Genomic DNA, 225,557 nt, shown 5'->3' with positions numbered 1-225,557 from the left:
GCCGGCGCCGGCGAAGCTGGCCGGCTGGCGGGAGCCGATGGCGGCCTGGCGGGCCAGCGCTTCGGCGATGTCGTTGTCGGAGTAGGTGAGCATCCGCTCCACGAGGGCGGAGAGCGGCAGGGAGCGGACGGTGGCGAGGCGGTCGGGCCGCGCGGGGGCCTTGGCGGCGGAGGGCTCGCCGTCGACGGTGATGCCGCGCTGGTGGAGGAGGTCGGCGAAGGTGCGGGCGGCGGCGCCGGCCGGGTCCGCCTCGCGGGGTGCCGGGCCGTGTTCGCTGTCGTCCAGGCGCGCCTCGTCGGCCATCAGCGCGGTGACCGGGGCGAGGTTCTCGTTGGGGCCGATGGGGTGCTCGACGGGGCCCGAGTAGGCGGAGGCGTCGTAGCTGAGGCTGATCTTGGTGAGGTGGCGATGCTGGAGGGCACGGGCGGTGGCGTCGGCGAGGGTGCGCAGGTTGGCGGGCTGTTCGGCGGCGCCCGCCTGGGGGGCGCCGGCGGTGAGGGTGGGGTCGCCGCCGCCCACGAGCACGATGCGGTTCTTGCCGCCCATGACGACGGTGGTGTCGATGCGGTGATCGGGGCCGCGGGTGGCCAGGGCCGCGACCGCGGTGGCGATCTTGACGGTGGACGCCGGGGTGGCGGGCTTGGTCTGGCCGGCGCCGAAGACCTCGCGGCCGGCGGCCACGTCGAGGACGGAGGCGGTGCGCAGCGGGCCCAGCGCCGGGTCCTCGAGCAGCGGGTCCAGCGCGTCGCCCAGCCCCTCGTTGGTGGGGACGGGGGCGGCACCGCGGCCCGAGGAGCCGGGCGTGGGGCCACCGAGCGCGGGCAGCACCGGAGGTGCGCTGGGCTTGGCACCGGGGTCCGCGGCGTGATGCTCACCACTGGAGCCGTCCATCACGGCCGCCTCCGCGCGCTCGGCCGTACGCTGACCGGAGTCCCACGGGCCGGCCGCCGCCACCGCGGCGATCGCGACCGCCAGCCCGGTGGCTGCGGAGACCGCCGTCAGCTGCCAGGTCTGCTGGGTGTGGCGCGGTATGGCCTGCCAGGCCTGCCGCGCGGCATCGGGCGCCGCCTGTGCGCGCTGCCCCGCCGCGCGGGTCGCCGCCCGCGCGGAGCGCTGCACCGACTGCCATCTGACCTGCCACGTTCTGGTCTCCGGCACCTCGGACCAGCCCCTTTCGCCACCACACACCTGCGTGGGGGACACTTAATCACCAGACGTATGTGTTGATCATGGAGGAGCCACCCGTGGAGTTCGACGTCACCATCGAGATCCCGAAGGGTTCGCGGAACAAGTACGAGGTGGACCACGAGACCGGTCGGATCCGCCTGGACCGTCGACTCTTCACCTCGACCAGCTACCCGGCCGACTACGGCTTTGTCGAGAACACCCTGGGCGAGGACGGCGACCCGCTGGACGCCCTCGTCATCCTGGACGAGCCGACCTTCCCCGGCTGCCTCATCAAGTGCCGGGCCATCGGCATGTTCCGTATGACGGACGAGGCCGGCGGCGACGACAAGCTGCTGTGCGTCCCGGCGTCCGACCCGCGGGTGGAGCACCTGCGCGACATCCACCACGTGTCGGAGTTCGACCGCCTGGAGATCCAGCACTTCTTCGAGGTCTACAAGGACCTGGAGCCCGGTAAGTCCGTCGAGGGCGCCAACTGGGTCGGCCGCACCGAGGCCGAGGCCGAGATCGAGGCCTCGTACAAGCGCCTCGAGGCGCAGGGCGGCGCGCACTGACGCGCTGATTTTCGTACGCGAACGGGCGGCACCCAGTCGGGTGCCGCCCGTCGTGCGTGACAGACCCTAGAACCCGCGGGTGCGCTTGGCCGCGCGGCGGCCGCCGGTCTCCTCCTGGATGGTGGGTGCGCGCAGGAACAGCCGGGCGACCTCGGCGCCGAGGTTGACCCCCACGGCGATGGCCAGCGCCAGCGAAGCGGCCTGGACCAGGGACGTCAGGCCCTGCGGCAGGTGGCCCTGGGCGAAGTTGAGCAGGCCGAAGTATGTGGCGCTACCGGGCAGCAGCGGGCCGATGGCGGCGGTGACGTACGGCAGCGCGGACGCATAGCGGTAGCGGGAGAGCAACTGGCCGAAGAGGCCGACCAGTCCGGCCGCGATGGCGGTGGAGGGCACCGGGTTGAGGCCGGCGACATAGACGAGGGCGCCGTACACCACCCAGGCGACGCCGCCGTTCAGGGTCGCGAAGGCGACGGTGGAACGTTCCTGCTGAAGCAGCACGCAGAACGCCAGCGCCAGCAGCATCGACGCGATGATCTGCATCAGCGGCTCGTTGTAGATCCCCAGTGCCTCCTCGGGGTCGATCCGCTTGAGTCCCGGGTTCAGCTGCAGTCCGATGTAGAGCACGCTGAGCACGCCGACGACGATGCCGACGATGAGGTAGCCGACCTCCAGCAGGCGGGCGGCGGCGGTGATGTAATAGCCGGTCAGCCCGTCGTGGACGCCGGCGACCAGCGCCCGCCCCGGGATCAGGGCGAACAGCCCACCGGTGATGACCGCGGACGCCTGCACATTGGCGTGGGCCAGGCCGAAGGCGACGCCCACGGCAGCGGGCGGCATCGCCGCGACCACGAACTGGTAGAACTCCGGCAGCCCGCGCCCGGACGCGAGCCAGGCCAGCCGGTCGCCGAGCATCGAGCCCACCGCGGCCGCGAGGAACACCAGCGGCCCGCCGCCGACCAGCATGGACGCGGCGCCGGACAGGAGTCCGGAGGCCACCGTCAGCGCCCAGCTCGGGTAGGGGTGGCGGTTACGGCGGATCTCGGCGAGACCGCGGTAGGCCTCTTCGAGGGTGATGCCGTCGGAGGTGATGGCGTCGACGAGCCGGAAGACCGCGGACAGCCGGTTGTAGTCGACGCCGCGGCGGCGCACCGTCCGGCTGGCCGTGACCGGGTCGTCGACCAGTGAGGGCTGGTACGAGATCGACAGCAGCGTGAAGGTGACGGTCGGCTCGACCCGCTCCAGCCCGTAGGCGTGCGCGACACCGAACATGGCGGCCTCGACGTCCTCGGCGCCCTCGCCGCCGGCCAGCAGGATCTCGCCGATACGCAGCGTCAGGTCGAGCACGCGGGGGACGGCCGGGCCGGTCTCCTCGTCGCCGCGCTCCACCCGTTCGGGAATCGGGCGCTCGTGGATCGGCATGCGCAGCATGGTCCGCATCCGGTCCTGCCAAGGGGCTTCCTTGGTGAGGCTGACCGCGGGGATGCCGTGCGGCGGGGTGAACGCCAGACTGAGGGCGGTGGCGCCGACGGGGGTGGGCAGCGGGGTCTGCCCGGTGGTGCCGCCGGGCGGTGCGAAAGCGGATCCCTCCAGCTCGGTCGGCGCCTCCGGACGCAGACCGGTGGGGAGGGCGAACTCGGAGGTGGGGTGCTCCTCCTCGGGTGGCGGGGGCAAGGGGACGCCGAGGGGCGGGGTGAAGGCGGAGTGCGCCTCGTCCGACAGGGGCTTGCGGTCCTCGGGTCCGCCTGTCTGCTCCGATACGTGTGGGTCCGACGCCACAGGTCTTCGCTCCTTGTTGGCCTCCTGGGGGATGGTCAAGGACACGATGCCTGATGCCGGGTCGGCGCGCTTGCCCGGGGCGTACATAGCCGGTCACCGCGCGGTGCCGGGCCGCCCGCGCCCTTGCCGGAGGCGGGTGCGGACGGGCCCGGCGGGCCTGCCCGTGGCGCGTCAGCGCTTGGCGTGGCGGCCGCGGCGGGGCTCCGCCGGGGCGCCGTGCGGCCGCGCGCGGCCGGATTCCGCCGCCGGCTGCTCCGTCTTCGCCTTGCCGCGGGCGCGCAGGAACTCGATGGCGATCGGGACCACGGAGATCAGCACGATCGCGATCAGCATCATCTCGATGTTCTTGTGGACGAACTCGATGTTCCCCAGCAGCGCGCCGAGCAGGGTGACGCCGGCGCCCCACAGCGTGCCGCCGATGATGTTGAAGGTGATGAAGGAGCGGTAGTTCATCCGGCTCACACCGGCGACGATCGGCGTGAAGGTGCGCACGATCGGCACGAAGCGGGCCAGGATCAGCGACTTGGGGCCGTACTTCTCGAAGAAGTCGTGCGCCTTCTCGACGTTCTCCTGCTTGAACAGGCGGGAGTCGGGGCGCTTGAAGAGCGAGGGCCCGACCTTCCGGCCGAAGAGGTAGCCGGCCTGGTCGCCCAGGACGGCGGCCAGCACGACCAGCGCGCACACCAGCCACAGCGGCTTGTCCAGCTTGTTCGTCGTCACCAGCAGACCGGTGGTGAACAGCAGCGAGTCACCCGGCAGGAAGAAGCCGATCAGCAGGCCGGACTCCGCGAAGACGATGACCAGGACGCCGATCAGGCCGAAAGTCGCGATCAGATAGTCCGGATCCAGCCACTGGGGGCCGAGCGCGAGAGTATTCACGGGGTGAAGGCTCCTGGGTCGAGGGCGCCGGATCGTGCGAGCGACGGGGTTGCAGGCGCGTGTGCGGCCCAAAACTATCAACGCCGCGCGGCCCCCCGTGGTTCCAGGCGGACCTCGCCGGCCTCCACCCGACCGCTCCCCGACCGCTGGCCGCGCCCCCGGGGCCGGGTGATGCTGGCCACAAGGAGGTGCGCACCCATGGGTATCGATGAGTACGGCGGTGGGCAGCACGAGCAGTCGGACGTCCTGGTCGTGACGACCAACGACGTGCCGGGGTTTCACGTGGATCGGGTGATCGGCGAGGTCTTCGGACTGACCGTGCGCTCCCGCCACCTCGGCAGCCAGATCGGCGCGGGCCTGAAGTCGCTGGTCGGCGGCGAGCTGCGGGGGCTGACCAAGACCCTCGTCGAGACCCGCAACCAGGCGATGCAGCGGCTGGTGGAGCAGGCCCGCTCGCGCGGCGCGAACGCGGTGCTGATGTTCCGCTTCGATGTCACGGAGGCCGCCGACGTGGGCACCGAGGTGTGCGCCTACGGGACGGCCGTGGTGATCGCGCCGAAGAGCTGAGCCCGCTCGGCGGCACGCCCGTACGGGCCGGAGGCGGTCCTCCGGCCCGTACGGATCACTGGTGGCGGGCGGCGTTGGCGACGATCGCGTCGCGCAGGTAGACCGCGAGACCGGGCCTGATCGCCTCGTAGGTGGCCGTGAAGCGCTCGTCGGCGACGTACATCTCGCCGAGGCAGGTGTGGAACTCGTGGCCGCACGCGTAGTACGTGCCGTCCATGAACCGGCGGTGCTCCTCCGCCACGTCCATCGCCGCCTCGGAGTCGGCCGGCACCCCCTGCCCGAGCAGGTCGGCCATCTTGCGGTGGATGGCGTCGAACTCCGCCGTCAGCCGCTTCCAGTCGTCCTTGGTGTACGCGGCCGTCCGCCGCTGCGACTCCTTGTAGGCGTCGGTGTGCCCCCAGCGCTCCTCGGCCTCCTCCGCGTACTGGTCGGGGTCGAAGTCCCCGAAGGCCTCGAACTTCTCCTCGGGGGTGAGGTTGATTCCCATTCTGCGTGCCTCCATCGCGTGTTCGACGGCCGCGGCCATCTCCTGGAGTTTGCCGATCCGCGCGGTCAGCAGCTCGTGCTGGCGCCGCAGGTGCTCCTGCGGGTCGGTGTCCGGATCGTCCAGGAGGGCCGCGACCTCTTCGAGCGGAAAGCCGAGCTCCCGGTAGAACAGGATCTGCTGCAGCCGGTCCAGGTCGTCGTCGCCGTAACGGCGGTGACCTGCGTGGTTGCGTTCGCCGGGCAGCAGCAGCCCGATCTCGTCGTAGTGGTGCAGGGTGCGCACCGTCACGCCGGCGAAGGCCGCGACCTGCCCTACCGAATAGCTCACTTCCACTCCCTTCTCGGTACGCGCTCCACGATGTGTCCTCACGCCGCGTGAGGTGCAAGTCCGCATGCTGAAAAATCCGGTTGCGGCGGTATCGGGGGGTGAGATCCTGCCGCCCATGCTGGGGATAACGGATCTGTCCACCTATTTGGTGGGGCTGGCGCTGATCATTCTGCTGCCGGGCCCCAATTCGCTGTACGTGGTGTCGGTGGCGGCCCGGCGCGGGCCCCGGGTGGCGTACCGGGCGGCGGCCGGCGTGCTGTGCGGTGACACGGTGCTGATGACGCTGTCGGCGGGCGGGGTGGCCTCGCTGCTGCAGACCAGCCCGGTGCTGTTCGCCGTAGTCAAGTTCGCCGGCGCGGGCTATCTGACGTGGCTCGCGGTCGGGATGCTGCGCGGCGCCTGGGCGCTGTGGCGCGGCCGGGAGGCGCGCCGGGCCGAGCGGAAGGAGGGGGCGCCCAAGGCGGCGAAGGAGGCCGTCGAGCGGCCGTTCCGCCGGGCGCTCGTGGTCAGCCTGCTCAACCCGAAGGCGATCTTGTTCTTCATCTCCTTCTTCGTGCAGTTCGTCGACCCGGCCTACGCGCACCCGGTGCTGTCGTTCCTGACGCTGGGCGCCTGGGCGCAGCTGTTCAGCTTCAGCTATCTGTCGGTCCTGATCTTCAGCGGGACGTTCCTGGCGGCGACCTTCCGGCGCCGCAGGCGGCTGACGGCCGGGCTGTCCGCGGGCGCCGGCGCGGCGTTCCTCGGCTTCGCGGCGAAGCTGTCGCTGGCGAGCGCGAGCTGAGCGGAGCTCTTCGGAGCGGATCGATCCGGGTGCGGGCGGGCGGCTGCCGTGGGGCGGCCGCCCGCCCGTTCACGCTTCCACTGGGCGAACCCTGGAGGCCATGTACCCCATACGCCCGTATTGTCGGGTTCCAGGAGGTGCGTCCATGCCCGTGCACGACGTCCATGTGGCCGTCATCTACTACTCCTCGACCGGCACCATCGCCGAGCTCGCCCGGCTGATCGCGGACGCGGCCGAGCACGCCGGAGCCGACGTACGACTGCGCCGGGCGGCCGAGCTCGCCCCGCAGACGGCCATCGACGCCAACCCGGCATGGGCGGCGAACGCCGCGGCCACCGCGGACATCCTGGAGGCCACCCACGAGGACATGCTCTGGGCGGACGCGGTGATCCTCGGGACCCCGACCCGCTTCGGCAATGTGTCCTCCCAGCTCAAGCAGTACCTCGACACCCTGGGCGGCCTCTGGCAGCAGGGCCGGCTGGCCGACAAGGTCTACAGCGGCTTCACCGCCAGCGCCACCCGGCACGGCGGCCAGGAGTCCACCCTGCTCGCGCTCTACCAGACCGTCCACCACTTCGGCGGCATCCTCATCGCCCCGGGCTACACCGACCCGGCGAAGTACACCGACGGCAATCCCTACGGCACCTCCCACGTCGGCGGCCCGGACACCCCGCTCGACGACGACGCACGCACCGCCGCCCGCATCCAGGCCGAGCGCGTGGTGAAGTTCACCAAAGCCATCAAACACGGCCTCTCACCGATGAGTTGACGGATTGGGCGACAGATGACTCTGCACAAGGGCGCGTCGGAATCCGACCGCCGGCACACCGGAAACCCGGTCAACCCCTTCTACGGCGAGGCCGACCCGGTCGCCGGCATGGAGACCTCACCGCCCCGGCACACGCTGCCCGACGGCCCGCTCGCCCCGCACACCGCCTATCAGTTCGTGCACGACGAACTGATGCTGGACGGCAACTCCCGGCTGAACCTGGCGACGTTCGTCACGACCTGGATGGAACCGCAGGCCGGCATCCTGATGGCGGACTGCCGGGACAAGAACATGATCGACAAGGACGAGTACCCGCGCACCGCCGAACTGGAGCGGCGGTGCGTGGCGATGCTCGCCGACCTGTGGCACGCGCCCGACCCGTCCGCCGCCGTCGGCTGCTCCACCACCGGGTCCAGCGAGGCCTGCATGCTCGCCGGCCTGGCCCTCAAGCGGCGCTGGATGCAGCGCAACGCGGACCGCTATCCGGGCGGCGCCCGGCCCAACCTCATCATGGGCGCCAACGTCCAGGTCTGCTGGGAGAAGTTCTGCAACTTCTGGGAGGTCGAGGCGCGCCAGGTCCCGATGGAGGGCGACCGCTTCCAGCTCGACGCCGCCTCCGCCGCCGAGCTGTGCGACGAGAACACCATCGGCGTGGTCGCGATCCTCGGCTCGACCTTCGACGGGTCCTACGAGCCGGTGGCCGAGATCTGCGCGGCGCTCGACGAGGTCCGGGAGAAGAAGGGCTGGGACATCCCGGTCCATGTGGACGGCGCGTCCGGCGCGATGGTCGCGCCGTTCGTCGACCCGGAGCTGGTCTGGGACTTCCGGCTGCCCCGGGTCGCCTCCATCAACACCTCGGGCCACAAATACGGCCTGGTCTACCCCGGCGTCGGCTGGGCGCTGTGGCGCGACGCCCAGGCGCTGCCGGAAGAGCTGGTCTTCCGCGTCAACTACCTGGGCGGCGACATGCCGACCTTCGCGCTCAACTTCTCCCGCCCCGGCGCCCAGGTCGCCGCCCAGTACTACACCTTCCTGCGGCTCGGCCGGGACGGCTACCGCGCCGTACAGCAGGCGACCCGGGACGTGGCCCGCTCGACGGCCGAACGCATCGGCTCACTGGGCGACTTCACCCTGCTCACCCGCGGCGACCAGCTGCCGGTCTTCGCCTTCACCACCGCCGACGACGTCAAGGCCTTCGACGTCTTCGACGTCTCCCGGCGGCTGAAGGAACGCGGCTGGCTGGTTCCCGCCTACACCTTCCCGCCGCACCGCGAGGACCTCTCCGTCCTGCGGGTGGTGTGCCGCAACGGCTTCTCCCAGGACCTCGCGGACCTGTTCCTGGCGGACCTGGAAGCGCTGCTGCCCGAGCTCCGCGCGCAACCGCGCCCGATGGACCGGCCGGAGTCGGTGGCGACCGCCTTCCACCACTGACCTCACGCCCCGCGGTCGTCCAGGGCCAGGCCGAACTCCGCCCGGAGCGCGGCCGCCTGGCCGGGCGTGACCAGGACGTACACCTCGCCGTCGACCGCCGCATCCTCGCCCGGCAGCACCCGGTGGAAGGTCCGTTCGTCCGCACCGCCGGGCGCCAGCCGGCCCAGGCACGCGAAGACCGCCGGCCGGCTCAGGGACCGGCCGGCGCCGTGCTCGGCGGGCCGGACGACCCGCTCGCCGCCTCGGACGAACTCCAGGCGGTCCCGGCCGCCCGCGCCCCTGATCAGCCTGACGTCGCCGACGACGACCAGCCCGCCGGAGCAGGCCGCGGCCTCCTCCAGGGTGCTTCGATAGGACTCCTCCAGGTCGTCGACGGCGTCCGCGTACACGGCGAGGGCCACGCCGAACTCGACGAGCACCTCGGCCAGTTCACCGTCCTCCAGCGGTGCGTCCGCCCAGTCCCGGACCTTCCCGAGGGCCTCCTCGGCCGCCTCCTTCGCCACGATGCCGAGGGCGACCAGACGGGGCGCCACCTCGATGCGCGTAATCGATCGCTTGTTCGTCATGGCGCCATACTGGCAGCCCGCCCACCGCCAGGGGGCCGGCCCGCGAAACCCGGCACCCGACCGCCCCGTTACGCGCCAAACTCGGCCAGGGGGCGCTTCTCGGGTAACCCCTCTAGCGCTGATCCCCGGGGTGGACGTCCTTCGTCGCGTACGGGTTCTCCTGCCCCTCCGCGAGCACCCCCACGAACGGCTCGCCCTCGCCCGCGAAGACGTACGCGCCGCCCTCGATGCGCTCGATCAGCCCGCGCGTCCACTGCGCGCCGCTGTCCGCGAAGTGCACCCACATGTTCATGATCTCGCCGATGTGGCCGAGCTGTCCGGGCCCTTCCTCGGGCGTGTAGTACCCGGTGACCGTGCCGCGCCACTCCTCCAGGCCCCGCACCCGCTGTCTGAGCAGCGCCAGCGCCTCGTCCCGCGGCAGATCGACGACGAAGCCGATGCCCGCGCTGAGCATGTCGGACTTCTGGTCGTGCTCGGACAGCGCCGTGCGCAGCAGCGCGAAGTACTCCGTCTCGCCCGCCGCGGTCAGCTCGTACTCGGTACGCGGCGGACCGCCGACGGTGCTGGGCGCGATGTCATGGGCGACGAGCAGCCCTTGCCTGGCCATCTGCTTGAGCGCGTGGTAGATCGAGCCGGGCTTGGCGTTGGACCACTCGTGGGCGCCCCAGTACTCCAGGTCGTTGCGCACCTGATAGCCGTGCGCCCGCCCGTGCTGCCGCACGGCACCCAATACCAACAGCCGGATCGCCGACATCGTCTCCTCAATCCCTCGCGGCCCCCTGCCGTCAGCCTAGAGCGCGCGGGGACGGAGGCGGGCGCTACCCCTCGCGCGCCGCCCGCTCCTCGTCCACCAGCCCGAACGCCGTCTTGCCGTCCAGGGACTCGCGGAGGATGTCGGCGTGGCCGGCGTGCCGGGCGGTCTCCTCGATCAGATGCAGCAGCAGCCAGCGCATCGACTGCCGGGCCTGGGGCGGGAACCACGGCGCCTCGGGCAGCGCGAAGGTGTCGTTCAGGCTCGGTACGGACCGGATGAACTCCTCCGTGCGCCGCGCGACGCCGTCCCAGAACTCCAGCACGCCCGCCGTCGTCTCGCCGTCCTCCAGCTGGAAGCTCAGGTGCCAGGTGTCCTCGGTCCGCTCGATGGAGTGCGGCCGCTCCTGCGCGGTCTCGATCCAGCCCTGCTCGGTCTCCGCGACATGCTTGAGCAGCCCGGCCAGCGACAGCTCGCTGGCGCTCGGCCGCTTGCTCGCCTGGGCGTCGGTCAGCCCGAGGACGGCCCGTCGCAGCCCGCCGCGCTGGGCCTCCAGGAAGGACAGCAGCGCGCCGGTCTCGTCGCCATGGGCCTCGGCAAGGACGTGAGTGGGCATGGGGTCCGCCTTTCGTGACATCTAGGGCGGCCGGCCGTCCGGCCGCCGCCCTTCCGACCTCACACACGCTACGAGCCCTTGCGGTCAGCTCCTGTCCGCAACTCGCAGCCGGTGTACCCCGCTCAGAAGGGGAACTGCGAGCGCCCGTGCTGAATGGAGATCCACTTGGTGGTGGTGAAGGCCTCCACCATGGCGTCGCCGTTCAGCCGCCCCAGTCCGGAGCTCTTCTCGCCGCCGAAGGGGACGATCGGCTCGTCGTGCACGGTGGCGTCGTTGACGTGGAACATGCCGGTCTCGATGCGCTTGGCGAAGCGCACGCCCCGCTCGATGTCACCGGTGTGCACGGCGCCGCTGAGCCCGTAGGGCGTGGCGTTGGTGAGCCGTACGGCCTCCTCGTCCCCGTCGAAGGGGACCAGCACCGCGACCGGGCCGAAGATCTCCTGCGTGAGCAGCGGGGAGTCCGCCGGCAGCCCGCTCAGCACGCTCGGCGCGACGAGCGTGCCGCTGGCCTCGCCGCGCAGCAGCGGCGCGGCGCCCTCGGCGACGGCGCGGTCCACCAGGGCTGTGACGGCCTCGGCCTGGCCCTCGTTGATCAGCGGGCCGATATGGGTCTGCGGGTCGGTGGGGTCGCCCACCTTCAGGGACGCGACCTTGGCGACGAACTTCTCGGTGAACTCCCGCTCCACGGCGCGGTCCACGAGCACGCGGTTGGCGGCCATACAGACCTGCCCCTGGTGCACGAAGCGGCTGAAGACCGCGGCGTCCACCGCGTAGTCGACGTCCGCGTCGTCGAGGACCACCAGCGCGCTGTTGCCGCCCAGCTCCAGCACCGTGTGCTTGAAGTGGGCGGCGGCGACGGTGGCGACGTGCCGGCCGACCTTCTCCGAGCCGGTGAAGGAGATGGTCTTGGGCACCGGGTGGTCGATCAGCGCGTCCCCGATCTCGGCGATGTCGGTGACGACGACGTTGAGCACTCCGGCCGGCAGCCCGGCCTCCTCGAAGATCCTGGCGACCAGCCCGCCACCGCAGACCGGGGTGTTCTGGTGCGGCTTGAGGACGACGGCGTTGCCCAGCGCGATGGCCGGCGCGACCGACTTGATCGACAGCAGGAAGGGGAAGTTGAAGGGGCTGATGACGCCGACGACACCGACCGGCAGCCGGTAGAGGCGGTTCTCCTTGCCGTCGATGGGCGAGGGCAGGATGCGGCCCTCGGCGCGCAGCGCCAGCTGGATCGCCTCGCGCAGGAACTCCCTGGCCAGATGGAGCTCGAAGCCCACCTTCGCGAGCGTCCCGCCGACCTCGGCGGTGATCGCCTCGGCCAGCTCCGCCTCGCGGTCGTCGATGATCCGCAGCACCCGCTCGAAGACCAGCCGGCGGGTGTACGGATTGACCGCGCCCCACTCCCGCTGCGCGCGCTCGGCGGCGCGGTAGGCCTGGTCGATCTCCTCGACCGTGGCGACGGGTATGGAGGTCAGCTTCTCGCCGTTATAGGGATTGAAGTCGACGATGTCCCACGAGCCGCTTCCGGAGCGCCACTCACCGCCGATGAACTGATAGGCCAAGTCGTCGAAGTAGGACATGCCATCCCGATCTGGAGAACAGGGCACGCGAGGCGCCAAGTTGGGGGGTGCTGACTCCTGATGGTGCGCCATCCTACCGACGCGTCACATGAGTTGGAGCAGTCCGCGCAGGAGATCTCTGGTCTCGGCGGGGCTGGGGCCGTCCGCCTGGAGGCGGTCCATCACCCGCCCGTACTGCGCCACTTCCTCCGGCTTGTCCACATAGAGCGCACTTGTCAGCTGCTCCAGATAGACGACGTCCGGCAGCCCCGACTCCTGGAAGCCCAGCATGGTGAAGGCGCCACTCTCGCCCGAGTGCCCGCCCAGACTGAAGGGCATCACCTGGAGGCGCACATTCGGCCGCTCGGACACTTCGATCAGATGCCTCAACTGCTCGCGCATGACCTCGCGTTCGCCGTACGGGCGGCGCAGCGCCGCCTCGTCCAGCACGCAGTGGAACTGCGCCGGCCGCTCGGCGACGAGCAGCTTCTGGCGCTCCATGCGCAGCGCGACCCGGCGCTCTATCTCGGCAGGCCCGGCGTCGGGCATGCCCCGTTTGACGACGGCCTGCGCATAGCCCTCCGTCTGCAGCAGCCCGTGCACGAACTGGACTTCGTACACGCGTATGAGGGACGTGGCGCCTTCCAAACCCACATACGTCTGGAACCAGCCGGGAAGCACATCCGTGTAACTGTGCCACCAGCCCGCGACATTGGCCTCGCGCGCCAGGGACAACAGCGCCTCTCGCTCCTGTGCGTCACCGACTCCGTACAGCGTGAGCAGGTCCTCGACATCGCGCGCCTTGAAGCTCACCCTGCCCAACTCCATGCGACTGATCTTCGATTCGGACGCACGGATCGAGTAGCCGGCCGCCTCGCGGGTTATCCCACGGGATTCACGCAGGCGGCGAAGCTGCGACCCGAGCAGGATCCGCCGCACCACCGACCCGCTCGACTCACTTCCGGACACCTCTCAGACCCTCCTGTGACCCCCACCCGTCCAACAGTGGGCCGAAGTCTGCCACGTTCGCGCTTCGTTGAGTGCTCATCCGGTTACTGATATGTGAGGCCCACGCACGGCCTCCACAAGAACCGACGGAAAGAATTCCGAGCAAATCGGTTCGCGCTGCCGCAATACCGGCGCGTGCACGTGCATCTGCCCTTGCATCTGTCTCGCACATTGGGAACCATAGGCGTCGCACGCATGCACGCTCGTGAAAGATCCGCCAGATCCGGCTGACCGGCCAGGGTCATGACGTCCGCGAACGCCAGGAGTGCCTCGCATGGGGACCAAGGTTTTGACCATGCTCGAGCCGTTATGGCAGGGCTTTCCTCCCGTCGACCCGCTGGCCGTCTCCGGATCCGCCTCGTGCACGCTCCCCCCGCGCTACGAATCGGTGCGCTGCGCACGGGAGTTCACCCGCGACACCCTGCAGGGCTGGGAGCTCGACGACCTCTTCGACCCGGTCGCCCTGGTCGTCTCCGAACTCGTCACCAACGCGCTGCGCCACGCGATCCTCGCCGCCCCGGAGCGCACCGGCGCCACACCGCCCGCCCGGCTGCATCTGATGCGCTGGTCGCAGCGGCTGATCTGCGCCGTACGGGACCCGAGCGACGATTCACCGGTCGCCGGCGAGGCCGACTCCGCCGACGAGTCGGGGCGCGGGCTCTACCTGGTCGAGTCCTTCAGCGACAGCTGGGGCTGGCACCCGCTGTCCGGCGTCACCCACGGCAAGATCGTGTGGGCGCTCTTCCGGCTGCCGTAGGGCGTACCGCGGGCCGTCCGCGGCCGATCCGCACACCGGGCGCACCGTCACCTACGGGCGCCCGGTCGCGTTATGGGCACCCGGCGCGCGCGGCACGGCGCGCACCGGTGAGCCCCGTGCGCCGGCTCAGTCCCGTACGAGGTGGTCGAACTCCCCGTCCTTGACACCGAGCAACATCGCCCGGACCTCCGCCGGGGTATAGATCAGCGCGGGGCCGTCGGGGAAGCGGGAGTTGCGCACCGCGATCTCTCCCCCGGGCAGCTTGGCGAACTCCACGCAGGAGCCCTGGGAGTTGCTGTGCCGGCTCTTCTGCCACGCCACATCACGAAGATCCGTTGCGGCCATGCCGTTGTATGCGTGGGGCACAGGGATCTCCCGGTGATAAACGGTGTCAACTGCCCCGGATCATAGCTGCGTTCACATGCGAATGCATGCGCAGATGCACGTGCACGACAGCCGGTGCCGGGCTGGTCACAACTCGTCGAGCACCTTCCCCAACCGCTCCCCCACAATCGACCGCCAGCCGCCGCCCATGATGCGGTGCGCCTGCACCTGGTACGGATCGTCCGGGTCGAATCCCTCATGGACGAGGAAAAGACGTGTGCCACGCCCTTCGGGTTCCAGGGTCCAGGTGATCGTCCAGTCGGCGCGGCCGCCCTGCCCCTCGTCGGCGTCCTGCCAGCGCAGCCGCAGCATCCGCGCCGGCTCGAACGCGAGCACCTCGGCGAGGACGGTGCCCGAGAAGCTGGTGTGGGGTCGCGGCAGCGTCGCATGGGTGTTCATTGCGCCTCTTCGTCGGGGATGCGGTCGAGCAGCTCCCCCAGGCCCGCGAGCTTCGCGCGCCAGAACCGCTCGTAGGGGCCGAGCCACTCCTGCACCTCACTGAGGGGTACGGCCTCCAGGCGGTAGATCCGCTGCCGGCCGACCCGCTCCTCGCTCACCAGCCCGGCCTCCCGCAGCACCTTCAGATGCTCGGACAGGCTGGGGCGGCGCATCGCGAAGTGCTCGGCCAGCACCTGGACGGGCTGCGGCCCGCCCTCGCGCAGCAGCCGCAGCACCTCGCGCCGGGTGCCGTTGGCAAGCGCCGCGAAGACCCGGTCCGGGTCGGAACCGGTGACGGTCGGGCCGGCCGGGCCCTGTTGACGTATCGGAGTGGCGTTCACACCCCCGAACATTCGTAGGAGATCCCCTACGCGTCAAACGTAGGGAATCTCCTACCCGTCACGCGGCGCCGCCCCCGGGCCATCGGAGGGCAGGGCGTCCCCCCGTCGAGGCGGCGGCCGTCACCGTGACGCGTACGGGAGCAGGGCCATCTCCCGCGCGTTCTTGATCGCCGTGGCCAGCTGCCGCTGCTGCTGCGCGGTGACCCGGGTGACCCGACGGCTGCGGATCTTGCCGCGGTCCGAGAGGAACTTCCGCAGCAGATCGGTGTCCTTGTAGTCGATGAAGGTGATGCCCGCCGCGTCCAGCGGGTTGGGTCGGGGCGTGGGCTTCCGTCGCGGGTCGTGCCGTCGGGGCATGGCGGTTCCTTGTGGGTGCGAGGGGGCCGGACCGTTCCGTGCGGACCGGTCGCGGTTACGAAACGGGGTCGAGGAGTTCGTCGAAGGCGGGCGGCAGGCCCTTCCAGGCCGACCGGCCGCCCGCGTACTCCGCGTCGGTGAGCAGGCAGGACGCCAGCAGCGCGGACAGGCCCTCGCGGTCCAGGCCCGGCGAGGTGAAGACCAGGTGCTGGGCGCGGTCGCCGTGCTCGGGATGCCAGTCCAGCGCGGCGGCGGCCCGGCGCAGCGGCGGCACCATCTCCCAGGCGGCGTCCGGCAGCGAGACCAGCCACGGCCCGGAGTTCTCCACGCACAGCGCCCCGCCGGCCGCGTCCCACGACAGCAGCGTGTCCGGGCGGTCGGCCAGCCAGAACCGGCCCCGGCTGCGCGCGGCCGCACAGGTCAGGTCCTCCAGCGCGGCGTAGAGCCGCTCGGGGTGGAACGGCCTGGTGTGCTGCCATACGAGCGTGCCGACGCCGTCCGCGTCGGCCTCCTGCGGCAGCAGCGCACAGGCCGGGTGCTGGCGGGCCGCGGCCGCCGCCACATCGAAGCCGGCCAGCGCGGCGGCCGCCAGCTCGGCGGATTCGAGCGAAATCCGCCGGGCCGTCGGGTGCAGCTGCTCCAGGAGCGCGAGGTCGGCGGGCTCGGCCGCCTCCTCCCCGGTCGCGATCGCCAGCACCGGCGCGTACTCCAGCTGCCGCGCCCAGGTGTCGGCGACCGTGCGCCGATCGGACGCCGCGGCGGCGAGGCCGACCTCGGCGAGGTCGTCGCCGCAGCCCAGGCACTCCAGCACCCGCGCCGGGTCGACCGCGGTGATCACCCCGGTCAGCGAGAGGCTCGCGCTGCCGCAGCCGGTGACCACCTCGGCCATCGCCTGGGGCTCGACCGAGTCCCACAGTTCGACGATCGCCAGTCGGCAGGTCCGGCCGGCGGCCAGCCGCTCCAGCTCGGGCACCAGGTCCTCGCGCAGCGCACAGCAGGCGCAGTCGTTGACCAGCGGCACCTCGCCGGCGTCGAGCGTGCCGCCGGCGTCGCGGACCGTGCGCCGTACGGTGCCCTCCACGGCCGAGGCCAGGTCGTGGTGGAGGGCGACACTGCCGGGGACCGAGCGCAGCAGCCGCTCCACGGTGGCCCGCCGCGCATCCGCGTGCAGACCGCCCACCAGCACCAGCGCGAGCCGCTCCATCAGCGGGCCCGCCTGCCGTACCGGCGCTCGAACCGCTCGACGCGGCCCGCGGTGTCCATCACTCGGGCGGTGCCCGTGTAGAAGGGGTGGCTCGCCGAGGAGATCTCGACGTCGATGACGGGATAGGTGTTGCCGTCCTCCCACTCGACGGTCTTGTCGCTGGTCGCCGTCGAGCGCGTGAGGAAGGCGTAGTCGGCGGCCCGGTCGCGGAAGACGACCGGCCCGTAGGCGGGGTGGATTCCAGGCTTCACGGCTGTGCTCAGCGCTCCTCTCGGAAAGCGACGTGCCGGCCGGCGACCGGGTCGTACTTGCGCAGTTCCAGGCGGTCGGGGTCGTTACGGCGGTTCTTGCGGGTCACGTAGGTGTATCCGGTGCCGGCGGTGGACCGGAGCTTGACGACCGGACGGAGTTCGTTGCGGGCCATGCGGCTAGTATACGTAAATGGTTTCCATTTTCAATAAGCCCTTCGGGGCCCCGACCACTGGAGGGACCGCACCGTGTCCGCCCACTGCCAGCTGACCGGCCGCAAGCCGGGCTTCGGCAAGTCCGTCTCCCACTCGCACCGCCGCACCTCGCGGCGCTTCGACCCCAACGTCCAGCGCAAGCGCTACTGGCTTCAGAGCGAGGGCCGGCACGTCCGGCTCACGCTGAGCGCCAAGGGCATCAAGACCGTGGACACGATCGGGATCGAGGCGGCCGTCGCCCGCATCCGCGCCCGGGGAGAGAGGGTCTGATGGCCAAGCAGAGCAAGATCGCCAAGAACGAGCTGCGAAGGGCGACCGTCGCCCGCTACGCGGCCCGCCGCGCCGCCCTCAAGGCCGTCATCCGTGATCCGCGGGCGCCCGAGGAGGAGCGCACCGCCGCCCGCCGCGAGCTGTCCCGCCAGCCGCGGGACGCCAGCGCCACCCGGGTGCGCAACCGCGACAGCGTCGACGGCCGCCCGCGCGGCTACTTCCGCGCCTTCGGCCTGTCCCGGGTACGGCTGCGCGAACAGGCGCACGCCGGTTACTTGCCGGGCGTACGCAAGTCCAGCTGGTAGGTCGACTGCGGCAGCGCCCCCAGGCGTACGAAAGTCCAGCCGGTAGTCCGGCTGCGGCAACGCCTCCAGGCGTATGTAGGTCCAGCCGGTAGCGCGACTGCGGGCACGCCCCGGCCCTACGCGGGTCCGCTCGGCGGCCACGGTCCGGCCGTCCGGCCCGGGGAGACCCCCTGGACCGGGCGGCCGGACCGTTCGGGTAATACTGGACAGAACGTCCGCCGGCCCCCGACGAAAGCGAGCGCCCCCATGCTCCGCAACGCCTTCGAGCCCTGGCACCTGATCCTGATCATCGCGGTGCTCGTGCTGCTCTTCGGCTCGAAGAAGCTGCCCGACATGGCCCGCGGCCTCGGCCGCTCGATGCGCATCCTGAAGTCCGAGGCCAAGGCCCTCAAGGACGACCGTTCCGCCGAGGCGCCCCGCCCGGAGTCGGCCCCCGGCCACTGACGCCCGGCCGCCGATCCGTCAGCTGTCGCCGCCCTCGTCGATCAGCCGCCGCACCTCGCGGTCGATCAGGCCCAGCCGGGCCTCGGCGACCAGCGGCACCGCGCGGCGCTGCCGCCGCGCCTCGGTGAGATCGATCTCGACGGTGACCAGCGAGGGCTCCCACTTAGGCGCCTGCGCCACCACCGCTCCCCGCGGGTCCACCACCCGCGAGCCGCCCCAGAACGTCGCGCCGTGCTCATTGCCGACCCGGTTGACGAAGACCACCCAGCACTGCAGCATCCGCGCCGTATAGGACAGCAGGGTGTCCCAGTACAGGCCGGTGTCCATGGCCTCCGGATCCAGGCTCGCCGCGCTGTTCGTCGGCACGAACAGCACCTCCGCGCCGTCCTGCACCGCCAGCCACGGCAGCACCGGCTGCCAGGCGTCGTTGCACACCAGCGTCGCCCCCCGCCCCCCGGTCCTGGACCGCTTCAGCTCATAGGCGCGCAGCGACTGCCCGGGACTGACGTGCTTGCGTTCCTCCCAGGCGAGGTAATTGGGGAGGTAGAGCTTGCGGTGGGCGTGCAGCAGCGAGCCGGCGGAGTAGTAGACCGCGGCGTTGTAGGCGCGCAGGCTGGTGTGCTCATGGAAACCGAGCAGCACATCGGGGCCCAGCGTGCTCAGCTCCAGCAGCCGGGGATCGCTCGCCTCGATGGACTCGTCCCGCTTCAGAGCGCCCAAGTGATAGCCGTGCAGGCTCAGTTCGGGAAAGATGACGAGGTCGGCGCCCTGGGCGGCGGCCTGCTCGATCTGCTCGCGGGCGATCACGAGGTTCTCCGCCACCTCGCCCAGCATGCAATCCGTCTGCGCCAGCGCAATGAGCATGACCCCACCTCATCGACTCATTACCTTTGCGGCTTTCATGGTATTTCATCGTCATTTTGCCAGAGCCCGCACCGACCGGCACCGTCCCGCGGCGCACCCGTATCCGCGCACTTCAAACGCCCTGGGAGGCGGGTCCCACCAATGAGCGAAAGAACGATCCTTCCCGTGCCGGACCAGGCACTGGCGCGTTGATCCGCACGATCCGTCGTACGGCCCGCAGGGCGGCTTCCAGCCGCAGCGTCGCCCGTCGCCAGCGGTACGACGGCCTGCGGTCGAACCGTCCGGCGATGCCGACGGCCGGCTCGACCGGGTGGCCCAGGCCGAGCGGCCCGCCGGATCCGCTCGGCCGGCCGCCGCGCCCCGCGGCCGCCGGAGACCGCCCGGACGCCCCTGACAGGCACCCTGCTCCTACCCCGCTCACTTGCGCCGCGAACGGGCCCTGCGCAGCAGGAGCGCCCCGCCCAGCAGCAGCACCCCGCCGACACCGGCCACCATGGCCGGCTCGTCCGCACCGGTGGACGCGAGCAGCGCGGAGCCCGCGGTCGCCCCGGCCCGCGCCACCGCGCCCAGCCGGGGCTCGTGCCCGGTACGCGAGGCCGGCTCGGCGGGCTTCCCCGAAGCGCGGTGCCGCGCCGGTTCCCCCGCCCTGCGGTGCGCCGCGGCAGACCACGGCGCCAGCGGGGGGCGCTGGGCGGCCGGCGCGGGCGCGCCGCGGTGCCCGCACGCGTCGTGCTCGGCCTGGTCGAGCGCCCCGGCCCCGTCCACCGCGTTGCCGCACACGTTGACGGGGTTGAACACGCTCACCCGGATGCTGTTCCCGGACAGCACGCCGGGGGAATTCATGACGCTCCCGCCGGCGTCCCCGTGCACCACGGCGCCGCTCGCGCCGAGCGCACCCGACGCCGCCGCAACGAGCACGCACACCTTCAGACTCTGTCGCATCTCTCATCCCTCGTCTGCAGTCATCGCGTACGGGCCACCGTCCGCGGGGCCCCGTGGCGCCCACACGAACGGGCGGCCGGCAGCGCATACGCGGCGCCGACCGCCCGGAGACACCAGCGGTGGTACGGCCGAGGCCGTCGGGCTTCAGTGCCCGCGCTTGTGGCCTCCGTGGCCGGACGCGATCGGGATGTCGTTCAGGATGTGCGACACCGCCTCGTCGCCCTTGGCCTGCGTGGAGTTCCGCACGCACTGCTGCGTCTGCGGGTTGGACAGGACATTGATGTCCTGGACCGTGAACGGGAAGTGCCAGCCGGCCAGCGAACCGAAGTTGGCCTTCTCACCGATCAGGGCGAGGCAGAGGTCGTTCAGGGAGCCCTGCACGAGCCCGAGCTGGGTGCTGAGCTTTCCGCGGGTGGTGGAGTTGCCGTAGACCGACTTCCCCCCGTTCCCGTTGACCGTCCTGGTGCCCTTGTGCCCGTCGCTCGCCATGGCCTGCGGAGCGGCCGCAGCGGAAATACCGATCAGCGACGCCGCGACAGCCGCGCCGGCCAGAATCTTCTTCATCACGCAACCCCTTCAGGAGACGGAACTCCCGGCACAGGAGCCCGATTTGAACAACCCGACCCGTACCCCGGGGTTCTCCTACATCACCCGAATAGATCGCATACGAGCCGCGGCCGGCGCCGATTCGCATGATCGGTCCTCGGCCGGCGGTACGGCACAGGCCCCGCGGTTTCGGTGAACGGCTTCGCGGGTTCTCTTTTCCGGCCGGCATGCCAATGCCCCGGCAACCCCATCGATCTCGCAAGGGCATCGGCACGCTTCCCTCCACACACGATCCCCAACGAGCCGGTTCACCGGATCGCGGTCACAAGCGAATAACAATTCAGCGGGACGGTGCCGGACATTTCCTTGACCGGTACCGTCCCGCATCACGATCGCCCGGCTTCGCGTGGATACGCCGGGGAGCAGACGGAATCCGGGCCGCCCGGAAGAAGGAGGGCCGGGCGACCCGGGTATTCCTCGGCCGGTCAGCGGCGGTGGTGCTTGCCGCCGCCGTTGCCGGACAGGATCGGGATGTCGTTGAGGATGTGCGACAGCGCCTCGTCGCCCTTGGCCTGAGTGGAGTTCTCGGCGCACTGCTGCGACTGCGGGTTGGCCAGCACATTGATGTCCTGGATCGACACCGGAATGGCCCCGAACAGCGAGCCGAAGTTCGCCTTGTACGGCAGAGCGACGCAGGGCTTGTTCAGCGAACCCTGGATCAGACCGATCTGCGGGCTCATGTAGCCCTTGGTGGTCGAGTTCCCGTAGAGCTGCGTCGTCCCATTTCCGTTGACGGAAGTCGTCCCATGGTGCTTTCCACCGCCGTGGTGCTTACCGCCGTCGTGCTGCTTACCCGTGGCCATCGCCGGGGAGGCGGAAGCTGCGGCAACACCGACAATGGACGCAGCTGCGGCCGCGGTCGCCAGAGCTTTCTTGATCATTGGTGATCCTTTGTGTTTCTGGATGCCCTTGGGCCAGACAATCTGCCCAACTCACAAGAGCGAATTTGGTTGTGCCCATTCACTCGAACGCCCTGGCACCGTGATCCGCTTTTCCGATCGGTCCGGCGGCCGACCGGGCACACCGAGCGGGAAGTACGCGGGTGCGGCGGCCTGCCGGACGGCGATATACGCGGTCGGGGCCGCCCCGCGCGATTCGACGTCCGTGTCGAATGCGCCTGGAGCGGCCCACGGGAGCAGCGGGGTTACCGGATCGGAAGGCCGCCGAGCAGCGGGCTGCCCTTCGCCGCCGCCGCAACACCGCCGAGCAGCTTGTTCGCGTTGGCCGACTTGACCTTGTCACCGGTGGTCTTGACCTTCTTGACCAGCGGCCGCACCTGGTGGCCATCCAGTTGCTTGCTCCGCAGCGCGTCGTTCAGCCCGCCGTTGAGGCTCATCTTCGGTCCGGGCTGAATGCCGGCCGGGAGTCCGTGCTGGGCGGCAATGGCGGGCGCGGCGGCGCCCAGCGCAACGACGGAACCGGCGACAACCACCGCAGACTTCGCGTACTTCACTTTCAACTGTCCCTTCTCGGGCGGTGCTTGACGGGACCGCGGCACCAGCGCCGCGTGAGCGGCATTTCGCCGCTCGGATCACCGCTTTCCCCTTCACTAACGAGTGCTGCCGCGCGGAGAAACTCCGAAGTTCCGGCTTCACGGCAACTCCACCCGAAAGGTGCGGCCCCAGGCGTTTGTCCGGATGGGCCAAAAAATGATCTGGTCCCGGTGTGCAGTGAATCGCACACCGGGACCAGATCATGGACGCGGCTCGAATTCCTTCGAGTCAGCGGCCGGGATCAGCGCACCTCTTACTTGTGGTGGCTGAGGTTGGCGCACTTGTTGCCGAACGCCGGGTTCAGCGCTCCGATGAATTGAGCGGTGTTTCCGCACAGGTTGATCGGGATGTTGATCGGAACCTGTACGACGTTTCCGGAGATGACGCCGGGAGAGTGCTTTGCCTTGCCCACCGCACCCGCGTCAGCGAACGCCGGGGCAGCCGCGCCCACTGCCATGAGCATGCCGGCAGTGGCTGCCGCAACCTTTCCGTACTTCACTTTCAGCCCTTTCTGCAGCGGGTCCGTAGCGAACACGACCATCGTGTCGCACGGGCGCTGATCTGCTCGCCCGTAACGCCGCTGCTGATATTGGTAACAATTTCTCCTCGTGGACGAAACTCTCACCGGGGAGTTTCGGAGGAATCGCCCGAAGGATGCAATATCGTTTCGGGAGATTGCCGCCGCGCATACGACGCGGAAAAAACACCGGATTTCGAACAGACGAGGTAGCCGCCGAATAGTAATTCCCACCGGGGGGATCGAGAAATTCCGTTCCCGCCGGTTCACCACCGGGCACCGCCGTCCCGAACCGCTCAGAAGTGAGAGCCGGCGGTCCGGGCCTTGCGGCCTTCGGCCTCAGTGCTTGTGGTGGCGCGCTCCGTTGCCGGACAGGATCGGGATGTCGTTCAGGATGTGCGACACCGCCTCATCCCCCTTGGCCTGCGTCGAGTTCTGCACGCACTGCTGCGTCTGCGGGTTGGACAGGACATTGATGTCCTGAGCCGTGAACGGGAAGTGCCCGAACACCGAACCGACATTGAGCTTCTCGCCGATCAGTGCCGCACAGAGGTGGTTCAGCGACCCCTGCACGAGCTCCAGCTGCGGGCTCATCCTGCCCCGGGTGGTGGAGTTGCCGAAAGCGGACTTGGCGCCGTTGCCGTTGACCGTCGCGGTTCCACCGTCGTGCTTGCCGACCGCCATTGCCTGGGGAGCGACCGTCGCCGAAATTCCGACGACGGACGCGGCCACAGCCGTCGTGGCCAGGACCTTCTTGATCACTTTTAACCCTTCTCGAAGCGGGGTGCCCGAATGGGAGCGCACTGGCTCAACTCGCTTCCGAGGGTGCGGTTTCGCCGATTCACCCGGATGCCGCGAAACCATAAACACACATCGTTTTTTTCCGTGCGAAGTCTCGTCCCGGCTGGGGACAGGGCGAAGGAACATCCCGGGGGTTCGTGCTGCGCGAGGACGTCGCGGCGCCGGCCCGGACGACCCCGTCGCGCGAGGTCGGGCCGCCGCCCGGATCGATTGTCAGAGGCGGGTGCAAGACTCGGGAGCATGAGATGGGCGGTGGTGGAGACGGGCGACGGGGGTGCTCGTCTCTGCCCGCTCGCTCAGGACGGCCGGCCCGCGGGACCGGTGGTGCGGGAGGGCTCGCTCGCCGAGGCGGTGCGCGCGCGGCCCGAGGTCGAGCGGTGGGTGTGGCGGTCCACGGCGGAGATCTACCGGCGGCTGCTGGCTGCGGGGGTGCGGGTCGAGCGCTGCTATGACGTGGAGGCCGCCGAGGCGCTGCTGATCGGGCATGAGGAGGGCCAGTCGGGCCAGCCGCGTTCGCTGGCCGCCGCCTGGGCGCGGCTGCGCGGCCTGCCCGTCCCTCCGGACGCTCCCGTGCGTACGGCCGAGACCCAACCGTCCCTCTTCGAGCCGGGCCCGGTGCCGCTGCCGCCCGGCACGGACGAGCTGGCGGCGCTGCTGGAGGTCTATGCGGGCCAGGTGGCGCGTACGGAGAAGACCGAGCATCCGGAGCGGATGCGGCTGCTGCTGGCCGCCGAGTCCGCGGGCATGCTGGTCGCGGCGGAGATGCGCCGGGCCGGGGTGCCCTGGCGGGCGGACGTGCACCGCGAGCTGCTCGACGGGCTGCTGGGCGAGCGCTATCCGGGCGGGCTGGAGACCCGTCGGATGGCGGAGCTGGCGGATGAGGTGTCCCGGGCCTTCGGGGAGGGCGTGCGGGTGCGTCCCGATCTGCCGCAGGAGATCGTCAAGGCCTTTGCCCGCGCCGGGATCTCCCTGACCTCGACCCGCAAGTGGGAGCTGGCGCAGATCGATCATCCGGCGGTGGCGCCGCTGCTGGAGTACAAGAAGCTCTACCGCCTGCACACCGCCCATGGGTGGTCATGGCTGCAGCAGTGGGTGCACGACGGCCGCTTCCGCCCCGAGTACCTGCCCGGTGGCACGGTCTCCGGACGCTGGACCACCAACGGCGGCGGCGCGCTGCAGATCCCCAAGGTGATCCGCCGGGCCGTGCTCGCCGACCCGGGGTGGCGCCTGGTCGTCGCCGACGCCGCCCAGATGGAGCCGCGGGTGCTGGCGGCCGTCTCCCGCGACCGCGGTCTGATGGAGGTGGCCGGCAGCGGCGAGGACCTGTACGCGGATCTGGCCGCCCGCGCGTTCGGCGGCGACCGCGACAAGGCCAAGCTCGGCCTGCTGGGGGCCGTTTACGGCCAGACGTCCGGCGACGCCCTCAAGCACATGGCCGATCTGCGCCGCCGCTATCCGGCGGCGATGGCGTATGTGGACGACGCGGCGCGGGCCGGCGAGGAGGGCCGCCTGGTGCGCACCTGGCAGGGCCGCACCTGCCCTCCGGCGTCCGCGGCGCCGCCCGACGAGGCGGGCCTGCCCCAGGAGGAGGAGCAACCGGCCGGGTACGGCGGCGGTTCCGCGGCCGCCCGCGCCCGCGGCCGGTTCACCCGTAACTTCGTCGTCCAGGGCAGCGCAGCGGACTGGGCGTTGCTGGTGCTGGCCGCGCTGCGCCGCTCGCTGCGCGAGGGCGGGCTCCGCGCCGAGCTGGTCTTCTTCCAGCACGACGAGGTGATCGTGCACTGCCCCGCGCGGGAGGCGGCGGCGGTGTCCGAGGCGATCGCGGCGGCGGCCGCGACGGCGGGGCGGATCGCGTTCGGTGAGACGCCGGTCCGTTTCCCGTTCACCACCGCGGTGGTGGAGTGCTACGCGGACGCGAAGTGAGCAGCGCGGCCGGTAGGCGCGCGGGTCCATGGAGCGGAAGCCCTCACCTCACCGGTCGGTGTCCGCGGCGGTCGGCTCACCGGAGCCGGAGATCAGACCGCGGGTGATCCGAACCATCGCCGCGACCAGCAGCTCACGGGGGTGGTCGGGGCGGTCCAGCCACCACAGGGCGAGGCCGTAGAGCGAGCTGCGGATGGCCTCGCCGAGGGGCTCCAGCTCTGCCTCGGGGATGCCGGGCGCGAACTCGCGGAGCAGCGCGATGTCGGTCTCGCGCTGCCGGCGCTGGAGCTCGCGGTGGAAGGCCCGCACCTCCGCGTCCCCGGTGGTGTCGCGGAACATCATGCGCCAGGTGTACGGATGGCTCTGCACATAGCCGAACCAGGCGTCGTACATCGCCGTGATCCGCGCCGCCATGTCGCCCTCGCCGTGGAGGAGTTCGCGGATCGGGGCGGCGGCCAGCTCGTCGCGGTGCCGCTCCAGGAGCGCGAGGTGCAGCTCCTGCTTGGAGTCGAAGTGGCGGTAGAGCATCGGCTTGCTCAGTCCGGCCTCGGCGGCGATCTCCCCGATGGTCGTGCCCGCGAAGCCGCGCTCGGCGAACAGCCGGGCGGCCGTGTCCTCGATGCGCGTCCTGGTCTCGGCGCGCGCGGCGCGGCTCCGGTCGATCCCGCTCATGTGGACCCCTCGCGATCTGGCTCGTTCCGGCTGGTGCTTCCGGCTCGCAATTGTCGGTGCGATAAAGGATACTGAGTGGTGTACCAATTGGTATACGCATTGGTAACCTACTCGGCCCCTGCTTGCGGGCCGGGATACGGGGGGTCATCGTGATCGTTTCCGTACACTTCGCCGACCTGGGCGCCCGCTCCGTGCGCGGTGTCCTTCGCGAGCGCCCGCGGCCGGGGGACGTCCCCGGCCTCCGCCAGGCCCAGACCCTGCTCACCGGCGCCGTCGCCGCCGGGCCGCCCAAGCTGCGCCCCGGCCGGGCCGCGCTGCTCGCCGCATGGGAGGACGACGCCGCGCTCGACGGCTTCCTCGCCGAGAGCCCGCTGGCACGGCAGCTGGCCGGGGGCTGGCATGTGCGGCTGCAGCCCGTGCGGGTCTCCGGCTCGTGGCGTGCGATGCCGGTCGAGGCCGAGCCCGGCGCCGCGCTGGACGAGGAGGGCGAGCCGGTCGCCGTCCTCACCCTCGGGCAGCTGCGGCTGCGCCGCGCGCTGCCGTTCCTGCGTGCCAACTCTCAGGCCGCCGGGCGGGCCGCGGCCGATCCCGCGCTGATCGCGTCCGTCGCCCTGGCCCGGCCGCCCCGCTTCGTCGGCACGTTCTCGGTGTGGCGGAGCCTGTCGGCCATGCGCCGCTACGCCTACGGCTCCGCCCGGCCCGAGCACAAGGAGGCGGTCGAAGAGCATCGGGCGAAGCCGTTCCACCACGAGGCGGCGTTCCTACGCTGCCGCCCCTACGGTTCCCAGGGCACGCTGGACGGCCGGGACCCGCTGGCGTCGGCGGCCCCGGCCCCGCACCCGTCTCGCCGGGCACCGCGGACCCGGCCCTGATCCCCGGGCGGGATCCGGGCCCCGATCCACGGCAGGCCCTAAACTCGCCCGGGAGCGGGCCGATGGCGGTGGACGACCGCGGCATGAGCCGGGAAGGGGCCAGCGGTGAGCGACACCGAAGGGGCCGCGGACGTCCCGGTGTGCTGCGGGGCGCGCCGCAATCCCCGGGCGTGCGGGACGAGTTGGCGACGGAGGGGAGCCGGCGCGGATGAGCGCTGAGACAGCGGGCACGGACGGCACCACGAACGGCGGCGGGCTGGAGCGCGTCAACCCCTCCCACCTGGCGCCGCCGACCGGCTTCAGCCATGCCGTTCGCGCGGCCCCGGGCACCTTGGTCTTCCTCGCCGGGCAGACCGCCCTCGACGGCTCGGGCCGGATCGTCGGCGACGGCATCGTCGAGCAGTTCGAGCGCGCGCTGGCGAACCTCCTGGACGTCGCGGCGGCCTCCGGGGCCGGCCCGTCCGACCTCGCCAAGCTCACCGTCTTCGCGGTCGATGTCGCCGACTACCGGCGGCATGCCAGGGAGCTCGGCCGGGTGTGGAAGCGCCTGGTCGGCGGCGACTTCCCGGCGATGGCCGTGATCGGCGCCACCCGCCTGTGGGACGAGGCCGCGCTGGTCGAGATCGAGGGCATCGCCGTGGTGCGGTAGCCGACGCCGCGGCCCGGCCATCCGGCCCCGGACAGCCGAAGGGCGCCCGTCCCACCGGTCTCCCGGCGGGGCGGGCGCCCCGGCGCCGACGTCCCCTGCGCAGCGGCTCAGTTCCGGCTGCGGGCCATCCCCACCGGGTCCTTCTTGAACGCCCAGGTCATCTTGGGCTCCATCGCGAAGCGGAAGATCCGCTGCACCGGCGGTGTGCACAGCACCGTGACGACCGTGCCCGCGATCAGCGTGAGCAGCACCGCGCCCCAGGGCGTGTGCACCCACGGGGTGTCGTACCAGTTCCAAAAGCGCGAGCCCTTGGCGAGGAAGCCGTGCAGCAGGTAGCCGTAGAGGGTGCCCGCGCCCAGCGCCGTGCACCACATCGTGCGGCCCGGTACCCAGGCGAAGAAGCAGGACACCAGCACCAGCGAGCAGCCGAACATCGCCAGCGTCATCACCGCGCCGCTCCACCAGGGCGCGGCGAGTTCCTGCGCGGCGTCACGGTGGTAGAACCACGCGGCGTTCATCCGCGGCGCCGCCCAGTACGCGAAGACCAGGGCGCCCGCGAAGACCGGTACGGCCGCGATCCGCGCCTTCTTGCGGCGTACGAGCTTGAAGTGCTCCGGCCGCAGCGCCAGCCCGATCACGAAGAAGGGCAGGAACTGCAGCGTCCGCTGGAGGTCCAGATCGTCGCCGATGTCCGGTGAGACGGACGCGAGTACGGCGATGGCCAGCGCGAGCGGGACCGGCCAACGCACGATTTTCCACAGCGGAGTGGTCAGCCGCCAGATGAAGAGCGCGGCCAGGAACCACGTCAGATACCAGGGGTCCGTCAGGCTGATCGGGTAATGCGGATCGTCGTCCGCCCACCTCTTGAAGAGCGTATAAGCGACTTCGAAGAGGATGTACGGGACGGCGACTCCGGTGATCAGCCGCTGCAGCCGGTCCTTGCGCATATCGAAACTGCGCGAGAAATAGCCGGAGATGATGATGAACGCCGGCATATGGAACGCGTAGACGGTGATGTAGAGCGCCGCTGCCGTGCGGCTGCCGTCCCGCAGCGGTTCCCAGGAGTGCCCCATCGCCACCAGCACGATGGCGAGGTACTTCGCGTTGTCGAAGAACGCGTCGCGCTGCTTGGCGCCGGCGGCCGCGGTGTTCTTGGACCGGGCCCGGCCACGGCCTTTGGCGTGACTTCTGGGCTTGGCGTGCGAGGGGGCGGCCGCCGGTGCCAGCGTCGTCGTCGCGGCACCGGAAGTCTGCGCCGGCGCGGGTGCGCCGGACCGGCTCGGCGTGTCGTGCGGCATCTGCCGCGGCGGGGGGAGCGGCACCCGCCGTTCGCCGTACGCCGGATATTCGTTGTTCAAGGAGCCTCCCGGAAGGATCCCAGGGGAGGTGCTGGACGCTGGCCCGCGTCGGGCCGCATTTCGGAACCCAAAAGCCAAATCCTGCGTCTTAGTTCATTCACGGGGAGGGTGGCGGCGTCGAACATCTCAGGCACCATAGCCGCGTGGCGGGAATCCCGTAAATCCCGACCTGCCGCGGCCACACGCCGGGCGTCCGCTCTCCACAGCTCCTTCACGCAGCGCGGGCCGCGGCACACTCTCCGCCGTCGCCCGGCCCCACACGATCCGGGCAATCCCGCCTGATTCCCGGCCCTTGGAGCCTATTCGATGATTCCTTCGACACCCCGCGCCCGGACCGACCGCGCGTTCGTGTTCTTCGCCACGTCCCACACATAGACCTCCAACGGGCGGCCGTGCGGCCCGCGCAACCGGTGCACGGCCGCGAGCCAGCGCGAACTGAGCGCGGACATACGGGGATTGATCTGATCGGCGAAGCGCGCATAGCGCGCCAGTTTGGCCATATCCGGCGCCCCCAGAATTCCGGTGCGCACCTGCGGCGCGAGTTCGTGCACGGCCTTCACGCACGCCACGGAGAAACTCTGGACCACCAGCCGGCTGCGGACATGGTCGCGGTCGAGCCAGCCGCGCGCCCGCAGTTCCCGGACGATCTGCGCCCCGATTCCCGGATATCTCTCCGGGGCCTTGATCTCCAGCAGAAGGCGCTGGTCGTTGTGGTCCAGACGGCGCAGGAACGCGGTGAGCGTGGGCACCCGCTCCCCCGCGAACCGCTTGCCGAACCAGCTCCCGGCGTCCAGCCGCGCGATCTCGGCGGCGGTGAAGTCCCCCACCCGCCACGGCGCCCGCCCCGGAAACACCTTCGCGGCGTCGGTGGTGCGCCGCAGCGTGGTGTCGTGCAGGACGACCAGCCGGCCGTCCTTGGTGCGCTGCACATCGTTCTCGACCCATATCAGCCCGCGGTGGTGGGCGGCGTCCACGGCGGCCAGGGTGTTCTCCGGAGCGTAACGGGAGGCGCCGCGGTGCGCGATCACCAGCGTCGCCGCGGTACCGGGCCCGGCCCGTGCCGCGCGGGCCACCGCGACGTCCGCGTACTCCTCCGGCCCCGACGCCATCGCGGACGACGACACCGCCGCCGTCAGCAGATAGGCGACGCCGGCGGCGGGGATCCGCAGCGCTCTGCGCAGCATCCGGCAGCCTCCTGGTTGCCCGTCCACAGGCCGGCCGGGCGTTCTCCTCAACATGCCTGCCGCCCCGCGGGCCCGCCACGCGAGCGGGCCATACGGGCGCGCACCGTCGCCAAGGTGCCGGATATGCGGTAAGTAGTGTCCGATGTCCGCCACCGTCGCCACCGGCCCGCGCCCCGCCCTCCGCCCCTTCCGCCGCGGAGACGGCCCCTCCCTGCTGGCGGCCTGGGCCCGCAGCGCCCCGGACGACCCGATCAGCGCCGCCCGTTTCCGCACGCTGGTCCTGCTCGATCCCCACTTCGACGCCGAGGGCCTGCGGGTGGCCGACCTCGGCGGCCGGGTGGTGGGTGCCGCCTACGCGGTGCGCCGCCGCACCCCGCTCGCCGGCGGCGATCCGGAGCCGGCCGACGGCTGGATCCTCTTCTTCTTCGTCGATCCACCGCACCGCCGCGCGGGCCTGGGTCGCCGGCTGCTCACCGACGCCCTCGACTGGCTGCGCGGACACGGCCGCACCCGGATCGGCTTCGCCCCGTACACCCCCAACTACGTGCTCCCCGGCCTGGACCGGGCCGCCTACCCGGAGGCCGACCGGCTGCTGACCGCCCTCGGCTTCCGGGTCCGCTACGAGGCCGCCGCGATGGACCGCAGCCTGATCGGCTACCGCGTGCCGGACGCGGTACGGCGGCACCAGCAGTCCCTGGAAGCGCGGGGGTTCGGCTTCGGTACGCCGTGCGACGACGATCTGGTGGACCTGGTCCCGCTGGCCGCCGAGGAGTTCACCCCCGACTGGGCACGGGCGATCCGGCAGTGTCTGGCCGGCGGCGCCCCTCTGGACCGCATCGTCATCGCCCGCGCACCGGACGGGCGGCTGGCGGGCTGGGCCATGCACGGCGCCTACGACGGTATGACCGAACGCTTCGGCCCGTTCGGCGTACGGCAGGAGCTGCGCGGCACCGGGCTCGGCAAGGTCCTGCTGCATCTCACGCTGGAGCGGATGCGGGCGCTCGGCGTCCACGGGGCGTGGTTCCTGTGGACGGGTGAAGCGAGCCCGGCGGGGCATCTGTACCGCGCCAGCGGGTTCACCACGACCCGGACGTTCGCGGTGCTGGAGTGGGAGGCCGAGTGAGGCGGCGTACGTTCACGGCGGGTGCCGCCGGCGGGGCCGGGGCCGCCCTGCTGGCCGCCGCGGGGTGCGAGGCGCCCGGGGACGCGGCGTACGGCGGTGACCGGGCCGGGCTCCCGGGCGCCCCGGTGACCCTGACGGTCCTGACGCACTATGCGAGCGAACCCCTCAGATCGGCGCTGGAGTCCGCGGTCGGCGCGTGGAACGCGACGCATCGGCGGGTCACGGTACGCACCACCGCGGTCAAGTTCACCGATCTGCTGACGACCTACATGGTGCGGCAGGCCGCCGGCCAGGGCCCCGACATCCTTCATCCGTCCGGCCTGTGGACCGGCCAGCTGGTGCGGGCCGGCGTGCTGCGGCCGGCGCCGCGGGACACCGCGCGGCTGATCCGCCGGGACTTCTCCCCCGCGGCCGTGGCGGCGGCGTCGGCCAACGGCACGGTCTACGGCTACCCGACGGAGGTGCAGACCTACGCCCTCTACTACCACCGGCGGCTGTTGCGGGAAGCCGGCGTCGGCGGACCGCCGCGCACCTGGCGGGAGCTGGAGGACACGGCGTACCGCACCGCCCGGCGGGACCGGCACGGCAACACCCTGGTGCAGGGGTTCGGGCTGTCACGGGCCGACGACTCGACCGTCGTGGGGCAGACGCTCGCCCTGCTGGCCGCGGGCGGCGGCGCCTTCCTGACCCCCGACGGCCGGCGCACCGCCCTCGGCTCGGCGGTCGGCCGGGAGGTCCTCGACCTGGAGCGCCGGCTCATCGAGCGCGGCGCCGCGGACCCCGGCATCCCGCTCTTCCGTGCCTTTCCGTCCGGCCAGGTGGCGATGACGGTCAACGCGGGCTGGTGGACGGCGGGTCTGCGGGCGGCGATGGGCGGCGGCTACCGGGATGTCGGGGTGGCGCCGGTGCCGGGCCGGGCGCCGGGTGACCGCGGCACGCTGGCGACCGGCTTCCTGCTGGGCGTGAACGCCAGGAGCCGATATCCGCGCCAGGCCTGGGAGTTCCTGCACTGGCTCAACGCGGCGCCGGTGCCGGCCGCGCGGCCGGCCGGCGCGGGACGGCCGCGGGGCGCGGTGTCGCGGATGAGCGCGCTGCAGGTCTCGGTCGGTTCGATGACCGGCCGCGCGGACGATATGCGGGCGCTGCTGGGCGGCGAGGGCGGACACGGCGGCAGCCGGGGCGGCTCCGGTGGCGGGGACGCGAACCGGGGCCCCTTCCTGGACGCGCTGCACTACGCCGTACCGCAGCCGAACGGTCCCCGCGCCCAGCGCGCCACCGCGCTGCTGCGCAAGAACATCGAGGAGATCTGGACGGGCCGCGCCCCGGTCGACACCGCGCTCGCCACCCTCACCCGGCAGATCGACCAGGAACTCTCCCGGCCCTACTGAGCCCCTACGAGAGGTGATGCCCCATGGCCTTGGCCGACGGCGGTCCCGTCCGGGCGGCCCGGCGGCGGCAGACCGCCCTCGCCTATCTGTTCCTGGCCCCGGCCCTGCTGTTCTTCGCGGTGTTCCTCGCCCTGCCGCTGCTGTTCGCCGTACTGCTCGCGCAGTCGCGCTGGGCCGGCTTCGACCTCGGTGCGATCGAGCCGGTCGGCATGGCCAACTTCACCGACCTCTTCGCCCGCGGCTCGACGTTCCTGACCCCCGTCCTGACCAACACACTGCTGTACGCCCTGGGCACCGTGGCGATCGCGCTCGCCGGCGCGCTGCTGGTCTCCCACTGCATCAACCAGCTGCGCTTCCAGGGCTTCTGGCGCACCCTGTACTTCCTGCCCCTGGTGACGACCGTGGTCGCCGTCGGCAACGTGTGGAAGTACATGTACGAGCCGGGCGGCCTGGTCAACGGTCTGCTCAACGGCCTCGGTCTGGACTCCGTCGCCTTCCTCCAGAGCCCCGGCACGGCACTGCCGTCCATCGTCGTGGTGCAGGCCTGGGCATCCGTCGGCACCGCGATCCTGATCCTCACCGCGGGCCTGAAGTCGATTCCGGAGGTCTACTACGAGGCCGCGGAGCTGGACGGCGCCGGCCGCCGCACCCTCTTCCGGCGCATCACCCTGCCGCTGCTGCGGCCGTCCCTGCTCTTCGTCTGCCTCACCCAGTTCATCACCGGGCTGCAGTCGTTCGCGCTGATCAATGTGATGACGGGCGAGGGCGGGCCGGGCGATGCGACCAATGTCGCGGCTCTGGAGATGTATCAGCAGGCGTTCCGATACGGCGACTGGGGCATCGCCGCCGCGGCCTCGTTCGTGCTGTTCCTGGTCATTTCCGTAGTGACGGTGGTGCAGCTGTGGCTGTTCCGCCGGAAAGGCGGGGAATCGTGAACGGACCCGGGCCGTCGGCCGGCCGCCGTCGCCACCGCCGCCCCTGGGCCTCCTACACCGTGGTGGCCCTCGGGGCGGCCCTCACCGTCGTGCCGTTCCTCGACATGCTGCTGACCTCGTTCAAGGGCCCCGGCACCTACGGAAAACTCCCCTACCGGTTTCTTCCCGAGGCCTTCGACCTCTCCAACTACCGTGCCGCGATCACCCGGCTGGACCTGCCGCTGCTCTTTCGCAACAGCGTCATCGCCACCGCGCTCATCACCGGCTCCACACTCCTGACCTCGGCACTCGCTGGTTACGCGCTCGCCAAACTCCGCTTTCCCGGCCGCGATCTGATCTTCCGTCTGGTGTTGTCGACGATGATGTTCCCGTCGTTCGTCTTCTTCATCCCGCACTTCCTGATCCTGGTGCACTGGCCCGGAGCCGGCGGCAACGATCTGCTCGGCCGCGGCGGCGCCGGCCTGACCGTCAGCCTCGCCGCGCTGGTCATCCCGTTCCTGGTGTCGGGCTTCGGGATCTTCCTGATGCGGCAGTTCATGCTCGCCATCCCGGACGAGATGCTGGAGGCGGCCCGCATCGACGGCGCCGGCGAGTTCGCCGTCTGGTGGCGCATCGTCCTGCCGCAGACGAAACCGGTGGCCGTCACCCTCACCCTGCTCACCTTCGTCCACGCCTGGAACGAGTACATCTGGGCCCTGCTGATCTCCACCGCCAACCCGCGGCTGATGACGCTGCCGGTGGGAATCCAGATGCTGCAGAGCTACCTCGACCCCGACCGGATGGTCCCCGTCATGATGGCCGGGCTCGTCCTGAGCATCCTGCCGGTCCTGCTGCTCTTCGTGCTGCTGCAGAAGCACTACATCCGCGGGGTGATGCTCAGCGGCCTCAAGTGAGGGCAGGCCCTTCAGGGGGTGGCGCTGCGACCGCGGTGGGCGGTTCCGCCCCTCCGTGCGGCAGAATTCCGGCTCATGACGATTCGACTGCTGATCGCCGACGACCAGGAGATGGTCCGCCGGGGAATGCGCCGCATCGTGGAGAGCCAGCCCGACATGGAAGTGGTGGGCGAGGCGGCGAACGGCGTGGACGCGGTGGAGCTGGGGCGCACGCTCGCCCCCGACGTGGCGCTGGTGGACATCCGGATGCCGGGGTTGGACGGGCTGGAGGTCACCCGCAGGCTGGCCGACCCCGCCGCGGCCCACCCGGTGCGGATCGTCGTCGTGACCACCTTCGACCTCGACGAGTACGTCTACCCCGCGCTGCGCTTCGGCGCCTCGGGGTTCGTGCTCAAGCGCTCGGGTCCGGCGCTGCTGATCGAGGCGGTACGGGCGGCGGTGGCCGGGGACAGCCTGATCAGCCCGTCGATCACGGTACGGCTGCTGCGGCATGTCACCGGCGCCGCGGACGGGCGGCGCCCCCGCCGGCGCGACACGGTGCTGACCGAGCGGGAACGGGAGATCGCCGGAAAGGTCGCCGAGGGGAAGACCAATGCCGATATCGCCCGCGAGTTGTTCATCTCCGCGGGCACGGTCAAGACCCATGTGGCCAGCATCCAGCGGAAGCTGCAGGTGCGTAACCGGGTCGGGGTCGCGGTCCGGGCCTGGGAGCTGGGCTATGCGACGGGGCGCACGCCCTGACGGCGGCGCCGCACGGGCCGCGCCGGGTGCGTAGCCTCGCGGTCATGACGGACCAGGTGCGGGGCGGGCGGCGGCGCCGGTGGTGGTCGGCGGTGGCCGCGGGCGGCATGCTCGCCCCGGCCGTCATCACCCCACCGGAGGCCGGGGCCTGGCTGCCGGCGGTCCTGGCCGCGCTGGCGCTGGCCGTGGCGATCTGTGCCTGGCCGATCGGCCGGATCTCCCTCGCGCAGGCGGCGAGCGGCCTGGCGGCGCTCTCCCTCGCCGCGGACTGCGTGGCCTTCGGGAAGCCCGGACCGGCCCTGCTCTGGCTGCCCTTCGAGGGGGCCGCGCTGCTGGTCGTCCTGGAGCGGGCGGTACGCGATGTGCCCGGCCCCCGGGTGGGCGTCGTCGGCGCCCTCACCGGCGCCGCCGCTGTCCTGCTGCCGCTGCGCTTCACCCTGCACGCGCCGCAGACCGGCCTCAAGGAGTCGGTCTTCGCGGCGTCGCTGGCGTTCTTCCCGGTCGCCTGCGCGACGGGCGTCGGGCTCTATCTGCGGTCGCTGGACGGCCGCCGGGCGCGTGCGGTGGCGTCGGCCCGGCGCGAGCAGCGCCTCGAAGTCGCCGGCGATCTGCACGACTTCGTCGCCCATGAGGTGACCGGCATCGTCCTGGAGGCGCAGGCGGCCCAGCTCGGCGAGGGCCCGCCGGCCGTCGGTGCCGAGGAGCAGCGCGCGCTGCTGCACCGCATCGAGCAGGCGGGGCTGCGGGCCCTTGAGTCCATGGACCGGACGGTGGCGGCGCTGCGCGGGGCGGACGGCGTCGATACGGGCGAGCCGCCGCCCACCCGCTCGCACGGCCTGGCCGACCTGCACGAACTCGTCGCCCGTTTCGCTTCCATGACCGCCGCGGCGGTCGCGCTCTCACTGGAGGACGAGGTGGCCGGCGCCCTGTCACCGGAGGCCGGGGACACCGCGTACCGCGTGGTGCTGGAGGCACTGACCAACGTGCGGCGCCATGCGCCGCGGGCCGGCCGTATCGAGGTGTTCGCCGGCCTGACCGCCGACCGGTCCGTGGCGGTCTCGGTCGCCGACACCGGGGGTGTCCGGGAGCCGGAGCGCGGCTCGGGAGACCGGCCACGCGGCGGAACCGGACTGGCGGGACTGGCCGAGCGGGCCGGCGCCCTGGGCGGCACGCTGGAGGCGGGCCCCTACGGGCCGGGGTGGCGGGTGCGATGCGTGCTGCCCGCGATCCGCTGACCGCGAAGCCGCCGACGGACGTGAGCGGGGTGCGGATATCTGCCGAACGGCAGATGTGCGGCTCTCCAGGGCCCGCGATCCTCGGGGGAGTTCAGCGCCCCGTGCCCCTGGCTCCCCTGGAGGAAGCGATGTCGTCATCCGCCCTGCCGAAGCGCCCCGCCGCGCTCGCCGTCGCCGCGGCGGCCGTCGCCCTCGGGCTCACCGGCTGCTCCGTGGAGGCCTCGCAGGCGAAGCCCGAATCGAAGAGCTTCCCCTACCGCGGTACGTCACTGAAGGTGAAGACCCACGAGGTCGCCACCGACCTGGTCGCCGCCGACCGCAAGGACATCAAGGTCACCCGCTGGTTCGACTCGGCCGCGGGCACCGTACATCTGAGGTGGACCCTCAAGGGCGACACCCTCGACATCGACGCCGGCTGCACCGGCCTCGCCCTGTGCGACGCCAGGTTCCGCGTCGAGGTCCCCAAGGGCGTCGCGGTGACCAAGGACGGCCACAAAACCCGTTTGGACGGCCGGAGCTGAGGGGGGCGACCGCTGTCCGTCGCCTTGTGAACCGGGGCCGTGCGGCACCTCGACCGGGCCGACGGCGGGCGTGTGTTGATCATGTAACAGTGGTCGATGAACCGCTGTTACATGATCGACAGATCCCCGAGAAGCGCCGCTCGTAGTTTCTGACCGCCGACCGATCCCCAGAGAACGGAACGAGAGTCATGAACAGCACGCTGCCCACGAACCGGCGCAAGAAGGCGGTCATGGGTGCCGCCCTGGCCGGAGTCGCCGTCCTCGGCATGTTCGCCACCGCCCACGCGGCGCAGGCGGCGACCGGCGACCGGAGCGGTGCGCACACCGTGGGCATCGCCCGTACCGCCGGCACGCCCTACGTCATCAACCACTACGGGGAGGAGAACGCGGACCGGGGCCGCGCCGAGCGCAGCCCCGCGCACCTGGTGCTCTCCGAGTTCACCTCGATCGGCAAGGTCAACTGGCAGCAGTGGGGCGCGAAGAAGGCCGTCGGCACCGGCAAGGTCACCGGCACCTGGTGCCTGGACACCTGCCTGGACAAGCCGCTGAAGGCCACCGTCACGCTCTCGGACCCCAAGACCGTCGACGGCCGTAAGGTCTTCACCGCCTTCACCCTGAAGCTGTCCGGCAACCCCGGTGCGTACGACTCCGAGGACCTGCAGGGCAAGCGTCCGCTCGCCACCAGCTGACGCCGCCGCTCGGCCCCCGACCCGCACCGCCGGTCGGGGGCCGAGTCGCTCCCACCGCCCTGGCCGCACCGCAGTTGGCGCCCGCCGCGCCCCCGCAACCGGGCGGCCGCCCGCACCGCGTCCCTCCGGTGCGCCGCGAACTCCTCCTCCAGGCCCCCGCTTTCTCCCTCTCCGACTCGACAACATGGCGTACAGCGAAGTGGAACCCTCCAGACGACTACTGCTAGTGTTCGCACGGTCACAGTAGGCAATCAGGCCTCTATGCACAGGTAACGAAGGGCCGAAGGTTCCATGCGCAAGCTTCAGAAGGTCGTGGTCGTCGCCGCAGCAGCAGCCGGCGGCCTCTCCGCCATCGGTGCCGGTGCCGGCACCGCGTACGCCCACGGCAGCAACGGACCGCGAGTGAACGACATCTTCCGTCCCTACCAGGAGTGCAGTCCGCAGACGGTGCTCGACAACAACCTCCCCATCGGCGTGCTCGCCGTCCCGCAGAACTTCGACACCAGCTGCGGCCAGTTCAACCACGCCTTCACCGGCTGACTTCGCCGGGGGCAGCCGCACGCGACGCCGTCACGGGCTCTTCGGGGGGACTCCCCTCGGAGAGCCCGTTCGCATGCGGCGACACCGAACGGACCGCGCACGGTGCGGCACTGACGCACGAGCGCCCCACCCGCGCACCACGCCCCCTTCACCCACCGACACCCCGACCCGCCCAAGGCGAGGAGCAACTCCCGGACCGTCGCCCGATATTCCGCCTTTCACACCCGGCGCGTCGCTGCGCAACAATGGGACATTTCGTATTAGTTTCCCGTAACTGTACGAAGTCGATCAATTACTGATCGCATCCGTTCAATCTTCCGGAGAAGAAATGCGCAAGCTTCAGAAGGCAGCCGTCCTGGTCGCCGCCCTCGGCAGCCTGGGCCTCCTCGGCGCCGGTACCGCTCACGCCGACGGCGGCAAGGGCGGCGGGATCGACATCAAGCAGGGCAACTCCTGCCGGTCGCATGATCTGAACGTCGACGTGCTCGGCGAGGTCGGCATCCTCAACGGCGTGCTGGGCAGCGCCCTCAACGGCGAGGGCAACTCGGGTGCGCAGTCCACCCCGATCGGCTCGTCCCTGGGCTGCAACGACAGCGTCGGCAAGTAACGCGGGAGCGGGTCCCGGCATCCGGCGCCACCGGCCGGGGCCGGGACCCCTTTCCCGGCTTCTTCAGGACCCGGGAAGTGCGGATCCGCGGTGCACGGGCACCCGGGCAACAACCACTAAGGAACACAGCAATGTTCAGTCGGAAGAAGATCGCAGCCGTCTCGGTGCTCCTGGGCGGCCTCGCCGTCGCCGGCATCTCCCAGGCGTACGCCGAAGGGGCCCCGCTCAGCTGCACCCGCGACCTCACGGGCAATGTCTCCTGCGTCCAGAAGAACGCCGACTACACCAGCCAGGACGGCAAGTACACCGTCAAGCAGGCGCAGAACTGTCTGTCGTCAACACCCGCGACGTTGCCCGCGAACGGCCTGCTGAACACCGGGTCCACCCGTATCGGCCCCGCCATGACCTGCTCCAACACCGTGCCGGAGGACGGCGAATCGATGCCGCAGATCGGGGGCTGAACCCCCACCGGGCCCTGAAGAAGACGTAAGAAGGGGTTCCGGCGCCGAGCCCGTGGCCCGGCGCCGGAACCCCTTCCGGTGACGTACGCGACCGCCCTGCGCTCAGAACGCGCTGTTGCTGCAGGTCATCTTGGCGCCCAGGTGGGACGACTGCGCACCCGGGCTGCCCTCGCCGTTGAGCGCGTTGCCCAGCGTGCCGTTGAGCGCCCCGACCGACCCGAGGACGTCGATGTTCATATCGTGCGACCGGCACGAGGCGCCCTGCTTGGCGTCGATGTCGTGGGCACTCGCCTCGCCGTGGGCGAAGGCGGTACCGGCGCTGAGGGCGCCGACGCTGCCGAGGACGGCACCCAGGACGGCGACCTTCTGAAGCTTGCGCATTTCTTCTCCGGAGATTGAGCGGATGCGATCCGCGAAGACCTACTACTGACAGTAACGAGAGCCCGACCGGAAATGCCCGCACCGCTCGTGAGCGGTCCCGGTCGGGACGCTGGCCTCAACCACCGTCTGCGGACTGCACTCCTGGTACGGGCCGAGGAGGTGGTTCTGCTCCCGAGGGACGCCCTACGGGAAGCGGGCTGGCGGTGGTGGCGGACCCACGGCGGCGGCTCGCGCCGACCCCGCCAGACGTTCCACGGCGGCCGGACGCGGCCCCGCCCCCGCGTAGCTGCGCTTGGGGGCGGGACCACACCCGACCGTCCGCGAACGGTCAGGACATGCGAGGCAGATCGACCTGTCCCACCGGAGCCGCCGCGAGCCGCCCGAGCCCGAACGGGGAGATCTGCGGGACGTCCGGGGAGATCAGCGGGTTGATCAGCGGGTTGACCTGCGGGTTGACCTGGGGGTTGACCTGCGGGGCGGCGTGCGGGACGGACTGCGGGTGCACGACCTGCGGAACGTCGACCTGCGGGGCGACCTGCGGGGTGACCTGCGGCGCCGCCTGGGGAACCACCTGCGGGACGATCTGCGGCACCGACTGCTGCGCGGCGGGGGCCGGAGCGGCCTGCTGCGGAGCCGAGTGCTGCGGGGCGTCGTCCGTGACGGCGGCCTGCGAAGCACCGTGCGACGTGGCCGTCGCGGTGACATGGGTGTCGTGGTGCGGGGCGGCCTCGGGGGCGGACTGCTGCTGCGGTGCGGGGGCCGGAGCGGCCGGTTGGGGCGCGGGCGCCGGGGCCGGAGCCGGGGGCGCGGCCTGCTGCGGAGCGGGAGCCGGAGCCGGAGCGGCCGCCGGCTGGGGCGCGGGGGCCGGAGGGGCCGGGGCGGGAGCCGGGGGCGTGTACTGCTGCGGCGCCGGAGCCGGGGCGGGGGCCGGGGCCGGCGGGGCGTACTGCGGAGCAGGCGCGGGGGCCGGGGCCGGCGGGGCGTACTGCTGCGGAGCAGGCGCGGGAGCGGGGGCCGGAGCCGGCGGGGCGTACTGCTGCGGGGCCGGGGCCGGCGGGGCGTACTGCTGCGGAGCGGGGGGCGGGGCGGCGCCGTTATACCCGACGGGAGCGTCGGCATGGCTGACGCCGGCACCGATGGCAGATAGACCGCCGGCCGCTGCGACGACGAGCAATGCCTGGTGAAGCTTGCGCATGGAACCCTCGGCCCTTCATTAACCTATACATGGAAATCTGATTACTTATTTCTGCCCTGCGGGCACCAACAGTGGTGGTTCCGGGTTCACGCCCTGCGCACCCCGATCCGGACCACGGTGGAAACCTTCCGCAGGTCGGCGACGGCACTCGCTGCGCTGCCCTCCCACGCTTCCTCGAAGCCGACGGCTCATCCCATCGCCTCCCCTTCTGAATACGCGTCGGACAACACTTTCGGCGTGGCCGCCGCCGGCCGCCCCGGCACCAGGGAGGAGCGTTTCCCGGCGGCGACCCACAGGCCCATTCGCTGTTCTCTCCCATGGGCAACGGCATTTCCCCGGGCCCGGTCACGGGAACCGGTGCGCGGTCACCCATTTGCCACTCGGCGGAAATATGGCCGAACGTCAAAAATGGCCCCGGTACCGGCCTTTCGGCCGGATACCGGGACCCGATTCGTGTGACTACACGACTACCGGTGCTCAGAAGGCGCTGTTGTTGCAACCCATCGACGAGCCCATGGTGGTGGACTGCGCACCCGGGCTGCCCTCGCCGTTGAGCGCGTTGCCCAGCAGGCCGTTGAGGACGCCGACCTCGCCGAGGACGTCGACGTTCAGGTCGTGCGACCGGCAGGAGCTGCCCTGCTTGATGTCGAACTTGCCCCCCTTGCCGTGCCCGCCGTCGGCGTGGGCGGTGCCGGCGCCGAGGAGTCCGATGCTGCCGATGGCGGCGACCAGGACGGCAGCCTTCTGAAGCTTGCGCATTTTTTTCTCTCCGGAAGATTGAACGGAAGCGATCAGCGACGGATCGACTTCTTACAGTTACGGAGGCTAATACGAAATGTCTGCATATCGGCCAGCGACGCGCCGTATTGTACGATCGAGGGCCCGGAAGTCCCCCCGCTGACCTAGCAGTTCAGGGCCTCGACCGCCCGGCAGCGCGGCAGCCGCTGCGCGCCGTACCGCCGCCGGCCGCGCGACGCGGGCGGCCGCGCGCACGCCGAAGGGCCCTCCGGAGGATCCCCCGGAGGGCCCGTGCCGGGCGTCGCGCGCGGCGGGCCCGGCCGCCTCAGCGTGCGGAGGCGGAGGAGGAGGCGAAGGCGTTGGCCTGGGTGTTGTTCTGGGTGCAGGTGATGCCACGGGTCTGCGGGTTGGCGAGCACACCGATCGGGAGGTCCGCGTCGAGCAACGTCTGCGGGCTGCACTCCTGGTAGGGGCGGAAGAGGTTGTTCTGATCCCTCGGGGCCTGCGGCAGGACCTGCGAGACCTGCGGCGAGAGCTGCGGGTTGAGCTGCGGGTTGACCTGCGGGGAGACCTCCGGGGCCTGCTGCGGCGCGCTTTGCGGGGCAGCGGCCTGCTGCGGACCGGCGTGCGAGCCGGAAGCGTGCGAAGTGGCCTGCGAGGCGGTCCAGGCGGTGGCCTGGGGGGTGTCCTGCTGCGGGGCACCGGGCGGGGTGGCACCGCCGTATCCGACGGGAGCGTCGGCGAAGCTGCCGCCGACGCCGACGGCGGACAGACCGCCGGCCGCTGCGACGACGAGCGCGACCTGGTGAAGCTTGCGCATGGAACCCTCGGCCCTTCATTACCTGTTACACGGAAAATCTGATGTCGTATGAATGCGCGTCGGACAACACTGCCGGCGTGGTCGCCGCCGGCCACCCCGGTATCACATGGAAGCGATTCCCGGCTGCAGCCCACGGATCCATTCGCTGTTCTCCCAAGGGGCAACGGGAATTCCCCCGGACCGGTCACGGGAACCGATGCGCGGTCACCCGTTTGCCACCGTGCGGATATTGGACTCCCGGCCGCGGTGTCTTCACAGTGGGCAGTGGTCTCGACGTGGGTCCCCTTCGGGACGGCAACGGACCGGAGCGGCCCGGCAAGTCCCATGAATATGGGGCCCGTTGACTACTCCGGGCCCCATATTCACGCATGGCACGGCGACAGCCGAAAAGGTCTGTCACCGCCTATGTTTCAGCCCCGGGCGGCGGCGCGGCGGCCCCGGCGGTAGAGCAGGACGCCGCCGAGGAGCAGCCCGGCGCTGGCAGCGGCCGGAACCGCCAGGCTGACCTTCTCCGAACCGGTGTGCGCCAGCTCGGGGCGGGCGGGCGCCGCCGCGACCTGGTGGAGCGCGCGGTGCCCGGCCTCCTGCGTGGCGATCTGGTGCGCCGACGACGAACGGTGGCTGTGCGACGACGGCTTGTCCTGGCCGCCCTGCTGCATGTGCTGCCTCGGCGCCTTGTGGTGGTGGCGGTGCCGCGCGTGGGACGACACCTCGATGTTGGCGCACTTGTTCCCGAAGGCGGGGTTGAGCAGACCGACGATGTCGATCGTGTTGCCGCACACGTTGGTCGGGATGTGGATCGGCAGCTGAAGCAGGTTGCCGGACAGGATGCCGGGAGAGCCGACGGCGGTGCCCTGGGCACCCGTGTCGGCGACGGTCGTGCCCGCGCTGGCGAGCAGCAGGCCGCCAGTGGCAGCCGAAGCGGCAATGACCTTCTTGATCACGTGACTCCTCCTTGACAGTGCGGTCACAGCCGCGGACCGCACATCACTCAACGAGACAGAAGGAGGAAGGCTACGAATCCGGCATTTCGATCACTCATTCAGCTTGGTGCATGCGCTCACGCTGCTGACGAGTGACACCAATTCGATTTTATGGAGAGGTGTTCTTCATCCGCGGCCGCTACCGGGCCCGACCGAGGGCGAGCGCCGCCTCGGCGGTCCGGCCGGCAGCACCCCCGACGTGACAGTCGGACCGCCGCCCTGACCGTTGCTGACTCGAGCAACCGACGCCACCCACCGGGAATCCCGGCGCGCCGGCGGATCCACCGGCCGCGACCAGCCGGTCAACGCGGACTGAGCAGCCCCAGCGGCAGCTGACCGACCTGCAGCCCACCGATGTTGGAGTTCGCCCTCACGGGGTCGCCGAGGATGCCGAGGACTCCCGGACCGGGCTCGGCATGGGCGGGGACGGAGAGGACCCCGGTGAGAGCGAGCGCTCCCACAAGGGTGACGAGTACACGGCGCATAGCGGCTCCTGCTTCACTTCGAGTGGTTGGGCGTGCTGCCTGCACGGGGCACCCTTCCACCCGTGCGGGGCGGGCCCCGACTTCCACGCCAAGCGGTCACCTGATCGCACGCCTGCGAGGAACGCGTGCGAGGTACGAGTTTCAAACAAAGTGAGCCGACTAGGCCGGCGGGGTGGTTCGGCCCGCTCGCAGCCCCCAAACCCGTGAGCCCGCACACCGATTGCGGCCGGCCCACGCCCTGGTCAGCTGCGTGAACGGGGCGAATTACGAACCCTCGATCATACAATCCGGCGCGTCGTCACGCGACTTCAGGTTATTTCGTATTAGCCTCCACAACTGTACGAAATCGGTACATCACAGATGAATCCGCTCAACCTAACCGGAGTTGACATGCGTATGCTTCGCAAGGCCGCCGTTGTGGCCGCCGCCCTCGGCACCATCGGTATCCTCGGCGCCGGCACCGCCTATGCCGATGGTGGCAAGGAGGGTGGCGGCAGGATCGAGATCAAGCAGGGCAGCTCGTGCCGGTCGCATGACACGAACGTCGACGTCCTCGGCGAGGTCGGCATCGCGAACGGCCTGGGAGGCAACCTGCTCGGCGGCGAGGGCGACCCGGGTGCGCAGTCCACCACGATGGGTTCGTCCATGGGCTGCAACAACAGCGTCGGCAAGTAAGCAAGCCCTAACGGGGACCGGTCCCGGCGTCCGAGCAACGGCTCGGACGCCGGGACCGGCTTGTGTCTGCCCAGAACCCGGTCAGTCGGTGCGCCGGATCTGCGGGAGGGAGGCGGCCGCGGCGAGGAAGAGCCAGGTGGTGACGATGAACGGCCAGCTGAGGGTGCGTCCGCCGAACGGTGCGAAGTAGGCGTTCAGAGCGGCCGTCAGCACCGTCGTGACGGCCACCGCCACCATCGTGTAGAGCGCGTTCGGCACCGTCCTGGCCAGGAAAATACCGCCCATCGCGACGGCCACGAGGACCGCGTTGTAGCCGTAGACACCCGCGGCGACGCCGGCCGGCGGTGCACCCAGGGCCCAGGACAGGGCCACTGCCAGGGCGCTGCCGACGACGGCGGCCAGCCCGTGGCGGATCCCGCCGACGAACAGCCCCACCAGCATGATCGCGCCGACGTACCAGTGCGCCGAGAGGCCGACCTGGGAGATGTTGGCGAAGAACCCGTGCCACAGGTCGGTCCAGGTGTACTCGACGCCGGGGACCGCGGCGAGCGGCAGCGCCGCGGAACTGCCGCCGGGCCAGACCCGGGTGAAGGCGGGGGCCGCCGTCAGTACCACCCCGACGACCACGCAGAACGGCGCGGTCAGCACCGGCAGCCGCCAGGGAGCCACCATGGCGGTCAGCGCCGAGTAGGCCAGCACGCAGACGACGGCGCCGCCGATGGTCAGCGCGTACGTCGAGGGGTGGGGGCCCAGGAAGACGTACAGGGCGATGCCCGTCAGGCAGCCGCTGAAGCCCTGCGTTCCCAGGTCGATGGTGCGCCGCTCCACGCCCATGGCGTACGCGGCCGCCGTGGAGACCACGGCGCCCAGCAGCCCGAAGGTGCCCGCCTGCCAGTTGCCCACGAAGACCGCGAGCATGAACAGGACGCCGGTCCAGACGTTCGTCAGCAGGCTGAGCTGGCCGAAGCTGCGGACCAGCTGGGTCGCCAGGCGCAGCGGGCCGGGGCGGGCGGGAGCCTCCGCGGTGGTCTCGGGTGTGGCCGGCTTCCATGTGTCGGGGGTGATCACGGTGCCTCCTGGGCGGTCCGGGTGCGCTGCTGCCGTGTCCGCTGCGGAACGTGGGGCCGCAGCCGCTCGGGCCGCGGCGCGCCACCGCGTCCCGCCCTAAGGCAGGACGCCTTGCGGCAGGGCAGGTGTCGAGGGCGGGGCGGGGGTCGGCTCGGCGGCCTCGGCCGACGCGGCGGCGTGCGCCGGTTGCGGGGCCGGCGACACCGGCGAAGCGCCAGGGTCGTCGAACGCCGGAGCGACGTCAGACGTCAGGTGGTCCACCGGAGTCGGGGCGAGCTTCCACGGTCCGCCCTCTTCGCGCAGGGCGAGCACATGCCCGCTCCCCGTGTGCGCTCCCGCCCCCGAGAACCAGCGGGCGTCGCTCGGGTCCCACCAGCGGTCCCCGACCCGGAGCACCTCGTGGTAGACCGCGGTCCGTCCGATCCACGCGTCGCTGACCTGCGCCTCGTTCCAGACGGCCCGCCAGTGTTCGGGGGCCATCGGCGGGGTCAGCACGGCGGCGCGGGCGCGGGTGTGCGGTACGGACTTCCGGGTCAGCAGCGCCGCCGCCACATCGGCGTGCACCCCGCAGTCGCCGATGAGGTCGCCGTGGTCCACCAGGTCGCACCAGTGCGTCGGCCACGGCACGGGCCCCCACCGGAACAGCCCGGGGACCGCGGCGAGCGCGGTCCCCGTATCCCCGAAGTGCGTGAGCTGGGCGAACACGCTGTGTCTGACCATCTGGCAGCACGCCTTGGCGTGACTGGCCACCCGGGACAGGCCGATCCGGTCGAACCGCTTCAGGTCTGCGATCAATCCGCTCATCACTGCCCCAGTTCCCGCGGCGCGCTCCCGCGCCCGAAGTCGTAGGCCATCGAGGTGTCGTAGCCGCCGCACATGCCGAACGCGAGGTGGTCGCCCTCCTGCACGTCGGTGAGGTCCAGCCGGACCGACAGCACGTCGTGCTCCATACAGGACCGCCCGAGGATCCAGCTCCATCCGGGCCGCAGCGGCACCCAGCGGGAGCCGTCGAACCGGGCCACGGGGTGCGGATGGAAGGGCGCCTCGGGCATATCGCCTTCGGCCGCGTCGACGACGATGTCGTAGCCGCGGTGCGACGCCCGGCGTGCCAGGACCTGGGTCACGACCGCGGCCGACGGCTGGGTGAGGAGCTTGCCCGGCTCCAGCACCAGCAGGGGGTCCCCCTCGCGTGCGGCGGCGGGCCCGTGCGCGAGCACGTACTCCAGCGAGGGGCGCAGATACGACAGGTCGTCGACGTGCCACCCGCCGCCGAAGTCCAGTACGGCCGGGGGCCCGCCCAGCTGGTCCGCCAGCGGATCGGCCGCGCTGAGCGCCGCCACGCACTCGCGCTGCCAGCGCGGCGCGCCCAGGACGCTCTGGGCGAAGTGGAAGTGCATCCCCCACCCGGCTCCGAGCCGCTTGGCGAGCGACCCGAGCAGCTCGGACGTCTCCTCCATGGTGTCGCGCTCGTGCAACGGGACGCCGAAGCGGCTGACGAGTCCGGCGGGCGCGACCCGGACGCCGACGACCTCGGCCTCCAGCTGGAAGCCGCTGTCCAACAGGGAGTGGAGTCTGCTCAGTTCGGCCACGGAGTCGGCGAAGAAGGCGAAGCAGCGGACGCGGTCGGTGGCCGGCCACCACTTCGCGGGCCCGTTGAGGATCGCCCGCTCCGGCGCCAGGCCGTGCCGCTCGGCCGCCTGGAGCTCGTCCAGGCTGATCGCCTCCGCGGCCATCCCCAGCCGTGCGGCCTCCCGCAGCACCGCGGGCTGGGGGCAGGTCTTCACGCTGTGTGCGAGGAGCACCCTGCCGACTCCCTCGACCTCGTTCCGCAGGGCCCGGACCCGCTCGGTGAACAGAGGAAGCAGGATCTGCCGGTAGGGAGTGGCCGCGTTCCCCGGCGGGTCGAGCAGCTCCTCGAAGCCGTCCGTCCGCACCGCCGATGCCTCGTTGCGCGCGGCCGGCCCTTCCGTACGCCCGGCCGGCTCTTCCCTGAGCCCGACCGCTCTTCCCCTGCCCGTGGCCCTTTCGTCCGCGGGCCCGGCCGGCGACTCGGTGGGGAGGCCCGCCCCCACCACGCCCGTGCGCTGCGCCATCTCCGCCGTTTCGCCCGCTCCCGCGCACTCGGCCGGTCCGCCGGCGTGTGCGGCGGGCGCCGCGGTCAGGTTCGGGTGGCCGTCGATCGGCTCCTCGTCGCTCGTGGGCGGGACCAGGCACCGCTGGCCCAGCGACGGCATTCCGGAATGCCGCTTGTCGCCCGGCCGGGAGATCCCGCCCGCGACCCAGGCGATGGGCGTGATGCCCAGGTCCGGGTGCACCGGGATCTCCTCCACGACGCGGGTGAAGCCCGGCGTGAGCCGTCTGCCGCGGTCGGCGGCCTCTCCCGTGACCAGGGCGGCGGGCAGGTTCGCGCCGCATACGGAGGCGCCGTGGATCCAGGCGGGCAGTCGCGGGTTGATCTCCATGAGGGTGAGCTCGCCGCTCCAGCTGCGGAGCAGCTCCAGCTCACCGCCGCCGTTCCACATCGCGTCGGCGAGCAGCTCCGTCAGCCGGGCGCGCATGGCCGGGTCCAGCTCGGCGACCTCGCCGGCCCAGGTCTTGCCCTCGGTCGTGACCATCGCCTTGGTGATGAAGACCGCGTCCAGCAGCCGGCCGTCCAGCGCTACGAACGCGATGCTGCACTCCTGGCCGGCCACATGCGCCTCCAGGTGCCAGTTGCCGCCCCATGTCCGCTGGACGACATCGCCCATGGCCAGCGCGGCCCCGGCGGTGTGGGCCCGGTGCGCGTCATAGTGCTGGCCCTTGACCCACACCCCGTACGGCGAACGGCGGATGAACCGGTCGACGGCCTGCCAGCTGGTGTCGGTCTCGTGCTCCGGGGCGCGCAGCCCGAGCCGCCGAGCCGCTTCGACGGGGGGTTTGCCCACCAGCTCCAGCGCGGTCTTCGGGGGCCCCAGGATCCGGTCATGGGAGCCCAGCTCCCGTGCCAGCAGCCGGACTTCGAGATCGAGACAGGGAATCAGGACCGCGTCCTCGGGCTCCAGGAGGCGGTCCATCTGCTCGACCCAGGTGGCCAGGTGCGCCTCGCGCCACGCGGGGAGACAGACCAGGTCGTCGAGGAGCCCCGAGTGCAGTCCCGAGCTCTCCCGCGAATAGTCCAGACCGACGATCCGGAGGTCGGGCCGGGCCAGGCGCAGCGAGCGGGCCACGCTCAGCCCCGGCGAAGGGTTCGGGCCGCTGTGCATACCGCTGACGAAGACCGTGCCCACCTTGGTCGCGGGACCGTGGGGGCCGTCCACGACGTCCGAGCACGTGGCGATCCCCGGCGAAGCCCCGGGATTGGCGGCACCGCTGCTGGCGCCCGCTGACTCGTGTTTGTCCTCTTGAAGCCCCATGCCGACATCATCAGCAGAGGTCTGTGTGCCCGCACCCGGTGACGTCCGCGAGGGTGAGAGGCCCCCGCCGGCCGCCGAGGCCGCGGCCGCGCATCAGGACCGCCGCGACCGCCCTCCCCCACTCGACGGGGTGAATTCCCGCCCCTTCGGCCGGTGTTCGGCATGACGCCAGGCCGCCCTCGCTCCGGGGGGGAGCGAGGGCGGCCTGGCCGGTGATACGGAGATCGCGGAAGGGCGGACGGGCGGTCACCCGCTTGCCGGTGCGCGACCGACCCGCCGGATAACCCTGGAACCAAGCTCGGGATCACCCCGGCCCGGTCGCCCACCCACCGCCCGACCCTCAGAAGCCGAGGTGGGGCAGCTTGAAGTTCCTGGGTGCCGGCACCCGGTTGGAGCAGTCCACTTCCGGACCGACCTTCGTGCTCGCGTTGTTCAGCAGGCCGTTCTCGGGCCACACCACGTGCTGCCGGGCGGACGACGAGCAGCTCTTGCGCTGCTGGATGACGCGCCTGCCGTCCTTGGTGGTGTAGATGTCCTGGCGCTTGTCGACGCAGGTGGCGTGGCCCTGGGCGGTGTGCTCGCAGCCGCCCGTGGCGATTTCGGCGTACGCCTGGGTGATGCCGGCGCCGGTGATGGCGAGGCCGCCCAGAAGCGCCGAGACGACTGCGATCTTCTTCCCACTGAACATGTACCGCGTTCCTTTGTGATCGATGCCCGGGCGCCCTGCGCCGTGAACCGGCCGCGCCCGGGCCTTGGGGGACGGAAAAAGGGCCCCGACACCGAGCGCGTGGCTCGGGCCGGGGCCCCTTCCCATTACTTACCGAGGGCGTTGTTGTTGCAGCCCATGCTCGAACCCTGCTTGGTGCGCTGCGCACCCGGGTCGCCCTCGCCGTTGAGGGCGTTGCCCAGGGCGCCGTTCAGCAGTCCGACCTGGCCGAGGATGTCGACGTTCAGGTCGTGCGACCGGCACGAGGTCATCTGCTTCAGGTCGATGTGCTTGTCGCCCTTGTCCTTGTCCTTGTCCTTGGGGTACGAGGCCTGCGGCTCCGGCTGGGGAGCGGCCTGCGGCGCGGGCGCCTGGGGGGCCTGGGCCTGCGGGGCGGGGGCCTGCGGAGCAACAGCCTGCGGGGCCGGCTGCGGGGCGGCCTGCGGCGCCGGAGCCTGGGGAGCCGGCTGCGGGGCGACCTGCGGCGCCGGAGCCTGGGCCTGGGGGGCCGGCTGCGGAGCGGCCTGCGGGGCAGGGGCCTGCGGAGTGACAGCCTGCGGAGCGGCCTGGTGGCCGTAGCCGCCGTGCGGGGAGCCACCCTGCGCAGTGGCACCCGCCGCGGACTGCGAAACGGCCCAGGCGGTGACCTGCGGGCCGCCGTCGGCGAAGCTGACGCCCGCGCCGAAGGTGGACAGAGCGCCGACCGCGGCGACGACAATCGCGACTTGCTGAAGTTTGCGCATGGAACCCTTGATCCTTCTATTACATGTAGATGGAGACCTGACTTGACTACTTATCGAGAGTATGCGCACACCGAGAGTAGTCATTCTGGTATTTCACCCCACCATGCACCCCGTGTCGGACCACGGAGGAAGCCTCCAGCAGGCCCGCGCCGACGCTTTCGACGCGACCCTCCAGCACCCTTCGAGGCCGACGGCGAAACCCCTCGCCGCCCCTTCCGCGCGATCCGGAAAGTGCCCCACGAGCATTCCTGAGCAAGCCTTCTGACCTCGGCAAATCCCGTTGCGAACCCGTATGGCACTCCCTCGGACGTCGATGGCGGCAACGCCGCCGCGGCTCCGTTCGCCGCCCTCTCGGGGAAGGCAACGAGACCTCCCCCCGCCCGGGTCACGGGAGCCGGCACACGGTCACCCGTTTGCCCAGTGGCGGGACGGCGAAAGGTGTGTTGGGGGTGCGGGAGTCAGGGCGACAGGGAGGCGTCGCACGACCGCATCGCGATTACCTCCGCAAATCCACACCCCTACCGCCGCGCACTCGAAGCCTGGGTCCGATCGGTTTTAGATCAATCAATCCAAAACCTGCTAGCGTGCCGGGCGGCGACACCGGCAAAGGGCGCCGCGCATCGACATTTTGGACCGAGCAGAACAAAACTCGACACCCAGACACCCAGACACCCAGACACCCAGACACCCAGACACCCAGACACCCACACATCGCCACAGGCGCACCCACCACCCCAGCCACACATCGCCACAGGCTCACGCACCACCGCACGCAGGAAAGGACTTTCCGTGCCAATCGCCGTCTACGTCCTCGGCTTGGGCATCTTCACCCAGGGAACCTCGGAGTTCATGCTCTCCGGCCTGCTGCCGGACATGGCTCGCGACCTGGGCGTCTCCATTCCCGACGCCGGGCTGCTGATCTCCGCTTTCGCGATCGGCATGGTCGTCGGCGCACCGCTACTGGCCGTCGCCACGCTGAAGTGGCCGCGCCGCACGGCTCTGGTGGCGCTCCAGGCCGTCTTCATCGCGGCGCACGTGGCCGGCGCGATAGCGCCCGATTACGGCACGGTGTTCGCCACCCGTGTCGTCAGCGCCCTGGCCTACGCCGGATTCTGGGGCGTCGCCGTGGCGGCCGCCGTGAGGATGGTCCCGGACGCCGCCAAGAGCAAGGCCGTCGCGATCGTCGCCGGCGGTCTGACCCTGGCCACCATCGTGGGCGTCCCGGCCGGCACCGTGCTGAGCCAGTTCGCGGGCTGGCGCGCGGCGTTCTGGGGCGTGGCCGTGCTCACCCTGATCAGCGCGGTGGCCGCGCTGATCGCCACCCCCGGCGGCAGGGAGTCGGCCGAGGAGCCGCGTACGGTCCGGTCGGAACTGCGCGCCATGGCCCGCCCGCAACTGTGGTTGTCGTACGCCATCACCGCCTTCGGCTTCGGCGCCGTCATCGTGACCTTCAGCTACCTCGCCTCCGTCCTGACCGAGGAGAGCGGACTGCCCGCGAGCTGGGTCCCCGCGGTCCTCGCGCTCTTCGGCGTCGGCGGCCTCATCGGCATGACCGTCGGCGGCCGCACCGCCGGCACCCGGCCGATCCCCACCCTCTACCTGGGACTTGGCGGCCTGGTCCTCGCCTCCGTCCTGCTCGCGGTCTTCGCGCGGAACACGACCGTCACCGTCATCCTGGTCTTCTTCCTCGGCCTGACCGGCTACCTGACCAACCCCGCGCTGCAGTCCCGCGTGTTCGCCCTGGCACCGGGCGCCCCCACCCTGACCGGAGCCACCAACACCTCGGCCTTCAACGTCGGCAACACCCTCGCCCCCTTGCTGGGCGGCATGGCCATCAACGCCGACTTCGGCTTCGCCTCGGTGGCGTGGATCGGCGCGGCCCTGGGCGCGGCCGGTCTCCTCGCAACCCTGTGGGCGAGCCATCTGGAACACCGCACCCGTCGCGACGAGCGCACGGCCCGCGACCCGCAGAGCCCGCGCCGCCAACCCGCCGCTGTGGACGCCTGACCAGGTCGGCGGCCCCGTGATCGAAGCGGCACCGCCAGCCGCTCAACAGCGAACTATTTGACCAACCACAGCACGAACAAGACGCCCGTCACCAGCAGCACCGCCCCCTCGATCCAGTCCGACAACGTGAACTGGCTCTTCTTCTTCGCGCTGGCGCCGGCATCTGCGCTGACGTTGGCGTTGTGCCCTTGATCCCCGGCCATGTCCCCATCCCCCTCGTGTCGATCGCGCTCCAGATCTACACCATCCCCATCGGGACCGCGTACGAGGTCCCTCGGACACGGTGACACCCGGATCGCCTATCGGCGTTACTCCCGTACAAGGGAAAGTAGTTCGAGGATGTCGCGACCCGGCGGCCGGAAGGCGCTTCGCAAGAGCGACAGCGTGAGGCGGTCAAGGCGCATGCACGCTATCCCTCCTCGCAGGCCGACTCGCCCTCGAAAGCCAGGAGAGTCAACCCGGTGACCTGCACGACGGCATCCCACTCGTCCTGGGTCAGGTCCGGGAACTCCTCCCGCACACAGCTGGGGACAGGACAGCCATCGGCGCTCAGTACCACCCGAGCGAAGGCGACCCCCGAGCGGCTGACGCACAGACGCGACTCTTGCTGCCGCTTCCCCGTGCGCAGCACCGCGATGCGTTGAGCGGCGTCCTTGTTGTCGGGAGTCTCCGACGCGAATTCCAGGAGCGAGGTCCGCAAGCGGGCGGTGAGTTGGCCCTGGTGCAGGTCCGTGCGTTCGGAAATGGCAGCCAGCGCCTGGCGGAACCGCTCTCTCGCTCCCGTCCGGGCCGATCTCGCGGTGTGCTCCGGACGCCGTCCGACACCATCGGGCACAGGGTCGGGGAGGGGCTCGGGCTCCGACTCCAAAGACCTGAAGATGAGCTTGGAGACCAGCAGTACGGCCTCCCACTCTTCCTGGCTCAGAGTCGGGCAGCTCTCCTGCACCTGGGGCGGAAGATGGCACTGGTCCGCGCACAAGAGCAGGTCCGACAGCCCTACGTCATAGTCCGCCAACCGAAGACCCAGACTTCGCCCCCAAGGGTGGTCCTCTGCACCAACGGTGACCAGCTCGACGCGCGAGCGCTCGCCCAGCGCCTCCGAAGCCAGGTCGCGCAGAGCGGTGCCAACTGCCGCGCTGAGGTCGGCCTCGGGTACGTCCCTCCTCTCACCGACCTGCAGCAGGGCCTGGCGCAGGCGCCCACGCGGCGATGACGGATTCATCGTCTCCTCTCCGCAACGGCTCGTCGCTGCCCCGGCCTCCCGCCGATCGGGCAGCACGACCTACGGCACGTCGCTGCCTCGGTCGTGCTGGCCGCCGGCATGGCCATCAAGATCGTTTCTGCACCCGCACGACGCCCGACGAACATGCGGCCTCCGACCCGATCACCGAACTCACCACGGACCTCGCCGAGGCCGCCGGCGAGTGCGAGGGCCACACGATGGCCGCACAGAGGGAGCCGTCGCCTCGACCAGCCGGCAAGCGGGACCGGCAGGCGCACGGCCCGGCCAGTAGCCGACGCCCGCGACCGGTGGCGGGGCCTCAGTCCTCGCCGCGCACTCGCTCGTACAGCGTGGTCATCCGCTCCCGGGTGGCCTCGTCCGACGGTGTGTACGTCACCAGCTGCGGTCCGATGCGCGGGCCCAGCCACAGCCGGGTGTAGTCGAAGGTCATCAGGCCCAGGTCGGTGGTGAGGAACTTGGTGGTGGGCTGGTCCGGCTGCAGCACCTCGTGCCGGTCCCACACCTCGCAGAACTCCGGCGACTCCCGCTGCAGCCGCGCCACCAGGCCCTTCCACAGCGGGTCGGTCATGTGCCCGACCATCGCCGCGCGGTACTTCGCCACCACCTTGGTCACCGTCTTGGTCACCGTCTCCTGGTCGACGAAGCCCTTGCGCCAGGCAGGGTAGAGGAAGCTGAGCACCAGTAAGTTACGGTCCTCCAGTGGGACTTGGTCGAGGTCGATGACGAGACTGCCGTACGTGCGGTTGTACGCCAGCACGTCGAAGCGGCTGTTGATCACCGCGGCCGGATAGGGCTCGAGCTGGCGCAGCATCGTCTCGATCGCGGGCGAAAGCGCCGGACACTGCGGGTCGGCATGCGGATCGGCCACACCGGCGAGCGCGAACAGATGGGTGCGCTCGGCCGAGTCGAGGAGCAGCGCCCTGGCGATCGAGTCGGCGACCTGTCCGGAGACCTGGATGTCCCGGGCCTGCTCGAGCCAGGTGTACCAGGTGACCCCGACCACGGCGAGCTGGGCGACCTCCTCGCGGCGCAGCCCAGGTGTGCGGCGCCTGCGGCCCGGCGGCAGGCCCACCTGCTCCGGGGTGATGCGCTCGCGACGGCTTCGCAGGAAGGACGCCAACTCGGCCCTGCGGACGGCGGGTTCAGGCGCTTCGACCTCGGCACCCGGCCCGTTCCCGCTGGCCCGAGGGCTGCGCGCAGCGGCCTGGGACACGCTCACCGGACCGGGCGTCACCGTCGTCATACTCCCAGGGTGCCGTATGCCTCAGCCCGTTGCCAGGTACTTCTTATACCAGGATAAAGCCACTCTGGAGACACTCTGGTACCAGGCTAACGAGGCGAGGATCGTAGAGTCGTGAGTGAATCGACTGCGTCGCCCCGTCCTCCCGTCTCCCTTCCCACTATCCCTGTCCGTCCGCGTGAACGCACCTCCGCAGCGCCCGAGTTGAGCCCGCTCGGGCTGTTCACCGTGCTGCTCGGCGCCGCGCTGCCGCTCATCGACTTCTTCATCGTCAACGTCGCCCTGCCCGCCATCGACCAGGATCTCCAGGCGGGCCCCGCCCTGCTCGAACTCGTCGTCGCGGGCTATGGCGTCGCGTACGCCGTACTCCTCGTCCTGGGCGGCCGCCTCGGCGACACGGTCGGACGCCGCCGGCTCTTCCTGACCGGCATGGCCGCCTTCGGCCTCACCTCGCTCGCCTGCGGTCTGGCCCCCGACACCTGGACGCTGGTCGGGGCCCGGGTCGCCCAGGGCGCCGCGGCCGCGCTGATGCTGCCGCAGGTGCTCGCCACCATCCAGTCCACCACCCAAGGTCCGCGCAAGGCACGGGCGATGGGCCTTTACGGTGCCACGACCGGGCTCTCCATGGTGGCCGGGCAGATCCTCGGCGGTGTACTCGTCGCGGCCGACATCGCGGGCATGAGCTGGCGTTCAGTGTTCCTGGTGAACGTGCCGGTCGCCCTGCTCGGTCTGATCCTCGCGGCGCGCTCCGTCCCCGAGACCCGCAGCGCACAGCCCGCGTCGGTGGACGTACCGGGCACGCTGCTGCTCGCCGCCTCCCTGATCACCCTGCTGCTGCCGCTGACCGAGGGCCGGGCGGCGGGCTGGCCGGTGTGGACCTGGGTCATGCTGACGCTGTTCCCGGTCTCCGTGGCCGCCTTCTGCCGGGTCGAGCTGCGCGCCGACCGGGCGGGCCGGACTCCGCTGGTACCGCCGAGCCTGTTGCAATCGGTACCGCTGCGCAGGGGTCTTGCGCTGCTCCTGCCGCTCATGCTCGGCTTCAGCGGCTTTATGTTCGTGTTCGCCGTGGTGCTGCAGCAGGGGCTGCGGATGGGGCCCGTCGAGGCGGGGCTCGCCCTGATGCCGATGGCGGTGGTGTTCTTCTTCGGCTCCCTCGCGGGACCGCGGCTGACCGCACGGTTCGGCAGCCGGGTCGTGTCGGCCGGCGGGCTGATCCAGGCGGTGGGCGTCGCGCTGGTCGCGGGGGCGGTCTGGCGGAACTGGCCGGGGCTCGGCATCGCGGAGCTGGCCCCCGGGGTCGCGCTCGCCGGACTCGGCCAGTCACTGCAACAGCCGGTGCTCTTCCGCATCGTGCTCTCGGACGTGCCCGCGCACCGGGCCGGTGTGGGCAGCGGCGTCATGATCACCACCCAGCAGTCGGCCCTGGCGCTCGGGGTGGCGACGCTCGGCTCGCTCTTCCTCGCGCTGCTGCCCGGCTCGGGGATGCGGGACGCCCTGCTGATCACGCTGCTCGTCCAGCTGGGCATGGTCGCGCTGACGGTGCTGCTGAGCCTGCGACTGCCGCGCAAGGCGGTCTGAGGGTGCCGGGGCCCGCAGACGGGCGGACAGGGTGAAGGCCCGCAACTCCCCGAGGAGTTGCGGGCCTTCACCTCTTGCGCCTTGTCTTCCGCTAGGACGCCATGTCTCGCTCTACGACGCCTTGCCTTGCTCTACGACGCCTTGTCTTCCTCGTCGGCCTTCTGCTTGCCGAGCGCGCGCTCGCGCATCTTGGCCGCCAGGTCCTGCTCGCGGTCGTCGGCCGCCTTACGGTCTGCCGTGCGTGCGGCGCCGGGGCCCAGCTGGTCGGCGCGGGACGCCTTCTTGCGCTGCCCGCCCACGCCGAGGAGGTTGTTGCAGCTCTTGGTCATGGCTCGGGCTCTCCGAGGTGGGCGCCGAGACGCTGCGCAGGGCCGCGGCGGTCGCCCCGATCTCGGATCTGCAGATCGAGTACTCACTGATCTCCCGCGGCATCGAGGAGGAGATCCTGCCGACCGCCCGCGAGCTGGGCATCGGGATCACCGCGTACGGAGTGCTCTCGCGCGGCCTGATCAGCGGACACTTCACCCGTGACCGGCAGCTCGCGGCGAACGACTTCCGCGGTATGAGCCCGCGCTTCCAGGGCGAGAACCTGCAGCACAACCTCGACCTCGTGGACGCCCTGCGCAGGATCGCGGAGCAGAAGGGGATCTCGGTCGCTCAGACCGCGATCGCCTGGGCGCTCTCCTGCGGCGAGGACATCGTGCCGCTGAACGGCGCCCGCACCCGGGAGCGGCCGGCCGAGGCGCTGGGCGCACTGGACGTCGTGCTCCACGAGGCCGATCTGACCGCGATCGAGCAGGCGGTTCCGGCCGGGGCCGCGGCGGGCGAGCGCTACCCCTCGGCGTAGATGGCGCACCTCGACGGCGAGCGCCGACCAGGGCACCCCGACGCTTTGCCGGGACCGCCGCCGCACAGCGCGTATCAGATCCACCAGCTCCGCGAGACCGGCATCCGCCACCTGGAACAGCCGCTTGTCGGGCCGTGCCTCCTGGTCCACCTCGCGTCCGGCGATCAGCCCGTCCTTCTCCAGCCGGGTCAGCTCCGCATAGACCTGCTGGGGCTGTGCGTGCCAGAAGTTGGCCCCTCCGAGGTCGAAGGACCTCGCCAACTCGTAGCCGCTCAGCTCCCCTTCGAGCAACGCCGCCGGCACCACATGCCGTAGCGCCATCGGCCGCCCTGCTCCACTGTTGCGGAACCCTGGGCTCCTCTGTTGCCGGTCCCTGCGGTGGTGATACTCATGAGCAAGATCAGTCATATTCATGGGTAGTACGCGTCCGTCATGAAGTGGTACGCGTCCGTACGTGGAGGATGAGCCGTGACCGCCAAGACCACCGCCGAGCGTTTCCGAGCCGCCATCGAACAGGGCGAACTCGCGGCCCTGGACGACCTGTTCGCCGACGACTGCCTCCTCTACAGCCTCGCGAAGCTCAAGCCCCTCGAGGACAAGCAGATGATCCTCGGCCTCTTCGACGTCCTGCTGCGCACCTTCGAGGACTTCCGTTACGTCGCCCAGTACACCGGCGCCGCTGAGACGAGCGCCGACGGCACCGAGGCTCCCTCGGAGGTGCTGGTCTTCCGCGGCACCGTGGGCGGCACGGAGATCCACGGGATCGATCAGCTGCACTTCGGGGACGACGGCCGGATCAAGGAGTTCAGCGTCTTTGTCCGGCCGCTGTCCGCCGCGCAGGCGCTGAGCGAGGCGGTGCTCGCCAGGCTGGCGGAGGCGGGGCTCGTGCCGGCGCCGGCCGCCCAGTAGCGCGGGATCGGCCGCAGGCCGGTCTGTCGCCCGCCACCGGCCGTACGGTCCGCTCATGGACGACAGCACCGCAGGGCTGCGCTGCTGCTGGTGGTGCGGCGAGCCGCTCGGCGAAGGCTCCGTGAGACGACGGTACTGCCCGCGGCCGCGGCTGTGCCGGGACAAGGCATACCGGGACCGGCGCCGCGCCCGCCGCGCGGTGCCCGAGCGTCCGCGTCTGCGTCATCCAGGAACGCGCAGCCGGCGCCTCCTGGGCGGCCATCGGCGAACCGTTCGGCCTCTCGGCGGACGCGGCCCGCAAGAGGTGGGCCCGCTGGGAACTCGCCCCCGCCCCGCAAGAAGACGCCGGGCCGTGAAACCGGCGCCCGGACCGTCGGGCGGGACGCCTGCGCAGGTGCGTGTGCCAGGTCCTGGGAGAAAGCGCCCGCAGCTGCATCGGCCGCTCACCTGACCGGCAGGGTGAGGGGACCTCCTGCTCCGGGACGGGTCGGGGAGAACCCGTGACGAGCCGGTGACCGAGCGGGCCGAGGTCACGGTGGGCCCGGGCGGCCGGGTCGAAGTCGTCTCCTGCCCCGGCCGCTGACGAGGGTTGACCGGGAGCCGGTGCAGGCCACATCCTCTTCAAGATCTAGTACTCGCCCTACGGGAGGACAAGTCATGTGTGGTGTTGCCGGGTTAGTTCGATTCGACCGGGACCTCGGCGCGGCGGACCGGACGGCCGTGGCCGCGATGACCGAGACGATGAGCTGCCGGGGGCCGGACGCCGGTGACATCTGGCAGGGCCGGCACGCCCTCCTGGGGCACCGGCGCCTGGCGATCATCGATCTGCCCGGCGGCCGTCAGCCCATGCGGCGCGACGTCGCCGGCCACGGCGCCGCGGCCACGGTCGCGCTCTCGTACAGCGGCGAGATCTACAACTTTCAGGAACTGCGCACCGAGCTCACACAGCAGGGACATCGTTTCGAGACGAGGAGCGACACCGAAGTCGTCCTGTGCGCGTATCTACAGTGGGGTGACGCATTCGTCGAACGTCTCAACGGCATGTTCGCCTTCGCCCTGTGGGACGGGCGGAAGGAAGAACTGCTGCTGGTGCGCGACCGGCTCGGAGTCAAGCCCCTCTACTGGCAACCGACCCCGGCGGGCGCGCTGTTCGGCTCCGAGCCCAAAGCCATCCTCGCGCACCCTGACGTCCGTCGCGACGTCGGCATCGACGGCCTGCGCGAGATCTTCTCGCTGACCAGGACGCCAGGAAGGACCCCTTACGCACATCTGCACGAGGTCGAACCGGGCACGGTCGTACGCATTCGTGACACCGGGAGCCGGGTCCACCGGTACTGGTCGCTCACCGCACAGGAACACACCGACAGCCTGGACGCCACGGCCGCAACGGTCCGCGGCCTTCTGGAGGACGCCACCCGCAGGCAGCTCGTCGCCGACGTACCGCAGTGCGTCCTGCTCTCCGGCGGCCTGGACTCCAGTCTCGTCACGGCCATCGCGGCCCGCGCGATGCAGGCGCAGGGCGCCCGTATCCCGTCCTTCGCTGTGGACTTCGAAAGCGAGGCGGAGTTCGAGGCCTCGGAATTGCGCGGAGAGCCCGACGCTCCGTACGCCCGGCTGCTCGCCGCCCAGGTCGGCGCGGACCATGCAGAACTCGTCCTGAAAGACGCCGAGTTAATGGACCCGCGCATCCGTGAGGCCGTCGCGGCCGCCCGCGACGTCCCGTCCGGCTGGGGCGATCTCGACACCTCCCTGTACCTGCTGTTCCGAGCCATCCGGGGCAAGTCGGCCGTCGCCCTCTCCGGCGAGGGCGCCGACGAATTCTTCGGCGGTTACCCGTGGTTCCACCGGCCCGAGGCCGTGAACGCCGCGCAGTTCCCGTGGGCGGGCCTCGAAACCTTCAGCCTGGCGGATCCCGCCACCAGTCGCCTCACCCTGCTCTCGCCGGAGCTGCGGGCCGACCTCGACATGGAAGCGCACGCCAAGAACGCCTACCAAGAAGCGCTGGCCGAGGTGCCCAGGCTGCCGGGCGAAAGCCGCCTGGAACGCAGAATGCGGGAGATCGGCCATATGCACGTCACCCGCTGGCTTCCGGAGATGCTCGACCGGAAGGACAGGATGAGCATGGCCGTCGGCCTCGAAGTGCGCGTGCCGTTCTGCGACCACCGGCTCGTGCAGTACGCGTTCAACATCCCCTGGTCGATGAAGTCCTTCGACGGGCGCGAGAAGAGCCTGCTCCGCCTGGCCGCGCGGGACTTGGTGCCCGACTCCATCATCCAGCGCAAGAAGGCCAGTTACGCCGTCACGCAGAGCCCCGCCTACATGTCGGAACTCCGCCGGACCCTTGCGGACGTCGTCTCCGACTCCACGGCCCCGGTGCATCAGCTCCTCGACCGGGACGCCGTCCGCCGCGCCGTTTCCCCACCCGAGGGCGAGCACGCGAACACCGGACGCTCAGCCATCGAGCTCGTCCTCTCGCTCGACCTGTGGCTGCGAAGGACCGCGCCCGCAATCAGCCTCTGAACCCGACCACGCACGCGCACCCGACCACGCACGCGAACCCTTGGCCACCTCGCATTCCAGAACGGCGAATTGGGCATCGGAGAGCCTGGGCCGCCCCGGTGAGCCGCGCGAGACCAGTCCTCCGACCGGGGGATTCCTGCTCGAACGGTTCTGGTGGGGCTCGGTCTTCCTGATCAACCTGCCCGTCATCGCGCCCTGTTCCTGGTCTTCGCACCGATCCTGCTGCGCGAAGTGCGCGCGACCCGCTCCAATGGAGGAACGGATGGCCTTCATCCCGTTATCCACCGAATTATGCTAGGAGACCCATGTCTGTCAGCACATCGGAATCTTCGCCTGCTCCGTCGCTTTTCTCCCCGGTCTCCCTCGGGAAGATGGCGCTCGCCAACCGCATCGTCATGGCACCGCTGACCCGGGTGCGGGCCGGTTCCTCCGGCATCCCCGGGGACCTGATGGTCGAGTACTACCGGCAGCGGGCGAGCGTCGGAATGATCATCACCGAGGGCACCTTCCCCGACCATGCGTCGCAGGGATGGGTCGGCGGGCCGGGCATCGCCACCGACGAGCAGGCGGCCGGCTGGCAGAAGGTGTTCGAGGCGGTGCACGCCGAGGGCGGCCTCATCGTCATGCAGATCCAGCACGCCGGCCGCGCCACACACCCCGACATCAACGGCGGCCGCCGCATCCTCGCCCCCAGCGCGATCGCCATCGACGCCAACACTCCGTTCACGGAGAAGGGCGAGCAGCCCTTCCCCGTGCCGGAAGCGATGACCACCGCCGAGACCCGGGAGGCCCTGGAGGGCTTCGTCGCAGCGGCCCGCCGGGCCGTCGAGGCGGGAGCGGACGGCGTGGAACTCCACGGCGCTAACGGCTACCTGCTGCACCAGTTCCTCTACCCGGGGGCCAACCAGCGCACCGATGAGTACGGCGGCTCCCCCGAGAACCGGGCTCGCTTCGTCGTCGAGGTGGTCACGGCGGTCGCCGAGGCCGTGGGTGCCGAGCGGGTCGGGCTGCGGATCTCGCCGGAGATGACCTCCGAGATCCTCCGCCAGGGTGTCTTCGAGACCGACCGGGATGACGTCCTGGCCACCTACGGCACCCTGGTGGACCAGCTGCGCCCGCTGGGCCTGGCCTACCTGTCCGTCCTGCACAGAGAGCCGGGCGGCGAGCTGGTGCAGGAGCTGCGACAGCGCTTCGACGGCAAGCTGATCGTCAACAGCGCCTTCCGCTGGCAGACCACCCGTGAGGAGGCGATGCAGCGGATCGAGGCCGACCACGCCGACGCCGTGGTCGTGGGCCGGGCCCTGATAGCCAACCCCGACCTGGTCGAGCGCTGGCAGGGCGGGCATCCCGAGAACGAGCTGCGGCCGGAACTGTTCTACACACAGGGTGCCGAGGGCTACACCGACTACCCCTTCCTCCAGACGACTTGAGGCTAAGGGCTGTCCCGTAATCCCTGGTGGATCAGCGCACGGCGTCAGATGCGGTGCATCGCAAGGCGGAGGGACGTCCGGATACTGGGCGTATCCGGATGTTCCGACAACGCGGCGAGGTGCCGTAGCTGTCGTCGTGCGCCCGCCAGGGGTTACGGGACAGCCCTTAGTGTGATGCGCCGGAAATCGCGGGCTTGAGTCTGTAGCCTGTTTTCATTCCTCGGGGTCCTCGTGCTGTTGAAGTCAGGCTGTCCGGCAATGAGTTAGCTGAGTTGTCGCGCTGGGTGGATGGGGCGGTAGAGCCCCGTCTCGCCGAGCGGGCACGCATCATTCTGGCGTGCGCGGGCGGGGCGCCGAATACGCAGTTGGGCGGCGACCGCGGTGTTGCTCCGGCCTTCGGCGCATGTCAGCACGATCCGGGCGCGCAGGGCCTGGCCCTGCGCGGTCGAACGGCGCGTCGCCCAGCCGCGCGAGATCTCCTGCTCGTCCTTCGTCAGCTCCAGCGGTTTCAGCCTGTTGTCACCCATGGCTCCAGAACGCTTCGAAATCCGAAGCAGAAGGATTGGCGGAGGTTTCGCGCCTGTCCCCGGCGCTCGGCCGAGCCACGGCACCCTCGTGACCCGGCGGTCCCACCCCGCCTCCGATCCGAGGCGGGGCGTCAGTTCGCGGAGTCCCTCTTCGGCGTCCCGTCGCCCACGGTGTCCGGATGTGAGACGCGGCTGGCGGACTGGTCGTCGGTGTGGTCCGCCCCTTGCGGGTCGATCGTGGCCGCCCAGCGTTCCGCCCAGCGGGCGAGGGGGTTCAGGGTGTGGCGCGCCTCCTGTCCCAGCGGGGTGAGCTCGTAGCGGCTGTCCGGTAGTTGGTGAATCACCTGGGCATCCAGCAGTTCGGTCAGGCGCTGCCGCATCACGCTGGAGGACATGTCGTCGCACCGCTTCTGCAAGGGGCGGAATCCAAGCGGACCCGCGCGAAGCTCCCACAGGATGCGCAGACTCCACCGCCGCCCGAACAGATCGAGTGCGGCCATGAGGGGGCGGCCGGTGGTCGAGCCGCGAACAGGATTGCCAGGTCTGGGTGTTGCCATGTCGGGATGTCCAGCTCTCCAGGATTGACGCTTCGAATTCCGACACGCTAGCATCGTCGACCGCTTCGGAAATCTGGCTCGTCCTCGCCCGCCGGCGCTCGCCCGAGACCAATCCGATCGCAGCCCCAGCCGGTTGATCGAAGCCGTCCGACTTCGACGCCGTCTCCGTCGGCTCGCTGACCCACAGCGCGCCGGCCATGGATCTGAGCATGCTTCTGATCATCAATTCCGAACACAGGAGGTACCGTGGCCAAGGGCTACTGGGTCAGCGTCTACCGCACCATCGCAGACCCCGAGAAGGTGGCTGCCTACGACAAGCTGACCGGTCCAGCCATCGACGCCGCGGGCGGGCGGACGCTCTCCCTCGGCAGCCGGGTCGTCGCACACGACGGCGGAATCGCCGAGCGCACGGTCCTGATCGAGTTCGACAGCTTCGAACAGGCGGTCGCCGCACGCGAGAGTGCGGCCTACCAGGAGGCGCTGGCCGTACTTGCTGACGGCGTCGAGCGCGACTTCCGCATCATCGAAGGCCTCGACTGACGACCGATGCCGCGTCAGGGAGGAACACGATGCCGGCTGCGGGGATCACCCTGGCTCGTCAGCGCGCCGCACCGTCGCGAAAAGCGTCAGGCCGGTGGCATCGGCGGTGATGTCCGGTCCGGCGACGGTTCCTTCCCGGCGGCGCGGCGGCTCGGACGTCGGCCTCGATGTCGGCGGGGGTGCGTTCCACGTGGTTCCAGCGGCCGATGTGGGTCATCAGGGCGGCGTACGGGTTAGGGGTCGCGATGTTGGAGAAGTGGAACGTGTCTCCGGGGCGGCACAGGCGGGACAGGGTGGTGCGGATCAGGGCTCGGGTGAAGCGTTCTTCGAGGTAGTCGAAGAGGCCTCCGGCCAGGACCAGATCGAAGGGCGCCACGGCGCCGTCTGCCCCGAAACGCAGCACCACCCCGACTCGCCCAACCGGCCCGCCTGCCCCGACACGGTCCTGCGGCCCAGGCAGGTCCACCGCAGCCGCACCGAGTACCGCTTCCCACACCTGGCAGCCGTCAGCGAAGCCGACCACCGCTCCGGCCTGATCTGCGGTGACGGCCTGTGAGAGCTCTCCGATCCGTTGGAACCGCTCAGCGCACGACAGCATGTCCGGCGGTCGTCCGCGTGTCGATGGCCCACCTGAACCTGGTCTCCATCCACCCTTGGCGCGCTGGGAACGGCCGGATGTCCCGCGCGGTGCACACCCTCGTCCTCGCCCGCGAAGGCGTCCTCGCGCCCAAGTTCTCCAGCATCGAGGAGTGGCTCGGGGCCGACGACTTCAACACCCGCGAGTACTCCGCCGCCCTGCGCACCGTCCAAGCCGGCACCTGGCAGCCGCGGCGAGACGCCCACTCATGGATCCACTTCTGCCGTACGGGCTTCGGCGCAACTGCCAATCAAGGAAGAACACAACGGGGGTGTCACATCAGACACTCCCCTCCTGCCGGACGGCCCTGGCGAAGGACCAGAGAGACTTCACCGCCTGTCAACCCATGTCCTGGCGAAGGCGGCTGAGATAGGCATCTATCTGCGCCAGTCCGGGCCAGCCGCTTCCCCCAGGGCGGGAGGTTCCGATCGGAGCCGTTCTCCGAGGTCCAGTGCCTTGGGGAGGCTTTCCGTCGCGGCGTACGGGCTCATCAACCGCGCGAGGGCATCGAGGTGGCGGTTGACGGCGTGGGAACCACGACTGTGGGTGTGTACGACGCGGTGCTACCAGGGCTGTGCTCCCGGCCCCCGAAGGGTCGTAGGAACGGCTGTCGTGGGTCCAGGACGCCCTCGTCGACCGCTGTCGGGGTGCCGGCGGAGGCGTGGACGAAGGGCAGGAGGGCGTCGTAGTCGGCCGGCACGTCCGGGCCGCAGGGTACGGATGGGCGGGGCCGGGGTGTGGACGTGGTGCCACATGTGGGAGCGGCTGTCGTCGGGGGTGAACGGCGGCTTGCCGGTGAGCAGTTCGTGGAGCACGCAGGCGAGGGCGTAGACGTCGGCGGCAGGGCCGACAGCGTTGGCCAGGCTCTGCTCAGGGGACATGTAGGGCGGGGTGCCCACGGTCATACCGACCTGGGTGACGCGGGACAAAGGCGCACAAGGCCACCACCTGGGCACCGAAAGGCGAAACACCGGTGGTGAAGGTGACCGCCAAGGGCACGGTGCGGGTGTCGGTCGCCGGGCTGTGCTGCTGTCGGCCCGGCGACCGCTCCCGGCTGATCTACCGCACCCTGCTCCACCGTGGCCGTGAAGGCGAACCGAAAGGGTTCCTCGAGCCGGAGCTGATCCGGTTGCTGGACGCCGCTCACCAGCAGCTACGGGCACCGATCGTGCTGATCTGGGACCGCCTCTCGCTGCACAGGATTCCCGCGATCCGCTCGGCGATCGCCGCCCGCACCGCCGGCGAACTCGCCGCCGCGGTGAAGAACCGCCTCAGACGTATGCGACACCGCACCCGTCTGGTCGACGGCTACCTCACCGGAGCAGGTCTGTCTCCACCGTTACCGACCAGACCTTGATCGCAAAAGGTGTCCAGCGGCCGGTCGTCGTTCTTTGGACGGTGGTCGCGTCGCTCAACGACGCCAGGCCGACACGACTGCCACGGCCTGGTCGATGTTGAGGCGCGGGTCGCAGAGGGTGGTGTAGCACAGTGGGTCGAGGAGGTCGTCGAGATGTGACTCGTCCGCCACACATTCAACGACGGTCTCCGGCGTGGCTTCCAGGTGCAGCCCCCCTGCGACCACGTGCTCTGCGGCGGCCACCTCTTGGAAGAGCTCCACTTCGCGCTTGATGCTGGTCAGCAGGCGGGTCTTGCGGCCCAACGGGCCGCGCTGAGTGTTGCCGTGCATCGGATCGCACAGCCAGATGACCGGATGCCCCGCGTCGCGGACAGCGGCCATCAACGGTGGCAGCCACTCCGCGACCCGATCCGCGCCCATCCGGGAGATGAGCGTCAGTCGGCCGGGCGTACGAGCCGGGTCCAGGACCGAACAGAGTTGAGTCAGCTCGGCGGGTGTCATCGTCGGACCGACCTTGCAGGCCACCGGATTCTGGACCCGGGCCAGCAGCTGCACGTGTGCACCGTCCAGCTGGCGGGTGCGGTCCCCGATCCACGGCCAGTGCGTCGAGGACAGCAGCAAGCCTTGCCGGCCACGACGCAGCAACGGCAGCTCATAGTCCAGCACAAGGGCCTCGTGACTCGTCCACACAGGTGCCGCGGCCGGCAGACCCCAGGCGCCGCCGAGTCGGCGCAGGAATTCCGTTCCGGCGTGAGCGGCCCGGTAGCCGGTGAGCAGGCGCGCCGGATCCGGCTGGCGCAGCTGCGGATCGGGCTGCGGATCGTTGACCAAGTGGCCACGGAACACCGGTATCTCGAGCTCTCCGTGCCGCTCCAGGTCGGCGGAGCGGGGCTTGGCGAACTGACCCGCGATCCGACCCACCCGCACCACGGACAGGCCGGTTCGGGCTTGCATCGCCCCGGCCAGCGCGTTGAGCATGCCAGCCTTGCGGCTGAGCACCTCGGGAACGCAATCCGCGGGGTCCTCGGCGCAGTCGCCCGCCTGCAGGATCTGTAGTCCGCCGGCCGCGACCTCGGCGAGGAGCAGCCGCAGATGGCGTACCTCGTCCCAGGTCACCAGGCCGGGTACGTCACTGAGTTCGCTGCTGAGCCGTTCAGCCAGACTGTGGTCCTTCCACCGCGGTTGCTGCTGGGCCGGCAGAGTGCGAAGCCATTGACCCTCGCGCTCCGGATCCGAAGTGAAGTCGGTTTCAACTGACGGTGTGAGGGTGAGAGGCGTAGTCACGAATTTGATCCCCCGAATTGGAAGCTCGTCGCTCCAAAGTTGCGGACATTCCGCCGATGGCCAACCGGCACCTAGCCTGTTCCGGAAGGCTAAGGCGGACAACTACTCAGGCGAGCAGGAGGTCGCACACTAGATCGATTGGAACGGTCATACCGCGCGCTGATCACCCGCTTCGACGGGATCAGCGTGATCGATCCGGCATTTTCAATCGTAGGCGTTTCCAGCCATCTTGCGCTTGAAGTCATCGCTATGTTGGACGTACTCGGCGATCGTTCCGTCCGGACTCATGGCGCGCAAGTTGTGCCCTGAAGGAACCACCTTGATATCGTCGATGATCTTGACCCCGGTCTGGATGAAGTATGCGCGCACGGCGTCCAGGTCATCCACCAAACAGGTCAACTTGGTAGCCTCGAACCGCTCAGTGTCAGCCTTGTCTCCCGCGATCAGGAGAATACTTCCGATCCCTACGATATCGAGCCTAAACTCCTCGTAATGAAATTCGTGGTGCGGACGGTCCACTCCTTGGAGTGCCATGTAGAACTTTTTACATGCTTCGAGTTCCGTCTTTCGAAGGTATATCCTGTAAAAAGATTTGACGATCTTCATGACTACTCCCGACTCAAGCTATTGCTTGTTTCTTGTGTTGTATTTACCGTCCTGACTGAGCACCGATTCAGGGTGGAACTGAACCGGACGTCACGGTGTCGCGCGAACAGGCGGGCGACGGATGCCCCTGGCACGCGGAATCTGCTCACGCTCCAGGAATGGACGCGACCGGGTCACCGCACCGCGGACGAGGCGGTGACTGAACCAACGGCAGTGCCGCGCGGTTGTGGGCCGGCGACCGGCTGCCGTCGAGGGTCATGCCGAGTTGGCGGCCCACGCCCCCAGTGCACGCTCAGTCAGCATCGTCCGCGAATGCACGATCGTCCCCGCCTCGAGCAACGTGTCTGTCAGCGACGGGAGACGCTTCCACGTGCAAGACAACGTGACGATCTTCATCTTTCCCTACCGCCGCTCCGTCAGGAAATGGAACGCCTTACCGTTGATGGTAATGGTCATGTGCATTCCCGATCCTTCTGTGGCCGCTCCCTGCGAGACGATGTATGGCATGTGCCACTGGTACTGCATGAGGGTTCCCTTTGCCGGAAGGAAGTCCGACCCGTCGTACCGCGAGACGTCGCCGTAGTTGTTGACGCCGAATCGACGGGGGTGCGTGCCTATCCACGGAAACACAGCCGCGCCAGCTCGTGCGAAGTCCTCCGGCGTCTCCAACTCCGCGACGGCCTTCTCCGCTTCGACCGCCAGCTCCTTGTAGTAGTCGCGAATCTGATTACCACTGCTCCGATCGACCGCCTCGCGCGGAACGAACAGGAACATGAGATGGTTTCCGAAGGGAAGGCTTGCGCCGTACGAGGCGTTCTTCATCACGAGAAGGTTCTCGCTGGACCTCTTCTGGAACTCCGCCTTGACCATGTCGAGAAATGAACCGATCTTCCCAGCCGGCTCGACGGTCTCTCGAACCGTCCAGGGCATGAGGCGCACCGTTTCGTTCTCATCAACGGACGGCTTCCTCGCGGGGAGGTACTGGTCCAGGTCAGCGGTCTGCAGTTGAAGCTCCGCTATCGCCTCCGCGATGCGGAACCGGTCCTCGCCCGCCTTCATGGTGCTCATCAACGCCTGGTGGAAGCGGAAGCACCTGTAGCCGTCCTGTATCGACATGGGGAAGGCTGTAAAAATCCCCTGGATGTTGGGGTCCGACTTGTACGTGACGGACATCAACAGGAAGCCGTCGTAGTAATTGGGGTACTCGTCGAGCACGATCGCCTGAAAGGATTCGACCGGGAATTCTTCCGGACTTTCGAACTCCCGCTCGATCAAATGACACTTCGAAAAGAGCGGGTTCTCGTCGAAGAAGTGACCGACTGCGTCTCGAAAGTCGTCGAGCGAAAAAGGCTGCTCGACGCTGTACGTTGAAAGCGCCGGGTAGAACTGCGCCACATTAAGGGGGCGCGGGAAAGCCATCAGGTTGAGACGGATCATTTTGTCGGCCATCGACAAAGGCATGCCTGATCACTCCGATAGACAGGTGCGAGAAGTGCTGGAAGACGTTTCGGTCCGGGGTCCGGCGAAGTCGCGAAAAATGTCCGAGTCGGTGGCGCCGCTGAACGCCATTCCCGGCCGACCGGCGGGAAGCTGTACTGATGTCGGTTCAATCAGCAGCTCGTCCGCGGTGCGGTCACCCGGCCGCGTCCTCCCCCGGAGCGTGAGCAGATTCCGCGCGCCAGGTGCACCCGTCGCCCGCCTGTTCGCACGACACCGTAACGTCCGGTTCCACGTAGCGGGTGGCGATGGCGGTGTGGAGTTTCTGGCAGTACCCGCACGGTGACTTGAACGTCAGGACGACGCCGGCGCGGGCAGCCTTTTTGCGGTACCGGAGGATCCCGCAGTCGGCGTTACGCAGCACGGTGCCCGAGGGCTGAGGCTCGGTGGACACTGCCGAGTCGTACAGCAAGAGCTGACGTTGCATCCGGGTCATGAAGTGATCGGTAGCCGATACCCCGTCGGGCCGTTGCGCTCGCAGCAGGTCCGCGGTGATGCGGGAGTTCGCCTCGATCCATCCGGCCAGGCCTTCTTCGCCGTGCTCTCCCAGGACGAACTCTTCCGCGGCCGCCTGGGCCTCGAAGTACCGCTGGCGCCACAGGTCGACCTTCTCCGCCGGGTCGAGCGAAGTCAATTCACTGGTCATGGTCCGCGTCCTTCCCGGTGGCGTTGTCCAACTCGGCGAAGACCTCCTGGGCGACGCGCAGTCCGTTGTTGGCGACCGGCCAGCCGCCGTAGTAGGCGAGCTGAATGATCACTTCGACGATCTTCTCCCGCGACATCCCGAGGTTCAGGGAGGCACCGATGTGGCCCCGCAACTCCCAATCGGTCCGAGCCAGCGCGACCGCGGTCAGTGCGACCAGTTCGCGCTCCTCGAGGCTCAGGTGCGGGCGGGCCCAGATCTCACCGAACAAATGTTCGACGGTGATCTGCAGGAACTCCGGGTAGTTACCCGGGCGCGGTTCGCGGCCGAAGACCTCCTTGAAGACGGCTTCACCCCGCTCGCGCCGGGCAGACGGCTCATTCATCGGTCAACTCCTCCATATTGGGGCGCCAGGGCCGGCCGCTGTCCTCGGCCCATCACAGGACGATGCTGATCTTGCCGTGCTCGTACAACGTCTCGTGGTCGAGCACCACGACCCGCCTCCGGATCCGGAACGACTCGCCCTCGGGGACGAGTTCGAACCGATACTTTCCGACGTAAGCGTCGGAGCGCCCGTGCCCGAAGCGGTATGCGACGACATTCGCCGCCACCTCGAGGTAGCTGCCCTGATCAGCCAGGATCTCCACGTTGCTGATCACGCGATTCGTTCGCGACCGAGGGTCCTCGCACCACACCTCACCATTGAGGATTTGCTCGATCCGCTGGCGAAGCCGGGCAGCATCGTCGTCGATGAGCCCGAGCGCGCCGACCGACTGGTCTCGGACGTCGGTAGCCGGCACCACGTAGCGGATGTCGTCGGTCAGCATCTCGTCGTACCACTCGATCAGGCGCCACTCGTCGAGCAGCCGAGCCTCACGGAACAGGAACTGGCTGACCCGGTGCCACAGCCTCACCTGGGCTGCCTCGTCGACTATCACTTCGCTGGTCATCGCTTCTCCGCCCCCTGCAGCTCGGCCTGTTGAGCGACCTCGAAGTGACCGTCGTCGCCGTGCATCATCCGGTCCCACTGCCGCCAGAATTCGCGGGCAGGAAGCTCGTCGGTCGTCTCGGGGATCTCCTTGTCCATACCGCGCGACAGATCCGAGTAGCGCACCGTGCGGTTGAGATAACCCCGCTGGCACGACTCGACGATCTCGATGTCGTCGGGAGTGGCGAAGCCGGCGGGACCGAGGAATGTCAGGTAGTGGCTCTTGCGGAGTTCCCGGATCTCCGGATCTTCGTCCTTGGGGGCCAGCGCAACCGAGGTGATGGACATCCGGTCGGTGCCGACCGGGTCGATCTTGCGAATCGTGAGCGCAATCGCGTCGATGATCATCAAGTTGGGGAAGATCATCAGCGCGCGATTCATGCCGGTCATCCGTTGGGCGCGTTCGGCGCCGAACTTGTCGACGAAACGTGCGGCGGTCGCCTCCATTCGAGGCCGGAGCTCGGGATCGAACATCGGCGTCCAATGGGCGAGCGGGCGGGCTGCGGCCGGCGGCAGCTCGTTGGCTCCATGACCCAGGCCGAGGGCGCGGCTGAAGCCACCTCGTCGTCGTGGTGGCACCGACCCGAGCGACTGCATGTAGCTGACGTAACGCTTGTGCAGTGCTCGGAAATGGTAGATGTCGACGCTGTTCTCCATCATGAGCTTCCAGTTGGCCTGAGCCCCGTGGAGTTGCGCGCCTTGGATCACCTCCATCCCGGTCTCGGACTGGTCGGCGACCAGATCGATGTACTCCGTGGCTCCCGCCAGGTACTCGGTCAGGGTGCGCGGCTGCTCCGGATCGAAGGTGACGAAGACGAAACCGCGGTAACTGTCACTACGGTGCTTCGCCAGGCCGAAGTCCGCCTTCCGGAAGCCCGGCCCGTACCCGTCCGGAATCGGAACCCCGGTCAGGTCGCCCTTATTGGAGAACGTCCAGTCGTGATAAGGGCACCGGAACGATTTGACCTGCCCGGCCGGCTGCGAGCAGAGCAGAGCCCCGCGGTGAGTGCAGCTGTTGGCGAACACCCGGATCGCCCCGTCGGACCCGTGCGACATGATCACCGGGCGCCCGCCGACGTCGCGTGCCACGTAGGAGCCCGGCTCGGGCACCTCCGATTCGTGCCCGACGTACAACCAGCAGCGATCGAAGATCCTGGCCATCTCCCGTGCGGCCAGGTCGTCGTCGGTGTAGGCGCGGCGATCCACCCGGAACGAGAGGCGCTCCAAATCATCGACGACTATCGGGTCGTCCACCGGCCGCTGTAGTTCGGTCGTCACTGCTCTCTCTTTCGCTGTAGTTTCTGGAACGGTTCTGACGACCACCTCGGCCGTGTGTGCGGCAGCACCCCATGCGACCGTCGCGCGAGTGGAGCCCGAGGCGAGGGCCGTAATGCCAGCAGCACAAATTCGTCATTGAGCGCGGCTTTTTGGTTCACCTTCGGTTCACCGTTGGACTGATCCATGGAACCTCCCCCGAGGCCGCCTGAGCGCCTACCGTAGGAGTTCCTGCGACCCGATCTACCGGTCTGGCAGCTAGATGACACCCCATAGGCACGCGCACGGCATCCACAGACACGGTCGTGCTCGACTCCATGGCGGCCGCGCCCAGGCCGGCCACCGCGGACAGCAAGGCCGCACCGACTAGCGCAGTGGCCGCTCAGGTGGCGGCCGGGAGCAAAGGGACGAGGAGGAATACCTTGAACAGGCAATCGCTGGCTAAGGGTTGTCCCGTGAGGTGCCGGCCGGCGCGGTGGTCTCTGCCAAGATCGTGTGAGGCAAGATCTACTCTTCAAATGTTGAGTTGAGGGCGGGCAAGGAGACCCGGCCCGGTGAGTTCCAGCAGCGAGGCACCCGATCCCGAGGTGCCGGCGAAGGCCAGGTCACGAACGTACTCGGCCGCCGTCAGGTGCGCCCTCGCCCTCGGATGGCGGCCCAGTGGCGTACGGCGTAACCAAGGGCTACCTCGATAGGCTTCAACGTGGCGCACAGCGACGGCACCGCCGCCGATATCGCTATCGCCATCACGCCGCCGACCGCGCAGTTGGTCGCCACCGAACTGCGACCGCCGCCACCGCCGCTCGCGACACCGCGAATGCCGCCGTCAGTGACGCCACCGCCGCCGCCGCCGAGCGCGCCGCGGACCGTGCCGAGCAGGCTGCAGAACGGTTTTCGCAGGTCAGCGTAGGGGCGATGCCGCCGGCGTGCCGGTCGAGCAGCTCGACTCGCCGCCCTGGTTGCCGCCGTCGACACCGCCCTGTGCCCTGGCGGCGGCTTTTCGAAGCGGCCACCTTGCTCTACCGCTGCGGAGTTGACGCCCCATAGGGGTAACCCGCCTGGGCCACCCGCCTCACTCGTTATGGGTGCCTCCGCTGCTGGAGGACTTCGCGACGGGGGCGGGCGGGTACGCACGCCCACGGAAACGATCACGCACCGTCCGAGCGAACAGGAGAGTGATCATGACAGACATCAACCCGGTTGGGATGGATGGATCGACGATGTCGCTGGACGACATCAACAACGCGACTGAGGTCATGAAGTCGGTTCAGACCGCTGCCCAGGAAAAGGCCGACAACGGGGGAGGCGACACATTCACCCTGGAGGACCTGAACAACATCCTCAAGGACGCTCCGCGTGTTGGCCCCGCCGGCTCCATGCTGGGCCCAGGGGGCAACGGTGATGGCGTGAGTGTCGGGAGTGTCGGCAGCGCGGCGTCGACGAAGCCTTCGTCTGTCCATCAGGATTGGCTGACAGCGACCAAGAACGCTCCCACCGAGGCGAAGATCGGCGGCATCTTCAGCGGCGTCGGGAAGGTCTTCACGGCGATCGGGAACGCCTTTGTGGGCGCCGCGAAATCGAAGTCGCAGATGATGTAGCAGCGCACCAGGCGACCTACAGCGCCCTGCCCAGCGGGCTGCCGATCCGCCATACCGGCCGGCACCCACAGCAGCATCGTGTGCAACGTCGCGCCGTTCATCGACGACGAGTGCCATACGAGTGGGTCGAGACGTGCAGGTGCGTCGAGCAGGGGCCTGCAAGGACGTCCAGCGCCTTGGCGCTGAGTTCGGCCTCAAGCGCACCCGCGGTAGCGAGGTTCGGGTGCTACTTCACAAACCTGAGCGCCCGCCATACATCCCCCCGTCATGGCGGGCGCTCCGCCATACCCGGCGGGAGGTGATCGCCCATGCAGCGCCGCCCGGTCACCGCCCGTCTCTACGCGCGCGCTGCGGCGAACCTCGACCGCGTCGAGGCTTCCGGCGGGTACGTGCGCGTCGAGCTGCTGCCCGACGGCCGTACCCGCCAGCTCACCACCGACGACCCGCCCGCCCAGGACGAGTGCCACCACTCCCAAGCGATCGGCTCGTATCTGACCAGCGCGGCGCGGCTCGCCGACATCGACACCGGCAACTCCGCCGGCGAAGTGCGTTCCATGCTCGGCGACTTGGCCCGCGGACTGCGCGAGGCGTTCGGCGACGACGAGGCCCAGGAGGGCACCGGCGGGAGTGAGCGCGTGCTCGACACCCTGTCCCTGTCCCTGTCCCTGTCCCTGTCCCACAAGCAGGTTCGCAGCATCGTTCAGGCGTCGGCCCGCATCAATATTTGGCATGGCGCCGTACGGTCCGGCAAGACGATCGCCTCGCTGCTCGCGTGGCTGCTCGCGGTCGCCGAGGCCCCGCCGTCCGGGCTCATCACCGTGTTAGGTCGCTCGCTCCAGACGATCGAGCGCAACGTGTTCGAGCCGCTGCGAGACCCCTCCCTCTTCGGGCCCGTAGCGGCGCAGGTACGGCATACCCGCGGCGCGACAACCGCGACCGTGCTCGGCCGTACGGTCCACCTGATCGGCAGCCGATGCCCGCGCCGAGGGCCGGCTGCGCGGACTGACCGCCTCGCTCGCCTACGTCGACGAGCTGACCCTGCTACCGGAAGCGTTCTCACGCCGGCAAGGCGGCCCAAGGCGCTGGTGTGGGACGAGCACATCGTCGAGGAATGGCTGCGCACTGGCGAGAAGCCCTCGCCCGTCATGGTCTGGACTGGCGAACAGGCCGGCGAGTTCCTCGACTTCCTCGCGGAGAAGGGCGAGCGTCTGTATGCGCTCTTCCACCTGATCACCTTCCGCGGGCTGCGCCGCGGTGAGGCGTGCGGGCAGCGTTGGGTCGATCTCCACCCCAAGCGACGGACACTGACCGTCGCTAAGCAGCTCGTGCAGGACGGTTGGGAGGTCGTCGAGTCTGCCCCCAAGACGAACAGCGGCGAGCGCGTGATCACCCTCGACGAGTACACCGAGGAGGTTCTCGGCGAGCACCGGACCAAGCAGAACGCCGAGCGCGCCAAGTGGGGCGAGGCGTGGCAGGACACCGGGCGCATGTTCACTCACGAAGACGGTTCCTGGATTCACCCCGGCTGGCTGTCCGCCCACTTCGAGCGGCTCGTCGAGGAAAGCGGGCTGCCGCCGATCCGGCTGCATGATCTGCGGCACGTCGCCGCCTCGCTCATGCTTGCCGCCAACGTCGACGAGAAGATCGTGTCCGAGACGCTCGGCCACAGTGATACGCGGATCACGCGGGACACCTATCAGTCCGTCATGCCGAAGGTCGCCACAGCAGCCGCCGAAGCGACCGCCGCCATGGTCCCCCGAGGCGCCGCCCGACAGGCGCCGTCGGAACCCCCGGAGCCCCCCGCCCCGGCCGATGGGCACGCAATGGGCACGCACGAGGGCGCGAAGATCATCGCGTTCCGCCCCGCAGGGTCAGCGCAAAAGAAAAACCCCAGGTCACGGCGAGTGAGTCCTGGGGTTAATCCGAGCCGCCTTCGGGATTCGAACCCGAGACCTACGCATTACGAGTGCGTTGCTCTGGCCAACTGAGCTAAGGCGGCGTGGTGCGCGGCCCAGTCTACACATCGCAGAGGGGTGGTCTGTAACCCGTTTACGGGCTGGTCAGGGGAGGGCGGCGGTGGGTGTGAGGTGGGTCACTTGCAGCGCTTGTTCTTGGATGGGGTGGTGCCGTCGAGGAGGTAGGTGTTGATCGCGGCGTCGATGCAGTCGCTGCCGCGGCCGTAGGCGGTGTGGCCGTCGCCCTCGTAGGTCAGGAGGGCGCCGGTGGCGAGCTGGCCGGCGAGGGCCTTGGCCCAGGCGTAGGGGGTGGCCGGGTCGCGGGTGGTGCCGACGACGACGATCGGGGAGGCGCCCTTGGCCTCGATGCGGTGGGCCTTGCCGGCGGACTTGACCGGCCAGTACGCGCAGTTCAGAGCGGCCCAGGCGAAGTTGTCACCGAAGACCGGGGAGGCCTTGCGGAAGCTGGGCAGGGCGGCGCGTACCTTGTCGGGGCTGGTGAAGGCGGGCGCGAGGTCGAGGCAGTTGACGGCGGGGTTGGCGTACATCTGATTGGCGTAGCTGCCGTTGGGGTCGCGCTCGTAGTAGCTGTCGGAGAGGGTGAGCAGCCCGCGGCCGTTGCCGGCCTTGGCCTGGGCGAGGTAGTCGCGCAGCATCGGCCAGGCGTGCTGGTCGTACATCGCGGCGATGACGCCCGTGGTGGCGAGGGATTCGGTGAGCTTGCGCTCCTCGCCCGTCTCCGCGGGATGGGCGTCCAGCTTCTTGAAGAGGGCGGAGAGCTGCCGGCCGGCGTCCTCGGTGCTCTTGTCGCCCAGCGGGCAGCCCTGCTTCTTGATGCAGTCCGCGGCGAACGCCGTGAAGGCGGTGTTGAAGCCGGCGGTCTGGTCGATGTTGATCGTGCGGGCGTCGAGGTCCGGGTTCATGGCGCCGTCGAGGACCATACGGCCGGCGCGGGTGGGGAACAGGCCGGCGTAGGTCGCGCCGAGGAAGGTGCCGTAGGAGGCACCCACATACGTCACCTTCTTGTCGCCCAGGACGGCGCGCAGCACGTCCATGTCGCGGGCCGCTTCGATCGTGGAGACGTGCGACAGCACCTTGCCGGAGCGGGACTCGCAGCCCTTGGCGAAGTTGCGGTAGGCGGTGGTGAGCTTGTCGACCTCGGCCGGGGAGTCCGGGGTCGGGTCGGTCTGGGTGTAGCGGTCCATCTCCTTGTTGGACAGGCACTCGATCGGCTCGCTACGGGCCACACCGCGCGGGTCCATCGCCACCATGTCGTACCGCGCGCGGACCGGCGCGGGCTGCGGCGCGTACTGCTGGAGGTAGTCGATCGCCGAACCGCCGGGGCCACCCGGATTGACCATGAGGGAGCCCAGCCGACTGCCGGGGCCGGTGGCCTTCTTGCGGGCCACCGCGAGCTTGAGGTCCGTGGCCGCGCTGGGCCTGGCGTAGTCCAGGGGCGCCTTCATCGTCGCGCACTCGAAGCCCGCGACTCCGCAGGCGTGCCAGTTCAGCTTCTGGTCGTAGTACGGGCGGAGCTTGGCCGGGATGGCGGTCGGGAGCGGCTGGAGGGAGCTGTCAGCGGGGCGCGGAGCGCCGGCCTCCGTCGTACGGCCCGAGGACGCGTCGGCGTCGGGGGACGAACGCTCCGAGGAGCAGCCGGAGATCAGCAGAGCAGAGGCCGCGAGGAAGGCGGCGGAGGTGCGGAGCAGGCGGCTGGTGGACATGGGCGGTCCCTTGGTCTCGGTCCCCTGGATCTGGAGCCTGGAGTGCGGGGAGCGGGTGTGGGTGGGGGTGTCGCTGTGGGGCGTGGAACGCGGTGTGGTCCTTGGGGGGTGGGAAGTGGGGGTGGGATGTGTGGGAGGGGGATGGGTGGGGGTGAGGGGGGTGGGTGGGGTCGGAGTCCGGACGGAGCGTGTTCGGATGGGGACCTTGTGTGTTCGACCTTTCGAAGGGGGTGGTGGGGTTGGAGGGGGGTGGGATGGGGGTTGAGGTTCGGTTGGTGTTGGCGGTGGTGGTGGTCCGGGGCGGGCGTTTCCGGGCCGGTGTCAGCCGGCGCGGAGGGCGGCCGTCATTGCCTCTACCGCCAGGAGGGGGGCCACGTTGCGGTCCAGGGCGTCGCGGCAGGCGATCACGGCTTCTATGCGGCGGAGGGTGCGTTCGGGGGTCGAGGTGGTCGCGATGCGCTGGACGCTGTCGCGCACCTCGTCGTTGGCGAGGGGGACCGAGGCGCCCATCTGGAGGGCGAGGACGTCGCGGTAGAAGCCGGTGAGGTCGACCAGGGCCAGGTCGAGGCTGTCGCGCTGGGTGCGGGTCGCGCGGCGCTTCTGCTTGTCCTGGAGCTCCTTCATGACGCCGGCCGTGCCCCGGGGCAGCCGGCCGCCTGTGCCGGCGGCGGCACCGAGGGCCGCGCGCAGCTCCTCGGTCTCCTTCGTGTCGACCTCCTCGGCGACCTGCTTGGCGTCCTCCCCCGCGGCGTCGATCAGCTCCTGGGCTGCCTTGAGGCAGCCGCCGATGTCGTCGACGCGGAGGGGGAGTTTGAGCACCGCCGCGCGGCGGGCGCGGGCGCGCTCGTCGGTCGCGAGGCGGCGGGCCCGGGCGATGTGGCCCTGGGTGGCGCGGGCGGCTCGGCCGGCGGCCTCCGGGTCGATACCGTCGCGCCGTACGAGGACGTCGGCGACCGCGCCGACCGGCGGCGTACGCAGGCTGAGGTGGCGGCAGCGGGAGCGGATGGTGGGGAGCACGTCCTCGATGGAGGGGGCGCAAAGGAGCCAGACCGTACGGGGAGCCGGCTCCTCCACGGCCTTGAGGAGGACGTTGCCGGCGCCTTCGGTGAGGCGGTCGGCGTCCTCCAGGACGATCACCTGCCAGCGGCCGCCGGCCGGGGAGAGCGAGGACCGGCGGACCAGGTCGCGGGTCTCCTTGACGCCGATGGACAGCAGGTCCGTACGGACGATCTCGACGTCGGCATGGGTGCCGACCAGTGCCGTGTGGCAGCCGTCGCAGAAGCCGCAGCCCGGCGCGCCGCCGAGCGCGCGGTCCGGGCTGACGCACTGCAGGGCGGCGGCGAAGGCGCGGGCCGCGGTGGAGCGGCCGGAACCGGGCGGGCCCGTGAACAGCCAGGCGTGTGTCATCTGGGAGGCGCCGCCGCGGTCGGCCGACGGCTGCGGCGGCTCACCGGGCCCGGCCTGCTGCGCGGCGCGCTCAGCCGTGACGACGGCGTCCGCATCGCGCGCGGCGGCGGCCAGCTGCGCCGTCACCCGGTCCTGGCCGACCACGTCGTCCCATACCGCCATCGCGCCTGCCGTTCCTTTCCGTTCCGTGCTGCTCGTGACTCGCTCGACCCATTGTGGTGCAACCCACTGACAAACGAATCCGGAAGCCGTTTCCAGTGGCCGGTCGGCGCCGCCCGTCCGGAGACGGAAAACGGCCGTGGCCGCAGCATGTCCGCTGCGGCCACGGCCGGTGGTGCGGGCCCCGTCGTTCGGCCGTGCCGCGCCTAGCGGCGCCGTCCCCGACCGCCCCGGTCTCCGTCGTCGCCCGTGCCGCCGTCCGCGTCGTCGCCCTGGTGCGGACCGAGCAACTCGTCGGCGAGCGTCGGCAGATCGTCCAGCGGGGTCTCCTCCGCCCATTCGGGTCGGGGGCGGCTGCGCTGCGCGGGCTGTGCCGGCTGACCCGTCGACGGGTCGATCTGCGGGAGCTCACGGGTGCGCTCCACGCGCGACTCGGCGGCGGAGGGGCCGCCGTCTTCCTCGTTCGGGACCTCCTTGCGGAACATCCACGGCGGCACCCGGTCGGCGGGGTCACCGTCCCGTACGCCATCGGAGTGGGCGTCCGGCCGTACGGGTGGCAGCACGGTGGTCTGCTCGGCGTCGGAGGCGTGGCTCCCGCGCGCGTCCCGCTCCTCGCGGACCGGGGGCAGCACGGTGGTCTGCTCCGCGTCGGAGCCGTGGCTCTCCCGCGCGTCCCGCTCCTCGCGCACCTGGGGCAGCACGGCGGTCTCGTCGGCCACACCGGAAGCCTCGCCGCCCCGGGGCGCCTCGGGCCACGTCACCGACTCCGTCCGCTCCTCGTCCGGTCCGGATCCGGAGGAGTCCGCCGAGCCGTCCTCGCCCAGCCGCTTGCGCAGATCCGCCACGGGCGTCTCCGCGGTGGGCGCCTCGGCCTCGTCGCGGGCCTTGGCCTCCGCCGCGGCCGCCGCCTCGGCCGCCTCCACCCGCGCCTGCTCGGCGCGCAGCAGGGCCTCCTCGGCCTTGCGCTGCTTCTCCAGGCGGCGCTCCTCGGCCTCCTGGCGCAGCCGTGCCTGCTCCTCGTGCTGCTTGCGCAGCCGCTCCTGTTCGGCGTGGCGGGCCCGCTCCTCGGCCTCGCGGCGCTGCCGCTCCTCCTCCGCCGCCTGGCGAGCCTCCTCGGCACGCTGCCGGGCCTCGGCCGCCTGCCGGGCGGCCTCCAGCGCCTTGGCCTGCTCGGCCTCCTGGCGCTTGCGCTCCTCTTCCTCGGCGCGCAGCTTGGCGAGCTGCTCCTGGCGCTCACGCTCCAGGCGCGCCTCCTCCGCCTTGCGCGCGGCCTCTTCCTCGGCCCTGCGGCGGGCCTCCTCCTCGGCCGCCTTACGGGCCTCGGCCTGCGCCTGGACCTCGGCCTCGGACAGCGGGAGGACCTGGTCGAGGCGGTGCCGTACGACGGTGGTGACGGCCTCGGGCTCCTGCCCGGCGTCGACGACCAGATAGCGCGCGGGGTCGGCGGCGGCCAGGGCCAGGAAGCCGGCCCGTACCCGCTGGTGGAAGGCGGCGGGCTCGGACTCCAGCCGGTCCGGTGCCTCGGTGAACCGCTCGCGGGCGGTCTCGGGGGAGATGTCGAGCAGCACGGTCAGGTGCGGGACCAGGCCGTCCGTCGCCCAGCGGGAGATCCGGGCGATCTCCGTGGGCGCGAGGTTGCGCCCGGCGCCCTGGTAGGCGACCGAGGAGTCGATGTACCGGTCGGTGATGACGACCGCGCCGCGCTCCAGGGCCGGCCGGATGACGCTGTCGACGTGCTCGGCCCGGTCGGCGGCGAACATCAGCGCCTCCGCACGGTCCGAGAGTCCGGACGTCGAGACGTCCAGGATGATCGAGCGCAGTCGCTTGCCGATGGCGGTGGCGCCCGGTTCACGGGTCACCACGACCTCGTGGCCCTTGGCGCGGATCCACTCGGCGAGCGCCTCGACCTGGGTGGACTTGCCGGCGCCGTCGCCGCCCTCCAGGGCGATGAAGAAGCCGGTGGCGGCGGGCGTCTGCGTCGGGTCGCCGCCGCGCAGCGCCTCGCGCAGATCGCGTCGCAGCGATACGCCCTCGCGGTCGTCGAGCTTGCTCAGGACCAGGGCGGCGACCGGCAGCAGCAGCGCGCCGACCAGCATCAGCGTGTAGGCGGCGCCCCCGTAGGAGAAGTCGAAGGTGCCGTTGCCCAGGTGGTGCGGGCCGATGACGGCCGCGAGCAGGGGCGAGACGATGGCGGCCAGCGCGATCGCGAGCCGTACGACGGCGTGCAGATGCTCGGTCGTACGGGCGGTGCGGAACTCCTCGGACTCCTGGTCCAGGAGTGTGTGCCCCGTATTGGCGGCGATACCGGCGCCGACACCGGCGAGCAGCGCGAGCCCCACGACCGTCGTCACGTCCGGGACCAGGCCCATGGCCAGCAGCGCCAGGCCGGTGGCGGCGACCGCCAGGGCGAGCAGCCGGCGCCGGGAGAGCGCGGGCAGCACCCGGCGGGCGCCGCGGATGCCGACGGCCGTACCGCCGGTCAGCGCGAGCACCAGGAGCGCGAAGGTGGCCGGTCCGCCCGACAGGTCGTAGGCGTGGAGTACGGCGAGTGAGACGGCCGCGGCGATCCCGGCGGCGACCGCCGCGCAGGCCAGCACCAGCAGCGGGACGGCTCCCGTACGGCCCTTGTCTCCGCCCGGCCGGGCGCCCTCGGCCTTGTCACCGGTGGCCTTGGGGCGGCGCAACCCCTCCAGGGGGGACCGCGGCCGCGGCGTCTGCGTACCGGGAAGCTCGATGAAGTAGAGGATCGACACGGAGGCGGCGAACAGCCCGGCGGCCACATAGGAACCGAGCGCGACCTGGTGGAGGTGGAACCAGTCGATGCCGGTGCCCAGGAGCTTACTGATCAGCGTGACGACCACCAGGGCGGCGGCCGCGATCGGCAGCGAGACGAACGTGGTGCGCAGCGAGAGCCGGCGCAGGGCGTCCATGTTGTCCGGCAGCGGCCTCACCGCGGCGCCCTCCGGGGGCGGGGCGGGCAGCAGTCCGGGGGCCGCGCTCTCCCGGCAGACGGTCCAGAAGCGCTCGGCGACGCCGGTGACGAAGACCGTGACCAGCAGCCAGGCCAGCGCGTCGGCCGGCGTCCAGTCGATCCACAGCGGGGCGATGACCAGCAGCGCGAGCCGCACCACATCCGCGCCGATCATCGTCCAGCGCCGGTCCAGCGGCCCGGAGGGCGCCGTGAGCGCCGAGAGCGGCCCCAGCAGGACGGCCCCGAAGAGCAGCATCGCCAGCATCCGGGCCGCGAAGACCGTGGTGACCGCCAGGGCGACGCCCCGATAGCCGTCACCGAAGACGGCCTCGCCTCCCACCGGTACGTACAGCGCCGCCTGAAGGGAGAGCACTATCAGGACAAGCATGGACAGGGCATCGCCGATGCCCCCGACGAATTGGGCGCTCCACAATCGCTTCAGAGGGGGGAACCGCAGCAGGGCTCGCACCGCGCGCTCGCGGGAATCCGCCGCCAGGGCGCCTGAAGTGGGGGTCACGACCGTTGGCTGCTCGGTACGCGTCATCTCGCCAGCCTATCCGGACGGTCCGCGCCGCCGGGCGCCTGCCCGAACAAACGGGCGGGCTCGACGGAACACGTCCGTCTTGCCCGCCCTTGTCCTGCGCCGAAGCCCTGCGGCACGGTCTCAGTCGTCGGCCGACGCCGCCGTCTTCTTGGCCGCCGCGGTCTTCGCGGTCGCCTTCTTGGCGGTCGTCTTCTTCGCCGTGGTCGTCTTCTTGGCCGCGGTCTTCTTCGCGGCGGTCTTCTTGGCGGTCGTCTTCTTGGCCGTGGTCTTCTTCGCCGTGGTCGTCTTCTTGGCCGCGGTCTTCTTCGCCGGCCCCTTGGCGCGCTTCTCCGCCAGCAGCTCGTAGCCGCGCTCGGCGGTGATCGTCTCGACGTCGTCGTCCCGCCGCAGCGTCGCGTTGGTCTCGCCGTCGGTGACGTACGCGCCGAAGCGGCCGTCCTTGACCACCACCGGCTTGCCGCTGACCGGGTCCGTGCCCAGCTCCTTCAGCGGCGGCTTCGCGGCGGCCCGCCCGCGCTGCTTGGGCTGGGCGTAGATCGCCAGCGCCTCGTCGAGGGTGATGGTGAAGAGCTGCTCCTCGTTCTCCAGGGAGCGCGAGTCGGTGCCCTTCTTGAGGTACGGGCCGTAGCGGCCGTTCTGCGCGGTGATCTCCACGCCCTCGGCGTCCGCGCCGACGACCCGCGGCAGCGACATCAGCTTGAGCGCGTCCTCAAGGGTCACCGTGTCCAGGGACATCGACTTGAAGAGCGAGGCGGTGCGCGGCTTGACCGCGTTCTTCCCGGTCTTCGGGGTGCCCTCGGGCAGGACCTCGGTGACGTACGGGCCGTAGCGGCCGTCCTTGGCGACGATCTCGTGGCCGCTGACCGGGTCGGTGCCCAGCGCGAAGTCGCCGCTGGGCTTGGCCAGCAGCTCCTCCGCGTACTCCACGGTCAGCTCGTCGGGCGCGAGGTCGTCGGGGACGTCGGCCCGCTGGTGGCCCTCGGAGTCCTTCTCGCCGCGCTCGATGTACGGGCCGTAGCGGCCGACCCGCAGCTTGATGTCGTCGCTGACCGGGAACGAGGAGATCTCCCGGGCGTCGATCGCGCCCAGGTCCTCGACCAGCTCCTTCAGCCCGCCGAGGTGGTCGCCGTCGCCGTTGCCGGCGTCCGAGGCGGCCCCTTCGGCCTCGCCCTCGCCGAAGTAGAAGCGCCGCAGCCACGGCACGGCCTGTGCCTCACCACGGGCGATGCGGTCGAGGTCGTCCTCCATCTTGGCGGTGAAGTCGTAGTCGACCAGGCGGCCGAAGTGCTTCTCCAGGAGGTTGACCACCGCGAAGGAGAGGAACGACGGGACGAGCGCGGTGCCCTTCTTGAAGACGTAGCCGCGGTCCAGGATCGTGCCGATGATCGACGCATACGTCGACGGGCGGCCGATCTCGCGCTCTTCCAGCTCCTTGACCAGCGTGGCCTCGGTGTAGCGGGCCGGCGGCTTGGTGGCGTGGCCGTCGGCGGTGATCTCCCGCGCGGCCAGCGCGTCGCCCTCGGCGACCTGCGGCAGCCGGCGCTCGCGGTCGTCCAGCTCGGCGTTGGGGTCGTCGGCGCCCTCCACGTAGGCCTTGAGGAAGCCGTGGAAGGTGATCGTCTTGCCGGACGCGGAGAACTCGGCGTCGCGGCCGTCGGCGGCCCTGCCACCGATCTTGACCGTGACGGAGTTACCGGTGGCGTCCTTCATCTGCGAGGCGACGGTGCGCTTCCAGATCAGCTCGTAGAGCCGGAACTGGTCGCCGGTCAGGCCGGTCTCGGCCGGGGTGCGGAAGCGGTCGCCGGAGGGGCGGATCGCCTCGTGCGCCTCCTGGGCGTTCTTGACCTTGCCGGCGTACGTGCGCGGCTTGTCCGGCAGGTAGTTCGCGCCGTACAGATGCGTCACCTGCGCCCGGGCCGCGCCGACCGCGGTGTCCGAGAGCGTGGTGGAGTCCGTACGCATATAGGTGATGAAGCCGTTCTCGTACAGCTTCTGGGCCACCTGCATGGTCGCCTTGGCGCCGAAGCCGAGCTTGCGGCTGGCCTCCTGCTGGAGGGTCGTCGTACGGAACGGGGCGTACGGCGAGCGGCGGTAGGGCTTGGACTCGACCGAGCGCACCGCGAAGTCGGCGTTCTCCAGGGCGACGGCGAGCGCGCGGGCGTTCGCCTCGTCCAGATGGAGCACGTCGTTCTTGAGCTGCCCGTTGGGACCGAAGTCGCGGCCCTGCGCGACCCGGCGGCCGTCGACGGTGTTCAACCGGGCGGTCAGGGTCGACGGGTCGCTCGCGTCGCCGGCCCGGCCGGTGGAGAAGGTGCCGGTCAGGTCCCAGTACTCCGCGGAGCGGAAGGCGATGCGCTCGCGCTCCCGCTCGACGACCAACCGGGTCGCGACGGACTGCACACGGCCGGCCGACAGCCGGGGCATGACCTTCTTCCACAGGACCGGCGAGACCTCGTAGCCGTAGAGGCGGTCGAGGATCCGCCGGGTCTCCTGGGCGTCGACCAGCTTCTGGTTGAGGTCGCGCGGGTTGGCGACGGCCTCGCGGATCGCATCCTTGGTGATCTCGTGGAAGACCATCCGGTGGACCGGGACCTTGGGCTTGAGGATCTCCTGCAGATGCCAGGCGATGGCCTCGCCCTCGCGGTCCTCATCTGTGGCGAGGTAGAGCTCGTCGGACTCGGCCAGCAGCTCCTTGAGCTTCTTGACCTGGTCCTTCTTGTCGCTGTTGACCACATAGATCGGCTGGAAGTCGGCATCGACGTTCACACCGAGGCGGGCCCAGGGCTCGCCCTTGTACTTCGCCGGGACCTCCGCCGCGCCGTTGGGCAGGTCGCGGATGTGCCCCACGCTCGCCTCGACCACATAGCCGGGGCCGAGGTAGCCCTTGATCGTCTTCGCCTTGGCGGGCGACTCGACGATGACAAGTCGGCGGCCGCCGCCCTCTGTGGCTTCGTTGGTCGGGGACAACTTCGCTCTTCTCTCCGGTCGACGCTGAGATTGCTCCCCGGCCGGTCGCCGGGGCGCACTGCGGTGACGCTTGACGCTGCGGAGTGTGACGGTACCTCCCGCCCCCGTGTCAAACGGAAAAACCCCGCAACGCCACTCGAACGGTAACCCGACTACATGGCTTCATGCCGCCCGGACCGCATCAGCCGCTCTTTACGGCCCCCGGAGCGGGTCGTATGGATCATGGCGGGTCCGCGGTGGTTCCCGGCGTCCTCCCCGGTCGTCGTCCACACCCCGCTACCGCCGGGCCGCCGATGGTCTCGCAGAGTGACGGACCGCATGCGGGGCACGGGTGGCCGGTGTCCCCGCCGGCGCGCCGGCGGCAGCGGCGACGGTCACAAGGCGGCGCCAGATCCCGTCATCGCCTTGGTACGGCATGTGAGCGGGCTGGCAGGATGGTCGCAGGATGAACACACGGTACGGCTCAGCGCTCGAGCCGAGCACCGCCGTGGTCACACAGACACTCGGGGGGACATCACCCATGGCGAACCAGTACCCCGGACCGCCACCGGAGCAGCCCGGCCAGCCCGGCCAGAATCCGTACGCCACACCTGCCGGGGGCCAGCCCGCCGACTCCGGATACGGCTATCCGCAGGGCGGCCGCCCCGGGGAGCCCGGATACGGCTATCCGCCGGCCGGCTCGCAGCCGCCCCCGCCCGGTTTCCCGCCGAGCGCTCCGCCGCCGCCGGCGCCCGGCGCGTTCCAGGGCGCGCCCCAGGCCGGCGGGATGTCGCTGTCGCTCGGCGATATCGCGGTGAGCGGCGACACGATCATGACGCCGGCCGGGCCGATGCCCCTCAAGGGCGCCATCTGGACGGCGACGGACATGTCGAGGACCGAGGAGAAGATCCCGGCGCACGCGGTCGTCCTCGCCATCGTCTTCTTCCTCTTCTGCCTGCTCGGCCTGCTGTTCCTGCTGATGAAGGAGCGGGTGACGACCGGGTTCGTACAGATCGCGGTGAACAGCGGGGGCCGGCACCACTCCACGATGGTCCCGGTGCAGTCGCGCGAGCAGGTGATGTTCGTCCTCAACCAGGTCAACTACGCCAGGTCGCTGAGCGTGTGACCCCCCTGGTACCCGCCCAGCCGCCCACCGGGGCGTCGATCCGGAGCCGCACCCTGCGCCGGGCGTCGATCGCGCTCGGCGTGGGCGGGGCGGCCGCCGTCTACCTCTGGCACACCGATCCGCACCAGCCCGGACAGGCGCTGCTCGCCTGCCCGTTCAAGTGGTGCACCGGATTGCTGTGCCCGGCGTGCGGCGGGACGCGGATGGCGTACGACCTGATGCACGGTGATGTCGTGGCGGCGTTCCACGACAACGCCGTGCTGCTCATCCTGGGCGTGCCGGCCGTGGCGTACGTCGCCGGGCGCTGGCTGGTCGCGGGGCTCCGCGGGCGGGCCTACCCGATCCGGCTGACGGCCCGGAGCAACGCCGTGGTGTTCGGCATCGCCGCGGTGTGGATGGTCGCCCGCAACCTGGTGGGGTAGGGCGTGTCCGGCGGACGGCCGGGGCGTGCCGCGCGGCACGCCCCGGCCGTCCGCCGGATGTGACCGGATGTGAGTGGACGGTCGTCGACGTCAGCGGACGGTGACCGCGACCACCGGCGAGACGGTGTTGCCCGCGGCTATGCGGAGCTGGTTGGCGCCCTTGATGCCGAGCTTGACCCGTACCGAGTACGCACCGCTCTTGTTGACCGGGGCCTTCGCGGGCAGCGACACCCACTTCTTGCCCTGCTTCTGCTGGACGGTGACGTTGGTGCCGGCCTTGATGCCCTTGGCGACGCCGGAGATCCGGAACTCCTGCCAGGCCTTGACCGAGTTCACGCTGGCCTTGGCCGTCAGCGAGGCGGCGGCCGGAGCGGCGGCCGCGGCCGGCTTGGCGGTGTGGACGTCCTGCGGCGCGGCGAAGGCGGCGGCCGAGCCGCCGGCGAGCAGGGAGGCGGCGATGACGCCGACGGTGGCGTAGCGCAGTGCACGGTTCATGGGAGTTCCTCACAGACGGTGTACAGGCCGTTGGCGGCCTTCACCGAGGAACATGGCCAGGTGCCTGCCGGCGTTCCACGTAACGGCACATATCGGCCACCTGTCGGCCGGCTGTTACAGAACTGTCCGGAAGCACACGGAGCGGCCTATCGGGGTGGCTTACGGGGGTGGCCGGGGTGCCTTGTCGGGGTGACTCATCGGGGTGGCCTGCCGGCGTGACGGCGCGGCGGGCGGCCGTGGGACGACGCGACCCCTGTCGTGCGTGGCAGGCCGGGGCGGACGGCGCGGACGGCTACAGCGTGGCCAGCAGCCAGCCTCCCGTGGCCAGGAACGCCACCCCGGCCAGCAGCGCCGTCAGCGCGGCGAGCGGCCGGCTGACGCCCTCGGCGACCGGATGCCCGGTCCGTACGCAGACGCCCGTCCACACCAGCAGTCCGGCGCCGAACAGCGCGAATGCCGCGCCGGCGAACACCTCGGGTCCACTCTCCATGCGGGCAGCGTGACACCCCAGGACGGCATCCGGGCGAACGCCGGATGAACGACTTCCGCTCCTCCCGTACGGACCCGCTCCCCGGGCCCCTGTACCGGCCCCTCCCCCTGGTTTCTCCCCTGGCCGCCGCTCCTCAGCCCCGCTGTTCCGGCCGTCAGTCGACCGCGGCCACCGGCTCCAAGAACCCCTGCTCGACCAGCATCCGGATGGAGGACGGCGTGCGGTCCCGCAGCAGGACCGGGTCCTCGCCGACGAGTTGGGCGATGGCGTCGAGGATCCGCCCGGCGGGCAGCGAGCCGTCGCACACCCCGGCGAAGCCCGCACCGACCGTGTCCACCTTCGTCGCCCTTCGCATACCGCGGTTCTGACGGAGCACCACATGCTCGGGGTCCTCCGCCCCGGGCAGCCCTACCTGCTCCTGGACCACCTCGTCGGCCAGCCGGAAGTGGCCGGCCAGCAGCGCCGCGTCGTCGGTGGACCGCAGATAGTCCTGACGGTCGAAGTGCCCCACGACCGACTCCCCCAGCGGCTGTTCGACCGGATGCGGCCACTCCTCGACCGTGATGGACGGGGTGTCGGACCCGGAATTGCGCAGCGTGATCCAGCCGAAGCCGATGGCCTTGGTCTTGCGCGCCTCGAATTCGTCGAGCCAGGCGTCGTAGCGCGCGGCGTACGCCCCGGCATCGGCGCGGTGGTCACCGGCGTCGCGCAGCCACAGCTCGGTGTACTGGGTGATGTCCTGCACCTCGCGCTGCACGATCCAGGCGTCGCAGCCGCGCGGCACCCAGGAGCGCAGCCGATCGTGCCACTCCTCGCCCGCCACATGCTGCCAATTGGCCAGCAACTGGCAGTATCCGCCGTCGTTGAGGTGCGCGGCGGACTGCTGGACCAGCGTCCGGCACAGGTCGTCGCCACCCATGCCGCCGTCCCGGTAGGTCAGCCGCGCCCCGTCGGACGCCAGAGGCGAGATCACGAACGGCGGGTTGGACACGATCAGGTCGTACGTCTCGTCGCCGACCGGCTCGAAGAGCGAGCCCTCCCGCAGATCCGCCGCTCCCGCCCCGGAGAGCGCCAGCGTCAGCGCGGCGATCCGCAGCGCCCGGGGGTTGAGGTCGGTGCCCGTGACCCGGGTGGCGTGCTGGGCGGCGTGCAGCGCCTGGATGCCGGAGCCCGTACCGAGATCGAGCGCCTTGGCGACCGGCCGGCGGACCGTGATCCCGGCGAGGGTCGTGGAGGCGCCGCCGACGCCGAGCACCAGCTGTGCGCGCTCGGCCTCCCCGGCGCCCCGGATGCCGCCGGCGCCGCCGACCGCGCAGCCCAGGTCGGAGACGATCCACCAGTCCTGCCCCTCGGGGCCGCCGTACGGGCGTACATCCACCCGGGCGCGCAGTTCGTCGCCGTCCTGCACCAGCCAGCCATCGGCGAGGCAGTCCTCGACCGGCAGCGCCGCCCGCGCCCGCCGCAGCTCCACCGGGCGCTGGAGCAGGAAGAGCCGCACCAGCGTCTCCAACGGGCTGTCACCGCGGGTCGCCCGCAGCGCGGGAACGGTCTCGCTGCGCGCCAGCGCGGCATAGGCCGGGGCGCCGAGCAGGTCCAGCAACCCGTCGGCGGTGAAGGCGGCGGCCAGCAGCGCCTCACGCAACCGGGCGGTGCGGGCGCTGCTCTCGGGGTCCTGGGCATCTGCGGTGGGGAGGTGCGTACTCACGTCCCCCATTGTCGACCCTGCCACCGACAATCGGCGACGGCCCGGCGCCACACCCGCCTCGGGCGCGTCGCCGGGCCGTGTCCGCCCGCTCGGTCCCGCGTCAGGACTCCTTGCCCCGTGTCAGGACTTCTTGGGCGACGGAGACCCCGACACGCCCTGGCTGCTCTGGCAGCCCTCCTGACCGGCCATCGCCGTGCCGACCTCGCCAGACTCCAGCTTCTTGAAGGCCGCCTCGCTCTGCTTGTTGAGTTTGTTGATGCCGCTGGACAGATCGCGCAGACCGTCCGCGAACTTGAGTTTGTCCTTGGTGTTCAGGCCCTCGACCTGCTTCTTGAGGTTCGTGTACCCCTGGGAGAGCAACTTGAGCTCCGTGACGGCGTGCTTCTGCGCCTCGGCGTTCTCGTTGGGCGGTGGCCCGGCCTTGTCCAGGTTCTTGGCCAGCGTGGCGTAGGCGTCTGAGATCTGCTGGAACGCCTTCGAGTCGGTCTGCTGGACCTTCTTGGAGTCCGTGCTGCCGGTGTCGGCCGTCTGCATGGCGGCGTTGGCGTCCTGGATCTTCTTGAACTGAGCCTGCGCAGAGTCGCAGAACGTCTTCGCCCAGTCGTTGAGCTTCTTGCTGCTGTCCTCGCTGCAGCCGGTCAGCGCGAGCACCAGTGCCGCACCGCCGGACAGTGCAGCCACAAGCTTCTTGTTCACCGGATTGGTCCCTTCCATGGCTCTCGGCCCCGGAACATACACGTCCAAAGGGCCTGGCCCATGGGTCGGGCATCGCCTCCGCCCCTCATTGCAGCCATTTGCACCAAGGACCTCAGGGCCACCCGGGCAGCCGAAAGGGCGGGTGGCCGGCGTCTGTGAAAAACGCCGTCCACCCGCCCAGTTGAGCGGTCCGCGAGCCCCTTCGGAGGTACTTGGCCGTTACGACGCCACGGCCGTCTTGGCCGATTCGGCGATGCTCTCCGGGTCTTCGGAGTTGCCTTCGTCACCTACGGCGATTCCGCGCCGCTTGGAGACGTAGACCGCACCGACGATGACGGCGATCGCCAGCACCGCGACCGCGAGCCGTACGCCGAGGCTCTTGTCCTCGCCGTACGAGAACTTCACCACAGCGGGCGCGATCAGCAGCGCCACCAGGTTCATGACCTTCAGCAGCGGGTTGATCGCCGGGCCGGCGGTGTCCTTGAACGGGTCGCCCACGGTGTCGCCGATGATCGTCGCCTCGTGCGCCTCGCTGCCCTTGCCGCCGTGGTGGCCGTCCTCGACCAGCTTCTTGGCGTTGTCCCACGCGCCACCGGAGTTGGCGAGGAAGACCGCCATCAGCGTGCCGGTGCCGATCGCGCCCGCCAGGAACGAGCCGAGCGCGCCGACGCCGAGCGAGAAGCCGACCGCGATGGGGGTGAGCACCGCCAGCAGCCCGGGGGTGGCCAGTTCGCGCAGCGCGTCCTTGGTGCAGATGTCGACGACCCGGCCGTACTCCGGCTTCTCGGTGTAGTCCATGATCCCGGGCTTCTCCCGGAACTGCCGGCGCACCTCGAAGACCACCGCGCCCGCCGACCGCGACACCGCGTTGATCGCCAGCCCGGAGAACAGGAAGACGACCGAGGCGCCGAGGATCAGCCCGACCAGGTTGTTGGGCTGCGAGATGTCCAGGCTGAGCCCCATCCCGCTGGCGGCGCTGCCGACTTCGCGTACGGCGGTGGCGATCGCGTCCCGGTACGAGCCGAAGAGCGCGGCGGCGGCCAGTACGGCCGTCGCGATGGCGATGCCCTTGGTGATGGCCTTGGTGGTGTTGCCGACCGCGTCCAGCTCGGTCAGCACCTGCGCGCCGTCACCGGTGACATCGCCGGACATCTCCGCGATGCCCTGCGCGTTGTCGGAGACCGGGCCGAAGGTGTCCATCGCCACGATCACGCCGACCGTGGTCAGCAGGCCGGTGCCGGCCAGCGCCACCGCGAACAGCGCCAGCATGATGGAGGCACCGCCCAGCAGGAACGCCCCGTAGACCGCGAGGCCGATCAGCACCGCCGAGTAGACGGCCGACTCCAGACCGATCGAGATGCCGGCGAGGATGACGGTGGCCGGACCGGTCAGCGAGGTCTTGCCGATGTCCCTGACGGGCCGCCGGTTGGTCTCGGTGAAGTAGCCGGTCAGCTGCTGGATCAGCGCGGCGAGCACGATGCCGATGGCGACCGCCACCAGCGCCAGCATCCGGGGGTCGCCGCTCCGGCCGAGGATGTCCGGGTCGGTGACGCCCTTCAGGTCCCGGTAACTGGACGGCAGGTAGGTGAACACCGCGGCGGCCACCAGGAGCAGCGAGATGGCCGCGGAGACGAAGAAGCCGCGGTTGATCGCCGTCATGCCGCTGCGGTCGCTGCGCCGGGGCGCGACGACGAAGATGCCGATCATCGCGGTGACCACACCGATGGCCGGGACCAGCAGCGGGAAGGCGAGCCCGGCGTTGCCGAAGGCCGCCATGCCCAGGATGAGGGCGGCGACCAGGGTCACCGCGTACGACTCGAAGAGGTCGGCCGCCATACCGGCGCAGTCCCCGACGTTGTCGCCCACGTTGTCCGCGATGGTCGCGGCGTTGCGCGGGTCGTCCTCGGGGATGCCCTGCTCGACCTTGCCGACGAGGTCGGCGCCGACGTCCGCGGCCTTGGTGAAGATGCCGCCGCCGACCCTCATGAACATGGCGATCAGCGCGGCGCCGAGGCCGAAGCCCTCCAGCACCTTGGGCGCGTCGACCGCGTAGACGAGCACCACGCAGGACGCGCCGAGCAGGCCCAGCCCCACGGTGAACATGCCGACAACGCCACCGGTGCGAAATGCGATCTTCATGGCCGTGTGCGAGACCGCCGTAAGATCCTTTTCCCGTTTATCGCCCTCGGCCGGAGTGGCTTCCCGGGCGGCCGCCGCCACCCGCACATTGGCGCGGACCGCGAGCCACATGCCGATATAGCCGGTGGCCGCCGAGAATCCGGCACCGATCAAGAAGAAGGCGCTGCGTCCGGCGCGCTGCGTCCAGTTGTCCGCGGGCAGCAGCATGAGCAGGAAGAACACCACGACGGCGAATACGCCGAGGGTCCGCAACTGCCGGGCCAGGTAGGCATTCGCGCCCTCCTGCACGGCCGCCGCGATCTTCTTCATACTGTCGGTTCCCTGGCCGGCCGCGAGTACTTGGCGAACCAGCACCGCCGCGACAGCCAGCGCCGCCAGGGCGACCACGGCGATCACCAGCACGATGCCGCGATTGCCTGCCGTCAGCGAGGGCCCGGCCAGAAAAGAGGGGGTGTCAAGCAACTGAGGGGTGTAAGGCCCCGCCATTCGTCCTCCTTGACGTTTGGCACATGGGCGCGCGGAAGCACGCTCAGGCGTCCTGAGCAAGATGTGGACGGATTGTAGGGAGCCGCGGTTGATCAAAACAGGGCGCGTCAAAGGGAATTCGCCGGTAGCGGCGAAGATCAAAAGGCTGACGGCGTACGGAATTCGCCCGGACGAAGGAAAGGCGTGAATTGGCTGACCGCAGCCCGATGATCTCGATGTCGTACTGATCGTCAATTGCCCGCCGAGTGATCGCCGCTGCTCAAAGGGGGCGGTCCCGTCACCCGGGCCGGTTGTGGCCTGCGTGACGGCCGAGAGAATTGAGCCGCTCGGCCGCGGCCGAACGGGTGGCCCGGGTCGCGCGTGTCACCCTCCGACGCGAGGCGAGGGACGGTGATAGGCCGTCAGATCGAGTCCGGATCGCAACCCATGGGTGAGCTGGTGGAGGGACCGGGGACCCGGGAGGTGGCGGGCCGAGGGCCGGCGGGTGGTGGGATTCCCGGGGCGTTCGGGTGGGGCGGGGCGCTCACGCGGTCGTCAGCGGTCCCTGGCGGCCCGTGGAGTCGCTCTGGCCGTCCGGCGTGGCGGACGTCGGACGGAGTGCCCGTCGGGCGGGGAGACGTCAGGCAGGGGCCCGTCGGACAGGTGAACCGTCGGGCCTGTCGAAGCCGCCGCACCGGGACCGGTGGTCCACGGGCATGCTCGTACGGCTGGTGGCTGACGCGCTCGCGTACGGCCGGCGCGCTCGGCGCCAAGGCCGGCGCCCCTCTCGCGCTCAGGCCCGCGTTCTCGCGCTCAGGCCGGCGCTCCGCGCTATGGCAGAACGGCCGCCGTCGTCGTGGGCCAGGTCATGCGGATCATCCCGCCGTCCTCGCCGGAGGTCACCTCGACGTCATCGACCAGCCCGCTGATCACGGCGAGGCCCATCTCGTCCTCGCCCTCGGCGTCGCTCTCCGGGACGCTCTCGGCCTCGTCGGAGCCCCGCGCACCGGCCACCCCGGAGGCGCCGGACACCCCGTCGCCCACCTCGATCGAGAACTTCTTCTCGTCCTCGATCAGCAGCACCCGCACCGGCGCCGAGATGTCATGGCTCTCATGCAGCCCCACGGCCCGGCTGCAGGCCTCGCCGACAGCGAGCCGCACCTCGTCCAGCACGGCCTCGTCCACCCCGGCGCGCCGGGCCACGGCAGCTGCGACCAGTCGCGCGGTACGGACATGCTCGGGAAGGGCGCTGAAGCGAAGTTCGACGGTGGCCATGCCATCCCCCTCGATATGCGGGCGTGCGGCGCAGGGGGCCGGACACCGGTCCGGTACCCCCCACTACTTCCTCCCCCGCGCCGGCTGGCGCGGGGGTACCGGCAAGCCGTCAGTCAGTGGCTGCGACGGCTTCGTCGACCGAGGTGTGAATCGGGAACACCTTGGTCAGTCCGGTAATACGGAAGATCTTGAGAATGCGCTCCTGGTTGCAGACCAGGCGCAGCGAGCCCTCATGGGCACGCACCCGCTTGAGCCCGCCGACCAGCACGCCGAGCCCAGTGGAGTCCAGGAAGTCGACACGTTCCATGTCCACCACGAGGTGGTAGCTTCCGTCGTTCACAAGCTCGACCAGCTGCTCGCGCAGCTTGGGCGCGGTGTATACATCAATCTCGCCACCGACCTCGACGACCGTACGGTCGCCAACGGTCCGGGTCGACAGGGACAGGTCCACGGATCCTCCAGCACCTTGCTATCGAGCGGTCGCCCCCCTGGGGCCTCCCCACCGAAGGTAGGGGCGGATCTGGCAGCCGCGATGGCATTCAATCACTTACCAGTAGGCGTGCACGACGCCCTTTGAGCATTGTCCGTCACTCCGGTGACACACTCGGTGCCGATGGCCTCCAATCGACTCCCGCCGGATGCGGGCGCGCGCCCTTCCCCAGGCATGATTCTCGAACGTCTCGCCCGGGGCGCGACCCGCGCTGCGCGCATCACTCATACGGAGCACTTGCCCCCGCGCATCGGCAGCCATGCCGACTGGCCGGAACAGATCCGACCGGAAGTGATCGACGCCATCCGTTCGGCCGGAATCGATCGACCCTGGGCCCACCAGGCACGGACATCCGAACACGCGCTGCGCGGCGAGTCGGTCGTCGTCGCCACCGGCACCGCCTCGGGCAAGTCCCTGGCGTATCTCGCACCGGTCCTCTCCGCGCTCCTGGACGGCTCCGAGGCCCCGAACGGGCGGGGGGCCACCGCCCTGTATCTGGCCCCCACAAAGGCACTGGCGGCCGACCAGCGGCGCGCCGTACGCGAGCTGGCCGCCCCGCTGGGCACCGCCATCCGGCCCGCGGTCTACGACGGTGACACTCCCGTCGAGGAACGCGAATGGGTCCGCCAGTACGCCAACTACGTCCTGACCAACCCCGACATGCTGCACCGCGGCATCCTGCCGTCCCACCCGCGCTGGTCCTCCTTCCTGCGGGCGCTGCGCTATGTCGTCATCGACGAATGCCACAGCTACCGGGGAGTCTTCGGCTCCCATGTCGCGCAGGTCGTCCGCCGACTGCGCCGCGTCTGCGCCCGCTACGGCTCCGAGCCTGTCTTCCTGCTCGCCTCCGCCACGGCCGCCGAACCGGCGCAGGCCGCGACCAGGCTCACCGGTCTGCCCGTGGTGGAGATCACCGAGGACACCTCGCCGCGCGGCGAGTTGGTTTTCGCGCTGTGGGAGCCGCCGCTGACCGAGCTGCACGGCGAACAGGGCGCACCGGTCCGCCGTACCGCCACCGCCGAGACCGCGGATCTGCTCACCGACCTCGCCGTCCAGGGCGTACGCACCGTCGCCTTCGTACGCTCCCGGCGCGGCGCCGAGCTGATCGCCCTGATCGCCCAGGAACGGCTCGCGGAGGTCGACCGCTCGCTGCCCGCGCGTGTCGCCGCCTATCGGGGCGGCTATCTGCCCGAGGAGCGCCGCGCCCTTGAACGCGCCCTGCACAGCGGGGATCTCCTCGGCCTGGCCGCCACCACCGCGCTCGAACTGGGTGTGGACGTCTCCGGCCTCGACGCCGTGGTGATCGCCGGCTATCCGGGCACCCGCGCGTCCCTGTGGCAGCAGGCCGGGCGCGCCGGGCGGGCCGGGCAGGGCGCGCTCGCCGTGCTCGTTGCCCGCGACGACCCGCTGGACACGTATCTCGTCCACCACCCCGAAGCCCTCTTCGACCAGCCCGTCGAGTCGACCGTCCTCGACCCCGACAACCCCTACGTGCTCGCCCCGCACCTGTGCGCGGCCGCGGCCGAACGTCCCCTCACCGAAGCCGACTTCCCGCTCTTCGGGCCCGCTGCCGCCGGGCTGATGCCGCAGCTGGAGGCCGCGGGCCTGCTCCGCCGCCGCGCCACGGCCTGGCACTGGACGCGCCGCGAGCGGGCCGCCGACCTCACCGACATCCGCGGCCAGGGCGGCTCGCCGGTCCAGGTGGTCGAGGCCGGCACCGGGCGGCTGCTGGGCACCGTGGACGCCGCCGCCGCGCACACCACCGTCCACGACGGCGCGGTCCACCTCCACCAGGGCCGCACCTATGTGGTCCAGCACCTCGACCTGGACGACGACGTCGCCCTCGTCGAAGAGGCCAGCCCGCCCTACTCGACGACCGCCCGCGACACCACCGCCATCTCCATCCTGGAGACCGACACCGAGATCCCCTGGGGGGACGCCCGGCTCTGCTTCGGCTCCGTCGAGGTCACCAACCAGGTCGTCTCCTTCCTGCGCCGCAAGCTCATCACCGGCGAGGTCCTGGGCGAGACCAAGCTCGATCTGCCGCCCCGTACGCTGCGCACCCGCGCGGTGTGGTGGACCGTCACCGAGGACCAACTCGACGCCGCCCGCGTCAATCCCGAGCAGCTGGGCGGTGCGCTGCACGCCGCGGAACACGCCTCCATCGGCCTGCTGCCGCTCTTCGCCACCTGCGACCGCTGGGACATCGGCGGCGTCTCCGTCCCCCTGCACCCGGACACCCTGCTGCCGACCGTCTTCGTCTACGACGGCCACCCCGGCGGTGCCGGCTTCGCCGAACGCGCTTTCCACACGGCCGCCGACTGGCTCACCGCCACCCGCACCGCCATCGCCTCCTGCGAGTGCGAGGCGGGCTGCCCCTCGTGCATCCAGTCCCCCAAGTGCGGCAACGGCAACGACCCGCTCCACAAGCGGGGAGCGATCCGCCTGCTGGCCGAGCTGCTGCGGGGAGCGCCGGAGGGAAACCGGCCGGGGGCGTAGCGGTCTCACGGCGTCCGTGGCGGGCCCGGCGGTGGCTTCTGCCGAGTGGCCGCGCCGAGTCGGCCCGATCCGGGTTCCCGGCGGATCTCCACGCCCCAGCCGCCCCGCCGGCCCCGCGGGCGACGGCCCGGACCCCACCGGCCCGGCGCGCGCCCGCACCCGCGACGTGAACGGACGACCACCCGCCTCGACCGACACATCCGCGATCGCCCCCACCACCGAGCACCGCACCAGACGCGTGCGCTGGGCGTCCGCCACCCGGCCCGCCGCCGCACACGCCCTGGCCGGGCCCTGGAGGGCGCGATCCGCCGCGGCCAGCGCCGCCAGGTCCGCGGCTCCCCCCGCGCGATGTCGTGCCGTCACGGCCTGCCCCACGGCGATCAGAGCCAGGAAGACGGCGCACAGCGCGGCGGCCGCGAAGACCGTCCAGACCGTCGCCGAGCCCTCATCACCGCACCGTTTCCTCCGCAAGAGCCACCGCCTCCCCTGTGACCTGCACCGTCAGCCGCCCCGCACCGGGCAGCCCGGCCTCGACCCGTACGCGCACCAGGTCGCCCTCCCGCGCCAGCGCGACCCGCGCACCCCGCGGAGCGGCCCCCTCTGCCGCCGCGATCACCGCCGCCCGGGGTTCCGACCGCGCCGCCGCCCGCGCCCCGGCCCGGGCCGCGTCCACACACTCGATACGGGCACAGACCGCCAGCAGTCCCCAGATGAGCGCCGCCACGATCGTCACCAGAACCGGCAGGACCACGGCCGTCTCCGCCGTCACGAATCCGGCGTCGCGCGCAGTCCTCGGGGCGCCGCGGGGCCCAGGGGCCGTGCCCCTGCCCCTACCTGCGGCCCTGCTCCTGCCATCAGAACTGGGCATTTAGCGCCCGCTCGAACAGCGACCGCAGCGCCGCATGGACGGTCTCACTCGTCGCGATCTTGTAGAACGCCGTCGCCAGAGCCGCCGCCGCGAGCGTTCCCACGGCGTACTCCGCCGTGACCATCCCCCGGTCGTCGGCCGCCACCGAGCGCAGCCTCGTCCACCACCGTCGAAACATTCCATCCCCCGCTCTCCGGCTTCATGGCCGGTTGCCGAACTTGCTTCGTCCAGAGATCAGTCAGGTATCGGGACCAGTCGGATATCGAGATCGGTCGGGTATCGAGACCAGCCGGATGCGTATCGAGATCAACCGCCTCCCAAGAGGCCGGCTGCCAGGCCGATCAGCACCGGCGCCACCCCGAGCACCAGGAACGCCGGCAAAAAGCACGCCGCCAGCGGAAGGGTGACGAGCACCCCGGCCCGCCGGGCCCGCGCGGTGGCCGCCCTGGCCTGCTCCGCACGGAGTTCGGCGGCGATCCGCGACACCGACTCGACGGCCGGCACCCCCGATACCCCGGCGCGCTCCATACAACGCGCCAGCCCTTCGGCTCCGGGGAGGGCTGCCAGCCGTGGCCATACGACGGCCGGTTCGCCGCCCAGGCGCAGTTCCGCCGCCACCTGGCGCAGCCGCTCGGCCACGGGCCCGTGGAGCGAACGGCCCACCGCCTCGGCCGACTCCCGCGGGCCGGCCCCCGCCGCGAGGCAGGCCGCCAGCAGATCGCCTGCGGGCGCCAGCTCCGTACGTACCGCCACGGCGGCCAACCTGGCTTCCTCCTCGCCCCGTTGACGTGTCAGCCAGCGATGCGCTCCGAAGCCCACCGCGAGTCCTGCCACGACACCAGGGGCTCCGCCGACGACGATGGCCACGAAGCCGGCCGCCCCCAGGGGCCCGGCCCAGGCCTTCGGTCCCCTCGTGGTCCCCCGACCGCCGGTCCGTCCTCGCTTCCGCCCTTCGGCCCGACGTCCAGTCCGTCGGGCACCGTCGCCGCCCGCCCCGCCGCTCCACAGCGCCGACGCCCGCCTGCGTACGGCTCGTGCGCGGCGTGCTTCCCGTACCAGCGCCATCACGCACAGCAGCGCCATGACGGCCGCGACCGTCATCCCCACCCTGTGGACAACTTCCGCGCTCACGACACTCCCCTCCTCACTCCCGTGCCTTCCGCATCCGCGACGATCCGGGCGGTCCAGGCCACGCCGCCCCACTCCAGAAGCCCGCCCGCCGCCAGACAGCCCCAGCCGGCCGGGGTGTGCAGCAGCACCCGCAGGGGGTCGGCGCCCAGGGCGCTGCCCATCAGGAGCCCGCCGACCGGGAGCAGCGCGAGCATCAGCGCAGTGGTGCGCGGCCCCGCCAACTGGGCGCTCAGCTCCTCGCGTTGATCCCGTTGGGCACGGAGCCCGGCCGCGATCCGCTCCAGCCCGGAGGCCAGTCCGGCACCGCCTTCCACCGCCACCTGCCAGCACGCCGCCATGCCGGTCAGCCCCTCGGCTCCGGGCGCTCGCGCCGCGGAACGGAGCGCCTGGGGCACGTCCCCGCCGTAACGGGCGGCCGCCACCACCTCCGAGCCCGCCTCCCCGAGGCCCGGCGACCCCGCGGCGAGCAGTGCCTGGGCCGGCTGTCGTCCGGCCCGCAGCTCGCCCGCCACCGCCGCGCACAGCCCGATCACCTGAGCGGCCCGCCGGTCCCGCGCTCGCTCCGCGCCACGGGCGGCCAGCCGGCGCCGGACAAGGAACATGGCCACCGGCGAGGCGAGCACCGGCAGCGGGGACCCGCCCAGCGCTCCCAGCGCCACCCCGGCGGGCAGGCACCAGGCCTCCCGCCCGATGGCGCCCCAACGGCCGACGCTCCACCGTCTGCCCACATCCCCCTCGGTCACCCGCTCCGCGCACCACTTCCGCAGCCCTTCGACCGGAGACCAGGCCTGCCACAGCCCCACCGGGCCCGCCTCCTCACCGTCCCCGAACAGAGCCCGGGCCCGCCGCCGTACGTCGCTCCGCCGCCTCACGGCGACCGCCTGGAGCGCGACTCCCGCGAAGAGCACCGCGACCGCGAGCGCCACCCCGGTCCCGCTCATCGGCACTCGCCCCCGCCCCGCTCGCAGAGCCGCATCAACCGCTCCCAGCCGCGCACTTGCCGGAAGCCGCTCGGGCCCCAGACGGCGGCCGGTACGGTCACCACGAAGCCGTCGCGGTCCCGCTCCAGGACATGGAGCTCGGCGATCCGGCGCCGGCCGGTCCGATCGCGCACAAGATGCAGTACGACCGAGAGCGCGGCCGCCAACTGGCTGTGCAGCGCGGCACGGTCGAGTCCCGCGGCCGAGCCGAGGGCCTCCAGCCGGGCGGGGACGTCGCAGGCGGCGTTCGCGTGGACCGTGCCGCAGCCGCCCTCATGGCCCGTGTTGAGCGCGGCCAGCAAGTCCGTGACTTCGGCGCCACGCACCTCGCCGACCACCAGCCGGTCGGGGCGCATCCGCAGCGCCTGCCGTACGAGGTCGCTCAGCGCCACCCGGCCGACGCCCTCCTGGTTGGCCGGGCGGGTCTCCAGCCGCACCACGTGGGGGTGGTCCGGCCGCAGCTCCGCGGAGTCCTCGGCCAGGACGATCCGCTCGGTCGGGCCGACCAGGCCGAGCAGCGTGCTGAGGAGTGTGGTCTTGCCCGAGCCGGTGCCCCCGCTGATGAGGAACGACAGCCGGGCCGCCAGCATCGCCCGCAGCAGCCGTTCGCCGCCCGGCGGGACCGTCCCCGCCGCGACCAGCTCCACGAGCCCGAAGGCGCGTGGCCGCAGCACCCGAAGGGACAGACAGGTCCCGGCTACCGCCACCGGGGGCAACACGGCGTGCAGCCGGGTGCCGTCCGGGAGCCGGGCGTCCACCCAGGGGCGGGCGTCGTCCAGGCGCCGGCCGGCCACCGCCGCCAGCCGCTGGGCGAGCCTGCGCACCTCCGCCTCGTCCCGGAAGCGGACATCCGTACGCTCCAGGCCGGTGCCGCGGTCCACCCAGACCTCGTCCGGCGCGGTGACCAGGACGTCCGTCACCTCGGGTGCGGCCAGCAGCGGCTCCAGCGGTCCGCTGCCCACCATCTCGGACCGCAACGCGGCCACCACGCCCAGCACTTCGGCGTCTCCCAGGAGCCGTCCCTCCTCGCGCAGCGCCACCGCCACCCGAGCCGGTGTCGGCTCCGCCCCCGCCTCGGCGAGCCGCCGGCGCACGACGTCCAGCAGGTCCCGCCCCGGCCCCGTCCTCATGCCCGGCCTCCGCCCCGGCCGCCCGCCCGGAGCACGCTGGCGTCCAACGCGGCCAGCGGCCCCGAACCGGCCCAGGCAACCGGGCCACGCCCCTGTCCCCACCCAGCTGCCGGGTCCGCACCCGGCCTCCGCCCCGGCGGCAGGTCCGGCCCCGGCCTCGAACCGGCCTCCGGGTCCGCCCCCGGCCCACCGCTCGGTCCCGCACCGGAACCCGCGCCACCCTGCGGCCCCGGCCATGGGACTTGCGCTTGCGCCGCGCCCGGACCTGGCGCCTCCTCCGCCCCATCACCTCCACTCGCCGCCACCCGCCGCCAGAACCCCGCGCAGAACCTCGCCAGCGGCTCCCGGACCCGCGCACCCGGCGGTACGCCGCGCGCCAGGTCCACCAACAGGCCCTGCTCCCAGGGCAGTTCGCCGGCCAAGGGCAGGTCCATGAGGCGGGCGATTTCGCTCGGAGACAGGCCGTGGCCGTGGCGTTCAGGCGTGCCGCGAGCCACCACACGGAGATCACTCAGCTGCTGTTGGACGCCGGAGGCCACCCGCTGGGCCGCCGCGACCGCGCGCAGCTCCGTGGGGACGAGCAGCAGCCCCATATCCACTTGGGCCAGGGCCTCCGCCGTCGCCTCGTCGACACGGCGCGGCAGGTCCACGACCACGACCCCGCCCCGTCGGCGTGCCGCCGCCATGACGGCGCGCATCGCCGCCGGCGGGATGGTGACGTCGGGGCCCCGGTCCCAGCTGAGGACCCGCAGGGAGTGCAGCTGCGGCAGCGATTCGGCCAGGGCGCCGCCGGCCACCCGGCCGCGCGATTCAGCGAACGCCGGCCAGCGCAGGCCCTTTTCCTTCTCGCCGCCCAGCAGGACGTCCAGCCCGCCGCCCAGCGGGTCGCCGTCGACGAGCATCGTGCGCCGGCCCGTCCGGGCGGCGGTGACGGCCAGCGCGCCGGCCAGGGTGCTCGCACCGGCGCCGCCGCGGCCGCCGATGACGCCGACCGTCAGGGCCGGCGGGCCTGCACCCTCGACGGCGTCGGCGATGCGGTCGACCAGCCAGCGCTCCCCGTCAGGCAGCGTGAGGACGCGCTCCGCGCCGATGGCGACGGCCCGGCGCCAGGTCTCCTGGTCGTCGGTGTCCCGGCCTGTGAGGATGACGCCTGCCCGGCGGCCGGCTCCGTACAGGCGGCTCGCGCAGTCCTCGCCGACGATGACCAGGGGCGCCGCCTCCCAGCCCCCTTTGCGGGCCGGCAGGCCGTGCGCCACCTCGGGCAGCACACCCGCCGCGGCGCACAGCCGCAGCAGATCGTCCAGGAGTCGTTCGTCCTCGGTGATGATCAGCGGACCGCCCCGCTCTTCGCCGGTGCGGTCCGGTCGCTCCGATGGCGTGGTTCCGGCCACGTTCCGTCCCCCTATCGCTACGCGACTCGCACATCCGCGAACTCGCGGACTTTTACGATGCAGCGATCGGGAAATCTGAGTGGATCTTGAACCAAATCTGTGGACAACTCCGCGGCTGTGAATATCCCCGTCACCTATTCCAGCGACGAAGGGCGACTTCTGGGGCTCAAGAGAGCTTCACGAAGGACCCGAGAGGGGGTTCCTCAGAGCAGCGCGTTGACTACGATGGGTAACGGAAGCGAGGTGGCCCGGCCGCCGGCGCCACAGAGGCGGAGGGCGAGGCGGATCGTCGCCCGGCGGCGGAAAAAGCGTCCGGACATGCGACGACCCCCGCCGGGGGGGAGAGCGGGGGTCGTCCCCACGGCCGACTCGGGGGGGGAGGAGCCGGACCGGGTTAGCACGGTCGCGAACGATCCGTGACTTCCATGGTGTACCCGAGAGCCTTCTCAGGCAAACCCACGCGCCACACCTTACGCCGAATGGTGGGAGCCTATGCTCACCCCCGTGGAAAACCACTCCGTGCCTCACTCGACTCCCCGTACTGCTGCGTTCTTCGACTTGGACAAGACCGTCATTGCAAAGTCGAGCACGCTGACCTTCAGCAAGTCGTTCTACCAAGGCGGCCTGATCAATCGGCGGGCCGTACTGCGCACTGCGTACGCCCAGTTCGTGTTCCTTGCGGGTGGCGCCGACCACGATCAGATGGAGCGGATGCGTGAATATCTCTCCTCGCTGTGCCGCGGCTGGGACGTGGCCCAGGTCCGCGAGATCGTCGCCGAGACCCTGCACGATCTGATCGACCCGATCATTTACGACGAGGCGGCCTCACTCATCGAAGAGCATCACGCCGCCGGACGCGATGTCGTCATCGTCTCGACTTCCGGTGCCGAGGTCGTCGAACCCATCGGTGAACTCCTGGGCGCCGACCGGGTCGTGGCCACCCGTATGGTCGTCGGCGAGGACGGCCGCTTCACCGGCGAGGTGGAGTATTACGCCTACGGTCCGACCAAGGCCGAGGCCGTCCGGGAACTGGCCGCGTCCGAGGGCTACGACTTGGAACGCTGCTATGCCTACAGCGATTCGGCCACCGACGTACCGATGCTCTCGGCGGTCGGACACCCCTGTGCGGTCAATCCGGACCGGGCACTGCGCCGGGAGGCGGTGGCCCGTGGCTGGCCGGTCCTCTCCTTCAACCGCCCGGTTCCGCTCAAGCAGCGGCTGCCGGCGCTGTCGATGCCCTCGCGGCCGGTTCTCGCCGCCATGGCGGCGGCCGGCGCGGCCATGGCGACCGCGACACTCGTCTGGTACGCGAGTCGGCGGAAAACCACAAAGTTGCGCTTCCGTAGTTTTGACCGGAGCAGCGCCGCCCGTAATGCCCGTATTTGAAGGTGAACGTAAAGTTCTGCCGCCTGGGCTTCCCCTCGCCCGGCACGAGTAGTACAAAGGACTTAACGGCCCGCGAGACCAAGGACATCCGAGAGGAACACCTTTAACGCAGCAAGTGGCCCACGGACCGATGCATGAATGTCGGGCACCCACGCGACGCCGACCCGTCGATTACGGGCCAGCCGCACCAGGTAACCGGACGAAGATTCCGACCTGATGGGCAAATTTCGTGCACGCATGGTAACCCGGCAGACATGCCAGCGGCGGTACCACCGATTGGTACCGCCGCAACCCTGTTCGGGGACGAATTGAAGCAATGGTTCCGGATTCCCCGGGCGGTTTCGAAGTCTTCACCTCGTCGCCACTTATGCCACTCTTATGCCGCGCCGCGCTGCAGCGCCTCACAGACCGCGGTGCTCTCCCGTACGCCGAGTTCCACCGCGCGCCCACAGTGCGCGATCCATGCCGCGACGCCCTCCGGGGTGCCCGAGACATAGCCCTCCAGGGCGGCGACATACGCCGCGCGCCCCAACTCGGCATGCCCGACCTCGGCAGGACAGATCGACTTGGGGTCCAGTCCGCTGCCGATCAGCACGATCCGCTCCGCGGCCCGCGCCACCAGCCCGTTGTGCGACGCGAAGGGCCGCAGCGCGAGCAGCTCGCCGTGCACCACCGCCGCGACCACCAGGGCCGGCGCCTCGGTACCCGCGAGCAGCAGCCGCGACAGTCCGTCCAGCCGTCCGGCGACCTCGTCCGCATCCGGGAGCGCCAGCTCGACGAGCGGTTCGTCCACCGGCTCGCCGGCCAGCCGGGGCCGCCCCACGGTCTCGTCCGGCGACTCCCCGCCGGCCGCCACCAGATGGAGCCGCGCCAGCACACGCAGCGGCGACTGCCGCCACACGCTCAGCAGCTGCCCCGCCTCCGCAGTCAGCCGCAGCGCCGCGCCGACCGTCCGGGGCTCGCCCTCGACGCCGAAGTCGGTCCGGCGCCGGACCTCTTCGAGCGCCCAGTCGGCTCCCGACAGCGCCGCGGAACCGCGCGCTCCGCGCAGCGCCGCCTCGGAGGTGACCTCATTGCTCCGGCGCCGCATGATCCGGTGGCCGTAGACCCGGTCGACGCCCTTGCGTACGGAGTCCACGGAGTCGGCGACTCCCGGGAGCGAGGCCAGGGTCACGAGCGGATCGTCGCTCGCTTTGGGGGATGCGGGGGAGGTCCCCCGGGAGATTCCAGCCATGGGTACGACCCTACGCACCACCGGGCCGGACCCCTCGAAGGAGTGGTCTTCTTCACGCGAACCCCTCACTCAGAGGCAGAGCGAGATTACCCTTGGTGAACATGAAGATCGCTTTCGTAGGCAAGGGCGGCAGCGGCAAGACCACCCTGTCCTCCCTGTTCATCCGGCATCTCGCCGCGTCCCGCATCCCCGTGATCGCGGTGGACGCCGACATCAACCAACATCTGGGTGCCGCCCTCGGCCTCGATGAGACGCAGGCCGCCGCGCTCCCCGCGATGGGCGCCCATCTGCCGCTGATCAAGGACTACTTGCGCGGCGGCAACCCGCGGATCCCGTCCGCCGCTTCCATGATCAAGACCACCCCGCCCGGCGAGGGCTCACGGCTGCTGCGGGTCGTCGAGGACAACCCCGTCTACGACGCCTGCGCGCGGACGGTGGAGCTCGACGGCGCCACGGTGCGGCTGATGGCGACGGGCCCGTTCACCGAGTCCGATCTGGGCGTGGCCTGCTACCACTCCAAGGTCGGCGCGGTCGAACTGTGCCTGAACCACCTTGTCGACGGCCGGACGGAGTATGTCGTCGTCGATATGACGGCCGGTTCCGACTCCTTCGCCTCCGGGATGTTCACCCGCTTCGACATGACCTTCCTGGTCGCCGAGCCGACCCGTAAGGGCGTCGCCGTCTACCGCCAGTACAAGGAGTACGCGCGGGATTTCGGCGTCTCCCTCAAGGTCGTCGGCAACAAGGTGCAGAGCCCCGACGACCTGGCGTACCTGCGCGACGAGGTGGGCGACGACCTGCTGGTGACGGTCGGGCACTCCGAGTGGGTGCGCGCCATGGAGAAGGGCCGCCCGGCCCGCTTCTCCTACCTGGAGCAGGCCAACCGCCGCGCCCTGGAGGTACTGCACGACACGGCCGACGCGGCCTACGGGCGACGCGACTGGGAGCGCTACACCCGCCAGATGGTGCACTTCCACCTGAAGAACGCGGAGAGCTGGGGCAATGCGAAGACCGGCGTCGATCTGGCGGCCCAGGTAGACCCGGCGTTCGTGCTCCACGAAGGAACGGCAACCCCACAGCCCGCCTGACCTGCCAGGCCGCGCGGGCCAGGCGGACCGGCCGGCCTGGCCCGCAGCCCGCCGGCCCAGCCGCCCGTTAGCCGCCGGGTGGACCCCGTCACCCCTGGTCCCGACGCCTCGCCGTCGCCCCTTTTCCCGCGGCCGCCCTCAACTGATGCCACCGACGTCGGTCATGTCATTCCTGGCGCCGCGAGCGCTTTTCCGAGTGGCGGATCGGAATACCCCCATGAGCTTTCACGCGCCAGGAACACGAATGACACGGGCAAGCCAAAAGACCTGACATTCACCCGATAGATGGATACTTTGGGGCGAATGCGCGCAAAAGCTTCTCACTACCTTTACCCGTCATTACGATCCATTTACCGATGCTTGAGGGTCGCCGGACCGTCCCCCATCACGACGACCGCCGGTCGGCTCACGTCCCGCCGCAGTACACCGCCGCCCCACGATCGCGCCCCGCGCGACCGAGTCGCCCCGGAGGAGACGGGAATGTCGCAGATGGAGAAGCCGCCGCCGCAGCCCACACCGCACCGCTCCGAGATCCCTCCCGAGCCCCGTAGACGCCCGGAGGAACCCCCTGCACCAAAGGCCGGCCGGGCCACCTGCCGCCGGGACCTCTCCGCCTCGATCGTCGTCTTCCTGCTCGCCGTACCGCTGTCGCTGGGCATCGCGCTGGCCACCGGCGCCCCGCTCCAGGCCGGACTGGTCGCGGCGGCCGTCGGCGGTATCGTCGCCGGGCTGCTCGGCGGCACCCCCCTCCAGGTGAGCGGCGCGGCCACCGGCCTCCTGGTGGTCACCGCCGACCTCGTCCAGCGCTTCGGCTGGCGCGCCACCTGCGCCATCACGGTCCTGGCCGGCCTCGCCCAACTCGCCCTGGGCGCATTGCGCGTGGCCCGCGCGACGCTGGCCATCAGCCCGGCCATCGTGCACGGCATGCTGGCCGGTATCGGGGTCACCATCGCCATCGGGCAGCTCCATGTGGTGCTCGGCGGCAGCCCCGACAGCTCGGCGCTCGACAACGCCGCCGCGCTGCCCGGGCAGTTGGCGCATCCGCACATCGCCGCGCTGCTGATCGGCGCCATCACCGTCACCGTACTGATCGGCTGGGGGCGGCTGCCGGGCCGCGCCGGGCGCTGGGCGCGGGTGGTGCCGGCTCCCCTGGCCGCCGTGCTCGCCGCGACGGCCGCCAGCGCCGGGATGGCGGTACCGCGCGTGGAGCTGCCGTCCTGGCGGCTGCCCGCGCCGCCCGCCCTCCCGGAGGCGTCCGTGCCGGCCCTGGTGGCCGCGGTACTGACCGTCACCCTCGTCGCCAGTATGGAGTCGCTGCTGTCGGCGGCGGCTGTGGACCGGCTCGCGGCCGAGCGGCCGGGCGCCCCCACGGACCGAGCGCGGCTCAACCGCGAGCTGGCCGGCCAGGGCGTGGCCAATGTCGCTTCCGGGCTGCTGGGCGGGCTGCCGATCTCCGGGGGCGCGATCCGCGGCTCGGCCAACGTACGGGCCGGGGCCGCCACCCGCTGGGCCACCGTGCTGCACGGCGTATGGGTACTGCTGTGCGCGGGCCTGCTGGGCGGGGTGCTGGAGCTGATCCCGCTGGCCGCGCTCGCCGCGCTGGTGATGGCCGTCGGCGTACGGATGGTGAGCTTCGCGCACATCCGGCATGTGCAGCGGCACCGCGAATTCCCGGTGTACGCGGGCACCCTGGGCGGGGTCGTCCTCTTCGGTGTCCTGCAGGGCGTGGCGGCCGGCATCGCGGTCGCCGCCTTCCTGGCGCTGCGCCGGCTGACCCACACCCGGGTCACCGTCGCCCAGGAGGACGAGGGCTACCGGGTGCGCATCAGCGGCCAGCTGACGTTCCTGGCGGTGCCGCGGCTGACCCGGGCGCTGGCGCTGGTGCCGGCGCACACCGAGGTCGTCGTCGAGCTGTACGGCTCGTTCATGGACCACGCCGCCTACGAGGCCCTGCAGTCCTGGTGCGCCACCCATCGGGCGCACGGCGGCTGGGTGACGCTGGGCGGCCGCGGGGGTCGTCCGCTCGCCGAGCCGGCCGGCGGTCACTCGTGCCGGCCGTGGACGCCGTGGCGCAACCACCACTGCACCCGGCCCGCCCCCCAGCACTCGGCGGCCCCCGAGAGCAGCGGCAGCCAACTGCTGGGCGGGGTCAGCGCGTTCCAGCGCCACACCGCCCCGCTCGTGCGCGAGGAGCTGGCACGGCTCGCCCGCGACGGCCAGCGGCCCACCCAGCTGTTTCTGACCTGCGCGGACTCCCGGCTGGTCACGAGCATGATCACCTCCAGTGGTCCGGGCGACCTGTTCACCGTGCGCAACGTCGGCAACCTGATGCCGCCACCCGGCGCGGAGGCCTCCTGCGACTCCGTGGGAGCGGCGATCGAGTACGCGGTGGAGGTGCTGCGGGTCGGCTCGATCACGGTGTGCGGGCATTCGGGGTGCGGCGCCATGGGGGCGCTGCTGAGCACCGCCGCTCCGGACGGGGCCGAGCCGACCCCGCTCGCCCGCTGGCTGCGCCACGGCCGCCCGAGCCTGGCCCGGATGCAGCGCATCGGACGGCTGGGGCGGGGCGAAGTCGCGCTGGCCGGCCGACCGGTGGCCGACGACCAGGAGCGACTGGCGCTCGTCAATGTCATGCAGCAGCTCGACCACCTCAGGGCGCACGCCTGTGTGGCCCGCCGGGTGGCCGAGGGCACCCTCGCCCTGCACGGCATGTACTTCGACGTCGGCGCGGCCCAGGCGTATGTGCTCGACGAGGCCACCGGGCGGTTCTGCGCGGTCCGCGGCGAGGCGGCGCCGGTCGGCGTCTGACCTGCGCAACCCCCGTCCGAGGGCGGCGGAACAGACGATCAGTCAACAGGTCTACACCAATAATTTTCCACAGCCCTTGTCAGGGTCCACCGCGGGCTGATGAGCTAAGGCCTGGGACACATCGGACGCCCTGGGAATGGGAGATGTCGTGAGCAACGAAAGCCTGGCCAATCTGCTCAAGGAGGAGCGGCGGTTCGCGCCACCCTCGGATCTGGCCGCGCATGCCAACGTCACGGCCGCCGCGTACGAACAGGCCGCGGCGGACCGGCTGGGCTTCTGGGCCGAGCAGGCCCGGCGACTGTCCTGGGAGACCGAGCCCACCCAGACCCTCGACTGGTCGAACGCGCCCTTCGCGAAGTGGTTCGCCGACGGCAGGCTCAATGTCGCCTACAACTGCGTGGACCGGCACGTGGAGAACGGCCTGGGCGACCGGGTCGCCATCCACTTCGAGGGCGAGCCGGGCGACAGCCGCGCGATCACCTACGCCGAGCTGCAGCGCGAGGTCTCCAAGGCCGCCCATGCGCTGATCGAGCTGGGCGTGCAGACCGGCGACCGGGTCGCCATCTACATGCCGATGATCCCGGAGACGGTCATCGCCATGCTGGCCTGCGCCCGCCTGGGCGCACCGCACTCGGTGGTCTTCGGCGGCTTCTCCGCGGACGCGCTGGCGACGCGGATCGTCGACGCCGACGCCCGCGTGGTGATCACCGCCGACGGGGGCTACCGCCGCGGCAAGCCCTCCGCCCTCAAGCCGGCCGTCGACGACGCGCTGGCCAAGCCCGGCACGGAGAACGTCCGCAGCGTGCTCGTCGTACGCCGCACCGGCCAGGAGGACATCGCCTGGCACGAGGGCCGGGACGTGTGGTGGCACGAGATCGTCGAGCGGCAGAGCGAGACGCACACGCCCGAGGCCTTCGACGCCGAGCACCCGCTGTTCATCCTCTACACCTCCGGTACGACGGGTAAGCCCAAGGGCATCCTGCACACCACCGGCGGCTACCTCACCCAGGTGTCGTACACCCACCACGCGGTCTTCGACCTGAAGCCCGAGACCGACGTCTACTGGTGCACCGCCGACGTCGGCTGGGTGACCGGCCACTCGTACATCGCCTACGGCCCGCTCTCCAACGGTGCGACCGAGGTGCTCTACGAGGGCACGCCCGACAGCCCGCACCAGGGCCGCTGGTGGGAGATCGTGCAGAAGTACGGCGTGACCGTCCTGTACACCGCGCCGACCGCGATCCGCGCCTGCATGAAGTGGGGCGACGACATCCCGGCGAAGTTCGATCTGTCGTCGCTGCGCGTCCTGGGGTCGGTGGGCGAGCCGATCAACCCCGAGGCGTGGATGTGGTACCGCAAGCACATCGGTGCCGATGCCACGCCGATCGTCGACACCTGGTGGCAGACCGAGACCGGCGGCATGATGCTCAGCCCGCTGCCCGGCGTCACGGAGACCAAGCCCGGCTCGGCGCAGCAGCCGCTGCCCGGCATCTCCGCCACGGTGGTGGACGACGAGGCACGCGAGGTGCCCAACGGCGGTGGCGGCTACCTCGTCCTCACCGAGCCCTGGCCGGCCATGCTCCGGACGATCTGGGGCGACGACCAGCGCTACCTCGACACGTACTGGTCGCGCTTCGAGGGCAAGTACTTCGCCGGCGACGGCGCCAAGAAGGACGACGACGGCGACATCTGGCTGCTGGGCCGGGTGGACGACGTCATGCTGGTGTCCGGCCACAACATCTCCACCACCGAGGTCGAGTCGGCGCTGGTCTCGCACCCGAAGGTGGCCGAGGCCGCGGTCGTCGGCGCCACCGACCCGCAGACCACCCAGGCCATCTGCGCCTTCGTCATCCTGCGCGGCGGCGCGGCCGAGGACGAGGGCCTGGTCGAGGAGCTGCGGGCGCATGTCGCCCAGCAGCTCGGCCCGATCGCCAAGCCCAAGCGGATCATGCCGGTCGCGGAGCTGCCCAAGACCCGCTCGGGCAAGATCATGCGCCGGCTGCTGCGCGATGTCGCCGAGAACCGCGACCTCGGTGACGTCACCACGCTCACCGACTCCTCGGTCATGGATCTGATCCAGGCCAAGCTGCCGAGCGCGGCCAGCGAGGACTGACCGAACCGATCGTGAGGGGGCGCCGGGCCGTAGCGGCCGGGCGCCCCCTCCGGTCTGCCCGGGGCCCTCGGGAGCCCACCGGCACGGCTTACCTCCGGCGGCCCAGTGCCCGATTTGCCCGTAAAGTAGGGCCACCGAATAACCGTTCGCACCCGTTCGGTACAGTGGGAGGCGCGTCAATGACGCGCTAAGAAACTCTGGGTGCGCCGGGAAGTCTGGTCGGCAACTGCAACAGCCGTACACAGCTGCCGAAGGCCGGAGGTCACCCGCCGTGAGTGCGTCCAACCGCCGTTCCATATTCCTCGGACGGATGTCCCTGCCCGAGCGGAACTTCATCGCCGATGCGCTGCGCGCCGAGACCGTCGGCGGTGTCCTCCTTCTCGTCGCCGCCGTAGCGGCCCTGATCTGGGCAAACACCTTCGGCGGCAGCTACGAGGCGGTCCGCGGCTTCCACTTCGGCCCGGCCGCGCTGGGCCTGGATCTCTCCGTCCAGCACTGGGCCGCCAACGGCCTGCTGGCGATCTTCTTCTTCGTCGCGGGCATCGAGCTCAAGCGCGAACTGGTCGCCGGCGAGCTGCGCGACCGCCGGGCCGCCGCGCTCCCCGTGATCGCCGCGATCTGCGGCATGGCGACACCGGCGCTCGTCTACGTCGCCGTCAACACCCTCGGCGGCGGCTCGCTCCAAGGCTGGGCGGTGCCCACCGCCACCGACATCGCCTTCGCGCTCGCCGTGCTCGCCGTCATCGGGACGTCCCTGCCCGCCGCCCTGCGCGCCTTCCTGCTCACGCTCGCCGTCGTCGACGACCTCTTCGCCATCCTGATCATCGCGATCTTCTTCACCTCGAAGATCAACTTCGCGGCGCTCGGATTCGCCGTCGTCGGTCTGGTGGTCTTCTACCTGCTGCTGCGCAAGGGCGTCCGCGGCTGGTATGTCTACGTCCCGCTCGCCGTGGCCATCTGGGCCCTGATGGAGAACAGCGGGGTGCACGCCACCATCGCGGGTGTGGCCATGGGCCTGATGCTGCGCTGCCACCGCCGCGACGGCGAGACCCGGTCGCCCGGCGAGCACATCGAGCATCTGATCCGCCCGCTCTCGGCCGGTCTCGCGGTGCCGCTGTTCGCCCTCTTCTCCGCGGGCGTGTCCATCGCCGGCGGCGCCCTCCACGACGTCTTCACCCGGCCGGAGACGCTCGGAGTGGTCCTCGGCCTGATAGTGGGCAAGGCGCTGGGGATCTTCGGCGGAACGTGGTGCGCCGCCCGCTTCACCAAGGCCGAACTCAACCCCGACCTCAGATGGCCGGACGTCTTCGCGGTCGCCTCCCTCGCCGGCATCGGCTTCACCGTCTCGCTGCTGATCGGCGAACTCGCCTTCGCCGGGGACCTGGCGCTGGCCGACGAGATCAAGGCATCGGTGCTGATCGGCTCGCTGCTCGCGGCCGTCTTCGCCGCCGTCCTGCTCAAGCTCCGCAACCGCAAGTACAAGAAGCTGTGCGAGGACGAGGAGCGGGACGAGGACCAGGACGGCATCCCCGACATCTACGAGGCGGACAAACCGGAGTACCACCTTCGGATGGCGGCGATCCACGAAGCCAAGGCCGCCGAACACCGCCGGCTTGCCGAAGTGGCCTCCGGCTCGCACGCCGGAGACGATGGTCCGGCATGATCTGAGAGGCTTTGCATCCGGGTGACGAGATGAGGGAGACGGCGATGAGCGCAGCCGACCACGGCGCGGACCGCAGCCTCGGGCAACTGGTGGCCTCGGCCACCGCCGAGATGTCCGCACTGGTGCACGACGAGATCGCACTGGCCAAGGCGGAACTGCGGCAGGACGCCAAGCGGGCGGGCATCGGCAGTGCCGCCTTCGTCGTGGCGGGCGCGCTGGCGCTGTTCGCGCTGCCGGTGCTGAGCTTCGCGGCGGCGTACGGCATCCACAACCTCGGCATCGGGCTCGCCTGGTCCTTTCTGATCGTGGGCGGCGCCTTCCTGGTCCTCGCCGGACTGCTGGCCCTCATCGCCATCGCCAAGATCAAGAAGATCAAGAAGCCGGAGAAGTCCATCAACTCCGCCAGGGAGACCGCGGCCGTGCTCCAGAAGGCCAAGCCGCACCCGCGCCTGGAGACCATGGACCACCCGGTCCTGGAGTCTGTGACACGCTCGTCGGTATGACAGCCCCCGACAGCACCGCATCGGTCGTACGGATCGACATCCCCGGCGGACACGAGGTTTCACACCGCGATGTCGCGGCCAACGGTGCGCGCTTCCACATCGCCGAGATGGGCGAGGGCCCGCTGGTGCTGCTGCTGCACGGTTTCCCGCAGTTCTGGTGGACCTGGCGGCACCAACTCCCGGCCCTCGCCGAGGCGGGCTTCCGTGCGGTGGCGATGGACCTGCGGGGCGTCGGCGGCAGCGACCGCACCCCGCGCGGCTACGACCCGGCGAACCTCGCGCTGGACGTCACCGGCGTCGTACGGTCCCTGGGCGAGCCGGACGCCGCGCTCGTCGGGCACGACCTGGGCGGCTACCTCGCCTGGACGGCGGCGGTGATGCGGCCCAAGCTGGTGCGCCGGCTCGCGGTCGCCTCGATGCCGCATCCGCGGCGCTGGCGCTCGGCGATGCTCGCCGACGTCCGCCAGAGCACCCGCAGTTCGCACATCTGGAACTTCCAGCGGCCCTGGCTGCCGGAGCGCCGGCTGACGGCGGACGACGCGGCGCTGGTGGGCCGGATGATCCGGGACTGGTCCGGGCCCCGGCTGCCGGACGACGAGGCCATCGCGGTCTACCAGCGGGCGATGAGCATCCCCTCGACGGCACACTGCTCGATCGAGCCGTACCGCTGGATGGTGCGGTCGATGGCCCGCCCCGACGGCATCCAGTTCAACCGCCGGATGAAGATGCCCGTACGCGTCCCGACCCTGCATCTGCACGGCTCACTGGACCCGGTGATGCGCACCCGCAGCGCGGCCGGCTCCGGCGAGTACGTCGAAGCCCCCTACCGCTGGCGGCTGTTCGACGGCCTGGGGCACTTCCCGCACGAGGAGGACCCCGCCGCCTTCTCGACCGAGCTGATCAACTGGCTGAAGGACCCGGAACCCGACCGCTGAGCGCGTCCTGACGGATCGTTCAGGCAGCGGCGTACCGCTGAACGGGGCGGGATGCACCGCTCAGCGGAGCCGACACGCCAGAGCACTCGAACGTAGGCATGGCGAACGGCCACTTGCCCGGCGCATAGGCCAATTGGCGGTCCCCATGGCGGTTACGGACCTTGGGCCACGGGCAGAGTCGAGGGTATGGGCTGGACGCACGACTACCGTGACGTGGCACGCAACCGCCGCAGCAGTGCCGCTGCAGTGGGCACTCAGGACAGGGGCACACCGGATCTCGGGTCCGGCGCGTCCCCCGATCCGGCGCACCCGATGGGCATCCCGCGCATCCTGCGTCGCAGAGCGCGCTGGATGAGCGCGCGCCTGCGCCATCGCACCTGACCCTGCGCCGCCGCAGCTGACAGGCCACGCCTCGAGCCGGCAAGGCGCGGGAAGCTCCACTCCCCGCGCCCTGAGCCCCTCCGGGAGCCTCTGACCGCTCAGATCGCGCAGCCCTGGCTGTCGACCTGCTGCTGGGCCGTGCGCCCCCTGACGATGTCCTGGCGGATCTCATCGGCGGTCAGCGCATAGCCGGTGTGCGAGTCGTCCAGCGACTTCGCGAAGACGACGCCGTAGACCTCGCCCCTGGGGGTGAGCAGCGGACCGCCGGAGTTGCCCTGCCGGACCGTGGCGTAGAGGGAGTAGACGTCGCGGCCGACCGTGCCCCGGTGGTAGATGTCCGGGCCGTTGGCCTGGATACGGGCGCGGATGCGGGCGGAGCGGACGTCGTACCCGCCGTTCTCCGGGAAGCCGGCGACGATGGCGCTCTTGCCGCTGTCGGCGTCCACGCCGGCGAACCGCAGCGCCGGGGCGTCCAGCGAGGGCACGTCCAGGACCGCGATGTCGCGTCGCCAGTCGTAGAGCACGACCCTGGCGTTGTACTGGCGGCCCTCTCCGCCCACCTGGACGGTCGGCTCGCTCACTCCTCCCACGACATGGGCGTTGGTCATCACCCGATGCCGGCCGAAGACGAAGCCACTGCCTTCGAGGACCTTGCCGCAGCCGGGGGCCGTGCCGACGACCTTGACGATGCTGCGCTTGGCCTGCGCCGCGACGGGACTCGAGGCCAGCTGGGGGTCGGGCGCCGGCACATTGTTGATCGGCTCGTTGGAGAACGGCGTGAAGACCTGCGGGAAGCCGTTCTGGGCGAGCACCGAGGAGAAGTCCGCGAACCAGGTGTTGGCCTGCGACGGCAGCACCTGGGAGACCCCGAGCAGCACCTTGGAGTTGCGGACCTCCTTGCCGAGCGTCGGCAGGGACGTACCGGCCAGCGCGGAGCCGATCAGCCAGGCGACCAGCAGCATCGCCATGACGTTGACCAGCGCGCCGCCGGTCGCATCGAGCGCTCTCGCCGGTGACCACGTGATGTGGCGGCGCAGTTTGTTGCCCAGATGGGTGGTGAGCGCCTGGCCCACGGATGCGCACACGATCACGATGGCGACCGCCGCGATGGCCGCGAAGGTGCCGGGCGTGGCGTCACCGGTGATCTCGTTCCAGATCAACGGCAGCACATAGACCGCGATCAGGCCGCCGCCGAGGAAGCCGATCACGGACAGGATGCCGACGACGAAGCCTTGCCGGTAACCGACGATCGCGAACCACACGGCCGCGACCAGCAGCAGGATGTCCAGGACGTTCACGCCGGACACCGTCTCACGAGCGCCAGTCGAGCGGGACCTGCTTGTCACGGTCCCACGGAATCTCCCACCCGGCGTAGTGCAGAATCCGGTCGATCACCCCGGCCGTAAACCCCCAGACCAGGGCGTTTTCGACAAGGAACGCCGGCCCCGTGTGGCCGCTGGGATGGCGCGTTGTCACACGATGGGCGGGATCCGTGAGATCCGCCACGGGAACCGTGAACACCCGGGCGGTCTCCGCCTGGTCGACCGCGCCGACCGGGCTCGGCCGGCGCCACCAGCCCAGGACGGGTGTCACCACGAAGCCGCTGACGGGGATGTAGAGCCGCGGCAGCACGCCGAAGACCTGCACGCCGGACGGATCGAGGCCGGTCTCCTCCTGGGCCTCGCGAAGCGCCGCCCGCACCGGTCCGGGGCCGTCGGGGTCGCCGTCCTGGGGATCCAGGGCGCCACCGGGGAAGGACGGCTGGCCGGCATGGGAGCGCAGGGTGCCGGCGCGCTCCATCAGGAGCAGCTCGGGGCCGCGGGGGCCGTGGCCGAAGAGGATCAGCACCGCGGACTGCCGGCCGCCGCTCTCCGGCGGCAGGAAGCGGCTGAGCTGGCGCGGTTCGATCGTGCCGGCCGCGCGGGCCACGGGGTCCAGCCACTCGGGCAGGCCGTCGGCCGTCACCGCGACTTCCTGACCGGCCGCTCGCCGGACCCCCGTCTCCTCGCCGTACCGCTGCTCCCGTGCACTCCTCATACGCGCCCCCTCAGGCCTGGCTTCGATGATGGATCCCTACCGGGGCCGCGCCGGTGATTCCGCGCGGCCCGGGCCCCACGGACGGCGCGGCCGTCGTCATGAGGCGGCCGCCTGGGCCGCCATCGGGGGCGCGGGCTGCCCCGGATAGTCGGCCGGTGGCCTGAGCCGCTGTCCCGGCTGGCCGCCCAGCTCGTACTTGAGCAGCTTCCTGGCCTTCTCCGGGTCCGTCTCGCCCTCGCCGTACGCGGGGCACAGCGGAGCGATGGCACAGGCTCCGCAGGCCGGCTTGCGGGAGTGGCAGACCCGGCGGCCGTGGAAGACGACGCGGTGCGAGAGCATCGTCCACTCGCTCTTGGGGAAGATGTCGGCGACATCCGCCTCGACCTTCTCCGCGTCCTGGTGGGTCGTCCAGCCGAAGCGGCGCGCCAAGCGGCCGAAGTGGGTGTCGACGGTGATGCCCGGGACGCCGAAGGCGTTGCCCAGCACCACATTGGCCGTCTTGCGGCCGACCCCGGGGAGCGTGACCAGATCTTCGAGGCGGCCGGGCACCTCGCCGCCGAAGCGGTCGCGCAGCGCCGCGGACAGGCCCAGCAGCGACTTCGCCTTGGCCCGGAAGAAGCCGGTCGGCCGGATCAGCTCCTCCAGCTGCTGCGGATCCATCGCGGCCATGTCCTCGGGAGTGGGGCAGACGGCGAAGAGGCGCGGGGTGGTCTGGTTGACCCTCAGGTCGGTGGTCTGTGCCGACAGCACCGTGGCGACCAGCAGCTCGAAGGGGTTGGTGAAGTCCAGCTCGGGGTGGGCGTACGGATAGAGCTCGGCCAGCTCGCGGTTGATCCGGCGGGCCCGCCGCACCATGGCGGCCCGCGACTCCTGCTTGCGCGCGGCGGCCTTCTTGGCGGGGGCCTTCGCCGCGGCGGTCTTCTTGGCTGCGGTGGTCTTGGCAGCGGCCTTCTTCGCTACGGCGGCCTTCTTCGTGGCGGCCGTCTTGGTGGCGGGCTTCTTGGTCGCCGGCTTCTTGGCCGGCGCCTGCTCGGCGACCGCGGCCACCTTCTTGGCCACGGCCTTCTTCGCGCCCGCCTTCTTCGTCACGGCCTTCTTCGCCGCCGGCTTCTCGGGGGTTTCGTTCACGGCCGCCTTCTTCCCTGCCGAGGTCGTGCCTACCGGGGTCTTCGTCGCGGAGTTCTGGTCGGTTGTGTCCTGCTCAGCGGCGTCCCGCGCCGCCGGTCGCGACGCGCCAGGATTCTGGACGGCCGGCTTCCGCTCGGCCGTCACCCCGGAGGGCGATTTGTTACTTTTATCCGAATGGGACGCTTCGCTGGACGCCTGTTCGCCCACAGCGGAATCGCGTCCTGCACTCACTCTCCCAGCCCCCCAGTCCTCTGCTCTCACCGGCGTATTGGACACTCGGCCAGACTAAAGCCAGCCACTGACATCCGGCTTGATCACCGTGATTCGTGACCCCAATCGGCCCCCTGCCTTATGGCTGAGGGCACCGGTCCGGCAAACTTGTGATTGATCGCACTGTTTTGCATTCCGGCATGATGGGGACCACAGTCCCCCGGAGCATGTCGACAAGGAGAGATCTCGTGGACGACGTTCTGCGGCGCGCACCGCTCTTCGCGGCGCTCGATGACGAGCAGGCGGCCGAGCTGCGCGCCTCTATGGGAGAGGTCACGCTCGCCCGCGGCGACGCCCTGTTCCACGAAGGGGACCCCGGCGACCGCCTCTACGTGGTCACCGAGGGCAAGGTGAAGCTGCACCGCACCTCCCCCGACGGCCGGGAGAACATGCTCGCCGTCCTCGGCCCCGGCGAGCTGATCGGAGAGCTCTCGCTCTTCGACCCGGGCCCGCGTACGGCCACCGCCTCCGCCCTCACCGAGGTCAAACTGCTCGGCCTGGGCCACGGCGACCTCCAGCCCTGGCTCAACGCCCGCCCCGAGGTGGCCACGGCGCTGCTGCGGGCGGTCGCCCGCCGGCTGCGCAAGACCAACGACCAGATGTCCGACCTGGTCTTCTCGGACGTTCCGGGCCGTGTGGCACGCGCCCTGCTCGACCTGTCGCGCCGCTTCGGCGTGCAGTCCGAGGAGGGCATCCACGTCGTCCACGACCTCACGCAGGAAGAGCTGGCCCAGCTGGTCGGCGCCTCCCGCGAGACGGTCAACAAGGCGCTCGCCGACTTCGCGGGCCGCGGCTGGCTGCGCCTGGAGGCGCGCGCCGTGATCCTGCTGGACGTCGAGCGGCTGGCCAAGCGCTCGCGCTGAGCACCGCAGAGGCTTGTAGCGAAGGGCCCCGCTCCGGCGGGGCCCTTCGCAATTGCCTCGCGCCCCCGCCGGCCCGCTCGCCATAGTTGCGCCATGACCAACGGCACGGGACTGGATCGGGACGGCTACTTCGTACGGGGAGGGGCCCTGGACCGGGTGCCCGCGCGGTTCGCGCCCGTAGTGGCGCAGCTCGGCGCGCGGCTCACCGACCACTTCGGTCCCGACCGCCTCCACAGCAGCTACCTCTTCGGCAGCATCCCGCGGGGCACCGCCGTAGCCGGCGTCTCCGACCTCGATGCGCTGGTCGCCCTACGGGACGAGCCGACCGACGCCGACCACGCCGCCGCCCGCGGCATCGAGGCGGAGCTGGACGCCGCCTACTGGCAGATCGACGGCGCGGGCCTGCTGCTGTTCGGTGTGGACCGGCTGCTGAGCGAGCTGGAGCGCTACGACCTGGCGTGGTTCGTCGCGTGTCTGTGCACGCCCCTCGGCGGCCCGGACCTCGCCGCCCGGCTGCCCCGCTACCGCCCCACCTCGCTCCTCGCCCGCGAGACCAACGGCGACCTCTTCCGCGACCTTCCCGGTCTGCGCGAGAAGGCCGCGGCGGCAACTACGGAGCCCGAGCGCACCCGGCTGACCCGGGGCGTGGCACGTCGGCTCGTACGCACCGGGTTCACGCTGGTCATGCCGCGCTGGGGCGGCTGGACCAGCGATCTCGCCCAGTCCGCCGAGGTGTTCGCGCGCTACTACCCGGCGCACGCCGAGCGGATGCGCGCCGCGGCCCGCGCCGCCCGGACGCCCGCCGCCTACCCGAAGCTGCTGGACGAGCTGCTGGACGACCTCGCGCCCTGGCTGGCCGACGAGTACCTCACCGTCCACGGGGCGAAGGCTCCCCGCCCATAGACCGGCTGACGGAGCCTCGCAGCGGGCGCCGGGGACGGCTCCCCGGCCCCGGCGGGGTGCTCAGCCCTCGATCAGCCCGTGCTCGCCCAGGTAGTCCAGCTGCGCCCGTACCGACAGCTCGGCGGCCGGCCACAGGGACCGGTCGACGTCGGCGTAGACGCTGGCGACGACCTCGGCGGGGGTGCGATGCCCGGCCTCGACCGCGGTCTCCACCTGGGCGAGCCGGTGGGCGCGGTGCGCCAGATAGAACTCCACCGCCCCCTGGGCGTCGTTCAGGACCGGTCCGTGGCCCGGCAGGACCGTCGAGACGCCGTCGTCCACCGTGAGGGAGCGCAGCCGGCGCAGCGAGTCCAGATAGTCGCCCAGGCGCCCGTCCGGGTGCGCGACCATGGTGGTGCCGCGCCCCAGGATCGTGTCGCCGGTGAGCACCGCGCGGTCGGCCGGGAGGTGGAAGGAGAGCGAGTCGGCGGTGTGCCCCGGTGTGGGCACCACGCGCAGTTCGAGCCCCCCGGCGGTGATGACGTCGCCGGCCGCCAGCCCCTCGCCGCCGAGGCGCAGCGCCGGGTCCAGCGCCCGTACGGCCGAACGGGTCAGCTCGGCGAACCGGGCGGCCCCGTCGGCGTGGTCCGGGTGACCGTGGGTCAGCAGGGTCAGCGCGATGCGCTTGCCGGCCCGCTCGGCGGTGTCGATGACGGCCTGGAGGTGGCCCTCGTCGAGCGGTCCCGGGTCGATGACGACGGCGAGGTCGGAGTCCGGCTCGGCGACGATCCAGGTGTTGGTGCCGTCCAGCGTCATCGCCGACGGGTTCGGGGCCAGTACGCAGTGGGCGCGCGCGGTGGCCGCCCCGGAGATCACTCCGCCGCGGGGCTGCCCCGGGAGGGCGGCTGCTTCGGTCATGTCGGGTTCCCTCCCTTGGGGCCGGGGCCTCCTGAGGACCCGTCGGCCCCGGAGACGCCGCCGTCGGCGTCCGTCGGCGCGATGTGCTTGGTGAATTCGTCGTGCCCCGGCCAGCTCAGCTCGATCTCGCCGCCCACCACGCGCGCGCGGGCCAGTACCGGCGTCAGGTCCTGGGCCTCCGCGGCGGCCAGCACGTCCGCGGCGGTGGCGTACGGCTGGAGGGCGCGCAGCGTCGCGATCGTCGGCGGCATCATCAGCAGCTCGCCCCGGTCGTAGCCGGCCGCCGCCTCCTCGGGCCGGACCCACAGCGCGAGATCCGCCTCCGTGGAGGCGCTGGGGGTCCCCACCGGACCGACGGCGGCCCCGGTCGCACCAGGGGACGGAGCGATGTCCGAAGGCTCTTGGGTGAGGGTGCGCTGGCCCTCGGGAAGCACGGCGACGAAGAACCAGGTGTCGTAGCGCCGCGGCTCGAACTCCGGGGTGATCCAGCGTGCCCACGCGCCCAACAGGTCGGAGCGCAGGACCAGGCCGCGGCGCCCCAGGAAGTCGGCGAAGGATAGCTCATGGGCGATCAGGGCCGCGCGGTCCGCCTCCCAGTCCGCGCCCGTGGTGTCCTCGACCACCGTGTCGGCCGAGGCGCCGGCGAGCAGCACCCCCACCTCCTCGAAGGTCTCGCGCACCGCCGCGCAGACGATGGCCTGCGCGGTGGCCGGATCGACGCCCATACGGACCGCCCATTGGGCGCGCGAGGGACCGGCCCAGGCCACCGGGCGCTCGTCGCGGGGGTCGACGGAGCCGCCCGGATAGGCGTGCGCGCCTCCGGCGAAAGCCATGGAGGCGCGTCTGCGCAGCATGTGGACGGCGGGGCCGCCGGATCCCGAGTCCCGCAACAGCAGGACGGTCGCGGCCCGCCGGGGCTCGGCAGGAGTCAGCTCGCCGCTCGCGAGCGCCCGGATGCGGTCCGGCCACTCCGGCGGATACCACTGGCCATTGGTCGTGGACGACATGGCCGGATGCTATGCGCTCGCGCGCGGATGTTCGAGGGCCACTTTCGCGCCGGGCGTGCTCCGCCGGGACGCGGCACCGCCCCCACCGCCGGGGGCGGGGGAAGCGCCGACCGCGAACGCGCGAGGCCGCGGGACCGCCGGGCCTGCGCACACGAGGCCGCGGTGCCTGCCCCGCGGCCTCGACCGCGCCGCGATCCGGACTACTCCGCGATCTCGACCTGGATCTCGACCTCGACCGGCGCGTCGATCGGCAGCACCGCCACGCCCACCGCGGACCGGGCGTGGACGCCCTTGTCGCCGAGGATCTCGCCCAGCAGCTCGCTGGCGCCGTTGAGGACGCCCGGCTGGCCGGTGAACTCCGGCGCGGAGGCCACGAAGCCGACGACCTTGACGACCCGCTGGATCTTGTCGAGGTCGCCGATGACGGACTTCACGGCGGCCAGCGCGTTGAGCGCGCAGGTCGCGGCGAGTTCCTTGGCCTGCTCCGGGCTCACCTCGGCGCCGACCTTGCCGGTGACCGGCAGCGCGCCGTCCACCATCGGCAGCTGGCCGGAGGTGAAGACGTACGAGCCGGAGCGCACCGCGGGCTGGTACGTGGCCAGCGGCGGCACGACCTCCGGCAGCTTCAGCCCGAGCGCTGCGATCTTCTCCTCTACGGCGCTCACGCCTTCTCCCGCTTCAGGTAGGCCACCAACTGCTCGGGGTTGTTCGGGCCCGGCACGACCTGGACCAGCTCCCAGCCGTCCTCGCCCCAGGTGTCCAGAATCTGCTTCGTCGCGTGCACGAGCAGCGGCACGGTCGCGTATTCCCACTTGGTCATGGGCCGAGCGTAATGCCTGTCCAGGGCCGCGGTGGACGCCGTCCGCCACGGCCCGCCCGCGCCCGCCCGACACGGCGGCCGAGCAGGTGCCCGCCCGACCCCTACGGCACATCCCTGAGCTGTCCCGGAGGAATCGTGGGAAAGATCTCCGGGGCCTCCCAGGCGTATCCCGTGCGTAGCCGCGACGCGGACTGGTTAGGCTCCTTGGCGTGAGCAGGCTCCATGTCGTCAGCGGCAAGGGCGGCACCGGAAAGACCACGGTCGCCGCTGCCCTCGCCCTCGCCCTCGCCACCGAGGGGCGCCGTACCCTCCTGGTCGAGGTCGAGGGTCGGCAGGGCATTGCCCAGTTGTTCGAGACCGAGGCGCTTCCGTACGAGGAGCGCAAGATCGCGGTAGGTCCGGCATCCGAGGGTGCCTCGCCGTGGGGATCCCCCCGGGCCGAGTCGGGGGGAGACGCCGTCAGGGGCGGTGGCGGACGACGGGCCGGCGAGGTCCACGCCCTGGCCATCGACGCCGAACGCGCCCTCCTGGACTACCTCCAGATGTTCTACAAGCTCGGCGGCGCGGGCCGGGCCCTCAAGAAGCTCGGCGCGATCGACTTCGCCACGACCATCGCCCCCGGCCTGCGGGACGTCCTGCTGACCGGCAAGGCGTGCGAGGCGGTGCGCCGCAAGGACAAGAACGGCAAGTTCGTCTACGACGCGGTCGTGATGGACGCCCCGCCGACCGGCCGCATCACCCGGTTCCTGAACGTCAACGACGAGGTCGCCGGCCTTGCGAAGATCGGCCCGATCCACAATCAGGCGCAGGCCGTGATGCGGGTCCTCAAATCGCCGGAGACCGCGGTGCATCTGGTGACGCTCCTGGAGGAGATGCCGGTCCAGGAGACCGCCGACGGTGTCGCGGAACTGCGCGCCGCGGGCATCCCCGTCGGCGGCATCGTCATCAACATGACCCGCCCGGCCCTGCTGGACAACGGCGACCTCGACGTCATCGCCGCCCGCGGGGCCCGTACGGGCGTCGCCAGGGCGCTCTCCCAGGCGGGCCTGGGCGGTGCCCGCCGCGGTGGCCTGGCGGACCGGCTGATCGACCCCCTGCTGGAACAGGCGCGGGAACACGCCGAGCGGGTCGAGCTGGAGCGCGCCGAGCACGCCGAGCTGACCTCGATCGGCCTGCCCACCTACGAGTTGGAGCTGCTCCCCGAGGGAGTGGACCTCGCCGGGCTCTACCAACTGGCGAGAGACCTGCGGAAACAGGGGCCCATATGACCTCGGACGACACGACGCTGGACGCCTCGGCCCCCTACCTGGAGGTCGACGCCCTGATCGACGACCCGCGCACCCGCATCGTGGTGTGCTGCGGTTCGGGCGGCGTCGGCAAGACCACCACCGCCGCCGCGCTGGGCGTACGCGCCGCCGAGCGCGGCCGCAAGGTCGTCGTGCTGACCATCGACCCGGCGAGGCGGCTGGCGCAGTCGATGGGCATCTCCGAGCTTGACAACGTCCCGCGCCGGGTCAAGGGCGTCGACGAGACCGCGGGCGGCGAACTGCACGCGATGATGCTCGACATGAAGCGCACCTTCGACGAGATCGTCGAGGGCCATGCCGACGCCGACCGCGCCCGGGCCATCCTGGAGAACCCCTTCTACCAGTCCCTGTCGGCCGGTTTCGCGGGCACGCAGGAGTACATGGCGATGGAGAAGCTCGGCCAGCTGCGCGCGAGCGACGAGTGGGACCTGATCGTCGTCGACACGCCACCGAGCCGCTCCGCCCTGGACTTCCTGGATGCGCCCAAGCGCCTCGGCTCCTTCCTGGACGGCAAGTTCATCCGGGTGCTGATGGCACCGGCGAAGGTCGGCGGCCGGGCCGGCATGAAGTTCCTCAATGTCGGTATGTCGATGATGACCGGCACGCTCAGCAAGCTCATGGGCGGTCAACTGCTGCGCGATGTGCAGACGTTCGTGGCGGCCATGGACACCATGTTCGGCGGCTTCCGCACCCGCGCGGACGCCACCTACCGCCTGCTGCAGGCGCCCGGTACGGCGTTCCTCGTGGTGGCCGCGCCGGAGCGGGACGCGCTGCGCGAGGCGGCGTACTTCGTCGAGCGGCTGGCCGCCGAGCAGATGCCGCTGGCCGGCCTCGTGCTGAACCGGGTGCACGGCAGCGGCGCCGCCCAACTGAGCGCCGAGCGCGCGCTGGCCGCCGCGGAGGCCCTGACGGACGCGGCGGCGGAGGACGACACCGAAGCGGACCGCGCCGAAAATAATCTTGAAGCAACCGGCATTGTGGATCTCGACGACGGGAAGGCTGGATCACGTACCGCCGGCGGCCTCTCCCCCGCTGCCGCGGCGGAGCATGTGGCACCCACTTCGGCCTCGGCGGCGCAACTGGCCGCCGGGCTGCTACGACTGCACGCGGAACGCATGCAGGTTCTCGCGCGCGAACGGCGCACGCGGGACCGCTTCACCTCGCTGCACCCCGAGGTCCCGGTGGCGGAGGTCGCCGCGCTGCCCGGCGATGTCCACGACCTCACGGGCCTGCGCGCGATCGGCGACCGCTTGGCGCTCAACGGCGCGGAGAGCGGCACGGATACGGACACCGATACCTGAGCCGTACCAGCCCTGCGGCCCTAGGGGCCGCACCCACCCACGCATCACGCACAAGCGCACAGCACTGCCGCGCACGTGGCTGCCATGCGCATCACATGCGAGCGCGCCAAGGCGCTCGATGCACACGTCGGTGGTGCCCAACCTCCGGGCATACCAAGGTCACTTGAGCGCGCGCCCGCGACACCAGCGTGCCACCGACCGAGCCCGCGCTCGTCCTACCGACCAGCCGGCCGCTGTCCGATCGCTATCCGATCGCTATCCGACCGCGGCGTACTCGTCGAAGGTCTCGTCCTCGCAGTCCACCGGCAGGATGCCCGTGCTGCGCTCGTATTCCGTACGTGCTGTCTCCAGCAGGCGACGCCATGACGTCACGGTCGGGCGGCGGCGCAGCAGCGCCCTCCGCTCGCGTTCGGTCATCCCGCCCCACACGCCGAACTCCACCCGGTTGTCCAGGGCATCAGCCAGGCATTCCGTGCGTACCGGACATCCGGTGCACACCGCCTTGGCGCGGTTCTGCGCCGCCCCCTGAACGAACAATTCATCCGGATCGGTAGTGCGGCAAGCTGCCTGCGTACTCCAGTCGGTTACCCAGCCCATGCTGGCGCCGTCCTCTCCCGAATCGAGGCTCCCCCACGGCGGCAATCGGCATATTCACCGTTGCCAGTTGAGGACGTTACGGAAGGCAGGCAGGGTGCAACACCCCCTTCGGGCCCAATCTTGAATGGCCCGAACGGACTATGCGTACGCGGCAGATCACCCAACGGAGTGACCGAGCGACATGCGTAACATTGCTCACAAGACAGGACAGTTCGTCGTCCTGGCGCGGGATTTCTGGCGGCTCATGGGGACACGTGGGGTGCGGTCCGCGAGAGAGTAGGGGTTGACGAACCGGGGCGTAACCATTCCGCTGTGGCAGCTGGGAACAGGCTAAACGAACAGGTGCGCCCCTGTCCGGCGATTCAGAACGTAGGCTGCCCCCATGCCTAAGAAGCGCGATGGCGGAGGCCTGTCCAAGACGCAGCAAGCCGCCAAGTTCCTCGGTGTGAGCGTCCTGGCCGGAGCGGTGCTCGCCGGCCTCGCGCTTCCGGCGGCCGGGGCTCTGGGCCTTACGGCCAAGGGGTCCGTCGAGGGCTTCGACGACATCCCGGCGAACCTCAAGACGCCGCCGCTCAGCCAGCGGTCCACGATTCTGGACGCCAAGGGCGGCGAGATCGCCAAGGTCTACTCCCGTGACCGCACGGTCGTGGACCTCAAGGACATGTCGCCCTATATCCGGCAGGCGATCGTCGCGATCGAGGACGCGCGCTTCTACCAGCACGGCGCCGTCGACATGAAGGGCATCCTGCGCGCGGTCAACAAGAACGCCCAGTCGGGCGGCGTCTCCCAGGGCGCCTCGACGCTGACCCAGCAGTACGTGAAGAACGTCTTCATCGAGGAGGCGGGCGACAATGCGGACAAGGTCGCGCAGGCCACCCAGCAGACGATCGGCCGCAAGATCAAAGAGCTGAAGTACGCGATCCAGGTCGAGAAGGAACTCGGCAAGCGCAAGATCCTTCAGAACTACCTCAACATCACCTTCTTCGGGCAGCAGGCGTACGGCATCGAGGCGGCCGCCCAGCGGTACTTCAGCAAGCACGCCAAGGACCTGAGCCTGGAGGAGTCGGCGCTGCTGGCCGGCATCGTCCAGTCGCCGAGCCGCTACGACCCGGTCAGCGCCCCGCAGGAGGCCACCCGGCGGCGCAACACCGTTCTGCAGCGGATGGCCGACCTCAAGAACATCACCCAGGCGCAGGCCGACGCGGCCGCCAAGAAGCCGATCAAGCTCGCGGTCAGCCGCCCGAAGAACGGCTGCATCACCGCCACGGACGGCGCCGGCTTCTTCTGCGACTACATCCGCAAGGTCTTCCTCACCGACAAGGCCTTCGGCAAGACCCGCAAGGACCGGCTGAAGCGCTGGGACAGGGGCGGAATGACCATCCGCACCACCCTCGATCCGCAGACCCAGAAGGCGATCCAGGCGTCCATAAGCGACCACGTCTACGAGGACGACCCGGTCGCCACCGCCGCCACCATCGTCGAACCGGGCACCGGCAAGATCCTCGGCATGGGCCAGTCGCGCCCGTACGGCTTCGGCGAGAACCAGACCGTGCTCAACCTCTCGGTGGACGACAACATGGGCGGCGGCGCCGGCTACCAGCCCGGTTCGACCTTCAAGCCGGTGATCGCGGCGGCCGCGCTGGAGCAGGGGACCAGTCCCGAGCAGGAGTACTCCTCGCCGTATCGGATGCCGTATCCGAGCCCGGTGCAGACCTGCGAGGGCCAGTGGCAGGGCAGCCCCTCCGACACCACCCAGAACGAGAACAAGCGCGAGGTCGGCCCGTACGGCATGAAGGAGGCGACCGCGAAGTCGGTCAACACCTACTTCGTGCAGCTGATCAGCGATATGGGCATCTGCCCGGCGGTCAAGATGGCCCAGAAGATGGGCATCGAGCGGGCGGACGGCAAGCCCCTGCAGCAGGTGCCGTCGATGACGCTCGGCGTCCAGGAGATGTCGCCGCTGACGATGGCCTCCGGTTACGCCGCCTTCGCCAACGGCGGGGAGTACTGCTCCCCGGTCGCCATCGAGTCGATCACCGACGCACGGGGCCGGGCGCTGGAGGTCCCTCGGACCAGCTGCCGCAGCGCGATGTCCAAGAAGACCGCGGACACGATCAACACCCTCCTCAAGGGCGTCGTCGAGGACGGCACCGGCAAGGAGGCCGGCCTCAGGGGCCGGGACAGCGCCGGCAAGACCGGCACCAGCGACAGCCGCTACGCCGCATGGTTCGTCGGCTACACCCCGAACGCGGCGGGTGCCGTCTGGGTCGGCGACCCGCAGCACAAGCGCAAGATGTACAACATCACCATCGGCGGTGTCCCGCACGAGAAGGTCTACGGCGCCGACACTCCCGGCCCCATCTGGCGCGACGCGATGACCGGCGCGCTGGCCGGCCGGCCCGCGCCGTCCCTGCCCACCGTCCCGATCGGCAACCCCGACCGGGACAAGGACCGGGGCGACGACAAGGGCCGCGACAAGCACAAGCCCGGCCGGGGCCACGGCGGCGACGACAAGCCGGGCGGCGGCTGGGACCTGCCCGACTGGCCCGACATCCTGGGCGGCGGCAACGGCGGCTGGTAGGGCGCCGGTTGGCGGCGGGCGAGTCGGCGGGGGCAGCCCCGTAGGGCCGAGTGCCCGCCCGTAGAGCCGGACGACGAGCGCGATGAGGGGGCGCCCCCACAGCGGGGGCGCCCCCTCATCCGTCCCTCAGGACCTCGGTCGGCCCTCCTCAGGGCTTTCCGTCGGTCCTTCCTCGGGACTTCCCTCGGCCGCTCAGCCGGCCAGCAGCTTCTTCACCACCGCGGCCACCCGGCCGCCCTCCGCACGACCCGCCACCTGCGGGTTGACGATCTTCATGACGGCGCCCATCGCCTTCGGCCCCTCGGCGCCGGCGCCCTTGGCCTCCGCCACCGCCGCCGCGACCAGCTGCTCCAGCTCGTCGTCGGTCAGCTGCTTGGGCAGATAGTCGGCGAGCACCTCGCCCTCGGCGCGCTCCCGCTCGGCCGACTCGCTCCGGCCGCCCTTGTCGAAGGCCTCCGCGGCCTCCCGGCGCTTCTTCGCCTCCCGCGCGATGATCTTCTCGACCTCGCCGTCGGACAGCGCGCGTGCCTCCGTGCCCGCGACCTCTTCCTTCTGGATCGCGGTCAGCGTGAGGCGGAGGGTGGAGGAGCGCAGCTCGTCGCGCGCCTTGATCGCGGTGGTGAGGTCGTCCTGCAGCTTGGTCTTGAGCGTGGTCATGCCGTCGAGTATGCCCCGCCCCACCGACAACCGCCGCGCCTTTTCCCGCCCCGCCGCCCCGCCCCGGGCCGCCCTACCGCTGCATCCGCCCTGGCCACTCTGCAACGATGGGGTCATGCGCGCGCGATACGGAGTACCCCTGACCCTGACCGCAGTCGGCGCGGCCGGCCTGGCCTACGCCGCCGGCTTCGAAGTCCGCTCCTTCCGGCTGCGACGCGTGACCGTACCCGTACTGCCCCGCGGCATGCGTCCGTTGCGCGTCCTGCAGGTCTCCGACATCCACATGGTCAGCGGGCAGCGCAAGAAGCAGCGCTGGCTCCAGTCACTCGCCGGGTTGCGCCCCGACTTCGTCATCAACACGGGTGACAACCTCTCCGACACCGAGGGCGTCCCGGAGACGCTGGACGCGCTCGGCCCGCTGATGGAGTTCCCCGGCGCGTACGTCTTCGGCTCCAACGACTACTACGGCCCCAAGCCGCGCAACCCCGCCCGCTACCTGTTCGAGCGGGTCCAGGGCCGGCACGGCCTCAACGGGAACGCCCCCGTCGTGGGCGCCGTCCACAACCCGTGGGAAGAGCTGCGCGACGCCTTCGACACGGCCGGCTGGGTCAACCTGTCCAATGCTCGCGGCCGCCTCAAGCTGGAGGGCTTCGAGATCGCCCTGACCGGTCTGGACGACCCGCACATCAAGCGCGACCGCTACGCCGACGTGGCCGGCGGCCCGGAGTCCGGCGCCGATCTCTCCCTGGCCGTCGTACACGCCCCCTACCTGCGCTGCCTGGACGCCTTCGCCGCCGACGGCTATCCGCTGATCCTGGCCGGCCACACCCATGGCGGCCAGCTGTGCATCCCCTTCTACGGCGCGCTGGTCACCAACTGCGACATCGACACCGACCGTGTGAAGGGCCTGTCCACGCACACCGCCGACGGCCGTACCTCCTTCCTCCACGTCTCCGCCGGCTGCGGCACCAACCGCTACACCCCGGTCCGCTTCGCCTGCCCCCCGGAGGCAACGCTGCTGACGCTCACGGCGCGGGCGTAGGGAGACCGCCCGGGCGTAGGAGACCGCGCGCGGGCATACGGGCAAACGGGCACGCGAGGGGGCCGAGGACCGGGGGCTGCGAGCCGCGGCGGCCGGGCACGCGGAGCGACGCGCGAGGGGTGCCGGGCCCCGCGGCCCGGTGGTCCCTCGACTCAGTGCTCTCCCGACACGGTGTTCCCCCACCCCTCCCCGATCCTCCCTCCCCCTACCGTGGAGGAATGTCCGACCCCACCCGGACCTCGCAGTCCACGCGTCACGCCACCGGACCGGCCGGCGCCGCCGCCCGCACCCCGGCCTCGGCCGTCGCCCCCGCCCTTCGACGCCCCCTCGCGGGCGTCTTCCGCCTCCTTCTCGCCGCGACCGCCCTGACCGGCCTCCTCCTGGAGACCCTGGCCACCCGCGCCCCGGCCCGCCTCGCCGCCTCCTTCACCGCGCAGGCCGCCCTCGCCACGGCACTGGTCTCCGTCTGCACCGCCCACCGGGCCTGGTCCGGCCGCCGCCCCGTAACCCCCCGCCTCACGGGCGCCCTCCTCACCTATGTCTCCCTCGCGGCCCTCCTGCACCACCTCCCGGCCGCCACCCGCGCCCCCTTCACGCTCCCCGAAGCCGCCACCCCCACCACAGCCCAAGCGATCTCCCACCTCCTCCTCTTCACGCTCACCCCGCTGGCCACCGCCGCCGACTGGCTCCTGCTGACCGCCCCGCGCGGATTCCGCCTCCCCTACGCCTGGCAGTGGCCGGTCTACCCCCTGCTCTACCTCGGCTTCGCCCTCCTCCTCCCGGCCCTCGCGGGCCCCGCCCCCTCCCACCCCCTGGCCCCCGCCCTCACCATCGCCGCGGCGAGCTGCCTCCTCCCCCTGGTCGCCCTCGCGATCGACCAGGTCAGGCCCGCTCCCCGGCTCCGCAAGAACCGGATTTCGCCTACGGGGATCAGTCCGCTAAAGTAGAGCTCGTTGCTTCGGGGTGTAGCGCAGCTTGGCAGCGCGCTTCGTTCGGGACGAAGAGGTCGTGGGTTCAAATCCCGCCACCCCGACTGAAGGAACACAGGTCAGAGCCACCTACGGATTTCCGTAGGTGGCTCTCCTGCTTTGTGCGTGACTAACTGCGTGACTATCGCTCTGGATTCACCTTGAAGATCCCGTCCATAGCGACCGCTCCCGTCTGGATCACAGGACGGATCTGCTTCCGGTAGACCTCCTCAGTGACCGCCGTACCGGAGTGCCCGACCAGGCGCGAGATCTCTTCGAGCGGGACACCACTGTCCGACAGCAGCGAGACGAAGCTGTGGCGTAGCTCACGTGGCGTCCATTCCGCGGCGTTCACCCCCTCGGCCTTGTTGATCGCTTGGCGGAAGGCTCGCCGTACATTGGTCGAGTCGAGTTCCTTCCCGACGGCCGACGCGAAGACGAGTCCGTTCTCCTCCCAGGCGTCGCCGGCAGCGAGCCGGTCCCGCCCTTGGCCCTCCCAGTGCTGCCAGAACGCCGATGCAGCGGGCCGGGAGGGCAAGCGTGCGCTAGCAAAGTCCCAGGTCGGAGACCTGGAACTTGACCGTTGTCCGGGTACGCGCTCAGCGAGGCGGCGTGACCAACCCCATCTCATAGGCACTGATGACGAGTTGGAGCTGGTCCCGGGCGCCAAGTTTGGCGAGCAGCCGTGACACGTGCGGCTTGGCGGTGGCCACCGTGACGAACAGTTCCTCCGCGATCTCGGCGTTCGACCGGCCGCGTCCGACCAGGGTCAGCAGTTCTCGCTCCCGCCCGGTGATGCCCTCGACCGGCCGCCGGGAGCGCTCCGGGGCCGCCCCGGGGCGGTCGACGAAGTCCGCGATCAGACGGCGTGTGACACCCGGCGCGATCAGTACGTCGCCGGCGGCGACCAGGCGGATCGCCGCGAGGATGTCGTCCAGCGCCATGTCCTTGACCACGAAGCCGCTCGCACCGGCCCGGAGCGCACCGTGGACGTGGTCGTCCTCGTCGAAGGTGGTCAGCGCTCAGGACCAGGACACGGGTCGCCACCGGACCGGCCATGATCTGACGGATGGCCTCGATCCAGTCCATGCCGGGCATCCGGATGTCCATCACCACGACGTCGGGACTGACATCTCTGACCAGTTGGACCACCTCGGCGCCGGTGGCTGCCTCGCATTACACGATCTTACAGACAAACCCTATCGACGCAGTCGTGTCCATTCGTTACCAACGGGATCCTCTTTCAGCTCGCCGCAGACTGCGGCTGTCCACCCTTGGTGAGCGAAGAGTTCCTCACTGGCTGCGCCGAGATCGAGAGGCGTCACTTTCCTCAATGCTTCGGGGAAATCGAAGCACCAGTCGGGTTCGCGGCCCAGGGAGAGGTCCAGGCTGATTTTGCTGGCCAGATCGGCGGGTGAGTCGAGGACGCTCGTGATCTGTCCGAGACAGAAGTTCTTGGCAGCGGTGCTCTCTTCTACGGACAGGGCTTGGGTGAGCATGCGGTCCATCTCTGAGTTGATGAACCGGATACCGGTGGTGATGTAGTCGGGGTGGAGTCGCGCTGTGACGATGAACTGGCGCTGTCCGGCGGTGGCGTTCAGGGTCGAGTAGAGGGAGGGGGCTCGCGGGAGCCGCTGAGCGTGCGTGACGAGGCGGGCGCCGGAGTAGGCGCCGAACAGCACGTTGAGCAGATCGTGAGCTGTCGAGCGAGAGTCTGCGGGTCCAGCCGGGGCGCAGAGCTGGAGCGTGGCTTCTCCCTGCGTACCAGTGGGAAATGTGGGCAATGTATGGAGACCGCCTTGGGGGGCGGGGGTGGCGGTGAGGCGCATGGCGAGAGCATGCGTCTGGAACGAGCGCGGCAGGTGCTCAAGGACGTGGGAAAGTGCGACGTCGCCGACGACGACCAGGAACGCGCCGGCGGAGCGCATCACGAGATCGTGGAAGTCGTGGTACTCAGCGGCGGTGATCAGCCCGACCGCCTCGGGGTCGGGAAGCGTCTCGGGCAGCCCATCGGGCAGGAATGAGCGCTGACGGAGTGCGCGGCTGACGATTTCGCTGTGGTCCAGGAGGCGGGAGCGCGCGCGCTTGGCTACGGGTACCGCCCAGGTGGCCAGGTCGGTGTCGGTGGCATCGGCTGGTGTCAGTAGGTCGGCCAGTGGAACGAGACCGCGCCGTAGATCGGTGGAGGGAAGGTGGCCGGAGATACGCAGCCACTCTCCAGTCCAGGACACGTCCCAGGCGGTGGGTTGCCCGGTGAGGCGTTCCCGTCGAGCGAGGCGTTCGCGCAGGTCGTGTACGAGAAGCTCTGCTTGCCCCGCGTGGAGGCGATTGGTTCCTGAGCAGGGAATCATCAGCCGGACCTCAGCCAGGGGTGCGCGGCTGTCACGGACGAGGTAAACGTCGAGGCCGTTGTCCGCGACGGTGTGCGTGATCTCAGGGCGGACGGGTGTGGGGCTCTTGTGGAGTGCAGGCAGCTTCATACGGGCGTTTCGGGTGCGGGGACGATCTGGAGAACGGCACGCTTCTGGGCGGCTAGGCGCCGCGCGGCGGCGGTGAGGTCCACGGACGTGAGTGTGGCGAGGTGGGCGGGGATCCGATCGAGGAGTTCGGCGTCGTCCCAGAGAATCTCCAGTCGTCCTAGCGCCCGGCACCGGGCAAGCACGTCCGCGTGGCGGTGGTGGTGTTCATGAATCAGGTGATCGCGCCATGTGGTGAACGCGTCAGTGGACAGGGCACCGTCCGCCAGTTCTGTGATGTGTGCGTCGAGTGCTGCGAGGACCTCGGGGGCGTCCAGGGAGGGATGGTGGATCGCGACCAGGATCAACGTGTCGGGATCCCGGGCGTCGAAGGGGCCGAAGATCCCGCAGCCTCCATCGCGGCGGATGATTCCGGGCTTGTTCCACGCCAGTGGGAGGACGTGGGCGAGCACGTGGTGGGCCACATACTCCTGCAGGCCGGTCGCCGGGTTGGGCAGTTGGTACCCGACGGCGATACCAGGCAGAGCGATCCGCGGGTCCTGGACTGTTCCCTGGCGTGGTGTGTCCCCCGCTGGGACAGTGAGCACAGATGGCGGAGGTCCCGGACGCGGGGGGATCCTGCCGAAGTGCCGGTCGATGAGGGGACGTACCTGGTCCGGGTCGAGGTTCCCGGAGAGGGTGAGCGTGGCGTTGCCCGGGGGGTAGTAGGTGTCGAAGAACTCCTGGCATTGCTCGACTGTCACCTCGCTCAGGGCGGCGGTGGAGCCGAAGCCGTCGTGGGCGTTGGGGAAGGTGCTGTAGAGCAGTTCAGGCAGGCGCGGCCAGGGGAATCCGCCGTAGGGGCGTTCGGTGACGGTGGTGCGTATTTCCTCGGCCACGCCGGACAGTTGGCGCTTGAGGCCCTCGTCGGTGAAGCGGGGTGCGCGCATCCGGTCTGCTTCCAGGAAGAGCGCGAGTTCGACCGCTTCAGGTGGGACCACCTGAAAGTACTCGGTGTAATCCTGGTGAGTACGGGCATCGCAGTTGCCGCCGACGCGGTGGATGTGGTCCCCGTGGTCGAGCGGCGCGACGCTCTCGCTACCTTCGAACATGACGTGCTCGAAGAGGTGCGCGAAGCCTGCGGCCCAGGCCGGTTCACTGCGGAACCCGACCCCGTAGTGCACGCTGACCGCGACGCGGGCTACCTGCGGATGGGGGGCGAGCACCACGCGCAGCCCGTTGTCGAGCCGGTACCTGATCACGTGAGGTCTCTCCTGCGGAAGAGGTGCCAGCCGCCGAGGAGGCTTGCGGCGATCCAGAGTAGGGAGGCGGCGACTGCCGCCAGTGGTGGAAGCAGCCCGGGGATGGGGGGTTGGACGACTCCTGCGAGTGTGCTCACGGGGAGGAATCGGCCGATCGAGGGGGCGTGGAGCATCAGCGGCAGTTCGAGGGCGAACGGGGCGATGAGGGCGGCTGCGGTGGTGGTCCAGTAGTTCGGCAGCAGATAGCCCAGAGTGACTCCCCAGGGCCCGGCCAGGACGCTGGCCACCACCGTGAGCACGAGCGTCTGCCAGGTGGCTGCTCCCAGGTCGAACGACTGGTGACGCTGTTCGAGGATGATCCAGGTGGACACCGACCAAGCCGTTGTCCCGAGGACCCCTACCACCAGCCCTTGGACGGCACCTGAGACGCACTTGGCAACGTAGCCGTCGATGCGCCGCTGAGTGAGAGCGGTCCGCGGCAGGGAACGGTAGAAGTACTCCTTGGCGATACCCCAGTTGGCCAGGAAGATGGACGCGACGGGCACGGCGGTGAGGAAGGCCAGAAGTGTGCGGGTGGCGGCCGCCGAGTCGGCCCCATCGGTAGCAATGACAGAGTCGGGCGCGTAGCTGTAGCACATGGCCGGCATCAGATAGGCGTAGGCCAGGCCGAACAGCATCCACCAGCTACCGCGGGCCTTGAGCAGTTCCGCACGGATCGCATCACGCATGGTTGTCCACGAGTTCGAAGAAGCGGTCTTCCAGACGGCGCTTTCCGCCGTCAGTCAGCTCGCCGAGGGTGCCGGCGAAGAGCAGCCGCCGCCGGATGACGACGACCTCGTCGACGGTCTGGGCTGTCTCGGCGAGCTGATGGCTGGAGAGCAGGACCGTGCCACCCCGGTCGGCGAAGGAACGCAAGTACCCGCGGAGCCAGCGGATGCCCTCAGGGTCCAGGCCGTTCGCGGGTTCGTCGAGGATCAGCAGCTCGGGATCACCGACCAGAGCGCCCGCGAGCCCGAGACGCTGGCGCATGCCGGTGGAGAGCCTGCCGATGGCGCGGGACGCCACCGAGGCCAGGCCGACCTCCTCCAGGACGGCATCGACGCGGCTGCGCGCCTGCCCGGCCGCGGCCGCACAGATCCGCAGGTGGTGACGGGGGGTGAGAGCGGTCTCGAAGCCGAGCCCGTCGAGGTGGACGCCGACGCGGCGGCCCGGTGAGGTGATGTCCGCGTAGCGGGCACCGAAGACTCGGGCCTCTCCGCGGGTGGGGTGGAGCAGGCCGACCAGCCCTTTGAGGGCCGTGCTCTTGCCGGCGCCGTTCGGGCCGAGCAGGCCGACGATCCGTCCCGGCGAGACCTGGAAGGTCAGGTCGTCGACGGCGACCTGTTCGCCGTACCGCTTGGTGAAACCTTCGAAGGCGACGACGCTCATGCCCGCGCCTCGATCATGCCCCAAGCGGTGAGCCCGTCGTTGAAGCCGTCGACGCGTTCGATGTGGAAACCGGCCTCCTCGATCAGGCTGGTGAACTGTTCCCTGGTGCGGACTCGCCCGCCGGTGGAGACGAGCATGTTGAAGTCCGACACGTGCAGGAAGGTGTTCTGAGGGTCGGGCTCCTGCGTGAACATCCAGTCGATGAGGATCAGAGTGGCGCCTGGTGTGGCGGCCCTGTGCACGTTGCGCAAGAGGTTGGCGGCACGCGTGTCGTCCCAGTCGATGAGGATCGACTTGAGGAGGTACAGGTCTCCCCCGGAGGGCACCGACTCCAGGAAGTCACCGGGGGCCGTCTCGACCCGATCGGCGACCCCGTGCCGGGCGAGTGCCTCGCCGGCGTTTTGGAGGGCGGCGGGCCGGTCGACCAGGACGCCCCTGAGGTGCGGGTAGGCCTGAAGGATTCCGCTGAGCATGGCCCCGCTGCCTCCGCCGACGTCGACGACGCTTCGGTATCCGCTCAGGTCGTACCGGGTGGCAAAGGCACGCGCGCAGTGGTGGGCACCGAAGCTCAGGCCCGCCGCGTAGCTTTCGGCGGTGTCCGGGTGCGCGTCGAGATGCTCCCAAAAGCCCATGCCCAGAGCGGTTTCGGCGGAGGGGCGCCCGGTCAGGACAGTGTCGGCGTAGTGCTCGGCGGGCCGGACGCAGACCGGGTCCGCCATGGCGAGGGCGAAGTCGCTGAGCCACCCCCCGTCGTGTTCGAGGGCGGCAAGGAGGGGGGTGGCCTCGAATGTGCCGGGGGCCGGTTCGGCAATGAGACCGAATGCGGCTGAGGCGCGCAGGAACCTGGCGAGGGCGTCAGGGTCCGCTCCGGTGGCGTCCGCCAACTGCGGGAGGGTGCACGGGCCATCGGCCAGGTGAGCGGCGATCCGTAGTCGGGCGGCGGCACGCACCATCTGGGCGGCCATGTAGCCGGTCACCATCATGTGCAGGGTTGAGGCTTCGGCGTTCAGCGGAGTGGCCGCGGGCTGCTGGGACATGGGTTTCCTCTGTGATCTATTGGGTCGCTGTGGCCTTGGATCGGGCTTTCTCCAAAGCTGATCCGGACTGACGCCGAGCGGTTCTGCGCAGCAATATCGGGGCGAGCAGCGCACCTGCCAGGGTCCAGGCGGCAAGGACCGCGAAGACCAGGGGCAGCTGCCCGTTACCCGGCATCTGGGTGACGGCCGGGGTATCGGGGAGAAGGGCGGTACGGATTCCCTGTGCGAGCCATTTCAGGGGGAAGGCATTGGCGATGTACTGGACGAGCTGCGGCATCGAACCGAACGGGAAGATCAATCCCGATATGGGGATGAGGCCGATGGCCGGGAGGGACACCACGGCCACCAGCCGGGGGTTCGGGGCCAGTGCGCCGACACTCGCCCCCAGCCCCACCATCGCGAGCAGCCCGAGGACCAGGACGGCAAGGAGGGTGGCCCACGCAGTGGGGTTCTGCGGCAGATGAAGGTCCACGAACAGACCGCCGAGCACCGCCATGACGACGACGTATCCGCCGGTCACAGCGGCGACGGAGACCGCCTTGCCGATCAGGTAGCTGTGGATGCCTCCAGGCATGCCGCGCAGCCGGAGCAGCGTGCCGTCCTCACGCTCGCCGGCGAGGTTGTAGGAGAGGGTGAGGAGCCCGGTCTGGAAGACGCTCATCGCGATCCCTCCGGGCAGCAGCAGGTGCCCGTAGGTCAGGCCCGTACCGGGCAGGGGGTCCGCGCCGATCGTGTAGAAGAGAACGCCGAACATCGCAGGGATGAAGGCGTGCATGGCGCGTTCCGTCTTACTGCGCAGCTGGATATGGAGTTCGACCAAGCCTCGTCGCCAGCCGGCTTGCATGATTCTCTGTACGGTCATCACCTGTCGCCTTTCACCATGCTCAGGTAGGTGTCCTCCAGGGTGGGTCTGCGGACCACCAGGTCGGGGATGGGACCTTCGAACTCCTGGTGCAGGCGGTAGACCAGGGCGGAGGGGTCACGGGTGAACTCGTGGGTGAGGTTCCTGCCGTGGCGCCAGCGCACCTCCGACTCGTCCTCAGCGGCCTCGGCGAGCTCGTCGGCGGTTCCGCAGGCCGTCAGGGAGCCTCGGACGAGGATCGCGATCCGGTCGGCGAGTCGTTCGGCCTCGGCCAGGTCGTGCGTGGTGAGCAGGACGGTTACGCCCTCTACAGCAGCCAGGTGCTGGACGAGTTCGTGGAACTGCCGCCGGGCCACCGGGTCGAATCCGGCAGTGGGCTCGTCGAGGAAGAGCAGTTCGGGCCGGCCGACCACACCGAGGGCCACGTCCAGTCGGCGGCGCTGCCCACCCGAGAGCACGCCGATGGTCTTTCGGCGGTGTTCGGTCAGGCCGACAAGATCGAGGAGTTCACTTACGTCGCGTGGTCGGGAGTAGAGCAGCGCGGCGTGTTCGAGGAGTTCGCCGACGCGCCACTGGGCGTGGTCGCGCCAGGATTGCAGTACTACTCCGACCCGCTCGCGCCACGCATCAGGCGCGTGTTGGGGGTCGACGCCCAAGACCGAAACGTCCCCGCCGGAACGGTGCCGGTAGCCCTGGAGGATCTCAAGGGTCGTGGTCTTGCCCGCACCGTTGGGTCCGAGCAGCGCCAGGATCTCGCCCCGGCACACGTCGAGGTCGACGCCTCGCACCACATCGGTCTGCCCGTAGCGCATCCGGAGCCCACGTACCCGTACCACCGGGTCCGTCGCAGTGTTCATCTCACTCCTCTTCTCGGACTCGGTCGATGAGTTCGGTGAGCAGCGCCTTGTAACGCCCGATCTCCGCCTCGTCCCAGTCCGCGTAGGCGGCGTAGTCGTGCAGGTGAAGGACGATCCGCAGGACGGCGGTTCGTCGTACGGCCAGCTGGTCGCGGCCATAGCCCGCCAGCAGGGTTGATTCCAGACACGTCCAGGCCGGGTCGGTGGCAGGGGTGCCCAGAACGTGCCGGAGCTCGGTGAGCTCGCCGAGGAGCCAGCCGATGTCCCAGTACCACGGTGCAGCCCCCAGGTCGTCGCCGATGAGGAACTGGACGCCCTCGTCGGCGGGGCCGACCACAAGGCAGGCGAGCCCCGGGGCGCCATGGGAGACGACACGCCGCTCGTCGTGGACGAGCCGTTCACACCAGGTGCTCAGCATCCCCCATCGGTCGTGGCCGAGGACGGTGAGGATCAGCGCCGCGGCCCGCAGGGTTTGGGGGGTTGCGCCGCCTGTGGTGAGAAAGTTCCGGAGCCGGTCGACGCCCGGTGGCAGCGCATCGGGGAAACCGTCCGGCGCCAGCCGGTGGAGCTCGGCGAGGAGCAGTCCGGCCGTGTGGCAAGCCGGCACGAACCGATCGACCCCCGCACCGTGGGCGTCCAGGATTGTCGCGGCGACGCTCTCATAATGGTCGACGACGTATCGGCTCCCGGGCGGATCCGGTTCGGCGGGAACCAAGCGGCCCGCGCCTCCGAAGTCCGCGCCGAGCGTGGACCCTGCCGGCCTGGACACGGCCAGCTCCGCCAACCGGGCCCGGGCGACGGGTCCCGGTCGGCGGAAGGGGGCGGGCCGGCGGCTGCCTGGCCAGCGGCACATCGCGTACCGGCCGTCCGCTGCGGTGAGGACGAGGTGGCTCTGGAACCGGGTACCTTCCTGGGGCACCACCACACTGCCGGGAATCACGGCAACTGCCCTCCGGTGTCGGCGAGTTGGAGGCGCCGTTCCTCGATCAGGCCCAGGAGTGCCGGCAGGTCGGCGGCAACCCAGCCGTCATTCCGCCCAGTTCCTGTACTCGGCCCACGCTCGGGAGGAGCGACGACGACGTTCCGCCGGCCTTCGAGCGCCTTCAAGTGGGTCATGTACGCGGCGCTCTGAGCACCGCCCGGAGGCAGCGCCGGGGCGATCCCCACCGGTACGGTGGCGCATTGGGCGGCCAGAAGAGTGGGGGTATCGGCGAGGCCGAGGGCGAAGCGGCCGACGAAATGGAGGGTCGCCGGATACACCGCGATGGCTTCGGCCCACTCGGCCAGTTCCACATGGAGCCCCACCGGCTCGGGCTCCTCCGGCCAGACGTCCTCCCGTACCGGATGACCGGTAACCGAGGTCAGAGCCTGCCGGGTGACGAACCGTGTCGCGCTGCGCGTCACTACGGCCCGCGTCTGGATGCCCGGGTGGGCCAGGCGCAGCCAGTTGAGCCAGAACGGCAGATGCATGACACCGATTGACCCGGTGCCGACGACGACAAGTCGTTCGAACCCCAGGTCGAGAGGCTTGGGAGGCATGGGTCCGCTCACGGCGTCACCGCCTTCAGCAGCGTTTCGATCTCCTGCAAGGCAACCCGTTCCCCGTAGGTGACGCCGACGGCGCTGCAGTTGAGCACCACCTCGTCGACGCCCGCCTTCGCATAGGCCGCCAGGCCCTCGGCGATGGCTTCCGGTTCGCCGCTGAGGAAGAGTCCGGCCTCGACGAGTCGCCGTGCGCCGTCTTCCGGATCGCTCGGGTCGACGCCGACTCCGGCGCGGCGCAGCATCTGCGTGTAATGCGGTGCCTGCAAGTGCCGGGCACAGACCGAGTGAGCCAGGGCGACCGGATCGCGGCGCGGCCCGGCGAGAGCGACGTGCACCACGGCCACCAGGCGCGGCGTAGGTCTGGACACGGCTTCGGCACCGGCGCGTAGCTCTGGTGCGATGACCGAGGCCAGGTAGTCCGGTGGGGTCAGCCAGCCGATCGCTACGTCGGCGACCTCTCCGCAGACCCTGGCCATCCTCGGGCGCAGTACGCCCAGGCCCAGCTCCACCGGTGGGTGAGGAACCTGAGGAAGGCTGGCGTCCATCCGGAAGTACGGACCGTCCATCCGCACCTGCTCCCCGGCGAGGAGTCCGCGGACGGCGCTCATATAGTCCCGGACGGCCGTCAACGGGCTCGGGTACGCGGCGCCGAGCAGTGCCTCCTGGAAGACTGCGGCCCCCGGCCCGTACCCGGCCACCACCGGATGCCCGGTGATCTGCGCAAGCGACCGAGCCTGCAGGGCGGCCTCGACCGGGTGCCGTAGCGGCATGAGCGTCACCGCCGTGCCGGCGGGTACGCGAAGTCCGATCCCGGCGCTGTAGGCGAAGAGTTGATGGGGTTCGAGGGTCAGCTGCTGGTTGGTCCAGAGTCGTGCGCCAGGGGTGCGCTGGACGAGGGCGGCGAACGGCACGACCTGTTCCGGCCGGACCGGGGTGAACGGCAGGAGCACCGAGTACGTTGTCATGCCTGGCCCGCCGGTACTGCGGAGTTCGCGGTGAGGCTCGGGCGCTCCCCTGCGACCAGCGCCTGGTAGGGCGGGCATCCATCGAGAAGTTCCTGGTGGGTGCCTTCGGCAGGCACCTGCCCCCCGTGCATGAAGACCACATGGTCCGCGTGCCCCGCGACGGACATGCGGTGGGTCACCATGACCACGGCGCGCTCTGCGGCCAGCCGCTCCACCACGGTACGAAGGCTCCGCTCGTTGATGCTGTCCAACTGGGATGTGGGCTCGTCGAAGAGCACGATCTCGGTGTCGGCCAGCAGTGCCCGGGCAAGAGCAACTCGCTGCCGTTGACCACCGGAGAGATCGACGGCCTCACCGATCACCGTGTCGATTCCCTGAGGCAGGTTCTGCACCGCTTCGCTCAGGCCGACCGTCTCCAGTACGGCGAAGAGTGCCTCGTCCGACGGGGCGACCCGATGCCCGACGGTGAGATTGGCGCGCAGCGTATCGGTGAGCAGCGTGAACGCCTGGTCGACGTAGGTGATACGCGCTCTCAGCCCGGACAGCGTCCAGTCGGTGGTGTCCCGGCCCAGCACCTTCACCCGGCCACCTGCCGGTGTGACGAACCGCTCGATCAGGGCCAGGGCGGTGCTCTTACCGGTACCGGATTCACCGACGACCGCCGTGAGCCCCCTGCTCGGCACGGTGAAGGTCGCTCCGCGGAGCACCGACTGATCGTCGTAGGCGAAGTCGACTCCTTCGAACCGAACGGCCGGCCCGGAAGGAGAAGAGACTGCTGTGGGAGAGGCCGCCGGATCAGCGGACTCCTCGGTCGAGAGCGAGAGCACCTCGTCGAAGCGCTTCCGGGCGGAGAGCCCCGCCTGCAGCTGGCCGAGGCCGATCGCGATGACGAAGACGGGGGCGACCAGTTGCATCAGGTAAAGGAGGAACGCTGCGAAGTCGGCGACGGAAAGAACACCACTCGCATAGCGGGCGCCCCCCGCCGCGATGACCGCGACAAGAGCGATCTGCTGGCCCAGGCCCATGGCCGGGTTGAGCGCCGAGTTGAGCAGGTTGCTGCGGAGCGCAGCCACCGAGGTGGTTTCGGAGGCTTCGGCCAGCCGCTCGGTCATGGCAGTCTCCGCACGGTACGCCTTGACCGTGGGGAGGGCGTCGAGCGCGGTGGTGAAGCGGTGGGCCAGTACTCCCAGAGCGGACTGGTGCGCGGCGTACGACCGGCGCAAGCCCTTGATCACCACGCCGATGATCAAGCCGGCGACCGAGAAGCCGGCAAGCGTCGCCAAGAGCAGCACCCAGTCCAGGTAGCCCATGATGACGATGGTGGCGACTGTGGTCAGTCCGGAAATGGGCAACTGCAGGATGCCCAGGTCGACGATGGACCGCAGCTGAGCGCTGTCCGCCGTCACCCGCGTCACCAGATTGCCGGTCCCGTGCGTACGGACTTGGTGCAGCGGCAGGCGCAGGACGTGACCCATGATCCGGGTACGCAAACCATGCACCATGCGCTCACCCCCGCGCGCCAGGAGGTAGCCGGAGGCTGCGGCGCTCACCGCAGCGCCGAGCGCGGAGGCCGTCATCCAGACCACCGGCCAGAGCACTGGTGTGTGCGCCTGCACAGCGCCGATGAGCCGCGCCACGATCAGCGGCATGGCCAGATTGCATACCGTCGAGATGATCGAGAGCAGTACGACCACCGTGAGCAGTGCCTTACGACCACGGACCAGCTCTCGCAAAATTCGCAGGCGTTGATATTCCGGGCCGGTGGGCACGGGAACTCTTCCTTTCACAGAACAGTCAGAACAGTCACGGATTCGGGCGGTCCGCACAGTCCGGTGCAGGCCCCTGGCACAGTCACGCGATGACCGAGTTGCCCACTGAACGGATCGCCAGCCCACGTGCACATGAGCTGGCTTTCCGCTATCGGCAGGCCGGCACGATCACCGCCGCAGAACGAGCACATCGGACTTTTCCGAGGCCCTGCAATCAGGTGGCCGTGAGAACCGCCCGCTACACCGACTCAGGAAGCTAGCCGGTCATGTCCTTCGTGACCTGGTAGGAGGCCATGAAGCTCGCCACGAAACACGCGGGAGAGGTCGCCGGCGCTTCGGACTCGGCCGAGACATCCAGCTCCGCTGCGTCCACATAGGTGGCGTAGCCGGAGATCATTTCATTGAGTTCCATAGAATTGACCTTTTCTCAGCAGCTGTTCTTGACCGACGCCGCGGCACCACCGGTGGCGGCCCCGGCACCCGCGACGCACCAGCCGGAGCTGGTCGCGGCCAAGCAGGCGGCGCTGCTGGTGGCAGCGGCGAAACAGACCGGGCTGGTCGCGGGTGCCTCGCTGGCCGCCGAAACGTTCAGCTCGTCCACATCGACGTAAGCGGCGTACCCAGCCATCAGGTCCTGAGTCTTCACGTTTTACCTCTCAGAATTTCTAGGTGTTGCGTTGGATTCCAAACAGGAGAAAGGAACCTAAGACAACCCTTCCCCCTGCACGGGGCCCAAGCGTTTGTCGTTCTTCAGCCGGTGTTACGCGCTGGCCATCGCGGGTCGATGCGGGCTTCTTGGAAATCCCGCAAAAGTCTCTGCTCACGTGGCTCGCCCGTTGTCGCCGCCTCGATCAGAGCGATGGCGGTGACCCGGGAGCGGTGTTCACCGAAACTCAGCCCCCGCATGCCGGCCCGTTCATCCACCGGCTCCCATGCGGTGGCGACCCCCGGCGCCATTTCCTCGGTCAATACCGACGTCTGTGACCCGGTCCCGGGCATCCCGGCGACCGCTTCCGCGACGATCCGGGCGGCGTGCCAGGCGCCGCGTCCCAGGTACACCACCATTCCGTCGCGACGGGGAAGGTGCCCGGGCATCGAGATGACCTTGGCCCGATATGAGACCTCGGTCGCCGCCAATGCGGAGAGCGCTGCTCCCCAGACCGCAGGTGCATGGTCTGGGTCGGTGAGGTGGATGTAGACACGTAGCTGGGGCTGTTCGAAGTGCGGCGGCTTCGCACTGTCGACCAAGAGGAATCCCGGAGAGAGCGCGGCCCGTACTGGATTGACCTGAAGGGTGACGCGCGAGCCTGGGGACGGTGCGTTTCCGTTCCCGGTTGCGCGTGGAACCCAGACCCGGACACCGTCACGTTCGACGAGGATCTGTTCCTCGTGGACCTCGTGAACCATGGCCGAAATCTCAGTAGTTGGATGAGGGACCACAGCAGCCAGTTCGGTTTCGAATGCCCGGTCACGGCGCGGTCGAAGCGCTGAGCTTTCCTTGGTCAGACCCGAGTGGAGGGCGTCGTAAAGCGCTCTGCTGAGTTTGCCCAGCAGATCTCGCTGGCTCTCTCCGGCAAGTTCCACACCCTGAACGATGGCGCTCCGGCCATCGGCTGCGACTTGGACCTCGTCGAGCGCCGCGAGCAGGCGCGGGGAGAACTGGGACGTCATGACACGCCTTCCAACCCGAGCGTGGCGATAAACGCCTCCGGAGTGAGCAAGATGGTGCGGCCAACGCCGGCCGCGGCCCGCGCAGTAGCACTGAGCCGGGCATTCATCCCAGCGCCGGCGAGGAGCCGGTCCAGCAGGTGCCATCCGGCGAACCCGGCCGCACGCCGGGCCAGCCCTTCGTCGACGACAGGGCGGACCTCCCGATATCCGCGACAGAATGCTTCGATGACCGGACGGAGCCGTTCGAACTTTGCGACGCCCCTGGCGATCACGGTCTCGTGCGTGAGCGAAACATCGGCAAAGGAGGTATCGCCCCGTGACTGACTATCGCCTCGGGTCGTGACGATGTCCAGGATCGAACGGAACAGCCACTCACCAGCGAAACTCCCGACGTCACGGGCGGCGTCGGCGAGCCGGAACTCCTCCCAGTCAGTCAGCCATACCTGTTCGTCCGAGATCAAAAACTGGTCGAGCCGCAGGTCACAGTGGGCGGGAAATTTCGGTGCGGCACGTTCCTCCTCCAGGAGAGCTGCAACGGCATCCATCACAGCCATGTCCTGCTGGAGTAGGCGCCATGCCTGGAGCTCCGCGAAACTGCACTCGTCAAAGAGGAGAGGGTTCAGGCCGTGCAGCAGGTCAGTTGAAGGCAGCGGACACGGGGAGTCGTCCACAACGAGACCCGAGGGGTCGCAACTGTGGAGCGCCCCTATTGCCCGACCGGCAGCCAGCGCGAGGGATTCATCAAAGGTCTCGTCGACCATCCGCTCGGCCCCCGTGCGGGCTCCGTCGAGGAGCCGGAAGACGAGAACCCCGGAGTCCTCATCCCAGCCCAGGAAATCGGGTGCCAACAGCATCTCTTGCGGGATTCTTCCCAGCAGACTCTGGAACGCCAGTGTGCGCTGGACCCCTGAACGTGCTGTACCGGACAGAACTTTCAGCTTCTTGACGAAGATCCGTTGCCCTGAAACCGTCTCCCCGGCCCAGTTGTCATTTCGGCCCAGGAAAGACGTAACCGAGCCTGGAAGGAACCGGCCCAATTCGAGCCGATCCAGCAGATCTTCTACCTCCCGAGCACCGGCAAGGCTGGGAGCATCAAACTGTGTGCGCTCCAAAACGCCAGTCATGACCGATTCCTCTCCCCCGTTCAAGTTCACTGGCACTGCTAAGAGTTCCGATACCCGCCGGTCCACTGCGCACGGAACTCCGTGATGGTTCGGCTATCGACTTGAACAACCACTACTTCCCCCATCGCTCATCAAACTTCTTCAGAGATCTCTGTTCGGAGATCTCTTCAAGAAGAGAGGTATCGCCGTGAGAAGGCATGGCAAATTGCCCCCCCGTTTGCGACCAGCTATCAAACCATGACAAGACATCAGAAGTCTGGAGGTCCATGGCGTATCGCTGTCATCCCGTTGGCGGTGGGTCAGACCGCCTGAAAGGGACATTACCTCGCGTCAATGACCGGCCACAACTTAACTCTGAGTAGCCGTGATCACAGGGCGATCATCGACAGTCACGCCACATCCCCAAACCGACCCGAGGGTCAGAAAAACTGTTTCCTATTCAACTTGATGCACCATCCGCAAACATGTCGACGGACCAGGCAGGGCCCCGTCGTCGGCCTGCCGACCTGTCGTTGTTCACAGCCGCCCACCTTTGCGACCATGTAGGGAGCGGCAAAACGCCTGAAGACGAGGAGAAGCAAGTTGCTGTTCAAGAAGAAGACCAAGGGTGACCGCAAGGATTCTGACCGCAGGGGCGCCAAGGGTTCCAAGGGCTACAGGAAGACCGGATGGGGAACTCAGAGCGGCAAGATGTCCGATGAGGAGACCGCAGCGGCGGCGGCGACTATAGCCTCCACCACTGTGATCAGCTGACCCGCAACGCACTGGCTGCCTGCCCAACAAGGGCTAGCAGCCAGTGCGTTGTGCTTTCCAGGTCCTCATGGCGAGTCGATTCCATCCCGAAATTTGGGGTCACCGAACTGGATGGCCGCACCTGTCAGCTCTTCGCCCCGGGTATTACAGCCGGAGATCTCGCGACTGGGGCTGGGGCGGGTCGTTGACCGGGCATATTGCTGGGTGTGACGGCTGAGCAGATAGCCGAGTGGAATGCCGAACTATCCGCTCTGGCTGGTTCGTTGGGGTACTTTTTCAACCCGACGGAGCCTCGGGTGGTGTTCGCGCAATTCGTCGAGGGGCTGCTGGCGGAGTTGCCGAGGAAGAACGGCTGGACACCGGCCGAGCGGGCCGCCCCTGGCACCGTCACATCACTGCCCGCATGCTCGCCACCGCGTTCCTCGCCGTCCAGCGCGCCGCCCCGCCCCAAACGACCGAGCCGGAAACGGACGTGGACAACGACCCCGCCCCGGGAAAAGCCCAGATCACCAACGAGAGCGAGGCCGCTGGCTGATCCCCGGACCGCTGCTGCGGCTCTCCGTCCACACCATCCGGCACTGCCTGGCAGCCACCCACCTCAACCCCCCGCCACAGCGCCGACCCTCCACATCTCTTGCTGGAGTACTAGCAGCCGAGCCACAGCGGCACTTGTCCGTCTCGCACCATTGCCGCACCAGTAGAGACGGTCAACCACGGGCAACCGGGGTGCAGACGGCACGCCCAGAGGGCCGCACCCAGCAGCGCAACACTTCACTGACCTGCGACGACGCACCCAAAGCCGCCCTGATTCCCAAGCTCAGAGCGCGGGTTCGATTCCCGTCACCGGCTCCAGTCGAGGTAAGGCCCCGAGCAAACGTGCCACTGCAACGCAGCAAGCGCCCCTTCTCACCTCGCGCGGCTCACCGCGAGGCCCGAGCTCTGGGAGAAATCTGGGAGATGATCTTCCCTCGGAAGCCCGCCGAGACCGCACCGCACCAGCCCACACCAAACAGCGCCTCCCACTGCTCGGTCAGGCCGATCATGAGACGCTCGCGCATGCCGACGGTGACGTGGGCGTAGCGCGCCGATACGGAGCCGTCGAGGTGGCCCATGCGCTCGTCCATGAGGACCTTCTCCGTGCCGAGGTCCTCCATCATCGTCCGGCGGGTGTGGCGTAGGCCGTGGGGCGTGAGGCCCTTGGCGATCGGGATCCAGCAGGAGTCGGCACGCTCACTGGCGTTACGCCCTCGTGCCGGTACTCCTGGCCAGGGCTCGCCGAGCACCGGCACAGGGCGGGCCTCCTGCGCCCCCTTCTTCGGGTACCAGCCGGAGGCCGCTGGCGTGAACAGCCAGGTGGCGAAGCCGTTTCGGCGCCAGTGGGCTGCGTACTCCGCCACGACGCCGCCCCGTACGAACCCGAGGTCCGCGATGGCCTGCTCCGCCTTTGCCCGCGTGGCTTCGGCGACGCGGTCGGGGTGGTTGAGGACGTTGGACACCGTCCCCGTGGAGACTCCGGCGCGGCGCGCGACGTCGACCAGCTTCGCGCCCTGGTGGCCGCCGGTGAACTCGGTTTCCAGGCCGACGATTTCGCCCCAGCGCTTGCCGGTGTATCCCTTGGGGACCACTCCGACGAACTCGTCGTCGCGGCCGCGAGCGGCCGACGCCAGCCCATTGCCGGGACCGGCCCGCAGCTGGATCTCGGCGTTGTCGATCTGGCGGTGTTCCCGATACCAGGCGGCCTCTCCCGGGCGATGCCGCTTGACGTGCTCTTCGGCTTGCTCGATCAGCCGGGCGAGATGCCCCTTGAGGGTGTCGATCAGCCGGAGAACTTCGTCATACGGAGGAAGGACAATGCTGGAGCGGAATGCGGCGGCGATGTCGGCCTGGAGCTCGTCCGTGCTGTCGGTGGCCGTCGGTTGCGACTGAGGCGGGTCGGCGCGGGTGGCATCCATGGCGCAACTCCTCGAAGACGGTGGTGGTCGTCACCGCCGCCCGGGGCGAGGAGAGGCCGGCCGTACGCGGCCCCTGGCGGCTGAGAAGAGTCAACCGCCAGAGAAGCCAGCAGATCCGCAACCGGGTTGCGAGGGAGCAAACCCTTTGCGGGCAAGCTTGGTTAGTTGACGGCGACGCCCGCGCGACCCGCGAAGGCCCGGCCCCCCGGAAAGCTTCGGTCGTGGCGGAGCAAGCCGCTGGCCAGGTCCTTGACCGCCCCTGCCGCTCGGCGGTCGGCAGGACCGCGGGGTCGATGGTTTTGGCCAGGTCGATCGCCTGCCCGGCATCACCGAGCAGATAGTGGACCGACAACTGGTGCAGCAGCACCTGCTGAGTCCCGGTGTCCGTGCGAGCCACAGGGCTCGACCGGCCGGCCTTCGCCGCGGTGTACGCGGCGGTGGCCAGCAGCGAGCTGTTCGCGGACAACCGGGCAGCCTCTGGGGCGCGGCGGTCCGCGCGTACGTCCTGCGCGGCCCGGACGGCGATGTCGGTGGCGCGGCCAAGGTGGCCCTGGCGACGCCAGGCGCTGGAGACCATCCGGTGGGCCTCGGCAATCGTCAGCGCATCCCGCCGCCCCGTGCGAAATTCAGCGCGCGGTCTGAGGTGATCGCCACGAGGGCGTCCTCGCCGAGCTTGATGCACAGCCGAGTGGCGATGCTGTAGAGGTCGGCGACCGCCGTGGCCGACAGCTCCACCGGCTCCAGGGCCTGGGCTTGCGCGATCCGACCCGGCAGGGTCCGGGCCAGCGTGTCGTAGCGGCCGACGCCGAGCCGATACCGGCGATCGTCCGGGCGGCGGTACAGCAGCAAGGAGTTCGGCCAGAGACAGGCCAAGACATCGGAGATCTGGCGCAACGTATCCAGGCTGTTGACCGGGATCACGTCCCGCTCGACCTGCGACATCCAGCTTTCCGACCGGCCGATCATCGCAGCCAGATCCCGCTGCAACCCAGGCTCTGCGGGGCGGCGATAGCGCCCCGTCCCAGTGCGCATCCTGGGCTGCCAGCTAAGAGCTGGCCCTGTGGCCGGAAGCGGCCGATAACTCTTCTTTGGCCTTCGTGGCACAGCCTGTGGAGTTTGCAAGCACCTCCCGCCCGCCGCTAAATGCCGTTTGAGGACCTGAAAAGCGATGACCGGCTTGATGTGCCCGATCCGTGCGGAGGTGCTCGATACATGGAAGATACCGACATCTCACGGCATCTCGCCGCACTCAGTATTCGTCGAACTGTAAATGCAGATATGACTTCCAGAGATGCGTACAGGGCTTTTCCGTGGCGATTGTCCAGTAGATAGCTTGCGAAGGGTCTGGGTGCCCAAAAATACCTGTATCTGCAGGTCAGAAAGGTGTCGCAACAGTGAGGTACGTACCAGGCAGAACCGGACAGTAAGTTGGCGCACGGCCTGTAGACGTGATTTCATCCTGCGATACGCGCCGTCGGCATGACGCCCGGATCCGGGTGCCGGACGGCCGTAAAATCGGCCGGATTTGCCTTACCGGCAATACCCGTCCGACGCTAGTCCAGAAACCCAGAGCATTGAAGGGAACGGCACGCCATGCGTAACGGATTCACCCCTGAGATCGACGCCTCCGAGATTTCCGACAGCGAGCTGGACAGCATTTCCGGTGGTCTTGCCAGCTTCGGCGGCGAGATCGCCGGCCACGGTGCCACCGTGGGCATCGGCGACGCCGCCGGGACGGCCCAGTCCCTCGCGCCTGCCATGCCCGCCTCGCCGGTCGACGGTCTGGTCACGGTGGAGACCACCGGCTTCTGACAGCGGCCTGCGCTGCGCGACGAGGCATGAGGCCAGGAGCATCCACGCGAACCACCGGTGCAGTGGCCTACCGGTAGGACTGGCCGGAACCCCGGGACACCGAGTCCCGGGGTTCACCAGCATGGGGCGGCGGGCCTGGAGCGGGCGATGGGCCGCAATGGCGTCGCCCTCGACAACGACGAGCACCATGGACACCGAAGGGCTGCGGGTCGCCCTCCACCTTCATGGCTCGTGTCGGTGGGCGTGCTTGGTTACAGCCCGCAGGAGCCGCGGTCGAGGTGGAAGTACCGGGCATTGGCCCAGCGGCACAGCCGGATACCGACGATGACGCCGACGATGGTGGTCAGGGCAGGCAGGTATCCGCTGGCGACCTGGATGATCGGGATTGCAGGGCACCCACCTGAGATCGCCCAGCCCGTACCGAACAACACCGCGCCGGGGATCACGCCGGCATGGATGCGCCCTGGGGTGCGGCGGGCCCGCAGCAGCGCGAACGCGCACACGATGATCGCCACAGCACCCGCGAAGGACAGGAACATGCGCAGGTCCTGGAAGGTGAACATGCGGTTCAGCTCGGCGTAGTCGCCGAAACCGATGTGGGTGACGGTATAACCGAGGGCCAGTCCGGTGAGGATGTTGGCCAGCAGAATCGCGCCCCGGGTGCGCATCAGATCACCTTCCACAGGAGGAACGACACCGCGACGGCGGTGCCGAAGAACACGGCGGTCGCGACGATGCTGACCGGCCGCAGCCGGCCGCAGCCGCTGAGTCCGTGGCCGGAGCTGCAGCCACCGGCCAGCCGAGTGCCGAAGCCGACCAGCACGCCGCCCACGAACAGCACGGCGATCATGGTGGTCGGATCGGGGGTGACCAGGTTCCGAAAACCCGGGCCCATGTCATAGCGGAGGTGGAACCGCCCGGAGGTGGCCGCGGCGACGAACCCACCGAGGAAGATCGACATCAGCAGGGCGGCCTGAGTGACCAGCGGGGCCGGGCGCAGGCTCGTGGCTGCCGGGCGCTCACCCGCTGCCGGTTCGGCGTCGGCTTCGAGCGGCTGCGACTTCCCGTACGGAACCTGCGGCACGGTAGACGCGCCGGTGCCGGTGCCGAAGTGCTCCGCCGTGGCTGCGGCAAGCGCCTCAGCGAGAGCTTGGTCGTCGGTGAACTCCTCATCCATCCGCTCAAGTTGGCGTTCGCGACGCCAGTGCAACACGCGATCCCACGCGGCCGACACCCCGAGAGACCGATCGGTGATGAGGCTGTGGTTGATGGTGACCAGAGCGAGCCCGATAGCACCCGCCCACCAGGGCCAGTAGGAACTCATGCGGGTCCTCTCATCCAATCGGCAAATCGAGCCCACCAGCCGCGCTTTGAGCCGGGCGCAGCGAGGCGGTCCGAAGGTCGGGCAACCTGTGGTGACGGTTGGTGATGCCAGACACCTGCTCGCGTAGGTGTTGCCCCGAACGGGGCCATGGCCTCCGGTGTCGCGGTTCCAGGTCCTGACTGCTCATGTGGCCGGGTCGTCCGGGTGACGCTGGATTGGTCCACCTCGGCCGGGGCTTCGAGGTGCCGCGCCTGGGCTCCGTTGGGCAGCAGGCTGATCGGCACGCGCTCGCCGGTGAGTGACATCTGGTAGCGCGCACAGCCGAGCCATCGATCCGCGCTGTCGCAGTAGTACTCGCGCCAACCTTGCAAGCTCGCCTTGAGTAGGGGGAAAAGGGGGCATCCTGCGGCGTGTGAGCAACCCACGTTGCTCCCTCCTGACTGGCGTACCACCCGTTGGGGGAGAGCGGTTGCTGTTCTCGATTCCTGCCCCGCCGGCCCGGTCGACGGCCTGAAAAGCCATGCGGTGGCGGGCAGTGACAGAAGGCGTTGTGCCTCAATTCTTCGACCGGGCGCGATGCAATCATTGTTTCGGCGTGCCGAGCAACTCGGGGAATTTTTCCAAACAGGTCACTTGGCACTACTTAGTGAGATACTCTCCGCGACGGATTTGCGGTGTCTGCCTCTCGTGTCCGGATTTTCATGACCGCCGGCGAAGTCACGCGGATCGTGATTCGACTTCGTGATCGCGGCCCGCGCCGACGCAAGTCAGCTGTTTATGGAGAGGGCGAAAATTCTGGAATTCTTGTGGCGATGGCGTGAATGTTGTGGATATTAAACGAAGGGATAGGGGAGAGTAATCATGTGTCAACGTACTGTCTGTCGGTCGTGCCGGAAGTTGACCCATAAGGGCTGCGGAAGGCATGTGGACCAAGTTCTCACGGGTGTGCCAACGGCTCAGCGGTGCATGTGTGAGCCCGCGGAACGCAAGCGTGAACGTACAGCGGAGGCGACGATCCGATCGGAATGGGCGCCAACCCGACAGGGCGGGGCATCGCGACGCACACACGCTCCTGGGTACCCAGGGAGTCGACCGGACCGATCGAGGGGCGGCTGGTGGGCTCGGCTCGTCGATTGGGCGAAAAGGTCGGCATGAGGTAATGATCCGAGTGCGCTCGCTTTGGGCCCCTTGAGTTCACGGTGTTGGTTATTGGGCCGTGAGGAGGCGGATTTCAGAACTCCGGGGTGCCAAGTGGTGCCGAGCGCGGAGCCAGCACCGAGGCCCGTGTCTCGCGACGAACGTCACCGGTGCTCTGCATGACAGCACCCGCTTCGCCTGATGGCCTCATCCACTTTCTGCGGGCCCGCTGCACCGAAGAACGCCTTAGCGCGATGATTTTTCGGATGTAGAACTGACAGTCACTCGTCGCCGACGTGAATGCCGGGCAAGCCGTCAACTGATGGCGGCAGCGCGCGGGGCATTGCCACGTGGGACGCCCGGGCTGCCGTACACGCGCAGGAGCGGGCCGGCACGGGGGGAACCAGCCCGCTCCTGCGGTCGGCGCCCGCGTACCTCCGTAGGAGAGCGAGCGCCTCGACCCTCATCATCGGGTCACTCCTTCCAGCGCGCTGCGCCCCTGGAATGTCACGGGTGGCGAGAGAGGGTCACCAATCCAGCGCTCTTGCGAACAGAGCACCTCAAAGCCGTCACGACTCATCCGCTCACCATGCGCGCATCCTCGTTCTCCGGCGGCACTGCCCGTAGGAGCCGGGCTCTACGCCGCCCGGAAAGACAAGGTTGCAGGGCCGGTACGCTGAGGCCGCTGCGGCACCCCGCACCTTGATCCGCGCCCCACGGTGAGTCATGGCTTACGGCGGTCAAGACGTCTTTGGGCATGAGGATGAAGAACAAGTGCTGATAGCGGGCCGATACCGGCTGCGAGACACCATCGGGCGGGGCGCGATGGGGGAGGTCTGGCGGGCCTTCGACGAGACGCTCGGCAGACCGGTTGCCGTGAAACTCCTGCTCCCCCACGACTCCGACCCCACCGCGCCCTCCCGCTTCCGGCTGGAGGCGCAGACCGCCGGACGCCTCAGCCACCCGCATGTGGTCGCCGTTCTCGACTTCGGCGAGCACGAAGGCCGTCTGTTCCTGGTGATGGAGCTCGTCGATGGGGACAGCCTCGCCGACCGGCTCACCGCCTCCGGACCGCTGCCCGCCGAGCACGTGGCCCATATCGCCGCACAGGCCGCCCTTGGGCTGGCCGCCGCGCACCGACAGGGCATCGTGCACCGGGACATCAAGCCGGCCAACCTCCTGCTGGGCGCCGACGACACCCTGAAGATCGGCGACTTCGGCATCGCCCGCTTCCTCGACGACCCCGGTGCCGCGCTCACCGCCACCGGTCAGATCGTCGGCACCAGCCTTTACCTCGCGCCCGAGCGGGCCCTGGGCCGCACCGCCGGCCCGGCGTCCGACGTGTACTCCCTGGGCTGCGTGCTCTACCAACTCCTCACCGGCCGACCGCCGTTCCAGGCGGACAGTGCGCTCGCGGTGCTTCATCAGCACCTCGATGTCGCCCCCGTCCCACCCCGGCAACTCGGCGCCGATCTACCGCCCGCCTTCGAGAGCTATCTGCTCGGTCTGCTGGCCAAGGAGCCCGAGAGCCGCCCCACGGCCGAGGAGGTGGCGGACTGGTTCGGGCGCGGAGCCTGGCGCGGTGCGCGGGAGCCGCTGCCGAGCGAACACCAGCATCACGGCCGCCCGGACCAGCCGCACACCACCGGCTCAAGAGCCGCCGCCCCTGCAAGCTCCCTCTCCGCTCCCACCGCCCACTCCGACCCTGCCTCGGCCCCGGTGGCGGACCCCACGTGGCAGACGAGCGTGCACCGGGCCGCGACCCGCCGCGCACACCTGCCGTTCCTCCGCCGTTCCCGCCTGGTGGCTGTGCTGGGCGGCGCCGGCCTCTTCACCCTGGCATTGGTGGTGGGCATGGTGTGGTTCTCACCCGGCACCGGCTCAGCGCAGAGGCCGCAGACCAACCCCTCCACGAGCACGAGCCCCGCCACGCTGCCCCCCTCGACGTCATACGAGACTGCTTCCCCACCTCCGGCACAGCCTGCCGAGCAGAAGCCAGAGAAGGCCCCCGAAGTCGAACCAGGCCCCAAGAAGGCCGGCAAACACAAGCACTGACAGAGGCCCGGAGCCCGGATCCTCACACGGTCCGCATCGCCTGGCTCCTGTCGCCCCACCGGTTGGGAGGCGAATGTGCACCGGCCAGAAGGACGAGCATGACCAGCAAGGGCAAACCTGCCGGTCAACCGCGCTTCGTGCGTGACGAACTGCGTGACCGGCGTTCCGGATTCACGCCCTTCGAGGGGACGCCGCAGCTCCGCCCCACCGGCGGCGGGACGGAGCCGTGGCGTAGCTCACGCGCCGCCCCGAGGGGCGGCGTCGTTCGCCCCGCTACCGCCCGCTGTTCGCGGTACGGGCGAGGGTGCCGGTGATCACCTCGGCGCGGGCGTTGATCATGTACATGCTGCCGGCGTAGAAGAGGTCCCCGGAGGTGATGTCGCCCAGGGCGAAGAAGCGGGGGACGTCTTCGGGGAGGGTGGCGCGCAGAGCGTTGGTGGCGACGTCGATGCGCATGCCGCCGAGGGGGTTGCGGACGGCGAGGCCGGAACCGGTGAGCGAGTCGACGAAGGGCTCCGCGCGGGTACCGGTGCCGGCGAGGCCGGAGCGGGTGGCGTCGACCACCGTGGCCACCCCGGTCAGCCGTCCGCCGCCGTCCTCCAGGGTGAACCCGCCGCCGGCGCGCGCGGTGACGCCGGCCGTTCGGGACCGTACCGTCAACTGGCCGCTGTCCATGGCGTCCAGCAACGCCCTGGCGGTGGGCGGCGGCATCGGGTTGTAGAGCGGTTTGCCGAACGGGTGGAAGCGGCTCAGGAACAGGCGCCGGTCGGCGTCCGGCATGGCGCACCAGATGGGTTCGCGCGCCTGGTGCATCATCGCCGCCACCGCCGCATGGCAGGCGTTGTAGTCCAGCTGGGAGAGGTCCTCGCGCAGCCGCTCGGCCGCGGGGCGGTCCGCGGCGAGCGCGCGCAGGTCCACGCCGGCGGCGATCAGCTCGTCGCGCAGCAGCCGCCAGGCGTCCCGTATCCGCAGGGCCCCGTCGGGCCCCACCCGGCGCCGCACCGCCTCCGGCGTCGTATGGCGCAGCTGGAACGGGCTCTGAGTGGCGCGTACCCCCGGCAGCAGTCCGTGCCGGGAGGTCATGGTGATCGGCCCGCGGTGTCCGGAACGCAGCAGTCCGAGGGCGACGTCCACCCCGGACAGGCCGGTGCCCAGCACCAGGACATGGGCGTCGGCGGCTATCTCGGGCAGGACCGAGCGCAGCGGATAGGGGTCCGGGTGGAAGCCGGGGGTGCCGGTCAGCCCGTAGGGGTCGGTGGGCTCGCCGGTCCCCAGACACAGCACCACCCGGTCGAAGTGGCTGACGCCGCCGGCGCTGCGGATCATCACGTCGGCAGCGGTCGCCTTCGCCTCGACGGCGAACTCCGGTACCACCCCCACCGTCCAGCCGCGCCGCTCGGCCTCGGCGCGGCCGGACTCCAGATGGGACGTCAGGTACTCGCCGTAGACCCGCCGGGGAACGTAGGAGTCCACCGGCTGCGACGCGTAGGGGGTGCCCCGGTACCGCGGTTCGCGGTGCAGCCAGCGCAGGAAGTGGTCCCGCTCGGCGCACCGCACCGACATGTACCCGGCCTCCCTGTTGACCAGGGCACAGTCCAGGTCGGGGCGGTAGGCGCGGCCGGTGGCCAGATTGGCCGATCCCTCGTACACGGTGAGGTCACAGCGCATCTCCTCGCCCTCGAAACGGCGCAGCAGGCTGTCCAGCAGGCTGACCGCCGCCGCTCCACCACCGATCACCGCCACACGCATCGTGCATCCCCCTCCGGCCGCCGCCGTTGTCTAGCGGTCCGCTTCCAGATCGATGACGGGCAGCCCGCGCGCCTCGTCCAGGCGCCTGGTCAGCGGGCTCGGGAACTCGGTGACCATGACCTCCAGCGTCGGTCGCACCGTGGCCCGTTGGACGTGTCCGCCGACGGTCGAGCCGTCCCGGCGGCCGAGCACCGCGTGCATGTGGACGGAGGGCCGGCCGTCCTTGAGCGCGATGTTGCCGGTCAGGCCGAGCACCTCGGTGTGCTCGGTGACCGGGATCGGAACGTGCGTCCTGCTCTCCGGGTCGAAGAGCGAGAGCCCGGCGTCGCGGAAGGCGCCGATCCCGGTGAACGAGGCCCCGGCCACCGAGTTTTCGGTGGCGAACTTCTCCAGTACGGGCAGCACGTCCTCGTCCTGGTCGAAGACGACGGCGAACATCCGGGGCCCGTCATCGGTCAGCAGGCGGCTGTGCATCTGGGTCAACTCGCTTTCGTGGTACTGGTGCTGGTGCTGGCGGCCGGGTCGCCGTCGGTGACTTCGGGCGGCGCGGGCGCGGCCGGCGCGGCCTGCCAGCGCTTCTTCAACCGGCCTACCAGGTCGAACTGGTTGATGACCAGCCCCAGGATGACCAGCACGATCGCACCGGCCTTCAGCCCGCCCAGCGGCTCGCCGAGGAGCAGCATCGAGGAGGCCATCCCGAAGACCGGCACGAGCAGCGACAACGGGGCGACGTGCGAGGTCTTGTAGTTGCGCAGCAGATGACCCCACAGGGTGAAGCCGAAGAGGATCGTCGGGTACACCATGTAGGCCAGCGAACCGAGGCCCACCCAGCCCATGTGCGCGAAGGAGTGGGTGATCGAGCCCCAGCCGTTCACGCCCAGCGAGAGCAGGAACATCGGGATCGGCGGGATCAGGCTCGCCCACACCGTGAACGACAGCGCGTCGGTCGGGTGCGCCTTCTTGATGACGATGTTGGCCATCGCCCACGACAGCGACGCGCCGATCACCAGCACCGCGCCGACGGCGGTGACCGACCCGTCGGTGATCCCGATGATCAAGGCGATGCCGACGGCCGCCACCACCACGCCGGTCAGCTGACGCGGGACGACCCGCTCGCGCAGCATCGCCGCCGCCAGCCCGATGGTCCAGAACGCCTGGAGCTGCATCACCACCGAGGCGAGCCCGGCGGAGAACCCGAAGTGCATCCCGGCGAAGAGCAGCCCGAACTGCCCGATGCCGAAGAAGAGCCCGTATAACGCGATGTAGCGCCACGGCACTTGGGGGCGCTTGAAGAAGAACACCGCGGGCAGGGCCGCCAGCAGGAACCGCAGTGAGGCCAGCAGATAGGGGTCGAACGACCGTAGTCCGATGTCGATGATGGCGAAGTTGACCCCCCAGATCACCATCACCAGGACGCCGCCCAGAAACTTCGAAATCGGCAAGGAACCCTCCTTCAACGGGTGCGCTCGACAGGCTGGGCAGCCGGTTCGGTACGTATCACCTGGAAGGCCTCGGCCATTCGGCCGTCCGCCAGGCCGCCCGCCGCGGCCTGCCCACGCAACCTGGAACGTATGTCGTCCGCCAGGTTCGCACGGTGGGCGGTCTGCGACGTGTGGGCGCGCAGTGCGGCCAGCTTGCGGTCGAACACGTCGGTGATGTCGACCCAGGTGTCGGGGCGCGGTGAGGTCATCACCCAGATCTCCGGGACGACGCACGGCCGCAGCCCCTCGGCCAGCAGCAGTTCCGGGTAGGCGCGCGGGTTGCGGGCGTCCGGGTAGAGCGCCGCCAGCGCGGCCTCTCCCGCGGCGCGGTGGTCGGGATGGACGTCCGGCAGGAAGTCCCAGTTGATCTCGGGACTCTGGATCAGCGCCCGCTGCGGCCGGACCCGCCGGATCACTCGGGTGATCTCCCGCCGCAGCTCCAGGTCGGCCGTCAGCTCCCCGTCGGGCAGGCCGAGGAAGACGACCTCCTTGGCCCCGACGGCGTCGGCGGCGGCCCGCTGCTCCGCCTCCCGGACGGCGGCCAGTTCGGCGCGGGGGACGGCCGGGTCCTCGCCCCCGGCCGCCCCGTCGGTCAGCACCAGATAGGTCACCTCGGTGCCCGCCGCGGTCCACTGCGCGATGGTGCCGCCGGCCTTGAAGTCCACGTCGTCCGGGTGCGCGGCGATCGCCAGCACCCGGTCCACGTGGCCGAACGGAGGCTCGGCGGATCCGGCGTACGTCACGCGGGCTTCACCCCGGCGGTGAACAGGAAGGACCGCGGCACGTTGGGCATCGAGCGCGGCGGCACCGGGTGCGGCCAGCGGTCGAAGTCGGCGCCCTCCTCACCGGGCTGGAGCAGTTGCTCGGTCACCCAGCCGCAGGACTCCAGGAACTCCTCCGGCTCGTCGGTGCCGAACAGCCAGGGGTTGCCGTCCTCCATCAGCACCCGCATGAAGCCCTTGGCGAGCGGGTTGTGGAGGGTGGCCCGGCTGGTCATGTCGCCGATCAGCACGGATCCCGGCGCGGACAGCTCGCGCAGCGAACCCAGCAGGTCGCGCACCACGTCCTCGGGCAGGAAGAAGAACAGCCCCTCGGCCACCCACAGGGTCGGCTGCCCGGGGTCGAAGCCCGCGGCGTGCAGCTCGTCCTGCCATCCGGAGGCCAGGTCGACCGGAACCGAGTGGCTCTGGCTGACGGCTCCCGTCCCCTGCCGCGGCGGGTTCTCGGCCAGCAGCGCCGCCTTGGTCTCCAGCAGCGCCGGCCGGTCCAGCTGGAAGAGGGTGACGCCCTCGGGCCAGGTCAGCCGGACGGCCCGCATGTCCATTCCGGCGGCCACCAGCACCACCTGTCGGATGCCGCGCTCCTGGACGGTGCGAACGATGGCGTCGTCCATGTAGCGGGTGCGCACCAGCACGAACGGGACGACCGCGGAACCGGCGTAGCGTTCGAGCAGTTCGAAGCCGGTCTCACCGGCGACCAGCCGCGCGTAGGGGTCGTCGAAGATGTGGTCCGGCCGCTCGGACTCCACCGCGCGGGCGGCGGCGGTCCACTGGGCGGTCTTGGACACCGGCTCCATGACCTGATTCACCGATTCCATGTGTCACTGCTCCCCGTCTGTCGAAAGTGGGCCCGGGTGTGGTCAGACATCCCGGCGCCGGAAGATGCTGTGCAGGACCATGCTGAAGACCGCGGACCCCTGGGGGTCCAGCAGTTCGCACCGGGGGCGGACGATGCCGGAGCCGCGGCGACCGAGCACCGGGGCGAGCCCCAGTACCGTGAGCCGGGCCTGCAGCACGTCCCCGGCCCGCACCGGTTGGAGGAAGCGCAGCTCGTCCACTCCGGGCGAGCCCTCTCCGGCGGACCGGTTGAGGATCTCCTCGACGTAGCGCCGCATGAACAGCGAGGCCGTCAGCCAGCCGCTGGCCACCAGGCCGCCGAAGGAGGAGTCCCGGGCCTTCTCCGGGTCGGTGTGGAAGACCTGCGGGTCGTAGGCGCGGCCGAAGCTGAGGATCTCCTCCTCGGTGACCTCGACCTTGCCCAGCTCGAACACGTCACCCACGTGAAAATCTTCTAGGTAGAGCATTTGCCGAACCGACCTACCATTCCGCGCTGATGAGTTCCTCCGGCCGGGCTCCGGCCAGCCGGTACCGTTCCGGGTCGGCCGGACGGCCGGTGTAGAGCCGGAAGAGGGTGGGGACATCGGTGTGCAGCCGCGCCGGCTCCCGGTCGTCGGCCGGTGAGCCGAGGACCAGTTCCCGGTCGTCGAGCGTGACGTGCACCTGCGGAGTGGCGACCACCCGGGCGCATCCGGCGAGCGCCTCCAGCGCCTGTGGCACCCCCGCGCTCCGGTACGCGTCGGACATCTCCAGCGCTTCCCGGACGTCGCCGCCGTGGATCCAGGTGCCCAGGGCCGCCAGATCCTTGGTGCCGCCGGCCGCGCGGATCGCGGGGCCGGCCACCGTCAGACCGCGCTCGAACTCCTCCAGCACGTCGGCGAACGGCCAGTCCCGGCGCTCCTCGACGTCCCGTTGGTTCTGGTCGTGGCTCGCCTTGTACGCCGCGCCGGCGGTGAGCCCCACCAGCGCCGCCGCACAGTGCGCCACCACGTCGCGCACCGTCCACGCCGGGCACGCCGTGACCCGTTCGAGCATGCCGGACGGCAGGTCGCGCAGCGCGGGCACCAGGGTCTCGCGCTCGGCGCGCAGCAACCGCTCGGGGACGGTCTCGACGGCCGGTGCGGTCACGCCACTCCCGCCCGGAAGTACCGCCCCTCGATCCGCCGCAGGGTGCGGAAGTCGTCGATGTCCAGCGTCTCCATGTCGATCTCCTCGCCGCTGAGCCGGGAGACCAGGAGCATGAACTCGACGAAGGCGAGGGAGTCGATGAGCCGGTTCTCCAGGATGTCGAGGTCCGCGTCGATGTCGGATATCTCCGGGTGGCGGGCCAGGATCCACTGCTTGAGCTGTGCCTGTTCAGACTGCATGGGACGTCCCTTCGGTAGGTGCGGCTGATGCCAGTGCCTGGTCTGCCTTCGCGACGGCCTCGTCGGCCGCCGCCCAGTCGCCGTAGCGGTCGTGCAGCACGGCGAGCCAGCGCTCCAGACCGAACGCGACGCAGCTGGTGAACACCGGCCGTCCGCTGTCGGCCAGTTGGATGTCGCAGCGCTCGCCGAAGAAGTTGCGGTGCTTGTTCACCGACGCGATGGCCAGATCCCCGGCCAGGAACTCGTACTTGACCGGCGCGATGCGCTGGAGCAGGGCGCGCGGGCCCTCGCCGTCGAAGAACGGGTCGGTCGCCGCCTCCTTGCGCAGCGGCAGGTCCAGCGCCTCGGCGAACTGCAGGATGCGCGACGAGAAGCGGTCGATGTGCTCCTCGACGAACTCCTGCTCGCCCAGGGCCACGATCTCCCGCATGTGGAAGCCGAGCAGGCGGCGCAGCCCGGTGTACCGCTCCTCGCGGCGGAAGCAGCGGCCGACCAGGGTGATCAGGGTGTTGCCCGGCAGGCTCGTCCCCTCCATCCCCAGGTAGACCGCGTAGCAGGTGGCCGACGGCAGGGCGATCTCCGCGCTCTGCAGTTGCTCCGGCGGGAACGCCTCGATGGCACAGGCGTCCTGGCCCTGCGGGCGGCGCTCCAGGTCCAGCGCGTTGACCACCAGCGCCTGGTGCGGGAAGTTCTGGTAGTAGTCGAGCTTCGCCAGCTTGGCCACGGGCAGCAGCGGCGCTCCGATGACCGGTTCGGCGCCGACCCCGATGCCCCAGCGCTCGAACATGTCGTCGAGATGCCGCAGGAGCCGGGCTTCGCCGGCGGGCAGGTAGGCGAGACCGTTCGCTTCCATTCCGACCTCCTTCGTCCGGATCAGATGTCCGGCAGCAGGTCGTCGGCGAAGATCCCCGACTTGAGCATGAACGACATCGGCTTGCGCACCACCTTGCGCTCCAGCTCGCGGCGGGCCGGGTCGGAGACCACCCGCTCGCGGAACTCCAGTGGCTTGGCGATCCCGGCGTCCCGGTAGACCTGCGGGTTGTAGAAGGAGCGGAGGCTGAAGACGATGTACCGCTTGAGGTACTGCTCGATCTCCAGGCGCTGCTGGTCGGTCATGGTGCCGGCCATCTCGGAGTAGAGCATCGAGACCAGCTCGCGGCCGAACGCGATGTGCCGGGACTCGTCCTCGTGGTGCACCCGGTTGACCTTGCGGATGGTCTCGTGCAGGGAGTCGTCGCCGGCCATGCGCATGTTGTAGAAGTCGACGATCTCCTCGAAGAGGAGGATCCTGGAGAACACCAGGAAGTTCTCCACCTGCGCGTTGTCATGCGGAATGGAGTTGAGTTTCGGCCCGCTGTAGATCTTGTCGCCGTACCGGAGGCAGAACTCGGCGAAGAACCACATGTGTTCGTTCTCTTCGCCGATGAAGTGGTGGAAAAAGTCCGACGGCAATTCGAAGCCGGTCGTGTGGATCCGCTTGATGACCTCGATCAGCAGCTCGCGGATTCCCTCGACGTTGAGGCTGTAGAAGTTGATGCTCTCCCAGCGCGACAGCCGCTGGGCCTCCTCGGTCGTCAGCTCCTTGGCGGCCTCGGTGCCGTAGGTGGACACCAGGTCGTGGCTCATCCACGACATCTGCTGGGGCAGCGAATCAGGCCAGTCGAACTCGCGGTACGGGTTGTAGTAGCCGTCCACCGACTTGTCGATGAGCCGCTTGAGGATCTCAGCGAACCGAGCCGACTGCTCCGGGACTTGCGGCGCTTTGCTGGCTACTGCGGACATGCTTCTCCCTGTCGGTAAATGACTGGAGGTGGGCAAGAGGAGGGATGTTCGGGCACTGCTTGTCGCGTCGCCGCACATTCCATGAACTTCGCGGCGTCCGCTGTATGGAGTTACGGGGTCCGCTTATCCGCCGCGGTCACTGGCGGGCTGGCAGACATTCACGATGTTAGGCGACCGATACAGCCGCAAGCCAGCGTCATTCTGCGCGGCACTAAGCGGAGTTCATGTCTCCAATTTCACCGTGTGTCGCCCCTGGTAGAGGCCTGAGCAGCCAATTCCCCGTTTGTTGCAGGAACATTGCGGCTACATTAAGTGATCAAGGTGCCTTCAAACGTGAGTTTGACCCCGCTGGACGTTTTTCGGCCGACCCTGAAGGAGAACAAAACCCGAGGTCAGGGCGGATCCTGACGGTCGACGCGCTCCTCAACTGCTCGTCAGCGGCGGGCCGTTGGTGTCACGCTTTGACGCGATCAATACTCTGGCCGCTTCCCCACCCCTAAAGAGCTGAGGTCTGGAGCGACTACTGGGACTCCCAGCGGGATGCGCCCCCGGCTGCGCGAGCGGCCTGGCGCCTTATCACAATGCTGACGGCAGGCGTCACTGGTATATGAATAACCGACCCACGGGTTTTTATGCGACCGCCCGCCAGGTCAGACGCATTTCACAAGTTGCGGGCCGATGGCGTCGAGGTGTCATCTCCGCTCCCGGAATTGCCCCGGCTCCCGAGCCCCTTGCCTGCCACCGGCGAGGGAACACCGCCGAGAACGCCCAGGAGAGCCCCTTCGACCTGTACGCGTCGGGGCACCCGGCGGAGTCCCCGGTACGGTGCCGTCGCACCGGGGACTCCACCGTCTTCCGTAGGCCAGTACGCTCCCGTCTCATGAGCGTGGACACGGGGCAGGACGGAAGAATGGACACGGTCGAGCTGGTCTACCGGCCGGCGCGCGCCGACTTCCTCGCGGGTGTCCGGGTACGTGAGCGCCGCCGGCGCCTCCACCTGGTCCGATGGGGCTTCACGACGCTGTTCGGGGCCGCCGCCGTGCTGGCCGTGACCGCGCCGAATGGCACCGCCGTGTCGTTCGTGTCCGCCACCTTCTGCGCCGCCCTGATCTGGTCGATCCCGCACCTCCAGGCCCACCACGCGCTGCGCACGGTCTCCTGGCAGGGCGAGTACCGCACGTCCGTGACCGAGGCGGGCATCACCACCGAGACCGCACATGTGACGCTCGCACAGCGCTGGTCGGTCTTCCGCGGCTACCGCGAGACCCGCGACCACCTGGTGCTCCTCAGCCGCGACCCGAACATCCTGCTCGTGGAGGTGCTCCCCAAGCGCGGGCTGCACTCCGCACAGGACGCACAGCGGCTGCGGGACCTCGTGGGCCGCCGGCTGCCGCGCGTCTGAGCCCGGGGGTTTTGTATCGGGCGGGTATCAGCGAGCGCTTGGTTGCCCATCGAATGCGCCGTCCCCCGGTGGTCCGTGGCGCGACGCGGTTGCCGTGTCCGGTGCCTGGCCTATCGTTCCTCTCAGGCCACCGGTCGTGCCTTCGTGCATACGGGGCCCGTGCCCCACGACCGTCTGAACAGGAGTGATCCGCCCGTGTCCTCGTCCGCCCCGGCGCCGGCCTCCGCGCGGCCCGTCCGCGTGCTGCTGGTGGAGGACGACGAGCTGATGCGCCGGTCCTTCACCGTCGCTCTGGAGCGCTACGGCTATCAGATGGCGGCCGCGGCCGACGGGCTGGCGGGGCTCGAGCGCTTTCGCGACGAGAGCTTCGACCTGCTGATTCTGGACGTGATGCTGCCCGGTCTGGACGGCATCGGCCTGTGCCGCAGGGTCCGGGAGACCAGCCTGGTGCCCGTTTTGATGATGTCCGCTCGCGGCGACGGGCTCGATGTCGTCGCCGGTCTGGAGGCCGGGGCGGACGACTATGTGGTCAAGCCCGTGGACACCTACGTGCTCGTGGCCCGCATCCGCTCGCTGCTGCGGCGGGCGACCTATGCGCCCGCCCCGGAACCCGGGCGGACCGCGGGCGACGGGCCGTCGCCGTCCGAGGGGCGGTCGCTGGTCTTCGGGGAGCTGACCGTCGACACCGGCGGCATGGAGGTGTTCGTCGCCGGACGTCCGGTGGCGCTGACCCCGACCGAACTGAAGCTGCTGCTGGAGTTCGCCGCCCACCCGGGCATCGTGCTGGAGCGGCACACGCTGCTGCGCAACGTCTGGGAGTACGGCTGGGACGGCGACAGCCGGGTCGTGGACCTGTGCGTGCAGCGGCTGCGCCGGAAGCTGGGCCGGGACCGGATCGAGACGGTCCGCGGCTTCGGCTACAAGCTCAGGCGCTGAGGCCGGTGCGCCCGTTCCAGCGGCTGCCGAAGTCCCGGGTGTCGCTGCGCTGGAAGATCGCCGCGCTGGCCGCGGCCACGGCGTGCCTGGTCGCGGTGGCGGTGGGCGTGCTGGTGCACCTGTGGACCGCGCAGGACATCCGCAGCCGCGCCGAAGCCCAGGCGTTCAACAGGCTGTACTCGGCCATGGACACCTACCGGCGCACCGAGACCCTCGCGGACGGAGCCGAGCTGGATCCGGCCGAGCTGCCCACCGCGCTGCGGCACCCGGCCGACGGCGAACGGCATACGGCCTACGACGGGCGCGTCGAGGGGAACGTGGGCCCGAGCGCCTGGGCCGCCCAGCGGGTCGACGGCCCGGGCAGCCGGGTGCTGGCGGTACAGGTCAACATGAGCCCGGAGCTGCACACGCTGCGCCGGCTCGACGTGGTCATGGCGATGGCCTCGCTGGTCGCGATCGCGGCGGCGGTGCCCGTGGCGGTCTACGGGGCCGGGCTGCTCGGCCGCCGGCTGCGGCGGGTCTCCGAGACCGCGGGGCGGATCTGCGCCGGGGACCTCGACGCCCGGACCGGACCGACCAAGGGCCGCGACGAGGTGGCCGACATCGCCGCCACCGTCGACCTCATGGCCGACAGTCTCGGCCGACGGCTGCGTACCGAGCGCCAGTTCACCGCGGACGTGGCCCACGAGCTCCGCACTCCCGTCGGCGGTCTGCTGGCCGCCGCCGACCTGCTGCCGCCCGGTGAGACGGAGGATCTGCTGCGGGCCCGGGTGCGCGACCTGCGCGGCCTGGTCGAGGACCTGCTGGAGATCTCCCGGCTCGACGCCGGCGCCGAACAGCCGGTCCGCGCCCGTGTCCCGCTCGGGGCGGTGGTCCGCGAGGCCGTGCTGCGCACCGGCCTCGACACCGAGGTCACCGTCGTCGGCGCACCGCGCGGAGCGGACGCGGAGGACGTGGAGGGCCTGGAGGGCGCGCACCCCGTGGACACCGTGGAGACCGACCCGCGCCGCCTCGAACGGATCGTCGGCAACCTCGTCGTCAACGCCCACCGGCACGGGGACACCCCGGTACAGGTCACCGTCGACGGCCCTACCGTCGTCGTACGCGACCACGGCCCAGGCTTCCCCGCGGACCTGCTGCGCGAGGGCCCGCGCCGTTTCCACACGGGCGCCGCGGAGCGCGGCACGGGCCACGGCCTCGGCCTGACCATCGCCCTGGGCCAGGCCCGACTCCTGGGTGCCGAGCTGCGCCTGGACAACGCCCCGGACGGCGGCGCCGTCGCCCTCCTGCGCCTGCCGCACTGAGCGCCCGGCCTACAGAACCGGTACGAAGCGGAGCGGCCGCCGATACACGACGGCCGAGGTCCTGATACGTACGCCGGACACCCTTCGAAGTGCACCTTCCGCCCCCGAAGACCGCACCCGAAGAGGAGTCCCCGTGACCGCCGCCCCCCTGGACACGCTCGCGCAGAACCCGCCAACGGGGATCGCGGCCGCCACCACCGACCTGTCGAAGGCCTACGGCAGCGGCGACACCCGGGTCGTCGCCCTGGACCGGGTCGGTATCACCTTCCGCGAGGGCGAGTTCACCGCGATCATGGGCCCCTCCGGCTCCGGCAAGTCCACCCTGATGCACTGCGCCGCCGGGCTCGACGCGTTCGACTCCGGCTCCGTCCGCATCGGCACCACCGAACTGGGCACGCTCGACGACCGGCAGCTCACCCGGCTGCGCCGCGACCGGATCGGCTTCATCTTCCAGGCGTTCAACCTGCTGCCGACGCTGACCGCGCTGGAGAACATCACGCTGCCGCTGACCATCGCCGGACGCCGTGCCGACCAGCAGTGGCTGGACCGCGTGGTGGCCATGGTCGGCCTCTCCCAGCGCCTCGACCACCGGCCGGCGCAGCTGTCCGGCGGCCAGCAGCAGCGCGTCGCCGTGGCCCGCGCCCTGGCCTCCCGGCCCGCGATCGTCTTCGGCGACGAGCCCACCGGCAACCTCGACTCCCGCGCCGGGGGCGAGGTCCTCGGCTTCCTGCGCGACTCGGTGCGCGAGCTCGGCCAGACCGTGGTCATGGTCACCCACGACCCCGTCGCCGCCGGATACGCCGACCGCGTGGTCTTCCTCGTCGACGGCCGCCTGGTCGACGAGATGGCCCGCCCCACCCCGGACCGGGTCCTGGACGTCATGAAGACCTTCGACACCCGCACCCGCACCAGCTGATCCACCGTCACCCCGGCACCTCCCTCCACCCCGACGTTCCGAAAGCCGCCCATGCTGAGAACAGCCCTGCGCAACGTCCTCGCGCACAAGGCCCGTCTGGCCATGACCGTCCTCGCGGTCTGCCTGGGTGTCGCGTTCGTCTGCGGCACCCTCGTCTTCGCGGACTCCTCCGCCGCGGCCTACCGCGCCGCCGCGTCGCGGAACTTCGCGGACATCGCGGTCACCGTGACCGCGAAGGCCCCTGCTCCGGGAGCCGACGCGGACCGGCGCGGCAGCGTGCTCGACGACGCGCTCGCGCGGAGACTGGCCGCCGTACCCGGTGTCGCCGCCGTGCACCCGTCGGCCGACGGCTCGGCCACCCTGAACGCGGCGGACGGCACTCCGCTGCGGGCCGGCAAGGCGTGGGCGAACCCGGCCGCCGCCTACGTACCGGGCAAGGACGGCAAGGACACCCGCTTTCCGCTGCTCAAGGGCCGCGCCCCGCAGAACGGCGGGGAGATCGCCGTGGACAGCGGCACCGCCGCCGCCGGCCGGTTCGGCATCGGCGACACGATCACGCTGGCCACCGACGGCCCGGTCATGACCAAACGGCTCGTCGGCATCGTCACCGCCAAGGACACCCGGGTGACGACCGGCGGCACCCTCGCCCTGTTCGACAAGGCCACCGCCCAGCGGCTGTTCGCGTCCCCCGGCCACTACACCGGGATCGATCTGTCCGCCGCACCCGGCACCGACCAGGTCGAACTCGCCGACCGGGTCACCGCCCGACTCCCGGCCGACCGGGCCGAGGCCACCAGCGGCGCCGCCCAGGCCGCCCAGCAGGCCACCTACGTCGACACCCTGACCCGGGGCTACGAGAAGCTGCCGATGGTCTTCGCCGGGATCTCGCTGTTCATCGGCTCGTTCCTGGTCGTCAACACCTTCACCATGCTCGTCTCACGGCGCACCCGGGAGATCGCGCTCCTGCGGGCGATCGGCGCCGAACGCCGCCAGGTGGTCCGCTCCGTCCTGCTGGAGGCGCTGCTGCTCGGCCTCGCCGCGTCGGCGGCCGGCTTCCTGCTCGGCCTGGGCATCGCCTCCGTACTGCCCGACGTCCTGGGCGGCGCCGAGGACCCGCTGCCCAACGGCCCCCTGGTGATCGGCCCGCGCCCCGTCGTGGCGGCGCTCGGCGTGGGCGTGGGGGTCACCGTGCTCGCCGCGTGGCTGCCGTCCCGCAGGGCGGCGAAGGTCGCGCCCGTCGAGGCGATGCGCTCGGCCGAGCAGCCGCCCTCGGCCACCCGCTCCCGGATCCGCGGCGCGGTGGGGCTGGTGCTCCTCGTCCTCGGCGCCGGGCTGCTGGTGTCGCTGACGGGGGCGAAGGACGCCTCGGTGGAGAACCTCCAGAGCGCGATGTTCGGCTGCGCCGTCCTCGTCATCGCCATGATCATGCTGGCGCCGCTGCTCGCCGCCCCCGTGATCCGGCTGACCGGCCGCCTGACCGGCCGCTTCGGGATCACCGGTCACCTCGCACGGGAGAACGCGCTGCGCGACCCGCGGCGCACCGCGGCCACCGCCGCCACCTTGATGATCAGTACGGCCCTGGTCACCGGACTCGCCGTCATCGGCGACTCCACCGGGCAGGCTCTCGACCGTCAGGCCGCCGCCGGCCTCGGCGCCGACTACGTCATCAGCACCCGCACCGCCACGACCGGCATCGACCCGGCCGCGGTACGACGGGTCGCCGACACCTCCGGGGTGCGGACCGCGGCCGCCGTCACCGACTCCACCCTGTTCCTCGGCGGCAACGTCCGGCAGATCTCCGGCGTCGACCCCGACGCCGTGCCCGCCGTCATGAAGCTCGACTTCGTCAGCGGCTCCGTAAAGGACCTCGGTCCGGGCCGGATCGCCGTCTCCGGCACCACCGCCCGCGAACACGGCGTGCGCACCGGCGGCAAGCTCAACGCCCGCATGGGCCAGAGCCAGGACCTCAAGCAGTACACGGTCGTGGGCGTCTACAAGGACAACCCCGTCGCCCACGACGCACTGGGCGCCCGCGGCGAGGTGCAGCGCAGCAGCTTCCAGCCCGGCTCCGTCCAGCGCATCCTCGTCCGCACCGACGACGGCGCGGTGTCGAAGACCACCGCGGACCGGCTGCGCGCCGCCGTGGGCAACAGCCCGCTGCTGACGGTGCAGGACCGGGAGGCACTCGTCCACGAGTCCGCCGGCGTCCTGGGCAACCTGCTGACCCTGATGTACGGGCTGCTGGCCATCGGCGTCGTGATCGCCTCGCTCGGCATCGTCAACACCCTGGCCATGTCGGTCGCGGAACGCACCCGCGAGATCGGCGTACTGCGCGCCATCGGCATGGACCGCGCCGGCGTCCGCCGGATGATCCGCCTGGAGGCGGTGACCGTCGCCGCCTTCGGCACGCTACTGGGCCTGGCGGGCGGCCTGTTCGGGGCCTGGGCGGTGGGCGCACTGGCCAACGGCGCGATGGAGCACTACTCCCTCGCACTGCCGTGGGGAACGCTGCTCCTCGTCGTCCTGACCTCCCTCACGATCGGCGCGCTCGCGGCCACCGTCCCGGCCCGCCGGGCGGCCGCCCTCGGCCCTCTGGAGGCCGTGGCGGAGATCTGACGGCCGGCTCTTCGCGGCGGGCTCCGAAGCGTGAAACCCCCACCGGCTCACCGGCATTGCAGCGCCGCGTACAGATCGAGCTTGTGGTCCAGGCGGGACAGGTCGCGGCCGGTGAGCGACTCGATGCGCTGGATGCGGTAGTGCACGGTGTTCACGTGCAGGTGCAGGGCCTCGGCGGTGCGGGCCCAGGAGCCGTTGTGCGCGAGGTAGGTCTCCAGGGTGTGCAGGAGTGCGCGCCGGGTGGCGTCGGTCTCGTCGGTCAGGGGGGCGAGGGTGCGTGCGGTGAAGGCGGTGCGTACGGAGTGGGGGACGCCGGCGAGCAGGGTGGCGAGCGTGGTCATGTCGTGCGTGCCGGACAGCCGGCTGCGTCGGGGTGCGGTGGTGCGGGCGGCGGTGAGGGCGTAGCGGGCCTGGGTCAGGCCGCTCGCGAGGAGCTCCGCCGTCCGCACCGTCGCGCCGAGGCCGCCGTGCAGGGGGGTGCGCGGGGTGCGGGCGGTCAGCAGGGGCCAGATGTCGTTCAGTGGGACGCCCTGTGGCCCTTGCGGGTCCGCGGTCCGCTCGGCGAGGTGGACCACCGCCGCCGCCGCCGTGCCGTCCGGGAGGGCGCCGGCGGCGAAGGGCGGGGGGCCGGGGAGGTGGTGGACCGCTTCGGTGAGGGCGGCCGACGCCGAGGGGCCGGACGCCGGGGTGGTCTGCGGGCCGACCGCGGCGGCGATCACCTGGTACGGGCCCTCCTCGGGCAGGCCGCAGGCCCGTAGGGCGGTGCGCAGCGCCGGGGCGCTCGGTGCGGGGGAGGCCTCGTCGAGGAGGGCGAGGAGTTCGGCCGCGTGGTGCCGGGCCTCGGTCTCCTCGCCGAGGCGCCGTTCCTGGTGCTGGGCGAGGACGTCGGCTATCTCGTGCAGCAGGCGGGGCGGGGCCTCGTCGGGATGGTGCAGATACAGGTGCCAGCTGTCGTATGCGGTGGCGTCCGTCTCGATGCGCAGGCTGAAGCCGGAGGGACGGGTGAGCTGCCGGATGGCCTGGGCCGGGGAGAGCCGTGGGGCGGCGGGGGTGCGGGCGACGGTGCGGCCGGTCGCGGTCAGCAGATGGCAGGCCGGGGCGCCGAGGTGGGCGAGGGCGCGGTCGAGCAGGGTGGCGGCGTCCGCGCCCTCTTCGAGCAGGCGGCTCAGTTCGATGCGGACGTTCTCGGGGAGTACGTGGTGGTCGGAGGGGCGCCGGCTCAGGTCGCCCCACTGCCGGAGGTAGACGGCGTCGATGATGGCGCGGAAGTTGGTGTGCACGGGCACCGCGACCAGCGCGATCCCGTGGGAGCGGCAGGCGTCGACGAGCGCGTCGGGGATGGTGCCGTGGGTCTCCTCACCGGCGAGCAGGGCGGCGGCGCCGGCGGTGGCGAGGGCCGCGACGAACCGGTCGACCTTCGCCTGACCCTCGTCCGGGCTCCACCAGACGAGTCCGCTGAGCACGACCTCGCCGGCCCGCAGGAAGCGCGTCGCGTCCTCCAGGTCGGTGGCGGTGACTCCGCTGATCTCCCGGGCGAGCACGGGGCCGTCGCCCCACAGCAGTTTCAGGTCGAGGGAGGTGTGCCGGAGGAGGTCGTCGACGTGCATGGGTGGTGGCTCCTTGGTGCGGGTTCGCCTGCCGGGCTGCGGTCACGGCTCCTCACATTCGCAAGGCGAGTGCAAGTTCCAGCATCGTAAATGCGAGGTGTTCCGGTCGGAATCCCTCTTGGTTGGTCCTCCAGCGGCGGGCCCGGCCGGGTCGTCTTTTCCGTGGTGGGAACCAGTCGTGCCGGCCGCCGCCGCGTTGCTTCACTGGCGACCACATCACTCGGCACCGGCCGAAAGTGCCCGTCCGGCCGCGCCTCGCGGCCCGCGGTTGGAGATGGCCTGCCCCATGGATCTCAATACGGTCGTCGAAGTACGCGACGCCCGCCGCCACACGCCCTGGCGCCCGGGCGACGGCTGGCTGGGCGGCGGCACCTATCTCTTCTCCGAGCCGCAGCCGCATCTGCGGCGCCTGCTCGACCTGAGCCGGATGGGCTGGCCCCCGGTCCAGCGGCTGCCGGACGGCTCCCTGGAGATCGCCGCCACCTGCACCATCGCCCAGCTCTCGGGCCGGGCGAGGACGCTGGACGCCGCCGCGGCGCCGCTGTTCGAGCAGTGCTGCCGGGCCTTCCTCGCCTCGTTCAAGATCTGGAACATGGCCACGGTGGGCGGCAACCTCTGCAACGCCCTGCCGGCCGGGCCGATGATCTCGCTGACCGCCGCCCTCGAAGGGACCTGCCTGCTGCTGGCCCAGGACGGCTCGACCCGCCGGGTCCATGTCGTGGACTTCGTGACGGGGGCGGGCCGAAAGGTCCTCGGCGAGGGCGAGTTGCTGCGCTCGGTCACGCTGCCCGCCCGCGCCCTGGCCGCGCGCACGGCCTTCCGTCAGGTGTCCCTGTACGGTCTGGGCCGGTCCGCGGCCCTGGTCATCGGCACCGTCGACCCGGTCGACGGATCGTTCGCCCTGACGGTCACGGCGGCGACCGTGCGGCCGTTCCGGCTGTGGTTCCCGCTGCCGCCCCGCGCCGCCGAGCTGCGGACGGCCCTCGCCCGCACCGTGCCCGACGCGGCCTGGTTCGATGACATCCACGGGCTGCCCGCCTGGGGGCGGCATATGGCCTTCCGCCTGGCCGAGGAGGTGCGCCGCGAGCTGGCGGACGAAGACCGGGCCGGCGTACGCGAAGAGGGGTACCTGCGATGACCTATGAGATCGAGATCAACCGGCAGCGGTTCGAGGCCGAGCCGCGCCCCGGGCAGTGCCTGCGCACCTATCTGCGCGAGCGCGGCTGGTTCGGCGTGAAGAAGGGCTGCGATGCCGGGGACTGCGGGGCCTGCACGGTCCATGTCGACGGCGAGCCGGTGCACAGCTGCCTGTATCCGGCGGTGCGCGCCGAGGGCCGCGGCGTCACCACCGTCGAGGGCCTGGCCTCACCGGAAGGCGAACTCCACCCGGTGCAGCGGAAGTTCCTCGACGCACAGGGCTTCCAGTGCGGTTTCTGCACGGCCGGGTTCCTGATGACCACGGCCGCCCTGGAGTCCGAGCGCGGCGGCGATCGCGACGACGGCAAGCTCGACGATCTGCCGCGCGCCTTCAAGGGCAACCTGTGCCGCTGCACCGGATACCGCGCGATCGAGGACGCCGTACGGGGTGTACGCCATACCGAACTCCCCTGCGCGGGCAAGGCCGTGGGGTCCAGCCTCGGCGCCCCGGCCGGCCCGCAGGTGGTGACGGGCACCGCCCGCTACACCTTCGACGTCGAGGTCCCCGGCCTGCTGCACATGAAGCTGCTGCGCTCCCCGCACCCGCACGCCCGGATCGTCGCCATCGACACCTCCGAGGCCCTCCAAGTGCCGGGCGTACAGGCGGTGTTCACCCACGAGGACGCGCCCGACGTGCGGTACTCCTCGGCCCGCCACGAGCACCCCACCGAGGATCCCGACGACACCCGGGTCCTGGACAGCGTCGTGCGGTACGTCGGCCAGCGCGTCGCCGCCGTGGTCGCGGACAGCGAGCAGGCCGCCGAGGAGGGCTGCCGCCGCATCGAGGTGACGTACGAGCCGCTCCCGCACGTCACCGACCCGGAGGCGGCGATGGCGCCGGGCGCGCCCGCCCTGCACGGGGACAAGGGGGCGGATGCCCGTATCGCCCGCGCCGAGAGCAATGTGGCCGGCGAGGTGCACGGCGAGATCGGTGACGTCGAGGCGGGCTTCGCCGAGGCGGACGTCGTCCACGAGGAGACCTTCCGCACCCAGCGGGTGCAGCACGCCAGCCTGGAGACCCACGGCTGCGTGGCGTACTTCGAGGACAAGGAGGACGGCACGGGCGAGCGGCTCACCGTCCGCTCCTCGACCCAGACGCCGTTCCTGACCAGGCGGGCGCTGTGCGCACTGTTCTCGCTGCCGCAGGACGAGGTCCGGGTGGTCGCGGGCCGGGTGGGCGGCGGCTTCGGGGGCAAGCAGGAGATGCTGACCGAGGACGTCGTGACGCTGGCGGCGCTGCGGCTGCGGCGTCCGGTGAAGCTGGAGTACACCCGGGCCGAGCAGTTCTACGGGGCCACCACCCGCCACCCCTTCCTCATCACCATCAAGCTGGGGGCCCGCGCCGACGGCACGCTGACCGCCGTGCGGATGCGGGTGGTGGCCAACACGGGGGCGTACGGCAATCACGGCCCGGCGGTGATGTTCCACAGCGTCGGCGAGTCCTTCGCCGTCTACCGGGCCCCGCACAAGAAGGTCGACGCGTACTCCGTCTACACCAACTGCGTTCCGGCGGGCGCCTTCCGCGGCTACGGCCTCGGGCAGGTCACCTTCGCCGTCGAGTCGGCCATGGACGAGGTGGCCCGGCGCCTGGGCCTGGACCCGCTGGTCTTCCGGGAGCGCAACGTCATCGGGGCGGGCGAGCCGATGCTCAGCCCGATCGGCGAGGAGGAGGACCTGCACATCGCCTCGTACGGGCTGGACCAGTGCCTGTCCGTGGTCCGCCGGGCCATCGCCGAGGACCGCGGAGACGAGCGGGTCCCGGCGGGCTGGCTGGTCGGGCAGGGCACCGCCCTGGCGATGATCGCGACCGGTCCGCCCGGCGGCCACTACGCCGATGCGACGGTCGGCCTCCTCGCCGACGGTACCTACGACATCGCGGTCGGCACCGCCGAATTCGGCAACGGCACCACCACCGTGCACAAGCAGATCACGGCGGGCGCCCTCAACACGACGCCGGACCGCCTGGCGATCCGGCAGTCCGACACCGATGTCGTCCGCCATGACACGGGCGCCTTCGGTTCGGCGGGCACGGTCGTCGCCGGCAAGGCGGTGCTGCTGGCCGCGACGTCGCTGGCCGAACGGCTCGCGGCGTTCGCCGCCCGGTACACCGGCGTCGCCCGGCACCTGTGCACGCTCGGCGCCGAGGAGTTCGACTGCGCGGGGCGCGTCGTGACGCTCAAGGAGCTGTACGAGGCCGCTCACGCGCGGGGAGCGCAGGAGGAGCTGACGGCGGACGGGCACTGGGGCGGCAGCCCGCGCTCGGTGGCCTTCAACGCCCAGTGGTTCAAGGTCGCCGTCGATCCGGGCACCGGCGAGATGCGGATCCTGCGCAGCGTCCACGCCGCCGACGCGGGCAAGGTCATGAACCCGATGCAGTGCCGGGGCCAGGTGGAGGGCGGGGTCGCGCAGGCGCTCGGCGCCACCCTCTTCGAGAACGTGCGGGTCGACGAGCGCGGCGAGGTGACCACGGCCGCCTTGCGGCGCTACCGGCTGCCGCAGTACGCCGATGTGCCGCGCACCGAGGTCCACTTCACCGAGACGCGGGACGCCATCGGGCCGCTCGGCGCGAAGTCGATGAGCGAGAGCCCGTTCAACCCGGTCGCCCCGGCGTTCGCCAACGCGCTGCGGGACGCGACCGGGGTGCGGTTCACCGAACTGCCGCTGACCCGGGACCGCGTATGGCTCGCCTTGGACGCCTCGGAGTCCGGCTGACCGGAAACCGCCTTACCCCCCTTGCGCCGCCCGGCCTACCGTTGACTCTGTGACCAGATTTGAAATCTGGTCACAGACAGCGGAGGGGGCGCCGTGGAACGGGCGGAGCGGGCCGAGCGCATCCTGGAGGCGGCGGGGGAACTCCTGCTCGCCTGGGGGTACGGGCGGCTGACGATCGAGGAGATCGCCCGGCGCGCCAAGGTCGGCAAGGGAACGGTCTACCTGCACTGGAAGACCAAGGAGGCACTCCTCCTGGCCGTCGTGCTCAAGGCGCAGACCCGCACCCACCAGCGCCAGTTGGAGCGGATGCGCGCCGACCCGTTGCAGGTCCTGCCGAGCCGGCACGTCAGCGGGCTCTTCCTCGACTTCCTCGACGAGCCGGTGCTGCGTGCCCTCTACACCGACGACTCCGACGTGCTCGGCCGGCTCAACGACACCGCCAAGAAGGAGCTCGCCGAGCTGATCGCGCACGGCGACCGGACCCTGTACCGCCACCTCGAAGTGCTGCGCGCACACGGGCTGCTGCGCGACGACACCGATCTGCACCACCAGCAGTACACCCTGATGGCCATCGTCACCGGCTTCTTCACGTCCGAAGCGCTGCTCCACGACCGTGCCCCGGACACCCCGGAGGTACGTGCGGACCTCCTCGCCCGGACGGTCCGGAGCACACTGGAAACGTCGGTCGTGCCCGGCCACGGCCCCTGCCCGGCCCCCGGCTCCGACCCCGTAGCCGACGCCGTCGTCGCGGCCGCGCCCGCGATCATCGCCCTGCACGAGCGGCTGGGGGAGCTGAGGGCGCAGGAGATGCGCCGACAGGTACGCAGCTGATCTTCGAGTCCCACCCTGACTCCACCACTCCAGACCGACTCCCAAACGGAGGAGAACGAGATGTCGGCATTACCCAGCTCTCCGTTCGCCGAGCACGTGGGGAAACACCCGGGCGAGCCGAACGTGATGGATCCGGCGCTGATCGGCGACCCGTTCAGGGGCTACGGCGCGCTGCGCGAGCAGGGCCCGGTCGTCCGCGGGCGGTTCATGGACGACTCACCCGTGTGGTTGGTGACCCGCTTCGAGGAGGTCCGCCAGGTCCTGCGCGACCAGCGGTTCGTGAACAATCCGGTCTCCTCGGCCCTGGGCGATGCGCTCCAGCAGTCGCCGAGGGACCGCATGATGGACATGATGGGCTTCCCGGAGCACCTGCGCGTCTATCTGGCCGGCTCGATCCTCAACAACGACGCCCCCGATCACACCCGGCTCCGCCGCCTCGTGTCGCGCGCCTTCACCGCCCGTAAGATCACCGCGCTGCGCCCGCGCGTCGAGCAGATCGCCGACGAGCTGCTGGCCAGGCTCCCCGAGCATGCCGAGGACGGCGTGGTCGACCTGATCCAGCACTTCAGCTACCCCCTGCCGATCACCGTCATCTGCGAACTCGTCGGCATCCCCGAAGCGGACCGCCCGCTGTGGCGGAAGTGGGGCGCCGACCTCGTCTCGCTGGAGCCGAAACGGCTCGGCCGGACGTTCCCCGCGATGATCGACCACATCCACGAGCTGATCCGCGAACGGCGCGGCGCGCTCACCGACGACCTGCTCAGCGAGCTGATCCAGACCCACGACGACGACGGCAGCCGGCTGAGCGACGTCGAGATGGTCACCATGGTCCTCACCCTCGTCCTGGCCGGCCACGAGACCACCGCGCACCTCATAGCCAACGGCACGGCGGCGCTGCTCACCCACCCCGACCAGCTGCGCCTGCTCAGGGACGACCCGGCGCTGCTTCCCCGCGCGGTGCACGAGCTGATGCGCTGGTGCGGGCCGGTGCACATGACCCAGCTGCGGTACGCCTCCGAGGACATCGAGCTCTCCGGTACGCAGCTCCGCAAGGGCGACGCCGTACAACTCATCCTGGTGTCGGCGAACTACGATCCGCGCCACTACACCGACCCGGACCGCCTCGACCTGACCCGCCACCCCGCGGGCCACGCCGAGAACCATGTGGGCTTCGGGCACGGGCCGCACTACTGCCTGGGGGCCTCGCTCGCCAGGCAGGAGGGCGAGGTCGCGTTCGGCAAACTGCTGGCGCGCTTCCCGGAGGTGTCGCTGGGTGTCGAACCGGAGCAGTTGGAGCGGTTGCCGCTGCCCGGCAACTGGCGGCTGGCGGCACTGCCGCTGCGGTTGGGGTAACCGCCGTCGGGGGGACACGGGGGAGCGGGCCGGCGTTCCCCGTGCCCGTAGGGCCGGGCGGCGTTCCGTGGTGACAACAGGGGGCCGGCGCCGCCCGGAGGCGTGCCTTGGTAGGCGGCAGTCGCCGGCGCCGCCCGGTGGCGTTACTGCCCGCCGTCCACCTGCACCCGCCAGGTGACCGGCTGCGCGCCCTGCCCCTCGCCGGTGAAGACGACGGCAGCCGGGGCATCGCCCTTCGGCAGCAGGTGGATCGAGCACTCGGTGACCACGCCGTTCGGCTTGACCATCTTGTACGGCACGGCTTCGGGGCACTTGCCGACCCCGGGCCCACCGATGTCGATCAGCAGCATCCGCTTCACGGTCTGCCCGCCGGCGGTCCGCAGCGCGATCCCCTGGCTCATGCTCGGCAGCAGGTCGTACTTGCCGCTGTTGCGGTACTGCATCGTCACGTAGTACGGGACCATCTTCTTCTGGTCCGCGTCCAGTTCGAAGCGGCTGAGGTCGGCGAGGGAGCCGGTGCGCACGCCCTTGGGGGTGATGCGCAGCGAGACCGGACGGTTGCTGCTGTCCTCCGTGATGCCGTCGGCGGGCACGTCCGGGGCCAGCACCCCCTTGGAGCCGCCCTCGGCGCCGCCGACCGGCCAGATGAGGGTGTCGCCTTCGTCGTCCTTGTAGGAGACGGTCGCCGGCGGCTGCCCCTTGGGCAGCATGAAGATCTGGCAGATCGCCGACGTGGCACCGGCGGCCAGTTCGGCGGCGCCGCCCTCGCGGCACTCGGGCGGCAGACCGGAGCCGGTCGCCAACGGGTTGGACTGGAACAGCGAGACCCGCTGGGCGGCCTCACCGTTCGTCCCGTTGACGGAGAAGTTCCGCGACGGATCCACTCCGCTCAGCGTGCTCCTGGCCGTGTTGGTGTAGGAGAAGGTGAGGTAGTACGGCACCATCCCCTTGAGGTCGTCGTCCAGCCGGATGTGCGAGAGGTCGGAGTCCGAGCCGCGGGCGAGCCGGGTGGGCGTGAGCCGCAGCGGATGCGCCTTGTCGTCGGAGTCGGTCCAGGTGGCCGGGCGCGGTGTGGCCTTCATCGGCAGCGGCTTGGCGGGCGTGACGGATTCCGACGCCCCCGGCTTCTTGGCGGTACCGGCCGCGCCGGAGCACCCCACGGCCAGCAGCATCAGCGCGCTGACACCCGCGGCACCAGCGATACGCATCGGCTTCCGCACGACAAACCCCCGTTGTTCTGTGCCGTCTGGCGCCTCACCACACGGCCGTCGACCCTCGTCGCTCTCCGGCTTCCGCAACCCCGTCCGGCCCGGCCGGGCAGTCAGGTTAGCCGCCCCGGGAAGGGGGAACGGCCCCGCCCCCGGGCCCCGGACTCGGGGCGGCCGGTCCGCCCTCAGCGCGGACGGCTCGCCTTCAGCGAGTACATGAGGGGGGTGCGGGGGCGGTCCCCGGGAAAGCGGTAGTAGCCGTCGTCGTCGCGGCGCAGGGCCGTGAAGCGCTGGAACATCGTCATGTCGTGCTCGTGCAGGAAGTCGATGCGCAGACCGGCGCCGGCGAGGGCGGAGACGACCTCGCCGAGCGGGTGCTGCCATTCGACGCTGCGGTTGTTGACCGTCGGCGCGTCGAAGTCCGTGTACGTACCGGGGATTTCGTCGACCCAGGCGTCCCGGCTGAAGTAGTCGTGGATGATGCGCGACCCGGTCTCGTCGTCCAGCACATCGCACAGCGGGTGGAACTCGGCGAGGTAGAGAAACCCGCCCGGGGCGACGAGGGAGGCGGCGGTGTCGGCCCAGCGTTCCAGGTCCGGGAGCCAGTTCAGGGCCCCGATGCCGGTGTAGACGATGTCGTACGCGGGGTCGGGGACGGCTTCGGCGGCGTCATAGACGTCGGCGGCGACGAAGGTCGCGCGCTCCGGCGCGTAGCCGAGTTCGGCGGCCAGCTCACGGGCCGTTTCGACGGCCTGCTCGGAGAAGTCCAGGCCGACGACGCGGGCGGCGCCGCGGTGGGCCCAGGAGAGGGTGTCCTGTCCGAAGTGGCACTGGAGGTGGAGCAGGGACCGGCCGGTGACGTCGCCGACCTCGGCGACCTCGAAGTCGCGGATGACGTCCCGGGCCCGGCGGAATCGGTCCTGGTCGTAATAATCGCTCGCGGTGTGGATGGCCACGCGCTCGTCCCACCTGGCGCGATTGGCCTCCCGCCAGTCGTCGGGGCCGCTATGTCCTTGCATACGACGAAGTTATCCACAGCCTTGCGGCCCTCGCCAACGCAATTCGAGCGCCGGGCGCAGAATGGGCCCATGACTGACGAGACGACCGCAGGCCCAGCCCCCTCCATCGATCCGACCGCCCCGGCGACCGCAGCCGACCGCTCCCCCGGGACGGGCCCGGCCGGGCCGATAGCGGGCACGGAGATGCCCGACTGGGAGAAGCGCTTCCGCGCGCCGCGGATCGGGCTGCCGGACTGGGCCGAGGACGCCCCGGACCGCTCCCTGTTCGTCTCGAACGCCACCGGCACCTTCGAGCTGTACACCTGGGACCGGGCGACGGGCGGGCAGCGCCAGGCCACGGACCGGCCGAACGGCACGACGGACGGCACGCTGTCGCCTGACGGCGAGTGGATCTGGTGGTTCTCGGACACCGACGGGGACGAGTTCGGCGTCTGGATGCGCCAACCGTTCGGCGGCGGCCCGGACGAACCGGCCACCCCGGGCCTGACCCCCTCGTACCCCGGCGGCCTGGCGATCGGCCGCGACGGGACGGCGGTCGTCGGCTGCTCCACGGACGAGGACGGCTCGACGGTCCATGTCGTACGGCCGGGGCAGCCGCCGGTGGAGATCTACCGCCATCGGGAGTCGGCGGGCGTCGGCGACCTCTCGCACGACGGCTCGCTGATCGCCATCGAGCACACCGAGCACGGAGACGCGATGCACTCCGCGATCCGCGTGGTGCGGCCCGACGGCTCCGTGGTCGCCGAGCTGGACGACACCAACGGCGGGACCGAGGAGCTGGGCCTGTCGGTGATGGGCTTCGCGCCGGTGGACGGTGACGCCAGACTGCTGGTCGGGCACCAGCGGCGGGGCCGCTGGGAGCCCATGATCTGGGATCCGCTGACCGGTGAGGAGACGGCCCTCGACATCGAGCTGCCCGGAGACGTGGGCGCCGACTGGTATCCGGACGGCTCGGCGCTGCTGGTGGAGCACGAGTACCAGGCGCGCAGCGAGCTGTGGCGCCATGAGCTGGCCGCAGTGGGCGCCCCGGGGCTGACCCGGGTCGAGACCCCGGCCGGCACGGTCTCGGGCGCGACGGCACGGCCGGACGGCACGGTCGAGTTCCTGTGGTCGTCGGCCGCGCAGCCTCCGGAGGTGCGCTCGACGAGCGGCAAGGTGGTGCTGGACCCGCCCGGGATGAAGGCGCCCGGGTCGGTGCCGGTGCGCGACGTCTGGGTGGAGGGCCCCGGGGGCCGTATCCATGCGCTGGTGCAGCAGCCGGCGGGCGACGGCCCCTTCCCGACCGTGTTCGACATCCACGGCGGCCCGACCTGGCACGACAGCGACGCCTTCGCCTCGTCCCCGGCGGCCTGGGTGGACCACGGCTTCGCGGTCGTCCGCGTCAACTACCGCGGCTCGACCGGATACGGCCGCGCCTGGACGGACGCGCTCAAGCACCGCGTCGGCCTGATCGAGCTCGAGGACATCGCCGCGGTGCGCGAGTGGGCGGTCTCGTCCGGCCTGGCGGATCCGGAGCGGCTGGTGCTGGCCGGCGGCTCCTGGGGCGGCTACCTCACGCTGCTGGGGCTGGGCACCCAGCCGGACGCCTGGTCCGTGGGCCTGGCGGCGGTCCCGGTCGCGGACTATGTCACGGCCTACAACGACGAGATGGAAGCCCTCAAGGCGATGGACCGGACCCTGCTGGGCGGCACGCCCGAGGAGGTCCCGGAGCGCTTCGAGGCGTCGTCCCCGCTGACGTATGTGGACGCGGTGCGGGCACCGGTCTATATCTCCGCGGGCGTCAACGACCCCCGCTGCCCGATCCGGCAGGTGGAGAACTACGTCCAGCGGCTGGAGGGGCGCGGCCACCCGCACGAGGTCTACCGCTACGACGCCGGCCATGGCTCCCTCGTCGTGGAAGAGCGCATCAAGCAGGTCCGACTGGAGCTGGAATTCGCCCAGCGCTACGTCATAGAGAGGAAGCGGGAGAGCTGACGCGACAGCGGCTGGGGCAGGGCCTCTTCCGGCGCTGCCCCGCCGCCCCACCACACCGAACGCCTGGGACCGGCCTTCGCTCAGGGCGGCCCTGGCTCAGCGGGCGGCGTGATGGGCGAGGGCGGCGTGCGGGTCGGCGCCCTCGGTGGTGTGGTCGGTGTGCACGGTCGCGGCGGTGAGCCGGGGGACGGCGTGGATGAGGGCGTGTTCGGCGGCGACGGCGAGGGCGTGGGCCTGCACCACGGTCAGAGCGGAATCCACGACGATGTCGGCCTCGGCACGCAGGGTGTGCCCTATCCAGCGCATACGGACCTGCCCGACGCCGCGGACACCGTCCACGGTGCGCAGGGCGGTCTCGGCGGTGTCGATGAAACAGGGGTCGACGGAGTCCATCAGGCGCCGGTAGACCTCGCGGGCTGCGTCGCGCAGGACCATGAGGATGGCGGCGGTGATCAGCAGACCGATGAGGGGGTCGGCCAGGCGCCAGCCCAGGGCGGCGCCACCGGCGCCGAACAGGACGGCCAGTGAGGTGAAGCCGTCGGTGCGGGCGTGCAGGCCGTCGGCGACGAGGGCGGCGGAGCCGATCCTGCGGCCGGTGCGGATGCGGTAGCGGGCCACCCACTCGTTGCCGACGCATCCGACCAAGGCGGCCAGCGCCACCGCCCACAGGTGCGTGACATCACGGGGGTGCAGCAAGCGGTCGACGGCTTCATAGCCGGCCAGGAGGGAGGAAGCGGCGATGGTCAGCACGATGGCGATACCGGCGAGGTCTTCGGCACGGCCGTAGCCGTAGGTGTAGCGGCGGTTCGCGGCGCGGCGGCCCAGGACGAACGCGATGCCCAGCGGGACGGCGGTAAGGGCGTCGGCACCGTTGTGGATCGTGTCACCGAGCAGTGCCACCGACCCGGACATCCCCACGATCACAGCCTGGAACGCACAGGTCAGACCGAGGATGCCGAGCGAGAGCCAGAGGGTGCGCATCCCCTCCCGGGAAGCCTCCATCGCGGTGTCGACCTTGTCCATGGCCTCGTGGCTGTGCGGGGTGACCAGGTGGACGAACTGGTGCCGCAGCCGCGCCCACCACCCGGCACGGTGGTGATCGTGGGCGGCGACATGGCCACCGTGGGCGGTGTGGCCGGCATGGGCACCGGGGGCAGCCTGACCGTGGTGATCTGCGTGGCTGTGGTGGTGACCATCGTGGGCAGCATGCCCTTGATGCGGGGCGGGACCAGTGCCGTGGTCGTGGCCGTGGTGGACGGGGTGCGGGTCAGCGGGTGTATGGCGGTCGGCGGGTGCTTGGTCGTGACCGGGGTCGGCGCTGTGCGGGTGGTCATGGCCGTGCGCGTGGGAGTGGTTGCCTGCCATACGGCCTACCGTGGCACGCCGAATCGATTGCGGCTACAACGGTCATACGTCCGCTGACCAGGTGCAAGACCATTGCAGGTGGGGGTGGGGAGGGTGGGGGCGGGGAGGGTGGGGGCGGGCCCCCGGGGGGGACGGGGAAGCCCCCCAAGCCGCCCTCCCCCACACAACCCCCACCCTCACCCCTGAGCCCTCACCCTGAGCCCTCACCCCTCCGGCAAGATCCCCAGCGCTGCGTCCCTCGCCGCTTCGGCTTCGCGGCGGAAGAGGCGGAACCACATGAAGACCACGAACCCCGCGAAGACGAACCACTCGCCGGTGTAGCCGAGGTTCTGGAAGGCCTTGAGGTCCAGGCCGCTGCCCTCGGCGGCGGCCGGGGGGACGGCACGCAGCGGGGCCTGGACCTCGGTGAGCGTGATCCAGCCGTCGTAGACCTCGTAGGGAACGATGTTGACCAGCGACGCCGCGCTGATCATGCCGAGCTGCCCCCGCGGCAGCCCGCCGCCGGCCTGCACACCGTCGGTGCCCTGGTTCTCGGAGGCCTGCAGCGCCCCGGTGACCGTCACCTCGCCCTTGGGCGGCGCGGGAACCTTCGCCGTATCGGCCTTGGCGCCGGCGTCACCGGGCAGCCAGCCCCGCACGACGGGGAGGGCCTTGCCGCCGTCCGTACGCAGGAGGTTGAGGACGTAGAAGCCCTGCCGGTCGCCGTGTGCGCCCTTCAGGGTGCGGCCGGGTACGAGCAGTTGGTGACCGGGGTCGTAGTGCCCGCGAGCGCTGGCCTGACGGCCGGAGGTGACCTGGTCGACGGGCAGCAGACCGGCGAGGGGACGGGCCGCCGCGGCCTTGGCCCGGGCGGAGCGGTCCTCCTGCTGCTGGTGGGAGTCGACCCGGTCCTCGAAGCGGCTCAGCTGCCAGCTGCCCATGAAGATGCAGAAGGGAATCGCCAGTACGGCGAAGACGTTGATCCCCCACCACCGCGGGGTCAGCAGGAACCGGTACACACCACCAACGGTACGGGGCCTGTACGGCGGGGCCGCACCGCCCCCTCCACGGCCCGCATCCGCTCATGCGGACCTGGGCGTCGGCCGTTACTGGGCCGCCAGCGCCTCGGTGCGGTACACCGTTCCGGCGCAGGCGTCCGCGATCTTCGCTTCGGTCGCGGTGGGCTCCCCGGCCTCTGGCGTGTGGCTGAGAACGACCCCTCCGGGCGCGGTTCCGCCACCCCCGGTCCCAGCATCGCCGCCTGCCTGACCACTGCCGTCACCAGCCGGTGCGGCCCCGGAGTCCGGGGACTGGTCCGGCTCCTTGGAGGGGTCGGGGGTCGGTGAGGGCCCCGGGGCGACGCATCCGGTGGTGCCGCCACCGGACTCGGGGATCCAGGCGAACTTGACCTCGTAGGCCTCCCCCGGCTTGAGAACCAGCTGGTCAGGGGTGATGGCCGGGTCGGGCAGTCCGGTGGCCTCGTCGCCCGAGGTGTGGTCGACGACGTGTATGCGGTCCGGGTTCGTGGAGCCCTGGGCGACGACACCGACGACGCCACCGCCCTCGACGGAGCAGGCCATGGTGGAGGTGTTGACCACACGGAACGAGCCATAGACACGGCCCGAGGAGTCCGCCGGGAGGACCGTGCCGGTTCCCTGGCCGAGCTGGTCGCGGGAGCAGACGGGCGAGGTGACGTCCATGGTGGCGTCCGGAGCGGGGGTACCGGCCCCGGCGCCATGGCCCGCGCCGTTCTTCTCGGCCGCCTTGCCCTTGCCCTCGGGCGCGCGTCCACCGGGCCTCGCGCCGGCCTCGTCGGTCGGCCGGGGTCCGGCGTGCTCGGTGCCCTCGCCGTGTGCGCCTTCGGCACCGCCCTGGGCCGCCTGGCTGCTCGCGGTGTTGGCGGACCGGTCCGTGGAGCCGTCCGCGAGGTCCACGACGTGGACCATGGCGGGGATGGACGTACCGCCGAGCAGCAGCGCGGCGGCCGCTCCGACGACGGCATGACGCCGGCGCTGGCGGCGCGCGGGCACCGCGCGGCGCAGCTGCTCCAGCGCGTCCGGCGCGGGTTCGAGGTCGGCGACGCGGGACTGCAGGAGCCGCCTCAGTTCGTCCTCGCCGCCGAAGCCACCGCCCGTGGGGTGGCCGCGTCCGTGCCGGTCGTCGTCATCGCCGCCGCCACCGCTGCCGAAGGTGACGTCGGCCTGCGCATCACGATCGTGCGCGGCGTCGTCGTAGGCGATGCCGTCACCCTTGTTCGCTTCAGCACCAGGGCCCGTCTCGACGCTCCGGCCCGCCTCGGCGTCCCGGCTCATCTCGGCGCCCCGGCCGGTCTCGACGTCCCGCCCCGCCTCGGCGCTTCGGCCGGGCGTCGTGCCGCCGCCGCACGGACGGCCGCCGACCGGCTCGCCTTCCTGGCTCCCCTGCGCCTCACGCGCCGCATATGAACCGAACGCCCCCTGCGTACCAACCGGCTCCCGCAGGCGACGTGTTCCCCACGCGCCCACCGAGTCGTGCCGGCCGAACCTTGTGCCACTCATGCGGGAGCCTCCATCGCGACGCGGAGCGCCGCGATCCCGCGCGATCCGTACGCCTTGACCGAGCCCAGTGATATGCCGAGCGTCTGGGCCACCTGCGCCTCGGTCATGTCGGCGAAGTAGCGCAGGACCAGTACCTCGCGCTGACGGCGCTGCAGCCCGCGCATCGCCTTGATCAGCTGGTCCCGCTCCAACAGGTCGTACGCGCCCTCCTCGGCGCTGGCCATGTCGGGCATCGGCTTGGAGAGCAGCTTGAGCCCGAGGATGCGGCGACGCAGCGCGGAGCGCGAGAGGTTGACGACGGTCTGCCGGAGGTAGGCGAGGGTCTTCTCGGGATCGCGCACCCGTCCGCGCGCGGAGTGCACGCGGATGAAGGCCTCCTGGACGACGTCCTCGCAGGAGGCGGTGTCGTCGAGGAGCAGCGCGGCGAGACCGAGCAGCGAGCGGTAGTGCGCGCGGTAGGTCTCGGTGAGGTGGTCGACTGTGGTGCCCGCTGCCATCGCCTCGTCAGAGTCCCCACTCTGCGAAGGAAGCTGCGCGGGACGCGTGGTGGGCCAGGGGGCGATCACCGGCATGCCCCCGGCCCCACGGGGCCGCTGCGGGCGCACTGCCGCCCCTGCCGCGCCCGCTGGGGCGATCGTGAATCCGAGTACCTCTGCCACGCCTGTTGGACACGCTTCCCCCCATAAGGGTTGTACGCGCAAGGCACCGCTTTTGACGATGCATCAAATGCCCTCATGCGTACCAGCTCTTCCCGAATGTCCCATTCACCTTGACGCGCTTGCCCTGATACCCGGGGCTCGCCAAGCGGCCCGCGGACATCCCGGGCCACCCCTGAGGGCGGCCACAAAGACGCTCCCCGCCCAACTGCCGGTTGCAGAGTGGCGGGGAGCGAATGGTCGAACAGATCGTCAGCCCAGATCAAGACGTATGGACCAGCAATTCGCTCACAGGATCTTCACACAACCCACAAAGTATCCCCCAGGCGGTCGGGCGGCGACGGCCAATCCCGCCAAGTCGCCCGATAGCCAGTGCCGACACCCCAGGACGCAGAACCCCCGACCACCAACTCCGGGCACACGAGCCTTCGCCATACGAGCCGTCAGCGCGCGAGCCCTTCGGCGTACCAGCCTCCGGTGTACCGAGCCCAGCTTGCCCCACCGGGATCACGCCGCTCCTACCGGCCCCCACCCGGCCCGACCCGGCCCGCGACCTGACCCCGGCTCGCGACCCGTCCCTACCCCCGCAGCTCCGCCGCCACCAACTCGCCGATCTGCGCCGCGTTCAAAGCCGCGCCCTTGCGCAGATTGTCCCCGCACACGAACAGCTCCAGCGCCCGCGGATCGTCCAGCGAGCGCCGCACCCGGCCGACCCAGGTCGGATCCGTACCGACGACATCGGACGGGGTGGGAAACTCCCCCTCGGCCGGATCGTCGCTGAGGACGACCCCGGGGGCGGCGGCCAGGATCTCGTGCGCACCGGCGACCGTGACCTCGTTCTCGAACCGCGCATGGACGGCCAGCGAGTGGGTCGTGAGCACCGGCACCCGTACACAGGTCGCGGTGACCGGCAGGTCCGGCAGTCCGAGGATCTTGCGGGACTCGTTGCGGACCTTGAGCTCCTCGGAGGACCAGCCGTCCTCCTGGAGCGAGCCGGCCCAGGGCACGACGTTGAGCGCGATCGGCGCCGGGAACGGCCCCAGAGTGTCACCGACGGCCCGCCGTACGTCACCGGGCGTCGCGCCCAGCTCCGTACCGCTCACCGCCGACAGCTGCGCCCGCAGCGTGTCGACGCCGGCCTTCCCCGCGCCCGAGACGGCCTGGTACGAGGAGACGATCAGCTCGCTCAGCCCGTACTCGGCGTGCAGCGCGCCCAGCGCGACGATCATCGACAGCGTCGTGCAGTTGGGGTTGGCGATGATGCCGCGCGGACGCACCCGTGCGGCATGCGCGTTGACCTCGGGGACGACCAGCGGCACCTCCGGATCCATCCGGAAGGCGCCCGAATTGTCCACGACCACCGCGCCCTTGGACACCGCGACCGGCGCCCACTGGGCGGAGACCTCGTCGGGGACGTCGAAGATCGCCACGTCGATGCCGTCGAAGGCGTCCTCGCTCAGCGCGACGACCTCGACCTGCTCGCCCCGTACGGTCAGCTTGCGGCCGGCCGACCGGGGCGAGGCGATCAGGCGGATCTCACCCCAGATGTCGGCCCGCTCGGAGAGGATGCCGAGCAGCACCGAGCCGACGGCACCGGTGGCGCCGACGACGGCGAGATGCGGCCTGGGAGCCGTACGGGCGTCCGCCCCCGCCGTGTCGGCGAGGGACGGACGGCCCGCTTCGGCCGGAATCATCGTCCGGTGCCGCCATAGACCACGGCCTCGTCGCTCTCCGTGTCGAGACCGAAGGCGGTGTGCACGGCGCGCACGGCCTCGTTGACGTCGTCGGCGCGGGTGACGACCGAGATGCGGATCTCGGAGGTCGAGATGAGCTCGATGTTCACGCCGGCGTTCGACAGCGCCTCGAAGAACGTCGCCGTGACGCCCGGGTTGGTCTTCATGCCCGCGCCGACCAGCGAGATCTTGGCGATCTGGTCGTCGTAGCGCAGCGACTCGAAACCGACCGCGGCCCGGGTCTTCTCCAGGGCGGCGACGGCCTTGCGGCCCTCGGCCTTGGGCAGCGTGAAGGAGATGTCGGTCAGGCCGGTCGAGGCGGCCGACACGTTCTGCACGACCATGTCGATGTTGACCTCGGAGTCCGCGATCGCACGGAAGATGCGCGCAGCCTCACCCGGCTTGTCCGGGACGCCGACGACCGTGACCTTCGCCTCGGAGGTGTCGTGTGCGACGCCCGAGATGATTGCCTGCTCCATCGGCTGGTCCCCTTGCGGTTCGTTGCTGACCCACGTGCCCTGCAGCCCCGAGAAGGACGAGCGGACGTGGATCGGGATGTTGTAACGGCGTGCGTACTCGACGCAGCGGTGCAGCAGCACCTTGGAACCGGAGCTGGCCAGCTCCAGCATGTCCTCGAAGGAGATCCAGTCGATCTTCCGGGCCTTCTTCACGACCCGGGGGTCGGCGGTGAAGACGCCGTCCACGTCGGTGTAGATCTCACAGACCTCGGCGTCCAGCGCGGCCGCCAGCGCCACCGCGGTGGTGTCCGAGCCACCCCGCCCCAGCGTGGTGATGTCCTTCTTGTCCTGGGACACACCCTGGAAGCCGGCGACGATGGCGATGTTGCCCTCGTCGACCGAGCTCTTGATGCGGCCCGGCGTGACATCGATGATCCGTGCCTTGTTGTGCACGGAGTCGGTGATGACACCGGCCTGGCTACCGGTGAAGGACTGCGCCTCGTGACCGAGGTTTTTGATCGCCATCGCCAGCAGGGCCATGGAGATCCGCTCTCCGGCGGTCAGCAGCATGTCGAACTCGCGCCCCGACGGAATCGGGGACACTTCCTGCGCGAGATCGATCAGCTCGTCCGTCGTGTCGCCCATCGCCGAAACCACGACGACCACCTGGTGGCCGTTCTTCTTGGCTTCGACGACTCGCTTGGCAACGCGCTTGATGCCCTCGGCATCCGCAACGGATGAGCCGCCGTACTTCTGCACGACAAGGCCCACGTGCGCTCCTCGCAACTGTCTCTTCGGGAGTTTCCTCCCGGACCCCCGAAATGGGGGTACTGCGGTCGGCTCAGTCTATCGAGCAAGCGGAGTCCGCCCTGCTAGTACCACATCGTGAGATGTGCGACCCACTGCGTGAGCCACGCCTCCCGGGGCGGTTCCGCCGGGCGCCCCATCGCGCCCGCTCGGCGAGCACATGCCCGCTACAGACCGGTACACACGAAAACGTAACCCAGGTCACAGGGCCGGGGCGCCCCGGGGCTCAGACTCCGCGCAGCCCCAGCGGACCGGCGATCTCCGCCGCCATGACCTTCCCGGCCTCCTCGGCGAGCCGGTCCTCGTCGCCGTCGGCCTCGCTGTCGGTGTCCAGGCCGTCCAGCGCGTCCAGCGGCTGGTCGAGGCGTACGTGGGCGACCAGCGACTGCAGCGCGCGCAGGGCGGCCGAGGCGGTCGGGCCCCAGTTGGACAGGTAGGAGAACTGCCACCACCACAGGGCTTCGCTGACCCGGCCCGCCCTGTAGTGCGCCAGCCCGTGCCGCAGGTCGGTGACGACGTCTGCCAGGTCGTCGGAGATGCGGCACGCGACCGGCTCGCTGCGCGGCACATACGGGTCGAAGACCTCGGAGTAGACGTCCACCGGGTCGAGCAGGACCGCGAAGCGCTCCCGCAGGTCGTCGACGTCCGGCTCCGGTCCGGTGTCCGGCTCGTACCGCTCGTCGGGAACGATGTCCTCGTGGGCGCCCAGCCGCCCGCCGGTGAGCAGCAGCTGGGAGACCTCCAGCAGCAGGAAGGGCACCGCGCTGTCCGGCTCGTCGCCCTTGGCGACCTCCGTGACGGCGACGATGAAGCTCTCGATCGAGTCGGAGATCGAAACGGCGAAGTCGTCCGGGTCCTGTGTCGCGTTGTGCAGCGTGGCATCAGACATCGAGCAGTCTCCTCCCTTCGAAGGCCCGCCCGAGCGTGACCTCGTCGGCATACTCCAGATCACCTCCGACCGGCAGTCCGCTCGCCAGTCGTGTCACTCTCAGGCCCATGGGTTTGATCATGCGGGCCAGGTACGTGGCCGTGGCCTCGCCCTCCAGATTCGGGTCGGTGGCCAGGATCAGCTCGGTGACGGTGCCGTCCGCGAGCCTGGTCAGCAATTCCCGTATCCGCAGGTCCTCGGGGCCGACGCCCTCGATCGGGCTGATCGCCCCACCGAGGACGTGGTAGCGGCCGCGGAACTCGCGGGTCCGCTCGATGGCCACGACGTCCTTGGGCTCCTCCACGACACAGATGACCGCCGGATCGCGCCGCGGGTCCAGGCAGACCCGGCACTGCTCCTCCTGCGCCACATTGCCGCAGACGCTGCAGAACCGGACCTTCGCCTTGACCTCCATCAGCGCGTTCGCGAGCCGGCGGACATCGGTCGGCTCGGCCTGAAGGATGTGGAAGGCGATCCGCTGCGCGCTCTTGGGACCGACGCCGGGCAGCCTGCCCAACTCGTCGATCAGGTCCTGGACCACGCCTTCATACACGGAACGTCTTCTCTCTCTTCTGCCGTGCTGCGTACGCTAGTTGGCTACTCCTCAGAAAGGGAGACCGGGGATGCCGCCGCCGCCCAGACCCTGGGCGAGCGGACCGAGCTTCTGCTGCTGGAGCTGCTGGGCGCTGGCATTGGCGTCCCGGACGGCCGCCAGCACGAGGTCGGCGATCGTCTCGGCCGTCTCCTCCGCGGAGTCGGTGTCGACCGCCTTGGGGTCGATGACCAGGCCCTTGAGCTCACCGGAGCCGGTCACCGTGGCCTTGACCAGACCGCCGCCCGCGGAGCCCTCCACGGGCGTCTCCGCCAGCTCCTGCTGGGCGGCCGCGAGGTCCTGCTGCATCTTCTGGGCCTGCTGGAGCAGCTGCTGCATATTGGGCTGACCACCGGGGATCACGACGTGACTCCTGCCATACGACAACGATTGGTGCGGTAGCCCGAGCCTACGTGTTTCACCGCCCCCGCGCCCTACTGCGTAAGGAGGAGCACGGGTGTACGCCTGGTGTAGGCCCGGTCGGAGCGTGTCGTTCACGTCGTGCCGGTCCGGCCGGCGGCCGGGGGACGAGGCCAGGGACAGGGACAGGGACAGGCACTATCGCCGTACCGCGCCCGCCACCACCCGCAGGCGCACTCTCATCCCCGTACGCGCTTGCTCATCCCCGTATCCGCTCACTCATTGTTGAACTCCTCCACCACCGTCGCGCCCAGCTCCCGCACGATCAGGTCGTGGCCGCTGAGGGCGGAGTCGACCAGGTCCGGGTCGTCCTCGGCCGGCATGTCGTACTCGATCGACATCGGCGGGGGCTCGGGGGTGTACGAGGGCTCCGCCGCGGGGGCGCCGCCCTGCCCGCCCCCCGCGGACGCCGAGGAGGCCACCGCTTCCCGCGCCATCCGCGCACCCTGGCTGCCGCCGGCGCCGCCCTGGCCGTACTGCCCGCCGGAGGACTCGGACGCGCCCGGGCCGCCCTGCCGGGGCGGCGGCGAGGGTGCGGACTGCGGCGGTGCGGCGGGCGCTCCGCCGCCGAAGCCGCCACCGCCACCGCCTCCGCCGAAGCCGCCACCGCCGCTGCGGGGGGCACCGCCGGCGGGCGGATTGGCGCCACCGGACGGGTCGACGATCGCCTCCACGCGCCACTGCACCTGGAACCGCTCGGCGAGCACGTCCTTGAGGACGTCCTCGCTGCCGCCGTTGGCGAAGCTGTCGCGGGCACCGGCATTGGGGAACCCGATCTGCAGCGTCGTCCCGTCGAACCCGGAGACCTGCGCGTTCTGGCTCAGCAGAATCCAGGTGAACCGCCGCCGGTCCTTCACCGCCTCCAGGATCTCCGGCCACATCTGCCGCACCTGAGCGGCGCCCTGCGCCGCCCCGGGGGCCACCCCGGCCTGCGGCTGCTGCTGCGCGGCCGGGTGCCCACCGCCCGCCGGAGCGGTCTGCGCCGGCTGCGGCGGTACGGGCGCGCCGGCCGCCGGGCCGGTCCCCTCGGGCACACCGCCCTGCGGCCCCTGACCACCCTGGCTCTGCTGCCCCTGGCCGCCCTGGCCCGGCGCCACGGCCGTCGGCCAGCCGCCGGGCTGCCGTGCCCCGCCTGCGCTGCCCGCTCCGCCCGCGCCGTTGCCACGGCCCGCGGCCCCGGGCCAGGCCCCGGGCCGTGCGGCCGCGCCCTCATGGCCGGCGGCCTGCGTACCGCCCGCCGGACCGCCGTCGGCACCCCGCTGCTGCTCTCCACCGGGCGCGGCCAGGTCCCCACCGGGCGCGCCCGAACCGCCCGCATCCCGAGCCGGAGCCGGAGGGGCCGTCGCGGCCGGGCCGCCCGCAGCGGCCGGTCCCCCCGCACCGGCACCCGGGCCGCCGCTCGCCGCCGCACCGCCACCCGTCGCGCCCCGCACCGCGGCACGGGCCGCCGCCGGGCCGGACGGCCCCGCGGCCGGCATCGCCGGATGCGCCTCCGGGCCCGGCACATACCCGGCCGCGGGCCCGCCAGTGGCCACCACGGGCGAGGCCCCGGCTCCCAGGTCACCGCCACCGCCGGTCACACCGCCGGCACCGCCCGCCCCGCCGAGCAGCGCCGCACCCGCACCGCGCTCCAGGCGGTCCAGCCGCGCCTGCACCGACCGCTCGTCGTCGTACGCCGCGGGCAGCAGCACCCGCGCACAGATCAGTTCCAGCTGCAACCGGGGCGAGGTCGCCCCGCGCATCTCCGTCAGGCCCGTATTGACCAGATCGGCCGCCCGGCTCAGCTCGGCCGCGCCGAACACGGACGCCTGCGCCGTCATCCGCTCCACCACATCCGCGGGGGCGTCGATCAAGCCCTTCTCCCCCGCGTCCGGCACCGCCGCCAGGATCACCAGATCCCGCAACCGCTCCAGCAGATCCGCCACGAACCGGCGGGGGTCGTTGCCGCCCTCGATGACGCGGTCCACCACCTCGAAGGCCGCCGCCCCGTCCCCGGCGGCGAACGCCTCCACCACCGAATCCAGCAGCGACCCGTCGGTGTACCCCAGCAGGGCCGTCGCCATGGCGTACGTCACACCCTCGGCGCCCGCGCCGGCGAGCAGCTGGTCCATCACCGACATCGAGTCACGCACGGAGCCGGCACCGGCCCGCACGACCAGCGGCAGCACACCGTCCTCGACCGGGATGTCCTCCTGCCCGCACACCTGCCCCAGGTATTCGCGCAGCGTCCCGGGCGGCACCAGGCGGAACGGATAGTGATGGGTCCGCGACCGAATCGTCCCGATGACCTTCTCGGGCTCGGTGGTCGCGAAGATGAACTTCAGATGCTCCGGCGGCTCCTCGACCACCTTCAGCAGGGCGTTGAACCCCGCGGAGGTGACCATATGGGCCTCGTCGATGATGTAGATCTTGTACCGACTGCCGGCGGGCCCGAAGAACGCCTTCTCCCGCAGCTCACGGGCGTCGTCCACACCACCGTGCGACGCCGCGTCGATCTCGATCACATCGATGGAACCGCGCCCGTTCCTGGCCAGGTCCACACACGAGTGGCACTTCCCGCAGGGCGTGGGAGTGGGACCTTCCTCACAGTTCAGGCATCGCGCGAGAATCCGGGCGCTGGTCGTCTTGCCGCAGCCGCGCGGCCCGCTGAACAGATAGGCGTGGTTGACCCGGTTGTTCCGCAACGCCTGCTGCAGCGGATCGGTCACGTGCTCTTGCCCGATGACCTCGGCGAAGGTCTCGGGTCGGTATCGGCGGTACAGCGCAAGGGACGACACGCATACGACGATATCGGGCCCCACTGACAACCGGCCCTTCCCCAAGTTCTCGGCTTCGCTCGAGCACGAGAGGCCCCCATCACCAACGCAAGCGCCCCCCACGCACCCGCCAGAGCCGACCTACCCTTGCTGCCTTCCGGCCCTGGGGGAGTTCAGTCAGATAGCGCCACGTGAGGGGCTGCGCACCACAGTAGCGGATCCACCCCCCGACAGCCGAACCCGCCCCCGGCCCGCACTCCCGCTCCGCCCCCTCCGACCCCCTCCCCCCGGATCATGTTCGCGAGCACTCCCCAACGTCTTGTATTGTTTGCGGCGGAGGATTCGCCTAGTGGCCTAGGGCGCACGCTTGGAAAGCGTGTTGGGGGCAACCCCTCACGAGTTCGAATCTCGTATCCTCCGCCAGTGCTCTCACCGGGCACGATGTCGAAGGGCCCCACCGTTCGCGGTGGGGCCCTTCGACGTTTCGCAGCCCTCGTCGTCCTGGTCTTTGTCCACAAGGGCTGTTTCGGAGGTACCGCGCGCGCATCCTCGCGGCACCACCCGGCTCCCACCCCATGATCTGGTCGATGACTCGGTCCGGGGCGCCCAGCAGCATCAGTACCGCCCCGGCGGTGTGACGTGCGTCATGAAGCCGCCCGTCTCGTGTTCTCGCGTTCCCCGCGGATCTGCCTTCGCTACGGGCGACAGCCGGGCCTCCGGCCGCGTCTGTCACCGCGGCAGTGCTCGCACTTCGGACGCAGGCGGTTCTTCCGGATGCGGAGGTACGTCCTCGTCCAGCGCCCTTTGCGCGTGCCTCATGAACCAGGTGCGGTCCGCCGAGCGATAGAGAGGGCGTGAGACTGTTCCGCCCCATGGGGGCAGACCGAGACCGGGATGACGACGCGGTGCTGCTGCGTGCCGTGACCCGGGGGAATCAGGCTGCGCTGGCCACGCTCTACGACCGGCACGCCGGTTGGCTGCACGCGCGGCTGACACGGCGGTGCGGGGATCCGGAGACCGTGCGCGAGGTCCTTCAGGACACTTTTGTCACCGTGTGGCGGTCCGCCGGTACCTACCGGGGCGGTGAGTCCGGCGGCTGGCTGTGGGTGATCGCGGCGCGGCGGCTGGTGGACGCGCAGCGAGCGCAGGCACGGGCCGAGCGGGTCGAGTACGAGCCGGCGACGGCTGCGCCGTCCGCCGAGGACCGGGTCCTGGCCGGGCTTGAGTACGGGGAAGTGGGCACCGCCCTCGACCGGATCTCCCCGGAGCTGCGCGAGGTGTTGCGCGCCACCGTCGTCGACGGACTCACCACACGCGAAGCCGCGCTGCTGCTCGGGATACCCGAGGGCACGGTGAAGACCCGGGCGATGCGGGCCCGCCGCGAACTCCGCACCCTCTTGTCCCAGTTGTCCGATGGTGGCATGCCGTTGGGAGACCTCGCATGACGTGGAAAGACGAACACCCGGGTGGGAGGGGGCGGGATGCCGCCGCCTCGACATGGCATGTGGACGCGGCGATGAGCGCGCGCTACGCGGACGGGTCCCTCCCCGAGTCCGCCACGTGGTCCCTGGAGAGGCACCTGGAGGCATGCACCCCGTGCGCGACCACGGTGTCGAGGGCGGTCGGCGCGACGGGGGTCGCGACGGCGGTACTGGCAGAGATCCGGGGATCGGTGCTACTCGCGATTGCGGAGGCGGAGGCGCACGAGGCCGCGGGCGCCGCCCACCACCCCTCTCCCTCCCCCAACCGTCGACTCGGCCGCGCGCTCTGGGCCGCCGGGCCGGCACTGCGGGGACCGTGGGTCGTCGCGCTGCTGCTGGTGTGTGCCGCAGCCGCAGGACTGGCCTACGGAGCCGGGTTCGACGGCGCGCGTCCCCTGCTGCTCGCCTTCGCCCCCGTGCTGCCGCTCGCCGGCGTCGCGCTCTCGTACGGGCCGCATGCCGATCCGATGTACGAGATCAGCGCCACGACGCCGTCCGGCGGCCTGCGTCTTCTGCTTACCAGGACCGCCGCTGTCCTCGGGGTGAGCCTGCCGTTGCTCACCGCAGTGGGCGCCTTCTTGCCGGGCCCCCCGGGGATACCCGGCGCCGCGGCCTGGCTGTTGCCGGCGCTGGCGCTGGTGCTGGGAGCTCTCGCGCTCGGCTCGTACGTCGGGTGCCGGACCGCCACTGGGATCGTCGCCGCGGGCTGGACGTTCGCAGTACTGCTGCCCGTGTTCTCGGTGTCCGGCGACGGCGGGGGAGACAGTGGCGGCGACGGCAGGACTCTCCCGGTGACCGCGCTCGCCGAGCAGCTGGCGCAGTACCTCTCTGGGGTCTCTGTGCAAGGTGGTTGGGCCGTGGCCGCCGCGCTCTGCGCGGGTGTGCTCGCCCTGCGCCGCCATTCCTTCGACTTCAGCCCGGGCTCCGGCCGGGGCCTGCGTTTCGACCGTCTGGAGAATCCGTGACCACCACGGCCACCATAAGCATCACCGGACTGAGCGTCCGGCACCGCAGGACCGTCGCCCTTGACGGCATCGACCTCGACTTCAGCCCCGGAGTGCACGGGTTGCTCGGCCCGAACGGCGCCGGCAAGACCTCCCTGATCCGGGTACTGGCCACGGTCGCCCGCCCTGACGGCGGACGCGTGGAACTGCTGGGTCACAACCTGTCCGGCCACCGAGAGCTGGCGGCCGCCCGGCGCAGACTCGGCTACCTGCCACAGGACTTCGGGTATTACCCCGGTTTCACCGTGCGGGAGTTCGTCGCGTACGTGGCCTGGCTGAAGGAGATGCCGGGCGCCGAGGCCGGGGCGGCGGTCGAGCGTGCCGTCGCGCGGGTCGGACTCACGGACCGCATCGATGCCAAGGTGAAGATGCTGTCGGGCGGCATGGTGCGGCGGGTCGGTATCGCGCAGGCCATCGTCAACGATCCGGCCGTGCTGCTGCTCGACGAACCGACCGCCGGACTGGATCCTGAACAGCGGGTCGAATTCCGCTCACTACTCCAGGAGTTGGGCGGCGAAAGCACGGTTGTCGTCTCCACCCATCTGGTGGAGGACGTGGCCGTGGCGTGCACCGAGGTGACCCTCGTCGAATCCGGACAGGTGGCCTATCGCGGTACGCCCGCCTCACTCGCCGAGCTCGGCGAGAGTGTGGACGGCGCGGCAATCGGCGGCAACGCCATGGAGCGCGGCTACACGGCAGCCCTGCGCGGCCACCGCGCCGAGGCGGTAATCACCGCAGGAGCACACCGATGAGCACGCCGACCCTTTCCCAGCCGTCCGTCGCCGGCACCCCGCAGCCGGAGCGCCGCACTCACCACCCGCTGTACGCCGAGGTGCGCAGCGGCCCTGCCCGTTGGGCCGCGCTCGCGGCGTTCCTCACTCTCGCTCTGCCACTGGCAGCCAAGGCAGCTTATTGGCAAGGAAGTTGGGGCCACACGCAGCTGCAACTGCATACCGCAGCCGTACTGCTCGGCGGCCCCCTGGCCGCAGCCGCCGGGTGTTGGCAGGGCGGCCGGGAGCACCGGTCACGCACGACGGAGCTGCGGGTCTGCGGCACCAGGGGCCCGCTCGCGCAGTTCCTGGTGTCGGCGGCGCCGGTGGTACTCGGCGTTCTCGCCGGATACGTACTCGCCGCGGCCGGGGCACTGACGGCCACCTGGCCGTACGTCTCGTCCGGCCGGCCGCACGCCTCCCTGCCGGCAGCGGACGCGACGTTCCTGGCCGCGATGACGATGGGTGGAATGGTCGTCGGACGGCTCGTGCGGTGGCGATTGGCCGCGCCGGCCCTCGCCGGCTTCGCATACGTGGCACTCGCCCTGCCCACCCACCAGAAGTCAGCGCTCCGCTTCCTCAGCCCGGCCGCGACCCACGGCGGCGACGCACTGCCGGTCTGGTGGCAGCCGTTGGCGATGGCAGCGTGGACGGCCGGTCTCGCCACTGCAGCAGTCCTCGCGTACGCCGCCCGCCGTCACTGGTACGCCGCGCTGCCGGCCCTGGCCATCGCGGCCGCCGCGGCCGTGCCCCTCGTGCGGACGGGCGAGGACATGTGGCACCTGGCTCCCGCCGGGAAGGCGCAGGTGTGTAACGACTCGTCTCCGCGCGTGTGCGTCAACGCGTTGAACCGCGGCCTGTTGCCGGCGGTCTCGCGTGCCCTGTCGGGAATCACCAGCCGGCTCGACGGAGTGCCGAACGCCCCCACCCGTTTCGAGGACCTGCACCGTGCCTCCCGCAGCGGCGAGGTGGAGTTGCCCACGCTCTACCTCGGTCAGAGCGTCGTACGCGGCGCGCTGGCCGAACCGGAGCAGTTCGCGTGGGAGGCCGCGGCAGCGCTGACGTCGCGCGATTGCGACACTTTCCCGACCCAGAGGACCGACGACGCTGTACGGGACTGGCTGGCCTCCAACAGCCTCAGTGAGCGCAGACGGCAGACCGCGGAGGAGAATGCCCGCCAGTGGGGCAACGCGACGGCAACCGCCGACGCCAAAGCCGGCGCACGGGCGCTGTCCCACCTCACGGCCATGCGCGACGGCCAGCGGCGCGCCTGGCTCGGCCGCTACTTCGCGACCGCCGGCCGCTGCGACGTGAGCGGGGTGCCCACCCTATGAGGCCCAGAACAGCCGCCTACCCCTCGACGTACGGACTCGTCCTCTACTGCCGCTCGCGTGCCCTGCCGCTCACCGTGGCCACGCTCCTCGGCACCGCGCTCCTGGCCGCCGTCTGCGCGCACCAGCTGAACGCCTCCACCGACCCGTTCCAGCGCGTGCCGCTGGTGGTACTCGCGCCGATGCTCGCCGCCGTGGCGATCGGCACCAGCCTGCGTCAGCGCTCCGCGGAGCTGGACCGGACTGCCGCGCGCCCCGCGCGGCCCCGGCGGCTGGCCCACCTGCTGGCGCTGACCACCCTCGCCGCCGGCACGCTGGCGCTCGCCGCGCCGGGGCACACGCGGGAGTTCGGTGCCCCCGCGATGGTCCGCAACCTCGCAGGGGCGGTGGGGATCACTGCGGCGGCCGCCACAGTGATCGGCCCCCGGCTGAGCTGGCTGCCGACGGTCGCGTATCTCGGCGCGGTGTCCTTGGCAGGCGACGGCGTCCCCGGCCGAGCCGCCACGATCTGGGCCTGGCCCGTGCAACCGGGGCCGCAGCCCGCCGCATGGGCAGTCGCAGCCGGCGCCTTCATCGTGGGCGGAGCGCTCTATGTCCTGCGGGGGCCGTGGCCGGAGAGCCCCCACGACTGACCCCGCCTGCGCACCAGCGGCCGGGTCGAGACGCAGAGCACGGGGCAGCCGCCCCATTCGATCCTCGCGTCATCTCACGGCTCAGGGTGGCGCAGATCGCATACACCGCGAGACCGCCGAGCGCGACGGGACGTGGTTGCAGATCTGGTTGTTCTGCACGGTGGGACGAAAATCCGTCCCACCAGCCCGTTCCATGGCGCACGGCAGCCCAGAGGGCGGGCCGTTTGTTGATGCGCTCCCGCAACAAAGGGTCCACCTCGTCGGCCGCTCGGATGTCCGACTCGTTGCGGGTGGGCGAGTAGCCGTCATCAATCCCCTACTTGCGGAAGTCGGCCGCGAGAGTGTCGAGGAGGCTCGCCGCCACGAAGGACAGCCATCCGCATCCGCCCATGCATGCGCCGGTATGAGTGAACGGCACGAGATGACCGAGTGAAGCGGCATGACCCGGCAATCATGTGCGGGAAGAGCTCACGGATTGACCACTGGCACCCTGGGTCTTATAGATCGCAGCAGCCCTCTGGTAGGGGCCCTTATACCAAGAGTATGGTCTCTTGTATGGCAACCAAGAAGGTGACGGTGACGATCCCCGAGGATCTCCTGGACGAGATCCGTGCCGAGGCGGCTGAGCGGGGACTTTCGGCGTATGTTGCCGAGGCACTGCGATTCAAGCGCGACCGGGACCGGCTGCTGGAGCTCGTCGACTGGCTGCAGGAGGAACACGGCTCGGTCACCGAGGACGAGCGCGCGGCGGCACTCGCGGAACTGGAAGATCTCGACGCCGAGCACGAGCGCCGCCACGCGGCCGGAAAGCACAACGCCGGAGAGGCCGCGTGAAGAAGCGGGCCGGTGAGTACGGGCAGCGTCCACTACGCGTCTTCGTACTCGACTGCGAGGCCCTGTCCCTCGCCGTGCGCGGCGATCGCAAGATGATCGCCTGGCTGGACCTTGCGGCCCGGGGTGAAGCCGACGTGGTGACGTCTCCGATGACGTTGGTCGAGGCGTACGACGGCAGAACCACCGAGCAGCGCTGGGACTGGGTACTCTCGCGACTCAGAGTCGCCGACATCGGGAAGGACGAGGCCCGGCAGGCCCGTCGGCTCCTGGCCGATGCCAAGCTCCACGGCCACAAGTACGCGATCGACGCCATGCTCGCCGTCATCGCGCGACAGCAGAAAGGGCAGGTCACCGTCTTCACCTCGGACGTGGACGACCTGGATAAGCTCGTCCCGGACACCATCGTCGTCAAGCGGGTATGACTGCGCTCTGGTCTCGGTTCTGGTCTCATTCACCCCCGGCCAGCACTGTCCGTCACCTGCCCCCAGCCCCACACCGCCGCAGGTCAGGACGGATCCGAGCACTCCAGAACCACCGGACGAACATGAAAGCGTGTTGGGGGCAACCCTCGTGATCCTCGTCTCGGACCCGAAGACATCGCAGGATGACGCGAAGGCCGCACTGCCACAGAGGCCAACCACCGAGCAGTCAGCCGCTGCGTCGCCGGCGCCCAGCAGGACCGGGCCTCCCCGCTACGTCGGGAAATCCCTGTTCAGGGCGCGCAGCCGGTTTGCAGCCGCGTGGCCTCTTGCTACGCGCCCTGTGGGCAGTCGTGGGTGCGAGATGCTCGCGTGTCACTGGCCACGGCCGGGTGTCATTCGGATACGGCAAGTTCCTTCGGTGATGCTCGCCGGGGCGTTGGACGATCCAGGTGGACAACCACACTGGTGTAGAAGCGATGCACGGCGTCGTCGACGCTGCGGATGAAGCCGGATTCGGCGTTGCCCCGGCCACTTCCCATGCCTTTGAACAGCGACAGGCGGAAGCCGGTGATCCGGCTTTCGTTGATCTTGGGGAGTATGTCCGCAGGCTCCGGGCGGAGCCGTTCCAGCGTGCCCCGCGGCCCCCCGGCCTCTCCTTCGACCAATGTTTCGATGTGCAGGTCCGCCGGTGCCTCGGCCAGTCGGCGGATAAGGCGTTTCGCCCAAGTCAGCGGGTAGCCCTGCTCGGGTGCGGGGATCTCGATGGAGGTGCGGAGCTTGGTGGTGCGCAGGTCGGCGCTAATCGCCAGGATCCCCGGTGCGCCCTCGATGCGCAGCTCTGCCTGAAGTCTGCCGTCGCGGCACAGCTGATCGGCCAGGAGGCTACGGCGTGCTTTCGGATCGGTTCCACGCTTGGCGCGCTGGACGGGCAGTATCTTCTGTCCCAGTTCGCCACCGAGGCTGAGGCAGATCTGACGGACGAGCCGCTCCCAGCTCTCGACCACGTCCAGAGCGCGCGAGTCGCCCTGGCACAGAGTTTCGTCATCGATCCCGTTGCGTACCGGGACCCAGGCCGACCCCATGTTCTGGAAGCCGTGGCAGCCGGAGTTCTCATGCCGTAGGTAGTACAGCAATTCCTGGAGCAGCCAGGCATGCGCCTTGTCTCCGACGCCCTCGTGCCGGATCAGCATCTGTGCCTGGTGCGTGACTTCGGCCCAGGAGAGGTGCCAAAGGGCCACCTTGTGCTTGCGCCGTCCATCGATCTTGACGTCGACGAGCGGGCTGCCTTCCAGCGCGACATCGTTCGACAGTGTGATCACAGCCTCGTATCCACGGCGTGCGGCGATGTCCATATACGCCTGCACCTGGTCGGGCTTGAGGTCATTGCCGTTGGTCTTGGTTTCCACCAGCGCGGTCCATAGTTTGCCGGCCCGCTCGACGCGGATCACTCCGTCAGGGCGTCGCGGCGTATCACCGTGCGGCAGGGAGACCTCGGTGAACGTCTCCATGCGGCCTGCCGGTGCTCCGAACGCCGCCGTGAGTCTCCGGCCGAACTCCGGCACTTGCGCCATCACCGACAGCAGTACCGACGTAGCGCGCATCTCCCGGTCCCGGTCGCTCTTGAGCACCGAAACCGGAAAGAGCCTGGCCTGCTTCCAGGACTCATTCTCCGCCAGAGACTTCCTGGCCACCTTGGGCACGGTGACCTTCTTCTTCGCTGTGCGAGGCCGTGCCGCCTTCTTCGGCCCCACCTCGTCGCAAGGCGGGCGGGGAGACGGAACCGAGCCTGGCGAGGCCTGCGATTCCCGCTCAACGGCCGAAACCTGAACCGCCGTATCGGCTTGCTCGTTGCTCAATGCGCCATTCAGCGCTTCTTCCGCGCCCGCGTCGTCCTCGATGTCGACGCCGAAGTCCGTCGCCAGTCCGGCCAGTCCGGCGTCGTAACCCTGTCCGACGGCACGGAATTTCCACTCTCCCCCGCGCCGATACAGCTCGCCGAAGATGATCGCGCTCACCGTTCCTGCGTCATCGATGGCGAACCTGAGGAGGCTCTCGCCGCCCCCATCGGCCAGCGTCACCTTCAGGTCTTCCAGTTCCCCGAAGCCGGCCCCCTCATAGCGGCTCGCTGCCACGACGATCCGGTCGATGTCGGACGGGACAGCCGTCAGGTCGAAGCCGATCCTGTCCTCGTCACCGCTCTGCGTCGGCGTCTTGCCCAGCAGTTGCACACTCCCGTCAGCGGCAACCGGGTTGTTGTAAAAGTAGAAGTCGCTGTCGCTGCGTACCTTGCCGTTCGCGCCCAGCAGCAGGACGGACACATCCGCATCGCCTTCACCGGTCGGACTGACCCAGCTCAGACTGAGGATCACCGAACCGGCATTCTCACTCAGGGCCGTCAGCGCGACGTTCGAGCCCTTGGCCATGTCATGCATGGAGCCCCCCAGATCTCGCAACTCGGGCACTTGGCTGCCCCACCCAGACAGCCCACCCAGCGCCGTTATGTGACGTACGGCACAGCCAAAGACTGTAGTTCCCACACGCCAGGCCGCGGGGGGTGTCCGGAAAACATCCGGCCTGCTTCGGTGGCGGCCGACAGGAGCGTGGGCAGAGAGACGCGCATGCCGCGCTCGGCGCGTACCCCAACCCGTTGGGCGCTCTTGGCACTTGAGCACGGCGGGATCGATACGGCGGCGTACCCTGGGCGGCCCTTACGAAAGCGCGGCAACCGCGGAGGTGGCCAGGTGGTCGGAGGCGACCAGTTCCCCGGGGCCGGTGGGTTTCTTGGTGTGTGGCTGGATGAGATCGGCATCGAGCTGTCCAAGCTGGGGGTGCTCGCCCTCCCTGAGGGCTTCGCGGACGACTACAGCCCCGGCACGCTGCCCGTCCTGGAGACTGCGGCGATCGCCTACCTGGAGCAGGGGGGCAATACCGATCTCCTCGTCCGTGGCCTGGGCGCCTATCTGGGGGAGGCCGTCTTGTACACGGCCGGGGGGCGCTGGGAGTGGGCCGGGTGCGTGGACGGCGTGGAGCGTCCCCGGGAGCGCGGCTGATCGCTCCTGGTGGCGGGGCGCGGCCACATCGAAGACGAAGACGTGACGCGCATCACGCCAGCTCGTGTCGACCGGATGGGGGTCGGTGGGCGTATGCCCACTGAGACCGAAGAGATCCAGGAGCTGGTGGGTGACCGTCGAAGAGTTCGAAGAGTTCTATGCGCAAACGGTCACCCGGCTGACGGGGCAGTTGTACGTGATGCTCGGCGATCTGCACGAGGCGCAGGACGTGGTGCAGGAAGCGTTCGTCAAGGGCTGGGGCCGGCTGCGGCAGCTCGACCGCGACGGGGCGCCCGAGGCGTGGATCCGTACGGTGGCCTGGCGGTTGGCGGTGAGCCGTTGGCGCAGGGTGAGCCGTTCGGCGGTGGCCTGGCAGCGCAGTGGCGCGCCGCCCCCGGACGAGGGTCCGGGCCCGGAGTCGGTGGCGCTGGTGGAGGCGTTGCGGGGGTTGCCCGCGCAGCAGCGCCGCACGCTGGCCCTGCACTACGTCTGCGATCTCGCCGTCGAGCAGATCGCCGACGAGACCGGGCTGTCCGCCAGTTCCGTCAAGACCCATCTGTCCCGGGGCCGGGCCGCGCTCGCGCACCGCCTGCAGGACCCGCGCATCGAGGAGGCCCCGGGTGACTGAACCGCACGATCCCCTGCGTTCCTTGTTCCAGCAGGCCGCCGCGGCCGGGCAGGACCGCGCCCAGGCCGCACCCGTCTCCGCCATCACACGGCGCGGACAGCGGGCCCATCGCAACCTGATCGCCACGATGGCCGTCGCGGCCGCTCTCGCCGTCGCGGGCACCGGTGTCGCGGTGGCGGCGCTGTCGGGCCGGGGCCCCAGTGGCACGGTGCCGGCCACATCGCCGTCGCCATCGTCGCCATCGCACTCGCCCCGTACGACACCGGCTACCCCGCCGCCCTCGTCCTTGGAGACCACGGCGCCTCCGTCGCAGCCACCCGGGCCGCCGGACGCGTCCCGTACCGGCCCGCCGAGGGCCCCGGTCCGCACGCAGGAACCGAGTGGGACGGGGGCCCCCACCACGGAGCCTCCGGGCGCCTCGGCCACCGCGACACAGACCGGGCCGCCGTCCCGCTGACGGTCTGTTCCGTCAGCCCTCGGTGCACCGCCTCAGCCGCGCAGACCGCGTAGTCCGTGCAGCTGGTGAAGTTCGTGAAGTTCGTCGCGAGGCGATCCTGCACACCCCACACCTGTCCAGGAGATACCGCTATGCCCACGTTCGCTCCGGGTCGCCGTCCCGGCACCCGTGCGTCTCCCCGTACCCGTACGTCTCCCGGCGCGTCGAGCGAATCCATACGGGCGGCCGGTGGCTTCACCCGTACGGCCCGCGGCCCCGCCCTGAGGGCGTCCTACCCGGCCGCGGCCAGGCGCCTCCGGCACCGTCTCGCCCGGGACGACCGTGAGGTGCTGTGGCTGTATCTGGTGACCCGGGTCGGGCTGTGGGGCACCGCCTACTGCGTTCGCTGGCTCTTTCCCCAGCAGGGCGCCACCCGCTTCCCGCTCGCGGTTCTCGCGCCGTGGCAGCAGTGGGACTGGTGGCACTACCAGCACATAGCGCAGGACGGCTACTTCCCCGGAGGGGGTGGCCCCTGGGTGCCGGGGTGGGACAACAGGGAGGCGTTCTTCCCCGGATTCCCCCTCACGCTGCGCGTCGTGCACGCCGTCGTCCCGGACTGGACGGCGGCCGGCCTGCTGATCTCATTCGTCGCCGGGGCCGTCGCCGTGCTGGCCCTCGCCCGTGTCGCCCGGCACGCCCTGCGCAACGTGAACGCGGGCCGACGCGCCGTGCTGTTCCTCCTGCTCTCGCCCTGTGCGGTGTTCCTCGCCGCCGGCTACACCGAGGCGCTCTTCCTCGCCCTGGCGCTGCCGGCCTGGTACGCCGCCCAGCGACACAACTGGCCCCTCGCGGGCGTCCTGGCGTGCCTGGCCACCACCGTCCGCGTCAGCGGCCTCTTCCTCGCCGCGGCCCTCGCCGTCCACTGGCTCACCACCGCCCGCCCCCGCCCCCAGTGGCGGGCGCTGCCCTGGCTCGCGCTGCCCGCGCTTCCGCCGCTGCTCCACAGCTGGTACCTGAAGCTGCACACCGGCGACTGGATGGCGTGGAAGCGCGCGCAGGAGCGCGGCTGGCACCGCGACTTCCACACCCCGTGGGACGCCCTGCAGCACACCTGGAACGCCGCTTTCGGTCGCACCCAGACCACCGGCTACGCCGTCGAGTTCCAGGCGGAGATCCTCGCCATGTTCCTGGGCCTCCTCCTGACCGGGCTGCTCCTGTACCGACGACGCTGGCCGGAGGCCGTCTACATCGGTCTCAGCCTGTGGGCGCTCGGCACCTCCTACTGGTACATGTCCATCCCCCGCGCCACCCTCCTGTGGTGGCCGCTATGGGTCATGATCGCCGCGTGGAGCGGGCGCAACCCCCGCGTCACCACGGCCTACGCCTGCCTCGCGGCCCCCCTCATGACGGTCCTCGCCGTCACCTTCATGACCGGCCACTGGGCCGGCTGACCCACGCCGCGGGCCGGCGACCCCGGGCGCCGCCCGCCGGCCCGCCCACGGCGACGTCGCCACCGCCCTCGGCGGCCGTTCGAGGTCGACCGGCGACCATCTACGTGCATGTGACACACGTCCGACCCCGCAGCCGATCCCGAACGGCCCCGGGCCGGTCCTGGACAGGGCCGGGCGGCCCAGCGCCACCCGCTCCCGTCGTACAGTCATCCGATACCCCGGCGTGGTGTGTGTCGGAGGTGCCAAACGAGCGGTACATATGGGACATGGCCCGAAAATCCGGCCGCTTCCCGTGGCTGCCTTCGGGGCGCTGGTTCACCGGTCGGCGCCCGGGCCGCAGTCGGCGTGCGCGGAGCGCCGCCTCGCCGGGATCGCCGGGGCGGCGCCCGCGGCCGCTGGCGAGTGTCCACAGCGTCGCCGGTCAGCTGTTCCTTCTGCAGGTCCTGATCGTGCTGCTGCTCGTCGTGGCCGCGGTGATCACGCTGCTGGTGCAGGCCCGCAGCGACCGGTTCCAGGGGGCGCGCGATCGTTCGCTGGCGGCGGCCGAGGCCTTCGCGCACAGCCCCGGCCTGGTGGAGACGCTGGGCGGTAAGGACCCGTCGGCGGTGCTCCAGCCGCGGACGGAGTCCGCCCGCAAACGGGGCGGGCTCGACTTCATCGTCATCATGAACCGGGACGGCATCCGCTACACGCACCCCAAGCCGGAGCTGATCGGGAAGCGTTTCGTCGGCACCATCAAGCCCTCGCTCAACGGCAAGGTCACGCTGGAGAGCGTCCACGGCCCGCTCGGCCACGAGGTGCAGGCGGTGGTGCCGGTCAGGGACGCGCGCGGCAAGATCGTGGCCCTGGTGTCCGCCGGTATGCGGGTCAGCCGTGTGAGCAGCGCGATCGACCGGCAGCTGCCGGTCGTCCTCGGCACCGGGGCGGCGGCGCTCGGCCTGGCCACGGCGGGTACCGCGTTGGTGAGCCGGCGGTTGCAGCGCCAGACCCATGGGCTCGGACCGGCGGAGATGACCCGCATGTACGAGCACCACGACGCGGTGCTGCACGCCGTGCGCGAGGGCGTGATCATCGTCGACGCGGACGGGTGCGTCCTGCTGGCGAACGACGAGGCGCGCCGGCTGCTCGACCTGGCGTCCGACGCGGAGGGGCGCCCCGTCGACGAGCTGGGGCTCTCCCCCCAGGTGGCCGAGCTGCTGGGGTCCCGGCGCGCGGCCACCGACGAGGTGCTCCAGGTCGGGGACCGGCTGCTGGCGGTGAACAACCGGCCCACCGACCGCCGCGGGGGCCCGCCCGGCAGCGTGGCCACGCTGCGGGACTCCACCGAGCTGCTCGCCCTCGCGGGAAAGGCCGAGGCCGCCCAGAGCCGGCTGCGGCTGCTCTACGACGCGAGCGTGGCGATCGGCACCACCCTCGATGTGCGGCGCACCGCCGAGGAGCTGACCCAGGTCGCCGTGGGGCGGTTCGCCGACTACGTCACCGTCGACCTCGCCGAGCCCGTGCTCAGCGGCGAGGAGCCGCCGCAGGGGGCGTATCAGGAGGCGCCGGAGCTGCGCCGGGTGGCGCTCGCCGGCATCCGCGACGACCACCCGCTCTACCAGGCGGGCGAGCTCCACAGCTTCGCCGGGACCACTCCGATGGCCATGGTCTTCGTGACCGGGGAGTCCGTGCTCGTACCGGACCTGCAGGTCGCCGACCACTGGCGCGACCAGGACCCCGAGCGCTTCCAGCTGGTGCTCAGCCACGGGTGCCAGTCGCTGATCACCGTGCCGCTCCAGGCGCGCGGGGTCCTCATGGGGGTGGCCAACTTCTGGCGCATCCGGGAGAGCACCCCCTTCGAGGAGAGCGAGCTGTCGCTGGCCGAGGAGATGGCGGCCCGTGCGGCGGTGTGCATCGACAACGCCCGGCGCTTCACCCGCGAGCACGCCCTGGCCGTCACGCTCCAGCACAGCCTGCTTCCCCGCGGTCTGCCCGAGCAGAACGCCCTCGACATCGCCCACCGCTATCTGCCCGCGCAGACCGGGGTGGGCGGCGACTGGTTCGACGTCATCCCGCTGCCGGGCACCCGGGTCGCGCTGGTCGTCGGCGACGTGGTCGGTCACGGCCTGCACGCGGCCGCCACAATGGGCCGGCTGCGCACCGCGGTGCAGAACTTCTCCACCCTCGACCTGCCGCCGGACGACCTGCTCAGCCACCTGGACGAGTTGATCAGCCGGATCGACCAGGAGACGGCCGCGGCGAACGAGGACGCCATGGTCGCGGGTGCCACCTGCCTCTACGCGATCTACGACCCCTCCTCCGGTGTGTGCAGCATGTCCCGCGCCGGCCACCTCCTGCCGGCGCTGGTGCATCCCGACGGCACCGTGGAGTTCCCCGAGCTGCCCGCGGGCCCGCCGCTCGGCCTCGGCGTGCTGCCCTTCGAGTCGACGGATCTGCCGCTGCCCGAGGGCAGCAGCCTCGTGCTGTACACCGACGGCCTCGTCGAGGACCGCAAGCGGGACATCGACACCGGGTTGCAACTGCTGGCCACGGCGCTGGCGCAGCCGGGCCGGACGCCGCACGAGACCTGCGAGGCCGTGCTGAGCGCCCTGCTGCCGGACCGCCAGCGCGACGACATCGCCCTGCTCGTCGCGCGCACCCGCCGGCTGGCTCCCGAGCGGATCGCGGACCGGGAGGTCCCCTCCGACCCGGCGGCGGTGGCCGACGCGCGCGCGGAGATCACCCGGCAGCTGACGCAGTGGGGCCTGGCGGAGGCGGCCTTCACCACCGAGCTCATCGTCAGCGAGCTGATCACCAACGCCATCCGGCACGCCACCGGCCCGATCCGGGTGCGCCTGCTGCTCGACTCCACGCTGATCTGCGAGGTCTCCGACACCAGCAGCACCGCCCCGCACCTGCGCTACGCCGCCGCGGAGGACGAAGGGGGCCGCGGTCTGTTCCTCGTCGCCCAGCTCGCCCAGCGCTGGGGCACCCGCTACACCCCCGGCGGCAAGATCATCTGGGCCGAGCAGGCCCTTGACCGGCCCCTTCTCTGACCGGTCCGGTCCTCGATCGGCCGGCGGCGCGGCTCGGGGCACCGTTGTGGGTGCGGGCGGGGGGATGCGCGTGGAAGAGCGTGTCGTACAGGCCTTGCCGGTCCAGGAGTTCGGGGTGGGTGCCCGACTCCACCAGCCGGCCGCCGTCCAGGACGAGGATGCGGTCGGCTTCCACTGCGAGGTCCAGGTCGTGGCTGATCACGATCGCGGTGCGGCCCTCGGCGAGGCGCCGCAGCGGGCCGAGGATGCGCTGGGTGGCCAGCACGTCCAGGCCGGTGGTGGGCTCGTCGAGGACGAGCACCGGGGCGTCGCGCAGTATGGCGCGGGCGATCGCGACGCGCTGCATCTGGCCGCCGGAGAGACGGGCGGTACCGGGGGCGATGACGGTGTCGTAGCCGTCCGGGAGGGCGCTGATGAAGCCGTGGGCGTCGGCCTCGCGGGCGGCGCGTACGACCTCGTCGTGGGAGGCGTGGGTGTGGACGAGCCCGCAGGCGATGTTCTCCTCCACGGTGTCGTGCAGGACGAGCGTGTCCTGCGGCAGCAGCGTGATGTTGCGGCGGAGCTGGGCCAGCGGCATCTGGTTCACGGGCACGTCGTCCAGCCGGATGCTGCCGGTGTCCGGGTCGTAGAACCGCAGCAGCAGCGCCGCCAGGGTCGACTTGCCCGCGCCGCTCGGTCCGGTGATGACCAGCAGTTCGCCGGGGACCGCGGTGAAGGAGAAGTCCTTCAGGACGTCCTCGGAGCCTCCCGGGTAGCGGAAGTCGACCTCTCGCGCCTCCACCTCCCCGATGGCGCGGTCGAAGCGCGGCGGGGCGACCAGGGACGGCGGCGGGTCGCTGACGGCGGGGCGGGCGTCGAGGATCTCCAGCAGGCGCTCGGAGCCGGCGGTCGCCTCGGTGGCGGTCAGGCCGAGCTGGCCCAGGGAGCGGATCGGTGGGTAGAGGTAGCCGACGAAGGCGGCGAAGGCCAGCAGCTGTCCGAGGCTCATCCGGCCCGCGGAGATCTCCCACGCCCCGAGGCCGATGATCGCCAGCACGCAGAGGGTTTCGAGCAGTTCCACGATCTGGTCGTAGAGCCCGTTGAGGCGGGCGCTGCTCACCGCGGCCCGGAACCAGGTGTCCGCCCGCCGCTGGAGGCGCTGCTCCTCGTCGTGCTGCCGGTTGTAGGCCTGGGTCATCACGACGTTCACCAGGCCCTCTTCGACGACCGAGGTGATGGCGCCGTCGGCGGCGCGCTCCCGGCGGGAGATCTCCTTCACCCGGCTGGTGAAACGCTGGGTGGCGTACCAGAACACCGGGGCCAGCAGGAACGTGGCCAGTGCCAGGTCCCAGCGCAGCCAGAGGGCGGCGCCGGCGTAGAAGACGATGCCGAACAGGGCCGCGACGGCCTGGACGAGGCCGGAGACCACGAGTTCCTCGATGGCGTCGACATCGCCCGTCATCCGCTCCAGGAGGTCGCCGCGGCGGTTGCGCTGGAAGAAGTGCGGCGGCAGCTTCTGCAGATGGCCGAAGACCCTGGCCCGTAGGCGCATCACGAAACGCTCGGCGGTCCAGGCCGCGAGCGAGTTGCCGAGGTAGCCCACCACCGCGCCGATGACGGCGACGCCGAGCCATACGCCGGCGGGCTGCCAGAAGGCGCTGACCGAGCCCTTCTGCAGGGCGTTGTCGGTGAGTTGGGCGAAGACCAGGATCGCTACGGTCTCGGTGGCCGCGGCGCCGATGGCGGCCAGGCAGACCAGGAAGATCCAGCGGCGGTCGCCTTTGGTCAGCGGCCAGAAGCGGCGGATCGATTCCTTCAGGCCGACGCGCCTGGTGTGGATCGTGGGGTCCGCCTGTGCCGCCCACAGGCCGCGCCCGAGGCCTTGGCCCTGGCCAACGGGCGGTGTTCCGGTGCCTTGTTGGGACGGCGGCGTCGGTGCCTCATCGGGTGCCGTTCGCCGGCGGGAGCTGCGCAGATGCATGGTCGCTACGTCGTCTCGGGCTGCTCGGGAGGGCCGAGGCTGGGGTGCCGCGGGGTTGCCCCTACACACACGAGGCGGACCCGCGTGTCACGCGAGCCAGCCTCGAGCTCAGAGCTTTGACTTAGTCGTAGTAGCCGAAGTAACGGCGCCTACGGAGCCTGCGACCGTGCCTGCGGCGGTTCCGCCGACGGCCGCGGCCCCTGCCGTGGTCGTCCCAGTCGCACCTGTCGCGCCTACGTGGGAAGACGTTCCGGAAGCTCATGCTTCCTCCTCGGTTGGTTCTTTGCTGACGAGCCGTTTTTCAACTCCGTCAACTCCCAAGCTACGACGCCAACCTGCCACCAACAAGGAAAAATGCGTGAAATTTCAGACATAAGCCGAAATTCTTTTCATTACCACCCAAAGTACCTGCGGGTGACGCTCCGAATGCGGCGTCGCGTTTGAGCGAACCCACCCCCACCAGGCATCTATGACCCTCCGTAGCCGGCACGGGACTTGACGGTCCGGTCGGGGCACTCCGCCGGTGCCGGGCCGCGACGAGGCCGGTGCATCAGCACCGCGGCGACACCGGTGGCGGCGAGCGCCGTCACGGCGGCGCAGAAGGCGTTCCGGGCGCCGTGCAGCGCGGCATCCGCGACCGATGTGCCGGTGGTGGTGATGGTGGCGGTGACGGATACGCCGACGGCGTGGAAGAAGACCGCGCCGAGCAGCGCGACGCCGAGCGTGCCGCCGAGTTGCTGGGCGGCGTTGAGCAACCCGGCCGCCGAGCCCGTCTCGTGCGGGCGGACCCGGTGCAGGGCGGTGGTGAAGAACGCGACGGCGAACAGCCCCTGCCCCAGGCCGCAGGCGGCCAGCGCGGCCGGCAGCGGCCACGGGTAGGACGTCGCCGGACCGGCCGCGTAGACCGCGACGGCGGCCAGGGCGCCCACGAGCAGCGCGGCCAACCCGGCGAACATCACCCGCGAGCCGTAGCGGGGTACGAGGCGGGCGCCCGCGATCCAGGAGGAGACCGCCATCGCGCACGACCACGGCAGCAGGGTGAGGCCGGCGGACCGGACATCGGTGTGCGGCCCGAGTTGGAGCTGCAGCACGATCACCATCATCAGCCCGTTGATCACCGCGAAGAAGAGCACGGAGGCGGCCAGCGCGGCCGGGAAACCACGGTCCCGGAAGAGCCCGGTCTCGACCAGCGCGCTGCGGCCCCGCGCGCCGCGGTGGCGCTGGTGGGCGCCGAAGACCGCCAGGACGGCGAGACCGGCGGCCGGCACGGCCCAGGGCCGCGGCGATCCCCAGGCCCCGCCGCCGTCGATGAACGGGTGGACGGTCAGGCCCATGCCGAGGACCGCCAGCGCGGTGCCCACGAGGTCGAGGCGCGGACGTCGCGCGGAGCGGTCCTCCCGCAGGAGGGGCGACGCGGCGAGCACCCCCAGGCCGAGCGGGACGTTGACGAAGAACACCGCCCGCCAGGACGAGCCGAGCAGATCGGCGTGCGTCACGACGCCCGCGAGTACCGGTCCGCAGACCGCGGCCAGGCCCATGACCGGGCCGATGCCGCCCATGGCCCTGGCCAGTTCGTCGCCGTCGAACATGCTCCGGATCAGACCGATGGTCTGCGGGATGACGAGCGCCGCCGCGGCGCCCTGGGCGGCCCGCGCGGTGATCAGCAGCGCCGGCGAGGCGGCCAGCGCACAGGCCACCGAGGCGGCCACGAACCCGGCGACCCCGATCCGGAACACCCGCTTGCGCCCGGCGATGTCCCCCAGCCGGCCACCGGTGATCAGCAGCACCGCGAACGGCAGCGTGTAGGCGGCGCTGAACCAGGGGATGGCGGAGGCGGGCCCCCCGAGGTCGGCATGGATCACCGGGGCGGTGACCGTCATGATCGTGGAGTCGAGCAGATTCATGGCCTCGGCGATCAGCAGGATCACCAGGGCGGCCCAGCGCCGTCGAGCGGGCATGGGGGCCTCCGTTCAGCGGGTGCGATGGATGTGGCGGTGCGGGCGTACGGCGGTTTCCGCCCGTGCGGCCGGTTGCGGCGGAGCGCACGGGAGAGCCTGCGGGCGCGTACCGTGGGATTCCATCTGCGGCGCGGAGATCGCCGATCTTTTCCATCGGAGCCGGACTGGTGAAGGATCTGTCCATCGAGCGGGCCCACGAAGAGGCGGCCGTGCGGCTCGACGACGTCGACCGCGGGCTGGTCCACGCGCTGCACCTCGACGGGCGGGCGCCGTTCAGCCGGATCGCCGCGGTGCTCGGGGTGTCGACCCAGACCGTGGCCCGCCGCTACCGGCGGCTGCGCGCGGCGGCCGGGCTGCGGGTCGTCGGGCTCGCCGATCCGCACCGCGCGGGCCGGGCGCAGTGGCTGGTACGGCTCACCGCCGCCCCGCACAGCGCCCAGGACCTCGCCCACGCGCTGGCCCGGCGCGCGGACACCTCCTGGGTGAAGCTCGCCTCCGGCGGCACCGAGATCATCGCGGTCGTGCTCACCCCGGCCGATGCCGCCGGGCACTCACTGCTGCTGCACGACATCCCGCGCACCGCCGGCATCACCGCGGTCTCCGCCCACTACCTGCTCCACACCTACCTCGGCGGCCCCACCGCCTGGCGCGGCCGCGCCAACGTCCTGGACGAGGCCCGGCAGCGCCAACTGGCGCCCCGCGCAGGGGCGGACGACGAGGGAAGCACCGGCCGGGACGGTCGTGACAGCCGGGATGATCGGAACAACCGGGACTGCCGTGGTGGCGCCCAACCCCCCACTCCCGTAGCCGAGTTGTCCGACGGCGACGACCGCCTGCTGTCCGCGCTCCAGCGGGACGGCCGGACCGGCCAGGCCGAACTGGCCGCGGCCACCGGCTGGTCACCGGCCACCGTGGCGCGCCGCCTCACCACCCTGCGGGCGTCCGGCACACTCTTCTTCGACGTAGAGGTCGACGACGCGCTGTACGGGGCCACCACACAGGCCCTGCTCTGGATGACCGTGGCCCCCACCCACCTCGACCAGGTCGCCACCGACCTCGCCCGGCACGACGAGCTGGCCTTCGTCGCCGCCACCACCGGCCCCACGAACCTGGTCGCGCACGCCCTGTGCCCCGGGCCCGCGGCCCTGCACCACTACCTCACCCACCGCCTCGCCAACCGCACCGCGATCCGCGCCCTGGAGACCGCGCCCGTCCTGCGCACCCTCAAGGGGGCGGGCCCGCTCGCTTCCCCGGCTCCCGTACGTCCGCCCGCGACGACCGCCCCGGCACCGCGTGCGCGGCGCCCACGGACGGCCCCCGGCCGCCGGGGCTGAGCCGCCCGACGCCGTCTCCCGCCCCCCGCACCACCTCCGGGTCCGCCCTACGGCGTGCCCGTCCGCACCCCGCCGACCCCGCCGCCCGCGTCCAGCCGCGGTATGCGCAGCTGCGCCGCGAACGCGGCGGCCGGGTAGCGCGGGTCGGGCCGCAGGGCGTACTCCCGCAGGCAGGCCTCGGTGAACTTGATGACGTGCTCGTCGCCGTGTTCGGCGGCCCGGGCGCCGAGTTCGCCCATCGGGGGCAGGTCCCCGACCTCCCCGCGCCACGCCTCGGTGCCCTCGTCCCGCCGGTCGACGGTGAAGGCCAGCAGGAACGCCGTCTGCACCTGCCACAGCCGCTCCAGCGTCGGCTCGTGCAGGGCGGGCGGCAGATGCGGCAGCACCAGGCGTACGGCGGCCGGCGCGGTGACACCGTGGATCAGCGGAACCGGGTACACCTCGGGGTGGCCGAGGTAGACATCGGCGAACTGTGTGGTCATCTCGCTCAGCAGCGCGGCCGCCCCTTCCGGCGCCAGCCACTCCAACGACTCCTGATAGCCGGGGAGTTCGCAGAGAGCGTCCAGGCGCCGGCGCGCGGTGCCGGGCCGCGGTCCGCCGTCCTGCGGCACGCGGGGCAGCGCGGCGATCGCGGCCGGCAGGCTGCGGCGCCCGTGCAGCCGGGGCCTACCGGGAAGCGCGGTGTAGCGGGCCGCCCAGTACGCCAACCCTCGTGCCAGCTCGTCGAGTTGGAGCCGGGTCGGCTTGTCGGCGGCGGCGTGCAGGCCGCGTACCGCGTGGGCGGTGCGGATCAGGCCGTGGGTCAGCCCGGCGAACAGGCCCGGGATCAGCCGGGGCCACCAGCGCACGAGGACCTCGCGCCAGTGCGCCTCGGCCAGTTCGCGCACGAAGAGGCGCTCCCAGTCACCGGCCCGGTCGGAGGCGCCGAGTGCGGGGCGCCAGGAGGACTCGTCGGAGGGATCCAGGGGGAAGCGCGCGGCGGGCGGCTCGTGGTGCTCCATCGCGCGCCGGTAGCGCCGCACCCAGGCGGCGACCTCGTCCTGCTGCCCGAGCCGTGCGAGCGCCTCGGCGCCCATCGGGCCGTGGTTGGCGAGGTCGACTCCCTGCCCTCGCTCGTATCCGAGGTCGTCCATCCGCTCCAGGGCGTCGTTGAGCGCATCGCGGTAGCTGAGCGACGACATACGGGCTCCACCTTTCGGTTGTCCCAATAGTTTGGACTTCCAAACCATCTAGACTCGCAGTATGCCGCACATGCCCGAGGCCGGGAAGCCACCCCGGATGCCGACCCCCGACGAGCTCCGGATCACCAGCCTCGTACCGCTGCTGGAGCCGTTCTTCCGCGGCTCGGTGGTGCGCGACCTCATGCCGGCGCCCCTGCGCGAGGCCATGGAGACACACGGACTGACGCCGCGTCACGGCGCGGTGCTCCCGCAGCTGCTGGCCGGGGATCCGCTGACCGTCGGCGAGATCGCCCGGCGGCTGCACGTGTCGCTGCCCACCGCCAGCGAGCTGGTCGGCGCCCTGAGTCGGGCCGGGATCGTGGAACGCGCCGAGGACCCGACGAATCGCCGCCGGATCCTGGTGTCGCTGTCCGAGGACTACCGCCCCCCGCTGGAAACCTTCGTCGCCCGGCGCACCGAGCCGCTGCTGCGCGCACTGGACGGCCTCTCCCCCGGCGAACGGGCCGGCTTCCTGGCCGGCCTGACGGCCTGGGTCCGCGAGGTGCAGAGCTGAAAGCCCGTCTCCCCGGCCTCCGTGGGCCGGAGGTCGGGGAGACGGGCGGGCCCCTACGGGGTGTCTCCCCCTAGGCCGACACCGCGCGCCTTATTCGGCGGGCGAGTCACCGGAGGGGCCGCCGGCCACTCTGGGGCGGGTACTCGCCGGCGCACTGGAGGGCGTCGGCTTGGCGGCCGGGGACTTGGCGGCCGCGGGCGAGCGCGCGGGCGCCGGGGAGTCGCCCCGGTCCGGGGAGTTCACGGGGTCCTGAGCTCCGGACGGATCCGGGGACTTGGCGGCCGCCGGGGACTTCGCCGGGGCCGGCGACTTCGCCGGAGACTTGGCGGGCGCCGGCGTCTTGGCGGGAGCCGGGGAACGCGCGGGGTCCGGGGACTTGGCGGGCGCCGGGGTGCCCGAGGGATGCGCCGGGTCGCGGGGGTCCGGCGAACGGAACGGATCCCGGGGATCGGACGGGGCCGCGGAGTCGCGCGGGTCCGGGGAGCGGGACGGGTCCGCGGCGTCCGACGGGGCATCGGAGTCACGCGGGTCCGGGGAGTCCGAAGGGTCACCGGAATCGCGCGGGTCCGGAGCATCCGACGGGTCGCCGGAATCGCGCGGATCCTCGTAGGACGGGTCCTCGTCGCGCGGGTCCGGCTCCGGGGCGCTGTCCGGGTCGAGCTGCAGGCTCCCGTACCGCGTGAAGCGGGCCCACTCGCCGGACGGGACCACGGCCATCGCCTTCCCGGTGCAGTCGCGGGAGGACCACAGGACGAGGTCGAGGGCGGTTTCGTTGCCCACCTCGCCACCCCCGTCCCCGAGGCCGTAGCAGTGGTCGTCACCCGGGTCGAGGATCTCGTACTGCTTGTTGTGCGGGCGCATGTGGAAGGTGATGGTGCCGGTGGTGGCCTGCGCACGGACGGGGGCGAACGCGGCGAGCGCCGTCCCGGTGATTGCCGCCGCGCCAAGCAAAGCAGTCATATGTCGCATGGCCGGAAGGTTCCACATACCATATGAGACTATTCACCACGAATCGGATATTCACCCCCGGCCCCCGTGACGCTTCCCAGCCACAGCACATCCCGCGCCCTGGTCATCGCCACAAAGAGCTGACTGCGGGCCAGTTCCCCGCGTTCGTAGGCCGTTTCGCTGCCCGCTCCCCCATTGCCCTGCTTGGTCTCGGGCGGTAGGACGGCGTCGTACCGGGGCAGGTAGACGCGCTTGAATTCGAGGCCCTTGGCGCGGCGGTAGCTGCCGAGCTTCACCCCTTCGGACGGGTTCCCGTCGTACTGCTCCAGCGAGCAGACCCCGATGCCCGCGCGGGTCAGCAGGCGGAGGTAGCGCTCGATGGCGCGCTTGGAGGAGCACAGGACGGCGGAGTCGGCCCGCTCCTGCGGGGTCAGGGCGTGCAGGGCGGCCAGCAGCGCCTGGTCGTGGCCGGCCACGGTGGGCAGTGCGGCGCGCTGCACCTGGCCGTGATGGTAGGTCAGGTCCACGTCCCGGCGACCCGGGGTGCGCAGCCCGTCGAGGTCCTCGAAGGCATCCTCGGCGACCACGGAGAGCGCGGTGTCCACGATCTCCTTGCTGTTGCGGTAGTTGGCGCGCAGCACCTGCCCCCGGTCGCCGCGGATGTCGATACCGGCGTCGGAGAGCCGGAACCCGCCGGGGTAGACCGACTGCTGCCCGTCGCCGATAAGCAGCAGCCCGTTGGAGCTGTCGCCGACCAGGGCGTGCAGCAGGCGCACCCCGACGAGCGTGAGGTCCTGGACCTCGTCCACGACGACGGCCGTGTACCCGCAGTGGTGGTTGCGGCCGGCCGCCTCCGCGAGCGCGAGGGAGAGGACGTCGTTGAAGTCGTGCACCGCGCGCTCGGCACGTTCGGCCTCGTACGCCTCGTACAGGGCCCAGACGGCCTGCCGGTGCGGGCGGCGCAGGGCGGCCCGGCGGCGACGGCGGGCGAGCACGGCGTACTCGTCGAAGGAGGTGATGCCGCGGCCCTTGATGACGTAGTCGATCTCGTCCCGCCAGTAGCGGGGCAACGGGTCGATCTCGGCCAGGCAGCTGTCCCGGCCGACGTGTTTCCAGGCGAGGCTGAAGGCCGTCTCGGCCTTGTCCTTGTGCAGGCGGACGGGGACGCCGCGGTCGTGGAGGTACTCCTGTGCCCAGGAGTGCAGGCTGCGGAAGTCGATCCGGTCGGCGACCGCCGGGGCCATGGCCTTGAGGAAGGTGGCCTGCACACGGGGCAGGTTGTTGGCGAAGGTGGCGTACAGGACGCGGCCGCCGGTGCGCTGGGCGAGGTGGGCCGCGCGGTGCAGCCCCACCACCGTCTTGCCGGTGCCGGCCGGGCCGCTGATCCGCGCGGGGCCGGCCCAGTTGCGGCGTACCAGTGCGAGCTGCTCGGGGTCCAGGAAGCTCATCCACTGCTCGATGGGGGCCCGGCGCGCCTCGTCCAGCGCGGCCTCGCGCAGCCCGTCGAGGTCGAAGAGGCCGTCGGCCTCGGTCGTCGGCGGGCGGGCGGCGGTGCGGGCGGGCCGGTGGTCGGCCGGGTCCTCGTACTCGGGGAAGACCCGCGCCAGATGCTCGGCCAGGGCGCGGACCGAGGCCGCGGGCAGCCGGGTGCGCTCCGACAGCAGTGCGGGGCCGATCTCGTGCTCGCCCAGCAGCCGTACCCGGCCCAGCTCGGCGTCGACGCGCTGCCCGGCGAAGGCCATCAGCGGGCGCACCGCCACCGGGGACATCCCCAGGGACGCCACCGCGACCTCGGCCGCCTTGGTGACCGCGAGCAGCTTGCGCCGGTGCTCGTCGCGGGAGAATCCGCCGGCCAGCAGCCGTCCGCACGACGGCTCGGGCGCGGCCCGCCAGTTCTTGACGTCGATGACGAAGACGCCGCCGGGGCCGATCAGCAGCATGTCCACGTTGGCCGCGCGGGTGCCCGGCCAGCGCCGGTCCACCAGCAGCCGCCAGCCGCGTTCGGTCAGCATCAGCAGCTGCGCGGCGATCCGCTGCTCGCCCTCGCTCGCCGCCTCCCAGCGCTCGGCCTGCTGCCGGGCCGCCCGCCACTGCTCGCGTAACACGCGCTCCTGCCTGCGGGCTTCCTGCGCCCGCCGAGAGGCCGAACCGCCCGCCGAGCCGCCCGCCGCACCCGCTGCTGCCATCGCCCGTCCCCTCGCCGCCGACCCCCCGCACCCGCGGGGGTCATGAACCATAGGTCGGTGGCACATGACGCGGTAGTGCGCACGGGAGGAGCACAGGGGGCATGGCGCGGGCCCGTAGGCGCTGGTCCTACGGGCCCGAGGGCCTGGCGCCCGGCCGGTCCGGCGGGCCGCGGCTCCGGCGTGACGACGCGGTCGGCGGCCTAACCGACGCCGGCGAGGGCGCCCTTGAAGAGCCGGGCCGCCGACGTGCCGAGTCCCGTCGGCGTGCCCAGCCAGCCCGGGGAGCCCGGCGGATGGCGCAGCTCGGGCTCGGTGTAGCGCAGGCAGTCCCGGTGCCAGACGAGGATGCCGGACATCCAGTTCTCCAGCTCGCGCACATAGCCGTCGAGCGCCTGGCGGGCTTCGGCGGAGAGCTTGAAGTCCTCGTAGAGGACGGGCAGTTCCTTGGCCGCGACGTGCTGGAACTCGCGCATTCGGGAGGTCATGAGGTCGTTGACGATGGCCAGCGCGGTCGGGTAGTCGCAGTCGAAGAAGGTCTGGACGACCAGGATGCCGTTGTGGACCTCGCCCTCGTACTCGATCTCCTTCTGGTAGGAGAAGACGTCGTTCATCAGGCAGGCGAAGTCGGCGGCGGAGTTCTCCAGTGAGCGCAGCGTGCCGGTGCGGTAGATCTCCGGGGGGACCTGCCGGCCGTGCCCGATGCGGCTGAGGGCCATGGTGAGGTCGGAGCCGAAGGTGGCGCGGCGCATCTCGATGTAGTCGACCGGGTCGGGGATGCGGTTCTGGACCTGGTTGTCGATCTCCCAGAGCCAGCTGGCGGTCATCGTGTCGACGGCCGCGCGGAACGCCTCACGGGCTTCCGGGGTCATCGGCCCGGCGGTACGGGTCCACAGGTCCGACAGGCCGCGTTCGAGGGCGTTGACCGGCTCCGGGGTGGGGCCCAGGTCGAGCGGCATGAAGGCCGACAACCGCTCGGTGCAGACCTTGGCGGCGGCGATGTCGCGGGGGCGGCCGAAGACCTGCGGGTAGTAGTCGTCCGCGTAGGTGCCCCAGGCCAACCAGCCGGAGGTCAGGTCGAGTTGCTCGGGCGTGGCGTCGGGGTGGATGCCGGCCGCGCACAGCGGCAGGTCGTAGCGGATGATCGCGGGCTCGTCCCAGACGTCGGAGAGCGGCACACCGGGCTGCGGCTGGAGGATGCCCATCCGGTGCGCCCAGTCGACGATCCGGCGGCGGGCGCCCTCCAGATGCGGGCTGAGGGTGGCGGTGAAGGGCATGTGGATGTCGGGGATGCGGGACGGCCCGACCTCTTGGTGCGGGACGTGGGTGGAGCTGCGCAGGCGGTGCGCGGCCGCCGTGGTCAGCGCGGTCTTGAGGTCCGCCGCCGAGGTGCCGAGGCCGCCGGCGGAGAACGGCGACCAGGGCGCTCCCGAGTCGGCCGCCGCGCCGCCGCCGTTCATATAGCGGCTGGAGCGCATGTGCCACTCATGGCCGCCGGACTGCCAGTCCTGCAGGCCCTTGGCGTACGCCAGCACGTCCGCACACGCCTTGGGGTCCAGGCCCTTCTCCAGGAACAGTGCGGGCAGCTCCGCGACCACCGTGTTCTCGAACTGCTGGAGTCGCGAGGTGATCAGGTCGTTGACGGAGTCGGCGGCCTCCTGGGTGGTGCAGTCCAAGAAGGTCTCCAGCACCAGGACGCCGTTGCTCAGCTCGCCCTCGTCCTCCGTCTCCCGCTGGTAGGAGAACAGGTCGTTGCGCAGGTGGACACCGTCGGAGAAGGTGTCCTTGAGCACCCGCAACGGCCGGGAGCCGGCGACGGCCGCCGGGACCTCGGAGCCGGTCGCGTACTCCACCAGACCCGCCGACCAGGGGGCGCCACCGACCTTGCGGCGCATCTCGATGTACTCGACGGGGTTGGGCACCCGGTTGATGTGGATGTTGGACAGTTCCCACAGCGATTCGTTGAGCAGATGCTCGGTGCTCTCGGCGAACCGCCGGCGCCAGTCCATCGACATGTGCGGCACGGTGCGCGCCCACAGGTCGGCCAGGCCCGCCTCGACCGGGTTGACCGGCTCGGGCACGGCCGCGGAGTCGTCCATCGGCATGAAGGCGGGCAGCCGGTCGAGGTACTCCTTGCCGCCCTCCCGGTCCAGCGTCCGCTTGAACTTCTCCAGGAAGTGGTCGTCGAAGAAGAAGACCCAGACGTACCAGTCGGTGACCAGCGAGAGCGCGTCCGCGTCACAGTCCGGGTGGGTGTACGCGCACAGCAGGGCGTAGTCGTGGGCGTCGAGGTCCTTCTCCTCCCAGATGCCCGAGCCCTCCAGCATCCCCATGTCGCGGGCCCACTTCTTGGAGTGCGTACGCGCCGCTTCCAGATGCGGGTTGAGCCGCGCCGGATAGGGCGTATAGAAGTTGGGCAGTTCGAATGGCTGTGTCACCGTTGCTGGCCTCTCCCCATACGTACGGAAGGAAGGCGCGGCGCAGCACGCCCCCCTGACGGGCCAGCGCTACCCCGGGCGTCGGTGCGTCAGTCCTTGTGGAGCGGGAGGTTCCGTCTCAGCGCAGATTGGGTTCGATCTTCTTCCGCGGATGATCGATTCAGGCTTGTGCCTGGCGCTGTGCTTCCGGTTCCCGTGCCGCGGCACGGAGGGCGAGCGCCGCCAGCGCCTCCGGGGCGCCGGCCTGGCCCCGGATGCCGGGGAAGGCGTTGACGTCCACGATGACCGGCCGGCCCGCACCGGCGTCGAGCAGGTCCACGCCGTAGACCTCCAGGCCGAAGACCTCGCCGACTGCCAGCGCGTACTCGGCCCAGCCCGCGGGGAGTTCGTCCAGCGGCAGCGGGCGGGTCGGCCCCCGGCCGCCCGGGGCCAGCTCCGAGCCGCGCAGCGCGGCGAAGAGCCGCCCGTCGACCACCCACAGCTTGCGGTCCCAGCCGCTGTTCGCGGTGAACTCCTGGACGACCACCGGCTCTTCGGGCCAGTCGGCGGCCAGCTGCCGCAGGTGCCGGGCGCTGTCGGCCCGCGCCACCAGGTCGTGGCGCCGGCTGTGCCGGCTCTTGATCACCAGTGGGGTGGCCGGCTCACCGGCCGCGGCCAGCCGGCCCAGTGTGGGCACGAAGGTGGTCCGGGCGAACGGCAGCCCGGCGGCGCGCGCCAGCTCCGCCATCTCCACCCGGTCCTGGCAACGCGCCGTCGCCGCACTGGAGTTGATCACCGGGACGCCGCGCTCCTCCAGGCGGGCGGCCAGGGCCAGGGCCCGGGGTGTACGCGCCTTGAGGAGACAGACGTCGGGCGGCGGTACGGCCCGGTCGCGGCCGTGGCCCTCCTCGCCGGCGCCCAGGCGCACCACCTGGTGACGCGGCGTCAGCAGTGCGGTGGCCGCGGCCAGCAGCGGGTGCTCCGGATCGGCGGTGATCAGCCCGACCCTCACCGCTCTCCGCCGATCGCCGCCAGCGGGGCCGCCGCCGAGGAGACCCGCGCCGGAGGCACCACCGGCCGCCCGGCCCCCTCACGGGCGAGCCGCACTATGGCGGCAGACACCCGGGCGACGGCGTCCGGCACCTGGCGGAAGCTGGGGAAGTCGTTGATGTCGACGACCACCGGCCCGGCCGGTCCCAGCAGCACATCGACGCCGTACAGGTCGAGGCCGAAGACCGCGCCGACCTCCTCGGCGATCCGGGCGACCTCGGGGGTGAGCGGTACCTGGCGTTCCCGTACGGCGCGGCCGGGGTGCAGCGGTGAGCACCGCTCGGTCGCGTACAGCTCACCGGCGACGCAGTAGACCTTGAGGTCGGACCCGGAGTTGGGGACGTAGGGCTGGGCGATGAGCAGGCCGCCGTCGGCGGGCCCGGCGCCCGGTCCGGTCAGCCGGTCCGGCGTCTCGACCAGCCGCACGGCGCGCCCCGAGCTGCCGTCGGCCGGCTTGACCACGAGCGGGTACTCGGCCTCGGGTATCTCCGCGAAGTCCGCCGCCCGGGCGGCGGCATACGTCACCGGGACCGGCAGCCCGCTGCCACGTGCGATCACCGCGGCCAGCGCCTTGTCCCGTACGCCCCGGATGGCCCGGACGTCGTTGACCGTCGTCAGCCCGACGGAGGCGGCGGCCTCCAGCAGGGACAGCCCCGGCCCGCCGGAGACGGTCTTGAGGACCCAGGCGTCGTGGCTGCCCGCCTGCACCGCCCGGGACAGCGGGATCAGCGAACTGCCGGGCCGCAGCACGTCCACCCGATGGCCCCAGGCGCAGAGTTGGCGGATCACGTCCAGCGGCATGCCGTCGTCGCGGTACTGCTCCTCCACCAGGAAGCAGAGTCTCATCGGGCATCCTCGTCTTCGCCGCACGTCCGTCCACCGTCCGTCCGGCAGATCCACGACGTACCAGGGTCCCACGGGGCCGGTGAGACGAGCCGGGTGACCCACGCGCCCGGCTCCGTCTGATGTTTCGGCCGGGTTACGCCACCCCGCACACCCATCCCATACGCCCTGACCAGCGGTTCGGCGGCCACCCGTACGACTTTCGCCACCTGCCCTCCCGCCTTTCGAATCCCGCATGCCGGAACCCTTGTTCCACTTCGGGGGCGGTCCTAGGGTCAGGCCACCCCGGGGACCCATCGACGAGCGGTACGCGAGTACCGAAGCACGGAAGCAGGCGAGCGGGTTGGCGAACGAACAGCGAAGCGGCTTCGGCCGACGCGGGTTTCTGGCCGGTGTGGGCGGATTCATCGGCGCGTCCGGTGCCGGCGGTGCGGGCACGGCGGACGCCGCGACCCGCCACGACGACGCGGCGCAGCACGGGCCGGGCGGCGGTCCGCGGCCCGCGCACTTCCACGGCGCCCGGCAACTGCTCCTGCCCGAGCTGCTGCTCCTGCCGGACGGGCCGGTGCGGGGCCGGGCCGTGCTCGTGGAGGGCGGGAAGTTCCGCGCGATCGGGCCGGCCGAAGCGCTCATCGCCGCCCACCCGGGCCTTGAGCCGGTGCGCCTGGACGGCCACCTGCTGATGCCGGGCTTCGTCGACGCGCACCACCATCTGACCCAGAGCTTCGGCAAGGCCCAGGCGTTCGGCCAGCCGTCGGAGATCTTCAAGACGATATGGGAGCCGCTGGAGCACGCGCTGGACGAGGAGAGCGCCTATCTCTCGGCGAAACTCGCCGCGTTGGAGGCGCTGCGCGGCGGCTTCACCACCGTCGCCGACGCCGGGACCCGTGCGCCCGTCGATGTCCGGGCGGTGGCCAGGGGCACGGAGGAAGCCGGAATCCGCTGCGTACTGTCGAAGATCGTCTCCAGCGGGACGGGCGGTCCGGAGCACCTGGCGCGGTGGGAGGGGCATCCGCTGATCCACCCCTCGCTGGCGATCGCCGTGCCCGAGGACGCGCCCGCGGACGTCATCAAGAAGACCGCCGACCTGTGCGCCGAGGCAGGTGCGGTGCTCCAGGTCCACGTCAACGAGCATCTCGCCTCAGTGGAGCGCTCGTTGAAGAGCGTCGGCCGCCGCCCCCTCGGCCATCTGCACCACATCGGTGCGCTGGGCCCGCACACCCTGGGCGCGCACGCCACCCTGCTGACCCCCGCGGAGCTGCGGTTGCTGGCCGACTCCGGTGCCGCGATCAGCTACAACCCGGTGGCCAGCGCCTGGAAGGGCAACGGCGTCGCGCCGGCGACCATGCTGGCCGCGATGGGCGTGCGGTTCGGCATGGGCACCGACGGCACCCGCGCCGACGGCTTCCGGCTGCTCGACGCGGGGGAGACCGCGCAGCGGCTGGCGTACGGGATGGCCGAGGGCGACTCGGTGTGCGGGGCCGGGCGGCTGTGGCTGGAGCACGCGACCTCGCGCAGCGCCGATGCGCTCGGGCTGGGCAAGGTG

At 70.8% G+C, this 225,557-nt stretch carries 206 protein-coding genes, 3 tRNA genes, 1 other RNA gene and 10 pseudogenes (2 of these 220 cut by a window edge); 83 read left to right on the top strand and 137 right to left on the bottom strand.

Annotation, left to right across the window (positions count from 1 at the left end; translation table 11 throughout):
* Window positions 1-1,158, bottom strand: partial view of a D-alanyl-D-alanine carboxypeptidase/D-alanyl-D-alanine-endopeptidase gene (gene dacB, locus WAB15_RS23460; RefSeq protein WP_407287450.1) — the 5' portion only. The gene continues 417 nt to the left of window position 1, outside the view; only the first 1,158 of its 1,575 coding nucleotides appear in the window; the start codon lies at window positions 1,156-1,158; the stop codon falls past the left edge of the window.
* 86 nt (window positions 1,159-1,244) lie between these two features.
* On the opposite strand from dacB, the gene WAB15_RS23455 reads away from it, so the two are divergent.
* On the top strand, window positions 1,245-1,739 hold the full coding sequence (locus WAB15_RS23455; RefSeq protein WP_108151010.1) for an inorganic diphosphatase: 495 nt from the start codon (window positions 1,245-1,247) through the stop codon (window positions 1,737-1,739).
* A gap of 66 nt (window positions 1,740-1,805) precedes the next feature.
* Here WAB15_RS23455 and WAB15_RS23450 read toward each other — a convergent pair whose 3' ends face one another.
* Window positions 1,806-3,515 (bottom strand): threonine/serine exporter ThrE family protein, encoded by a 1,710-nt coding sequence (locus WAB15_RS23450; RefSeq protein WP_399149465.1) that lies wholly within the window; start codon window positions 3,513-3,515, stop codon window positions 1,806-1,808.
* Between the two features lie 171 nt (window positions 3,516-3,686).
* Window positions 3,687-4,394 (bottom strand): DedA family protein, encoded by a 708-nt coding sequence (locus WAB15_RS23445; RefSeq protein ID WP_399149464.1) that lies wholly within the window; start codon window positions 4,392-4,394, stop codon window positions 3,687-3,689.
* 198 nt (window positions 4,395-4,592) lie between these two features.
* Between WAB15_RS23445 and WAB15_RS23440 the strand changes: the two genes are divergently transcribed.
* The gene (locus WAB15_RS23440) at window positions 4,593-4,961 is read left to right on the top strand and encodes a YbjQ family protein (RefSeq protein ID WP_384428041.1); all 369 of its coding nucleotides are present in this window, start codon (window positions 4,593-4,595) and stop codon (window positions 4,959-4,961) included.
* Window positions 4,962-5,016: 55 nt separating this feature from the next.
* On the opposite strand, the gene WAB15_RS23435 is transcribed toward WAB15_RS23440, so the two are convergent.
* Entirely contained in the window at window positions 5,017-5,775 is a 759-nt protein-coding gene (locus WAB15_RS23435) for a MerR family transcriptional regulator (protein WP_407287449.1), read from the bottom strand.
* Between the two features lie 115 nt (window positions 5,776-5,890).
* Here WAB15_RS23435 and leuE point away from each other — a divergent pair, with 115 nt between their 5' ends.
* The 3 genes from leuE (at window position 5,891) to WAB15_RS23420 (ending at window position 8,756) form a co-directional block, all read left to right on the top strand.
* Window positions 5,891-6,556, top strand: a complete 666-nt coding sequence (gene leuE, locus WAB15_RS23430) for a leucine efflux protein LeuE (protein WP_407287448.1) — start codon at window positions 5,891-5,893, stop codon at window positions 6,554-6,556.
* Window positions 6,557-6,701: 145 nt separating this feature from the next.
* Complete coding sequence (gene wrbA / locus WAB15_RS23425; RefSeq protein WP_407287447.1) at window positions 6,702-7,325, top strand: NAD(P)H:quinone oxidoreductase; 624 nt, start codon at window positions 6,702-6,704, stop codon at window positions 7,323-7,325.
* 15 nt (window positions 7,326-7,340) lie between these two features.
* On the top strand, window positions 7,341-8,756 hold the full coding sequence (locus WAB15_RS23420; RefSeq protein ID WP_407287446.1) for a glutamate decarboxylase: 1,416 nt from the start codon (window positions 7,341-7,343) through the stop codon (window positions 8,754-8,756).
* A gap of 2 nt (window positions 8,757-8,758) precedes the next feature.
* Here WAB15_RS23420 and WAB15_RS23415 read toward each other — a convergent pair whose 3' ends face one another.
* From WAB15_RS23415 to WAB15_RS23395, 5 genes are all read right to left on the bottom strand, one after another.
* A complete protein-coding gene (locus tag WAB15_RS23415) occupies window positions 8,759-9,322 on the bottom strand; it encodes a hypothetical protein (protein WP_407287445.1) in 564 nt (187 codons plus the stop codon).
* A 112-nt stretch (window positions 9,323-9,434) separates the two neighbouring features.
* Window positions 9,435-10,076, bottom strand: coding sequence for a PadR family transcriptional regulator (locus WAB15_RS23410; protein WP_407287444.1), 642 nt, complete (start codon window positions 10,074-10,076; stop codon window positions 9,435-9,437).
* Between the two features lie 64 nt (window positions 10,077-10,140).
* Complete coding sequence (locus WAB15_RS23405) at window positions 10,141-10,689, bottom strand: DinB family protein (RefSeq protein WP_407287443.1); 549 nt, start codon at window positions 10,687-10,689, stop codon at window positions 10,141-10,143.
* A 122-nt stretch (window positions 10,690-10,811) separates the two neighbouring features.
* Window positions 10,812-12,269 (bottom strand): aldehyde dehydrogenase family protein, encoded by a 1,458-nt coding sequence (locus tag WAB15_RS23400; RefSeq protein ID WP_407287442.1) that lies wholly within the window; start codon window positions 12,267-12,269, stop codon window positions 10,812-10,814.
* An 84-nt stretch (window positions 12,270-12,353) separates the two neighbouring features.
* Window positions 12,354-13,217, bottom strand: coding sequence for a helix-turn-helix domain-containing protein (locus WAB15_RS23395; RefSeq protein ID WP_407287441.1), 864 nt, complete (start codon window positions 13,215-13,217; stop codon window positions 12,354-12,356).
* 313 nt (window positions 13,218-13,530) lie between these two features.
* Between WAB15_RS23395 and WAB15_RS23390 the strand changes: the two genes are divergently transcribed.
* A complete protein-coding gene (locus WAB15_RS23390; protein ID WP_407287440.1) occupies window positions 13,531-14,013 on the top strand; it encodes an ATP-binding protein in 483 nt (160 codons plus the stop codon).
* Window positions 14,014-14,139: 126 nt separating this feature from the next.
* Here WAB15_RS23390 and WAB15_RS23385 read toward each other — a convergent pair whose 3' ends face one another.
* The 7 genes and pseudogenes from WAB15_RS23385 to rpmG all read right to left on the bottom strand — a co-directional run bounded on the left by WAB15_RS23385 (window position 14,140) and on the right by rpmG (window position 17,161).
* Window positions 14,140-14,379, bottom strand: coding sequence for a DUF397 domain-containing protein (locus WAB15_RS23385; protein ID WP_399149453.1), 240 nt, complete (start codon window positions 14,377-14,379; stop codon window positions 14,140-14,142).
* Between the two features lie 105 nt (window positions 14,380-14,484).
* Window positions 14,485-14,784 (bottom strand): annotated as a pseudogene (locus WAB15_RS23380) (SRPBCC family protein); the annotation flags it as partial.
* An 8-nt stretch (window positions 14,785-14,792) separates the two neighbouring features.
* Window positions 14,793-15,176: an ArsR/SmtB family transcription factor gene (locus tag WAB15_RS23375; RefSeq protein WP_407287439.1), complete on the bottom strand. Its 384-nt coding sequence runs from the start codon at window positions 15,174-15,176 to the stop codon at window positions 14,793-14,795.
* A gap of 120 nt (window positions 15,177-15,296) precedes the next feature.
* Entirely contained in the window at window positions 15,297-15,533 is a 237-nt protein-coding gene (rpsR, locus tag WAB15_RS23370) for a 30S ribosomal protein S18 (RefSeq protein WP_407287438.1), read from the bottom strand.
* 55 nt (window positions 15,534-15,588) lie between these two features.
* A complete protein-coding gene (locus WAB15_RS23365) occupies window positions 15,589-16,737 on the bottom strand; it encodes a GTP-binding protein (protein WP_407287437.1) in 1,149 nt (382 codons plus the stop codon).
* On the bottom strand, window positions 16,737-16,988 hold the full coding sequence (locus tag WAB15_RS23360) for a type B 50S ribosomal protein L31 (protein WP_384487609.1): 252 nt from the start codon (window positions 16,986-16,988) through the stop codon (window positions 16,737-16,739). Before WAB15_RS23360 ends, WAB15_RS23365 begins: the two co-directional genes overlap by 1 nt.
* Before the next feature lie 8 nt (window positions 16,989-16,996).
* Complete coding sequence (gene rpmG / locus WAB15_RS23355) at window positions 16,997-17,161, bottom strand: 50S ribosomal protein L33 (protein WP_006604069.1); 165 nt, start codon at window positions 17,159-17,161, stop codon at window positions 16,997-16,999.
* Window positions 17,162-17,234: 73 nt separating this feature from the next.
* Here rpmG and rpmB point away from each other — a divergent pair, with 73 nt between their 5' ends.
* From rpmB to tatA, 3 genes are all read left to right on the top strand, one after another.
* Window positions 17,235-17,471, top strand: a complete 237-nt coding sequence (gene rpmB / locus WAB15_RS23350) for a 50S ribosomal protein L28 (RefSeq protein WP_399149449.1) — start codon at window positions 17,235-17,237, stop codon at window positions 17,469-17,471.
* A complete protein-coding gene (gene rpsN / locus WAB15_RS23345; RefSeq protein ID WP_399149448.1) occupies window positions 17,471-17,776 on the top strand; it encodes a 30S ribosomal protein S14 in 306 nt (101 codons plus the stop codon). The genes rpmB and rpsN overlap by 1 nt, the downstream gene beginning before the upstream one ends.
* A 246-nt stretch (window positions 17,777-18,022) precedes the next feature.
* Window positions 18,023-18,220, top strand: a complete 198-nt coding sequence (gene tatA, locus WAB15_RS23340; RefSeq protein ID WP_399149447.1) for a Sec-independent protein translocase subunit TatA — start codon at window positions 18,023-18,025, stop codon at window positions 18,218-18,220.
* Window positions 18,221-18,238: 18 nt separating this feature from the next.
* Here tatA and WAB15_RS23335 read toward each other — a convergent pair whose 3' ends face one another.
* From WAB15_RS23335 to WAB15_RS23305, 7 genes are all read right to left on the bottom strand, one after another.
* Window positions 18,239-19,084, bottom strand: coding sequence for a nitrilase-related carbon-nitrogen hydrolase (locus WAB15_RS23335; RefSeq protein WP_399149446.1), 846 nt, complete (start codon window positions 19,082-19,084; stop codon window positions 18,239-18,241).
* A 417-nt stretch (window positions 19,085-19,501) separates the two neighbouring features.
* Complete coding sequence (locus tag WAB15_RS23330) at window positions 19,502-20,026, bottom strand: chaplin (protein ID WP_407287436.1); 525 nt, start codon at window positions 20,024-20,026, stop codon at window positions 19,502-19,504.
* A gap of 144 nt (window positions 20,027-20,170) precedes the next feature.
* Window positions 20,171-20,590, bottom strand: coding sequence for a rodlin (locus tag WAB15_RS23325; RefSeq protein WP_407287435.1), 420 nt, complete (start codon window positions 20,588-20,590; stop codon window positions 20,171-20,173).
* A 467-nt stretch (window positions 20,591-21,057) separates the two neighbouring features.
* Window positions 21,058-21,513 (bottom strand): rodlin, encoded by a 456-nt coding sequence (locus WAB15_RS23320; RefSeq protein WP_407287434.1) that lies wholly within the window; start codon window positions 21,511-21,513, stop codon window positions 21,058-21,060.
* 263 nt (window positions 21,514-21,776) lie between these two features.
* Window positions 21,777-22,085 (bottom strand): hypothetical protein, encoded by a 309-nt coding sequence (locus WAB15_RS23315; protein ID WP_407289276.1) that lies wholly within the window; start codon window positions 22,083-22,085, stop codon window positions 21,777-21,779.
* Window positions 22,086-22,378: 293 nt separating this feature from the next.
* Window positions 22,379-22,624, bottom strand: a complete 246-nt coding sequence (locus tag WAB15_RS23310) for a chaplin (protein WP_393486503.1) — start codon at window positions 22,622-22,624, stop codon at window positions 22,379-22,381.
* Between the two features lie 357 nt (window positions 22,625-22,981).
* Window positions 22,982-23,404: a rodlin gene (locus WAB15_RS23305; protein WP_407287433.1), complete on the bottom strand. Its 423-nt coding sequence runs from the start codon at window positions 23,402-23,404 to the stop codon at window positions 22,982-22,984.
* A 279-nt stretch (window positions 23,405-23,683) separates the two neighbouring features.
* On the opposite strand from WAB15_RS23305, the gene WAB15_RS23300 reads away from it, so the two are divergent.
* Complete coding sequence (locus WAB15_RS23300; protein WP_399149441.1) at window positions 23,684-25,366, top strand: bifunctional 3'-5' exonuclease/DNA polymerase; 1,683 nt, start codon at window positions 23,684-23,686, stop codon at window positions 25,364-25,366.
* Window positions 25,367-25,414: 48 nt separating this feature from the next.
* On the opposite strand, the gene WAB15_RS23295 is transcribed toward WAB15_RS23300, so the two are convergent.
* Window positions 25,415-26,038: a TetR/AcrR family transcriptional regulator gene (locus tag WAB15_RS23295; RefSeq protein WP_399149440.1), complete on the bottom strand. Its 624-nt coding sequence runs from the start codon at window positions 26,036-26,038 to the stop codon at window positions 25,415-25,417.
* A 149-nt stretch (window positions 26,039-26,187) separates the two neighbouring features.
* On the opposite strand from WAB15_RS23295, the gene WAB15_RS23290 reads away from it, so the two are divergent.
* On the top strand, window positions 26,188-26,910 hold the full coding sequence (locus WAB15_RS23290) for a spheroidene monooxygenase (protein ID WP_407287432.1): 723 nt from the start codon (window positions 26,188-26,190) through the stop codon (window positions 26,908-26,910).
* Between the two features lie 208 nt (window positions 26,911-27,118).
* Complete coding sequence (locus WAB15_RS23285) at window positions 27,119-27,559, top strand: RidA family protein (protein WP_407287431.1); 441 nt, start codon at window positions 27,119-27,121, stop codon at window positions 27,557-27,559.
* A gap of 107 nt (window positions 27,560-27,666) precedes the next feature.
* On the opposite strand, the gene WAB15_RS23280 is transcribed toward WAB15_RS23285, so the two are convergent.
* Together WAB15_RS23280 and WAB15_RS23275 are read right to left on the bottom strand one after the other, a co-directional pair.
* A complete protein-coding gene (locus WAB15_RS23280) occupies window positions 27,667-28,917 on the bottom strand; it encodes an acyltransferase family protein (protein ID WP_399149437.1) in 1,251 nt (416 codons plus the stop codon).
* A gap of 299 nt (window positions 28,918-29,216) precedes the next feature.
* Window positions 29,217-30,101, bottom strand: a complete 885-nt coding sequence (locus tag WAB15_RS23275) for a glycerophosphodiester phosphodiesterase (protein WP_399149436.1) — start codon at window positions 30,099-30,101, stop codon at window positions 29,217-29,219.
* Window positions 30,102-30,243: 142 nt separating this feature from the next.
* On the opposite strand from WAB15_RS23275, the gene WAB15_RS23270 reads away from it, so the two are divergent.
* The 11 genes from WAB15_RS23270 to WAB15_RS23220 all read left to right on the top strand — a co-directional run bounded on the left by WAB15_RS23270 (window position 30,244) and on the right by WAB15_RS23220 (window position 39,234).
* Complete coding sequence (locus WAB15_RS23270) at window positions 30,244-31,224, top strand: GNAT family N-acetyltransferase (protein WP_407287430.1); 981 nt, start codon at window positions 30,244-30,246, stop codon at window positions 31,222-31,224.
* Window positions 31,221-32,612 carry an extracellular solute-binding protein gene (locus tag WAB15_RS23265; RefSeq protein ID WP_407287429.1) on the top strand — a complete coding sequence of 464 codons (1,392 nt, stop codon included), beginning with the start codon at window positions 31,221-31,223 and terminating at the stop codon, window positions 32,610-32,612. Before WAB15_RS23270 ends, WAB15_RS23265 begins: the two co-directional genes overlap by 4 nt.
* Window positions 32,613-32,635: 23 nt before the next feature.
* A complete protein-coding gene (locus WAB15_RS23260; RefSeq protein WP_399149433.1) occupies window positions 32,636-33,547 on the top strand; it encodes a carbohydrate ABC transporter permease in 912 nt (303 codons plus the stop codon).
* Window positions 33,544-34,440 carry a carbohydrate ABC transporter permease gene (locus WAB15_RS23255; protein ID WP_407287428.1) on the top strand — a complete coding sequence of 299 codons (897 nt, stop codon included), beginning with the start codon at window positions 33,544-33,546 and terminating at the stop codon, window positions 34,438-34,440. The genes WAB15_RS23260 and WAB15_RS23255 overlap by 4 nt, the downstream gene beginning before the upstream one ends.
* Before the next feature lie 75 nt (window positions 34,441-34,515).
* Entirely contained in the window at window positions 34,516-35,181 is a 666-nt protein-coding gene (locus WAB15_RS23250) for a response regulator (RefSeq protein WP_399149431.1), read from the top strand.
* A gap of 44 nt (window positions 35,182-35,225) precedes the next feature.
* Window positions 35,226-36,416, top strand: a complete 1,191-nt coding sequence (locus WAB15_RS23245; protein WP_407287427.1) for a sensor histidine kinase — start codon at window positions 35,226-35,228, stop codon at window positions 36,414-36,416.
* A gap of 128 nt (window positions 36,417-36,544) precedes the next feature.
* The gene (locus WAB15_RS23240; RefSeq protein WP_407287426.1) at window positions 36,545-36,937 is read left to right on the top strand and encodes a hypothetical protein; all 393 of its coding nucleotides are present in this window, start codon (window positions 36,545-36,547) and stop codon (window positions 36,935-36,937) included.
* A gap of 188 nt (window positions 36,938-37,125) precedes the next feature.
* Window positions 37,126-37,626, top strand: a complete 501-nt coding sequence (locus WAB15_RS23235; protein WP_407287425.1) for a hypothetical protein — start codon at window positions 37,126-37,128, stop codon at window positions 37,624-37,626.
* 291 nt (window positions 37,627-37,917) lie between these two features.
* Window positions 37,918-38,166, top strand: a complete 249-nt coding sequence (locus WAB15_RS23230; protein ID WP_393486358.1) for a hypothetical protein — start codon at window positions 37,918-37,920, stop codon at window positions 38,164-38,166.
* 328 nt (window positions 38,167-38,494) lie between these two features.
* Window positions 38,495-38,773, top strand: coding sequence for a hypothetical protein (locus WAB15_RS23225; RefSeq protein WP_399149427.1), 279 nt, complete (start codon window positions 38,495-38,497; stop codon window positions 38,771-38,773).
* A 131-nt stretch (window positions 38,774-38,904) separates the two neighbouring features.
* Window positions 38,905-39,234 carry a hypothetical protein gene (locus tag WAB15_RS23220; protein ID WP_407287424.1) on the top strand — a complete coding sequence of 110 codons (330 nt, stop codon included), beginning with the start codon at window positions 38,905-38,907 and terminating at the stop codon, window positions 39,232-39,234.
* A 102-nt stretch (window positions 39,235-39,336) separates the two neighbouring features.
* On the opposite strand, the gene WAB15_RS23215 is transcribed toward WAB15_RS23220, so the two are convergent.
* The 6 genes and pseudogenes from WAB15_RS23215 to WAB15_RS23190 form a co-directional block, all read right to left on the bottom strand.
* Window positions 39,337-39,615, bottom strand: coding sequence for a hypothetical protein (locus WAB15_RS23215; protein ID WP_393486353.1), 279 nt, complete (start codon window positions 39,613-39,615; stop codon window positions 39,337-39,339).
* Window positions 39,616-39,943: 328 nt separating this feature from the next.
* Window positions 39,944-40,186 carry a hypothetical protein gene (locus WAB15_RS23210; protein ID WP_399149425.1) on the bottom strand — a complete coding sequence of 81 codons (243 nt, stop codon included), beginning with the start codon at window positions 40,184-40,186 and terminating at the stop codon, window positions 39,944-39,946.
* Window positions 40,187-41,287: 1,101 nt separating this feature from the next.
* The gene (locus WAB15_RS23205; protein WP_399149424.1) at window positions 41,288-41,569 is read right to left on the bottom strand and encodes a hypothetical protein; all 282 of its coding nucleotides are present in this window, start codon (window positions 41,567-41,569) and stop codon (window positions 41,288-41,290) included.
* 304 nt (window positions 41,570-41,873) lie between these two features.
* Window positions 41,874-42,368, bottom strand: coding sequence for a hypothetical protein (locus tag WAB15_RS23200; RefSeq protein WP_399149423.1), 495 nt, complete (start codon window positions 42,366-42,368; stop codon window positions 41,874-41,876).
* A 716-nt stretch (window positions 42,369-43,084) separates the two neighbouring features.
* Window positions 43,085-43,312: pseudogene (locus WAB15_RS23195) on the bottom strand (chaplin); the annotation flags it as partial.
* A gap of 341 nt (window positions 43,313-43,653) precedes the next feature.
* Window positions 43,654-43,836 carry a hypothetical protein gene (locus WAB15_RS23190; protein ID WP_399149422.1) on the bottom strand — a complete coding sequence of 61 codons (183 nt, stop codon included), beginning with the start codon at window positions 43,834-43,836 and terminating at the stop codon, window positions 43,654-43,656.
* Window positions 43,837-44,226: 390 nt separating this feature from the next.
* On the opposite strand from WAB15_RS23190, the gene WAB15_RS23185 reads away from it, so the two are divergent.
* Window positions 44,227-44,511, top strand: a complete 285-nt coding sequence (locus tag WAB15_RS23185; protein ID WP_407287423.1) for a hypothetical protein — start codon at window positions 44,227-44,229, stop codon at window positions 44,509-44,511.
* Window positions 44,512-44,592: 81 nt separating this feature from the next.
* On the opposite strand, the gene WAB15_RS23180 is transcribed toward WAB15_RS23185, so the two are convergent.
* From WAB15_RS23180 to WAB15_RS23160, 5 genes are all read right to left on the bottom strand, one after another.
* Window positions 44,593-45,579 (bottom strand): urea transporter, encoded by a 987-nt coding sequence (locus WAB15_RS23180; RefSeq protein WP_407287422.1) that lies wholly within the window; start codon window positions 45,577-45,579, stop codon window positions 44,593-44,595.
* Window positions 45,580-45,675: 96 nt separating this feature from the next.
* On the bottom strand, window positions 45,676-46,383 hold the full coding sequence (locus WAB15_RS23175) for a hypothetical protein (RefSeq protein ID WP_407287421.1): 708 nt from the start codon (window positions 46,381-46,383) through the stop codon (window positions 45,676-45,678).
* A complete protein-coding gene (locus tag WAB15_RS23170) occupies window positions 46,383-48,971 on the bottom strand; it encodes a hypothetical protein (protein WP_407287420.1) in 2,589 nt (862 codons plus the stop codon). Before WAB15_RS23170 ends, WAB15_RS23175 begins: the two co-directional genes overlap by 1 nt.
* 340 nt (window positions 48,972-49,311) lie before the next feature.
* Window positions 49,312-49,659 (bottom strand): hypothetical protein, encoded by a 348-nt coding sequence (locus WAB15_RS23165; RefSeq protein WP_399149417.1) that lies wholly within the window; start codon window positions 49,657-49,659, stop codon window positions 49,312-49,314.
* A gap of 125 nt (window positions 49,660-49,784) precedes the next feature.
* Window positions 49,785-50,420, bottom strand: a complete 636-nt coding sequence (locus tag WAB15_RS23160) for a hypothetical protein (RefSeq protein WP_399149470.1) — start codon at window positions 50,418-50,420, stop codon at window positions 49,785-49,787.
* Between the two features lie 789 nt (window positions 50,421-51,209).
* On the opposite strand from WAB15_RS23160, the gene WAB15_RS23155 reads away from it, so the two are divergent.
* Entirely contained in the window at window positions 51,210-52,427 is a 1,218-nt protein-coding gene (locus tag WAB15_RS23155; protein ID WP_407287419.1) for a Cmx/CmrA family chloramphenicol efflux MFS transporter, read from the top strand.
* 53 nt (window positions 52,428-52,480) lie between these two features.
* Here WAB15_RS23155 and WAB15_RS23150 read toward each other — a convergent pair whose 3' ends face one another.
* The 3 genes from WAB15_RS23150 to WAB15_RS23140 form a co-directional block, all read right to left on the bottom strand.
* Window positions 52,481-52,630 (bottom strand): hypothetical protein, encoded by a 150-nt coding sequence (locus WAB15_RS23150; RefSeq protein ID WP_407287418.1) that lies wholly within the window; start codon window positions 52,628-52,630, stop codon window positions 52,481-52,483.
* 206 nt (window positions 52,631-52,836) lie between these two features.
* Window positions 52,837-53,649, bottom strand: coding sequence for a hypothetical protein (locus WAB15_RS23145; protein WP_407287417.1), 813 nt, complete (start codon window positions 53,647-53,649; stop codon window positions 52,837-52,839).
* A gap of 319 nt (window positions 53,650-53,968) precedes the next feature.
* On the bottom strand, window positions 53,969-54,913 hold the full coding sequence (locus WAB15_RS23140) for a helix-turn-helix transcriptional regulator (RefSeq protein ID WP_407287416.1): 945 nt from the start codon (window positions 54,911-54,913) through the stop codon (window positions 53,969-53,971).
* 159 nt (window positions 54,914-55,072) lie between these two features.
* On the opposite strand from WAB15_RS23140, the gene WAB15_RS23135 reads away from it, so the two are divergent.
* Window positions 55,073-56,488 (top strand): MFS transporter, encoded by a 1,416-nt coding sequence (locus tag WAB15_RS23135; RefSeq protein ID WP_407289275.1) that lies wholly within the window; start codon window positions 55,073-55,075, stop codon window positions 56,486-56,488.
* A gap of 131 nt (window positions 56,489-56,619) precedes the next feature.
* Here the strand turns inward: WAB15_RS23135 and WAB15_RS23130 are convergent, their stop codons facing one another.
* Window positions 56,620-56,817: a DUF6243 family protein gene (locus WAB15_RS23130; RefSeq protein ID WP_407287415.1), complete on the bottom strand. Its 198-nt coding sequence runs from the start codon at window positions 56,815-56,817 to the stop codon at window positions 56,620-56,622.
* 2 nt (window positions 56,818-56,819) lie between these two features.
* On the opposite strand from WAB15_RS23130, the pseudogene WAB15_RS23125 reads away from it, so the two are divergent.
* Window positions 56,820-57,335, top strand: a pseudogene (locus tag WAB15_RS23125) (aldo/keto reductase); the annotation flags it as partial.
* Window positions 57,336-57,392: 57 nt separating this feature from the next.
* Here WAB15_RS23125 and WAB15_RS23120 read toward each other — a convergent pair.
* Window positions 57,393-57,656, bottom strand: a pseudogene (locus tag WAB15_RS23120) (PadR family transcriptional regulator); the annotation flags it as partial.
* Window positions 57,657-57,803: 147 nt separating this feature from the next.
* Here WAB15_RS23120 and WAB15_RS23115 point away from each other — a divergent pair.
* The 3 genes from WAB15_RS23115 to WAB15_RS23105 all read left to right on the top strand — a co-directional run bounded on the left by WAB15_RS23115 (window position 57,804) and on the right by WAB15_RS23105 (window position 62,194).
* A complete protein-coding gene (locus WAB15_RS23115) occupies window positions 57,804-58,244 on the top strand; it encodes a nuclear transport factor 2 family protein (protein WP_399149410.1) in 441 nt (146 codons plus the stop codon).
* A 657-nt stretch (window positions 58,245-58,901) separates the two neighbouring features.
* Window positions 58,902-60,764 (top strand): asparagine synthase (glutamine-hydrolyzing), encoded by a 1,863-nt coding sequence (asnB, locus tag WAB15_RS23110; protein WP_407287414.1) that lies wholly within the window; start codon window positions 58,902-58,904, stop codon window positions 60,762-60,764.
* Window positions 60,765-61,069: 305 nt separating this feature from the next.
* Complete coding sequence (locus tag WAB15_RS23105; RefSeq protein WP_407287413.1) at window positions 61,070-62,194, top strand: alkene reductase; 1,125 nt, start codon at window positions 61,070-61,072, stop codon at window positions 62,192-62,194.
* 263 nt (window positions 62,195-62,457) lie between these two features.
* Here the strand turns inward: WAB15_RS23105 and WAB15_RS23100 are convergent, their stop codons facing one another.
* Together WAB15_RS23100 and WAB15_RS23095 are read right to left on the bottom strand one after the other, a co-directional pair.
* Window positions 62,458-62,721: a hypothetical protein gene (locus WAB15_RS23100; RefSeq protein ID WP_407287412.1), complete on the bottom strand. Its 264-nt coding sequence runs from the start codon at window positions 62,719-62,721 to the stop codon at window positions 62,458-62,460.
* Window positions 62,722-62,852: 131 nt separating this feature from the next.
* Window positions 62,853-63,221, bottom strand: a complete 369-nt coding sequence (locus WAB15_RS23095; protein WP_399149406.1) for a winged helix-turn-helix transcriptional regulator — start codon at window positions 63,219-63,221, stop codon at window positions 62,853-62,855.
* A gap of 303 nt (window positions 63,222-63,524) precedes the next feature.
* Here WAB15_RS23095 and WAB15_RS23090 point away from each other — a divergent pair, with 303 nt between their 5' ends.
* Complete coding sequence (locus tag WAB15_RS23090) at window positions 63,525-63,818, top strand: DUF1330 domain-containing protein (protein WP_399149405.1); 294 nt, start codon at window positions 63,525-63,527, stop codon at window positions 63,816-63,818.
* A gap of 58 nt (window positions 63,819-63,876) precedes the next feature.
* Here WAB15_RS23090 and WAB15_RS23085 read toward each other — a convergent pair whose 3' ends face one another.
* Complete coding sequence (locus WAB15_RS23085; RefSeq protein WP_407287411.1) at window positions 63,877-64,416, bottom strand: hypothetical protein; 540 nt, start codon at window positions 64,414-64,416, stop codon at window positions 63,877-63,879.
* Window positions 64,417-64,439: 23 nt separating this feature from the next.
* Between WAB15_RS23085 and WAB15_RS23080 the strand changes: the two genes are divergently transcribed.
* The gene (locus WAB15_RS23080; protein ID WP_407289274.1) at window positions 64,440-64,823 is read left to right on the top strand and encodes a Fic family protein; all 384 of its coding nucleotides are present in this window, start codon (window positions 64,440-64,442) and stop codon (window positions 64,821-64,823) included.
* A 195-nt stretch (window positions 64,824-65,018) separates the two neighbouring features.
* Here WAB15_RS23080 and WAB15_RS23075 read toward each other — a convergent pair whose 3' ends face one another.
* Window positions 65,019-65,336 (bottom strand): hypothetical protein, encoded by a 318-nt coding sequence (locus WAB15_RS23075; protein WP_407289273.1) that lies wholly within the window; start codon window positions 65,334-65,336, stop codon window positions 65,019-65,021.
* 92 nt (window positions 65,337-65,428) lie between these two features.
* Between WAB15_RS23075 and WAB15_RS23070 the strand changes: the two genes are divergently transcribed.
* The gene (locus WAB15_RS23070; RefSeq protein ID WP_407287410.1) at window positions 65,429-65,812 is read left to right on the top strand and encodes a hypothetical protein; all 384 of its coding nucleotides are present in this window, start codon (window positions 65,429-65,431) and stop codon (window positions 65,810-65,812) included.
* A gap of 54 nt (window positions 65,813-65,866) precedes the next feature.
* Here WAB15_RS23070 and WAB15_RS23065 read toward each other — a convergent pair whose 3' ends face one another.
* From WAB15_RS23065 to WAB15_RS23035, 7 genes are all read right to left on the bottom strand, one after another.
* Window positions 65,867-67,096, bottom strand: a complete 1,230-nt coding sequence (locus WAB15_RS23065) for a 3-deoxy-7-phosphoheptulonate synthase (RefSeq protein ID WP_407287409.1) — start codon at window positions 67,094-67,096, stop codon at window positions 65,867-65,869.
* Between the two features lie 204 nt (window positions 67,097-67,300).
* Window positions 67,301-67,702 (bottom strand): VOC family protein, encoded by a 402-nt coding sequence (locus WAB15_RS23060; RefSeq protein WP_399149401.1) that lies wholly within the window; start codon window positions 67,700-67,702, stop codon window positions 67,301-67,303.
* A gap of 402 nt (window positions 67,703-68,104) precedes the next feature.
* Complete coding sequence (locus WAB15_RS23055) at window positions 68,105-69,151, bottom strand: hypothetical protein (protein ID WP_407287408.1); 1,047 nt, start codon at window positions 69,149-69,151, stop codon at window positions 68,105-68,107.
* Window positions 69,152-69,335: 184 nt separating this feature from the next.
* Window positions 69,336-69,845 carry a hypothetical protein gene (locus WAB15_RS23050; protein ID WP_407287407.1) on the bottom strand — a complete coding sequence of 170 codons (510 nt, stop codon included), beginning with the start codon at window positions 69,843-69,845 and terminating at the stop codon, window positions 69,336-69,338.
* Entirely contained in the window at window positions 69,835-70,227 is a 393-nt protein-coding gene (locus tag WAB15_RS23045) for a carboxymuconolactone decarboxylase family protein (protein WP_399149398.1), read from the bottom strand. Before WAB15_RS23045 ends, WAB15_RS23050 begins: the two co-directional genes overlap by 11 nt.
* Window positions 70,228-70,279: 52 nt before the next feature.
* The gene (locus WAB15_RS23040; protein WP_407287406.1) at window positions 70,280-70,792 is read right to left on the bottom strand and encodes an aromatic-ring-hydroxylating dioxygenase subunit beta; all 513 of its coding nucleotides are present in this window, start codon (window positions 70,790-70,792) and stop codon (window positions 70,280-70,282) included.
* A complete protein-coding gene (locus tag WAB15_RS23035; RefSeq protein WP_407287405.1) occupies window positions 70,789-72,108 on the bottom strand; it encodes an aromatic ring-hydroxylating oxygenase subunit alpha in 1,320 nt (439 codons plus the stop codon). The genes WAB15_RS23040 and WAB15_RS23035 overlap by 4 nt, the downstream gene beginning before the upstream one ends.
* 1,178 nt (window positions 72,109-73,286) lie before the next feature.
* Between WAB15_RS23035 and WAB15_RS23030 the strand changes: the two genes are divergently transcribed.
* On the top strand, window positions 73,287-73,703 hold the full coding sequence (locus WAB15_RS23030) for a hypothetical protein (RefSeq protein WP_399149394.1): 417 nt from the start codon (window positions 73,287-73,289) through the stop codon (window positions 73,701-73,703).
* 308 nt (window positions 73,704-74,011) lie between these two features.
* Window positions 74,012-75,346: pseudogene (locus WAB15_RS23025) on the top strand (tyrosine-type recombinase/integrase); the annotation flags it as partial.
* 282 nt (window positions 75,347-75,628) lie between these two features.
* Here the strand turns inward: WAB15_RS23025 and WAB15_RS23020 are convergent.
* From WAB15_RS23020 to topA, 5 genes are all read right to left on the bottom strand, one after another.
* Window positions 75,629-75,702, bottom strand: a tRNA-Thr gene (locus WAB15_RS23020).
* Window positions 75,703-75,795: 93 nt separating this feature from the next.
* Window positions 75,796-77,382 carry an alpha/beta hydrolase gene (locus WAB15_RS23015; protein WP_399149366.1) on the bottom strand — a complete coding sequence of 529 codons (1,587 nt, stop codon included), beginning with the start codon at window positions 77,380-77,382 and terminating at the stop codon, window positions 75,796-75,798.
* Between the two features lie 321 nt (window positions 77,383-77,703).
* Complete coding sequence (locus tag WAB15_RS23010; RefSeq protein WP_407287404.1) at window positions 77,704-78,951, bottom strand: DNA polymerase III subunit delta'; 1,248 nt, start codon at window positions 78,949-78,951, stop codon at window positions 77,704-77,706.
* 203 nt (window positions 78,952-79,154) lie between these two features.
* Window positions 79,155-82,463 (bottom strand): dTMP kinase, encoded by a 3,309-nt coding sequence (gene tmk / locus WAB15_RS23005; protein WP_399149364.1) that lies wholly within the window; start codon window positions 82,461-82,463, stop codon window positions 79,155-79,157.
* A gap of 120 nt (window positions 82,464-82,583) precedes the next feature.
* Window positions 82,584-85,430 carry a type I DNA topoisomerase gene (topA, locus tag WAB15_RS23000; RefSeq protein WP_407287403.1) on the bottom strand — a complete coding sequence of 949 codons (2,847 nt, stop codon included), beginning with the start codon at window positions 85,428-85,430 and terminating at the stop codon, window positions 82,584-82,586.
* A 520-nt stretch (window positions 85,431-85,950) separates the two neighbouring features.
* On the opposite strand from topA, the gene WAB15_RS22995 reads away from it, so the two are divergent.
* Both WAB15_RS22995 and WAB15_RS22990 read left to right on the top strand, forming a co-directional pair.
* Complete coding sequence (locus WAB15_RS22995) at window positions 85,951-86,535, top strand: hypothetical protein (protein ID WP_407287402.1); 585 nt, start codon at window positions 85,951-85,953, stop codon at window positions 86,533-86,535.
* Window positions 86,532-86,957: a DUF2752 domain-containing protein gene (locus tag WAB15_RS22990; protein ID WP_407287401.1), complete on the top strand. Its 426-nt coding sequence runs from the start codon at window positions 86,532-86,534 to the stop codon at window positions 86,955-86,957. Before WAB15_RS22995 ends, WAB15_RS22990 begins: the two co-directional genes overlap by 4 nt.
* A gap of 90 nt (window positions 86,958-87,047) precedes the next feature.
* Here the strand turns inward: WAB15_RS22990 and WAB15_RS22985 are convergent, their stop codons facing one another.
* The 7 genes from WAB15_RS22985 to bldG all read right to left on the bottom strand — a co-directional run bounded on the left by WAB15_RS22985 (window position 87,048) and on the right by bldG (window position 94,673).
* Window positions 87,048-87,452: a hypothetical protein gene (locus tag WAB15_RS22985; RefSeq protein WP_407287400.1), complete on the bottom strand. Its 405-nt coding sequence runs from the start codon at window positions 87,450-87,452 to the stop codon at window positions 87,048-87,050.
* Between the two features lie 292 nt (window positions 87,453-87,744).
* Window positions 87,745-87,942, bottom strand: a complete 198-nt coding sequence (locus WAB15_RS22980) for a hypothetical protein (protein ID WP_399149359.1) — start codon at window positions 87,940-87,942, stop codon at window positions 87,745-87,747.
* A 154-nt stretch (window positions 87,943-88,096) separates the two neighbouring features.
* Window positions 88,097-89,656: a methyltransferase gene (locus WAB15_RS22975; protein ID WP_407287399.1), complete on the bottom strand. Its 1,560-nt coding sequence runs from the start codon at window positions 89,654-89,656 to the stop codon at window positions 88,097-88,099.
* A gap of 111 nt (window positions 89,657-89,767) precedes the next feature.
* Window positions 89,768-90,343, bottom strand: coding sequence for a small secreted protein (locus WAB15_RS22970; protein WP_407287398.1), 576 nt, complete (start codon window positions 90,341-90,343; stop codon window positions 89,768-89,770).
* Window positions 90,344-90,562: 219 nt separating this feature from the next.
* Complete coding sequence (locus WAB15_RS22965; RefSeq protein WP_399149356.1) at window positions 90,563-92,968, bottom strand: sodium-translocating pyrophosphatase; 2,406 nt, start codon at window positions 92,966-92,968, stop codon at window positions 90,563-90,565.
* An 810-nt stretch (window positions 92,969-93,778) separates the two neighbouring features.
* Window positions 93,779-94,222: an ATP-binding protein gene (locus tag WAB15_RS22960; RefSeq protein WP_399149355.1), complete on the bottom strand. Its 444-nt coding sequence runs from the start codon at window positions 94,220-94,222 to the stop codon at window positions 93,779-93,781.
* 109 nt (window positions 94,223-94,331) lie between these two features.
* Complete coding sequence (bldG, locus tag WAB15_RS22955; protein WP_004571875.1) at window positions 94,332-94,673, bottom strand: anti-sigma factor antagonist BldG; 342 nt, start codon at window positions 94,671-94,673, stop codon at window positions 94,332-94,334.
* 162 nt (window positions 94,674-94,835) lie between these two features.
* On the opposite strand from bldG, the gene WAB15_RS22950 reads away from it, so the two are divergent.
* Window positions 94,836-97,211, top strand: a complete 2,376-nt coding sequence (locus tag WAB15_RS22950; protein ID WP_407287397.1) for a DEAD/DEAH box helicase — start codon at window positions 94,836-94,838, stop codon at window positions 97,209-97,211.
* Between the two features lie 198 nt (window positions 97,212-97,409).
* Here WAB15_RS22950 and WAB15_RS22945 read toward each other — a convergent pair.
* The 7 genes and pseudogenes from WAB15_RS22945 to ssd all read right to left on the bottom strand — a co-directional run.
* Window positions 97,410-97,682, bottom strand: a pseudogene (locus WAB15_RS22945) (Rv3654c family TadE-like protein); the annotation flags it as partial.
* Window positions 97,660-98,079, bottom strand: coding sequence for a TadE family type IV pilus minor pilin (locus WAB15_RS22940; RefSeq protein ID WP_407287396.1), 420 nt, complete (start codon window positions 98,077-98,079; stop codon window positions 97,660-97,662). The pseudogene WAB15_RS22945 and the gene WAB15_RS22940, both read right to left, overlap by 23 nt.
* Window positions 98,066-98,224: a DUF4244 domain-containing protein gene (locus WAB15_RS22935; RefSeq protein WP_407287395.1), complete on the bottom strand. Its 159-nt coding sequence runs from the start codon at window positions 98,222-98,224 to the stop codon at window positions 98,066-98,068. Before WAB15_RS22935 ends, WAB15_RS22940 begins: the two co-directional genes overlap by 14 nt.
* Before the next feature lie 161 nt (window positions 98,225-98,385).
* Entirely contained in the window at window positions 98,386-99,210 is an 825-nt protein-coding gene (locus tag WAB15_RS22930; protein ID WP_407287394.1) for a type II secretion system F family protein, read from the bottom strand.
* Window positions 99,207-100,151, bottom strand: a complete 945-nt coding sequence (locus WAB15_RS22925; RefSeq protein ID WP_407287393.1) for a type II secretion system F family protein — start codon at window positions 100,149-100,151, stop codon at window positions 99,207-99,209. The genes WAB15_RS22930 and WAB15_RS22925 overlap by 4 nt, the downstream gene beginning before the upstream one ends.
* Complete coding sequence (locus tag WAB15_RS22920) at window positions 100,148-101,320, bottom strand: TadA family conjugal transfer-associated ATPase (RefSeq protein ID WP_407287392.1); 1,173 nt, start codon at window positions 101,318-101,320, stop codon at window positions 100,148-100,150. The genes WAB15_RS22925 and WAB15_RS22920 overlap by 4 nt, the downstream gene beginning before the upstream one ends.
* 287 nt (window positions 101,321-101,607) lie before the next feature.
* Window positions 101,608-102,711 (bottom strand): annotated as a pseudogene (gene ssd / locus WAB15_RS22915) (septum site-determining protein Ssd); the annotation flags it as partial.
* 492 nt (window positions 102,712-103,203) lie between these two features.
* Between ssd and WAB15_RS22910 the strand changes: the two are divergent.
* Window positions 103,204-104,097, top strand: coding sequence for an HAD family hydrolase (locus WAB15_RS22910; protein ID WP_399149348.1), 894 nt, complete (start codon window positions 103,204-103,206; stop codon window positions 104,095-104,097).
* Between the two features lie 376 nt (window positions 104,098-104,473).
* Here WAB15_RS22910 and WAB15_RS22905 read toward each other — a convergent pair whose 3' ends face one another.
* Window positions 104,474-105,331, bottom strand: a complete 858-nt coding sequence (locus WAB15_RS22905; RefSeq protein ID WP_399149347.1) for an oxidoreductase — start codon at window positions 105,329-105,331, stop codon at window positions 104,474-104,476.
* A 101-nt stretch (window positions 105,332-105,432) separates the two neighbouring features.
* On the opposite strand from WAB15_RS22905, the gene WAB15_RS22900 reads away from it, so the two are divergent.
* From WAB15_RS22900 to WAB15_RS22870, 7 genes are all read left to right on the top strand, one after another.
* Complete coding sequence (locus WAB15_RS22900) at window positions 105,433-106,419, top strand: ATP-binding protein (RefSeq protein WP_407287391.1); 987 nt, start codon at window positions 105,433-105,435, stop codon at window positions 106,417-106,419.
* Between the two features lie 480 nt (window positions 106,420-106,899).
* Window positions 106,900-109,227: a SulP family inorganic anion transporter gene (locus WAB15_RS22895; protein ID WP_407287390.1), complete on the top strand. Its 2,328-nt coding sequence runs from the start codon at window positions 106,900-106,902 to the stop codon at window positions 109,225-109,227.
* A 148-nt stretch (window positions 109,228-109,375) separates the two neighbouring features.
* Window positions 109,376-111,340 (top strand): acetate--CoA ligase, encoded by a 1,965-nt coding sequence (gene acs / locus WAB15_RS22890; protein ID WP_407287389.1) that lies wholly within the window; start codon window positions 109,376-109,378, stop codon window positions 111,338-111,340.
* A 310-nt stretch (window positions 111,341-111,650) separates the two neighbouring features.
* Window positions 111,651-113,003, top strand: a complete 1,353-nt coding sequence (gene nhaA, locus WAB15_RS22885; protein WP_407289272.1) for a Na+/H+ antiporter NhaA — start codon at window positions 111,651-111,653, stop codon at window positions 113,001-113,003.
* Between the two features lie 44 nt (window positions 113,004-113,047).
* On the top strand, window positions 113,048-113,506 hold the full coding sequence (locus WAB15_RS22880) for a phage holin family protein (RefSeq protein ID WP_407287388.1): 459 nt from the start codon (window positions 113,048-113,050) through the stop codon (window positions 113,504-113,506).
* Window positions 113,503-114,441 carry an alpha/beta fold hydrolase gene (locus WAB15_RS22875; protein WP_399149341.1) on the top strand — a complete coding sequence of 313 codons (939 nt, stop codon included), beginning with the start codon at window positions 113,503-113,505 and terminating at the stop codon, window positions 114,439-114,441. The genes WAB15_RS22880 and WAB15_RS22875 overlap by 4 nt, the downstream gene beginning before the upstream one ends.
* A gap of 186 nt (window positions 114,442-114,627) precedes the next feature.
* Entirely contained in the window at window positions 114,628-114,822 is a 195-nt protein-coding gene (locus tag WAB15_RS22870; RefSeq protein WP_384427869.1) for a hypothetical protein, read from the top strand.
* Between the two features lie 98 nt (window positions 114,823-114,920).
* On the opposite strand, the gene WAB15_RS22865 is transcribed toward WAB15_RS22870, so the two are convergent.
* From WAB15_RS22865 to nth, 3 genes are all read right to left on the bottom strand, one after another.
* Window positions 114,921-116,120 (bottom strand): MarP family serine protease, encoded by a 1,200-nt coding sequence (locus WAB15_RS22865; RefSeq protein WP_399149340.1) that lies wholly within the window; start codon window positions 116,118-116,120, stop codon window positions 114,921-114,923.
* A gap of 13 nt (window positions 116,121-116,133) precedes the next feature.
* Window positions 116,134-116,859, bottom strand: a complete 726-nt coding sequence (locus WAB15_RS22860; protein WP_407287387.1) for an NUDIX hydrolase — start codon at window positions 116,857-116,859, stop codon at window positions 116,134-116,136.
* Window positions 116,860-116,955: 96 nt separating this feature from the next.
* Window positions 116,956-117,987 carry an endonuclease III gene (nth, locus tag WAB15_RS22855; protein ID WP_407287386.1) on the bottom strand — a complete coding sequence of 344 codons (1,032 nt, stop codon included), beginning with the start codon at window positions 117,985-117,987 and terminating at the stop codon, window positions 116,956-116,958.
* 458 nt (window positions 117,988-118,445) lie between these two features.
* Between nth and WAB15_RS22850 the strand changes: the two genes are divergently transcribed.
* The gene (locus WAB15_RS22850) at window positions 118,446-119,120 is read left to right on the top strand and encodes a Crp/Fnr family transcriptional regulator (RefSeq protein ID WP_006604164.1); all 675 of its coding nucleotides are present in this window, start codon (window positions 118,446-118,448) and stop codon (window positions 119,118-119,120) included.
* A gap of 93 nt (window positions 119,121-119,213) precedes the next feature.
* Complete coding sequence (locus WAB15_RS22845) at window positions 119,214-120,023, top strand: nucleotidyltransferase (protein ID WP_407287385.1); 810 nt, start codon at window positions 119,214-119,216, stop codon at window positions 120,021-120,023.
* Window positions 120,024-120,083: 60 nt separating this feature from the next.
* On the opposite strand, the gene WAB15_RS22840 is transcribed toward WAB15_RS22845, so the two are convergent.
* From WAB15_RS22840 to WAB15_RS22825, 4 genes are all read right to left on the bottom strand, one after another.
* Window positions 120,084-120,920 carry an MBL fold metallo-hydrolase gene (locus WAB15_RS22840; protein WP_407287384.1) on the bottom strand — a complete coding sequence of 279 codons (837 nt, stop codon included), beginning with the start codon at window positions 120,918-120,920 and terminating at the stop codon, window positions 120,084-120,086.
* Window positions 120,917-121,927: an NUDIX hydrolase gene (locus WAB15_RS22835; protein ID WP_407287383.1), complete on the bottom strand. Its 1,011-nt coding sequence runs from the start codon at window positions 121,925-121,927 to the stop codon at window positions 120,917-120,919. The genes WAB15_RS22840 and WAB15_RS22835 overlap by 4 nt, the downstream gene beginning before the upstream one ends.
* A 200-nt stretch (window positions 121,928-122,127) precedes the next feature.
* Window positions 122,128-122,592 carry a RidA family protein gene (locus tag WAB15_RS22830; RefSeq protein ID WP_399149334.1) on the bottom strand — a complete coding sequence of 155 codons (465 nt, stop codon included), beginning with the start codon at window positions 122,590-122,592 and terminating at the stop codon, window positions 122,128-122,130.
* The gene (locus WAB15_RS22825; protein ID WP_003967454.1) at window positions 122,589-122,747 is read right to left on the bottom strand and encodes a DUF4177 domain-containing protein; all 159 of its coding nucleotides are present in this window, start codon (window positions 122,745-122,747) and stop codon (window positions 122,589-122,591) included. Before WAB15_RS22825 ends, WAB15_RS22830 begins: the two co-directional genes overlap by 4 nt.
* A gap of 209 nt (window positions 122,748-122,956) precedes the next feature.
* Here WAB15_RS22825 and WAB15_RS22820 point away from each other — a divergent pair, with 209 nt between their 5' ends.
* Both WAB15_RS22820 and WAB15_RS22815 read left to right on the top strand, forming a co-directional pair.
* A complete protein-coding gene (locus tag WAB15_RS22820; protein ID WP_399149333.1) occupies window positions 122,957-124,015 on the top strand; it encodes an ArsA-related P-loop ATPase in 1,059 nt (352 codons plus the stop codon).
* A complete protein-coding gene (locus WAB15_RS22815) occupies window positions 124,012-125,355 on the top strand; it encodes an ArsA family ATPase (RefSeq protein ID WP_407287382.1) in 1,344 nt (447 codons plus the stop codon). Before WAB15_RS22820 ends, WAB15_RS22815 begins: the two co-directional genes overlap by 4 nt.
* A gap of 255 nt (window positions 125,356-125,610) precedes the next feature.
* Here WAB15_RS22815 and WAB15_RS22810 read toward each other — a convergent pair whose 3' ends face one another.
* Window positions 125,611-125,952, bottom strand: coding sequence for a WhiB family transcriptional regulator (locus WAB15_RS22810; RefSeq protein WP_384427848.1), 342 nt, complete (start codon window positions 125,950-125,952; stop codon window positions 125,611-125,613).
* 382 nt (window positions 125,953-126,334) lie between these two features.
* Here WAB15_RS22810 and WAB15_RS22805 point away from each other — a divergent pair, with 382 nt between their 5' ends.
* The gene (locus WAB15_RS22805) at window positions 126,335-128,533 is read left to right on the top strand and encodes a transglycosylase domain-containing protein (protein WP_399149331.1); all 2,199 of its coding nucleotides are present in this window, start codon (window positions 126,335-126,337) and stop codon (window positions 128,531-128,533) included.
* Between the two features lie 192 nt (window positions 128,534-128,725).
* Here the strand turns inward: WAB15_RS22805 and WAB15_RS22800 are convergent, their stop codons facing one another.
* Window positions 128,726-129,190, bottom strand: coding sequence for a GatB/YqeY domain-containing protein (locus WAB15_RS22800; RefSeq protein ID WP_399149330.1), 465 nt, complete (start codon window positions 129,188-129,190; stop codon window positions 128,726-128,728).
* Window positions 129,191-129,305: 115 nt separating this feature from the next.
* Between WAB15_RS22800 and WAB15_RS22795 the strand changes: the two genes are divergently transcribed.
* From WAB15_RS22795 to WAB15_RS22785, 3 genes are all read left to right on the top strand, one after another.
* Window positions 129,306-130,232 carry a metallophosphoesterase gene (locus WAB15_RS22795; RefSeq protein WP_407287381.1) on the top strand — a complete coding sequence of 309 codons (927 nt, stop codon included), beginning with the start codon at window positions 129,306-129,308 and terminating at the stop codon, window positions 130,230-130,232.
* A 218-nt stretch (window positions 130,233-130,450) separates the two neighbouring features.
* A complete protein-coding gene (locus WAB15_RS22790) occupies window positions 130,451-131,179 on the top strand; it encodes an integral membrane regulator (protein WP_407287380.1) in 729 nt (242 codons plus the stop codon).
* A 12-nt stretch (window positions 131,180-131,191) separates the two neighbouring features.
* Window positions 131,192-131,265, top strand: a tRNA-Pro gene (locus WAB15_RS22785).
* Between the two features lie 77 nt (window positions 131,266-131,342).
* On the opposite strand, the pseudogene WAB15_RS22780 reads toward WAB15_RS22785, so the two are convergent.
* The 17 genes and pseudogenes from WAB15_RS22780 to lxmK all read right to left on the bottom strand — a co-directional run.
* Window positions 131,343-131,745 (bottom strand): annotated as a pseudogene (locus WAB15_RS22780) (tyrosine-type recombinase/integrase); the annotation flags it as partial.
* Window positions 131,746-131,799: 54 nt separating this feature from the next.
* Window positions 131,800-132,373: pseudogene (locus WAB15_RS22775) on the bottom strand (response regulator); the annotation flags it as partial.
* Window positions 132,374-132,399: 26 nt separating this feature from the next.
* Window positions 132,400-133,680, bottom strand: a complete 1,281-nt coding sequence (locus tag WAB15_RS22770) for a M16 family metallopeptidase (RefSeq protein WP_407287379.1) — start codon at window positions 133,678-133,680, stop codon at window positions 132,400-132,402.
* On the bottom strand, window positions 133,677-134,918 hold the full coding sequence (locus WAB15_RS22765) for a M16 family metallopeptidase (protein WP_407287378.1): 1,242 nt from the start codon (window positions 134,916-134,918) through the stop codon (window positions 133,677-133,679). Before WAB15_RS22765 ends, WAB15_RS22770 begins: the two co-directional genes overlap by 4 nt.
* Entirely contained in the window at window positions 134,915-135,646 is a 732-nt protein-coding gene (locus WAB15_RS22760) for a hypothetical protein (RefSeq protein WP_407287377.1), read from the bottom strand. The genes WAB15_RS22765 and WAB15_RS22760 overlap by 4 nt, the downstream gene beginning before the upstream one ends.
* Complete coding sequence (locus WAB15_RS22755; RefSeq protein ID WP_399149324.1) at window positions 135,639-136,346, bottom strand: ABC transporter ATP-binding protein; 708 nt, start codon at window positions 136,344-136,346, stop codon at window positions 135,639-135,641. The genes WAB15_RS22760 and WAB15_RS22755 overlap by 8 nt, the downstream gene beginning before the upstream one ends.
* Window positions 136,343-137,383, bottom strand: a complete 1,041-nt coding sequence (locus WAB15_RS22750; protein WP_399149323.1) for a methyltransferase — start codon at window positions 137,381-137,383, stop codon at window positions 136,343-136,345. Before WAB15_RS22750 ends, WAB15_RS22755 begins: the two co-directional genes overlap by 4 nt.
* Before the next feature lie 16 nt (window positions 137,384-137,399).
* The gene (locus WAB15_RS22745) at window positions 137,400-138,245 is read right to left on the bottom strand and encodes an ABC transporter permease (RefSeq protein ID WP_407287376.1); all 846 of its coding nucleotides are present in this window, start codon (window positions 138,243-138,245) and stop codon (window positions 137,400-137,402) included.
* Window positions 138,245-139,102 (bottom strand): ABC transporter ATP-binding protein, encoded by an 858-nt coding sequence (locus tag WAB15_RS22740; protein ID WP_399149321.1) that lies wholly within the window; start codon window positions 139,100-139,102, stop codon window positions 138,245-138,247. Before WAB15_RS22740 ends, WAB15_RS22745 begins: the two co-directional genes overlap by 1 nt.
* A 1-nt stretch (window position 139,103) precedes the next feature.
* Window positions 139,104-139,871, bottom strand: coding sequence for a hypothetical protein (locus WAB15_RS22735; protein ID WP_407287375.1), 768 nt, complete (start codon window positions 139,869-139,871; stop codon window positions 139,104-139,106).
* Between the two features lie 167 nt (window positions 139,872-140,038).
* Window positions 140,039-140,653: a flavoprotein gene (locus WAB15_RS22730; protein WP_407287374.1), complete on the bottom strand. Its 615-nt coding sequence runs from the start codon at window positions 140,651-140,653 to the stop codon at window positions 140,039-140,041.
* Window positions 140,650-141,612, bottom strand: a complete 963-nt coding sequence (locus WAB15_RS22725) for an LLM class flavin-dependent oxidoreductase (protein ID WP_407287373.1) — start codon at window positions 141,610-141,612, stop codon at window positions 140,650-140,652. The genes WAB15_RS22730 and WAB15_RS22725 overlap by 4 nt, the downstream gene beginning before the upstream one ends.
* A complete protein-coding gene (locus WAB15_RS22720) occupies window positions 141,609-143,381 on the bottom strand; it encodes an ABC transporter ATP-binding protein (RefSeq protein WP_407287372.1) in 1,773 nt (590 codons plus the stop codon). The genes WAB15_RS22725 and WAB15_RS22720 overlap by 4 nt, the downstream gene beginning before the upstream one ends.
* A gap of 256 nt (window positions 143,382-143,637) precedes the next feature.
* Window positions 143,638-143,793 carry an LxmA leader domain family RiPP gene (locus WAB15_RS22715; RefSeq protein ID WP_407287371.1) on the bottom strand — a complete coding sequence of 52 codons (156 nt, stop codon included), beginning with the start codon at window positions 143,791-143,793 and terminating at the stop codon, window positions 143,638-143,640.
* Between the two features lie 15 nt (window positions 143,794-143,808).
* Window positions 143,809-144,009, bottom strand: coding sequence for an LxmA leader domain family RiPP (locus WAB15_RS22710; protein ID WP_407289271.1), 201 nt, complete (start codon window positions 144,007-144,009; stop codon window positions 143,809-143,811).
* Between the two features lie 122 nt (window positions 144,010-144,131).
* The gene (locus WAB15_RS22705; protein WP_399149314.1) at window positions 144,132-145,052 is read right to left on the bottom strand and encodes a T3SS effector HopA1 family protein; all 921 of its coding nucleotides are present in this window, start codon (window positions 145,050-145,052) and stop codon (window positions 144,132-144,134) included.
* Window positions 145,049-146,176: a class V lanthionine synthetase subunit LxmK gene (gene lxmK, locus WAB15_RS22700; RefSeq protein ID WP_407287370.1), complete on the bottom strand. Its 1,128-nt coding sequence runs from the start codon at window positions 146,174-146,176 to the stop codon at window positions 145,049-145,051. The genes WAB15_RS22705 and lxmK overlap by 4 nt, the downstream gene beginning before the upstream one ends.
* Window positions 146,177-146,758: 582 nt before the next feature.
* Between lxmK and WAB15_RS22695 the strand changes: the two genes are divergently transcribed.
* The gene (locus WAB15_RS22695; protein WP_399149312.1) at window positions 146,759-146,929 is read left to right on the top strand and encodes a hypothetical protein; all 171 of its coding nucleotides are present in this window, start codon (window positions 146,759-146,761) and stop codon (window positions 146,927-146,929) included.
* Between the two features lie 403 nt (window positions 146,930-147,332).
* On the top strand, window positions 147,333-147,464 hold the full coding sequence (locus WAB15_RS22690) for a hypothetical protein (protein ID WP_407287369.1): 132 nt from the start codon (window positions 147,333-147,335) through the stop codon (window positions 147,462-147,464).
* A gap of 385 nt (window positions 147,465-147,849) precedes the next feature.
* On the opposite strand, the gene WAB15_RS22685 is transcribed toward WAB15_RS22690, so the two are convergent.
* Together WAB15_RS22685 and WAB15_RS22680 are read right to left on the bottom strand one after the other, a co-directional pair.
* Window positions 147,850-148,881, bottom strand: coding sequence for a DUF6415 family natural product biosynthesis protein (locus tag WAB15_RS22685; RefSeq protein ID WP_407287368.1), 1,032 nt, complete (start codon window positions 148,879-148,881; stop codon window positions 147,850-147,852).
* Window positions 148,882-149,478: 597 nt separating this feature from the next.
* Complete coding sequence (locus WAB15_RS22680; protein WP_407287367.1) at window positions 149,479-149,868, bottom strand: hypothetical protein; 390 nt, start codon at window positions 149,866-149,868, stop codon at window positions 149,479-149,481.
* Window positions 149,869-150,474: 606 nt separating this feature from the next.
* Between WAB15_RS22680 and WAB15_RS22675 the strand changes: the two genes are divergently transcribed.
* On the top strand, window positions 150,475-150,693 hold the full coding sequence (locus tag WAB15_RS22675) for a hypothetical protein (RefSeq protein ID WP_399151019.1): 219 nt from the start codon (window positions 150,475-150,477) through the stop codon (window positions 150,691-150,693).
* A gap of 251 nt (window positions 150,694-150,944) precedes the next feature.
* Here the strand turns inward: WAB15_RS22675 and WAB15_RS22670 are convergent, their stop codons facing one another.
* A complete protein-coding gene (locus WAB15_RS22670; RefSeq protein ID WP_399151020.1) occupies window positions 150,945-151,361 on the bottom strand; it encodes a YeeE/YedE thiosulfate transporter family protein in 417 nt (138 codons plus the stop codon).
* Entirely contained in the window at window positions 151,361-152,017 is a 657-nt protein-coding gene (locus WAB15_RS22665; protein ID WP_399151041.1) for a YeeE/YedE family protein, read from the bottom strand. The genes WAB15_RS22670 and WAB15_RS22665 overlap by 1 nt, the downstream gene beginning before the upstream one ends.
* A 1,911-nt stretch (window positions 152,018-153,928) precedes the next feature.
* Between WAB15_RS22665 and WAB15_RS22660 the strand changes: the two genes are divergently transcribed.
* Complete coding sequence (locus WAB15_RS22660; RefSeq protein ID WP_407287366.1) at window positions 153,929-155,209, top strand: protein kinase domain-containing protein; 1,281 nt, start codon at window positions 153,929-153,931, stop codon at window positions 155,207-155,209.
* Window positions 155,210-155,482: 273 nt separating this feature from the next.
* Here the strand turns inward: WAB15_RS22660 and WAB15_RS22655 are convergent, their stop codons facing one another.
* The 10 genes from WAB15_RS22655 to WAB15_RS22610 are packed head-to-tail and all read right to left on the bottom strand — an operon-like array spanning window position 155,483 to window position 163,204.
* Window positions 155,483-156,958: an FAD/NAD(P)-binding protein gene (locus WAB15_RS22655; RefSeq protein WP_407287365.1), complete on the bottom strand. Its 1,476-nt coding sequence runs from the start codon at window positions 156,956-156,958 to the stop codon at window positions 155,483-155,485.
* Window positions 156,959-156,988: 30 nt separating this feature from the next.
* Window positions 156,989-157,432 (bottom strand): PPC domain-containing DNA-binding protein, encoded by a 444-nt coding sequence (locus tag WAB15_RS22650; RefSeq protein WP_407289270.1) that lies wholly within the window; start codon window positions 157,430-157,432, stop codon window positions 156,989-156,991.
* A 5-nt stretch (window positions 157,433-157,437) separates the two neighbouring features.
* Entirely contained in the window at window positions 157,438-158,400 is a 963-nt protein-coding gene (locus WAB15_RS22645) for an EamA family transporter (RefSeq protein WP_407287364.1), read from the bottom strand.
* Window positions 158,401-158,411: 11 nt separating this feature from the next.
* On the bottom strand, window positions 158,412-159,182 hold the full coding sequence (locus WAB15_RS22640) for a PIG-L deacetylase family protein (RefSeq protein ID WP_407287363.1): 771 nt from the start codon (window positions 159,180-159,182) through the stop codon (window positions 158,412-158,414).
* Entirely contained in the window at window positions 159,179-160,036 is an 858-nt protein-coding gene (locus WAB15_RS22635) for a class I SAM-dependent methyltransferase (RefSeq protein WP_399151025.1), read from the bottom strand. The genes WAB15_RS22640 and WAB15_RS22635 overlap by 4 nt, the downstream gene beginning before the upstream one ends.
* A 42-nt stretch (window positions 160,037-160,078) precedes the next feature.
* Window positions 160,079-160,498: a MaoC/PaaZ C-terminal domain-containing protein gene (locus WAB15_RS22630; protein ID WP_399151026.1), complete on the bottom strand. Its 420-nt coding sequence runs from the start codon at window positions 160,496-160,498 to the stop codon at window positions 160,079-160,081.
* Between the two features lie 37 nt (window positions 160,499-160,535).
* Window positions 160,536-161,183, bottom strand: a complete 648-nt coding sequence (locus WAB15_RS22625) for a maleylpyruvate isomerase family mycothiol-dependent enzyme (protein WP_399151027.1) — start codon at window positions 161,181-161,183, stop codon at window positions 160,536-160,538.
* Window positions 161,180-161,422: an acyl carrier protein gene (locus WAB15_RS22620; protein ID WP_399151028.1), complete on the bottom strand. Its 243-nt coding sequence runs from the start codon at window positions 161,420-161,422 to the stop codon at window positions 161,180-161,182. Before WAB15_RS22620 ends, WAB15_RS22625 begins: the two co-directional genes overlap by 4 nt.
* Window positions 161,412-162,275 (bottom strand): hypothetical protein, encoded by an 864-nt coding sequence (locus WAB15_RS22615; protein WP_399151029.1) that lies wholly within the window; start codon window positions 162,273-162,275, stop codon window positions 161,412-161,414. Before WAB15_RS22615 ends, WAB15_RS22620 begins: the two co-directional genes overlap by 11 nt.
* Before the next feature lie 20 nt (window positions 162,276-162,295).
* The gene (locus WAB15_RS22610) at window positions 162,296-163,204 is read right to left on the bottom strand and encodes a diiron oxygenase (protein WP_407287362.1); all 909 of its coding nucleotides are present in this window, start codon (window positions 163,202-163,204) and stop codon (window positions 162,296-162,298) included.
* Between the two features lie 880 nt (window positions 163,205-164,084).
* Between WAB15_RS22610 and WAB15_RS22605 the strand changes: the two genes are divergently transcribed.
* The 5 genes from WAB15_RS22605 to WAB15_RS22585 all read left to right on the top strand — a co-directional run bounded on the left by WAB15_RS22605 (window position 164,085) and on the right by WAB15_RS22585 (window position 170,378).
* Window positions 164,085-164,606, top strand: coding sequence for a YcxB family protein (locus WAB15_RS22605; RefSeq protein ID WP_407287361.1), 522 nt, complete (start codon window positions 164,085-164,087; stop codon window positions 164,604-164,606).
* Between the two features lie 195 nt (window positions 164,607-164,801).
* A complete protein-coding gene (gene cseB / locus WAB15_RS22600) occupies window positions 164,802-165,542 on the top strand; it encodes a two-component system response regulator CseB (RefSeq protein WP_407287360.1) in 741 nt (246 codons plus the stop codon).
* Between the two features lie 5 nt (window positions 165,543-165,547).
* Window positions 165,548-166,846 (top strand): sensor histidine kinase, encoded by a 1,299-nt coding sequence (locus WAB15_RS22595; RefSeq protein ID WP_407287359.1) that lies wholly within the window; start codon window positions 165,548-165,550, stop codon window positions 166,844-166,846.
* Between the two features lie 148 nt (window positions 166,847-166,994).
* Window positions 166,995-167,762, top strand: a complete 768-nt coding sequence (locus tag WAB15_RS22590; RefSeq protein ID WP_399151043.1) for an ABC transporter ATP-binding protein — start codon at window positions 166,995-166,997, stop codon at window positions 167,760-167,762.
* Between the two features lie 51 nt (window positions 167,763-167,813).
* Window positions 167,814-170,378: an ABC transporter permease gene (locus tag WAB15_RS22585; RefSeq protein ID WP_407287358.1), complete on the top strand. Its 2,565-nt coding sequence runs from the start codon at window positions 167,814-167,816 to the stop codon at window positions 170,376-170,378.
* Window positions 170,379-170,425: 47 nt separating this feature from the next.
* Here WAB15_RS22585 and WAB15_RS22580 read toward each other — a convergent pair whose 3' ends face one another.
* A complete protein-coding gene (locus WAB15_RS22580; protein WP_407287357.1) occupies window positions 170,426-171,985 on the bottom strand; it encodes a helix-turn-helix domain-containing protein in 1,560 nt (519 codons plus the stop codon).
* Between the two features lie 286 nt (window positions 171,986-172,271).
* On the opposite strand from WAB15_RS22580, the gene WAB15_RS22575 reads away from it, so the two are divergent.
* The 4 genes from WAB15_RS22575 to WAB15_RS22560 all read left to right on the top strand — a co-directional run bounded on the left by WAB15_RS22575 (window position 172,272) and on the right by WAB15_RS22560 (window position 178,078).
* Entirely contained in the window at window positions 172,272-173,123 is an 852-nt protein-coding gene (locus tag WAB15_RS22575) for an FAD binding domain-containing protein (RefSeq protein ID WP_407287356.1), read from the top strand.
* A complete protein-coding gene (locus WAB15_RS22570) occupies window positions 173,120-175,894 on the top strand; it encodes a molybdopterin-dependent oxidoreductase (RefSeq protein ID WP_407287355.1) in 2,775 nt (924 codons plus the stop codon). The genes WAB15_RS22575 and WAB15_RS22570 overlap by 4 nt, the downstream gene beginning before the upstream one ends.
* Window positions 175,895-175,987: 93 nt before the next feature.
* Complete coding sequence (locus WAB15_RS22565; RefSeq protein WP_407287354.1) at window positions 175,988-176,725, top strand: TetR/AcrR family transcriptional regulator; 738 nt, start codon at window positions 175,988-175,990, stop codon at window positions 176,723-176,725.
* A 60-nt stretch (window positions 176,726-176,785) separates the two neighbouring features.
* The gene (locus WAB15_RS22560; protein WP_407287353.1) at window positions 176,786-178,078 is read left to right on the top strand and encodes a cytochrome P450; all 1,293 of its coding nucleotides are present in this window, start codon (window positions 176,786-176,788) and stop codon (window positions 178,076-178,078) included.
* A gap of 143 nt (window positions 178,079-178,221) precedes the next feature.
* Here the strand turns inward: WAB15_RS22560 and WAB15_RS22555 are convergent, their stop codons facing one another.
* Complete coding sequence (locus tag WAB15_RS22555; protein WP_407287352.1) at window positions 178,222-179,286, bottom strand: hypothetical protein; 1,065 nt, start codon at window positions 179,284-179,286, stop codon at window positions 178,222-178,224.
* A 185-nt stretch (window positions 179,287-179,471) separates the two neighbouring features.
* Complete coding sequence (locus WAB15_RS22550) at window positions 179,472-180,305, bottom strand: class I SAM-dependent methyltransferase (RefSeq protein ID WP_399151039.1); 834 nt, start codon at window positions 180,303-180,305, stop codon at window positions 179,472-179,474.
* A 183-nt stretch (window positions 180,306-180,488) separates the two neighbouring features.
* Here WAB15_RS22550 and WAB15_RS22545 point away from each other — a divergent pair, with 183 nt between their 5' ends.
* Window positions 180,489-182,279 (top strand): S9 family peptidase, encoded by a 1,791-nt coding sequence (locus WAB15_RS22545; protein ID WP_407289269.1) that lies wholly within the window; start codon window positions 180,489-180,491, stop codon window positions 182,277-182,279.
* Window positions 182,280-182,375: 96 nt separating this feature from the next.
* Here the strand turns inward: WAB15_RS22545 and WAB15_RS22540 are convergent, their stop codons facing one another.
* The 11 genes from WAB15_RS22540 to ffs form a co-directional block, all read right to left on the bottom strand.
* Window positions 182,376-183,644 (bottom strand): cation diffusion facilitator family transporter, encoded by a 1,269-nt coding sequence (locus WAB15_RS22540; RefSeq protein WP_407287351.1) that lies wholly within the window; start codon window positions 183,642-183,644, stop codon window positions 182,376-182,378.
* A 203-nt stretch (window positions 183,645-183,847) separates the two neighbouring features.
* Window positions 183,848-184,642: an SURF1 family protein gene (locus WAB15_RS22535; protein WP_407287350.1), complete on the bottom strand. Its 795-nt coding sequence runs from the start codon at window positions 184,640-184,642 to the stop codon at window positions 183,848-183,850.
* Between the two features lie 87 nt (window positions 184,643-184,729).
* Window positions 184,730-186,160: a hypothetical protein gene (locus tag WAB15_RS22530; RefSeq protein WP_399151016.1), complete on the bottom strand. Its 1,431-nt coding sequence runs from the start codon at window positions 186,158-186,160 to the stop codon at window positions 184,730-184,732.
* Window positions 186,157-186,819, bottom strand: a complete 663-nt coding sequence (locus tag WAB15_RS22525; protein ID WP_399151015.1) for a SigE family RNA polymerase sigma factor — start codon at window positions 186,817-186,819, stop codon at window positions 186,157-186,159. The genes WAB15_RS22530 and WAB15_RS22525 overlap by 4 nt, the downstream gene beginning before the upstream one ends.
* 575 nt (window positions 186,820-187,394) lie before the next feature.
* On the bottom strand, window positions 187,395-188,510 hold the full coding sequence (locus tag WAB15_RS22520) for an aspartate-semialdehyde dehydrogenase (protein WP_399151014.1): 1,116 nt from the start codon (window positions 188,508-188,510) through the stop codon (window positions 187,395-187,397).
* Complete coding sequence (locus tag WAB15_RS22515; RefSeq protein ID WP_384427788.1) at window positions 188,507-189,778, bottom strand: aspartate kinase; 1,272 nt, start codon at window positions 189,776-189,778, stop codon at window positions 188,507-188,509. Before WAB15_RS22515 ends, WAB15_RS22520 begins: the two co-directional genes overlap by 4 nt.
* Window positions 189,779-190,040: 262 nt before the next feature.
* On the bottom strand, window positions 190,041-190,703 hold the full coding sequence (locus WAB15_RS22510) for a DUF5063 domain-containing protein (protein WP_399151013.1): 663 nt from the start codon (window positions 190,701-190,703) through the stop codon (window positions 190,041-190,043).
* A complete protein-coding gene (gene recR / locus WAB15_RS22505; protein ID WP_407287349.1) occupies window positions 190,696-191,295 on the bottom strand; it encodes a recombination mediator RecR in 600 nt (199 codons plus the stop codon). The genes WAB15_RS22510 and recR overlap by 8 nt, the downstream gene beginning before the upstream one ends.
* A 51-nt stretch (window positions 191,296-191,346) precedes the next feature.
* Window positions 191,347-191,697: a YbaB/EbfC family nucleoid-associated protein gene (locus WAB15_RS22500; RefSeq protein WP_384427784.1), complete on the bottom strand. Its 351-nt coding sequence runs from the start codon at window positions 191,695-191,697 to the stop codon at window positions 191,347-191,349.
* A gap of 272 nt (window positions 191,698-191,969) precedes the next feature.
* On the bottom strand, window positions 191,970-194,531 hold the full coding sequence (locus WAB15_RS22495) for a DNA polymerase III subunit gamma and tau (protein WP_407287348.1): 2,562 nt from the start codon (window positions 194,529-194,531) through the stop codon (window positions 191,970-191,972).
* Window positions 194,532-194,615: 84 nt separating this feature from the next.
* Window positions 194,616-194,714, bottom strand: an RNA gene (ffs, locus tag WAB15_RS22490) — signal recognition particle sRNA small type.
* Window positions 194,715-194,845: 131 nt separating this feature from the next.
* Here ffs and WAB15_RS22485 point away from each other — a divergent pair.
* Window positions 194,846-194,933, top strand: a tRNA-Ser gene (locus WAB15_RS22485).
* A gap of 106 nt (window positions 194,934-195,039) precedes the next feature.
* Here the strand turns inward: WAB15_RS22485 and WAB15_RS22480 are convergent.
* Window positions 195,040-195,183: pseudogene (locus WAB15_RS22480) on the bottom strand (site-specific integrase); the annotation flags it as partial.
* A gap of 199 nt (window positions 195,184-195,382) precedes the next feature.
* Between WAB15_RS22480 and WAB15_RS22475 the strand changes: the two are divergent.
* The 7 genes from WAB15_RS22475 to WAB15_RS22445 all read left to right on the top strand — a co-directional run bounded on the left by WAB15_RS22475 (window position 195,383) and on the right by WAB15_RS22445 (window position 200,984).
* Window positions 195,383-195,955 (top strand): RNA polymerase sigma factor, encoded by a 573-nt coding sequence (locus tag WAB15_RS22475; RefSeq protein WP_407287347.1) that lies wholly within the window; start codon window positions 195,383-195,385, stop codon window positions 195,953-195,955.
* Between the two features lie 71 nt (window positions 195,956-196,026).
* Window positions 196,027-196,956, top strand: a complete 930-nt coding sequence (locus tag WAB15_RS22470; RefSeq protein ID WP_407287346.1) for a zf-HC2 domain-containing protein — start codon at window positions 196,027-196,029, stop codon at window positions 196,954-196,956.
* Window positions 196,953-197,747: an ABC transporter ATP-binding protein gene (locus WAB15_RS22465; RefSeq protein WP_407287345.1), complete on the top strand. Its 795-nt coding sequence runs from the start codon at window positions 196,953-196,955 to the stop codon at window positions 197,745-197,747. Before WAB15_RS22470 ends, WAB15_RS22465 begins: the two co-directional genes overlap by 4 nt.
* Window positions 197,744-199,099, top strand: a complete 1,356-nt coding sequence (locus tag WAB15_RS22460; RefSeq protein ID WP_407287344.1) for a hypothetical protein — start codon at window positions 197,744-197,746, stop codon at window positions 199,097-199,099. The genes WAB15_RS22465 and WAB15_RS22460 overlap by 4 nt, the downstream gene beginning before the upstream one ends.
* Window positions 199,096-199,728, top strand: a complete 633-nt coding sequence (locus WAB15_RS22455; RefSeq protein ID WP_407287343.1) for a hypothetical protein — start codon at window positions 199,096-199,098, stop codon at window positions 199,726-199,728. The genes WAB15_RS22460 and WAB15_RS22455 overlap by 4 nt, the downstream gene beginning before the upstream one ends.
* 555 nt (window positions 199,729-200,283) lie before the next feature.
* Window positions 200,284-200,562, top strand: coding sequence for a CopG family transcriptional regulator (locus WAB15_RS22450; protein WP_399151007.1), 279 nt, complete (start codon window positions 200,284-200,286; stop codon window positions 200,560-200,562).
* Window positions 200,559-200,984: a PIN domain-containing protein gene (locus WAB15_RS22445; protein WP_399151006.1), complete on the top strand. Its 426-nt coding sequence runs from the start codon at window positions 200,559-200,561 to the stop codon at window positions 200,982-200,984. Before WAB15_RS22450 ends, WAB15_RS22445 begins: the two co-directional genes overlap by 4 nt.
* 392 nt (window positions 200,985-201,376) lie before the next feature.
* Here the strand turns inward: WAB15_RS22445 and WAB15_RS22440 are convergent, their stop codons facing one another.
* Window positions 201,377-203,416 (bottom strand): TerD family protein, encoded by a 2,040-nt coding sequence (locus WAB15_RS22440; RefSeq protein WP_407287342.1) that lies wholly within the window; start codon window positions 203,414-203,416, stop codon window positions 201,377-201,379.
* A 354-nt stretch (window positions 203,417-203,770) separates the two neighbouring features.
* Between WAB15_RS22440 and WAB15_RS22435 the strand changes: the two genes are divergently transcribed.
* The 4 genes from WAB15_RS22435 to WAB15_RS22420 all read left to right on the top strand — a co-directional run bounded on the left by WAB15_RS22435 (window position 203,771) and on the right by WAB15_RS22420 (window position 209,584).
* Entirely contained in the window at window positions 203,771-204,034 is a 264-nt protein-coding gene (locus WAB15_RS22435; protein WP_407287341.1) for a hypothetical protein, read from the top strand.
* A 130-nt stretch (window positions 204,035-204,164) separates the two neighbouring features.
* Window positions 204,165-204,662, top strand: coding sequence for a SigE family RNA polymerase sigma factor (locus tag WAB15_RS22430; protein ID WP_399151003.1), 498 nt, complete (start codon window positions 204,165-204,167; stop codon window positions 204,660-204,662).
* 588 nt (window positions 204,663-205,250) lie between these two features.
* Window positions 205,251-206,549 (top strand): mannosyltransferase family protein, encoded by a 1,299-nt coding sequence (locus WAB15_RS22425; protein WP_407287340.1) that lies wholly within the window; start codon window positions 205,251-205,253, stop codon window positions 206,547-206,549.
* Window positions 206,550-206,815: 266 nt separating this feature from the next.
* Entirely contained in the window at window positions 206,816-209,584 is a 2,769-nt protein-coding gene (locus WAB15_RS22420) for a SpoIIE family protein phosphatase (RefSeq protein ID WP_407287339.1), read from the top strand.
* Here WAB15_RS22420 and WAB15_RS22415 read toward each other — a convergent pair.
* Both WAB15_RS22415 and WAB15_RS22410 read right to left on the bottom strand, forming a co-directional pair.
* The gene (locus tag WAB15_RS22415) at window positions 209,544-211,544 is read right to left on the bottom strand and encodes an ABC transporter ATP-binding protein (protein WP_399151000.1); all 2,001 of its coding nucleotides are present in this window, start codon (window positions 211,542-211,544) and stop codon (window positions 209,544-209,546) included. The two genes, WAB15_RS22420 and WAB15_RS22415, sit on opposite strands and share 41 nt — an antisense overlap.
* A 467-nt stretch (window positions 211,545-212,011) precedes the next feature.
* Window positions 212,012-213,502, bottom strand: a complete 1,491-nt coding sequence (locus WAB15_RS22410) for an MFS transporter (protein ID WP_407287338.1) — start codon at window positions 213,500-213,502, stop codon at window positions 212,012-212,014.
* Between the two features lie 167 nt (window positions 213,503-213,669).
* Between WAB15_RS22410 and WAB15_RS22405 the strand changes: the two genes are divergently transcribed.
* Window positions 213,670-214,836, top strand: a complete 1,167-nt coding sequence (locus tag WAB15_RS22405) for an Lrp/AsnC family transcriptional regulator (protein ID WP_407287337.1) — start codon at window positions 213,670-213,672, stop codon at window positions 214,834-214,836.
* Window positions 214,837-214,883: 47 nt separating this feature from the next.
* On the opposite strand, the gene WAB15_RS22400 is transcribed toward WAB15_RS22405, so the two are convergent.
* Window positions 214,884-216,017, bottom strand: a complete 1,134-nt coding sequence (locus tag WAB15_RS22400) for a hypothetical protein (RefSeq protein WP_407287336.1) — start codon at window positions 216,015-216,017, stop codon at window positions 214,884-214,886.
* A 61-nt stretch (window positions 216,018-216,078) separates the two neighbouring features.
* Between WAB15_RS22400 and WAB15_RS22395 the strand changes: the two genes are divergently transcribed.
* Window positions 216,079-216,570 (top strand): MarR family winged helix-turn-helix transcriptional regulator, encoded by a 492-nt coding sequence (locus WAB15_RS22395; RefSeq protein WP_407287335.1) that lies wholly within the window; start codon window positions 216,079-216,081, stop codon window positions 216,568-216,570.
* Between the two features lie 90 nt (window positions 216,571-216,660).
* Here the strand turns inward: WAB15_RS22395 and WAB15_RS22390 are convergent, their stop codons facing one another.
* The 5 genes from WAB15_RS22390 to WAB15_RS22370 all read right to left on the bottom strand — a co-directional run bounded on the left by WAB15_RS22390 (window position 216,661) and on the right by WAB15_RS22370 (window position 224,014).
* Window positions 216,661-217,530, bottom strand: a complete 870-nt coding sequence (locus WAB15_RS22390) for a chitin-binding protein (RefSeq protein WP_407287334.1) — start codon at window positions 217,528-217,530, stop codon at window positions 216,661-216,663.
* A 38-nt stretch (window positions 217,531-217,568) separates the two neighbouring features.
* Window positions 217,569-219,704, bottom strand: coding sequence for a UvrD-helicase domain-containing protein (locus WAB15_RS22385; RefSeq protein WP_407287333.1), 2,136 nt, complete (start codon window positions 219,702-219,704; stop codon window positions 217,569-217,571).
* A 200-nt stretch (window positions 219,705-219,904) separates the two neighbouring features.
* Entirely contained in the window at window positions 219,905-222,139 is a 2,235-nt protein-coding gene (locus WAB15_RS22380; RefSeq protein ID WP_399145595.1) for a family 2 encapsulin nanocompartment cargo protein terpene cyclase, read from the bottom strand.
* A 160-nt stretch (window positions 222,140-222,299) separates the two neighbouring features.
* Window positions 222,300-223,130, bottom strand: a complete 831-nt coding sequence (locus WAB15_RS22375) for a RimK family alpha-L-glutamate ligase (protein WP_407287332.1) — start codon at window positions 223,128-223,130, stop codon at window positions 222,300-222,302.
* Complete coding sequence (locus WAB15_RS22370; RefSeq protein ID WP_407287331.1) at window positions 223,127-224,014, bottom strand: RimK family alpha-L-glutamate ligase; 888 nt, start codon at window positions 224,012-224,014, stop codon at window positions 223,127-223,129. The genes WAB15_RS22375 and WAB15_RS22370 overlap by 4 nt, the downstream gene beginning before the upstream one ends.
* 523 nt (window positions 224,015-224,537) lie before the next feature.
* Between WAB15_RS22370 and WAB15_RS22365 the strand changes: the two genes are divergently transcribed.
* Window positions 224,538-225,557 carry the 5' portion of an amidohydrolase family protein gene (locus WAB15_RS22365; RefSeq protein ID WP_399146075.1) on the top strand. 267 nt of this gene lie beyond the right edge of the window, so 1,020 of the gene's 1,287 nt are visible here — the first part of the coding sequence; it begins with the start codon at window positions 224,538-224,540; its stop codon lies beyond the right edge, outside the window.

It is taken from the genome of Streptomyces sirii (genome assembly GCF_045690365.1).
Classification (GTDB): Bacteria; Actinomycetota; Actinomycetes; order Streptomycetales; family Streptomycetaceae; genus Streptomyces; species Streptomyces sirii.
This window is presented reverse-complemented; position numbering and strand designations above follow the sequence as displayed.

What these genes read in the sequence shown, in the direction of transcription:
- WAB15_RS23440 (WP_384428041.1), top strand. Translation starts at nt 4,593, where the DNA reads ATGGGTATCGATGAGTACGGCGGTGGGCAGCACGAGCAGTCGGACGTC.
- leuE (WP_407287448.1), top strand. Translation starts at nt 5,891, where the DNA reads ATGCTGGGGATAACGGATCTGTCCACCTATTTGGTGGGGCTGGCGCTG.
- wrbA (WP_407287447.1), top strand. Translation starts at nt 6,702, where the DNA reads ATGCCCGTGCACGACGTCCATGTGGCCGTCATCTACTACTCCTCGACC.
- WAB15_RS23420 (WP_407287446.1), top strand. Translation starts at nt 7,341, where the DNA reads ATGACTCTGCACAAGGGCGCGTCGGAATCCGACCGCCGGCACACCGGA.
- WAB15_RS23415 (WP_407287445.1), bottom strand. Translation starts at nt 9,322, where the DNA reads ATGACGAACAAGCGATCGATTACGCGCATCGAGGTGGCGCCCCGTCTG.
- WAB15_RS23410 (WP_407287444.1), bottom strand. Translation starts at nt 10,076, where the DNA reads ATGTCGGCGATCCGGCTGTTGGTATTGGGTGCCGTGCGGCAGCACGGG.
- WAB15_RS23405 (WP_407287443.1), bottom strand. Translation starts at nt 10,689, where the DNA reads ATGCCCACTCACGTCCTTGCCGAGGCCCATGGCGACGAGACCGGCGCG.
- WAB15_RS23400 (WP_407287442.1), bottom strand. Translation starts at nt 12,269, where the DNA reads ATGTCCTACTTCGACGACTTGGCCTATCAGTTCATCGGCGGTGAGTGG.
- WAB15_RS23390 (WP_407287440.1), top strand. Translation starts at nt 13,531, where the DNA reads ATGGGGACCAAGGTTTTGACCATGCTCGAGCCGTTATGGCAGGGCTTT.
- rpsR (WP_407287438.1), bottom strand. Translation starts at nt 15,533, where the DNA reads ATGCCCCGACGGCACGACCCGCGACGGAAGCCCACGCCCCGACCCAAC.
- WAB15_RS23365 (WP_407287437.1), bottom strand. Translation starts at nt 16,737, where the DNA reads ATGGAGCGGCTCGCGCTGGTGCTGGTGGGCGGTCTGCACGCGGATGCG.
- rpmG (WP_006604069.1), bottom strand. Translation starts at nt 17,161, where the DNA reads ATGGCCCGCAACGAACTCCGTCCGGTCGTCAAGCTCCGGTCCACCGCC.
- rpsN (WP_399149448.1), top strand. Translation starts at nt 17,471, where the DNA reads ATGGCCAAGCAGAGCAAGATCGCCAAGAACGAGCTGCGAAGGGCGACC.
- tatA (WP_399149447.1), top strand. Translation starts at nt 18,023, where the DNA reads ATGCTCCGCAACGCCTTCGAGCCCTGGCACCTGATCCTGATCATCGCG.
- WAB15_RS23335 (WP_399149446.1), bottom strand. Translation starts at nt 19,084, where the DNA reads ATGCTCATTGCGCTGGCGCAGACGGATTGCATGCTGGGCGAGGTGGCG.
- WAB15_RS23330 (WP_407287436.1), bottom strand. Translation starts at nt 20,026, where the DNA reads ATGCGACAGAGTCTGAAGGTGTGCGTGCTCGTTGCGGCGGCGTCGGGT.
- WAB15_RS23325 (WP_407287435.1), bottom strand. Translation starts at nt 20,590, where the DNA reads ATGAAGAAGATTCTGGCCGGCGCGGCTGTCGCGGCGTCGCTGATCGGT.
- WAB15_RS23320 (WP_407287434.1), bottom strand. Translation starts at nt 21,513, where the DNA reads ATGATCAAGAAAGCTCTGGCGACCGCGGCCGCAGCTGCGTCCATTGTC.
- WAB15_RS23300 (WP_399149441.1), top strand. Translation starts at nt 23,684, where the DNA reads ATGAGATGGGCGGTGGTGGAGACGGGCGACGGGGGTGCTCGTCTCTGC.
- WAB15_RS23295 (WP_399149440.1), bottom strand. Translation starts at nt 26,038, where the DNA reads ATGAGCGGGATCGACCGGAGCCGCGCCGCGCGCGCCGAGACCAGGACG.
- WAB15_RS23285 (WP_407287431.1), top strand. Translation starts at nt 27,119, where the DNA reads ATGAGCGCTGAGACAGCGGGCACGGACGGCACCACGAACGGCGGCGGG.
- WAB15_RS23275 (WP_399149436.1), bottom strand. Translation starts at nt 30,101, where the DNA reads ATGCTGCGCAGAGCGCTGCGGATCCCCGCCGCCGGCGTCGCCTATCTG.
- WAB15_RS23270 (WP_407287430.1), top strand. Translation starts at nt 30,244, where the DNA reads ATGTCCGCCACCGTCGCCACCGGCCCGCGCCCCGCCCTCCGCCCCTTC.
- WAB15_RS23260 (WP_399149433.1), top strand. Translation starts at nt 32,636, where the DNA reads ATGGCCTTGGCCGACGGCGGTCCCGTCCGGGCGGCCCGGCGGCGGCAG.
- WAB15_RS23250 (WP_399149431.1), top strand. Translation starts at nt 34,516, where the DNA reads ATGACGATTCGACTGCTGATCGCCGACGACCAGGAGATGGTCCGCCGG.
- WAB15_RS23245 (WP_407287427.1), top strand. Translation starts at nt 35,226, where the DNA reads ATGACGGACCAGGTGCGGGGCGGGCGGCGGCGCCGGTGGTGGTCGGCG.
- WAB15_RS23240 (WP_407287426.1), top strand. Translation starts at nt 36,545, where the DNA reads ATGTCGTCATCCGCCCTGCCGAAGCGCCCCGCCGCGCTCGCCGTCGCC.
- WAB15_RS23235 (WP_407287425.1), top strand. Translation starts at nt 37,126, where the DNA reads ATGAACAGCACGCTGCCCACGAACCGGCGCAAGAAGGCGGTCATGGGT.
- WAB15_RS23230 (WP_393486358.1), top strand. Translation starts at nt 37,918, where the DNA reads ATGCGCAAGCTTCAGAAGGTCGTGGTCGTCGCCGCAGCAGCAGCCGGC.
- WAB15_RS23225 (WP_399149427.1), top strand. Translation starts at nt 38,495, where the DNA reads ATGCGCAAGCTTCAGAAGGCAGCCGTCCTGGTCGCCGCCCTCGGCAGC.
- WAB15_RS23220 (WP_407287424.1), top strand. Translation starts at nt 38,905, where the DNA reads ATGTTCAGTCGGAAGAAGATCGCAGCCGTCTCGGTGCTCCTGGGCGGC.
- WAB15_RS23215 (WP_393486353.1), bottom strand. Translation starts at nt 39,615, where the DNA reads ATGCGCAAGCTTCAGAAGGTCGCCGTCCTGGGTGCCGTCCTCGGCAGC.
- WAB15_RS23205 (WP_399149424.1), bottom strand. Translation starts at nt 41,569, where the DNA reads ATGCGCAAGCTTCAGAAGGCTGCCGTCCTGGTCGCCGCCATCGGCAGC.
- WAB15_RS23200 (WP_399149423.1), bottom strand. Translation starts at nt 42,368, where the DNA reads ATGCGCAAGCTTCACCAGGTCGCGCTCGTCGTCGCAGCGGCCGGCGGT.
- WAB15_RS23190 (WP_399149422.1), bottom strand. Translation starts at nt 43,836, where the DNA reads ATGCGCCGTGTACTCGTCACCCTTGTGGGAGCGCTCGCTCTCACCGGG.
- WAB15_RS23185 (WP_407287423.1), top strand. Translation starts at nt 44,227, where the DNA reads ATGCGTATGCTTCGCAAGGCCGCCGTTGTGGCCGCCGCCCTCGGCACC.
- WAB15_RS23175 (WP_407287421.1), bottom strand. Translation starts at nt 46,383, where the DNA reads ATGAGCGGATTGATCGCAGACCTGAAGCGGTTCGACCGGATCGGCCTG.
- WAB15_RS23170 (WP_407287420.1), bottom strand. Translation starts at nt 48,971, where the DNA reads ATGGGGCTTCAAGAGGACAAACACGAGTCAGCGGGCGCCAGCAGCGGT.
- WAB15_RS23165 (WP_399149417.1), bottom strand. Translation starts at nt 49,659, where the DNA reads ATGTTCAGTGGGAAGAAGATCGCAGTCGTCTCGGCGCTTCTGGGCGGC.
- WAB15_RS23160 (WP_399149470.1), bottom strand. Translation starts at nt 50,420, where the DNA reads ATGCGCAAACTTCAGCAAGTCGCGATTGTCGTCGCCGCGGTCGGCGCT.
- WAB15_RS23150 (WP_407287418.1), bottom strand. Translation starts at nt 52,630, where the DNA reads ATGGCCGGGGATCAAGGGCACAACGCCAACGTCAGCGCAGATGCCGGC.
- WAB15_RS23145 (WP_407287417.1), bottom strand. Translation starts at nt 53,649, where the DNA reads ATGAATCCGTCATCGCCGCGTGGGCGCCTGCGCCAGGCCCTGCTGCAG.
- WAB15_RS23140 (WP_407287416.1), bottom strand. Translation starts at nt 54,913, where the DNA reads ATGACGACGGTGACGCCCGGTCCGGTGAGCGTGTCCCAGGCCGCTGCG.
- WAB15_RS23130 (WP_407287415.1), bottom strand. Translation starts at nt 56,817, where the DNA reads ATGACCAAGAGCTGCAACAACCTCCTCGGCGTGGGCGGGCAGCGCAAG.
- asnB (WP_407287414.1), top strand. Translation starts at nt 58,902, where the DNA reads ATGTGTGGTGTTGCCGGGTTAGTTCGATTCGACCGGGACCTCGGCGCG.
- WAB15_RS23105 (WP_407287413.1), top strand. Translation starts at nt 61,070, where the DNA reads ATGTCTGTCAGCACATCGGAATCTTCGCCTGCTCCGTCGCTTTTCTCC.
- WAB15_RS23100 (WP_407287412.1), bottom strand. Translation starts at nt 62,721, where the DNA reads ATGGGTGACAACAGGCTGAAACCGCTGGAGCTGACGAAGGACGAGCAG.
- WAB15_RS23095 (WP_399149406.1), bottom strand. Translation starts at nt 63,221, where the DNA reads ATGGCCGCACTCGATCTGTTCGGGCGGCGGTGGAGTCTGCGCATCCTG.
- WAB15_RS23085 (WP_407287411.1), bottom strand. Translation starts at nt 64,416, where the DNA reads ATGCTGTCGTGCGCTGAGCGGTTCCAACGGATCGGAGAGCTCTCACAG.
- WAB15_RS23080 (WP_407289274.1), top strand. Translation starts at nt 64,440, where the DNA reads ATGGCCCACCTGAACCTGGTCTCCATCCACCCTTGGCGCGCTGGGAAC.
- WAB15_RS23075 (WP_407289273.1), bottom strand. Translation starts at nt 65,336, where the DNA reads ATGTCCCCTGAGCAGAGCCTGGCCAACGCTGTCGGCCCTGCCGCCGAC.
- WAB15_RS23060 (WP_399149401.1), bottom strand. Translation starts at nt 67,702, where the DNA reads ATGAAGATCGTCAAATCTTTTTACAGGATATACCTTCGAAAGACGGAA.
- WAB15_RS23055 (WP_407287408.1), bottom strand. Translation starts at nt 69,151, where the DNA reads ATGGCCGACAAAATGATCCGTCTCAACCTGATGGCTTTCCCGCGCCCC.
- WAB15_RS23050 (WP_407287407.1), bottom strand. Translation starts at nt 69,845, where the DNA reads ATGACCAGTGAATTGACTTCGCTCGACCCGGCGGAGAAGGTCGACCTG.
- WAB15_RS23045 (WP_399149398.1), bottom strand. Translation starts at nt 70,227, where the DNA reads ATGAATGAGCCGTCTGCCCGGCGCGAGCGGGGTGAAGCCGTCTTCAAG.
- WAB15_RS23040 (WP_407287406.1), bottom strand. Translation starts at nt 70,792, where the DNA reads ATGACCAGCGAAGTGATAGTCGACGAGGCAGCCCAGGTGAGGCTGTGG.
- WAB15_RS23030 (WP_399149394.1), top strand. Translation starts at nt 73,287, where the DNA reads ATGACAGACATCAACCCGGTTGGGATGGATGGATCGACGATGTCGCTG.
- WAB15_RS23015 (WP_399149366.1), bottom strand. Translation starts at nt 77,382, where the DNA reads ATGTCCACCAGCCGCCTGCTCCGCACCTCCGCCGCCTTCCTCGCGGCC.
- WAB15_RS23010 (WP_407287404.1), bottom strand. Translation starts at nt 78,951, where the DNA reads ATGGCGGTATGGGACGACGTGGTCGGCCAGGACCGGGTGACGGCGCAG.
- tmk (WP_399149364.1), bottom strand. Translation starts at nt 82,463, where the DNA reads ATGACGCGTACCGAGCAGCCAACGGTCGTGACCCCCACTTCAGGCGCC.
- WAB15_RS22995 (WP_407287402.1), top strand. Translation starts at nt 85,951, where the DNA reads ATGGCGAACCAGTACCCCGGACCGCCACCGGAGCAGCCCGGCCAGCCC.
- WAB15_RS22985 (WP_407287400.1), bottom strand. Translation starts at nt 87,452, where the DNA reads ATGAACCGTGCACTGCGCTACGCCACCGTCGGCGTCATCGCCGCCTCC.
- WAB15_RS22980 (WP_399149359.1), bottom strand. Translation starts at nt 87,942, where the DNA reads ATGGAGAGTGGACCCGAGGTGTTCGCCGGCGCGGCATTCGCGCTGTTC.
- WAB15_RS22975 (WP_407287399.1), bottom strand. Translation starts at nt 89,656, where the DNA reads ATGGGGGACGTGAGTACGCACCTCCCCACCGCAGATGCCCAGGACCCC.
- WAB15_RS22965 (WP_399149356.1), bottom strand. Translation starts at nt 92,968, where the DNA reads ATGGCGGGGCCTTACACCCCTCAGTTGCTTGACACCCCCTCTTTTCTG.
- WAB15_RS22960 (WP_399149355.1), bottom strand. Translation starts at nt 94,222, where the DNA reads ATGGCCACCGTCGAACTTCGCTTCAGCGCCCTTCCCGAGCATGTCCGT.
- WAB15_RS22950 (WP_407287397.1), top strand. Translation starts at nt 94,836, where the DNA reads ATGGCCTCCAATCGACTCCCGCCGGATGCGGGCGCGCGCCCTTCCCCA.
- WAB15_RS22940 (WP_407287396.1), bottom strand. Translation starts at nt 98,079, where the DNA reads ATGCCCAGTTCTGATGGCAGGAGCAGGGCCGCAGGTAGGGGCAGGGGC.
- WAB15_RS22925 (WP_407287393.1), bottom strand. Translation starts at nt 100,151, where the DNA reads ATGAGCGGGACCGGGGTGGCGCTCGCGGTCGCGGTGCTCTTCGCGGGA.
- WAB15_RS22920 (WP_407287392.1), bottom strand. Translation starts at nt 101,320, where the DNA reads ATGAGGACGGGGCCGGGGCGGGACCTGCTGGACGTCGTGCGCCGGCGG.
- WAB15_RS22910 (WP_399149348.1), top strand. Translation starts at nt 103,204, where the DNA reads ATGCTCACCCCCGTGGAAAACCACTCCGTGCCTCACTCGACTCCCCGT.
- WAB15_RS22905 (WP_399149347.1), bottom strand. Translation starts at nt 105,331, where the DNA reads ATGGCTGGAATCTCCCGGGGGACCTCCCCCGCATCCCCCAAAGCGAGC.
- WAB15_RS22900 (WP_407287391.1), top strand. Translation starts at nt 105,433, where the DNA reads ATGAAGATCGCTTTCGTAGGCAAGGGCGGCAGCGGCAAGACCACCCTG.
- WAB15_RS22895 (WP_407287390.1), top strand. Translation starts at nt 106,900, where the DNA reads ATGTCGCAGATGGAGAAGCCGCCGCCGCAGCCCACACCGCACCGCTCC.
- nhaA (WP_407289272.1), top strand. Translation starts at nt 111,651, where the DNA reads ATGTCCCTGCCCGAGCGGAACTTCATCGCCGATGCGCTGCGCGCCGAG.
- WAB15_RS22880 (WP_407287388.1), top strand. Translation starts at nt 113,048, where the DNA reads ATGAGCGCAGCCGACCACGGCGCGGACCGCAGCCTCGGGCAACTGGTG.
- WAB15_RS22875 (WP_399149341.1), top strand. Translation starts at nt 113,503, where the DNA reads ATGACAGCCCCCGACAGCACCGCATCGGTCGTACGGATCGACATCCCC.
- WAB15_RS22870 (WP_384427869.1), top strand. Translation starts at nt 114,628, where the DNA reads ATGGGCTGGACGCACGACTACCGTGACGTGGCACGCAACCGCCGCAGC.
- WAB15_RS22860 (WP_407287387.1), bottom strand. Translation starts at nt 116,859, where the DNA reads ATGAGGAGTGCACGGGAGCAGCGGTACGGCGAGGAGACGGGGGTCCGG.
- WAB15_RS22845 (WP_407287385.1), top strand. Translation starts at nt 119,214, where the DNA reads ATGACCAACGGCACGGGACTGGATCGGGACGGCTACTTCGTACGGGGA.
- WAB15_RS22840 (WP_407287384.1), bottom strand. Translation starts at nt 120,920, where the DNA reads ATGACCGAAGCAGCCGCCCTCCCGGGGCAGCCCCGCGGCGGAGTGATC.
- WAB15_RS22835 (WP_407287383.1), bottom strand. Translation starts at nt 121,927, where the DNA reads ATGTCGTCCACGACCAATGGCCAGTGGTATCCGCCGGAGTGGCCGGAC.
- WAB15_RS22825 (WP_003967454.1), bottom strand. Translation starts at nt 122,747, where the DNA reads ATGACCAAGTGGGAATACGCGACCGTGCCGCTGCTCGTGCACGCGACG.
- WAB15_RS22815 (WP_407287382.1), top strand. Translation starts at nt 124,012, where the DNA reads ATGACCTCGGACGACACGACGCTGGACGCCTCGGCCCCCTACCTGGAG.
- WAB15_RS22810 (WP_384427848.1), bottom strand. Translation starts at nt 125,952, where the DNA reads ATGGGCTGGGTAACCGACTGGAGTACGCAGGCAGCTTGCCGCACTACC.
- WAB15_RS22805 (WP_399149331.1), top strand. Translation starts at nt 126,335, where the DNA reads ATGCCTAAGAAGCGCGATGGCGGAGGCCTGTCCAAGACGCAGCAAGCC.
- WAB15_RS22800 (WP_399149330.1), bottom strand. Translation starts at nt 129,190, where the DNA reads ATGACCACGCTCAAGACCAAGCTGCAGGACGACCTCACCACCGCGATC.
- WAB15_RS22795 (WP_407287381.1), top strand. Translation starts at nt 129,306, where the DNA reads ATGCGCGCGCGATACGGAGTACCCCTGACCCTGACCGCAGTCGGCGCG.
- WAB15_RS22790 (WP_407287380.1), top strand. Translation starts at nt 130,451, where the DNA reads ATGTCCGACCCCACCCGGACCTCGCAGTCCACGCGTCACGCCACCGGA.
- WAB15_RS22770 (WP_407287379.1), bottom strand. Translation starts at nt 133,680, where the DNA reads ATGAAGCTGCCTGCACTCCACAAGAGCCCCACACCCGTCCGCCCTGAG.
- WAB15_RS22760 (WP_407287377.1), bottom strand. Translation starts at nt 135,646, where the DNA reads ATGCGTGATGCGATCCGTGCGGAACTGCTCAAGGCCCGCGGTAGCTGG.
- WAB15_RS22755 (WP_399149324.1), bottom strand. Translation starts at nt 136,346, where the DNA reads ATGAGCGTCGTCGCCTTCGAAGGTTTCACCAAGCGGTACGGCGAACAG.
- WAB15_RS22750 (WP_399149323.1), bottom strand. Translation starts at nt 137,383, where the DNA reads ATGTCCCAGCAGCCCGCGGCCACTCCGCTGAACGCCGAAGCCTCAACC.
- WAB15_RS22745 (WP_407287376.1), bottom strand. Translation starts at nt 138,245, where the DNA reads ATGACCGTACAGAGAATCATGCAAGCCGGCTGGCGACGAGGCTTGGTC.
- WAB15_RS22740 (WP_399149321.1), bottom strand. Translation starts at nt 139,102, where the DNA reads ATGAACACTGCGACGGACCCGGTGGTACGGGTACGTGGGCTCCGGATG.
- WAB15_RS22725 (WP_407287373.1), bottom strand. Translation starts at nt 141,612, where the DNA reads ATGACAACGTACTCGGTGCTCCTGCCGTTCACCCCGGTCCGGCCGGAA.
- WAB15_RS22715 (WP_407287371.1), bottom strand. Translation starts at nt 143,793, where the DNA reads ATGGAACTCAATGAAATGATCTCCGGCTACGCCACCTATGTGGACGCA.
- WAB15_RS22710 (WP_407289271.1), bottom strand. Translation starts at nt 144,009, where the DNA reads ATGGCTGGGTACGCCGCTTACGTCGATGTGGACGAGCTGAACGTTTCG.
- WAB15_RS22705 (WP_399149314.1), bottom strand. Translation starts at nt 145,052, where the DNA reads ATGACGTCCCAGTTCTCCCCGCGCCTGCTCGCGGCGCTCGACGAGGTC.
- lxmK (WP_407287370.1), bottom strand. Translation starts at nt 146,176, where the DNA reads ATGACTGGCGTTTTGGAGCGCACACAGTTTGATGCTCCCAGCCTTGCC.
- WAB15_RS22690 (WP_407287369.1), top strand. Translation starts at nt 147,333, where the DNA reads ATGCTCGCCACCGCGTTCCTCGCCGTCCAGCGCGCCGCCCCGCCCCAA.
- WAB15_RS22685 (WP_407287368.1), bottom strand. Translation starts at nt 148,881, where the DNA reads ATGGATGCCACCCGCGCCGACCCGCCTCAGTCGCAACCGACGGCCACC.
- WAB15_RS22675 (WP_399151019.1), top strand. Translation starts at nt 150,475, where the DNA reads ATGCGTAACGGATTCACCCCTGAGATCGACGCCTCCGAGATTTCCGAC.
- WAB15_RS22670 (WP_399151020.1), bottom strand. Translation starts at nt 151,361, where the DNA reads ATGCGCACCCGGGGCGCGATTCTGCTGGCCAACATCCTCACCGGACTG.
- WAB15_RS22665 (WP_399151041.1), bottom strand. Translation starts at nt 152,017, where the DNA reads ATGAGTTCCTACTGGCCCTGGTGGGCGGGTGCTATCGGGCTCGCTCTG.
- WAB15_RS22655 (WP_407287365.1), bottom strand. Translation starts at nt 156,958, where the DNA reads ATGCGTGTGGCGGTGATCGGTGGTGGAGCGGCGGCGGTCAGCCTGCTG.
- WAB15_RS22650 (WP_407289270.1), bottom strand. Translation starts at nt 157,432, where the DNA reads ATGCACAGCCGCCTGCTGACCGATGACGGGCCCCGGATGTTCGCCGTC.
- WAB15_RS22635 (WP_399151025.1), bottom strand. Translation starts at nt 160,036, where the DNA reads ATGGAATCGGTGAATCAGGTCATGGAGCCGGTGTCCAAGACCGCCCAG.
- WAB15_RS22620 (WP_399151028.1), bottom strand. Translation starts at nt 161,422, where the DNA reads ATGCAGTCTGAACAGGCACAGCTCAAGCAGTGGATCCTGGCCCGCCAC.
- WAB15_RS22615 (WP_399151029.1), bottom strand. Translation starts at nt 162,275, where the DNA reads ATGGAAGCGAACGGTCTCGCCTACCTGCCCGCCGGCGAAGCCCGGCTC.
- WAB15_RS22610 (WP_407287362.1), bottom strand. Translation starts at nt 163,204, where the DNA reads ATGTCCGCAGTAGCCAGCAAAGCGCCGCAAGTCCCGGAGCAGTCGGCT.
- WAB15_RS22605 (WP_407287361.1), top strand. Translation starts at nt 164,085, where the DNA reads ATGAGCGTGGACACGGGGCAGGACGGAAGAATGGACACGGTCGAGCTG.
- WAB15_RS22585 (WP_407287358.1), top strand. Translation starts at nt 167,814, where the DNA reads ATGCTGAGAACAGCCCTGCGCAACGTCCTCGCGCACAAGGCCCGTCTG.
- WAB15_RS22580 (WP_407287357.1), bottom strand. Translation starts at nt 171,985, where the DNA reads ATGCACGTCGACGACCTCCTCCGGCACACCTCCCTCGACCTGAAACTG.
- WAB15_RS22575 (WP_407287356.1), top strand. Translation starts at nt 172,272, where the DNA reads ATGGATCTCAATACGGTCGTCGAAGTACGCGACGCCCGCCGCCACACG.
- WAB15_RS22570 (WP_407287355.1), top strand. Translation starts at nt 173,120, where the DNA reads ATGACCTATGAGATCGAGATCAACCGGCAGCGGTTCGAGGCCGAGCCG.
- WAB15_RS22560 (WP_407287353.1), top strand. Translation starts at nt 176,786, where the DNA reads ATGTCGGCATTACCCAGCTCTCCGTTCGCCGAGCACGTGGGGAAACAC.
- WAB15_RS22555 (WP_407287352.1), bottom strand. Translation starts at nt 179,286, where the DNA reads ATGCGTATCGCTGGTGCCGCGGGTGTCAGCGCGCTGATGCTGCTGGCC.
- WAB15_RS22550 (WP_399151039.1), bottom strand. Translation starts at nt 180,305, where the DNA reads ATGCAAGGACATAGCGGCCCCGACGACTGGCGGGAGGCCAATCGCGCC.
- WAB15_RS22545 (WP_407289269.1), top strand. Translation starts at nt 180,489, where the DNA reads ATGCCCGACTGGGAGAAGCGCTTCCGCGCGCCGCGGATCGGGCTGCCG.
- WAB15_RS22540 (WP_407287351.1), bottom strand. Translation starts at nt 183,644, where the DNA reads ATGGCAGGCAACCACTCCCACGCGCACGGCCATGACCACCCGCACAGC.
- WAB15_RS22530 (WP_399151016.1), bottom strand. Translation starts at nt 186,160, where the DNA reads ATGAGTGGCACAAGGTTCGGCCGGCACGACTCGGTGGGCGCGTGGGGA.
- WAB15_RS22520 (WP_399151014.1), bottom strand. Translation starts at nt 188,510, where the DNA reads ATGATTCCGGCCGAAGCGGGCCGTCCGTCCCTCGCCGACACGGCGGGG.
- WAB15_RS22510 (WP_399151013.1), bottom strand. Translation starts at nt 190,703, where the DNA reads ATGTCTGATGCCACGCTGCACAACGCGACACAGGACCCGGACGACTTC.
- WAB15_RS22475 (WP_407287347.1), top strand. Translation starts at nt 195,383, where the DNA reads ATGGGGGCAGACCGAGACCGGGATGACGACGCGGTGCTGCTGCGTGCC.
- WAB15_RS22470 (WP_407287346.1), top strand. Translation starts at nt 196,027, where the DNA reads ATGAGCGCGCGCTACGCGGACGGGTCCCTCCCCGAGTCCGCCACGTGG.
- WAB15_RS22460 (WP_407287344.1), top strand. Translation starts at nt 197,744, where the DNA reads ATGAGCACGCCGACCCTTTCCCAGCCGTCCGTCGCCGGCACCCCGCAG.
- WAB15_RS22455 (WP_407287343.1), top strand. Translation starts at nt 199,096, where the DNA reads ATGAGGCCCAGAACAGCCGCCTACCCCTCGACGTACGGACTCGTCCTC.
- WAB15_RS22450 (WP_399151007.1), top strand. Translation starts at nt 200,284, where the DNA reads ATGGCAACCAAGAAGGTGACGGTGACGATCCCCGAGGATCTCCTGGAC.
- WAB15_RS22440 (WP_407287342.1), bottom strand. Translation starts at nt 203,416, where the DNA reads ATGCATGACATGGCCAAGGGCTCGAACGTCGCGCTGACGGCCCTGAGT.
- WAB15_RS22425 (WP_407287340.1), top strand. Translation starts at nt 205,251, where the DNA reads ATGCCCACGTTCGCTCCGGGTCGCCGTCCCGGCACCCGTGCGTCTCCC.
- WAB15_RS22420 (WP_407287339.1), top strand. Translation starts at nt 206,816, where the DNA reads ATGGCCCGAAAATCCGGCCGCTTCCCGTGGCTGCCTTCGGGGCGCTGG.
- WAB15_RS22415 (WP_399151000.1), bottom strand. Translation starts at nt 211,544, where the DNA reads ATGCATCTGCGCAGCTCCCGCCGGCGAACGGCACCCGATGAGGCACCG.
- WAB15_RS22410 (WP_407287338.1), bottom strand. Translation starts at nt 213,502, where the DNA reads ATGCCCGCTCGACGGCGCTGGGCCGCCCTGGTGATCCTGCTGATCGCC.
- WAB15_RS22400 (WP_407287336.1), bottom strand. Translation starts at nt 216,017, where the DNA reads ATGTCGTCGCTCAGCTACCGCGATGCGCTCAACGACGCCCTGGAGCGG.
- WAB15_RS22395 (WP_407287335.1), top strand. Translation starts at nt 216,079, where the DNA reads ATGCCGCACATGCCCGAGGCCGGGAAGCCACCCCGGATGCCGACCCCC.
- WAB15_RS22390 (WP_407287334.1), bottom strand. Translation starts at nt 217,530, where the DNA reads ATGACTGCTTTGCTTGGCGCGGCGGCAATCACCGGGACGGCGCTCGCC.
- WAB15_RS22385 (WP_407287333.1), bottom strand. Translation starts at nt 219,704, where the DNA reads ATGGCAGCAGCGGGTGCGGCGGGCGGCTCGGCGGGCGGTTCGGCCTCT.
- WAB15_RS22370 (WP_407287331.1), bottom strand. Translation starts at nt 224,014, where the DNA reads ATGAGACTCTGCTTCCTGGTGGAGGAGCAGTACCGCGACGACGGCATG.